The organism is Haloarcula nitratireducens, assembly GCF_019599505.1.
In genome coordinates this window covers 221,767-441,501 of the sequence record NZ_RKLT01000001.1, presented here as the reverse complement: position 1 = coordinate 441,501, position 219,735 = coordinate 221,767, and the positions used below count along the sequence as shown (strand labels likewise).

General features: G+C 67.1%; 228 protein-coding genes and 1 tRNA gene (2 of these 229 cut by a window edge). 117 read left to right on the top strand and 112 right to left on the bottom strand.

What is annotated here, in order from left to right:
- A protein-coding gene (locus EGH23_RS02240) for a polymer-forming cytoskeletal protein (RefSeq protein ID WP_220578403.1) crosses the window boundary here: on the bottom strand, positions 1-193 show its beginning. Its footprint begins 929 nt before the window's first position; 193 of the gene's 1,122 nt are visible here — the first part of the coding sequence; it begins with the start codon at positions 191-193; its stop codon lies off the left edge, out of view.
- 124 nt (positions 194-317) lie between these two features.
- On the opposite strand from EGH23_RS02240, the gene EGH23_RS02235 reads away from it, so the two are divergent.
- The 3 genes from EGH23_RS02235 to EGH23_RS02225 all read left to right on the top strand — a co-directional run bounded on the left by EGH23_RS02235 (position 318) and on the right by EGH23_RS02225 (position 2,232).
- Positions 318-515, top strand: a complete 198-nt coding sequence (locus EGH23_RS02235) for a DUF5800 family protein (RefSeq protein ID WP_220578402.1) — start codon at positions 318-320, stop codon at positions 513-515.
- 167 nt (positions 516-682) lie between these two features.
- Positions 683-1,849, top strand: coding sequence for a thiolase domain-containing protein (locus EGH23_RS02230; protein ID WP_220578401.1), 1,167 nt, complete (start codon positions 683-685; stop codon positions 1,847-1,849).
- Positions 1,846-2,232 carry a Zn-ribbon domain-containing OB-fold protein gene (locus tag EGH23_RS02225; RefSeq protein WP_220578400.1) on the top strand — a complete coding sequence of 129 codons (387 nt, stop codon included), beginning with the start codon at positions 1,846-1,848 and terminating at the stop codon, positions 2,230-2,232. The genes EGH23_RS02230 and EGH23_RS02225 overlap by 4 nt, the downstream gene beginning before the upstream one ends.
- A 19-nt stretch (positions 2,233-2,251) precedes the next feature.
- Here EGH23_RS02225 and EGH23_RS02220 read toward each other — a convergent pair whose 3' ends face one another.
- The 4 genes from EGH23_RS02220 to EGH23_RS26785 form a co-directional block, all read right to left on the bottom strand.
- Positions 2,252-3,193, bottom strand: a complete 942-nt coding sequence (locus tag EGH23_RS02220) for an alpha/beta fold hydrolase (protein ID WP_220578399.1) — start codon at positions 3,191-3,193, stop codon at positions 2,252-2,254.
- A gap of 170 nt (positions 3,194-3,363) precedes the next feature.
- The gene (meaB, locus tag EGH23_RS02215; RefSeq protein WP_220578398.1) at positions 3,364-4,407 is read right to left on the bottom strand and encodes a methylmalonyl Co-A mutase-associated GTPase MeaB; all 1,044 of its coding nucleotides are present in this window, start codon (positions 4,405-4,407) and stop codon (positions 3,364-3,366) included.
- Positions 4,404-4,826, bottom strand: coding sequence for a cobalamin B12-binding domain-containing protein (locus tag EGH23_RS02210; protein ID WP_220578397.1), 423 nt, complete (start codon positions 4,824-4,826; stop codon positions 4,404-4,406). The genes meaB and EGH23_RS02210 overlap by 4 nt, the downstream gene beginning before the upstream one ends.
- A 42-nt stretch (positions 4,827-4,868) precedes the next feature.
- Positions 4,869-5,003 (bottom strand): hypothetical protein, encoded by a 135-nt coding sequence (locus EGH23_RS26785; protein ID WP_268899410.1) that lies wholly within the window; start codon positions 5,001-5,003, stop codon positions 4,869-4,871.
- Between the two features lie 123 nt (positions 5,004-5,126).
- Between EGH23_RS26785 and EGH23_RS02205 the strand changes: the two genes are divergently transcribed.
- Positions 5,127-5,420 (top strand): DUF5789 family protein, encoded by a 294-nt coding sequence (locus tag EGH23_RS02205; RefSeq protein ID WP_220578396.1) that lies wholly within the window; start codon positions 5,127-5,129, stop codon positions 5,418-5,420.
- Here the strand turns inward: EGH23_RS02205 and EGH23_RS02200 are convergent.
- The 4 genes from EGH23_RS02200 to nreA all read right to left on the bottom strand — a co-directional run bounded on the left by EGH23_RS02200 (position 5,417) and on the right by nreA (position 7,457).
- Positions 5,417-5,641, bottom strand: coding sequence for a hypothetical protein (locus EGH23_RS02200; RefSeq protein WP_220578395.1), 225 nt, complete (start codon positions 5,639-5,641; stop codon positions 5,417-5,419). The genes EGH23_RS02205 and EGH23_RS02200 overlap by 4 nt on opposite strands.
- A 40-nt stretch (positions 5,642-5,681) precedes the next feature.
- Entirely contained in the window at positions 5,682-5,855 is a 174-nt protein-coding gene (locus EGH23_RS02195; protein ID WP_220578394.1) for a hypothetical protein, read from the bottom strand.
- Between the two features lie 78 nt (positions 5,856-5,933).
- Positions 5,934-6,149 (bottom strand): hypothetical protein, encoded by a 216-nt coding sequence (locus EGH23_RS02190; protein ID WP_236044701.1) that lies wholly within the window; start codon positions 6,147-6,149, stop codon positions 5,934-5,936.
- 12 nt (positions 6,150-6,161) lie between these two features.
- Positions 6,162-7,457, bottom strand: coding sequence for a DNA repair protein NreA (gene nreA / locus EGH23_RS02185; RefSeq protein WP_220578393.1), 1,296 nt, complete (start codon positions 7,455-7,457; stop codon positions 6,162-6,164).
- Positions 7,458-7,558: 101 nt separating this feature from the next.
- On the opposite strand from nreA, the gene EGH23_RS02180 reads away from it, so the two are divergent.
- The 3 genes from EGH23_RS02180 (at position 7,559) to EGH23_RS02170 (ending at position 9,167) form a co-directional block, all read left to right on the top strand.
- Entirely contained in the window at positions 7,559-7,957 is a 399-nt protein-coding gene (locus tag EGH23_RS02180) for a hypothetical protein (RefSeq protein WP_220578392.1), read from the top strand.
- Between the two features lie 69 nt (positions 7,958-8,026).
- Positions 8,027-8,620, top strand: a complete 594-nt coding sequence (rnhA, locus tag EGH23_RS02175) for a ribonuclease HI (RefSeq protein ID WP_220578391.1) — start codon at positions 8,027-8,029, stop codon at positions 8,618-8,620.
- On the top strand, positions 8,613-9,167 hold the full coding sequence (locus tag EGH23_RS02170) for a DUF7108 family protein (RefSeq protein ID WP_220578390.1): 555 nt from the start codon (positions 8,613-8,615) through the stop codon (positions 9,165-9,167). The genes rnhA and EGH23_RS02170 overlap by 8 nt, the downstream gene beginning before the upstream one ends.
- 21 nt (positions 9,168-9,188) lie before the next feature.
- On the opposite strand, the gene EGH23_RS02165 is transcribed toward EGH23_RS02170, so the two are convergent.
- A complete protein-coding gene (locus tag EGH23_RS02165; protein ID WP_220578389.1) occupies positions 9,189-9,548 on the bottom strand; it encodes a PadR family transcriptional regulator in 360 nt (119 codons plus the stop codon).
- Between the two features lie 290 nt (positions 9,549-9,838).
- Here EGH23_RS02165 and EGH23_RS02160 point away from each other — a divergent pair, with 290 nt between their 5' ends.
- The 3 genes from EGH23_RS02160 to EGH23_RS02155 all read left to right on the top strand — a co-directional run bounded on the left by EGH23_RS02160 (position 9,839) and on the right by EGH23_RS02155 (position 12,107).
- Positions 9,839-10,369 (top strand): inorganic diphosphatase, encoded by a 531-nt coding sequence (locus tag EGH23_RS02160; RefSeq protein ID WP_220578388.1) that lies wholly within the window; start codon positions 9,839-9,841, stop codon positions 10,367-10,369.
- Between the two features lie 183 nt (positions 10,370-10,552).
- Complete coding sequence (locus EGH23_RS26780) at positions 10,553-10,678, top strand: hypothetical protein (protein ID WP_268899409.1); 126 nt, start codon at positions 10,553-10,555, stop codon at positions 10,676-10,678.
- A gap of 85 nt (positions 10,679-10,763) precedes the next feature.
- Entirely contained in the window at positions 10,764-12,107 is a 1,344-nt protein-coding gene (locus tag EGH23_RS02155; protein WP_220578387.1) for an alkaline phosphatase family protein, read from the top strand.
- Positions 12,108-12,360: 253 nt separating this feature from the next.
- Here EGH23_RS02155 and EGH23_RS02150 read toward each other — a convergent pair whose 3' ends face one another.
- Positions 12,361-13,434: a tubulin/FtsZ family protein gene (locus tag EGH23_RS02150; protein WP_220578386.1), complete on the bottom strand. Its 1,074-nt coding sequence runs from the start codon at positions 13,432-13,434 to the stop codon at positions 12,361-12,363.
- A 90-nt stretch (positions 13,435-13,524) separates the two neighbouring features.
- A complete protein-coding gene (locus EGH23_RS02145) occupies positions 13,525-13,794 on the bottom strand; it encodes a MarR family transcriptional regulator (RefSeq protein ID WP_220578385.1) in 270 nt (89 codons plus the stop codon).
- Positions 13,795-13,932: 138 nt separating this feature from the next.
- Here EGH23_RS02145 and EGH23_RS02140 point away from each other — a divergent pair, with 138 nt between their 5' ends.
- A complete protein-coding gene (locus EGH23_RS02140; RefSeq protein WP_220578384.1) occupies positions 13,933-14,463 on the top strand; it encodes a type II toxin-antitoxin system RatA family toxin in 531 nt (176 codons plus the stop codon).
- 27 nt (positions 14,464-14,490) lie between these two features.
- Here the strand turns inward: EGH23_RS02140 and EGH23_RS02135 are convergent, their stop codons facing one another.
- Entirely contained in the window at positions 14,491-15,294 is an 804-nt protein-coding gene (locus EGH23_RS02135) for a halocyanin domain-containing protein (protein WP_220578383.1), read from the bottom strand.
- 148 nt (positions 15,295-15,442) lie between these two features.
- On the opposite strand from EGH23_RS02135, the gene EGH23_RS02130 reads away from it, so the two are divergent.
- Complete coding sequence (locus EGH23_RS02130; RefSeq protein WP_220579207.1) at positions 15,443-16,234, top strand: aldo/keto reductase; 792 nt, start codon at positions 15,443-15,445, stop codon at positions 16,232-16,234.
- Between the two features lie 134 nt (positions 16,235-16,368).
- A complete protein-coding gene (locus EGH23_RS02125) occupies positions 16,369-17,109 on the top strand; it encodes a hypothetical protein (RefSeq protein ID WP_220578382.1) in 741 nt (246 codons plus the stop codon).
- A gap of 36 nt (positions 17,110-17,145) precedes the next feature.
- Here the strand turns inward: EGH23_RS02125 and EGH23_RS02120 are convergent, their stop codons facing one another.
- A complete protein-coding gene (locus tag EGH23_RS02120; protein ID WP_220578381.1) occupies positions 17,146-17,904 on the bottom strand; it encodes a hypothetical protein in 759 nt (252 codons plus the stop codon).
- A 66-nt stretch (positions 17,905-17,970) separates the two neighbouring features.
- The gene (gene dnaJ, locus EGH23_RS02115; RefSeq protein WP_220578380.1) at positions 17,971-19,122 is read right to left on the bottom strand and encodes a molecular chaperone DnaJ; all 1,152 of its coding nucleotides are present in this window, start codon (positions 19,120-19,122) and stop codon (positions 17,971-17,973) included.
- 347 nt (positions 19,123-19,469) lie between these two features.
- On the opposite strand from dnaJ, the gene EGH23_RS02110 reads away from it, so the two are divergent.
- The 3 genes from EGH23_RS02110 to EGH23_RS02100 all read left to right on the top strand — a co-directional run bounded on the left by EGH23_RS02110 (position 19,470) and on the right by EGH23_RS02100 (position 22,637).
- On the top strand, positions 19,470-19,988 hold the full coding sequence (locus tag EGH23_RS02110; RefSeq protein WP_220578379.1) for a hypothetical protein: 519 nt from the start codon (positions 19,470-19,472) through the stop codon (positions 19,986-19,988).
- A gap of 67 nt (positions 19,989-20,055) precedes the next feature.
- A complete protein-coding gene (locus tag EGH23_RS02105) occupies positions 20,056-21,798 on the top strand; it encodes a Rieske (2Fe-2S) protein (protein WP_220578378.1) in 1,743 nt (580 codons plus the stop codon).
- Between the two features lie 446 nt (positions 21,799-22,244).
- Positions 22,245-22,637 carry a hypothetical protein gene (locus EGH23_RS02100; protein WP_220578377.1) on the top strand — a complete coding sequence of 131 codons (393 nt, stop codon included), beginning with the start codon at positions 22,245-22,247 and terminating at the stop codon, positions 22,635-22,637.
- Positions 22,638-22,764: 127 nt separating this feature from the next.
- Here EGH23_RS02100 and dnaK read toward each other — a convergent pair whose 3' ends face one another.
- Positions 22,765-24,669, bottom strand: coding sequence for a molecular chaperone DnaK (gene dnaK / locus EGH23_RS02095; protein WP_220578376.1), 1,905 nt, complete (start codon positions 24,667-24,669; stop codon positions 22,765-22,767).
- 434 nt (positions 24,670-25,103) lie between these two features.
- On the opposite strand from dnaK, the gene EGH23_RS02090 reads away from it, so the two are divergent.
- Entirely contained in the window at positions 25,104-26,015 is a 912-nt protein-coding gene (locus EGH23_RS02090) for a hypothetical protein (protein WP_220578375.1), read from the top strand.
- 455 nt (positions 26,016-26,470) lie between these two features.
- Positions 26,471-28,150 (top strand): hypothetical protein, encoded by a 1,680-nt coding sequence (locus EGH23_RS02085; RefSeq protein WP_220578374.1) that lies wholly within the window; start codon positions 26,471-26,473, stop codon positions 28,148-28,150.
- An 85-nt stretch (positions 28,151-28,235) separates the two neighbouring features.
- On the opposite strand, the gene EGH23_RS02080 is transcribed toward EGH23_RS02085, so the two are convergent.
- The 3 genes from EGH23_RS02080 to EGH23_RS02070 all read right to left on the bottom strand — a co-directional run bounded on the left by EGH23_RS02080 (position 28,236) and on the right by EGH23_RS02070 (position 30,226).
- Complete coding sequence (locus EGH23_RS02080; protein ID WP_220578373.1) at positions 28,236-28,901, bottom strand: nucleotide exchange factor GrpE; 666 nt, start codon at positions 28,899-28,901, stop codon at positions 28,236-28,238.
- A 76-nt stretch (positions 28,902-28,977) separates the two neighbouring features.
- Positions 28,978-29,163: a DUF1328 domain-containing protein gene (locus tag EGH23_RS02075; protein ID WP_220578372.1), complete on the bottom strand. Its 186-nt coding sequence runs from the start codon at positions 29,161-29,163 to the stop codon at positions 28,978-28,980.
- Positions 29,164-29,485: 322 nt separating this feature from the next.
- Complete coding sequence (locus EGH23_RS02070) at positions 29,486-30,226, bottom strand: winged helix-turn-helix transcriptional regulator (protein WP_220578371.1); 741 nt, start codon at positions 30,224-30,226, stop codon at positions 29,486-29,488.
- Positions 30,227-30,426: 200 nt separating this feature from the next.
- Between EGH23_RS02070 and EGH23_RS02065 the strand changes: the two genes are divergently transcribed.
- The 4 genes from EGH23_RS02065 to EGH23_RS02050 all read left to right on the top strand — a co-directional run bounded on the left by EGH23_RS02065 (position 30,427) and on the right by EGH23_RS02050 (position 35,049).
- A complete protein-coding gene (locus EGH23_RS02065; RefSeq protein ID WP_220578370.1) occupies positions 30,427-31,761 on the top strand; it encodes a DEAD/DEAH box helicase family protein in 1,335 nt (444 codons plus the stop codon).
- Positions 31,762-31,882: 121 nt separating this feature from the next.
- The gene (locus EGH23_RS02060) at positions 31,883-33,157 is read left to right on the top strand and encodes a TIGR00341 family protein (protein WP_220578369.1); all 1,275 of its coding nucleotides are present in this window, start codon (positions 31,883-31,885) and stop codon (positions 33,155-33,157) included.
- A 37-nt stretch (positions 33,158-33,194) separates the two neighbouring features.
- Complete coding sequence (locus EGH23_RS02055; protein WP_220578368.1) at positions 33,195-34,736, top strand: DUF790 family protein; 1,542 nt, start codon at positions 33,195-33,197, stop codon at positions 34,734-34,736.
- Positions 34,737-34,839: 103 nt separating this feature from the next.
- Entirely contained in the window at positions 34,840-35,049 is a 210-nt protein-coding gene (locus EGH23_RS02050; RefSeq protein WP_220578367.1) for a dodecin family protein, read from the top strand.
- 28 nt (positions 35,050-35,077) lie between these two features.
- Here EGH23_RS02050 and EGH23_RS02045 read toward each other — a convergent pair whose 3' ends face one another.
- The 3 genes from EGH23_RS02045 to EGH23_RS02035 form a co-directional block, all read right to left on the bottom strand.
- Positions 35,078-35,584 (bottom strand): DUF7122 family protein, encoded by a 507-nt coding sequence (locus tag EGH23_RS02045; protein WP_220578366.1) that lies wholly within the window; start codon positions 35,582-35,584, stop codon positions 35,078-35,080.
- Positions 35,581-36,489, bottom strand: coding sequence for an RsmB/NOP family class I SAM-dependent RNA methyltransferase (locus tag EGH23_RS02040; protein WP_220578365.1), 909 nt, complete (start codon positions 36,487-36,489; stop codon positions 35,581-35,583). The genes EGH23_RS02045 and EGH23_RS02040 overlap by 4 nt, the downstream gene beginning before the upstream one ends.
- A 242-nt stretch (positions 36,490-36,731) precedes the next feature.
- Positions 36,732-37,544 carry a manganese catalase family protein gene (locus EGH23_RS02035; RefSeq protein ID WP_220578364.1) on the bottom strand — a complete coding sequence of 271 codons (813 nt, stop codon included), beginning with the start codon at positions 37,542-37,544 and terminating at the stop codon, positions 36,732-36,734.
- 202 nt (positions 37,545-37,746) lie between these two features.
- Between EGH23_RS02035 and EGH23_RS02030 the strand changes: the two genes are divergently transcribed.
- The 5 genes from EGH23_RS02030 to EGH23_RS02010 all read left to right on the top strand — a co-directional run bounded on the left by EGH23_RS02030 (position 37,747) and on the right by EGH23_RS02010 (position 41,940).
- On the top strand, positions 37,747-38,157 hold the full coding sequence (locus EGH23_RS02030; RefSeq protein ID WP_220578363.1) for a DUF2267 domain-containing protein: 411 nt from the start codon (positions 37,747-37,749) through the stop codon (positions 38,155-38,157).
- 119 nt (positions 38,158-38,276) lie between these two features.
- The gene (locus EGH23_RS02025; protein ID WP_220578362.1) at positions 38,277-39,017 is read left to right on the top strand and encodes a proteasome assembly chaperone family protein; all 741 of its coding nucleotides are present in this window, start codon (positions 38,277-38,279) and stop codon (positions 39,015-39,017) included.
- Positions 39,017-40,012 (top strand): signal peptide peptidase SppA, encoded by a 996-nt coding sequence (sppA, locus tag EGH23_RS02020; RefSeq protein ID WP_220578361.1) that lies wholly within the window; start codon positions 39,017-39,019, stop codon positions 40,010-40,012. The genes EGH23_RS02025 and sppA overlap by 1 nt, the downstream gene beginning before the upstream one ends.
- A gap of 48 nt (positions 40,013-40,060) precedes the next feature.
- On the top strand, positions 40,061-41,185 hold the full coding sequence (locus tag EGH23_RS02015) for a DUF373 family protein (protein WP_220578360.1): 1,125 nt from the start codon (positions 40,061-40,063) through the stop codon (positions 41,183-41,185).
- Between the two features lie 35 nt (positions 41,186-41,220).
- Entirely contained in the window at positions 41,221-41,940 is a 720-nt protein-coding gene (locus EGH23_RS02010; protein WP_220578359.1) for a diphthine--ammonia ligase, read from the top strand.
- A gap of 36 nt (positions 41,941-41,976) precedes the next feature.
- On the opposite strand, the gene EGH23_RS02005 is transcribed toward EGH23_RS02010, so the two are convergent.
- The gene (locus tag EGH23_RS02005) at positions 41,977-42,945 is read right to left on the bottom strand and encodes a nucleotidyltransferase family protein (RefSeq protein ID WP_220578358.1); all 969 of its coding nucleotides are present in this window, start codon (positions 42,943-42,945) and stop codon (positions 41,977-41,979) included.
- Between the two features lie 85 nt (positions 42,946-43,030).
- Between EGH23_RS02005 and EGH23_RS02000 the strand changes: the two genes are divergently transcribed.
- Positions 43,031-43,840 carry an NUDIX hydrolase gene (locus EGH23_RS02000; protein WP_328765773.1) on the top strand — a complete coding sequence of 270 codons (810 nt, stop codon included), beginning with the start codon at positions 43,031-43,033 and terminating at the stop codon, positions 43,838-43,840.
- A gap of 89 nt (positions 43,841-43,929) precedes the next feature.
- Positions 43,930-45,192: a sulfite oxidase gene (locus EGH23_RS01995; RefSeq protein ID WP_220578357.1), complete on the top strand. Its 1,263-nt coding sequence runs from the start codon at positions 43,930-43,932 to the stop codon at positions 45,190-45,192.
- Between the two features lie 27 nt (positions 45,193-45,219).
- Here EGH23_RS01995 and mce read toward each other — a convergent pair whose 3' ends face one another.
- A complete protein-coding gene (mce, locus tag EGH23_RS01990) occupies positions 45,220-45,609 on the bottom strand; it encodes a methylmalonyl-CoA epimerase (protein WP_220578356.1) in 390 nt (129 codons plus the stop codon).
- Positions 45,610-45,668: 59 nt separating this feature from the next.
- Positions 45,669-46,976 (bottom strand): SGNH/GDSL hydrolase family protein, encoded by a 1,308-nt coding sequence (locus EGH23_RS01985; RefSeq protein WP_220578355.1) that lies wholly within the window; start codon positions 46,974-46,976, stop codon positions 45,669-45,671.
- 117 nt (positions 46,977-47,093) lie between these two features.
- On the opposite strand from EGH23_RS01985, the gene EGH23_RS01980 reads away from it, so the two are divergent.
- The 3 genes from EGH23_RS01980 to EGH23_RS01970 all read left to right on the top strand — a co-directional run bounded on the left by EGH23_RS01980 (position 47,094) and on the right by EGH23_RS01970 (position 49,803).
- A complete protein-coding gene (locus tag EGH23_RS01980) occupies positions 47,094-47,498 on the top strand; it encodes a universal stress protein (RefSeq protein WP_220578354.1) in 405 nt (134 codons plus the stop codon).
- A 169-nt stretch (positions 47,499-47,667) separates the two neighbouring features.
- Positions 47,668-48,909, top strand: coding sequence for an NRAMP family divalent metal transporter (locus tag EGH23_RS01975; protein WP_220578353.1), 1,242 nt, complete (start codon positions 47,668-47,670; stop codon positions 48,907-48,909).
- Between the two features lie 108 nt (positions 48,910-49,017).
- Positions 49,018-49,803, top strand: a complete 786-nt coding sequence (locus EGH23_RS01970) for a sulfite exporter TauE/SafE family protein (protein ID WP_220578352.1) — start codon at positions 49,018-49,020, stop codon at positions 49,801-49,803.
- Here EGH23_RS01970 and EGH23_RS01965 read toward each other — a convergent pair whose 3' ends face one another.
- The gene (locus tag EGH23_RS01965; protein ID WP_328765772.1) at positions 49,804-50,196 is read right to left on the bottom strand and encodes an SHOCT domain-containing protein; all 393 of its coding nucleotides are present in this window, start codon (positions 50,194-50,196) and stop codon (positions 49,804-49,806) included.
- A 120-nt stretch (positions 50,197-50,316) separates the two neighbouring features.
- Positions 50,317-51,999: an acyl-CoA mutase large subunit family protein gene (locus EGH23_RS01960; protein ID WP_220578351.1), complete on the bottom strand. Its 1,683-nt coding sequence runs from the start codon at positions 51,997-51,999 to the stop codon at positions 50,317-50,319.
- Positions 52,000-52,114: 115 nt separating this feature from the next.
- On the opposite strand from EGH23_RS01960, the gene EGH23_RS01955 reads away from it, so the two are divergent.
- Positions 52,115-53,275, top strand: coding sequence for a CobW family GTP-binding protein (locus tag EGH23_RS01955; protein WP_220578350.1), 1,161 nt, complete (start codon positions 52,115-52,117; stop codon positions 53,273-53,275).
- A gap of 1 nt (position 53,276) precedes the next feature.
- Here the strand turns inward: EGH23_RS01955 and EGH23_RS01950 are convergent, their stop codons facing one another.
- Positions 53,277-53,438, bottom strand: coding sequence for a hypothetical protein (locus tag EGH23_RS01950; protein ID WP_220578349.1), 162 nt, complete (start codon positions 53,436-53,438; stop codon positions 53,277-53,279).
- Positions 53,439-53,501: 63 nt separating this feature from the next.
- Entirely contained in the window at positions 53,502-54,659 is a 1,158-nt protein-coding gene (locus EGH23_RS01945; RefSeq protein WP_220579204.1) for a glutathione-independent formaldehyde dehydrogenase, read from the bottom strand.
- Between the two features lie 171 nt (positions 54,660-54,830).
- Here EGH23_RS01945 and EGH23_RS01940 point away from each other — a divergent pair, with 171 nt between their 5' ends.
- Positions 54,831-55,310 (top strand): FKBP-type peptidyl-prolyl cis-trans isomerase, encoded by a 480-nt coding sequence (locus tag EGH23_RS01940; protein WP_220578348.1) that lies wholly within the window; start codon positions 54,831-54,833, stop codon positions 55,308-55,310.
- On the opposite strand, the gene EGH23_RS01935 is transcribed toward EGH23_RS01940, so the two are convergent.
- Complete coding sequence (locus EGH23_RS01935) at positions 55,307-55,894, bottom strand: GNAT family N-acetyltransferase (RefSeq protein WP_220578347.1); 588 nt, start codon at positions 55,892-55,894, stop codon at positions 55,307-55,309. The two genes, EGH23_RS01940 and EGH23_RS01935, sit on opposite strands and share 4 nt — an antisense overlap.
- A gap of 160 nt (positions 55,895-56,054) precedes the next feature.
- Here EGH23_RS01935 and EGH23_RS01930 point away from each other — a divergent pair, with 160 nt between their 5' ends.
- Positions 56,055-58,130, top strand: coding sequence for an AMP-binding protein (locus tag EGH23_RS01930; protein WP_220578346.1), 2,076 nt, complete (start codon positions 56,055-56,057; stop codon positions 58,128-58,130).
- 3 nt (positions 58,131-58,133) lie between these two features.
- Here the strand turns inward: EGH23_RS01930 and EGH23_RS01925 are convergent, their stop codons facing one another.
- From EGH23_RS01925 to EGH23_RS01910, 4 genes are all read right to left on the bottom strand, one after another.
- Positions 58,134-59,324 carry an MFS transporter gene (locus EGH23_RS01925; RefSeq protein ID WP_220578345.1) on the bottom strand — a complete coding sequence of 397 codons (1,191 nt, stop codon included), beginning with the start codon at positions 59,322-59,324 and terminating at the stop codon, positions 58,134-58,136.
- 123 nt (positions 59,325-59,447) lie between these two features.
- The gene (locus tag EGH23_RS01920; protein ID WP_220578344.1) at positions 59,448-60,047 is read right to left on the bottom strand and encodes a PH domain-containing protein; all 600 of its coding nucleotides are present in this window, start codon (positions 60,045-60,047) and stop codon (positions 59,448-59,450) included.
- Positions 60,044-60,607, bottom strand: coding sequence for a PH domain-containing protein (locus tag EGH23_RS01915; RefSeq protein ID WP_220578343.1), 564 nt, complete (start codon positions 60,605-60,607; stop codon positions 60,044-60,046). Before EGH23_RS01915 ends, EGH23_RS01920 begins: the two co-directional genes overlap by 4 nt.
- 547 nt (positions 60,608-61,154) lie before the next feature.
- Positions 61,155-62,129 (bottom strand): phosphoadenosine phosphosulfate reductase family protein, encoded by a 975-nt coding sequence (locus tag EGH23_RS01910; protein WP_220578342.1) that lies wholly within the window; start codon positions 62,127-62,129, stop codon positions 61,155-61,157.
- A 141-nt stretch (positions 62,130-62,270) separates the two neighbouring features.
- Here EGH23_RS01910 and EGH23_RS01905 point away from each other — a divergent pair, with 141 nt between their 5' ends.
- Complete coding sequence (locus EGH23_RS01905) at positions 62,271-62,879, top strand: stage II sporulation protein M (protein ID WP_220578341.1); 609 nt, start codon at positions 62,271-62,273, stop codon at positions 62,877-62,879.
- Between the two features lie 390 nt (positions 62,880-63,269).
- Positions 63,270-63,800, top strand: a complete 531-nt coding sequence (locus EGH23_RS01900; RefSeq protein ID WP_220578340.1) for a hypothetical protein — start codon at positions 63,270-63,272, stop codon at positions 63,798-63,800.
- A 152-nt stretch (positions 63,801-63,952) separates the two neighbouring features.
- Here EGH23_RS01900 and EGH23_RS01895 read toward each other — a convergent pair whose 3' ends face one another.
- Entirely contained in the window at positions 63,953-64,555 is a 603-nt protein-coding gene (locus tag EGH23_RS01895) for a DUF7110 family protein (RefSeq protein WP_220578339.1), read from the bottom strand.
- A 186-nt stretch (positions 64,556-64,741) separates the two neighbouring features.
- Positions 64,742-65,071, bottom strand: coding sequence for a 2Fe-2S iron-sulfur cluster-binding protein (locus tag EGH23_RS01890; RefSeq protein ID WP_220578338.1), 330 nt, complete (start codon positions 65,069-65,071; stop codon positions 64,742-64,744).
- A 113-nt stretch (positions 65,072-65,184) separates the two neighbouring features.
- Here EGH23_RS01890 and EGH23_RS01885 point away from each other — a divergent pair, with 113 nt between their 5' ends.
- Positions 65,185-66,558 (top strand): geranylgeranyl reductase family protein, encoded by a 1,374-nt coding sequence (locus tag EGH23_RS01885; protein ID WP_220578337.1) that lies wholly within the window; start codon positions 65,185-65,187, stop codon positions 66,556-66,558.
- 467 nt (positions 66,559-67,025) lie between these two features.
- Here the strand turns inward: EGH23_RS01885 and EGH23_RS01880 are convergent, their stop codons facing one another.
- Together EGH23_RS01880 and EGH23_RS01875 are read right to left on the bottom strand one after the other, a co-directional pair.
- Entirely contained in the window at positions 67,026-68,294 is a 1,269-nt protein-coding gene (locus EGH23_RS01880) for an amidohydrolase (protein ID WP_220578336.1), read from the bottom strand.
- A gap of 77 nt (positions 68,295-68,371) precedes the next feature.
- Positions 68,372-68,704 (bottom strand): uS10/mL48 family ribosomal protein, encoded by a 333-nt coding sequence (locus EGH23_RS01875; RefSeq protein WP_220578335.1) that lies wholly within the window; start codon positions 68,702-68,704, stop codon positions 68,372-68,374.
- A 205-nt stretch (positions 68,705-68,909) separates the two neighbouring features.
- Here EGH23_RS01875 and EGH23_RS01870 point away from each other — a divergent pair, with 205 nt between their 5' ends.
- The 4 genes from EGH23_RS01870 (at position 68,910) to EGH23_RS01855 (ending at position 71,468) form a co-directional block, all read left to right on the top strand.
- Positions 68,910-69,344 (top strand): bis(5'-nucleosyl)-tetraphosphatase, encoded by a 435-nt coding sequence (locus EGH23_RS01870; protein WP_220578334.1) that lies wholly within the window; start codon positions 68,910-68,912, stop codon positions 69,342-69,344.
- A 215-nt stretch (positions 69,345-69,559) separates the two neighbouring features.
- A complete protein-coding gene (locus EGH23_RS01865; protein WP_220578333.1) occupies positions 69,560-69,814 on the top strand; it encodes a hypothetical protein in 255 nt (84 codons plus the stop codon).
- Between the two features lie 216 nt (positions 69,815-70,030).
- The gene (locus EGH23_RS01860; protein WP_220578332.1) at positions 70,031-70,384 is read left to right on the top strand and encodes a hypothetical protein; all 354 of its coding nucleotides are present in this window, start codon (positions 70,031-70,033) and stop codon (positions 70,382-70,384) included.
- Between the two features lie 52 nt (positions 70,385-70,436).
- On the top strand, positions 70,437-71,468 hold the full coding sequence (locus EGH23_RS01855; protein ID WP_220578331.1) for a DUF5787 family protein: 1,032 nt from the start codon (positions 70,437-70,439) through the stop codon (positions 71,466-71,468).
- On the opposite strand, the gene EGH23_RS01850 is transcribed toward EGH23_RS01855, so the two are convergent.
- The gene (locus EGH23_RS01850; RefSeq protein ID WP_220578330.1) at positions 71,469-71,948 is read right to left on the bottom strand and encodes a DUF5797 family protein; all 480 of its coding nucleotides are present in this window, start codon (positions 71,946-71,948) and stop codon (positions 71,469-71,471) included.
- Between the two features lie 100 nt (positions 71,949-72,048).
- Between EGH23_RS01850 and EGH23_RS01845 the strand changes: the two genes are divergently transcribed.
- The 3 genes from EGH23_RS01845 to EGH23_RS01835 are packed head-to-tail and all read left to right on the top strand — an operon-like array spanning position 72,049 to position 75,447.
- Entirely contained in the window at positions 72,049-73,623 is a 1,575-nt protein-coding gene (locus tag EGH23_RS01845) for a COG1361 family protein (protein ID WP_220578329.1), read from the top strand.
- Positions 73,620-74,315 (top strand): ABC transporter ATP-binding protein, encoded by a 696-nt coding sequence (locus EGH23_RS01840; RefSeq protein WP_220578328.1) that lies wholly within the window; start codon positions 73,620-73,622, stop codon positions 74,313-74,315. The genes EGH23_RS01845 and EGH23_RS01840 overlap by 4 nt, the downstream gene beginning before the upstream one ends.
- Positions 74,308-75,447: an ABC transporter permease gene (locus EGH23_RS01835; protein WP_220578327.1), complete on the top strand. Its 1,140-nt coding sequence runs from the start codon at positions 74,308-74,310 to the stop codon at positions 75,445-75,447. Before EGH23_RS01840 ends, EGH23_RS01835 begins: the two co-directional genes overlap by 8 nt.
- Before the next feature lie 5 nt (positions 75,448-75,452).
- Here the strand turns inward: EGH23_RS01835 and EGH23_RS01830 are convergent, their stop codons facing one another.
- The 3 genes from EGH23_RS01830 to EGH23_RS01820 are packed head-to-tail and all read right to left on the bottom strand — an operon-like array spanning position 75,453 to position 78,106.
- Entirely contained in the window at positions 75,453-75,917 is a 465-nt protein-coding gene (locus EGH23_RS01830; protein WP_220578326.1) for a Mut7-C RNAse domain-containing protein, read from the bottom strand.
- Complete coding sequence (gene polX / locus EGH23_RS01825) at positions 75,910-77,652, bottom strand: DNA polymerase/3'-5' exonuclease PolX (protein WP_220578325.1); 1,743 nt, start codon at positions 77,650-77,652, stop codon at positions 75,910-75,912. The genes EGH23_RS01830 and polX overlap by 8 nt, the downstream gene beginning before the upstream one ends.
- A 1-nt stretch (position 77,653) precedes the next feature.
- On the bottom strand, positions 77,654-78,106 hold the full coding sequence (locus EGH23_RS01820) for a DUF5788 family protein (RefSeq protein WP_220578324.1): 453 nt from the start codon (positions 78,104-78,106) through the stop codon (positions 77,654-77,656).
- Positions 78,107-78,235: 129 nt separating this feature from the next.
- Between EGH23_RS01820 and EGH23_RS01815 the strand changes: the two genes are divergently transcribed.
- The gene (locus EGH23_RS01815; protein ID WP_220578323.1) at positions 78,236-80,311 is read left to right on the top strand and encodes a hypothetical protein; all 2,076 of its coding nucleotides are present in this window, start codon (positions 78,236-78,238) and stop codon (positions 80,309-80,311) included.
- A gap of 76 nt (positions 80,312-80,387) precedes the next feature.
- On the opposite strand, the gene EGH23_RS26775 is transcribed toward EGH23_RS01815, so the two are convergent.
- Positions 80,388-80,519, bottom strand: coding sequence for a DUF7503 family protein (locus tag EGH23_RS26775; protein ID WP_268899408.1), 132 nt, complete (start codon positions 80,517-80,519; stop codon positions 80,388-80,390).
- Positions 80,520-80,973: 454 nt separating this feature from the next.
- Here EGH23_RS26775 and EGH23_RS01810 point away from each other — a divergent pair, with 454 nt between their 5' ends.
- The 4 genes from EGH23_RS01810 to EGH23_RS01795 all read left to right on the top strand — a co-directional run bounded on the left by EGH23_RS01810 (position 80,974) and on the right by EGH23_RS01795 (position 84,648).
- The gene (locus EGH23_RS01810; protein WP_220578322.1) at positions 80,974-81,912 is read left to right on the top strand and encodes a response regulator; all 939 of its coding nucleotides are present in this window, start codon (positions 80,974-80,976) and stop codon (positions 81,910-81,912) included.
- Between the two features lie 80 nt (positions 81,913-81,992).
- Positions 81,993-82,940: a rhomboid family intramembrane serine protease gene (locus EGH23_RS01805; protein WP_220578321.1), complete on the top strand. Its 948-nt coding sequence runs from the start codon at positions 81,993-81,995 to the stop codon at positions 82,938-82,940.
- Position 82,941: 1 nt separating this feature from the next.
- Positions 82,942-83,757 (top strand): endonuclease V, encoded by an 816-nt coding sequence (locus EGH23_RS01800; protein ID WP_220578320.1) that lies wholly within the window; start codon positions 82,942-82,944, stop codon positions 83,755-83,757.
- Between the two features lie 57 nt (positions 83,758-83,814).
- Complete coding sequence (locus EGH23_RS01795) at positions 83,815-84,648, top strand: SDR family oxidoreductase (RefSeq protein ID WP_220578319.1); 834 nt, start codon at positions 83,815-83,817, stop codon at positions 84,646-84,648.
- A gap of 81 nt (positions 84,649-84,729) precedes the next feature.
- Here the strand turns inward: EGH23_RS01795 and EGH23_RS01790 are convergent, their stop codons facing one another.
- The 6 genes from EGH23_RS01790 to mct all read right to left on the bottom strand — a co-directional run bounded on the left by EGH23_RS01790 (position 84,730) and on the right by mct (position 91,820).
- Positions 84,730-85,827: an ArsA family ATPase gene (locus EGH23_RS01790; RefSeq protein ID WP_220578318.1), complete on the bottom strand. Its 1,098-nt coding sequence runs from the start codon at positions 85,825-85,827 to the stop codon at positions 84,730-84,732.
- 81 nt (positions 85,828-85,908) lie between these two features.
- A complete protein-coding gene (locus EGH23_RS27175) occupies positions 85,909-86,070 on the bottom strand; it encodes a DUF7563 family protein (RefSeq protein WP_422111213.1) in 162 nt (53 codons plus the stop codon).
- A gap of 90 nt (positions 86,071-86,160) precedes the next feature.
- Positions 86,161-88,605: an ATP-dependent DNA helicase gene (locus tag EGH23_RS01785; RefSeq protein WP_220578317.1), complete on the bottom strand. Its 2,445-nt coding sequence runs from the start codon at positions 88,603-88,605 to the stop codon at positions 86,161-86,163.
- A 64-nt stretch (positions 88,606-88,669) separates the two neighbouring features.
- The gene (locus EGH23_RS01780) at positions 88,670-89,506 is read right to left on the bottom strand and encodes an alpha/beta fold hydrolase (protein WP_220578316.1); all 837 of its coding nucleotides are present in this window, start codon (positions 89,504-89,506) and stop codon (positions 88,670-88,672) included.
- Between the two features lie 172 nt (positions 89,507-89,678).
- Positions 89,679-90,599 carry a sodium:calcium antiporter gene (locus EGH23_RS01775; protein ID WP_220578315.1) on the bottom strand — a complete coding sequence of 307 codons (921 nt, stop codon included), beginning with the start codon at positions 90,597-90,599 and terminating at the stop codon, positions 89,679-89,681.
- A gap of 30 nt (positions 90,600-90,629) precedes the next feature.
- On the bottom strand, positions 90,630-91,820 hold the full coding sequence (gene mct / locus EGH23_RS01770; protein ID WP_220578314.1) for a succinyl-CoA:mesaconate CoA-transferase: 1,191 nt from the start codon (positions 91,818-91,820) through the stop codon (positions 90,630-90,632).
- A gap of 121 nt (positions 91,821-91,941) precedes the next feature.
- Between mct and glmS the strand changes: the two genes are divergently transcribed.
- From glmS to citE, 5 genes are read left to right on the top strand one after another with little or no spacing between them, the layout of a single operon-like run.
- Complete coding sequence (glmS, locus tag EGH23_RS01765) at positions 91,942-92,382, top strand: methylaspartate mutase subunit S (protein ID WP_220578313.1); 441 nt, start codon at positions 91,942-91,944, stop codon at positions 92,380-92,382.
- A 3-nt stretch (positions 92,383-92,385) separates the two neighbouring features.
- Positions 92,386-93,840: a methylaspartate mutase subunit E gene (locus EGH23_RS01760; RefSeq protein ID WP_220578312.1), complete on the top strand. Its 1,455-nt coding sequence runs from the start codon at positions 92,386-92,388 to the stop codon at positions 93,838-93,840.
- Positions 93,830-95,152, top strand: a complete 1,323-nt coding sequence (locus tag EGH23_RS01755) for a methylaspartate ammonia-lyase (RefSeq protein ID WP_220578311.1) — start codon at positions 93,830-93,832, stop codon at positions 95,150-95,152. Before EGH23_RS01760 ends, EGH23_RS01755 begins: the two co-directional genes overlap by 11 nt.
- Positions 95,149-96,237, top strand: a complete 1,089-nt coding sequence (gene mch, locus EGH23_RS01750; RefSeq protein ID WP_220578310.1) for a 2-methylfumaryl-CoA hydratase — start codon at positions 95,149-95,151, stop codon at positions 96,235-96,237. The genes EGH23_RS01755 and mch overlap by 4 nt, the downstream gene beginning before the upstream one ends.
- On the top strand, positions 96,234-97,280 hold the full coding sequence (gene citE, locus EGH23_RS01745) for an L-malyl-CoA/beta-methylmalyl-CoA lyase (protein WP_220578309.1): 1,047 nt from the start codon (positions 96,234-96,236) through the stop codon (positions 97,278-97,280). Before mch ends, citE begins: the two co-directional genes overlap by 4 nt.
- A 134-nt stretch (positions 97,281-97,414) precedes the next feature.
- Here the strand turns inward: citE and EGH23_RS01740 are convergent, their stop codons facing one another.
- Together EGH23_RS01740 and EGH23_RS01735 are read right to left on the bottom strand one after the other, a co-directional pair.
- A complete protein-coding gene (locus EGH23_RS01740; protein ID WP_220578308.1) occupies positions 97,415-98,533 on the bottom strand; it encodes a pyridoxal phosphate-dependent aminotransferase in 1,119 nt (372 codons plus the stop codon).
- 72 nt (positions 98,534-98,605) lie between these two features.
- Positions 98,606-98,749 (bottom strand): hypothetical protein, encoded by a 144-nt coding sequence (locus EGH23_RS01735; RefSeq protein WP_220578307.1) that lies wholly within the window; start codon positions 98,747-98,749, stop codon positions 98,606-98,608.
- An 80-nt stretch (positions 98,750-98,829) separates the two neighbouring features.
- Here EGH23_RS01735 and EGH23_RS01730 point away from each other — a divergent pair, with 80 nt between their 5' ends.
- Entirely contained in the window at positions 98,830-99,342 is a 513-nt protein-coding gene (locus EGH23_RS01730) for a CinA family protein (RefSeq protein WP_220578306.1), read from the top strand.
- Positions 99,343-99,379: 37 nt separating this feature from the next.
- The gene (locus EGH23_RS01725) at positions 99,380-99,886 is read left to right on the top strand and encodes a metal-dependent hydrolase (RefSeq protein WP_220578305.1); all 507 of its coding nucleotides are present in this window, start codon (positions 99,380-99,382) and stop codon (positions 99,884-99,886) included.
- Here the strand turns inward: EGH23_RS01725 and EGH23_RS01720 are convergent.
- Entirely contained in the window at positions 99,883-100,644 is a 762-nt protein-coding gene (locus tag EGH23_RS01720; protein ID WP_220578304.1) for a PHP domain-containing protein, read from the bottom strand. The two genes, EGH23_RS01725 and EGH23_RS01720, sit on opposite strands and share 4 nt — an antisense overlap.
- Before the next feature lie 97 nt (positions 100,645-100,741).
- Between EGH23_RS01720 and EGH23_RS01715 the strand changes: the two genes are divergently transcribed.
- Positions 100,742-101,032, top strand: a complete 291-nt coding sequence (locus EGH23_RS01715; protein ID WP_220578303.1) for a DUF7565 family protein — start codon at positions 100,742-100,744, stop codon at positions 101,030-101,032.
- Between the two features lie 73 nt (positions 101,033-101,105).
- Here EGH23_RS01715 and EGH23_RS01710 read toward each other — a convergent pair whose 3' ends face one another.
- The 8 genes from EGH23_RS01710 to EGH23_RS01675 form a co-directional block, all read right to left on the bottom strand.
- Positions 101,106-101,732 (bottom strand): hypothetical protein, encoded by a 627-nt coding sequence (locus EGH23_RS01710; RefSeq protein WP_220578302.1) that lies wholly within the window; start codon positions 101,730-101,732, stop codon positions 101,106-101,108.
- Positions 101,729-102,580: an ABC transporter permease subunit gene (locus EGH23_RS01705; RefSeq protein ID WP_220578301.1), complete on the bottom strand. Its 852-nt coding sequence runs from the start codon at positions 102,578-102,580 to the stop codon at positions 101,729-101,731. Before EGH23_RS01705 ends, EGH23_RS01710 begins: the two co-directional genes overlap by 4 nt.
- A complete protein-coding gene (locus tag EGH23_RS01700; RefSeq protein WP_220578300.1) occupies positions 102,577-103,527 on the bottom strand; it encodes an ABC transporter ATP-binding protein in 951 nt (316 codons plus the stop codon). Before EGH23_RS01700 ends, EGH23_RS01705 begins: the two co-directional genes overlap by 4 nt.
- A 193-nt stretch (positions 103,528-103,720) precedes the next feature.
- On the bottom strand, positions 103,721-104,158 hold the full coding sequence (locus EGH23_RS01695; RefSeq protein ID WP_162316559.1) for a transcription elongation factor Spt5: 438 nt from the start codon (positions 104,156-104,158) through the stop codon (positions 103,721-103,723).
- A gap of 4 nt (positions 104,159-104,162) precedes the next feature.
- Positions 104,163-104,342, bottom strand: coding sequence for a protein translocase SEC61 complex subunit gamma (locus EGH23_RS01690; RefSeq protein ID WP_220578299.1), 180 nt, complete (start codon positions 104,340-104,342; stop codon positions 104,163-104,165).
- 112 nt (positions 104,343-104,454) lie between these two features.
- A complete protein-coding gene (gene ftsZ, locus EGH23_RS01685) occupies positions 104,455-105,615 on the bottom strand; it encodes a cell division protein FtsZ (RefSeq protein WP_220578298.1) in 1,161 nt (386 codons plus the stop codon).
- 103 nt (positions 105,616-105,718) lie between these two features.
- Positions 105,719-107,080: a D-aminoacyl-tRNA deacylase gene (locus EGH23_RS01680; protein WP_220578297.1), complete on the bottom strand. Its 1,362-nt coding sequence runs from the start codon at positions 107,078-107,080 to the stop codon at positions 105,719-105,721.
- Positions 107,080-108,441 carry a sodium:calcium antiporter gene (locus tag EGH23_RS01675; RefSeq protein ID WP_220579203.1) on the bottom strand — a complete coding sequence of 454 codons (1,362 nt, stop codon included), beginning with the start codon at positions 108,439-108,441 and terminating at the stop codon, positions 107,080-107,082. Before EGH23_RS01675 ends, EGH23_RS01680 begins: the two co-directional genes overlap by 1 nt.
- A 170-nt stretch (positions 108,442-108,611) precedes the next feature.
- Between EGH23_RS01675 and EGH23_RS01670 the strand changes: the two genes are divergently transcribed.
- From EGH23_RS01670 to EGH23_RS01650, 5 genes are read left to right on the top strand one after another with little or no spacing between them, the layout of a single operon-like run.
- Positions 108,612-109,409, top strand: a complete 798-nt coding sequence (locus tag EGH23_RS01670; RefSeq protein WP_220578296.1) for a shikimate dehydrogenase — start codon at positions 108,612-108,614, stop codon at positions 109,407-109,409.
- A gap of 49 nt (positions 109,410-109,458) precedes the next feature.
- Positions 109,459-109,962 carry a helix-hairpin-helix domain-containing protein gene (locus EGH23_RS01665; protein WP_220578295.1) on the top strand — a complete coding sequence of 168 codons (504 nt, stop codon included), beginning with the start codon at positions 109,459-109,461 and terminating at the stop codon, positions 109,960-109,962.
- Positions 109,963-110,007: 45 nt separating this feature from the next.
- On the top strand, positions 110,008-111,480 hold the full coding sequence (pabB, locus tag EGH23_RS01660) for an aminodeoxychorismate synthase, component I (RefSeq protein ID WP_220578294.1): 1,473 nt from the start codon (positions 110,008-110,010) through the stop codon (positions 111,478-111,480).
- The gene (locus EGH23_RS01655; protein WP_220578293.1) at positions 111,477-112,130 is read left to right on the top strand and encodes an anthranilate synthase component II; all 654 of its coding nucleotides are present in this window, start codon (positions 111,477-111,479) and stop codon (positions 112,128-112,130) included. Before pabB ends, EGH23_RS01655 begins: the two co-directional genes overlap by 4 nt.
- Positions 112,115-112,987 (top strand): aminotransferase class IV, encoded by an 873-nt coding sequence (locus EGH23_RS01650; protein WP_220578292.1) that lies wholly within the window; start codon positions 112,115-112,117, stop codon positions 112,985-112,987. Before EGH23_RS01655 ends, EGH23_RS01650 begins: the two co-directional genes overlap by 16 nt.
- A gap of 22 nt (positions 112,988-113,009) precedes the next feature.
- On the opposite strand, the gene EGH23_RS01645 is transcribed toward EGH23_RS01650, so the two are convergent.
- Positions 113,010-114,308, bottom strand: a complete 1,299-nt coding sequence (locus tag EGH23_RS01645) for an alpha-amylase domain-containing protein (RefSeq protein ID WP_220578291.1) — start codon at positions 114,306-114,308, stop codon at positions 113,010-113,012.
- 284 nt (positions 114,309-114,592) lie between these two features.
- On the bottom strand, positions 114,593-115,651 hold the full coding sequence (locus tag EGH23_RS01640; protein WP_220578290.1) for a saccharopine dehydrogenase family protein: 1,059 nt from the start codon (positions 115,649-115,651) through the stop codon (positions 114,593-114,595).
- Positions 115,652-115,747: 96 nt separating this feature from the next.
- Here EGH23_RS01640 and EGH23_RS01635 point away from each other — a divergent pair, with 96 nt between their 5' ends.
- Positions 115,748-116,164, top strand: coding sequence for a Rieske (2Fe-2S) protein (locus EGH23_RS01635; RefSeq protein WP_220578289.1), 417 nt, complete (start codon positions 115,748-115,750; stop codon positions 116,162-116,164).
- 42 nt (positions 116,165-116,206) lie between these two features.
- Here the strand turns inward: EGH23_RS01635 and EGH23_RS01630 are convergent, their stop codons facing one another.
- The 5 genes from EGH23_RS01630 to cyaB form a co-directional block, all read right to left on the bottom strand.
- Positions 116,207-116,497: a transcriptional regulator gene (locus tag EGH23_RS01630; protein WP_220578288.1), complete on the bottom strand. Its 291-nt coding sequence runs from the start codon at positions 116,495-116,497 to the stop codon at positions 116,207-116,209.
- 177 nt (positions 116,498-116,674) lie between these two features.
- Positions 116,675-116,800 (bottom strand): hypothetical protein, encoded by a 126-nt coding sequence (locus EGH23_RS26770; RefSeq protein ID WP_268899407.1) that lies wholly within the window; start codon positions 116,798-116,800, stop codon positions 116,675-116,677.
- A 193-nt stretch (positions 116,801-116,993) separates the two neighbouring features.
- Positions 116,994-117,398 (bottom strand): carboxymuconolactone decarboxylase family protein, encoded by a 405-nt coding sequence (locus EGH23_RS01625; RefSeq protein WP_220578287.1) that lies wholly within the window; start codon positions 117,396-117,398, stop codon positions 116,994-116,996.
- A gap of 183 nt (positions 117,399-117,581) precedes the next feature.
- Positions 117,582-118,784, bottom strand: a complete 1,203-nt coding sequence (locus EGH23_RS01620; protein WP_220578286.1) for a methionine adenosyltransferase — start codon at positions 118,782-118,784, stop codon at positions 117,582-117,584.
- Between the two features lie 59 nt (positions 118,785-118,843).
- Entirely contained in the window at positions 118,844-119,389 is a 546-nt protein-coding gene (cyaB, locus tag EGH23_RS01615; protein WP_220578285.1) for a class IV adenylate cyclase, read from the bottom strand.
- 94 nt (positions 119,390-119,483) lie between these two features.
- Between cyaB and EGH23_RS01610 the strand changes: the two genes are divergently transcribed.
- Positions 119,484-120,518 carry a threonine ammonia-lyase gene (locus EGH23_RS01610; RefSeq protein ID WP_220578284.1) on the top strand — a complete coding sequence of 345 codons (1,035 nt, stop codon included), beginning with the start codon at positions 119,484-119,486 and terminating at the stop codon, positions 120,516-120,518.
- 51 nt (positions 120,519-120,569) lie between these two features.
- A complete protein-coding gene (locus tag EGH23_RS01605) occupies positions 120,570-121,526 on the top strand; it encodes an FKBP-type peptidyl-prolyl cis-trans isomerase (protein ID WP_220578283.1) in 957 nt (318 codons plus the stop codon).
- A 260-nt stretch (positions 121,527-121,786) separates the two neighbouring features.
- On the opposite strand, the gene EGH23_RS01600 is transcribed toward EGH23_RS01605, so the two are convergent.
- Positions 121,787-122,416: an RAD55 family ATPase gene (locus tag EGH23_RS01600; RefSeq protein WP_220578282.1), complete on the bottom strand. Its 630-nt coding sequence runs from the start codon at positions 122,414-122,416 to the stop codon at positions 121,787-121,789.
- Between the two features lie 29 nt (positions 122,417-122,445).
- Positions 122,446-123,075, bottom strand: coding sequence for a MinD/ParA family ATP-binding protein (locus EGH23_RS01595; protein WP_220578281.1), 630 nt, complete (start codon positions 123,073-123,075; stop codon positions 122,446-122,448).
- Between the two features lie 149 nt (positions 123,076-123,224).
- On the opposite strand from EGH23_RS01595, the gene pyrB reads away from it, so the two are divergent.
- The 4 genes from pyrB (at position 123,225) to moaC (ending at position 125,881) form a co-directional block, all read left to right on the top strand.
- The gene (gene pyrB / locus EGH23_RS01590; protein ID WP_220578280.1) at positions 123,225-124,139 is read left to right on the top strand and encodes an aspartate carbamoyltransferase; all 915 of its coding nucleotides are present in this window, start codon (positions 123,225-123,227) and stop codon (positions 124,137-124,139) included.
- Entirely contained in the window at positions 124,136-124,603 is a 468-nt protein-coding gene (gene pyrI / locus EGH23_RS01585) for an aspartate carbamoyltransferase regulatory subunit (protein WP_220578279.1), read from the top strand. The genes pyrB and pyrI overlap by 4 nt, the downstream gene beginning before the upstream one ends.
- A gap of 90 nt (positions 124,604-124,693) precedes the next feature.
- Positions 124,694-125,203, top strand: coding sequence for a MogA/MoaB family molybdenum cofactor biosynthesis protein (locus tag EGH23_RS01580; RefSeq protein ID WP_220578278.1), 510 nt, complete (start codon positions 124,694-124,696; stop codon positions 125,201-125,203).
- 201 nt (positions 125,204-125,404) lie between these two features.
- Positions 125,405-125,881 (top strand): cyclic pyranopterin monophosphate synthase MoaC, encoded by a 477-nt coding sequence (moaC, locus tag EGH23_RS01575; protein WP_220578277.1) that lies wholly within the window; start codon positions 125,405-125,407, stop codon positions 125,879-125,881.
- Positions 125,882-126,124: 243 nt separating this feature from the next.
- Here moaC and EGH23_RS01570 read toward each other — a convergent pair whose 3' ends face one another.
- Together EGH23_RS01570 and EGH23_RS01565 are read right to left on the bottom strand one after the other, a co-directional pair.
- Positions 126,125-126,469 carry a DUF7344 domain-containing protein gene (locus EGH23_RS01570; RefSeq protein ID WP_220578276.1) on the bottom strand — a complete coding sequence of 115 codons (345 nt, stop codon included), beginning with the start codon at positions 126,467-126,469 and terminating at the stop codon, positions 126,125-126,127.
- A gap of 302 nt (positions 126,470-126,771) precedes the next feature.
- Positions 126,772-127,056 carry a PadR family transcriptional regulator gene (locus tag EGH23_RS01565; protein WP_220578275.1) on the bottom strand — a complete coding sequence of 95 codons (285 nt, stop codon included), beginning with the start codon at positions 127,054-127,056 and terminating at the stop codon, positions 126,772-126,774.
- 89 nt (positions 127,057-127,145) lie between these two features.
- On the opposite strand from EGH23_RS01565, the gene EGH23_RS01560 reads away from it, so the two are divergent.
- The 6 genes from EGH23_RS01560 to EGH23_RS01535 all read left to right on the top strand — a co-directional run bounded on the left by EGH23_RS01560 (position 127,146) and on the right by EGH23_RS01535 (position 132,613).
- Positions 127,146-127,433, top strand: a complete 288-nt coding sequence (locus tag EGH23_RS01560) for a DUF7111 family protein (protein WP_220578274.1) — start codon at positions 127,146-127,148, stop codon at positions 127,431-127,433.
- A 237-nt stretch (positions 127,434-127,670) separates the two neighbouring features.
- Complete coding sequence (locus EGH23_RS01555) at positions 127,671-129,911, top strand: alkaline phosphatase PhoX (protein ID WP_220578273.1); 2,241 nt, start codon at positions 127,671-127,673, stop codon at positions 129,909-129,911.
- Positions 129,912-129,962: 51 nt separating this feature from the next.
- The gene (locus EGH23_RS01550; RefSeq protein ID WP_220578272.1) at positions 129,963-130,382 is read left to right on the top strand and encodes a hypothetical protein; all 420 of its coding nucleotides are present in this window, start codon (positions 129,963-129,965) and stop codon (positions 130,380-130,382) included.
- Between the two features lie 209 nt (positions 130,383-130,591).
- Entirely contained in the window at positions 130,592-131,623 is a 1,032-nt protein-coding gene (locus tag EGH23_RS01545) for a cell division protein CdpA domain-containing protein (RefSeq protein WP_220578271.1), read from the top strand.
- Positions 131,624-131,665: 42 nt separating this feature from the next.
- The gene (locus EGH23_RS01540; RefSeq protein WP_220578270.1) at positions 131,666-131,992 is read left to right on the top strand and encodes a transcription factor S; all 327 of its coding nucleotides are present in this window, start codon (positions 131,666-131,668) and stop codon (positions 131,990-131,992) included.
- A 9-nt stretch (positions 131,993-132,001) separates the two neighbouring features.
- The gene (locus EGH23_RS01535; protein ID WP_220578269.1) at positions 132,002-132,613 is read left to right on the top strand and encodes a DUF6517 family protein; all 612 of its coding nucleotides are present in this window, start codon (positions 132,002-132,004) and stop codon (positions 132,611-132,613) included.
- Here the strand turns inward: EGH23_RS01535 and EGH23_RS01530 are convergent.
- From EGH23_RS01530 to EGH23_RS01505, 6 genes are all read right to left on the bottom strand, one after another.
- Complete coding sequence (locus EGH23_RS01530; protein ID WP_328765771.1) at positions 132,594-133,001, bottom strand: hypothetical protein; 408 nt, start codon at positions 132,999-133,001, stop codon at positions 132,594-132,596. The genes EGH23_RS01535 and EGH23_RS01530 overlap by 20 nt on opposite strands.
- A complete protein-coding gene (locus EGH23_RS01525; protein WP_220578268.1) occupies positions 132,998-133,207 on the bottom strand; it encodes a hypothetical protein in 210 nt (69 codons plus the stop codon). The genes EGH23_RS01530 and EGH23_RS01525 overlap by 4 nt, the downstream gene beginning before the upstream one ends.
- Before the next feature lie 79 nt (positions 133,208-133,286).
- On the bottom strand, positions 133,287-134,009 hold the full coding sequence (locus EGH23_RS01520) for a methyltransferase domain-containing protein (protein WP_220578267.1): 723 nt from the start codon (positions 134,007-134,009) through the stop codon (positions 133,287-133,289).
- Between the two features lies 1 nt (position 134,010).
- A complete protein-coding gene (locus tag EGH23_RS01515; RefSeq protein ID WP_220578266.1) occupies positions 134,011-134,436 on the bottom strand; it encodes a nascent polypeptide-associated complex protein in 426 nt (141 codons plus the stop codon).
- Positions 134,437-134,744: 308 nt separating this feature from the next.
- On the bottom strand, positions 134,745-135,212 hold the full coding sequence (locus EGH23_RS01510; RefSeq protein WP_220578265.1) for an Ig-like domain-containing protein: 468 nt from the start codon (positions 135,210-135,212) through the stop codon (positions 134,745-134,747).
- Positions 135,213-135,248: 36 nt separating this feature from the next.
- Positions 135,249-135,716, bottom strand: a complete 468-nt coding sequence (locus EGH23_RS01505; RefSeq protein ID WP_220578264.1) for a PUA domain-containing protein — start codon at positions 135,714-135,716, stop codon at positions 135,249-135,251.
- A 202-nt stretch (positions 135,717-135,918) separates the two neighbouring features.
- On the opposite strand from EGH23_RS01505, the gene EGH23_RS01500 reads away from it, so the two are divergent.
- Positions 135,919-136,101 carry a hypothetical protein gene (locus EGH23_RS01500; RefSeq protein WP_220578263.1) on the top strand — a complete coding sequence of 61 codons (183 nt, stop codon included), beginning with the start codon at positions 135,919-135,921 and terminating at the stop codon, positions 136,099-136,101.
- A 41-nt stretch (positions 136,102-136,142) separates the two neighbouring features.
- On the opposite strand, the gene EGH23_RS01495 is transcribed toward EGH23_RS01500, so the two are convergent.
- Positions 136,143-136,640 (bottom strand): LabA-like NYN domain-containing protein, encoded by a 498-nt coding sequence (locus EGH23_RS01495; protein ID WP_135302238.1) that lies wholly within the window; start codon positions 136,638-136,640, stop codon positions 136,143-136,145.
- Positions 136,641-137,009: 369 nt separating this feature from the next.
- Between EGH23_RS01495 and dapA the strand changes: the two genes are divergently transcribed.
- From dapA to EGH23_RS01475, 4 genes are all read left to right on the top strand, one after another.
- Positions 137,010-137,936: a 4-hydroxy-tetrahydrodipicolinate synthase gene (gene dapA, locus EGH23_RS01490; protein WP_220578262.1), complete on the top strand. Its 927-nt coding sequence runs from the start codon at positions 137,010-137,012 to the stop codon at positions 137,934-137,936.
- Positions 137,933-138,688: a 4-hydroxy-tetrahydrodipicolinate reductase gene (dapB, locus tag EGH23_RS01485; protein WP_220578261.1), complete on the top strand. Its 756-nt coding sequence runs from the start codon at positions 137,933-137,935 to the stop codon at positions 138,686-138,688. Before dapA ends, dapB begins: the two co-directional genes overlap by 4 nt.
- Before the next feature lie 2 nt (positions 138,689-138,690).
- Positions 138,691-139,530 (top strand): 2,3,4,5-tetrahydropyridine-2,6-dicarboxylate N-succinyltransferase, encoded by an 840-nt coding sequence (locus EGH23_RS01480; protein WP_220578260.1) that lies wholly within the window; start codon positions 138,691-138,693, stop codon positions 139,528-139,530.
- Between the two features lie 150 nt (positions 139,531-139,680).
- Positions 139,681-140,211 (top strand): hypothetical protein, encoded by a 531-nt coding sequence (locus EGH23_RS01475; RefSeq protein ID WP_236044588.1) that lies wholly within the window; start codon positions 139,681-139,683, stop codon positions 140,209-140,211.
- A 7-nt stretch (positions 140,212-140,218) separates the two neighbouring features.
- On the opposite strand, the gene EGH23_RS01470 is transcribed toward EGH23_RS01475, so the two are convergent.
- Entirely contained in the window at positions 140,219-141,340 is a 1,122-nt protein-coding gene (locus tag EGH23_RS01470) for a bactofilin family protein (protein WP_220578259.1), read from the bottom strand.
- 355 nt (positions 141,341-141,695) lie between these two features.
- On the opposite strand from EGH23_RS01470, the gene lysA reads away from it, so the two are divergent.
- Together lysA and EGH23_RS01460 are read left to right on the top strand one after the other, a co-directional pair.
- Positions 141,696-142,931: a diaminopimelate decarboxylase gene (gene lysA / locus EGH23_RS01465; protein ID WP_220578258.1), complete on the top strand. Its 1,236-nt coding sequence runs from the start codon at positions 141,696-141,698 to the stop codon at positions 142,929-142,931.
- Entirely contained in the window at positions 142,928-144,094 is a 1,167-nt protein-coding gene (locus EGH23_RS01460) for a M20 family metallopeptidase (protein ID WP_220578257.1), read from the top strand. Before lysA ends, EGH23_RS01460 begins: the two co-directional genes overlap by 4 nt.
- A gap of 14 nt (positions 144,095-144,108) precedes the next feature.
- Here the strand turns inward: EGH23_RS01460 and EGH23_RS01455 are convergent, their stop codons facing one another.
- Both EGH23_RS01455 and EGH23_RS01450 read right to left on the bottom strand, forming a co-directional pair.
- Positions 144,109-144,729 (bottom strand): phosphoribosyltransferase, encoded by a 621-nt coding sequence (locus EGH23_RS01455; RefSeq protein WP_220578256.1) that lies wholly within the window; start codon positions 144,727-144,729, stop codon positions 144,109-144,111.
- Positions 144,730-144,767: 38 nt separating this feature from the next.
- Positions 144,768-146,081 carry an MFS transporter gene (locus EGH23_RS01450; RefSeq protein ID WP_220578255.1) on the bottom strand — a complete coding sequence of 438 codons (1,314 nt, stop codon included), beginning with the start codon at positions 146,079-146,081 and terminating at the stop codon, positions 144,768-144,770.
- A gap of 93 nt (positions 146,082-146,174) precedes the next feature.
- On the opposite strand from EGH23_RS01450, the gene EGH23_RS01445 reads away from it, so the two are divergent.
- Positions 146,175-146,402: a HalOD1 output domain-containing protein gene (locus EGH23_RS01445; RefSeq protein WP_220578254.1), complete on the top strand. Its 228-nt coding sequence runs from the start codon at positions 146,175-146,177 to the stop codon at positions 146,400-146,402.
- 4 nt (positions 146,403-146,406) lie between these two features.
- Here EGH23_RS01445 and purB read toward each other — a convergent pair whose 3' ends face one another.
- Entirely contained in the window at positions 146,407-147,804 is a 1,398-nt protein-coding gene (purB, locus tag EGH23_RS01440; RefSeq protein ID WP_220578253.1) for an adenylosuccinate lyase, read from the bottom strand.
- A gap of 138 nt (positions 147,805-147,942) precedes the next feature.
- Between purB and EGH23_RS01435 the strand changes: the two genes are divergently transcribed.
- Complete coding sequence (locus EGH23_RS01435; RefSeq protein ID WP_220578252.1) at positions 147,943-150,744, top strand: PAS domain-containing sensor histidine kinase; 2,802 nt, start codon at positions 147,943-147,945, stop codon at positions 150,742-150,744.
- A gap of 1 nt (position 150,745) precedes the next feature.
- On the opposite strand, the gene EGH23_RS01430 is transcribed toward EGH23_RS01435, so the two are convergent.
- Together EGH23_RS01430 and EGH23_RS01425 are read right to left on the bottom strand one after the other, a co-directional pair.
- Positions 150,746-151,702: a PrsW family intramembrane metalloprotease gene (locus EGH23_RS01430; RefSeq protein WP_220578251.1), complete on the bottom strand. Its 957-nt coding sequence runs from the start codon at positions 151,700-151,702 to the stop codon at positions 150,746-150,748.
- Between the two features lie 133 nt (positions 151,703-151,835).
- On the bottom strand, positions 151,836-152,399 hold the full coding sequence (locus EGH23_RS01425) for a hypothetical protein (RefSeq protein ID WP_220578250.1): 564 nt from the start codon (positions 152,397-152,399) through the stop codon (positions 151,836-151,838).
- Between the two features lie 147 nt (positions 152,400-152,546).
- Between EGH23_RS01425 and purH the strand changes: the two genes are divergently transcribed.
- From purH to EGH23_RS01395, 6 genes are all read left to right on the top strand, one after another.
- Positions 152,547-154,124 carry a bifunctional phosphoribosylaminoimidazolecarboxamide formyltransferase/IMP cyclohydrolase gene (gene purH, locus EGH23_RS01420; RefSeq protein WP_220578249.1) on the top strand — a complete coding sequence of 526 codons (1,578 nt, stop codon included), beginning with the start codon at positions 152,547-152,549 and terminating at the stop codon, positions 154,122-154,124.
- 147 nt (positions 154,125-154,271) lie between these two features.
- Entirely contained in the window at positions 154,272-155,222 is a 951-nt protein-coding gene (locus EGH23_RS01415; protein WP_220578248.1) for a formate/nitrite transporter family protein, read from the top strand.
- Between the two features lie 87 nt (positions 155,223-155,309).
- Complete coding sequence (locus EGH23_RS01410) at positions 155,310-155,846, top strand: hypothetical protein (protein ID WP_220578247.1); 537 nt, start codon at positions 155,310-155,312, stop codon at positions 155,844-155,846.
- A 69-nt stretch (positions 155,847-155,915) separates the two neighbouring features.
- Positions 155,916-156,746, top strand: a complete 831-nt coding sequence (locus EGH23_RS01405; RefSeq protein ID WP_220578246.1) for a flagellar basal body-associated FliL family protein — start codon at positions 155,916-155,918, stop codon at positions 156,744-156,746.
- Between the two features lie 40 nt (positions 156,747-156,786).
- A complete protein-coding gene (folP, locus tag EGH23_RS01400; RefSeq protein WP_220578245.1) occupies positions 156,787-159,240 on the top strand; it encodes a dihydropteroate synthase in 2,454 nt (817 codons plus the stop codon).
- A 42-nt stretch (positions 159,241-159,282) separates the two neighbouring features.
- Complete coding sequence (locus EGH23_RS01395; protein ID WP_220578244.1) at positions 159,283-159,891, top strand: class I SAM-dependent methyltransferase; 609 nt, start codon at positions 159,283-159,285, stop codon at positions 159,889-159,891.
- Here EGH23_RS01395 and EGH23_RS01390 read toward each other — a convergent pair.
- On the bottom strand, positions 159,888-161,759 hold the full coding sequence (locus tag EGH23_RS01390; RefSeq protein ID WP_220578243.1) for a DEAD/DEAH box helicase: 1,872 nt from the start codon (positions 161,757-161,759) through the stop codon (positions 159,888-159,890). The two genes, EGH23_RS01395 and EGH23_RS01390, sit on opposite strands and share 4 nt — an antisense overlap.
- Before the next feature lie 121 nt (positions 161,760-161,880).
- Here EGH23_RS01390 and EGH23_RS01385 point away from each other — a divergent pair, with 121 nt between their 5' ends.
- Positions 161,881-163,620, top strand: coding sequence for a Na+/H+ antiporter NhaC family protein (locus EGH23_RS01385; protein ID WP_220578242.1), 1,740 nt, complete (start codon positions 161,881-161,883; stop codon positions 163,618-163,620).
- Positions 163,621-163,682: 62 nt separating this feature from the next.
- Here EGH23_RS01385 and EGH23_RS01380 read toward each other — a convergent pair whose 3' ends face one another.
- Positions 163,683-164,741, bottom strand: coding sequence for a glycosyltransferase (locus tag EGH23_RS01380; RefSeq protein ID WP_220578241.1), 1,059 nt, complete (start codon positions 164,739-164,741; stop codon positions 163,683-163,685).
- 81 nt (positions 164,742-164,822) lie between these two features.
- Here EGH23_RS01380 and EGH23_RS01375 point away from each other — a divergent pair, with 81 nt between their 5' ends.
- Together EGH23_RS01375 and EGH23_RS01370 are read left to right on the top strand one after the other, a co-directional pair.
- Complete coding sequence (locus EGH23_RS01375) at positions 164,823-166,622, top strand: S9 family peptidase (RefSeq protein WP_220578240.1); 1,800 nt, start codon at positions 164,823-164,825, stop codon at positions 166,620-166,622.
- A gap of 96 nt (positions 166,623-166,718) precedes the next feature.
- Positions 166,719-167,204 (top strand): NUDIX hydrolase, encoded by a 486-nt coding sequence (locus EGH23_RS01370; RefSeq protein ID WP_220578239.1) that lies wholly within the window; start codon positions 166,719-166,721, stop codon positions 167,202-167,204.
- Here the strand turns inward: EGH23_RS01370 and EGH23_RS01365 are convergent.
- Complete coding sequence (locus EGH23_RS01365) at positions 167,201-168,259, bottom strand: NAD(P)-dependent glycerol-1-phosphate dehydrogenase (protein ID WP_220578238.1); 1,059 nt, start codon at positions 168,257-168,259, stop codon at positions 167,201-167,203. The genes EGH23_RS01370 and EGH23_RS01365 overlap by 4 nt on opposite strands.
- Before the next feature lie 158 nt (positions 168,260-168,417).
- Here EGH23_RS01365 and EGH23_RS01360 point away from each other — a divergent pair, with 158 nt between their 5' ends.
- From EGH23_RS01360 to EGH23_RS01350, 3 genes are all read left to right on the top strand, one after another.
- The gene (locus EGH23_RS01360; RefSeq protein WP_220578237.1) at positions 168,418-170,961 is read left to right on the top strand and encodes a glycoside hydrolase family 3 protein; all 2,544 of its coding nucleotides are present in this window, start codon (positions 168,418-168,420) and stop codon (positions 170,959-170,961) included.
- 155 nt (positions 170,962-171,116) lie between these two features.
- Positions 171,117-172,217, top strand: a complete 1,101-nt coding sequence (locus tag EGH23_RS01355) for a TrmB family transcriptional regulator (protein ID WP_220578236.1) — start codon at positions 171,117-171,119, stop codon at positions 172,215-172,217.
- 354 nt (positions 172,218-172,571) lie between these two features.
- The gene (locus tag EGH23_RS01350) at positions 172,572-173,636 is read left to right on the top strand and encodes a DUF7973 family transport facilitator (protein ID WP_220578235.1); all 1,065 of its coding nucleotides are present in this window, start codon (positions 172,572-172,574) and stop codon (positions 173,634-173,636) included.
- Positions 173,637-173,656: 20 nt separating this feature from the next.
- On the opposite strand, the gene EGH23_RS01345 is transcribed toward EGH23_RS01350, so the two are convergent.
- The 5 genes from EGH23_RS01345 to EGH23_RS01325 all read right to left on the bottom strand — a co-directional run bounded on the left by EGH23_RS01345 (position 173,657) and on the right by EGH23_RS01325 (position 181,757).
- Entirely contained in the window at positions 173,657-174,643 is a 987-nt protein-coding gene (locus EGH23_RS01345; protein ID WP_220578234.1) for an NAD-dependent epimerase/dehydratase family protein, read from the bottom strand.
- Positions 174,644-174,709: 66 nt separating this feature from the next.
- Positions 174,710-175,093, bottom strand: coding sequence for a DUF7522 family protein (locus EGH23_RS01340; RefSeq protein ID WP_220578233.1), 384 nt, complete (start codon positions 175,091-175,093; stop codon positions 174,710-174,712).
- A gap of 113 nt (positions 175,094-175,206) precedes the next feature.
- The gene (gltB, locus tag EGH23_RS01335; RefSeq protein ID WP_220578232.1) at positions 175,207-179,760 is read right to left on the bottom strand and encodes a glutamate synthase large subunit; all 4,554 of its coding nucleotides are present in this window, start codon (positions 179,758-179,760) and stop codon (positions 175,207-175,209) included.
- Positions 179,761-179,952: 192 nt separating this feature from the next.
- Positions 179,953-180,369: a CBS domain-containing protein gene (locus EGH23_RS01330; RefSeq protein ID WP_220578231.1), complete on the bottom strand. Its 417-nt coding sequence runs from the start codon at positions 180,367-180,369 to the stop codon at positions 179,953-179,955.
- Between the two features lie 131 nt (positions 180,370-180,500).
- Positions 180,501-181,757: a Glu/Leu/Phe/Val family dehydrogenase gene (locus EGH23_RS01325; protein WP_220578230.1), complete on the bottom strand. Its 1,257-nt coding sequence runs from the start codon at positions 181,755-181,757 to the stop codon at positions 180,501-180,503.
- Positions 181,758-182,052: 295 nt separating this feature from the next.
- On the opposite strand from EGH23_RS01325, the gene EGH23_RS01320 reads away from it, so the two are divergent.
- Positions 182,053-182,352: a hypothetical protein gene (locus EGH23_RS01320; protein WP_220578229.1), complete on the top strand. Its 300-nt coding sequence runs from the start codon at positions 182,053-182,055 to the stop codon at positions 182,350-182,352.
- 124 nt (positions 182,353-182,476) lie between these two features.
- Here the strand turns inward: EGH23_RS01320 and proS are convergent, their stop codons facing one another.
- Together proS and EGH23_RS01310 are read right to left on the bottom strand one after the other, a co-directional pair.
- Complete coding sequence (gene proS / locus EGH23_RS01315) at positions 182,477-183,931, bottom strand: proline--tRNA ligase (protein ID WP_220578228.1); 1,455 nt, start codon at positions 183,929-183,931, stop codon at positions 182,477-182,479.
- Between the two features lie 59 nt (positions 183,932-183,990).
- Complete coding sequence (locus EGH23_RS01310) at positions 183,991-184,713, bottom strand: ATP-grasp domain-containing protein (RefSeq protein ID WP_220578227.1); 723 nt, start codon at positions 184,711-184,713, stop codon at positions 183,991-183,993.
- A gap of 78 nt (positions 184,714-184,791) precedes the next feature.
- Between EGH23_RS01310 and EGH23_RS01305 the strand changes: the two genes are divergently transcribed.
- From EGH23_RS01305 to EGH23_RS01290, 4 genes are all read left to right on the top strand, one after another.
- A complete protein-coding gene (locus EGH23_RS01305; protein ID WP_220578226.1) occupies positions 184,792-185,133 on the top strand; it encodes a DUF7471 family protein in 342 nt (113 codons plus the stop codon).
- A gap of 37 nt (positions 185,134-185,170) precedes the next feature.
- Positions 185,171-185,674 (top strand): winged helix-turn-helix transcriptional regulator, encoded by a 504-nt coding sequence (locus EGH23_RS01300; protein ID WP_220579200.1) that lies wholly within the window; start codon positions 185,171-185,173, stop codon positions 185,672-185,674.
- 78 nt (positions 185,675-185,752) lie between these two features.
- A complete protein-coding gene (locus EGH23_RS01295) occupies positions 185,753-187,021 on the top strand; it encodes a Dyp-type peroxidase (protein WP_220578225.1) in 1,269 nt (422 codons plus the stop codon).
- Positions 187,022-187,073: 52 nt separating this feature from the next.
- Positions 187,074-188,123, top strand: a complete 1,050-nt coding sequence (locus tag EGH23_RS01290) for a DUF7350 domain-containing protein (protein WP_220578224.1) — start codon at positions 187,074-187,076, stop codon at positions 188,121-188,123.
- Here EGH23_RS01290 and EGH23_RS01285 read toward each other — a convergent pair.
- Positions 188,109-188,603, bottom strand: coding sequence for a DUF7984 family protein (locus EGH23_RS01285; RefSeq protein WP_220578223.1), 495 nt, complete (start codon positions 188,601-188,603; stop codon positions 188,109-188,111). The genes EGH23_RS01290 and EGH23_RS01285 overlap by 15 nt on opposite strands.
- Before the next feature lie 135 nt (positions 188,604-188,738).
- On the opposite strand from EGH23_RS01285, the gene EGH23_RS01280 reads away from it, so the two are divergent.
- Positions 188,739-189,503, top strand: a complete 765-nt coding sequence (locus tag EGH23_RS01280) for a hypothetical protein (RefSeq protein WP_220578222.1) — start codon at positions 188,739-188,741, stop codon at positions 189,501-189,503.
- Positions 189,503-190,801 carry a hypothetical protein gene (locus EGH23_RS01275; protein WP_220578221.1) on the top strand — a complete coding sequence of 433 codons (1,299 nt, stop codon included), beginning with the start codon at positions 189,503-189,505 and terminating at the stop codon, positions 190,799-190,801. Before EGH23_RS01280 ends, EGH23_RS01275 begins: the two co-directional genes overlap by 1 nt.
- Before the next feature lie 129 nt (positions 190,802-190,930).
- On the opposite strand, the gene EGH23_RS01270 is transcribed toward EGH23_RS01275, so the two are convergent.
- The 3 genes from EGH23_RS01270 to EGH23_RS01260 all read right to left on the bottom strand — a co-directional run bounded on the left by EGH23_RS01270 (position 190,931) and on the right by EGH23_RS01260 (position 192,518).
- Positions 190,931-191,506 (bottom strand): DUF2238 domain-containing protein, encoded by a 576-nt coding sequence (locus tag EGH23_RS01270; protein WP_328765769.1) that lies wholly within the window; start codon positions 191,504-191,506, stop codon positions 190,931-190,933.
- 65 nt (positions 191,507-191,571) lie between these two features.
- Entirely contained in the window at positions 191,572-192,156 is a 585-nt protein-coding gene (locus tag EGH23_RS01265) for a hypothetical protein (RefSeq protein ID WP_220578219.1), read from the bottom strand.
- 101 nt (positions 192,157-192,257) lie between these two features.
- A complete protein-coding gene (locus EGH23_RS01260; protein ID WP_220578218.1) occupies positions 192,258-192,518 on the bottom strand; it encodes a hypothetical protein in 261 nt (86 codons plus the stop codon).
- 344 nt (positions 192,519-192,862) lie between these two features.
- Here EGH23_RS01260 and EGH23_RS01255 point away from each other — a divergent pair, with 344 nt between their 5' ends.
- The 3 genes from EGH23_RS01255 to EGH23_RS01245 all read left to right on the top strand — a co-directional run bounded on the left by EGH23_RS01255 (position 192,863) and on the right by EGH23_RS01245 (position 196,709).
- Positions 192,863-194,767, top strand: coding sequence for a beta-CASP ribonuclease aCPSF1 (locus EGH23_RS01255; RefSeq protein ID WP_220578217.1), 1,905 nt, complete (start codon positions 192,863-192,865; stop codon positions 194,765-194,767).
- Between the two features lie 429 nt (positions 194,768-195,196).
- Positions 195,197-195,619, top strand: coding sequence for a disulfide bond formation protein B (locus tag EGH23_RS01250; RefSeq protein WP_328765768.1), 423 nt, complete (start codon positions 195,197-195,199; stop codon positions 195,617-195,619).
- A gap of 58 nt (positions 195,620-195,677) precedes the next feature.
- A complete protein-coding gene (locus EGH23_RS01245) occupies positions 195,678-196,709 on the top strand; it encodes an aldo/keto reductase (RefSeq protein ID WP_220578215.1) in 1,032 nt (343 codons plus the stop codon).
- 34 nt (positions 196,710-196,743) lie between these two features.
- Here EGH23_RS01245 and EGH23_RS01240 read toward each other — a convergent pair whose 3' ends face one another.
- Positions 196,744-197,565: an endonuclease III domain-containing protein gene (locus EGH23_RS01240; RefSeq protein WP_220578214.1), complete on the bottom strand. Its 822-nt coding sequence runs from the start codon at positions 197,563-197,565 to the stop codon at positions 196,744-196,746.
- 59 nt (positions 197,566-197,624) lie between these two features.
- Between EGH23_RS01240 and EGH23_RS01235 the strand changes: the two genes are divergently transcribed.
- Complete coding sequence (locus tag EGH23_RS01235; RefSeq protein ID WP_220578213.1) at positions 197,625-198,476, top strand: SDR family oxidoreductase; 852 nt, start codon at positions 197,625-197,627, stop codon at positions 198,474-198,476.
- A 13-nt stretch (positions 198,477-198,489) separates the two neighbouring features.
- Here EGH23_RS01235 and EGH23_RS01230 read toward each other — a convergent pair whose 3' ends face one another.
- Positions 198,490-198,915 (bottom strand): DUF371 domain-containing protein, encoded by a 426-nt coding sequence (locus tag EGH23_RS01230; protein WP_220578212.1) that lies wholly within the window; start codon positions 198,913-198,915, stop codon positions 198,490-198,492.
- 26 nt (positions 198,916-198,941) lie between these two features.
- Positions 198,942-199,115 carry a hypothetical protein gene (locus EGH23_RS01225; RefSeq protein ID WP_220578211.1) on the bottom strand — a complete coding sequence of 58 codons (174 nt, stop codon included), beginning with the start codon at positions 199,113-199,115 and terminating at the stop codon, positions 198,942-198,944.
- 189 nt (positions 199,116-199,304) lie between these two features.
- On the opposite strand from EGH23_RS01225, the gene EGH23_RS01220 reads away from it, so the two are divergent.
- The 3 genes from EGH23_RS01220 (at position 199,305) to EGH23_RS01210 (ending at position 203,122) form a co-directional block, all read left to right on the top strand.
- Entirely contained in the window at positions 199,305-201,179 is a 1,875-nt protein-coding gene (locus EGH23_RS01220) for a glycoside hydrolase family 2 protein (RefSeq protein ID WP_220578210.1), read from the top strand.
- Positions 201,180-201,425: 246 nt separating this feature from the next.
- Complete coding sequence (locus EGH23_RS01215) at positions 201,426-202,316, top strand: coiled-coil protein (protein ID WP_220578209.1); 891 nt, start codon at positions 201,426-201,428, stop codon at positions 202,314-202,316.
- Between the two features lie 38 nt (positions 202,317-202,354).
- Positions 202,355-203,122, top strand: coding sequence for a LysE family translocator (locus EGH23_RS01210; RefSeq protein ID WP_220578208.1), 768 nt, complete (start codon positions 202,355-202,357; stop codon positions 203,120-203,122).
- A 1-nt stretch (position 203,123) separates the two neighbouring features.
- Here the strand turns inward: EGH23_RS01210 and EGH23_RS01205 are convergent, their stop codons facing one another.
- Positions 203,124-203,840 (bottom strand): HD domain-containing protein, encoded by a 717-nt coding sequence (locus EGH23_RS01205; RefSeq protein WP_220578207.1) that lies wholly within the window; start codon positions 203,838-203,840, stop codon positions 203,124-203,126.
- Positions 203,841-204,307: 467 nt separating this feature from the next.
- On the opposite strand from EGH23_RS01205, the gene EGH23_RS01200 reads away from it, so the two are divergent.
- Together EGH23_RS01200 and EGH23_RS01195 are read left to right on the top strand one after the other, a co-directional pair.
- Positions 204,308-205,036: a GNAT family N-acetyltransferase gene (locus tag EGH23_RS01200; protein WP_220578206.1), complete on the top strand. Its 729-nt coding sequence runs from the start codon at positions 204,308-204,310 to the stop codon at positions 205,034-205,036.
- 643 nt (positions 205,037-205,679) lie between these two features.
- A complete protein-coding gene (locus tag EGH23_RS01195) occupies positions 205,680-206,162 on the top strand; it encodes a universal stress protein (RefSeq protein WP_220578205.1) in 483 nt (160 codons plus the stop codon).
- Positions 206,163-206,215: 53 nt separating this feature from the next.
- On the opposite strand, the gene EGH23_RS01190 is transcribed toward EGH23_RS01195, so the two are convergent.
- From EGH23_RS01190 to EGH23_RS01175, 5 genes are all read right to left on the bottom strand, one after another.
- On the bottom strand, positions 206,216-206,470 hold the full coding sequence (locus tag EGH23_RS01190) for a hypothetical protein (RefSeq protein WP_220578204.1): 255 nt from the start codon (positions 206,468-206,470) through the stop codon (positions 206,216-206,218).
- 107 nt (positions 206,471-206,577) lie between these two features.
- Positions 206,578-206,703, bottom strand: a complete 126-nt coding sequence (locus EGH23_RS26765; protein WP_268899406.1) for a hypothetical protein — start codon at positions 206,701-206,703, stop codon at positions 206,578-206,580.
- A 330-nt stretch (positions 206,704-207,033) separates the two neighbouring features.
- Positions 207,034-207,106 (bottom strand) — tRNA-Gln (locus EGH23_RS01185).
- A 102-nt stretch (positions 207,107-207,208) separates the two neighbouring features.
- Positions 207,209-207,643 carry a metal-dependent transcriptional regulator gene (locus EGH23_RS01180; RefSeq protein ID WP_162316765.1) on the bottom strand — a complete coding sequence of 145 codons (435 nt, stop codon included), beginning with the start codon at positions 207,641-207,643 and terminating at the stop codon, positions 207,209-207,211.
- Positions 207,640-208,122 (bottom strand): ferritin-like domain-containing protein, encoded by a 483-nt coding sequence (locus tag EGH23_RS01175; RefSeq protein WP_162316766.1) that lies wholly within the window; start codon positions 208,120-208,122, stop codon positions 207,640-207,642. The genes EGH23_RS01180 and EGH23_RS01175 overlap by 4 nt, the downstream gene beginning before the upstream one ends.
- Positions 208,123-208,254: 132 nt before the next feature.
- Here EGH23_RS01175 and EGH23_RS01170 point away from each other — a divergent pair, with 132 nt between their 5' ends.
- Positions 208,255-209,898: an alpha-amylase family protein gene (locus tag EGH23_RS01170; RefSeq protein WP_220578203.1), complete on the top strand. Its 1,644-nt coding sequence runs from the start codon at positions 208,255-208,257 to the stop codon at positions 209,896-209,898.
- 69 nt (positions 209,899-209,967) lie between these two features.
- On the opposite strand, the gene sufD is transcribed toward EGH23_RS01170, so the two are convergent.
- From sufD to EGH23_RS01150, 4 genes are all read right to left on the bottom strand, one after another.
- A complete protein-coding gene (gene sufD / locus EGH23_RS01165) occupies positions 209,968-211,179 on the bottom strand; it encodes a Fe-S cluster assembly protein SufD (protein WP_220578202.1) in 1,212 nt (403 codons plus the stop codon).
- Between the two features lie 2 nt (positions 211,180-211,181).
- Complete coding sequence (gene sufB, locus EGH23_RS01160) at positions 211,182-212,612, bottom strand: Fe-S cluster assembly protein SufB (protein ID WP_220578201.1); 1,431 nt, start codon at positions 212,610-212,612, stop codon at positions 211,182-211,184.
- A gap of 38 nt (positions 212,613-212,650) precedes the next feature.
- A complete protein-coding gene (locus EGH23_RS01155) occupies positions 212,651-213,562 on the bottom strand; it encodes an ABC transporter ATP-binding protein (RefSeq protein WP_220578200.1) in 912 nt (303 codons plus the stop codon).
- A 122-nt stretch (positions 213,563-213,684) separates the two neighbouring features.
- A complete protein-coding gene (locus tag EGH23_RS01150; RefSeq protein WP_220578199.1) occupies positions 213,685-216,498 on the bottom strand; it encodes a DNA-directed DNA polymerase in 2,814 nt (937 codons plus the stop codon).
- A 107-nt stretch (positions 216,499-216,605) separates the two neighbouring features.
- Between EGH23_RS01150 and EGH23_RS01145 the strand changes: the two genes are divergently transcribed.
- The 3 genes from EGH23_RS01145 to EGH23_RS01135 are packed head-to-tail and all read left to right on the top strand — an operon-like array spanning position 216,606 to position 217,699.
- Positions 216,606-216,797: a DUF7331 family protein gene (locus tag EGH23_RS01145; RefSeq protein ID WP_220578198.1), complete on the top strand. Its 192-nt coding sequence runs from the start codon at positions 216,606-216,608 to the stop codon at positions 216,795-216,797.
- A gap of 35 nt (positions 216,798-216,832) precedes the next feature.
- On the top strand, positions 216,833-217,246 hold the full coding sequence (locus EGH23_RS01140) for a DUF7322 domain-containing protein (RefSeq protein ID WP_220578197.1): 414 nt from the start codon (positions 216,833-216,835) through the stop codon (positions 217,244-217,246).
- 24 nt (positions 217,247-217,270) lie between these two features.
- A complete protein-coding gene (locus EGH23_RS01135; RefSeq protein ID WP_220578196.1) occupies positions 217,271-217,699 on the top strand; it encodes a DUF7346 family protein in 429 nt (142 codons plus the stop codon).
- Positions 217,700-217,720: 21 nt separating this feature from the next.
- Here the strand turns inward: EGH23_RS01135 and rad50 are convergent, their stop codons facing one another.
- Positions 217,721-219,735, bottom strand: the 3' portion of a protein-coding gene (gene rad50, locus EGH23_RS01130; RefSeq protein ID WP_220578195.1) for a DNA double-strand break repair ATPase Rad50. It continues 664 nt past the right edge of the window; the window shows 2,015 of its 2,679 coding nt (coding positions 665-2,679); the start codon falls outside the window, past its right edge — the gene reads right to left on this strand; its stop codon occupies positions 217,721-217,723.

Sequence of the window (219,735 nt, the reverse complement as noted above, 5' to 3'; positions counted from 1 at the left end):
AGTCGCCCTCGGCCTCGATGTTGCCGCCGAAGCGCACGCGCTCGTCGGCGATCACCGAACGGCCGCGGACGCCGAACTCGATAGTGCTCTGCCCGCCGATGATGACGTCGCCGTCCGTGACGAGGTCGTGTTCCTCGACGGTAGTACCGTCGGGGATGGCGAGTTCCGAGAGCGGGTCAGAGCCGAGTGGCACAGCACAAATAGAGATTCGGACGCTCTTAAACCCCGAGGCAGCGCACGACGCTTGTCAGACGGACGTCTGACGCGGGCGGGCCACGAGAGACTATACTTTTATTCTCACCTCCCCTACGTCTGATATGACCGTTCTCTCGTTCGACGAGCAAGGCGTCGACGTAGTCTACGACGGAACCGAGTTCCGGCTGGAGAAGGAACTCATCGAAGACGCCACGCAGAAGTCCTACCCCGACGTGACCGACCACGAAGTCCTCCAGATAGTCGAACCCGACCCGTCGCTCTCCGGCGAACCGCGGCGTATCGGCGAGATAGTCGAGTGACCACCGCGCCCTCGGCCGATTCTCACGAAGGAAGTATGATCCCTCGAAGGAAAAGGCTAGTAGAATGATAAAACCGCCGCCGTCTTGCGGTCCTACGGCCGGGAAATCGTGGCAAAACCGCACACTGTCGGTAGGCATTTAAGTACCCAGACCCTCACTGTGAGGTAATGTCAGACCCACGTGTCGCAGGGGCCGGTGTCACCTCCTTCGGGAAGCACCCCGAGCGGACCGGTCGCGACCTCTTCGCGGAGGCGGGACTGGAGGCGCTGGACGCTTCGGGCGTCGATCCGGACGACGTCGACGCGCTCTACTACGGGAACTTCATGGGGGAACTCGCCGAACACCAGGGCCATCAGGGCCCGCTGATGGCCGAGGCCATCGGCCTGGACGTGCCGGCCACACGGTTGGAGGCCGCCTGCGCCTCCGCCGGGGCCGCAATTCGGGAGGCCGTCAAGAACCTCCGCAACGGTGAGCAAGACGTCGCCGTCGTCGGCGGGTCCGAGCGGATGACCAACATCGGCACCGCCGCGGCGACGGACGCGCTGGCCATCGCCGCCGACGACCTCTACGAGATCCGCGCCGGGATGACGTTCCCCGGCGCGTACGCGCTGATGGCGCGATCGTACTTCGAGCAGTACGGCGGCGAACACGAGGATCTCGCGCACATCGCGGTGAAGAACCACGAACACGCGCTGGTCAACGAACACGCCCAGATCCGAAAGGAGATCACCGTCGAGGAGGCCGTCGACGCGCCGACCATCGCCAGCCCGCTCGGGCTGTACGACTCCTGTCCCATCACCGACGGTGCGGCCGCCGCGGTGCTGACGACCGCCGAGTACGCCGAAGAACACGGGCTCGACGCCTCGGTCGCGGTCACGGGGACCGGGCAGGGCGGGGACAACCTCGCGCTGCAGGACCGCCCCCACCTCGCACAGACGCCCGCAGCGGACAAGGCCGCGGACGAGGCCTACGCCGACGCGGGCATCGGTCCCGACGACGTGGACTTCGCGGAGGTCCACGACTGCTTCACCATCGCCGAGGTGCTCGCCATCGAGTCGCTCGGGCTCTACGAGCGCGGCGAGGGCATCCACGCCGCGACGAACGGCGAGACCGACCGCCACGGGGAGTTGCCGATCAACCTCTCGGGCGGCCTGAAGGCGAAGGGCCACCCCGTCGGCGCGACCGGCGTCGCGCAGTTGGCGACCATCGCGTGGGTCTTAGACGGGTCGCATCCCCGCGCCGACGCCGTCCCCGACGGAACGGTCGGCGTCGCCCACAACGCCGGCGGCACCGTCGCCTCTACGACGGTTCACGTCTTGGAGGTGCGAGAATGACGGAGAAAGCTCCCGACGGCGCGTACGACGCGTGGCTGAATGCCATCGAAGACGGCGAGGCGCACTACCTCGAATGCGAGAACGGCCACGGCTGGCTCCCGCCGAGACGGGTCTGCCCCGTGTGTAGCTCCCGCGACCTGACCGAGAAATCGCTCCCCGACAGCGGCGAGATCGCTTCTCACACGACCATCACCGTGGCGACGCCGCAGTTCGAGGACGACGCCCCCTACGTGACCGCCATCGCGGACTTCGGGCCGGTGTCGGTGACGGGGCTCGTCCGCGGCGTCGAGCCCGAAGACGTCGAGATCGGCGACGTCGTCGGCGTCGAAGTCGGCGAGCGCGAGACGACCGGGGACCGAGCCGTCGTGCTCCGACCGCGATAGTCGCGCTACCGGCGCTTTTCTACTCCTCTATCTCGGCCGTCGCAGCCTCGCCGCGGACGACGTCGACGAACTCGTCGGGGTGTTCGACGTGGGGGAGCAGGAGCGAATCGCTGAAGACGACCAGCGTCGCGTCCGCCCGGTCGGCGAGTTCCCGGCCCTCCGAGAGCGGCGAGACGTCGGCGTCCTCGCCCCAGACCATCGTGATCGGCACGTCGAGCGCAGCGAGCACCTCGCCGAGGTCCTCCTGCGGGTCGAGAAAGCCGGAGACGAACGAGGCGGGCGCAAAGCGGGCCCCCTGCTGATGACCCGTCCGCCACTCGTAGTCGAGGATCTCGTCGGTGAGGTTGTCTATGTCGTAGTAGCCGTGGTCCGCGTGGAAGTGCCGCATGGACGGCTTCGAGACGATCAGGTTGAAGAGGGTCTGTCCGACGAACGGCGCGCGGAGCACCGAGCGGAGCCAGACGTTCTGGTCGCCCATCGAGGAGTCGGTCGGACAGACGAGGACGAGTTCTGCCACCTCGACCTCGCGGGCGGCGATCGCGGCGTAGGAGGCGGTCAGCGACGAGGCGACCACCGTCGCGTCCTCGCTCTCGTCGGCGAGGAAATCGCGGACGAACGTGGTCAGTAGCGACGCCGAGTAGAGGAGCGGCGGCCGGTCTGAGTGACCGAACCCGGGCAGGTCCGGCGCGAGGACGTGGTAGTCCTCGGCCAACTGCTCGAAGATGGCGTCGAACTCGTGGCTGGAGGCCGCGGCGTTGATACCGTGGAGGAGGACGAGATCCGGGTCCTCGGGGTCGCCCGCCTCCGCGTAGGCGACGTCGAACCCGCGCCAGCGGTACGTCCGCTGATCACCGGAGAGCAGCGGTTCGAACTCGTCGGCACGCGACTCGAGTACGCGATTGACGACCGCCGTCGTCCCGACCGCGCCGGCGGCGACTCCGAGTGCCTTTCGAAGCTTCATGCACACGTGTACGTGCCGGCCCCTGTTTATACGTACGGGAGAGAACGCCCGGAAACGTTCGTCTCGAACGATGCGAAGCCCTTACATGAGCGAGCAATCGACTGTCGGGTGCCGCGCGTGGCGCTTCGCGTCATCTGCGTGGTTTCCCACCTCGCCCCTCACGGGGCTTTCTACGTGTCCCGCGTCTCGTTCAAACAGGCTCTGAGGGGTTCGAGCACCTCGTCGACGACCGTGTAGGGGTCGGTCTCGCGCGCGACGACCGCATCGACGTACCCCTCGATGCCGCCGTGGCGGTCGAGTTCGCCCGCTATCAGTCCGTTGACGTCCTCTCTGAGCAGCGTCCGGATCTCCGCGGCGACCCGCTGTCGGGCCTGCCGTTCGCGCTTGCCCGTTCGGTCTAAGAACTCGCCGTGGTCCGACAGCGCTTCGATGAACGACTCGACGCCCTCGCTGCGGTTCGCCACCGTCTCGACGATGGGGGGCGACCACGTCTCGCGCTCGTCGTCCGCGTCGCCCTCGTCGGGCGTGTTTCCGTCGACCGCCTCGCGATGACCGTGATGGCCCGTACCCCGCGAGCTGTTGCTGTTCTGGAGCATCTCGCGCAGCTGCTGGACGGTGCGGTCGGCCCCGTCCAGATCGGCCTTGTTGACGACGAAGACGTCGCCGATCTCTAAGATTCCGGCCTTCAGCATCTGCACGTCGTCGCCGCTGCCGGGCGGGACGAGGACGGCGACGGTGTCGGCGGTGCGGACGATGTCCACCTCGTTCTGTCCGGCCCCGACGGTCTCGACGATCACCACGTCCTTGCCGAAGGCGTCGAGCGCGGTGACGGCGTCCGTCGTCGCCGTCGAGAGGCCGCCCAGCGACCCGCGGGCGGACATCGACCGGAAGAACACGTCCATGTCGCCGGCGTTCGACGCCATGCGGATGCGGTCGCCCAGCACCGCGCCGCCCGAGAAGGGCGAGGACGGGTCGATGGCGATGACGCCGACGGTCAGCCCTCGGTCGCGGTACGCCGCGGCCACCTTGTCGACGAGCGTGGACTTCCCGGCCCCGGGACTGCCGGTGACGCCGATGACCTCGGCGTGACCGGTGTGGCGATAGAGGTCCGAGATTATCTCGCGGTAGCCCGGCGAACGGTTCTCTATCTTCGTGATGACGCGGGCCAGCGCGCTGTGTTTGCCCGCGAGCAACCCCTCGACGAGGTCCGTCATCGCTCGGGGGCGTGCTCGTGGATGTACGCGATCATCTCGTCCATCGACGCCCCGGGGCCGAATATCTCGTCGACGCCCCGCTCGCGGAGCTCCGCCTTGTCGTCGTCGGGGACGATGCCGCCGACGAGGACGAGTCGATCGTCGAAGGCGTCGTACTCGCGCAGGCCGTCGAGGATCCTCGGGACCAACGTGTTGTGCGCCCCCGAGAGGATGGAGATGCCGACGACGTCGACGTCCTCCTGCACGGCGGCCTGCACGACTTCTTCCGGGGCGCGGTGCAGGCCCGAGTAGATGACTTCGAACCCGGCGTCACGGAGCGCACGGGCGATAACGTGCGCCCCGCGGTCGTGTCCGTCGAGTCCGACCTTCGCGACCAGACACCTGATAGTCCGCTCGGCTTGCTCCTGCTCGACACTCATGCCAAGAGTTACCACCGCATGCGGTTTGACTCTTGCCCCGCCTCACACCGTGAACAGCAGGAACGGGATGACGAACAGCGAGAGGAACAGGAACGCCAGGACGAGTCCGTAGCCGGCGAACATTCCGGCGGCGGTCACCCACGCGGGGTGGTCGAATCGGTCGAGCGTGCGCGACATACGTGGTCCTCGTTCGCGTGGCTCATAGTGATTCGGGGTCGAACTGGACTCGCACGCCGGACGGCGGACCGCGGCCGCTCGCATTCCGAAAGCACTAATCGGGCAGGTGCGGACAGTTCGGATATGAGCGACGACGAGAACGAGGAAGAAGAGGACGCGCCAGCCGTCGAACTCGGCGAGGGACCCGACGTCGAGGGGGCACCGCTGTCCCGCGTCACGGCGCGGCTCACCTGGGGCATCGAGCACAGCACGATCGTCGAACGGGAGGGTGACTCCGTCGTCCGAACGCCCGACGGCCCGCAGCGGCTCTCCGAGATCATGGCCGACGTCGACCAGACGTACTTCTCGGACCGACACGAGTTCACCGAGTCGGTGCGAGGCGCCATCGGTGACGGACCCGTCCCGACCGAAAACTAGGGCGTCTCGTTCGCGGACTCCGGCTCTTCTACCGCCGTCTCTGCCTCGTCCCCCGACTCGTCGGTGTCGAACCCGTCGAAGTCTTTGCGGTCGCCCCACTCGTCGCGGGTGAGCCACAGGGCGACGCCGAGAGCGATGAGAACGGGAATCGCCATCGCCGCGAGGAGGAGGGCGACGACGAGGAGTCCACCGGCATCGATGGACTGCAAGAGTGAGCTCATGCAACGGGGTTAGACGGGGGCGCTCAAACCGTTTTTGCGACTATCGCATCGCTTCCAGCGAACGGACGGTGTCGGAGATGAGCCACGCTCCCTCTCGTTCGTTGGATTCGATGCTCAGCGCGTCGAAGGAGTCGCGGCCCTCGTCGACGGTGATGCGGTACGCGCGACTCGTCAACTCCTCGGCCCGGGCCGTATCTGCTGGCGTGGGGGACACACTAGACACACGCGGACTCCGACGGTTAAACCAGTCGATTCGGACCACACAGCCCGTGAGACTCCGTTTCTCTGTCCCTTATTCGACACGCTTCGCCCCGTCGCCGTCCGTCGTCTCGGCCCGACCCCGTCGCTTTCCGAACAGGTACGCGGCGACGAGACGACCGAGCGGCACGACGAGAAATATCGCCATCGTGACGAAGATGACCAGCGGCTCGATACCGCCGGGCGCGCCCGGAAACAGGAGGAAGGGGACCGGACGAGCGGGTAGCGAGGACGGCGACTTACCTATCACCCGGAGAACAGTTCAGAAATCGGAGAGCTGAGACTGGAGTCCCGCGACGAGTTCGGACTTGCGCCGGAGCGCGCCGACGCTCACGGGCAACTGGTCGGAGACGGCCGAGAGCGTCTCGTGAAACGTCTGGCCCACCCCCGGTTCGCCGTCGAAGGCGTTTCGCACGCCCTCGCGAACCTGCCAGACGCCGACGGGAGCCCAGTACTCGTCGGTTATCTCGCGGAGGACGAGACACTTCGCCTGCCGGCCCCGTTCCGCTAGATGTTCCAGCACGCCGAGTCGCGCGGCGTAGTACGCGCCCGCGGTCTCCTCGACGTACTGCGTGCGGCCCTCGTACCCCTCGTGGGCGCTGGCGAGATAGTAGCCCGTCTCGGGGCGGGGGTTCCAGACGCTCTGGGGGGCTTTCATCTCGACCAGTTCGAACTCCCAGCGCCCGGGTGCGAGCAAAACCCAGTAGCGGTTGCCCATGTACTCGTTGTACCACACCTCGGGCTTGTCGATGGTATCGCCGTTCCGGAGCGTCCCGCGGACGTACTGACCGACGGTGTCGTCGACGGCGGTGATCGACCACCGGGTCGGTACGAGCGACCGCTCTCTGGCCTGCCCGAGCGCACCGGCCGAGAGGATGGTGTTGATGTCGTATACGTCGAAGCCGCGGCGATAGAGGTACGTCATCGCGCCCTCGGCCCGCCAGTCGTCGTCCGAGAGCGTCTTCTCGACGGGCTTCGGAACGTGGGGGTTCTCCGCGAGGTCGGCCCCCGTGGCGTGCGCTCTCGGTCCGGTGGGCGTCCCCACGTCGTCGAATTCGAGGTCGAGTTCCGGTTCGCCGTCTAAGCCGACCTCGACGTCGACCGGGTGGTCGGCGATGGCGACTTCCCGCTGGACGCCGACGAACCCGTTCCAGACGTCGTACGCGCCGCCGGTGCCGCTCCCGCGGCCTCGCCCGGTGCTTACCGCGTCGACAGAGGTCGAGCGGGTGGAGTTGAGCATTCCGGTCCGCCGCTGGAGCACGTCCTCGATGCCGAGGCCGGCGTCGTACCACTCGCTGCTGGTGGCGAACGTCTCGGCCGTCGCGTCTCGGTCCACCGGCGAGAGGAGACCGGTCGAGACGTTCGGATACCCCGACCGACCGACGAATATCTCGGGCGAGGTAGAGCCGAAGAGCGCGTCGCCCTGCACCGCCTGCTCGAACTGGCGTTCGACGTCCTCCAGATGGTCGGTGATGGCGTAGGACTTCTCCGCGGCGAGGCGGCGCTTCTCGGCGGCCTCGTCGCGTTCGAACCCCTCGATGAACTCGTCGAGGTGCATCTGTCCGTCGTTGGGTCCTGCCGAGTATGAACCTGTCCCCGACGGGCGCACATGAATAACTATTACGTACCTGCACTGAGTAACAACAGGTGATATAACTCATGGTAGATACCACGAAGTGGACGGGACTCGGAGCCACCATCGCGGGGGTCGTCATCATCTTCCTCCCGGCGGTGTTCTCGGTGCCGTACGTACAGGCGCTCACGAGTCTCCTACTGGGTGAACTCGGTGCTCTCGCTGCCGGACACACGGCCTACCGATCGGCCTCGGGCAAACAAGCGAGTCCGCTCGGGGCGGTCACGGTCCTCGTCTGCGGTCTCTTGCTGGCTGCCTCGCCCATACTGCTCGCCCCCTTCGACCCGTTCCTCACGATCATGCTCGTCCTCGGCGTGATAATGGTCGTCGGCGGCGCAGCCGCCATCCTCGAACGGGTCATCGGCGGCGAGGAGGGACGGCAGACCGGCGCACAGCGGATCGCCAACAGCGCGGGCGAGAACTGAAGCCCCGCCGCTCGTCGTTTCTCGGGCGGACCACAACGGTTTTGCCGACAGGCACGACTCCCTCGGGTAATGCCGGTCATCGAGTGCGACGAGAGCGCCGCCCGCGATAGACTCAGCGATGCGGGCGTCAGCGTCGAGGAGGGAAATACGGACCACGAGCGCTGGCGCGCGGAGCACGAGGGGGCGACGGCCGTCGCCTACGACGGGAAAGTCGTCGTGCAGGGCGAGCACACCGCGCGGCTCGAAGCGCTCTTGCGCGAGGAGAGCGGCGGGCGCGTCCACGCCTACTTCGACGGCGCGTCGCGAGGCAACCCCGGTCCCGCGGCTGTCGGCTACGTCCTCGTCGACGATAGCGGCATCGTCGCCGAGGGCGGCGAGACGATCGGTCGAGCGACGAACAATCAGGCGGAGTACGCCGCCCTCGTCAAGGCGCTGGAGGTAGCTACCGACTACGACTTCGACGAGATCCACGTCCGCGGCGACTCCGAACTCATCGTCAAGCAGGTCCGCGGCGAGTGGAACACCAACGACCCCGACTTGCGCGAACAGCGCGTTCGGGTCCGGGAGCTGCTCATGGGGTTCGACGACTGGCAGATAGAACACGTTCCGCGGGAGATAAACGACCGCGCCGACGAACTGGCGAACGACGCACTCGATGACTGACCTGCCAGACGAGACTACCGACGAGATCGAACGACTGACGAAACTGGCCCGCGAGGCTGTCGACGAGCAGGCCGCCGCCGCGTACCGCGAGGACCGCGACGCGCTGCTGGACGAACACGACTACACCGCTCGCATCCGCGAGGAAGACGCCGGCGAGGTACTGGTCTGTCACCCCGCCGAGTGGGTCGAGGACGGCGTCATCCGCCCGGAGCGGGTCGAGGACACCGACCGCGGCGTCGAGATCCGGCTCTCCGGACCGGAAGACCCCGACGAGTGGGACGAGGTCGAAGAAGCGAACCGAGCGGTCGTCGAGGAGGTCCGGGACGAACACGGCGACGCTCACGGCGCGACGGCCGACGCGCTCGCGGACTTCATGGGGAACCACTACAGCAAAGCCATCGCGGACGCGACGCCGGAGGAACTCGCGGAGTTCCGCGAGCAGTACTTCCCGCGGAACGCGTGGCCGACCGACGAACAGCGGTCGCTGCTCGAAGCGTCGGTTCGGCTCACCGTCGAAAAAGCGGGTGGTCGGATCCCGGAGCGCTGACCCGTCGAACGCCGGCCCGTCTCACTCCTGGTCGTCGACGAGATCGCGGAGTTCGTCGGCCCGGTCGTTGCCGGTGACGAACTTCGAGAACTCCCAGCCGAGCTGGTCGAGGACCGCCTCTTTCCCGCTGTCGGTCAGGGAGTACTGGTTCGTCCGCTTGTCGAGCTCGCTCTTCTCGACCAGTCCCATCTCGACCAGGTCGTCGAGGTTCGGGTAGAGTCGGCCGTGGTTGACCTCGTCGCTGTAGTACGCTTCGAGTTCTCGTTTGATAGCGAGACCGTACCGCGGCTCCTCCGCGAGGATGACGAGGATGTTCTGTTGGAACGCCGTGAGGTCTTTCGCGATACCTGGACTGCCCGTAACGGATTGTGCCTCTGACATGGTGGAAGAAATGTCACCGAGCTATTTAATACTTGTTAACTACGATGCAGACGGCCGCTGCACCGGTAGATTGCGTATAATGTATCAGGTACTATAGGGATTCTATCCCGGTGCTGGTTACCGAGACCGGCGGCACATCGAGTGATTTCTTCGGCTCTTCAGTAGCGACCAGCTACTGACAGCGACTGCCGTCGTCGTTGCTCGGGTACCGTCGGACAAATACTTTTTGACCCATCCCGGCGCGAGACATTACGAAAACCATTTTTGGCGCGGCGTCGCAGTCGCCGACGATGACGAATCTCTGGGAAGACTTAGAGACCGGACCGAACCCGCCCGAAGAGATCTACGCCGTCGTCGAGTGTCTCAAGGGCGAGCGCAACAAGTACGAGTACGACAAGGACGTCCCCGGCGTCGTGCTGGACCGCGTGCTCCACTCGAACGTCCACTACCCGTCGGACTACGGGTTCATCCCGCAGTCGTACTACGACGACGGGGACCCCTTCGACGTCCTCGTCCTCGTCGAGGACCAGACGTTCCCCGGCTGCATCATCGAGGCCCGCCCGGTCGCCATGATGAAGATGGACGACGACGGCGAACAGGACGACAAGATCATCGCCGTCCCCACCGAAGACCCCCGCTGGGACTACATCGACGACCTGGAAGACATCTCCCAGCAGCGGCTCAACGAGATAGACGAGTTCTTCACGTCGTATAAGAACTTAGAGAAGGGCAAGGAAGTCGAGACGCAGGGCTTCGAGGACAAGCAGGCCGCGATGGACGCCATCGAACACGCACAGGACCTCTACGACGAGAACTTCTGAGCGACGCGCCCGCTCTTCCCCGCGACGAGCGGCACTCGCTCTCGTGTCCGTTCACGCTCGCCGCTCCCGTTCGCGTGCGCCGCTCGACCGGACGTATGCTCACCGATAATGACGGCAGTCGTTGCCGATTATGTATGAGCATGGGTAATCTTTTCACCGTCGCGCCCCTCCTTTCGACGTACGATGGCAACTGACCGATCCGACGGCGCGCTCGACGGACCGACGGCCGAATCGGAGCGAGAGGCACCGAGCGAACCGGGAATCGCACACCTGACCGTCGTTCCCGAGAACGCCGACCGCTCCCCGTAGCGACGCCGTAGTCGTACGCTTTGCCGCTTTCCGTGACGGGTCTACGAAAAGAAGCTTCTTGTCCCTGACCGGCCTACCTGCCCCCATGGGATTATTCGACCGTCTGAAAGGCGACGACGCGCCCCGCGTCGCCTTCTTCGGCATCGACGGTGTGCCGTACAGCCTCATCGACGAGCATCCGGACGTCTTCCCGAACCTCACGGACCTCAAGAACGAGGGGAGCGGCGGCCCCATCGATAGCATCGTCCCGCCCGAATCCAGCGCCTGCTGGCCCTCGCTGACGACCGGCGTCAACCCCGGCCAGACCGGCGTCTACGGATTTCAGGACCGCGAAGTCGGTTCCTACGATACGTACGTTCCGATGGGTCGGGACGTGCAGGCCACTCGCCTCTGGGACCGGGTCACCGAGGACGGCCGCGACGCGACGGTGCTCAACGTCCCGGTGACGTTCCCGCCCCAGCGAAACGTCCAACGGATGGTCTCCGGGTTCCTCTCGCCCGGCGTCGACAAGGCGGCCTACCCCGACGAACTGCGCGACCGCCTCCAGGAGAGCGACTACCGCATCGACGTCAACGCCAAGCTCGGCCACGACGAGGACAAGACCGAGTTCGTCGAGGACGCTCACGAGACCCTCGAACGCCGGTACGAGACGTTCTCGCACTACGTCGGGCAGGACGACTGGGACCTCTTCTTCGGCGTCTTCATGACCACCGACCGGGTCAACCACTTCCTGTTCAAACACTACGAGCAGGACGGCGAGTACAAACAGGAGTTCTTCGACTTCTACAGGAAGGTCGACGAGTACCTCGGCAAGCTCCGCGAGCAACTGGCCGACGACGTGACGATGGTCGTCGCCTCCGACCACGGGTTCACCTCGCTGGAGCACGAGGTCCACTTCAACGAGTGGCTCGAGCAGGAGGACTGGCTCGAATACGAGGACGACGACCACTCCGAACTGGGCGACATCGGCGAGGACACGAAGGCGTACTCGCTCATCCCCGGCCGCTTCTACATCAATCTAGAGGACCGCGAACCCAAGGGCGGCGTCCCCGAAGCGGAGTACGAGTCGGTGCGCGACGACCTCAAGGAGAAACTCGAATCACTCGAAGGGCCGAACGGGAACGAGATCGCCGACCGCGTCGTCACCCGCGAGGACGCCTTCCGCGGCGACCACGACGACATCGCGCCGGACCTCGTCGTCGTCCCGAACCACGGCTTCGACCTCAAGGCCGGCTTCAAGGGCAGCGACGGCGTCTTCGGTATCGGCCCGCGCAACGGGATGCACTCCTTCGACAACGCGACCCTGCTCGTCGACGACGCCGACGCCCGCATCGAGGACGCCGACCTCTACGACATCGCCCCGACCATCCTCGACCTGCTCGACCACGACTACGACCGCACCGAGTTCGACGGCGCGAGCTTAGTCTGACCTACTCTCTCCTGTGCTGGCCGGGAGTGCGCTCCGTCGCACGACCCGGGGAAGGGCAGGACTGCACTGGAGGCATACCGCGACGGAGGCGCGGTTTCGCCGCGAGTTCGGCTTTTTAGCGTAGATTTTTGCAAGCCGAGCCGGACCGAAGGTCCCGCTGGCCGTGCGAACGGGCACTTCGCGCCCGTGAGCAGACCGGGGTTCCCACAGCGCCCGGAGGGCGCGAGGAACCCCCCGCAGTAAAAAGGTACTCTTAGAGCAAGCTATCCAGATCGTCGTTAGTGAACTCGTCGGGGTCGACGGAGTTGCCCTGCGATTTGGCGGCCTCGTTCGCTCGTTCCATGAACTGGTCGACGCGGTCGGAGCGCTCGACGCCCGAGAGGACGACCAGCGCGGCGAGTTTATCGGAGCCGAGCGGGAAGTCGCCGCCGCGGACCTCCATGCTGCCGGTCTGGTCCTCGACCCAGCGGCGGGCGCGCTCGACGCCCTTCCGGGAGATACGTTCGGGGTCGCCGGCGATGACCAGCAGCGCGGACTCGGCCTCGACGGCGTTGGGGAGGCTCATGCTGGTCAGGAGGGCCTTCCGCGTGACGCTCGTGATGGTATTGACGTTCTCGCCGGCGTCCTCGCTGGCCTCGGCGCTGGCGTAGCCGACGGAGGAGATGCCGCCGCCGCGGAGGGTGTTGATGATCTCCGAGGAGTCGACGACGCTCTCGCCGACGCCCTCGACGGCCTCGCCGGAGGCGAGTAAGAGGCCGACGCGCTGGGAGATGGCGTCGTTGACGCGCTCGTAGCCGTCGGCGACGCTGTCGCCGGTGCCGCGCCAGGCGTCGTTGTCGACGAGGAGGAGGGAGTCGGCCTCGCGGGCGGCGGTCTTGAGCGAGCGGCCGGCGTTGGCCTGATAGAGGCCGCCCTCGTCCTTGCCGGGGAGGATGCCGAGGACGTAGACGGGCATCTCGTAGATGCGGTTGAGTTCGCGGGCGAGCATCGGCGCACCGCCGGAACCGGTGCCGCCGCCGAGGCCGGCCACGACGACGACGGCCTCGGCCTCGGTGGTGATGCGGCCGTCGAGGCTGTCGAGGACCTCGACGGCGTTCTCCTGCATGATCTGTGCGCCGAGTTCGTTGTCGCCGCCGACGCCGTGGCCTTTCACCCGGTCCTGGCCGATGAGCGTGGTGTCGATGCCGAGGTTCTGGAGGTCCGCTTCGGCGCTGTTGACCGCGAGGGCACCGCGTACGGCGTTGAACCCCATGTCGTAGTCGAATTCGGCGAGGGACTCTGTGACCTTTCCCCCGGCTTGGCCGACGCCAATCAGGACGACTTTCATATGCATCGAATTTGTCGGGGAACTAATCAACGTTGCCCTGATACGTACGTGCTGAGTACGCGGTATCTATTACCTGCTCGCAGTGACTACTCACTCGATACGGAGCGTGTAGATCCGCTTGCGGGCGTCGGCAAAGGAGAAGCGCGAGGCGACGACGTCGGCTTCTTCGAGGCGGTTCAGCGCGTAGCGAACGGTGCGCGGCGGCAGCAGCGTCTCCTCTGCGAGCTGGCTCTGGGTCAGCGTCTCGTTGTACTCTAGGACCTTCGCGACGAGTTTGGCGCTCGGCGGGAGGTCGCGAACGGCCTCCCAGCCGACTGCCTCCTCGTCCGCTTCGACCTGTTGAACGTCGGATGTGCTCATCTACTCCTGCCTATCAGATACAGCGTAATAATATTTCCCGTTCTGTTTCATGCGTCGTGAGAATCTTCCGGCAACCTTCGCAATCGTGTAGCGAGTGCTGCCCGAAAGTTTACGTCGGAAACCCGCGGCCTAGGGGACGTGGACGAAGTGGAGGTCAGTACGATCGTCTACGCGCCCCCCGAGGAGATGTACGAGTTCCTCCTGGATTTCCCGGGATACGCGCGCTATTCGGAGTACATAGAACGGGTGACACAGGCCGGCGACGGGATGTCCGGGACCAGATACGACCTCGTGTTCTCGTGGTGGAAGCTCACCTACACCGCGCGCTCCGAGGTGACCGGCGTCGAACGACCCGAGCGAATCGACTGGCGCATCGTGAAAGACATCGACGCCGACGGCTACTGGAAAGTCGAGTCGGTACCGGAGAAAGCGCCCGACGGCGTCGAGTCGGCTTCGCGCGTCGTCCTCCGCATCGAGTTCGACCCGGATTCGGTGTCGGAGAGCGCCGTGGACTTACCCCGACTCGTCTCGCTGGCCTGGGTCATCGAGAAAGTCAAGCCGCTGGTACGCAAGGAGGCGACCCGTATCGTCGAACGCGTCGTCGCCGATATCGAGGGAGAGCGCCGCGACGTCGACCTGAACATCCGAACCGGCCCGGATTCCCTCTAAAAGCGCCGCGTCGCGAAACCGCGTCGGTTACTCGACGTCCGGAGCCTCGTAGTCGCCGCCGTAGCGGACGAAGAAGTACGCCAGACCGAGCGTGGCGACCATCACGAACGACGTAGCGACGCCGAGGGTCTTCGCGCTGTTCGGCACCTCCGGTGAGCCCTCACTGCCGCCCTCGCCACCGGTGCTGGCAGTCGGGTAATCGGAGCCGACGACGATGGCGCCTTTCATGCCCTGCCCCTGGTGGGGCGCGCAGTAGTACGGATAGATGCCGTCTTCCTCGAAGGTGTACTCGTAGTTGACGCCGGCACTGGAGGTCGCACTCCCCGAGTCGAGCGGTCCCTCGCCCTGGGAGACGACGTTGTGACCGCCGCCCTCGCCGGTCCACTCCCAGAGGACCGTCGCGCCGTTGTCGACGTGGACCGCGGGCGGACCGAAGCCGAAAGCGCCGCCGTTCGCTTCCGTTCCGACCTGGACGGTCACCTCGCTACTACCGGTCTCGTCGACCGTGCTACCGGTGAAGTTGCCGACGCCGCTGAACCAGTTGCCGTAATCCGGCGGGCCGCCACCGCCGCCACCGCCGCCGCTGGTGCCGTTGCCGCCGCCACCGCTGCTCGTGCCGTTTTCGCTGCCGCCGCCGGTTCCGGTGCCCGTTTCGGTTCCGGAGGGGGTGCCGGTCCCGCTCGGCGTCCCCGTGCTGGTACCCGTCGCGGTCCCTGTGCTGGTGCCGTTCTCCTGTGCGGCCGCGGCCCCGGTCGCGGCCGAGACAGCAGTCGCTCCTGCGGCGGTGCGCAGGAAGGTCCGGCGAGACACGTCCGCACTACCGTCTGTCATACTCGGCCCTTGGTGACTCCCCGTCCTGAATATGTCGGTTTCGAGTCGGCGGGGGACCCGCTTTCCTAACTCCTTTCCGAGTCACTCCCCTTGGCTCTGTGTGACCCAACTGGACTCCACTCCCGATCGCATCCCGCGCCGGAACGGGATGCCGATGCTCGGCCTCGGAACGTGGCAGAACGACGACCACGACGAGTGCGCGACGAGCGTCGAGACGGCCCTGGAGATGGGGTATCGCCACGTCGACACCGCACAGGCCTACGGCAACGAGGCCGCCGTCGGCGACGGTATCGCCGCGGCCGACGTGGACCGAGAGGACCTCTTCGTCGCGACGAAGGTCGACACCTCGAACCTCGCCCACGACGACGTTCTCGAGACCGCCGAGGAGAGTCTCGACGACCTCGGCCTCGACAGGGCCGACCTGCTGTACGTCCACTGGCCGGCCGGCGAATACGACGCCGAGGGGACCCTCTCGGCGTTCGACGAACTGCACTCCCGCGGGAAGATAGACCACGTCGGGCTCTCTAACTTCCCGCCGGAGCGAGTCGAGGAGGCCGCGGACATCCTCGACGCGCCCGTGTTCGCCAACCAGGTCGAGATGCACCCGTTCCTCCAGCAGGAGGAACTGCGCGCCCACGCCGACGAACACGACTACGAACTCGTCGCGTACTCGCCGCTCGCCCGCGGCGAGGTGTTCGAAGACGACGTGCTCACCGACATCGCCGAAGACCACGACGCCAGCGCGGCACAGGTCAGTCTGGCCTGGCTCCGCGAGAAGGGCGTCACGGCTATCCCGAAGGCGACCGGCCGCGACCACATCGAGGACAACTTCGAGAGCGTCGAGATCGACCTCTCCGGAGACGAGATCGCTCGCATCGACGACATCGAAGAGACGAACCGCATCGTCGACCCGGACTGGGGCCCCGACGCCTGGAACTAACGACGAGCACAGGCCGCCTCACCTGATCGGAGGGACTGATTCGGGCGACTGAGTCGGTCTGTCCCCGATAACTTCCCTATCAGAAACGAGAACGGGGTCGAAGCTTTAACCCCGACCGAGGGAAACTGGCGGATATGTCTACCGGGACCAACGGGGTCGTAAGGGGTATCCAGATCGACCTCAGGCGGTTGCACGAGACGTGGATGGAGCTAGCCTATCCGCGCCAGCGGGGCGCGAGCGACACCGTACTGGGAACATGGCAACCGGACTCACAGTTCGGCATGGCGCTGTATCGACTGTGGTCCGCGCTCGGGGTCCCAATAATCGCGTTCCTCTATCCGCTGGTGTTGCTCGGCGCGTTCGTCCGCTTTCAGACGCGACGCATCAGTAGCACGGCCGCGCGGCTGGGCCTTCTCGGCGTCGTCGTCCTCTCGCTGGCCGTCTGGGGCGGGCTCGCCGCGCTGGCGCGGTTCCGACTCGACTTGCTCGCGGGCGGCTTCCTCGCCATCGTCATCGCCGGCGGCGTCGCGACGGCGTCGGCCGCGCTGGCGGTCGGTGCCCGCCGCGTCGGCGGCCGAGGGACGACAGTCCTGCTGGCCTATCCCCTCGCGATGACCGCGCTCTTCTTGCCCCCGGTCGTCGCTGCGCTGTTCTCGAAGACCCTCGCGGCGATCGTCCTCCCCAACAGCACCGCTCTCGCACAGTGGCTGCTGGACAACGCGCTCGCCCCCGTCGGACTCGCCGAACTGTTCTCCGAGACGTTCGACCTCGAAGGAACCGCCTACGTCGTGATGTGGCTCGCCATCTCGGTCCCGCTGGGCTGGGTTCTGGGAACGCTGGTCTCGCTCGCGGACCTCGTTCGCCCGACGGCGTGACCGCGAAGCGAACGCTTAGTGCCGCGATATCGCACGTTACATCGAGAGTTCGCTCGGTCGGATCACCCGCTCTTCCGGAACGTCTCTCCCCTCGCCGGCGACCGCCACGTCGCCCGACTCGTCGTCACCACCGCCGAACAGCACCGTCGCACCGACGCGCATCGGCGCGAGCAGGCCGGCGACGAGCGCGCCGCCCGTCGTGACCGGCGCGCGAACGGCTACCGTCGTCGCCTCGTCGATGTCGTGGTCGGCAACGACTCGCTCGCTGGCGGCCAGCAGTTCGCCGTGGGTATACGTCCTCTCTCCGGCGAGCGCGTCGTCTTCGGGACCGACTTCCGCCGGCGGGGCGAGCGGGTTCTCGCTCCACAGCTCGCGCTCGAACTGCGCGACGGTCGGGTCGTCGATCGGCCCGCCGTAGGACAGGGCCTTCGTCCCCGGCGCGAGTTCGTAGCGCTCTATCCACGCGGCGGGCGCGACCAGCGCCGTCGCGTCCACCGCTCCCGGCGGGTCCATATCGACGACCGCGCCGTTGAGCGTCGCGGCGAGGAACGCGAGTAGGGCGTCCGGCGCGTCGCGGAGATAGCCCGGTTCGTCCTCGTCCGCGGGGTTCTTCGGCCCGACGACCACGGCGACGCGGGTCCCCTCGCGGACGCCGTAGTGGCGCATGAGGTTCCCGCCCTTCCAGACGTTCGTACAGAAGTCGCCGTAGCTGTACGGTGCGTTGCGTTCGGGCGCGCTGAAGAGGACGCCGTCGCGGGCCCGCGCGTCCGCGACGAGGTCTGCGAGTGTCTGCATGGCTGTCGGTTGGGAACGACCCGACAAAAGGGAGACGGAAACGAGAACGGACCGCTCGACGGGAGCTTACAGCGAGTTCTTCAGTTTCTCGAAGAAGCCCTCCTCGACGTCGACCTCCTCGCCGCCGGCCTCGGCGAACGCCTCGAGCGCTTCCCGCTGCTCGCTGTTGAGGCTGCCGGGCGTGACGACCTGCACCTGCACGTAGAGGTCGCCGTTGCCGCGGCGGCGCAGGCGGGGCATCCCCTTGCCCTCTAGCCTGAACACTTCGCCGCTCTGGGTCCCCGAGTCGATGTCCATCTCCACCTCGCCGTCGAGCGTCGGGACGGTGATGGTGTCGCCGAAGACGGCCTGCGGGAAGGAGATGGCGTGCTGGTGGGAGAGGTCGTCGCCGTCGCGTTCGAAGTCCGGGTGGTCCCGGACCGAGACCTGGATGAGCAGGTCGCCGTTGGGGCCGCCGCGCTCGCCCGGCGCGCCCTCGCGTTCCATCCGGAGCGTCTGTCCGTCAGCGATACCGGCGGGGACGTCCACTTCCAGCGTCGCCTCGTTCTGGACGGTGCCGTTGCCGCCGCAGGTCGAACAGGTCTCGTCGTACAGCGTCCCGTCGCCCTCGCAGCGCCGACAGGTCGCGGTCTGCTGGACCCGACCCATCGGCGTCTGCTGGACGCGCGTGGTCTGGCCCTGTCCGTTACACTCCGGACAGGTCTGGGAGTCGGCGTCCGGCGGATGACCCTTCCCGTCGCAGTCTTCACAGGTCTCGGGTCGCGTGATCGTCAACTGCTTCGTCGCGCCGTCGTAGGCCTCCTCGAGGTCGATCTCCAGTCGCGTCTGGAGGTCCTGGCCCTGCCGCGGACGGTTGCCGCCACCGCCGCGTCCGCCCCCGCCGAAGAACTGGTCGAAGATGTCCTGCATGTCGAAGCCGCCGGCCCCGCCGAAGGGGTCGCCGCCCATGCCGCCGCGGCCGCCGGCGCCGCCGCCCGCTCCGCCGCGCTTCTCGGCCTGCTCGAAGCGGTCGTGGCCCATCTGGTCGTACATCTGTCGCTGCTCCTCGTCGGTCAGGACTTCCTTGGCCTTCTTGGCCTTCTTGAACTTCTCCTCGGCGTTCGGGTCGTCGCTCACGTCGGGGTGATACTCCCGGGCCTTCTCGCGGTACGCCTGCTGAATCTCGTCTTCGGAGGCGTCCCGCGAGACGCCCAGTACCTCGTAGAAATCCTGGCTCATTCGTTGTGCGTACGATACTCGATTGAGCCACTTCAAAAGAACGGGTCTGGGACAACCCACAGCGAATCGAGCAACGGCTTCGATCCGTCCGGTGAACGGGTAGAACGTATCGCCTGGTGCGATAACTTCGGGGTGGGAATGAAAGGGGCGGTGCGCTACGCGAACCCCGGCGATGTAAGGACCACAGCGAACGTAGTGAGCGAGGACCGCAACGAGCCGCGGGAGTGTAGCGCGCCGGGGCTTTCTGGCTGTTTACGAACGAAGCTCCGCTCAGAGCTAACTCGAAGACCGCGGCTACTAGCGCGTGACCGGGGCGCTTATTTCCGTCCCGCTGGACGAACCAATCGATGAGCACCGATACGCCGTCGGGGACCCGCGGTGTCGTGACCGTCGAGCGCATCGCAGTCTGGGGGGTAGCGCTGTTGGCCGTCGCGGGCGTCGTCGCCGTGATCGCCGGTCCCGGCGCTGACTTGCGGATGGCGGCCCCGGGCGTCACCGTCGACGGGAGCTACGACGCAGACGCGGGCGCGGTCACGGTCACGCTCGCGGGCGACGACCGGCTGACCTCGACCAGCACGAACGAACTGGCCGTCGTCGTCACCGACGCGAGTCGAAACGAGACGACGAGGCTCGTCTGGGCCGACGGCGGCGAGCTCCCGGTCGGCGCGGGCGACTCCTTCACCGTCGACGACCCCAGCGTCGACAGCGACGGGAACGGGAACTACCTCGACGGCGACGGCTCCGTGGGCTTCTACCTCGAATCGGGCGACGCCGTCGACGTCGTCTGGACGGGTCGTCTCGTCGGCGCGCCCGACGAACGCACCGACACGCTGGGAACGGTAACTATCGGCAACGGGTCAGCCTGACCGTCGAGTCGCCGACGCGAGTTCGGTCCAGCGAAGGTTTACACCCTTCTGTGTTGATTGTTCGCACATGGCTACTGAGGACGCGTATCAGGAACTGTTTCCGCTCGATCGTCTCGCCGAGGACTCGCCCGAACTCGTCCAGGTAGGCGGACGCTCTATCGCGCTGTTTCACCACGAAGGAAGGGTTTACGCCGTCGACAACCGCTGTCCGCACATGGGGTTCCCGCTCTCGAAGGGCACCGTCGACGACGGCCTGTTGACCTGTCACTGGCACCACGCGCGCTTCGAACTGGCCTGCGGTGACACGCTCGATCCGTGGGCCGACGACGTCCAGACGTTCCCCGTCGAGGTTCGAGACGGCACGGTCTACCTCGATCCCGACCCGGAACCCGACGTGCCGCGGGCGACCCACTGGCGCAACCGCCTCGCAGACTCGATGCGGGAGAACATCGACCTCGTCGCGGCGAAGGCGATCATCAACCTGGACGACCTCGGCGAGGGCTTCGCGACGCCGCTCGAAACCGCCGTCGACTTCGGTATCACCTACCGAGCGATGGGGTGGGGCCGCGGCCTGACGACGCTCGGCGCGATGGCGAACCTCTACGACGACGTGGCTCACGCCGAGAAGTTGCGGGCGATGTACGTCGGCGTCACCGAGGTCGCGGACGACTCGGCCGGCGAACCGCCGCGCTTCGACCAGTACGAACTCCGCAACGGCGACCTCTCGAAAGCCCGCCTGAAGTCGTGGTTCCGCGACACCTGCGAGGTCCGCGACAGCGACGGGGCCGAGCGGTGTCTGCGAACCGCCGCGGCTCACCTCCCGCCCGAGGACGTGGTCGAGGTCCTGCTGGCCGCGGCGACGGACCACCTCTATATGAACGCCAGTCACACGCTCGATTTCGTCAACAAAGCCGTCGAGACGCTCGACCACGTCGGTTGGGCGAAGGCCGAAGACGTCCTCGCCGCGACCGTCGAGCAGTTCACCGACGCGAGCCGGAGCGAGGAACTCTCTCAGTGGCGACAGCCGATCGACGTGGCGGACCTGTGTTTCGACGCCCACGACGCCCTGCCGGACCTCGTGGCAGCCGGGGAAGGTCGCGAGTGGGAGCGTCCCGACGACCTCGTCGAGACGCTGCTCTCAGACGATCCGCGCGTCGTCGCCGAGGCGCTCGAAGACGCTATCCGGGAGGGTGCGACCGCCGAGCGACTTGCCCGGACTGTCGCGCTGGCGGCGACGCGGCGAGTCGCCCACTTCGCCACGAGCAACGAGTTCAGCGACTGGAATACCGTTCATCACACTTTCAGCTACGCCAACGCCGCCCACGCGCTCGCGGCCCGGACCGACGCTATCGAAGCGTATCGTCCCTGCTTCGACGCCGCGATGTCGGTCTACCTCGACCGCTTCCTCAACACGCCGGCCGCGCCCATTCCCGAACCCGGCGAGTCGGCGCGCGACCCCGAGACCATCCGCAAGGACCTGCTGGCGACGTTCGACGAACAGGGCCGCGTGAACGAGGCCGGCGCGTTGGTCAGCGAACACTTCGACGCGGGCGGCGGCGTTGCCGCGCTGAAACACACGCTCGCCGAGGGACTGCTTCGCGAAGACGCGGGGTTTCACGAACTCCAGAACGTCGAGGCGGCGTTCCGGCAGGCGGAGTTCGCCGAGGACGACGCCGAGCGGCGACTGCCGCTGATCGCGACCGCACGGTACCTCGCGGCGCACTTCCCGACGCGTCGCGAGCGCGAGCAGACGTTCACTATCGCCCATCGCTTGTTCCGGGGCGAGGCGATTCACGGCGAGGACGCCTGAGTCGCCCCGCCCGCCTTGGAGAGGTAGACCGCACGTCGATGCCCGTGAGTGGCGTCTCTATCAGTATGAGAGGTGAAAACAACTCGCGCGGGACCTCACCTCGGAATCGAACGTACGGATACACGCAGCACGTCGTCGACGCGTCTCCGGGTCGCAGATCCTCGACGATACACTTCGCCGCGGTCATCGGGACGCTGACTGTCGGAGTGGGCGTCGCGAGGGTCGGTCCCCCTTTCTCCCCCAGGCCGGTTGGCATCTAGCTGTCGGATTTCAGGTCACGCTCCTCGACACCCTCTTTCCCGGTCGGAGCGCAGTCACGAAACGCGTTATTTCGACCGACGCTCGAAACGCCGAAAACGAATAGTACGCGCGTGAAGCGCGGTTCTAACTACTTCCCTTCAACTGCAAGTCTGAGAGATAACCCGCTGTAACGACATGATTCACCCGTGGCATTATCTGGTTCGGTCATGGGGTTCGTGCTGAGCTTCGCCGTCGTCACCATCGCGACGTACGTCAGCACGAGCGTCCTCACGAGCGGGTCTAGTATCGGGTACTCAATATTCACGGCGGGACTGACCTCGCTGGTCTGGTTCGGCGTGACCTACCTCGTCTCCGGTACCATCGGCGTCAGCGGCTACTGGGTCGCGCTGGGCCCGTTACTCGCCGTCGTCGCGTACTTCCTCACCGTCGACCTACTCTACGAGGGGTCTCTCGTCCGCGCCGTCGGCATCTCCGCCGGGACGTGGAGCGTCACGTTCGCCATCCTCTTCGCCGCCGCCTACATGGGATACAGTTCTTTCCAAGCGCTCGGCGTCCCGCCGGGAATCGTCGCCGGTTGAGCGGTGCCGAGTGGTTTTCTGCGTCTAGCTGAGAGCGGTCGCTTCGCGGTTGCACGCGAGAAGACGACTCGTAGCCGTGCGGTCGAAAAGCCCCGCTTCGATCTCCGTTGAGCCGAAGAAAGGCGACTTACTCGTCGTCGTCCTCGTCGTCTACGTCTTCGAAGTCGGCGTCGACGTACTCCTCGCCCTGTTCGCCGGCACCACCGGGACCAGCGCCGCCGGGGCCGCCCGCCCCGCCGGGGCCGGCGCCGCCCATGCCGCCAGCGCCGCCGGCGGCCTGCTGTTGGGCCTGTCCATCGTACATCTGCTTGCCGATCTCCTGCAGCTCCTCGGAGAGCTCCTCGGTGACCCGCTCGTAGTCCTCGGTCGTGGCGTCCTCGTCTTCGAGGGTCTCCTCGACGTCCTCGATCTTCGCCTCGATGTCGGACTCGATGTCGTCGTCCAGTTCCTCTTCGTTCTCCTCCATGAGGGTCTCGGCGCGGCGCACCGCGGCCTCGGCCTCGTTGCGGGCCTCGATCTCCTTGCGCCGTTCCTCGTCCTCTTCCGCGTGCTGTTCGGCCTCCTCCTGCATCTCCTCGATCTGCTCGTCGGAGAGGCCGGCACCGCCCTCGATGGTGATGTCCTCCTTGTTACCCGAGCCCTTGTCCTCGGCTTCGACGTTGACGATACCGTTCTCGTCGATGTTGAACGAGACCTCTATCTGGGGCGTGCCGGCGGGGGCCGGCGGGATGCCCGAGAGCGCGAACGCGCCGAGCAGTTCGTTCTCCTCGGCGATCTCGCGCTCGCCCTGGAAGACGCGGATCTGGACCTGCGTCTGGCTGTCCTGGGCGGTCGTGAATATCTTCGATTCCTCCGTGGGAATCGTCGTGTTCTTCTCGATGAGCCGTTCGAAGAGGCCGCCCTTGACCTCGACGCCCAGCGAGAGCGGCGTCACGTCGAGCAGGACGATGTCGTCGACGTCGCCCGAGAGGACGCCGCCCTGGATGGCCGCGCCCAGCGCGACGGCCTCGTCGGGGTTGACGTTCTTCTTCGGCTCCTGTCCGGTCATCTCCTCGACCTGCTCCTGGACCTGCGGCATCCGGGTCGACCCGCCGACGAGGATGACCTCGTCGATGTCGCTCTGGCCGTAGCCGGCGTCGGAGAGCGCCTGCTCCGTCGGGCCGACGGTGCGCTCGATGAGGTCCTCGGTCAGCGACTCGAACTTCGCGCGCGTGAGCTTCTGTTCGAGGTCGAGCGGGCCGTCGTCGGTCGTGGCGATGAACGGCAGGTTGATGCGGGTCTCCTTGCGCGAGGAGAGTTCGACCTTGGCTTCCTCGGCGGCCTCGGTCAGCCGCTGGAGGGCCTGCCGGTCGTCGCGCAGGTCGACGCCATGTTCCGCCTCGAACTCGTCGGCCAGGTAGTCGATGATGGCCTGGTCCCAGTCGTCGCCCCCGAGGTCGTTGTCCCCGTTCGTGGCGACGACCTCGTAGACGCCGCCGCCGAGGTCGAGGATGGAGACGTCGAAGGTACCCCCGCCGAGGTCGTAGACCAGCACCGTCTGGTCGGACTCGTCGTCGAGGCCGTAGGCCATCGCCGCGGCCGTCGGCTCGTTGACGATGCGTTCGACCTCGAAGCCGGCGATCTCGCCGGCGTCCTTCGTCGCCTGCCGCTGACGGTCGTTGAAGTACGCGGGGACCGTGATGACGGCCTTCTCGATCTCGTCGCCGAGGTACTCCTCGGCGTCGCGCTTGATCTTCTGGAGGATCATCGCCGAGACCTGCTCCGGCGTGTACTCCTCGCCGTCCAGTTCCACGGAGTAGTTCTCCTCGCCCATGTGACGCTTGATGGACTGGATCGTCTGTGCGGGGTTCTTTACGGCCTGGTTCTTCGCCGGCTTGCCGACGAGGCGTTCCCCGTCGTCGAACGCGACGACGGAGGGCGTCGTCCGCTCGCCTTCCGCGTTGACGATGATTTCGGGGTCGCCACCTTCCATGACCGCGAACGCGCTGTTCGTGGTCCCGAGGTCGATACCCAGAATTTTGTTGCTCGCCATCTTACCCGGTTGTACCTCTCTGCGCCGGTTAAAAGTTGCTAGATGTACCGACGGCAGTAGCGCCCGAACCGCTCGCTGCCGGTGGTTTCGCCCACCTCGGCCTCCAGTGACCGAATATTATAAGTTGACCGCAAAGTCACCGTTCAGCGGTCGATAGCCGCTCGGACAGTGTCGCTCGGCAGTGACGTTCTGTGAATAGCGACTGTTCTATACGTACTCGTACAAAATGTATTTATATACGGAAATGCAGTCGTAATTTCTGAGGAGGACGTAGCGTCGCTCTAGGTGGTTTTCATGGTGCTATATAGTTGGTAATAAGATGGGTGGTTCGTGAATGCCAACGTGTTACCTTCCCCAGACCTGCACCGTGCTGAACGTGGTCTTCGTTCGAGACCGGTGGTCCCTGTTTGGTCGTGAAGGTAGCACTGACCAAAATGAGACAGACGAACACTGCACGTATCGGACTCGTCGCGCTCCTCGTCCTCTCCGCAGTCGTCGTTGGCGTCTTCGCCCCGGGCGCGCTCGCCCGAGACCCCGGCGCTGATACGACGACTGTCGGTGAGACGAACGCGACGCCGATACACGACGGCGAAACCGTATCGGTGACGACGACCAGCACGCGGAATTTCACGTTCGACGTGACACGCGGTGAGGCGTTCACGTTGACCGCCACTCTCAACGCGAGCACGTCGACGTTCGACGACATCAGCGTCAGCGTATACGACGAGAACGGAACCGAAGTCGGCGCGCTCTCGGGCGGCGACGACCCCGCGAGCACCAACGTCCTGATGGAGAACTTCGACGCGAAAGCGGGCGACGTCTCCGAGGCCGACCAGACGTATACGGTCCGCGTCACCGGGGAAGGCGACAGAGAGAAACGGTACAACCTGACTCTCGAGACGCGACGACTCGACGAGTACGACCCCGACGAGTCGCCCGAGTCGGCGACGGTAGTCGACGCGAACGCCACGGTCGACGCCGCCGCCGCTAACTACGACGAGGACCACTACGCGGTGAACCTCTCCGCGGGCGACGAGATGGATATCGACGTCGTCTCAGACGTCCACGACCGCGAGTGGTACGAGCAGGTGTCCATCACCGCTCCGAACGGCGAGGACGTCGCTCTCGACGACTACGACGAGTCCTTCGCGGCCGAACAGAACGGCACGTACGTCGTCGAGGTCGGGTTCGAACCCGCCGCGACGATGGACCCGTCGCTCGATTCGGCGGCGTACACGCTCGAACTCGACCACTCGCCCACCGAGAAGAGCGAGGGCTCCCCGGTAGCGGACCCGGAACCCCCGGAGAACGGAATCGAGGACGGCAGCGACGATAGCTGCCCGTAGTCGCAGGCCGTCACCTCCGCCGGACGAAACCCCCTCCGATTCTTCCGGTGAGCGAGAGACGTGGCCCCGATAGAACGCCACTCTTCGCTGTGTGTATTGGCCCGCTCGCGGCGCGTCTTGGCAACTGCCTGTCCGGAACGTCGTGGAACTAACGGATAGCTGATAGGGGATTACCTTGGTCAGTTCTAGTAGTGTTCTAGCTGGTAAACTTCCGGTTCACCCCGTCGATGTGGCATTTAGCACACGAATAATGCCATCTGTGGAGGATTGAATGTGTGGATAAACCGTTTACAACTAATTACTACGCCGGTAATAAGGTAATTACCGTGAGGACGGTTCTCTGTCGCCTTCCCACCGGACGAAGCCACTCCCCGTGGTCCCCACTCGGTCTCGAAGGTGACACAGCGCAAGCTATGCCAAACGGAAATCTGACACGTATCGGTCTGGTCGCACTGATGGTCCTGTCCGTCGTCGGCGGTGGCGCGTTCGCCACCGCGGCTGTCGCCCAAGACAGCCAACCGACGGCAGACGGGGACGGTAGTGCGACGCCGATCCACGACGGCGAAACCATTTCGGTAACGACGAACGGCACCGAGGAGTTCACGTTCAACGCGACGCGCGGCGAAGCGTTCGGGTTGGCCGCGAAGATAGACGAGAACACCTCGCAGTACAACAACGTCGCTCTCAGCGTGTACGACGAGAACGGCACGGAAGTGGGCGAGCTGACGACCGGCGACTTCCCGATGCGCACGGAAGTCGCCTCGGGTCACTACACGGCCGAGGCCGCCGACGTTGCCCCGTCTACCCAGACGTACACCGTGCGAGTGACCAAGTCTGGCGACGAACGGGTCCACTACGACCTGACGCTGGAACAGAAGCGATTCGACGAGTACGACCCCAACGAGTCGCCCGAGACGGCGACCGAGGTCGACGCGAATGCCACCATCGAGGCCGCGTCCGCCGAGTACGACGAGGACAACTACGCGGTAAACCTCACGCGCGGCGACGAGATGACGGTCGACGTCACCTCGGACGGCTGGGAGCGGTTCTGGTACGACAACGGTTACGTTATAACGCCCAGCGGTGAGGAGATCGGGATTCCGCCCACAGACGCGGAGAGACCGACCGACTCCGCGACGCTCCGATTCGAGGCGAACGAGACCGGCACCTACGTCGTCCACTGGGAGTACAGCGCCGAGAACACCTCGGACACCTTCGTTCCGGAACCGTACGCCATCGACTTGACGCACACGCCGGACGACGAAGTCACCGACCCGTTCGAGGACCCGGAGGAATCGCCGTCGGACCCCGACGACGGTGAGGACACCGGTCCGGAGAAGAACCTGCCCGACGAGGAGGTCAGGACGTACTCGGTGACGACGAACACCACCGAGACGTTCACGTTCGACGCGACGAGCGGCGAGGCCTTCGCCGTGGTCGCCACGCTGGACGAGAACACGTCGGACTATCAGGACGTCGCCGTGACCGTCACGGACGAGAACGGCAACGAGACGGCGAACGTGCCGGGCGGACAGCCCAACGACGTGACGGAGACCGTCACCGGTGACCGCACGGCGAAAGCCGCCGACGTCGCCGAGGCCAACCGCACCTATACCGTCGAGGTGCAGGCTATCGGCGACGAACAGCGTCAGTACAACCTGACCATCGGGACGGAACAACCCGACCAGTACGACCCCAACGAGGACGTCGGGGCTGCGACTGCTGTCGACGCGAACGCGACCGTCGACGCCGTCGCCGCGAGTTACGACGACGACAACTACGCGGTGAACCTCACCGCGGGCGACGAGATGGAACTCGACGTCATCTCGAACGCGTCCGACCGCCACTGGTACGAACGCGTGACCGTCACTGCCCCGAACGGCGAGAGCGTCTACGTTGACGACTACAAACCGTCCTTCGAGGCCAAGCAGAACGGTACCTACGTCGTCTCGGTGACGTTCGGTCCGCGTGCGGCCGAGGACGCCGACCTCTCCTTGGAGGCGTACACGCTGGAACTGGACCACATGCCGGACGACACCATCGACAACCCAGAAGACGACGACCCCGAACCGGTCCCGCCGGAGAACGGGACCGACGACGGCGACGACAGCGACGACCCGACCTGTCCGGCATAGTAGCTGTCGCAGAGAACCGGTTCACGCGCGAACCGACTGCCGCAGTCCTTTTTACCTACCGAAAGAACGCACCCCGTAAGCGGCGCTACTCCTCTTCGCTGACGGTGACCTGCGCCTCGCGGAGCACTTTCTCGGCCATCTCGTAGCCGGGGCGGTGCACGTCCGCGATAGCGCCGGCCTCCTCGTCGCTCTCGACCTTCGCGAGGACTTGATGCTGGGTCGGGTCGACGTCCTCGCCGGGCTGGGGGTCGATGACCTCGACGCTCTCGGCGGCCAGCACGTCGTCGAGCTGGCGAAGCGTCGATTCGACGCCGGCGCGGATGTCGGCGTCCTCGTCCTGTTCGAGCGCCCGTTCGAGGTTGTCGCGCACGTCGAGGACGCGGCTCACGAGGTCCTCGGTGGCGCGCTGTTTCTCCTCCTCGCGGCGCTTTTTCATCCGCTTCTTGTAGTTCTGGAACTCCGCCTGTTTGCGCTTGAGCTTGTCCTCTAACTCCGCCGTCTCCCCGTCGAGGGTCTCGACCTGCGATTCCAGGCTGTCGGCGCGGCTCCGCAGCGCGGTCAGTTCGCGGGCGATCGCCTCGGGGTCCGAGTCGGCGACCCGCTCGACGAGGTCCTGGTCTGCCGTCTCGCCGTCGGTGACGTCGTCGAGATCGACGTCGGCCGCATCGACGTCGTCGGGCGCGCTCTCGACGTCCTCGGTATCGACCGCCGCGTCGGTCGATCGCTCCTCGGCGGCGTCCTGGTCAGTCATACTCGAAGCGTACCGTCACACGAATAAAAGGATTCAGAAACGTCGCCGCTCGTCCAGGGTCCGTCGCCGCCGATCCCTACAGCAAGAGGCTGACGACCATGAGCACGAGGAAGACGAGTACCAGTATCTTCGCGATCCTCATGCTGAGACCGGCGATACCTCGGAACCCGGCCACGCCGGCGACGATGGCTAAGACCAGAAAGAGGAGTGCGAACTCGAGGAACCCGCCCGATTGCAGCGGTGTCATGGCGTTCTGTAGCATGCGCTCGGAAGTCGGCCCGCGGGTGCATTATTACGGACGCCATAATATACGGATATCCGGATTTTCAGCCGGTATATCGACTGTATTCTCAGAGCGGGTTGCAGCGTCTCTCGACGGTCTTCACGGCCGTACTCGAAGCGGAAGAGTCGATCAGCCGTCGGCTCCGACCCGCGAGAACCGATACCGGGTCGCGCTGTCGACGGTGACGGCGTATCCGCGGTACTCGAACGCGAGCACGTAGGACCAACAGGTGTTCTCGTCCGCGAACAGGGCATCGAGCGACGAAGCAGACGAAAAAATCCGTTCTGACGGACCGGTACTATCAGTCGTCGTCGGCGGTCGGGGCGAACGCCCCGTCGATACCGTCCGCGAGCGCGTTGATAGTCGCTCGGCCGTCACGCTGCCGGTCGATCAGTCCGTCTTCCTGAAGTCGCTGCAGATGGTAGGAGACAGTGCTCTTCGTGAGGCTCACCCGTTCGGCGAGCTCGCCGCCCGTCGCGGGCCCGTGTCGGTCCAGTGCGTCGAGGAGGGCACGCCGCGTCCCGTCCTCTACCGTCGCCGGCGAGACGCTGTTCTCGGCGCGTGCCGGGAACAGATAGCTCCGTCCGTTCTCGTTCGTCCGCTGTATCAGCCCTTCGTCGACGAGGACGCGGAGGTGATAGCGGGTCGTCGAGACGTGGGTGTCCGTCTCGCGAGCGAGTTCGGTGACGTAGACGCCGGGATCGGTGGTGATGGCGTCGAGGAGTTGCTGGCGCGTCTCGTGTTCCAGCGGGTCGCCGTCACCGAATCTGGTGTAGCCGGCGACGGCCGGAACCACCGGAACGACGTCCGTGACGGGGAGGCTCACGCTGAACAGTCCGTCCTGGAGTTGGAGCAGAGTGGATGCCTCCAGACGGTCGTCTCCCGTTCCGAGGCCGGGCATCCCGCCGGTACTGACTGCGTGATGCAACTCAGCATCGTCGGGTGACCTGACCGCCGGTTCCGCCGCTACCGCCGGCGACACCGTCGTCGCCAGGACGAGTACCGCGACGAGACCGACGGACGCTCGGAGCGTAGCTGTCATGTATTTGCCATCCGCGCGGGTTCCGGATGAGTCTGCAGGCCACTGCCCGAAACCCATCCGGGGGGTTGAACTCCAACCACTATAAGGTGGGTGAATAAATCGCCCGTATTAGCACATTTATCGGCCGCTCAGTCGGCCGACTCCAGCTCACCATCCTGCCGCGGGAAAGCGTTATCCGCGACTGCGGCCAACCGCAGAGCGTGCTGGAGTTGACGTTCGAAGACGGGACGATCCGCGTCACCGGGAACCCGAAGGTGGCCCTCCCCGGCGTCGAGCGGGACGCTCGCTCGGAGAGCGGACGAGCGCCCGCTCACGGATACGCCGCGCTGCTCGATGCCCTCGAAGGCCGCGGTCTCGAGTACACCGACCGAGTCCTCGACGCCCCCGCGCTCGATCTCTCGACGACGTACGACCTTCGCGGGTATCAGGAGACCGCGCTTTCGGCGTGGCGCGAGGCCGGCGACCGCGGCTGTCTGGAACTGCCGACCGGGAGCGGGAAGACGGTCATCGGCATCGCCGCGATGGTCGCCCTCGGAACGGCCGCGCTCGTGGTCGTGCCGACCATCGACCTCTTAGAGCAGTGGCAGCGCGAGCTCGAACGGGAGTTCGACCGCCCCATCGGCCGACTCGGGGGCGGCGAGCAGCGGATCGAAGCCGTCACCGTCGCCACCTACGACTCGGCGTACCTCCGGGCTGACGAACTGGGCGACCGGTTCGGGCTGGTCGTCTTCGACGAGGTCCACCACCTCGGCGGGGAGGGCTACCGCGACATCGCCAGACTGCTCGCCGCGCCCGCCCGCATGGGCCTGACGGCGACCTTCGAGCGGCCCGACGGCGCTCACGAGGTCGTCGAGGAACTCGTCGGGCCGCTCGTCCACCGCGTGGACGTCGACGACCTCGCCGGCGACCACCTCGCGAACTACGACATCAAGCGCGTCGAGGTCGCGCTGACGCCCGACGAGCGCGAGCGCTACGAAGCGGAACAGGGAACCTTCACCGACTACCTGGCCCGGTCGGGCATCGAACTGCGTTCCGGGAGCGACTATCGGGAACTCGTCAAGCGCTCGGGGACCGACCCCGCGGCCCGCGAGGCGTTGCTCGCCAAGCAACGCGCCCGCGAGGTGATGATGAACGCCGAGCGGAAGGTCGAACGGCTCGCTGAGATCCTCGACCGCCACCGCGAGGACCGCGTCATCGTCTTCACCGCCTACACCGACCTCGTCTACCGGCTCTCGGAGCGGTTCCTGCTCCCGGCGATCACCCACGAGACGGGCGCGGGCGAGCGCCGGGAGATCATCGAACGGTTCCGCGACGGCACGTACTCCCGGGTCGTGACGGCGAACGTCCTCGACGAGGGCGTGGACGTCCCCGACGCCAACGTCGCCGTCGTCCTCTCGGGTAGCGGGTCGGAACGGGAGTTCACCCAGCGGCTCGGGCGGATTCTCCGCCCGAAGGCCGACGGCTCGCGTGCGCTCCTCTACGAGCTCGTCACCGAGGAGACGGCCGAGGAGCGCGTGGCGCGACGGCGGCGATAGTGTCTCTCGGTTGAGATCTGAGCGCTTCCGGCCCGAATACATAACCGGCGTCGGCCGGTATATCCGAGTAGATGCAGTCGCTGTTCTCTCTCGACTCGATAGCGATGCGGAGGCGCGAGCGGTGCGTCTGATACAGATACGCGTCGTCGACGACCACCTGGAAGCGGTTCAGGAAGTCCTCGACGACCGCGAGATAAGCTACGTGGAGATGGAGGAGAAGAGCAATCACGAGGAGGCGTCGCTCTTTCAGTTCCCGCTCCCGCCGGAGGCCGTCGACGAGGTGTTCCGAGAGCTCGAAGCGGCGGGGATGGACCCAGACCGCTACGCCGTCATCGGGTCGGTGGAGACGTCCCGCTCCAATCAGACCGCCACGACGGAACGTCACGACGACCGCATCTCACACGACGAGCTCCGGGGTCGGGCGGTCGGGATGAATCCCGGTGCTATCACGTACTACGGAATGACTATCCTGAGCGCGGTGGTGGCGACGGCGGGGCTCCTGTTGGACTCGCCGGCCGTCGTCGTCGGCTCGATGGTCATCGCGCCGCAGGTCGGGTCAGCGCTGACGGCCTCCGTCGGGACGGCGCTCGACGATCGGTCGCTGGTCAAGGAGGGGTTTCGCGACCAGATACTCGGGCTGACGCTCGCCGTCGTCAGTGCGGCCGCCTTCGGGATGGTCCTCCGCTACGGCGGATTCGTTCCCGGCCAGTTGCGCGTCGGGACGGTCCAGCAGATATCCCAGCGCATCTCCCCGGGCTTCCTCTCGATGGCCGTCGGGATCTGCGCCGGGGCCGCCGGCGCGTTCGGCCTCGCGACGGCGCTACCCGTCTCGCTCGTCGGCGTGATGATCGCGGCCGCGCTCATTCCGGCCGCCGCCGCCGTCGGTATCGGGCTCGCGTGGGGGATTCCGGCGATCGCGCTCGGGGCCGGCATCCTCCTGGTGGTGAACGCGGCCTCGGTCAACCTGGCCGGGTTCTCGGTCCTCTGGGGACTCGGGTTCCGGCCCTGGGACTGGCCCGACGGCGAGCCGACGCTCGGGACGGCTAAGAAGTACGCGCCGACGGTGCTGGCGCTCGCGGTGTTGCTGGCGACGTTCGCCGGCGCGACCACGGTGACCGCGCGACAGATGCAAGTCGAGACGTCGGTCAACGACGCCGTCGAGGAGGTACTGAACGAGGAGGCCTACGAGCGGCTCCGGCTGCTGTCCGTGCGGACCCAGTTCGGGGGCGTCTCCGTCTACGAACTGGACCGAGAGGTCACCGTCGAGGTGAGTCGGCCCGACGGCGAGGCGTACCCGCAGTTGGCCGGGCGACTGGACGCCGCCGTCACCCCGGCTATCGGGCAGGAGACGAGCGTGGAAGTGAGCTTCGTGGACCGCCAGACCGAGGGAGCCTGACGCGGGACTTTTGGCCGTCGCCGCCGGAGAGGCAGTCGTGCTGACGAAGGACTTGCTCCGCGTCTCCCGAGCCGGTGGCGGCTACCACCCGCAGTTCGCCGACGGGGGAGACGACCACCTCGCGGCCCGCGTCCTCGGCGTGTGTCAGGGTCACGTCGGCGAGACTCGGTCGGAGTTACAGGCCGCGCTCGCCGACCTCGAAGGCGAGGCCGAGGACTTCAAACTCGTCCGCGGGTTCGCCAAGCTCGTCGACCGCGAGGCGACCTTCGAGACGCGGGCCGACGTGCCGCCCGAACGCGCCAGAAAGCGGGCGTTCGAGGCCGCCGAAGCCGTCGGCGTCGTCACCGAGAGCGAGCGGGCGGCGGCGCTCGACCGGGCGGCCGACAGACTCGGGGTCGGTAGGGACGCGGTCGAGTCGTCGCTGTACGCCGACCTGGACGACCGGCAGGTGCTCGCGGCCGTCGACTCTCGCTGGTCGCCCGCGGAGCTCCGCGTCCAGTACAACCTGTCGCTCGCGCAGACGGCGCTGTTCGACGCCACCGAGGTCAGGGTCCGCTCGTCCGACCCGACGACGCTCGTCTCGGCGGTCAAGCGACTCCGGCTGATGTACGAGATCCGAAAGACGCCGGACGGCCGAGAGGTCGTCGTCACCGGCCCGGACGCGCTGTTCTCGAACACGCGGCGGTACGGGACGCGGTTCGCCCGCCTGCTCCGGACGGTCGCCGGGGCCGCCGAGTGGGAGCTGACGGCGACGATCGACGACCGGGGGACCGAGCGCGAACTCCTCCTCTCGCAGGACGACGTCTCGGTTCCCGGCGTCGAGCCCGTGACCGAGGTGACCTACGACAGCGGCGTCGAAGCCGACTTCGCCGCCCGCTTCTCGGCGCTGGACCTCGACTGGGGGCTCGTCCGCGAGCCCGAACCGCTCGCCGCCGGCGAGCACGTCGTCGTCCCCGACTTCGCCTTCGAGTGGCGACCCGGCGGAACGAGCGAGGTCAGAGACACGAGCGACAGCGACGCTCCGTTCCGCGTCTTCTTCGAGGTGATGGGCTTCTGGACTCCGGAGTACGTCCGAAAGAAGCTCGACAGATTCGCCAGCCTGGAGGACGTGGAGATGGTCGTCGCCGTCGACGAGTCGCTGGGCGTCGGCGAGACGTTGGAAGCGCAGGACCACCGCGTCGTCCCGTACTCGGGGACGGTCAGCGTCAAGGACGTCCGCGACGCGCTCCGCCCCTACGAGGCCGAACTGGTCGCCGAGAGCGCCGCCGACATCCCCGCGGAACTGCGCCCCGGCGACGACGCGATCCCGCTGGCCGCCCTCGCCGACGAACTCGGCGTCAGCGAGGACGCCCTCGCCGAGAAGTCGTTTCCCGACCACGAACTGGTGGGGCGCACGCTCGTTCGACCGTCGGTACTCTCCGCCGTCGCGGACGATATCGAGGCCGGCGTCTCGCTATCGGACGTCGAAGCCGCGCTGGACCCGTACGGCATCGACGACGCTAGCGCGGTGCTCTCCAGGCTGGGCTACCGAGTCGAGTGGGAAGGGTTGAGCGGCGGGACGGTTCGCGAGCGCGAGTAGGGGGAGTCGAACGCCGCCCGCGAGTTCGTATCGCCGTCTTACTCTCCGCGAGCGTCGATAGCCGACGCATAGTTATCGCCGCTCCCGCGGTAGCGCAACCGCTATGACGGCAGTCAAGATAGTCAAGGTGCTCGGTACGTCCAGCGAATCGTGGGAAGACGCGGCCCGCGAGGCGGTCGCGCAGGCCAGCGAGACCATCGACGACATCCACGGGATCGAGGTCGAGGACTGGACGGCCAACGTCGAGAACGGACAGATAACGGAGTACAAGACCACGGTCGAGGTGGCGTTCCCGGTCCACGAACAGCAGTGACCGTTGCGGCTGTAATCGGCGAGAACGCTCAGGTATCGAGGTCCCGCCGGCGGCCCTTCGGCACCTGCGAGCGCAACTCGCCGTAGACGAACAGGCCGACGCCGGCGGGCTCCGCCTCTCCGGCAAGGTCGTGCGTGACGACCAGATACCCCCAGTCGCCCTCCCAATCGAGTTCCTGGTCGTCGCCGGCGACGAACCGTCTGGCCTGCTCGTCGGTGAGGTGGACGACGTTCTGCCTCGCGCGGTGACCGAAGCGCTGGACCGCCTCCAGCGTCGGCTTCCAGTGTTCCTGTCGCGTCCGGAGGAACGCCATCCCGAGGCCCTCGATATCCACCGGCGACGGCGGGTCGCCGCGGTATATCCAGATCTTGCCAGCGCCCAGCTCCCAGAAGGTGTGGTCGGCGAACGTCTCGGGGTCGACGCCGAACCGCTCGGACCAGAAGTCGAGCACTTCCTCGCGGGTCGCCCGCCCCTCGTCCTCCCGCTCGGCGGCGGTCTCGGGCAGCCGCGTGAACCGCGTGCTGTCGTTGCTCATCCGGTCACCTCCAGTTTCGCACAGAAGAAGCCGCCCGTGTCGTTGTGATGCGGGTAGATGCGTTTCGCCTTCGTCACGCTCGGGTCGAACGTCTCGTCTACCCACTCGGTGACGCCCTCGCGGTGGGTAAGCGGCAGGTCGTATTCGACGAGTTCGCAGTCTCCTTCGCCGAGTACGTGGTCGAGGACGGCCTCGTTCTCCTCGGGAGCGAACGTACACGTCGAGTAGACGACCGTGCCGCCGGGTTCCGTCACCTGTACCGCGCGGGTAAGGATGCCTTTCTGGACGCCGGCGATGCCCTCTACGTGCGAGAGCGACCAGTCGTCGAAGGCGTCGGGGTTCTTCCGGACGGTCCCCTCACAGGAACAGGGCACGTCGACGAGCGCGCGGTCGTAGGTCTCGCCGCCGAAGGGCTTCAGCGAGTGGTTGCGGCCGTCCTCGTGCGTGACCGCGACGCTGGTCGCGCCCAGTCGCTCGGCGTTGCTCCGCAGCGCCGAGATGCGCCCGAGGTTGTTGTCGGTCGCTACCACCTCGCCCGAATCGTTCATCTGTGCGGCCAGTTGCGTCGTCTTCGTCCCCGGCGCGGCGCAGGCGTCCCACACCCGCTCCCCGGGCTCGGGGTCGAGGACGGTGGCCGGCACCGCCGACACCTCCTCCTGGCCGTGCGTCCAGCCGTGGAAGTACGGCCAGTTGTTCCCCGGCGAATCCCCGGGGAGGACGAACAGCAGGTCGTGCCAGTCGACCGGTTCGTGGGCGACCCCGGCCTCGTCCAGAGCCGTCCGAACCCGCTCGACGGTGGCCTTGACGGTGTTGACCCGGATCGCCGACGGGAGGGGGCGCTCACAGGCCGCCCGGAACGCCTCCCAGTCGTCGACGACGGGTCGATACCGCTCGATTGGCTCCATTGGTCCGGCGTTCGACGGGGGCGCGTTTGTGGGTTTCGAACGACCTTTTTCTGCGTCGGGTCGCCTACGGCGACCACTCCTTGAAAAACGTCGATGAAAAAGGCCGAACGCTCGTTGCACTCGCGTTCGGTGAAACCGCGCCTGCGGCGCGGTATGCTTCCAGTGCCGCCTTTGCCTTTCGCCCGGAAGCTTTTCTCTGTCGTTCGAGAGAGCTTCGCACTCCCGGCGATGAAAAAGGCCGATTACTTCACTTCGTTGTGCATCTCGTCGATCATCTCGTCGAGGTCGGGGTTGCCGCCGCCGGGCTGGCGGGGCGAGTAGCTGAAGTCGCCCTTTCCGTCGGGGGCTTCGCCCTGCGTCCACGGCTGCTGTGGGTCCTCGCGCTCCTCGCGGGCGGTCGACATGAACGTGTAGTTGTACTCCTGGTTCTCCTTCGACTGGTCGAAGCTGTTCGGGACCGGGCGGTGCTCACCGAGCGCTTCGAGGGCGGCGTGCCACTGGTTCTGGTGCATCGTGTCCCGGGCGATGAGATACTCGAGCATGTCCTTCATACCGGGGTCGTCGGTGAACTCGTAGAGCCGCGTGGCGAGGAGTCGTCCGGTCGACTCCGCCATCACGTTGGCGTACATGTCGGCGGCGAGGTTTCCGGAGGCGATCACGTAGTTGCCGGTGAACGGCGCGCCGTTGCTGTCGACGGGCATCGCGTGCAGTCCCGCCGAGAGGGCCTGTCGGGGCTGGCCCGAGCGCATCATCTCGTCGATGACGGCGTCCTCGCGGGCGGCCTCGCGGGCCTCGTCGGACGCGCCTTCGAGGTTCTTCGAGACGGCGGTCGCCAGCATCTCGATGTGACCCAGTTCCTCGGTGGCGGTCTCCATCAGGAACTGCCGGATCTCCTGTTTCTCGGCGGGGACCGCGAACGCCTGAAACATGTACTGGAGCGCGACGCGCATCTCGCCTTCGGCCCCGCCGATGGCCTGCTGGAGCATCTTCGCGAAGCGGGGGTTGGGGTCCTCAACTTCGACCTCGAACTGAAGCTCGTCGTCGTGGTAGAACACGGCATAGTCGGTAGGGAACGGACGCGAAAGAGCCGCTTGCCTGCGCTTGCGTGCGGCGATTCTCTCCCCTGTCGTGCTGACGTGGGACGGCGGCTGTCCCGTCCCGCTGGGACGTCCCCGACGCGGTGTATATTCCGGCAACACATTCAACATCTCCGAGCCGGATATAATTCGGTGGGCCGTTTTTGCGCCCGGATTCGCGATGAACGAGCACGAATTCCTCGCCGCCGTCGAGCGGCGCACGGACGTCGAATCGGACAACGAAGCGCACGTAGTCGCGGACGCGACGCTCCAGACGTTGAGCGACCGCATCGTTCAGGGCGAGGCCGAGGACATCGCCTCGCAGCTCCCGCGGCAGCTGGCCGATAGCCTCACCGCGGGGCCGGTCGAAGCCGAGGAGTTCTCCGCCTCGGAGTTCACCGATCGCGTCGAGACGCGCGAGGCGGACCTCGGGACACTCGACGACCCCGACGGTGAAGAACACGCCCAGGCCGTGCTCGAAGTGCTGGGCGAGGCCGTCAGCGGCGGCGAACTCGACGACGCGCGCGAGCAGCTCCCCGACGAGTTCGACCCGCTGTTCGAACCGGTAGACATGACCGAAGGTCAGGTGTAACCGCCGCGACTCTCGGCCGTCGCCGTCTCAGTTCTCTCTCGCTACCGTCCGGTTCTCGATAGAGCGGTCAACGCTCGATAGCCCCGCCTTTGAAGCCGTCTGCCCCCCTCTGTCGAGACATGGCACAGGTACAGGTCCACCGAGAGGACATCGAGTTCGAGGACCCCACGCTCGTGGAGGGGTTGCCCGGCGTCGGTCTCGTCGGGAAGATAGCCGCCGACCATCTCGTCGACAGTTACGACATGGAGCACTACGCCAGCGTGCTCTGCGAGGGGCTGCCGGAGATCGCGGTGTACACGGAGGGAGACCCGACGGTCCGAGCGCCGGTCCGTCTCTACGCCGACGCCGACAGAGACCTGCTCGTCTTACAGAGCGACGCGCCGGTCTCGCCGTCGGCCGCCGACGAGTTCGCCAGTTGTCTCGTCGGCTGGTTCGAGAGCCAGAACCTGACGCCGATATTCCTCAGCGGGATGCCCGCCGAGAAAGACGACGTCCCCGAGGTGTACGGCGTCGCCACCGGCGACGGCGAGGCGTTGCTAGAGGAGGCTGACATCGGCGCGCCCACCGAGTCCGGGGCGGTGACCGGCCCGACGGGCGCGCTCGTCCACGAGGCCCAGCGGATCGGGATGACCGGCGTCGGCCTCGTCGTCGAGGCGGACCCGCAGTTCCCCGACCCGGAAGCCGCGAGAGCGCTCTTGAACACCGGTATCGGTCCGCTCGGCGAGCTCGAAGTCGACACCGAGGCGCTGGTCGAGCAGGCCGAGGAGATCGGCGAGGCCAAGGAGCGACTGGCGAAGCAGATGCAGAACGCCGAGGAAGAGGAGAGCACGAGCGCTCGACCGCTGGGAATGTATCAGTAATGGCGGACGCCGAGTCAGTCGCGCGGTCGACGATCGTCCTCGTCGCCGCAGTGGTCGCCCTCGTCGTCGGCTGGTTCCTCTTCGTGACGGTCCCCGGCGACCTCGCCCAACTGATCGGGGTCGTGCTGGCGCTCGCTACCGCCCTCCTCGCGGTGCGTATCGCGGGCAACGTCGCCGGGTCGCTGATCCCCTCGCACAACGTCGCCGAAGTCGCCGTCGAGGGCCCGATAACTCGCGACGGCGGCGGCGGGGCCGTCAGTTCGCCGAGGGGGACCAGCGCCGACGACGTAGTCGAACAGATCGAACGGGCCGACGACGACCGCGGCGCGGAGGCGCTGCTCGTGAAGCTCAACACGCCCGGCGGCGAGATCGTCCCGAGCGAGGACATCCGACTGGCCGCCGAGCGCTTCGACGGCCCGACCATCGCGTACGCCACGGACGTCTGTGCCAGCGGCGGCTACGACATCGCCGCCGGCTGTGACGAGCTCTACGCTCGCGAGGGCTCTATCGTCGGCTCCATCGGCGTCATCGGGTCGCGGGTCAACGCCAAGGACCTCGGCGACCGCCTCGGCCTCGACTACGAGCAGTTCACCGCCGGGAAGTACAAGGACGCCGGGACGCCCCTGAAGGAGATGACCGAGGACGAGCGGGCGTACCTCCAGGGGCTCATCGACGACTACTACGACCAGTTCGTCGAGACGGTCGCCGAGGGCAGGGGCATCGACGACGAACTCGTCAGGGAGACCGAGGCCCGCGTCTACCTCGGGACCGAGGCCGACGAACTGGGGCTCGTCGACGACATCGGGACCCGCGAGGACGTCGAGGACCGCCTCGAACACCTCATCGGGGAGCCGGTCACCGTCGCCGAGTTCGAGGCCGACCGCGGCGTCATGGAGCGGCTCCGCGGGGGCGCACAGCAGGTCGCCTTCGCGCTCGGGGCCGGCATCACCAGCACGGCGGAGGGCGACGTCGACGGCCTCTCCTTCCGGAAGTAGCCGACGCCGGCGCGAGGGTTTTTATCTCGGGGCGTACTCAGACTCGGTGTGACCACGTTGGTGGTGTGTATCGACCGGAACAGCCCGGTCGCGGACGAGTACCCGGTCGTCGGGCGGCAGGCCGTCGAGTCGATGATAACGGAGACGGGGGTCGAAGATCCCGAAGACAGCCGCGTCAACTGTCTGCTGGAGGGTCTTCGGGTGGCAGAGGACCTCGAAACGAGCGGTGACGACCCGGTCGTCGCCGTCGTCGGCGGCGGGAGCGACGCCGTCGGCTCCGACCGGAAGATCGCCGACCAGACGGAGTCGCTCGTCGCCGAGTACGAACCCGAGTCCGCCGTCGTCGTCGTCGACAGCGCCGAGGACGAGCGGCTGGTCCCCATCATCGAGAGCCGGGTCCGCGTCGACGCCGTCGACCGCGTCGTCGTCCGGCAGGCCCGGGACATCGAGTCGACGTACTACCTGCTCAAGCAGTTCCTCGCCGACGAGGAACTGCGCAAGACCGTCCTCGTCCCCATCGGCCTCGCCATGCTGGCGTTCCCGCTGTTGCTCATCGTCCTGGACAGCACCACCATCGCCGTCGGGGCCATCGCCGCCGCCTTCGGCGTCTTCCTCATCTACAAGGGACTCGGGATCGACGCCTATCTCTCGCGGCTGCCGTCCCAGACCCGCGAGGCGCTCTACTCCGGCCAGGTGTCGCTCGTGACCTACGTCGTCGCCGCCGGCCTCTCCGTCGTCGGCATGTTCGCCGGCGCGCTGGAGATCTCGCCCGTCGACTCGTCCAGTCCCTTTCTCCTCGCCAATCGCTTCCTCTTCGAGAGCGTCCCGTGGCTCACCGCGGCGGCGCTCGCGGCCTCGCTGGGCCGGCTGCTCGACGAACTCCTCGAACGCGAGGGGGTCCGCAGCGCCTACGTCAACCTCCCCTTTGGCGCGGTGGCGGTCGGGCTCGTCGTCCGCGGCTTCTCGGCGTACTTCCTCGAGCGCGCGAGCGTGTTCGGACCGTTCCGGGTCCCGCCGATGGACTTCGGCGTCGTCGAGATCAACGGCTTCGCCATGGAAGCGGGCACCCGCCTCGCGCTGTTCATCCTCGCGGGCATCCTCATCAGCCTCGTCGGGGTACGGGTCGCAGCCTACGTCAGCAAGACCGACATCGAACGGGAACTGGTTGAATAGACAGCGATTTACGCCCGGCCGGGCAACCCCCGGACATGACAGACGGCGCGTGGGTGTCGCTGTACTCCGGCGGCAAGGACTCCTCGTGGGCGCTCTATCGCGCGCTCGAACGCGGCTACGCCGTCGAGCGGCTGGTGACGGTCCACCCCGAGGGCGATTCGTACATGTATCACGTCCCGGCGACGCGACTGGCCTCGCTGGCCGCCGAGAGCATCGGCATCCCGCTGCTCGAAGTCGAACCCGACGACTTCGGAGCGGCCGACGCGGTCGACTCCGGGCGGCAGGGCGACGAGGAACTCGAACCGCTGGAGGCCGCCCTGCGCGAACTCGACGCGGAACTGCCCGACGGCGTCGGCGGCGTCACCGCCGGGGCCGTCGAGAGCGAGTACCAGACCACCCGCATCGAGGCGATGGCCGAGCGACTGGAGGCGAACGTCTTCGCCCCGCTCTGGCAGGAGAACCCCCGCGACCTGGCCGACGCGATGCTCGACGCCGGATTCGAGATCCGCGTCATCCGCGTCGCCGCCTACGGTCTCGACGAGTCGTGGCTGGGCCGCCGCCTCGACGCCGACGCGCTCGACGAACTCGAAGACCTCCACGAGGAGTACGGCGTCCACATCCTCGGCGAGGGCGGGGAGTTCGAGACGCTGGTGACCGACGGGCCGCACATGGACCGACGAATCGAGTTGGAGTACGAGACGGAGTGGGACGGAACGCGCGGGACGATTCAGGTCACGGACGCGTGGCTGGAGTGAGCCGACGCCGGTGAGGAAATCCGAGAAGGGGAGCGTTCAGTTCCCGTTCGTCAACTGCGTGTGCGCGCCGATGAGCGCGCCGGCGAGGTCCAGGCTCTCGATGTGGGTGTCCTTGTCGATGATCGAGTTGCGGATGTCGGCGTCGACGATGGTCGCGTTCTGGAAGACGACGGTGCTGTCGAGGCTGGAGTTGACGACTTCCGCGCCCGAGAGCACGTGGACGTTCTCGCCGAGCGTCGTGTTCTCGACGTCCGCGTCCTCGGCGACGAGGTTCTCGCCCTCGAGTTCCCAGGCGACGGCTTCGAGGTAGCTCTCGGGGGTGCCGATGTCGTACCACGCCTCGTCGAAGGTGAAGGAGCGGACCGGCCCGTTCTCGACCAGCCACTGGATGAACCAGCCCGGTTCGTCGGGGTTGTTACCGCCCGAGAGGTACTCGTCGAACCGGATGGATTCGGACGGGAAGGCGTAGCAGGCGATGGAGACGAGCGTGCTCTTGGGGTTCTCGGGCTTCTCCTGGAAGTCGACGACCTCGTCGCCGTCGGTCTCGATGAGACCGTAGGACTTCGCCTTCTCCAGCGAGCCGACGTCGTAGGCCGCGAGCGTCGGGTCGCCGTGGGACTCGAACCGGTCGAGGAAGTCGGCGATGTCGAAGCTGATGAGGTTGTCGCCGGCGACGACCAGCAGGTCCTCGTCGCCGAGTCCCTCCCGGTCGACCAGCTGGGCCAGCGCGCCGACGACGCCGAACTTCTCGTCCTCTTCGCTCGTCTCCTCGACGGTCAGGTCGACCTTGTCGTAGGAACTCGCCGAGAGGTGGTCGCGGAAGTCCTCGGCGAAGCGCTCGTTCGTGCTGACGAAGATGTCGGTGATGCGATCGTCGCCTTCCAGGTCCCGGAGGATGCGGTCGATGACGGTCGAATCGCCGATGGGGAGGAGCATCTTGGGCCGCTGTTTCGTCACGGGCCAGAGTCGAGTCGCGTACCCGCCTGCGAGGACGATCGCTTTCATACCGGCACGACTCCGCGGATCGACAAGTCCCTTTTCATCTCTCGGCACCGCGTCATTTATCGGTGTCCGCGGGAACCTCCCACGTATGACTGGGGATGACAGTGCGAACGGCGAGGGTGGAGACGAATCGGTAGACGCGACGGGGGACGAACTGGAGGTAGACGCCGTCGACGAGGCGGAACTCGGAGCCACCGACGCCGACTCGGACGAAGGGGACGCGGAGGCCGAGGAGAACGTCCTCGATAAGATGAACGAGATCAACGTCGAGCGGAAGCTCGACGACCTCCGCGCGATGTACGGCGAGTTGCCGGTGACCGAGGAGACGTTCGAACTGTCGCCGGCCGACTACACCGAGGTGTTCACCGCGACGAACAACACCGGTTACGACGGCAACAGCGTCGTGTTCGTCGTCCGCGACGGCGGGGAGTTGCCCGAGTTGAGCGAGAACATCCCGGCGCACGCCGGCGGCGACACCCGGGACCGCGTGCTGATGGTGCTGGGCCGCGGGGCCGACGTATGGGCGTTGCCCGGGGGCGGCGAGAAGATGCAGTACGAGTCGATGCAGGGGACCACGCTCCGGCGCGCGAACGAACAGACGAACGTCCGCTGTACCATCGACGGCGTCGAGGAGGTGTTCCACCGCAAGTACTATCCCGAGACGGATGCGCAGGGGTCGGTCCACACGCTCGACGTCTACTTCCGAGCGACGTACGCGAGCGGCTCCATCGAGATAGACGAGTCGGAACTGGTCGGCGCGGCGTGGTTCGCCGAACCGCCCGAGCGGATGACCGAGGGGGCGAGACAGCTCTGGGAGCGCTTCTTAGACGAGCGCGGCCGCTCCGAGGAACTGCCCGACGAAGCCGAGCGGACCGACGAGGACGCCGAGGCCGCCTGACGCCGCTCGCCGGGAGTGCCCGCGTCGTCGTGAGCCGAGAGACGACGGCCGGCCGAATTATTATCCCCTATCCGTGATAACTGATAGCTATGGCCACGGAGAAACCGCGGAAGAGCCGTCACGAGGAGATAGCGGCGATCCTCGAGGCGAAGGGCGACGGCGTCAGAGAGACGCGCGACGACGCCGATAAGTACACCGTCGTCGGCGCGGCCGATCGGGAGACGTTCGCGAACTGGCTGACGCCGATCGAGGAGCACTTCGTCTGCCACCGCAACGACATTCCCGGTGCCGACGAAGAGACGTGGACCGTCTCGCTGTCCGGCGACGCCGAGGGAACGCTCTCGATGGGGACGATCAGAGACGAGTTCCCGACGGTAGCGGTCGCACACACGATGGAGTGCGCCGGCAACGGCCGCGGGCAACACCGCCCCGAGACGGGGAGCGTCCAGTGGGGCTTCGAGGCCGCCGCCACCGCGTTCTGGACGGGGACGCCGGTCAGTTCGGTGCTGCGCGAACACGGGATCTCGTCGGCCGACGGCGAGTGGCTCACCGCGGTCGGCGGCGACCCCTCCGACGGCGAGGACGTCTTCGCCCGTTCGATTCCGCTCTCGAAGGCGCTCGACGACTGCATCCTGGCCTACGGGATGAACGGCCGACCGCTGCCGCGAGAGCACGGCTTCCCGGTGCGCCTCATCGTCCCCGGGTGGTACGGCGTCAACAACGTCAAGTGGGTCGAAGAGCTGCGCGTCATGGACTCGATGGTGACCGAGGGGTCGCTCGACCGACCGGGCGAGCACTCGTTCTGGCAGCAGGAGGCCTACCGCATCCACCCGCGCGGCGTCGAACCGGACGTGAACGAGACGGTCGAGACGGTCGATACGTGGGCGCAACTCGAAGGCGGCGTCGAGTCGCCCTACACGTTCGATACGACCGTGATGTCGGTCATCGGGACGCCCGACGGCGAGTCGACGGTCACGCCCCGGTCGGACGGCACCGTCGAGGTGCGCGGCGTCGCGTGGGCGGGCGACGATTCGGTCGAGGGCGTCGAGGTGTCCACCGACGGCGGCGAGAGCTGGCGCGACGCGGAACTGTTCGGTCCCGACTACGCCGGCGCGTGGCGGCTGTTCCGCTATGAGTGGGCGGCGGAATCGGGCACGTACGAACTGCTCTCGCGCGCGAGCGACGACCGGGGCCGCCGCCAGCCGGCCACCATCTCCGGTCCGGAGTCGTGGCACGACGCGCTCGAACACGACGAGTTCCCGTGGAACGAGGGCGGCTACGCCGCGAACGCCTACCGACCGAACGGCGTGGAAGTGACCGTCGCCGACTCCGAGGACCCGGTGATCGAGTGACCGGGGGGACGAGACGCGTCGAGTGACTCAGTGCTCGACGAACTCCACTAACACGCCGCCCGTGGACTGGGGGTGACAGAAGGCGACCTCGTGGCCCCACGCGCCGGGGCGGGGCGTCTCGTCGATCAGTTCGACGCCGGCGTCTCGGGCGGCAGACAGCGCCGCCTCGATGTCATCGGTCTCGAGGGCGACGTGGTGGAGGCCCGGCCCCTCGCGTTCGAGATAGCGCGGGATCGCTCCCTCGGCGTCGGGGAGCGGTTCCAGCAGCTCGAAGTAGCCGTTACCCAGATCCAGAAACGTCACGCGCAGGCCGTCGAACGTCTCCTCGTGGGCGACCGGTGCGTCGAAGGCGGTCTCGTAGAGCGCTGCGAGCGCGTCGGCGTCGTCGGTGGCGACGCCGGCGTGGTCGAACTGCATGGGCGGCGGTTCGACGGCGACCCACTTAATTCTCGGAGCGGTTGCTCTGCGAGGGGCGATCAGTCAGCGGGTTGAGGCGACTCCTGCTCCGTCCCGAACAGTTCCTCGTCCAGCAGTTCGGCGATCCGCTCGTTCGTCTCGGGACTGTAGTGGCCGCCCTCGCCCCGCTGGACGTACAGCGACTCGGTGTCATCCGTGCTGAGGTGCTTGGCCACGTCGATTGTCTGGAGCGCGTCGAACTCCTCGTCGAGCCGGTCGAGTAAGTCGCCGTAGACCGCGCCGTGCTCCTGCTCGTACTGCGTGTATCGGTGCTGCTGGACCATCGCGAACACGGGCGTGAACTCCTTCTCCTCGGCGAAGGAGACGAACTCGCCGACGAGCGCCCGGAACAGTTCGTCGTGTTCGTCGAACAGCCGGTCGTGGTACGCCGCCCGGGGCTGTTCCATCCGGACCTCGGTCTCTCGGAGTCGCTCCGCGGTATCGATGCCGGGGATCGACCGCTCGTACCGCCGTTCGAGCTGCTGCAGCGTCGCGTAGATGGCGTACCGGACGTTCTCCGGTTCGCCGAGGAAGTCTTCGGAGTAGGGGAACGACGGGTTGTGCGGTTTGAACCAGTGCTCGTAGTGGTAGTCGTGTTCTCTGAGGAACGACGCGTGCGACTCGATGTCGAGTAGGTCTTCCTTCTCGTCGATGGGGCTCTCGACGAGTTCGAGTTCGCCGTCGTCGTGGAGTTCGTAGCGCGGCTTCACCGCCAGGACGTTACCGAACTCCTGGTAGTGCTTCCAGACGCTCAGGATGCGCCCGATGGAGGAGGCCGTGACCGTCATCACCACGTAGTCGGTCGGGTCCTCGTCGTACTGGCGTTTCAGTCGGAGCAGCGCCTGGTCGAGTCCGTAGTTGCCGGCCCCGTAGTTGGCGACGTGCGTGTCGAGGCGGCGAGCGAGGTAGTTCTGGAACGTCTCGTCGTCGTCGACCTCCCGACAGAAACAGTACGAGTCCCCGTACGTCGAGATAGTGGGGTCGTTGTCCGGGTCGCGGTCGTTGACGCAGGTGCGACTGCCGTACTCGTCCATCGAGTACGTGACGACGTGTTCGACCTCCTCGCCGGGGAGGTGGTCGCCGGTGTCCTTCTGCTTCTCCACTCCGGCTTTGGGGCACCAACCCAGTTCGGGGTCGAAGCTACTGAACTTCCCGAGCAGTTCGCGGTCGATTCCCGGGAACTCCTCCCAGGCGACCGTCGGCATCCCGTCGATCCCCTCGCCGTAGCGCTTCAGCGAGAGGTACGAGACGATCTCGGCGACGACCGCTGTGAGCGCGAGCAGCGGGAGTAACAGTGCGAGCGCAACGATTCGTGAACGCCGTGCCATCGTAATATGCGTGCTAGTCGGGCGGACGGGAAAGGGTTGTGGCCTTCAAATGCCACAGCGAACTCAGCTTGCAAGCTACGGGGTTAACGTATCGTGAGGTGAGACCGTATCGCACGTATGGCCGATCGTATCCTCGTTCCCTTCGACGGGTCGCCCTGCGCGAACCGAGGCGTCGAGCGCGCGCTGGAACTGTACCCCGAGGCGACGGTGACCGTATTCAGAGTCGTCGAGCCGGTCTCTGAGGAGGGTATCGCCCGCTCGGACGCCCCGCTGGAGACGAACGCCGATACGACGGACGGGCTCCTGACTCGACCCCAGCCGGACGTGACGTCGGAGCGCGTCGAGGCGGTCGTCGAACCCGGCGTCCCGGTCCCGGAGATCGTCGAGTACGCCGAGGAGCACGATATGGACGCTATCGTCGTGGGGACGGACGACCGTTCGAAGCTGTCGCGGCTGCTGTTCGGGAGCGTCTCCGAGTCAGTGGCCGAGAACGCGTCTGTCCCCGTTCGCATCGTCTCCTGACTCGCCAGTGGTTGTACTGCTGATACGTATTCCCCGAAGACGGGAACGATAGAGAGGGGACTGACGCGCTCTCTGACAATGCAAGCAGTCCGCCCATTTGGATACATCACCAATGGTGAAGATAGCGTTAGATGATTCGAGCAAACCAGCGTGAAGGGAGGGTGCACAGATGAGTTCGAAATACGAGGATATCTCGTGGCTCCCGGTGGAGGGGCCACGGAATTTCATCGAGTCGTACGGGCTCGGACTGCTGTTCTCTGCGAACGTATTCGGAGCGGGGTCGGTGTACATTCTCTCGAACACGGGCGCGCAATTCGGTTTCACGCTCCTGTGGACGATGCCGCTCGCGCTCTTAGTCGACATGGGGATGCACGAGATGTCGGGGCGGCTCGCCACGATCGACGAACCGCTGATGGAGTACATCAGCGACACCATCGGCTCGGCGGCCGGTAAGGTGCTATCCGTGCTCATCGCCTTCATCATGCACTTCTGGGCGATATCGAACTTCGCCGTCGGTGGCGCAGCCCTCGCGTGGCTGACGCCGCTCGACAACGTCTACATCGGCATCGTCCTGACCGCGGGCGTCGGCATCGCCCTCGTTGAGATGCGTATCTACGAGCGCGTGGAAGCGGCCATCGCCGCGGTCATCCTGACGGTGTTCACGATATACATCCTCCTCGTGATGGGGCTGGACCTGCCCATGGGCGAGGTCGTCTCCGGGCTCGTCCCGCTGATGAAGACGGACCTCGGTTACCTGGCGACGGTCGTGGGCCTGTTCGGGACGACGGTGTACTACCCGAACTTCTTCATCCAGTCCTCGATGCGTCCCTCGAAGGGTTGGACGGACATCTCCTACTACCGCAAGGACAACTTCGCCGGCATCGCGTTCGTCGTGCTGCTCAGCATGTCCGTCATCGCCGTCTCGGCGCTGACGCTCGACCCGCACGCGCCGACGCTCACCAGCCCCGCGGAGCCGCTGACCTCGGCGGTCGGCGCGTGGGCGCTGCCGGTGTTCGTCGGCGCGGTGTTCCTCGCCTCCTTCTCCTCGGCGACGGGGACGCTGTTCGGGGCCGGATTCATGGTCCCGCAGGCATGGGGTAAGGACACCAGGTTCGGTGACAAGTGGTTCCGACGGACCGTCGAGGTGCTGGTCCTCATGTCCGTCGCCTTCGCCGTCCTGCTGCTGGAGTTCACCGCGATCACGCCGGTCCAGCTGGGGATCACGATGCCTGCGGTCAACGGGCTCGTCGGCCTCCCCATCACGGCGCTCGCGCTGTACATGGCGAACCGGAAGTTCTTCGACCACCCGCTGTGGATGCGCGTCGGGTTCGCGGTCATCGTCGGCCTGATGTTCATCCTCGCGGCGATGACGGCCGAGGGCCTCTACAACCAGATCATCGGCTGGCTCTGATCGCGGTCGCGGTTCAGTCGTCCGCTCCGCTTTTCGCTCGCGGACGCCAGTTCGCAGCGCTGATTTTTCGCCCCGTAAACTTATGTGCGGTAGTGGCCGAATTCCGCCGTGTTCGAGTTCGCTCTCCCGGTCGGGCCAGCGCTCGTCGCGCTCTTAGTCGCTATTGCTTTCTTCGCCGGCGTCGGCATCACGACCATCGGTCCCGGCGGTATCTTCCTGACCATCGCGCTGTACGCGCTCACGCCCCTGTCGCCGGGCACCATCGCCGGCACCGCGCAGGCGACGTTCGTGGCGACGGGGCTGGTCGCCACCGCCGCGTACGTGCGCTCGGGCGAGCTCGCCACCGGCGAGACGCGGACGCTGACCGTCGTCCTGAGCGTCAGTAGCGTCGCCGGCGCGCTGGCCGGGGCCGGGCTGAACGCGTTCGTCTCCCGCGGGATGTTCGGCCTGCTGCTGGGCGGACTGGCGAGCGGCGTCGGCGGCATCATCCTCTACCGCGAGCGGCGCGGGTTCATGCCGCTGGCGACGTTCGACCAGACGACCGCGTCGGGGAAACTCGCGCTCGGCGCGCTCGGGTTCGTCCTCGGCGGGTTCAGCGGCCTGCTCGGCGTCGGCGGCCCGGTGCTGGCCGTCCCCGCGCTCGTCCTCGTCGGCGTGCCGATGCTGTACGCCATCGCCGTCGCGCAGGTCCAGTCCATCTTCATCGCGGCGTTCGCCTCGCTGGGCTACCTCGCGCAGGGGACGATCTCGCTCGCGCTGGCGGGCGTCGTCGGTCTCCCGCTCGTCGCCGGCGTCCTCGTCGGCTGGCGCGTCGCCCACCTCGTCGACCCGAACCGCCTGAAGGTCGCGCTCGGCGGCGTCCTGTTGCTCGTCGGGCCCTACCTCGCGCTGTGACTACTCCTCCTCGCGCAACCGCTCGCGCCGCCGCTCGTACTCCTCGTCGCTGAGGTCGCCGCGGGCGTACGCCTGCCTGAGTTCGTCTAGCGCCGGGTCGCGCCCGTCCCCGCCGACGAGCGCGCGGTAGAGGAGGTAGCCCGCGCCGACGACCGCCACGAGGAACAGCAGTTGCGCGAGGAGACCGACGAGCCAGATCCAGCCGGGCGCGGTCCCGCTACCGCCCCACATCCCGCCGCCCCACATGCCGCTGCCGCCCCACATTCCGCTCCCCCACATCATGCCGCCGCCGAGCATCCCGAACCCCATCAGGAGGGCCGGCAGGACGACGAGCGCGCCGAGGGCGAGGAGAATCAGCGCGACGAGTCGGCTATCGCGTCGCGTCGCGCTCACGGTCGGTCACCTCTCTCGTGGCAGTTCCGTGTCATACGTGAACGTACGCGCTCCTCGTTCAATGCCGTTCCTATTGACAGAACGAAGCGAAAGCCGAGCCGAGCCTTGGATTCGAAAGCCTTAGAGCGACGACCCCGGCTGGTACTCGCCGAACACGTCCCGGAGCACGTCGCAGATCTCGCCGGTCGTCGCGTAGGTCTTCACCGCGTCGATGATGTAGGGCATGAGGTTCTCCTCGCCCTCGGCGGCCGTCCGAAGCGCGTTCAGAGCGTCCTCGACGGCCTCCTCGTCCCGGTCGTCGCGGACGGCGGCGACGTTCTCCTGCTGGGTTGCTTCGAGGGCCTCGTCCACCTCCTCGATGTCCTGTTCGCCCTCCTCTTCGACCTCGAACTCGTTGACGCCGACGATGATGCGCTCGCCGGCCTCCTGTTCCTGCTGGCGCTCGAAGGCGACGTCCTGTATCTGCCGCTGGACCCACTGGTTCTCGATGGCCTGCCGCATCCCGCCGCGCTCGTCGACCTCCTCGATGAGTTCGCGGGCGTCCGCTTCGAGTTCGTCGGTCAGCGACTCGACGTAGTAGCTCCCGGCCAGCGGGTCGATGGTGTCGGCCGCGCCCGACTCATGGGCCAAGATCTGCTGGGTCCGAAGCGCCGTCCGAACGGACTCCTCGGTCGGCAGTCCGATGGCCTCGTCCTTCCCGTTGGTGTGCAGGCTCTGCGTGCCACCCAGCACCGCCGCGAGCGCCTGGTAAGCGACGCGGACGACGTTGTTCTCTATCTGCTGGGCGGTCAGCGTCGACCCGGCGGTCTGGGTGTGGAACTTCAGTTGCTTCGACTTGGGGTTCTCGGCGTCGAAGCGCTCCTCCATGATCTTCGCCCAGAGGCGACGGGCGGCGCGGAACTTCGCCACCTCCTCTAAGATGTTGTTGTAGGAGGCGAAGAAGAACGATAGCTGCGGGGCGAACTCGTCCACGTCGAGTCCCGCGTCGATTGCCGCCTCGACGTACTCGATGCCGTCGCCGAGCGTGAACGCGATCTCCTGGGCGGCGGTCGAGCCGGCCTCCCGGATGTGATAGCCCGAGATGGAGATGGTGTTGAAGTTCGGTACCTCCGCCGCGCAGAACTCGAAGATGTCGGTGATGAGCCGCATCGACGGCTCCGGCGGGTAGATGAACGTGTTGCGGGCGATGTACTCCTTGAGGACGTCGTTCTGGATGGTCCCGCGCAGCTCCTCGCGGTCGACGCCCTGCCGGTCGCCGACGGCGATGTACATCGCCAGCAGGACGCTCGCGGGCGCGTTGATGGTCATCGAGGTCGAGACCTCGTCCAGCGGGATGCCCTCGAACACCGTCTCCATGTCGTCGAGCGAGTCGATGGCGACGCCGGTCTTGCCGACCTCGCCCGCGGCCATCGCCGCGTCGGAGTCGTAGCCCATCTGGGTCGGCAGGTCGAACGCCATCGAGAGCCCGGTCTGGCCCTGTTCCAGCAGGTAGTGATAGCGCTCGTTGGTCTCGGCGGCGGTGCCCATCCCGGCGTACTGACGCATCGTCCACAGGCGGCCCCGATACCCGGTCGGGTAGACGCCGCGGGTGTAGGGGTCCTCACCCGGAAAGCCGAGGTCCTCCTCGTAGTCGAGGTCGGCCACGTCGGCGGGCGTGTACAGCCGGTCTACCTCGTGCCCCGCCGTGTCCGTCGTGAACGTCTCTCTGCGCTCGCCAAAGCGGTCGACGGTCGGCTGGACCTGCTCCTCTTCCCACTCGGCCTTCGCCTCGCGGATCTCGTCCAGCTCGTCGGGGTCGAACATGCGCGGGACGTGGACCGGCGGCGGCTTAAGCGTTCTCGAATCCTTCCCGATTGTTCATGAGTTTGGCGTGGCCGACGGGGGTTTCATGCTTCGCCAGCCCGTGCTATCGAGTATCATGGCAATCGACCAAGCGGACTCGGTGCCGATCACGGTCGTCAGCGGACCGCTCGGCGCGGGCAAGACCACGCTCGTCAACCGGCTCCTATCGAATCCCGGTGACAGACGCATCGCCGTCGTCGTCAACGACATGGGCGAGGTCAACGTGGACGCGGAGCTGCTGGCCGAGGAGACCGGGGAGGGCATCGTCGACCTCTCGAACGGGTGTATCTGCTGTCGCCTGCAGGACGACTTGGTCACCGAGGTCACGCGGCTGGCCGAGGAGCGCTCCTTCGACTACCTCGTCGTCGAGGCGTCGGGCATCAGCGAACCGATCCCCATCGCGCGGACGCTGAGCGTCGGCACGGACGAGGCGACCCTCCCCGAGAAGTTCCGCCTCGATACGACCGTCTCGGTGGTCGACGCCTACGGCTTCTGGAAGGCGTTCGACGCCGACGAGTCGCTGCCCGACGCCGCGCCGGACCCGGAGCGCCCGCTGACCGAGGTGCTGGTCGACCAGATAGAGTTCTGCGACGTGCTCCTGTTGAACAAGTGCGACATGGTACCCGACGACGAACTCGACGCCGTCGAGGCCGCGATCCGCGAACTCCAGCCGCGGGCGACGCTGTACCGGACGACCTACAGCGAGGTCGACCCGAGCGCGGTGCTCGGCACCGGGCTGTTCGACTTCGAGTCGGCGCGGCGCGAACAGGGCTGGAAGCGAGCGCTCGCAGAGGACGGGCACGCGGGGGGGCACGACGAGTCGGGTCACGAGAGCCACGGCCACGGCCACGACCGCGACGGGCAGTCGGCCGCGGCGGCCCACGGCGTCGAGTCGTTCGTCTACCGCCGCGAGCGGCCGTTCCACGCCGAGCGGTTCGACGCGTGGCTCGACGACTGGGACGGCTCCGTCGTCCGGGCGAAGGGGTTCGCGTGGGTGGCGAGCAGACCGGAGACCGTGCTGGGCGTGAGTCAGGCGGGGCCGTCGGTGCAGGCCGGCCCCATCGGGGAGTGGGGCGAAGACGACCCGGCGACTCGGCTCGTCTTCATCGGCCGCGAGATGGACGAAGCGGGTATCGCCGCCGGACTCGACGACTGTCTGGCGACCGACGCGGAGCGGGCGGCGGGAGCGGAGGGAGAAGGGGCGGCAGCGGACGACCCGTTCCCGCGCGAGGGGTAACTCAGACCCCGTAGCCGACGTCTTCGCGGAGTTCGTCCCACGATTCGTGAAAGCCGTACGTCGAGTCGGACCCGTCGCCGCCGACGGCGGTCTGGTAGACCTCGTCGTACGCCAGCAGTTGGGTCCACCCGTCGTGGTACTGATAACTACAGTACTGACACATACCGCTGCGTTGTCGCTCGTCGCTCGTATAGTTACCGGGAAAAATGAATTCGGTTCGCGGGAGTTACGGTTCCAACAGGACCTTCGTCACGCCCTCCTCGCGGTCGTCGAAGGCCTGGTACATCTCCGGGGCCTCTTCGAGGCCGACGCGATGCGAGACGACCCAACTGGGGTCGGCGCGGCCCTCGATGATGAGGTCGCGCAGCTCCCGGTTGTAGGACTTGACGTTACACTGACCGGTGCCGAGCTTCTGACCCTTCTCGAAGAGCAGGCCGAAGTCGATGCCGAGGCGGCCCTGCGCGGCCATCTCGTCGGGCGCGCCGGGGTCCTCCGGGACGTAGAGGCCGGGGATACCGAGTTCGCCCGTCGGCTTCACCGTCCTGATGAGGTTGTTGAGGACGACGGCCGGGTTCTCGCGGGCCGGGTCGTAGGCGTCGTCGGCCTCCTTCTCGGGGTCGATGGCCTGGTAGCCGACGGCGTCGACGCCCTTGTCGACCTCCCCGCCGTGCTCGTCCATTATCTGTTCGACCGGGTCGCCCTCCTCGAAGTTGATGGTCGTCGCGTCGCAGTGTTCCTCCGCGAGTTCGAGTCGGCTCGGGACGCGGTCGACCGAGTAGATCTCGGCCGCGCCCTTTATCTTCGCGCTGTAGGCCGCCATCAGCCCGACCGGGCCGGCCCCGTAGATGGCGACCGAGTCGCCCGGTTCGAGGTTGGCGAGTTCCGTGCCGTGCCAACCGGTCGGGAAGATGTCCGCGAGCAGCGCGAACGAATCCTCGTGTTCGTCGCCCTCCGGCAGTTTCAGCGCGTTGAAATCGGCGTAGGGGATGCGAAGTTGCTCCGCCTGTCCGCCCTTATAGGGCCCCATCGCGACGTAACCGTACGCGCCGCCGGCGAAGCCCGGATTGACGTTCGTACAGAATCCCGTGTACCCGTTCTCGCAGTTCTCGCAGAACCCGCAGGCGACGTTGAACGGGGCGACGACGCGGTCGCCTTCTTCCAGGTCCGAGACGGCGTCGCCGACCTCCGTGACGATCCCCATGTTCTCGTGCCCGAATACGATGCCCGGCTCCGCGGCCGTCCGTCCCTCGTACATGTGGAGATCCGATCCACAGATGCACGTCGTCGTGATGTCGATGATCACGTCGTTCGGGTGTTCGATCTCCGGCTCGTCCACTTCTTCGACCGCCACTTCGTGTTCGCCTTTGTAAACTACGGCGTCCATTGACATCTGTTAGCACTCCCATACTGTCAATCGAACTGACGGTATATATAATCAATGTACGTTATGAAGTGGGGCGTATCACGCAGTAGCCGCCGGGCGGCCGGTCCCGCCGGAGCCGGCCGCCGCAGTCGGAGGCTGAGGTTTATTCCCCTCCCCCCACCAACTCCCGGTATGGCAATCGAGTCCGGTGATGGGGTTTCCATCGAGTACGTCGGTCGGTTCGAGGACGGGAGCGTCTTCGATACGTCGCGCGCCGACGTCGCCCGCGAGGAGGGACTGCTCGACGCGCAGGGGACCGACCCCGACGACTACGCGCCGCTTTCGTTCACCGTCGGCGCGGGCGACATCATCGAGGGGTTAGACGAGGCGCTCGTCGGGATGGAAGAAGGCGAGGAAGCGACCGTCACGGTGCCACCGGAGAAGGCCTACGGCGAGCCCAACGAGACGAAAGTCAGGGAGTACGACCCCGAGACGTTCGAGGCGATGGTCGGGAGGTCGCCCGAGGTCGGGATTCACGTCGAGGCCGAGAACGGCCTCCACGGGGACGTGACCGCGGTGCGAGACGACGCCGTCGAGGTGGACTTCAACCACGAACTCGCCGGGAAGACGCTGGTCTTCGACGTGGAAGTCCTCGAAGTCAGGGACGATTAGCCGCCGGTGTCGTACTTGTAGGTCGCCTCGTCGGGGTCGATGCCGAAGTCCTCCGGGGAGTCCTCGGGTTCGGTGGTCTCCGCCTCGTGGACCGAGGCGTTCTTGAACCGCTCGCGGAAGCGGTCGGGCATCCGGAACCGGTCGCGCTGGAGCCGAAGCGGCACGGCGTCGGGTTGGACGTTCTCCCGTTTGGCTTCGAGACGCTCCCGTAACCGCTCGGGCAACTGCTCGGGTTCGATGCGCTCGAAGCCGAACTGCGCGAGGTAGTCGGCGGCGCCGGTCAGGGAGTAGACCACGTCGAACCCCTCGTCGGCGGCGTACTCGACCAGCCGTTCGATGACGTGCGCGCCGACGCCCTGGTCGCGCCACTCCGGGAGGACGCCGATGCTCGTCAGCTCACAGACGGGGTCGTCGTCGTCGGGTTTGTGGATGCGGATGCGGCCGAACCCGGCCTTCTCGTGGGTGTGCTCGTCGATGGCGAGCACGTAGTCACGGGAGCGGAAGGCTGTGTCGTCGAGCCCCATCTCTTCGATGTGGTCCAGTAGCCAGACCTCCTCGCGGTTTTTCGCGTCCCGTACGTACATACCCGTTCGTTGACTGTCCGCGGTCAAAAGGGTTTGCGCACTCCGGATATGCCCTCGAACGAAACCGATTTCTCGGCCCGATGGCGCGACGCCTGCAACCGCCACGTCCCCCGCCGAGGCTCGCGCAACTACTTAGTGGACTGTCATCGAACCACACGTCATGGCCCCGGACTCACTCGGAGAGCTGGACCGGGTCGTCCACGAACCCCCTCGGGAGTTCGTGGAGTCGACCAACGTCTGGCAGTTCATGCAGACCTACGACATCGACGACTACGAGGAACTGATCGAGCGGACGACGACCGACCTCCCGGACGAGCCGGACTCCGGCGTCGACTGGTTCTGGGACGAACTCGTCGACTACCTCGGCATCGAGTTCTTCGAGGAGTACGACGCCGTCAGAGACAGCGAGACGCGGAGCGTCTCGATCGGGAACGGCGAAACCGTGACCTGCGACGGGCCGCAGTTCACCGACTGGTACCCAGGCGGCGAACTCAACGCGGCGCACAACGCCGTCGACCGCCACGCCGCCCGCGATAACGGCGCTCGCAACCACCTCGCGCTCGTGTGGGAGGGCGAACCCGGCGACGTGCGCCAGCTCACGTTCTACGACCTCCACCGGCAGAGCAACCGCGTCGCCAACTACCTCGAATCGGCCGGCGTCGGGACGGGCGACACCGTCGGGCTCTACATGCCGATGGTGCCCGAGGTGGCGAGCATCCTCTACGGCTGCCTGAAAGTGGGGGCCATCGCGGTGCCCATCTTCTCCGGGTTCGGCGTCGACGCGACGGCGACCCGCCTCGCGGACGCCGGGTGCTCGGTGCTGTTCACCGCCGACGGCTTCTACCGGCGCGGGTCGAAGGTCCACCTCAAGGACAGCGCCGACGACGCCATCGAGGCGGCGGAAGACCTGACCGAGAGCGGCGATTCCCCCGTCGAACGCACCGTCGTCTACGACCGCATCGGCACCGCCGAGGACCCGGTCGAGAAACTGACGTGGACGCGCCGGGACGACTGGTGGACCGAAGCCATCGGGGAGCAGTCCGACAGCTACGAGACGAAATCGCTTCCCAGCGACCAGGCGGCGATGCTGCTGTACTCCTCGGGGACGACCGGCGAGCCGAAGGGGATCGTCTCCCCGCACGCCGGGGCGCTGATACAGGCCGCCAAGGAGGTCTACTTCGGGTTCGACCACAAGCCCGGCGACCGCTTCTTCTGGGTCAGCGACATCGGGTGGATGATGGGGCCGTGGACGCTGCTGGGCAACCACGCCTTCGGCGGCACCGTCTTCATGTACGAGGGCGCGCCGGACCACCCCGAACCCGACCGGTTCTGGGAGATGATAGACGAACACGACCTGACCGCCTTCGGCGTCTCGCCGACGGCCGTCCGCGCGCTCAGAAAGAAGGGCGACGAGTGGCTGGAGGGCCACGACCTCTCCTCGCTCCGCCTGCTCGGCTCGACGGGCGAACCGTGGGACCCCGAGAGCTGGCAGTGGTTCTACGAGAACGTGGGCAACGGCGAGTGTCCGATCATCAACATCTCTGGCGGGACCGAAATCATGGGCTGTTTCCTCATGCCGATGCCCATCCAGTCGCTGAAACCCTGCACGCTCGGCGGGCCGGGGCTGGGGATGGACGTCGACATCGTAGACGACGCCGGGAACTCTATCGCCGATACGCACGAACGGGGCTTCCTCGTCGCGCGGGACTCCTGTCCCTCGATGACGAAGTCGCTGTGGAGCGGCGACGAGCGCTACGTCGAGGAGTACTGGTCGACGTGGCCCGACCTCTGGGACCACGGCGACTGGGCGCAGAAGGACGAGGACGGACTGTGGTTCCTCCACGGCCGGGCCGACGACGCGCTCAACGTCGCCGGGCGGAAGGTCGGTCCGGCGGAAGTCGAGGGCGCGGCGATGGACCACCCCGCGGTCAATCAGGCCGCCGCCGTCGGCGTCCCCGACGATACGACGGGCACCGCCGTCGTCCTCTACGCCGTCCTCGAACCCGGCCACGAACCGACCGACTCGATCCGGGAGGCCATCGCGGAGACCGTCGGCGAGGAACTCGGCAAGCCGTTCCGCCCGCGCGAGGTGCTGTTCGTCGACGCCCTCCCGAAGACCCAGAGCGGGAAGATCCTCCGCAGAGCCATCGGGTCGGTGTACCGGGGCGAGGACCTGGGAGACATGTCCAGCATCGAGAACCCCGACGCGCTCGACGCGGTGGCCGATGCCAACTGACCGTCAGTCCGTCGGTCGCTCCTCGACGGGCAGGTCCAGTTCGAGCAACCGCGGAAGCGTCACGAGCGCGAGCGCCAGTTCCGCGCCGCCGGCCACGACGAACGCCGCGAAGTAGCCGAACTCGCCGGCGACCGTTCCGCCGACGAGGATGCCGGCGAGGAAGCCGACGCTCCCGAAGGCGTTGAACCCGGCCATCGCCGTCCCGCGCCCGCTCTCGCCAGCGAGGTCGGTAACGAGCGCCATCGTCGCCGGCGACATCAGCGCGCCGATGACGCCGACCAGCACCATCCCGGCCCCCGCGAGGACGACCGTCGGCGCGAGGCCGACGCCGACGACCGCGAGGCCGTACAGCGACGACCCGGCGACGATGGGGACGGTCCGACCGACGCTATCTGAGAGGACGCCGAAGGGGTACTGGAGCAGGGCGAACGGCGCGAAGAAGAGCGCGAGCATGATCCCCGTCTCGCCGGGGGTCAACTCGAACGCCTCCCGGAAGTACAGCGTGCCGACGAGCGCGAAGAAGCCGGCGGTCAGGCGGTCGATGAAGCCGAAGGCGTACGGGATTCCCAGCGCGGGCGTCTCTCGGAGGTTCGTCACCGCGGCCGCTACCTTGTTTTCCCCGTCCGAGGGCGCGCGGTCGGTCACCAGCGCGGCCAGTACCGCGACGGCGAGCAGGACGACGCTCGCGAGGTACAGCGGGAGCGTCGGCGAGACGCCGTACAGTTGCCCGCCGAGCGGCGCGCCGGTCGCCGTCCCCAGCCCGATGGCGATGCCCGCCGCGCCCATGTTCTTCCCGTGCCCCCCTTCTAAGTCCATCAGCATCGTCATCGACAGCGAGAACGCGGCGATCGTCGCGCCGCCCTGTAGCGCTCTGAGGACGAGGATGCCTTCGAAGGAGATACCCGTGACCGTCGGGAGCCACGCCAGCGCGGCGTAGAACGCCGCGCCGACGACCGCGCCGCCGACGATGAACGGGACCCGGCGGCCGACCGCGTCGCTCACCGCGCCCCAGACGCCGGCGAAGACGACGAACGCCGCGAACTCCGCTGCGAGGAACCACATGCTCGCGTCGAGGTCGGTCTCCGCGCCCAGCGCCCGGACGAGCGTGTCGACGCCCGGGTAGAGGAGCACCTGTGCCAACAGCACGGCGAAGACGACGGCTGCGAGGACCGCCCGCTCTCTCCGGACACTCACGGTCGAACGTTCGGCCAGCGAGCGAAAATACGTGTCGAAGTATCGCGGTTCACTCGTCGGCCGACGAGGAGAGTCGGTGACGAAGTCGACCGCGCGTCGAGTAGCGCCGTCGGCGTACCGGGACTACTCGCGAGAGAGCGCGACCCGGACGCCGCGAACTTCCGCGAGGACGGCCCGCCACTGCTCGGCGGTTCCCGGCACGTCCGCGACGTCGGCGTCGTCGCCGCGGACCCGTTGGGCTCGCTCGGCGATACGTCGTTGGACCGTAGCCGGGTCGTCCATCGCCACCAATCTGAGCTCGGCCCCCTCGCTGCCGGCGGTGTCGACGGTGACCGTGCCGTGATCGAAGATGTTGCCGAGGACGCCCTGCGCGTAGGAGGTGTTCTGGACCTTCCGCAGCGAGAGCTCCGTCACCGTCACCGAGAGGACGCCGGTCCGGTGGTACAGCGCCGTCTCGGTGAGAACGTAGCGGGTCGTCCGCCGCCAGAGCCACGCCGCGGCCGTCGGGACGGCGAAAGCCGCGAACGCGATGGGGACCACGGCGGCGAGCACGAGAGGGGTCGACAGCGCCGCGGCCCCGAGCGCCAACCAGCCCAGCGCACCGGCGACGAGCGCCGCGACCAGCCCCAGCGCGACGCCCTGCAGGACCACTCGCTGACGGGGTTGGCCCCGCCAGCGGATCTCCTCGTCGCCGTCCAGCGAGAGCCAGCCTAGATCGCTCATCCGTCGCGTTCGGGGTGGCGGTTACTGTTGTCGGGCCGGTTCCCCGCATCGAGCGACTGTCGTATCGCCTGCAGCTCGGTCAGGATCTCGTCGAGCACGTCCGATTTCGCCTCGTCGTCGGTCTCGTCTCCGGACTCGCTCTGTGCGCGTTTGACACCGCGCGAGAGTTGTTTCTGAACGGTTTGCGGGTCGGCGACGCCCCGGAGCGTCATCTCGACGCCGGAACCGCCGGCGGTGCTGATCATCACGTTCCCGTAGTCGAAGTACCGGCCGACCGCGCCGACCGAGAAGGAGGTGTTCTGGACCTTATCGAGGTCGATCTCCGTGACGGCGCGACTGAATATTCCCGTCTTCTTGTAGACGCCCTTGTCCGTGATGACGTAGTCGGTGTTCTGCTGGCGGAGACGCGCCGAGGCGATGACGACGAGGCCGAGTCCCAACAGGAGTATCATCGGGACGCCGACCAGATACGTCCCGTAGAGCGATTCGGTGGAGGGTTGGCCCCGCCAGACGACCTCCTCGTCGTCGTCCAGTGTGAGCCAGTCGTGTTCGGAGGGCATGCTATCGAATGGCCGTCGCGGGGAGGCAAAAACCCACCCGGTCGAACGCTGTCTCGTCCCGCCCAGCGGTACTAGCTACCGCCAATCAGGGCGACGGCAGTCACCGGTTTTCACTCCGCGCCGTGTGGCGGGACGAACCCGCAGCTCTGACAGCCCGTGTGTTTGGTCGTGTAGTAGCTCATCTCCGTATCGCAGTTCGGGCACTTGTACTGGCTCTCGCTCATCGAGTAGTTCCACGGTTCGACAGTATCTAAATGTTTATACGACAATCGTCGTGCAACGACGCCGGGGAGACGCTACCGTGAACCTTGCCATAGAGTGTCTCTCGCGGGCGGCTAGCCCGGTCGCTGAGCGACGTGGCGGGCAACTAACACTATCGGTCGAAGCGACGCTCTGTGACGAATCGCATCGACGACAGTCGATAGGCGGTCGTCGCGCTCCCGTCAGGCGCGAACGCGGTCGCTAATCGGAGGACGCGCGACGGTGCCACACTCGCGGGAAAACCGCAGAAACGATGACGACGAGACGCCGCGCTCGCGCGGCCCGCTTACATGTAGCCGAGGTCGCGCAGGCGCTCCATCAGGTCCTCTTTGTCTTGGGCGCGGCCGGCGCGTTCGGTCGTGTTCTCCATGTCCTGAAGCCACGCGGGTTCCTCGGCGGACTTGTCCGTGCTGATCTCGCTACCGAGCGAGCGGAACCCGGCGAAGTACTTCGGCGAGACGGGCACGTCCTCCTTCTCGATGCCTTCGGGCAGGTCGTCCTGTCCCTGCGGGACGTACCCCTCGTCGGGGTACCCTTCGACCGTGTCCGGCACGACGAAGTTCCAGAAAGTCTCCCAGACGTCGGCCTCGGCGAACTGGAGGATGGTCTGGATGCGGTCGTGCGGCGGGTAGATGTCGGGGTCGTGACGCGGCGAGAAGAACGTCTCGTCCGCGCGGGACTCCTGTTCGTCCCAGCGGATCCCGGAGATGATGCCGTCGACGTCGTGCTCCTCAATGGCGTCGTTGAGCGCCACCGTCTTCAGGAGGTGGTTGCCGACGTAGGTGTCGAGCAGGAACGGGAACGTGTCCTCCTCGTACTCGAGGATCTCGCGAACGTGGTGCTGGTTGTGCTCCGAGAGGTCCTCGATGGCGATGTCGTCGCCGGGTTCGAGACCCTGCTCCTCGACGATCTCGCCGACGTCCTCGTTGCGCGCCCAGATGACGTCCAGGTCCCACTCGTCGGCCCAGTGCTCGACGAAGTCGATGAGCTCGTCGAAGTGCTGGTAGTGGTCGATGAAGACGACCGGCGGGACTTCGAGGTCGAAGCGGTCGGCGACCTCCTTGACGAAGTACAGCGTCAGCGTCGAGTCCTTGCCGCCGGTCCACATCACGACCGGGTTCTCGTACTCTTCGAGGCCGGTCTTCGTGACCTCGATGGCCTTCTCGATCTTGTGGTTGACCGTCGGGTACTCCTCGGGTTCCTCGCCTTCGCCGTCGGAGTAGTCGACGTCGAGGTACTCGGGGAAGTCTTCGTTGGGCATCGTGTAATGAGATATAATTAGCGGCTGTAAGTACTTTTTGGCAAACCGACAGATGTGCTACCGACCAGCACGGTGGTGGGTGAGTTGCGACCGAACGCGCCAACGCCTTTTTTCACACCCACGCGCGTGGACTCGGACGAGATGCCCTCCCGCTTCGCCGCGGTCCGCGCCGTCTGCCGGCGGTGGCTCGCCCTCTACGTCCCGGCCGCCGCGTTGCTCCTCGGCGTGAGCACGCTCGCCGGATACCTGTTGGGAAGTGCCGTTCCCCTCGAAGCGCTCCCGACCGCCGAACAGGCGGGGTCGAACCCGTTCGTGCCCGTCGAACTGACCACCGTCGACATCGCCGTCAACAACCTCGTGGCGATGTTCGTGATGCTACTCGGAGCCGTCTCGCTCGGTATCGTCACCGTCCTGGCGCTCGTCCTGAACGGTTTGCTCATCGGTGCCGTCGTCGGCCTCGCGGTCCAGCAGGTAGAGCCGATCGTCGTCGCCGCGCTCATCGTCCCGCACGGCGTCATCGAGATCCCGGCGCTGCTCGTCGTCGCCGCCGTGGGACTCCGCTTCGCGCGACTGACCGTGCGCTACCTCCGCGGCCTCGAAGACGAACTGGTGACCGAACGGGACTTCCGCGAGGCGGGGTGGCTGGTCGCCGTCGCCGCCGTGATGATCCTCGTCGCGGCCTACGTCGAGGCCACGCTGACGCTGGAAATCGCCGAGCGAGTGGCTGGTCGGGAACTAGCGAACGTCTGAGGGTGCGGACCAGCGACAGGTGGTTCCACCGACGATGCTTCGCTAAACGCTAGAAACACCCAGAAAGCCCCGACTGGTTGGACTCGGGGGACTCGCTGCGGTCCTCACTCTCTCCACTCGTTGCGGTCCTTACGTCGTCCGCCGTCGTCCAGCCAGTCGCCCCTTTCAGTCCCACCTGGTAGCTGGTCGGTTAGCCGACACGGGTGGGACTGAAAGGGGCCGATACGCTCCGGGAACCCCGACGATGTAAGCACGCGAACGTAGAGAGCGCGCAACGAGTCGCGGGACCGGAGCGCATCGGGGTCTTCCAGCTCTCGAAACCCACTACCACTATACATCTCAGAAAAGATTGAAGTGCGTACCAACTGTTTCCCTATCTGACTAATTATGATGGGTGGAGACCAGCAGACGTTCGGACAGGTTGTTGACTCAATGAAGGCGTGGATTCCGCAGGAAGCCTACGACCACGAGCGGAAATTCCAGAGCGAGCTTCAGGACTATCTCGATACTCAGCTGAACGAAAATCAAGGTAATGGAGGAATGCCGGCTCTCGGTGGAATGGGACAGCAGCGTGACCTCCCCGTGTCTACTGAACGAGGAAAATCGAGAGCCGATGTCGTAGTTGACGACGTGGTGGGTATCGAACTCAAGCGGGATCTCACCAATAGTCAACGGAAGAAGCTCGATGGGCAAATCAAAGACTATCTGCGGGAGTATCCCTACGTCATCGTCTGTGCCTGTGGGATTCAGGATATTGACGGCTGGCGGCGGCTGAAAAACGAATACGAAGGGTCATCTGGCTTCGGGATGGAGCAGCAAGAAGTAGTATTCATCCACAAGCGAAAAGAGAATTACGGGAAATCACCATCCGATTTCCAACAGGATGACGGTGGATTTCTGGGCGACGGAAGCCTATTCTGATGTCAAATACTGTCCCTGAGGGTGGACTTCCAGACTGGCTCGTATTCCTGCTGATAGCTATGTTTCTAGTGGGTGCTGCACTCGTTCTATTCCTATAGCTACATACCACTCTACTCGGGAACTAGCGAACGTCTGAAACCGCGGCCGCAGAATTAGCTGATGAACTCGTTGTCCCGCCAGTTGATGCCGTCGGCTTCCTCGTCCTCGGCGGGGTCCTCGACGACGTTGATGGAGGCGGGGCGCTCCTCGCCGTCGACGATCCGGATGGCTTCGAGTTCCTCGTCGACGGCGGCGATGGCCGTCAGCGTCCCCTTCTCGGCGACTTTCGCGACCTCACAGAGGACCTCGAACATGGCGTACTGGAGCGCCGTGTTCTGGAGGACCGTCTCGCGGTCGCCCTTGAAGCAGGCGTACTCGACGAGTTCCGATTCGATCTCCTCTTCTTCCTCTTCGAGTGCGCCCCACTGGGGGCCGCCGCCCGTCGACCCGGTGCTGGCGGCACCGGGCGGCCCCATCTCGTCGGGGTCCTCCTCGTACACCCGGTTCTCGGTGACGCTGGCCTTGAGCTGGGCCGTTGGGGTGTACTTACTCATGCTCTCGTCGGTGGCGACGGCGCTGACGATGAGCGTGTTGTTTCGACGGGTGATGTCGATGCTCTCGATTTCCTCGGGCAGATCGGGATCCTCGAAAAAGTCGTATGTGTCTTCCAGTGGCAGTTCTAGCGTCGAGTGGAGTCTGTATACGCGGCTGGTCATGGTTGGGAGCGTGTGTCAATCGTCGACGGCCGTCCGCTGACGCTGCTGTCAACCCACTATAGGAACCACGTGCATATAGGGTCTGTCCTTCTTGTTGGTTACTTAAACTGTGGTCTAAGACGGGGCAAAATGAGCTAACGGCGTCGCTAACGGAAAATTACGCGACGGGGAACTCGTATTCGAGTTTCAGTCGTCGGCCGCGGCCGCGTCGTCCCCGACGGCGGCGTCCGCTTCGATGCTCGGCGGGTACTTCCCACGGTCGAGGCGCAGATCCGACGCTGGACGGGCCATACAGGTCAGCGCGAAGTTCTCGCGCTCTCGTTCGGTGAGTCCGCGCGCGGCCGGTTGGGTCACCTCGCCGTCGACGATCTCGGCCGAACAGGCGAGACACATCCCCACGCGACAGGAGTACTCCTGCGCGATGCCCTCCTCGATACAGCGCGAGAGGATGGTCTCCTTCTCGGAGACGGAGATCTCCTCGCCCGTCCCGACGAACTCGACGGTGTAGTCGGTCATACACCGGCGTTCGGAACCCCTCGGGAAAACTCTTTACTCCCGCCGTGACCCGGCGATACCGACCGGTTCCGCCAGCCGGAACGATTTTCTCTCTGGGGTGAAGACGAGGGTGCATGACCACACACCAGTGCGACGTGACCGTCGTCGGGGCGGGGACGTCGGGGTGTTACGCGGCCGCGACGGTCGCCGACGCCGGCTACGACGTCGTCGTCGTCGAACGCAAGGACGCCGAGGAGGCGGGCCACATCGCCTGCGGGGACGCGCTGAAGGGAGCCAGCGACTTCCCGGAGGCCATCCCGAAGTCACGGCTCGAACCGGCCTTCACGAACACGGGCGTCGACCACGGGCGCTTCGAGATTCCACAGGAAGACACCGTGCTGGAGATTCCGGTTCCGGGCGAACTCGCCGTCATCGACCGCTGGGAGTACGGCCGCTGTCTCATCGCGGGCGCGGAGGACGCCGGCGCGGAGTTCCACTACGACACCGTCGTCCAAGACGTGATTCAGTCGGACGACGGCGAGGTGACCGGCGTGAAAGCCGTCCGGAAAGGCGATCCTACCACCTACGAGGCCGACATCGTCGTCGACGCGGCCGGCGCGCTCTCGCTGTTGCAGGACAAGACAGAACTAGAAGACGCCACGTTCGATACGAACGTCCGGTACTCGCAGTTTTGCTCGGCTTACCGGGAGATCATCGAGGTGGACGAACCGGTCGAGTGGGACGACGCGCTGGTGTTCAAGCCCACCGAGCGGTCCGCGGGCTACCTCTGGTACTTCCCGCGCACCGAGACCGAGATCAACGCCGGACTGGGCTTCCAGATGAACGAGGAGCCGATGGAACTGGTCGACGACCTGAAAGCCGACCTCCGGAACCGCGAGGAGTTCCGGGGCGCGGAGGTGCAGGATAAACTCGGCGCGGCGCTCCCGACCCGGCGACCCTACGACTCGGCGGTCGCGCCCGGCTTCATGGCCGTCGGCGACGCCGCGGGCCACGTCAACCCGACCACCGGCGGCGGCATCGCGGGCGCGGCCTACGCCGGGAAGTACGCCGCCGAGCAGGCCATCGAGGCCATCGAGGACGGTCGCACCGGCGACGAGAGCGCGCTCTGGGAGTACAACGTCAACGTGATGGACCACTTCGGCGCGCGCTACGCCGCCTTAGACGTCTACAACATCTTCACGACTGCCTACGACGTGGACGACCTGATGGCCCTCTTGGCGGCGCTCCCGGGCGAGAAGCTCGCCGAAGCGCTGTACGGCGGCTCGACGAGCGTCAGTTTCGGCCTGAAAGTCAAGATGGCGATGAAGAGCTTCGGCCACTGGGGGACCATCTACGACCTCTACCAGACGAAGACCCTCGCCGACCGATTGCTCGACCACTACGAGCGCTACCCGAGCGACCCCGACGGTTTCCCGGCGTGGCAACGCGAACGCGACGCCATCATGGACGACATCTACGAGGTCACCGACGCGGAAGCGAAGTACTGAGTCGGCCGCTCCGCTGCAATCGGCGTCGATCGCGTCCGAACATTTATTCTCTATACCGTCGGAAGCATACCTAATCGCACTGGGCGTGGGGCGGACAGTGTCGTCGAATTTGGGGCAGCGGTGTGCCGTATCGACCGGTCCGTTCTGCCACCTGCGGGTGTGGGGGTCACGGTGAGAGGAGCGACGTACAACACGCAGAACAGAGCGATCTCGCCCGTCGCCGGCGTCGTCGGACCCGAACGGCGAGTGCGGGTTCGACTCTTCCCCGCATTCGGTCCGGGTCGTCCGTCAGCGCCGGGCAGGAGGTCGCGCTCGACGGCTCGACGGTCGTGAGCGTCACGAATCTGGACCTCGCGGCGGCGACGGTCACGATCCGGTGGGCGTCGCCGACGAACGGCCAGACCGTCCAACTGGCGCGCTGGACCGGGCCGCAGGCCTGAACGCGGCGTCGGCGCGCACTCGACAATTCAGTCTAGCCGAGTGATCGCGTCGGTGAGCGTCTCGATGCCGATGGCCAGCGAGCGCTCGTCCACGTCGAAGGTGGGCGTGTGGTGGCCGCCGGGGTGATCGGTGCCGACGCCGACGAACGTGGCGAGGCCGCCGCGGCGCTGGACGCGGTCCATCAGGTAGGTGGCGTCCTCGCTGCCGCCGAGTTCGGCGCTTCGGAGGCGCGAATCGACGCCGGTCGTCTCGCCCGCGGCGGCGTAGACCACGTCGGCCAGTTCCGCGTCGCTCTCGGCGCTCGGGGCTTCGGCCGTCGTCTCGATGCTCGACTCGCAGTCGTGCATCTTCGCGGCGTGTTCGACCACCGTGTCGGCTCGCTCGCTCATGTACTCCTTCAGCTCGGTGGTCTCGCCGCGCACCTCGCCCTCGATACGGGCGGACTCCGGGACGATGTTCGTCGCGGTGCCGCCCTCCACGACGCCGGTGTTGATTCGGGTGTCGCCGTCGCCGTGCCGCCGGATGGCGTGGAGGTTCTGGATAGCCGTGGCGAGCGCCTGCACCGCGTCCCGGCCCTGTGCCGGGTGGCCGCCGGCGTGGGCCGACTCACCGGAAAACGCCGCCTCGAACTGCCGCACCGCGAGGAAGCCGCCGACGCCGGCGACGATCTCGCCGGTCGGGTGGTCCAACCCGATGTGAACGGCGAGCAGGCGGTCCACGTCGTCTAAGACGCCGCGCTCGGCGACGGCCTTCGCGCCGCCGATGACCTCCTCGGCCGGCTGGAAGAGGACGTGGAACGTCCCCGAGAAGTCGCTCTCGGCGACCGCTTCGAGGACGCCGACGCCGATGGTCGCGTGGGCGTCGTGGCCGCAGGCGTGCATGTACCCCTCGTTGGCCGAGCGGAACCCGGCGTCGGCCGGCGCGTGCGTGATCTCCTCGGACTCGGTGATGGGCAGTGCGTCGATGTCGACTCGGAGCGCGACGGTCGGCCCCTCACCGCGCTCGATGGTCGCCAGCGCGCCCGTGTAGCCGCCGGCACAGGCGTCGAGAACGTCCTCGCGCGCCCCCGCCTCGCGCGCTCGTTCGTGCCACTCCGCCAGCACGGACTCGTCGGGAACGGCCATCCGGGCGTCGCCGTCCAGTATCTCCGGGCCGATTCGCAACCGGTCGACGCCGATCCGCTCGACTTCCTCGACGACGCGACTCGTCGTGTAGAACTCACACCACGCCGGTTCGGGATATCGGTGGAGGTCCCGCCGAAAGCCGACGAGACGCTCGTGTCGGTCCTGGTCCATACGGGCGAGAGGGCCCCCGAGAACTTATAAGACATCTCGTCGGACGCGGACGTCGCCCGACGGTAGCGGAGCGGGGCTTACGATCCGCTACCGAGCTGCGTGCGCTGTTCGATGCCTGCCTCGACGTGGACGCCCGGCGGGAACGACTCCTCGGTCACGTCGCGGGCGAAGTCCTCGTAACCGACGATCTCGACGGTGCGCGTGTAGACGGTGTAGTTCCACGACTCGAAGCGGCCGCCGTCCGGACCGAGCGTCTTCGACTGCGGAACGCGCAGTTCCGTCGGTTGCTTCGGGTGCGGTCCCTTGAGTTCGACGCCTTTCCGTTCGGCGCGGGCTTTGATGTCCGCCACGACGTCGTCGAGGCGGTGGCGGTCCCCACTCGTGAGTGTCAGGGTCGTGACGAACGGCATCTCTGGAGAGTCTCGCCGGCGAGTCGTAAAAGGCCCTCCGTTTCGCGTTCGACCCGTCGGGCGATGTACTACCGTGGAGAATAATCGCGTCAGCGATACGGCCCCCGACCGCGGTCTCCGGGTTCACAGCCCGACTTCGCCGACGAGAGTCGCCGTCGCGCAGTCTCCGATATTCTCTTAAGTACCCATGCAGTAACCTCTCGTAATGATAGAGGCCACGAGCGCGGGAGCCATCCTCTTTCGCGATACGCGTGGCCGGCGGGAGTACCTCCTGCTCAAGAGCCGACCCGGTGATTGGGAATTCCCCAAGGGCGGCGTCGAGGGCGACGAGGAACTCCAGCAGACCGCCATACGCGAAGTGAAAGAGGAGGCCGGAATCGGTGATTTCCGGCTTTTAGACGGTTTCCGCAAAGACTACGACTACGTGTTCGAAGCGAACGGCAACACCATCCACAAGACGGTCCACCTGTTCGTCGCCAAGTCCTTCGAGGCGTCCGCAGAGCTATCGACGGAACACCGCGACCTGCAGTGGCGCGACTACGATCAGGCGGTCAACACCGTCACGCAGGACGGGCCCCGGGAGATACTGGAGGACGCTCACGAGTTCCTGGACGAGCGACTGGAGGACGAAGAGGAGTAAGCGAACACCGACTCGCTCGGCCGAGCCGGCGTAGCCAGTCCAAACTGTCGACAGCCGCGGCGTTTCTGACCGTCAGTTTCCAGTCGTCGAACTGAGTGCCCGCACGGTGGCGGGGGCCAGCACCTGCTTCTAGCCATTCGGGCGCGTCCGAGCGATATTTCTCCCTTATTGTACCGGAAGTTTAATATCTGACTCCACTGGCGCTTGTAGTGAGTATGTCAGGAGAAAATGAAAATAGTCTGGGTATCGCGCTGGTCCTCTCGTTCTTCATCGCGGGCGTAGGCCAGCTGTATCAGGGGCGGACCAAAGAGGGGGCAGTCGTACTCGTCGGCGGACTGCTTTACGGGGCCATCGCGTTTACCATCACGCTGCTAACTGCGGGCGTCGCCGGACTGGTTCTGGGTCCGATCGGTATCGCGTACTGGTTGTTCAATCTCTACGACGTGTACGCGCAGTTTCTCGACCTCTGAACCGGTACGTAGCGAAGAGCGGGCGGGAAACGCGGCCAGTCGTTCCCTGTTTCCCGCCGACCGGCCACGAGAAGCGGCGACCCCGATTCGTGTAGCTGAAATACTTAAAGATAATATTAAATACCTCGTTCGAATAACAGCAGTCGGATTATGATATTCGGATTTAACGAGTCTGAATTCAAGAAGTCGACAGCGTCAATTTTCGTCGTCTTGCTGGTGACCGGCTTCGTACCGATTCTCAACCTGGTACGTTTCGTCCCTTTCTTCAAGGAGATACTCCTCGGCGCGGCCGTCGTGGCGGCGTTCACTACTATCGAAGACACCAAAACGGCCATCAAGTTCGCACTGGTGACGGGGATGATCGCCGCCGTCGCGTTCAACGTGATCTACGTCCCCGGGTCGTTCGTCCTCGGTGGCATCATGGGCGTGGGCGGAAGCAACCCCGACGCGGCCGGCGGTATGGCCATGCTCGCGGGGCTGGGCGCGCTCACGAACATCGTCGGCCTCATCTTCATGTCGCCGATCGGCTACACTATCGGCGGGGCACTCGGCAGCGTGCTCAACAGCTGAGTTCGGCTGCCACGCCGAGGAGTATAAGATTCCAGAAGCGGTTCGTCAGTGTGTGACGGCTAGCGAGTTCGCGTTCGAACTGTGCGTCTGCCAGTGGGCAGAGCGCGAGTGGTCGCCCGCGCGCGACGACTCGGCGGTGTTCGTCGCCCGGCAACTCGGGACGAAGTACCGCCGCTGGGACACGCTGGTTCTCGAATGTGACCCCGACGGCCTGCGCCGGCGCGCCGAGTTCGGTGCGTCGGCGTTCGACTCGGACCTGTTGCACGTCCTGCGACACGCACCGGAAGACTGGCAGTTCTACCGCGATGCGCTACCGGACCCCGGCTATCCGTGGCGGTACGTCCGCGAGTCCATCCACGAGGCCGCCGACCGGGACGCGCTCGAGACGCGCAAACGGGGCAACCGCATCGAGATTCGTCGCCGTCGGGAGTACCCCGACTGGCTCCGGCGGGTGGTCGCCATCGAGAACAAGCCGGACCTCTCGGCGAGCGCCGCCCGAGACCTCGCGGACCAGCTCGAACGCGACGTGGCCCTGGGACTCGCGGACGAGGTGTGGGTGGCGACGGCGGCGACGGGCGAGCGCGTCGAGCCGATACTGCTCTCGGATTTCCCCGCCGCGGCGGGCGTCCTGACCGTCGACCCCGAGCGCGGCACCGCCGACCAGGTCTGGCAGCCTCGGACGCTCGCCGTCTCCGACCCCGGAACTCGCATCCTCGAACGACCGACGGACGAGGCCAGCGCCGCCCGCTTCGAGTACGCCGACCCCGAGTGGAAGGCCGAGAAGCGACTGGGGATCGCCGAGCGAGCGTACGAGCGCGGCTGGCGCGCCTACGCGGAGACGATGCGTCCGGACTGTCGGCACTTCCGGTTGCGGGCCGACGAGACCGGCGTCTATCCCCACTGTGCGGCCAAAGAGCGACTGCCAACGCAGAAAGAGTGCCGCGGGTCCTGTCCCGAGTACGAACCGGAACCGCCAGTCTGGCGCACGCGCGGGTGGCCCATCGAGGGCGGCCCCGGTGCGGCCAGCAAGCGGCTGCTCGACCGGCGTCGCCGTCGGTCCCGGCCGGGGCTCGCGGAGAAGTGACTACGACTCGACGACTTCGACGTCGACGTCCTCGCGCTCGACGGCCAGCCGAAAGGTCGGCACCGTCTTCTGGACCGTCTCGACGATTCCCTTATCCGCGAGACTCCGCAGCGCCGACCGCACCTCGTTGACGTCGGACTCCTCGCCGGCGTCGCGCAGGGCGTGCAACACGGAGACGACGCTCTGGCTCTCCTCGTCGGGACCGGCGACGACGTCGACGATGGCGGCCTGCAACGGCGTGACCGTGATGGTCTGGATGCGGTCGGAGTCCTCGCCGTCTATCAGCGCCGTCGCCTCCGGCGTCGCACAGATGAGGCTGTCCTCGTTGCGGTAGTAGTACTCCTTCAGTTCGGATTCGAGGTACTGGTGGACCTCGCTGCCGCTTTCCATGTCCCACAGTTCCTGTAACTCGCCGTTCTTCGTCGGCTGGCGCTCGACGATGTTGGCGAGCCGCTCGCGGGCCTCCTCCGAGAGGGTCATTGCCCGCACATAGCGCCAGCGGTGTTACAAGCGTTCTGGAGTCGGTCAATCGCGCCCGGCGAACGATATTTGACCGTTCGAGCCCGTAGCCCTACAGATAGTGATCTCGCGCGCCCGCCTCACGGCCGCAGTCGCCCTCTTCGTCGTCGGATCGCTCGCCGCCGCCGCCGTCGCCGTCGGCCCGGTTGCCGCGGCCGACGCTCGCCTCGCGCTGACGGACGCGACCGTCACGCCCGCGACGCCCACCGCCGGCGCGCCGATGACCGCCGAGACGACGATTCGGCTCTCGGCGGGGAGCGACACCCCGCTGACCGTAGAGGAGGTGGCCGTCCGCGACGAGGAGACGGGGGAAGTCCTCGGGACGGCGACCGACCTCGGCCGCCTCTCGCCCGGCGAGACGCTGACGGTTCCGGTCGCCTTCACCGTCGCGGAGCCTCGGTCCTACGACCTCAGAATCGTCGCCGTCGGGACCGACAGCGACGGCGAACGGACGCGGGCGGCCCGACCGCTGACGGTCGGCGTCGAGCGCGGCCGGCCACAGGTCGAACTCCGGACGACGGGCCTCGTGGCCGGCGCGGAGACGCCGATACGGGCCGTCGTCTCGAACCCGACGACGGCACCGCTCCGAGGCGTCGAACTGCGGGTGACGAACCCCGAGACCGGCGAGCGCACGCGACGGACCGTCCCGACGCTGGCCGCCGGCGGGTCCGCGACGCGGAACTTCTCGGTCCGGGCCGCCTCGCCCGGTGAAACGTCGATCGAGCTGACAACGACGTACACGACGGCCGCCGGTGTCGAACGGACGGCGACGGCGACGCGGACAGTCCCGGTCGCGCCGCTCTCGACGGACGTGGGCGTTCGCGTCCAGCGGGCACAGACCGACGACGCCGCGCAGGTGACCGGCGGACTTTCGGGGCTGTTGGGCGGCGGTGACGGCGGCGCGCTCCGTCCTCAATCGGGCGAGAGCGACGGGGAGAGCGAGTCGCTGGTCGACGTGACCGTGACCAACTTCGGCAATACGCCGGTCGAACGGATCGTTCTCGCCGGGGAGACGACGGAGGGGGAGACGCTGCCGTCGGTCGGGCGAATCGCCGTCGGCGACGCGCTCGCGCCGGGCGAGTCGGCGACGGTCACCGTCGACCTCTCGACCGTTCCGGCCGCTGACGGCGTCCGGTTCGTCGCGGGATACGACGCGTCGGACCAGCGAGCGGAGAGCGCGGCCGTCTACGACTACCGCGTCGCCCGCGGCGACGCCACCGTCACCGGCCTCGACGTCTCGGTTACGGAGGACGGACAGGTGACCGTGGACGGCAACCTCGCCAACACCGGCGACGGCGAGGTGACGAGCGCCGTCGTCGCCGTCTCGCCGACGGAGCACGTCCGGCCGGCGTACCCCCAGCGCGACTACTTCGTGGGTACCGTCGCCGGTAGCGAGTTCGCGCCCTTCGAGCTGACGGCACGGGCCGATACGGCGAACGCGACGGCGGTGACGGTCCGACTCGACTACGCCGTCGGCGGGGACCGCGTCACCGACACCGTACAGGTCCCGCTTCCGCCCGCGGACGACGGCGACGGGCGGGATTGGCGGACGCTCGGTATCGGCCTCGCGGTAGTGGTGGCGCTGGTGGTCGCCGTCGCTCTCGCGCTGTTTGTCCGCCGTTCGCGGGGCCGATGAACTGGAATAACGGGGTCGAACCGGTGCCGCCGCTCCGCCTCGTCGACGTGGGCAAGCGCTACGACAGCGGCGGCGGTGGCGTGGTGGTCGCGCTCTCGCACGTCGACTTCGCCGTCGCCCGCGGGGAAGTCGTCGCCGTCGTCGGCCCGAGCGGGAGCGGGAAGAGCACGATGCTCAACGTCCTCGGCCTGCTGGACGAACCGACGAGCGGGCGGGTCGAACTCGGCGGGGAGCCGACGACGGGGCTGACGGAGGCCCAGCGCACCGACGCCCGTAGGGAGTCGCTGGGGTTCGTCTTCCAAGAGTTCCACCTCCTGCCGACGCTGACCGCGCTGGAGAACGTCCGCCTGCCGACCGCCTTCCTCCCCGGCGACGCCACCGACCGGGCGCATGACCTGCTGGAGCGGATGGGACTTGGCGACCGACTTGACCACACGCCCGACGAGCTATCGGGCGGGCAGAAACAACGCGTCGCCATCGCTCGCGCGCTCGTCAACGAACCGTCGGTCCTGCTGGCCGACGAACCGACAGGCAACTTAGACCGCGAGACGGGAAAGCGCATCCTCGAAGAGTTCCGTCGCATCACCGACGAAGACGACGTCGGCGTGGTCGCGGTCACGCACGACGACCTCGTCACCGAGTACGCCGACCGCACCGTCGAACTCGTCGACGGAGTGATTCGCCGTGGATAGGAACGGCCGGCGGTTCCCGGCGCTGTCGCTGGCGACGCGGAACCTCTCGAGACAGCGACTGCGGGCGGCGCTCGCGGCGCTCGGCATCGTCATCGGCGTCTTCGCCGTCGTCACGCTCGGCCTGCTCGGGAACGCGCTGAGCGCCGCCGCGACGGAGGAACTTGGCGGCCTCGGCGACCAGGTCATCGTCAGCCCCGCGAGCGAGAGCGACCGGGAGTCGCTGGACGCCCGCGACCTCGCGGCGATTCGGCGGGCCGCGGACGGGCGCGGAACGGTCGTGCCGCTGAAGGCCACCGGCGGATCGGTGCGCGCCAACGGTGCACAGACCGTCGCGCAGGTGTACGGCACCGACAGCCCGCGAGCGCTGTTCGGCGACGGGAGCGACGCCGTCCCGGCGTTTCACCGACAGGGAGCCATCGTCGGCGCGGACCTCGCCGCGGACCTCTCGCTGCGAGTCGGCAGCACGATAACCGTCGAGGAGAACGAGTACCGCGTCGTCAGCGTCCTCCCCGAAGTGCAGAGCATCTCGCCGCTCCAGCCCGATTCGGCGGTGATTCTCCCGCCCCGCGAGTTCGCCACGCAGGGCTTCTCACAGGTGGTCGTCCGGGCGGACTCGGCGGCCGACGCGCGGGCCGTCGTCGACGGCGTCGAACGGCGGCTGAACGCCCGGCAAGAGCGGGTCAGCGTCTTCTCGCTGACGAGCGTCCTCGACCAGATCGCGGAGTTCTTCGACCTTCTGAACGGCTTCTTACTCGCCGTGGCCGGCGTCTCGCTGGTGGTCGCCGGCGTCAGCATCTTCAACGTGATGCTGATGTCCGTCTCCGAGCGCCGGGGCGAGATCGGCGTCCTCCGAGCGGTCGGCGTCCACCGGCGGCAGGTCCTCCGAACGCTGCTCGTGGAGGCGGCGCTGCTGGGAGTCGTCGGCGGCGCGGTCGGCGCGATTCTCGGCACCGCCGCCGTCGTCGTCACGGCCACGCAGACCGAACTGCCGCTGTGGGCGGTGTTGCTGCCCGGCAACGCCGTCGTCCCGCTCGGCGCGTTCGCCTTCGGCGTCTTCGTCGCGCTCGTCGGCGGGCTCTACCCCGCGTACCGCGCGGCGTGGGAGCCGCCGGTCGAGGCGCTCCGGGGGTGACCAGACTACAGCTCGGCGACGGTGTCGGCCACGTCGTCCCAGTGGCTGCCGCGCCAGAAGTGCTGTCCGCAGTCGCGACATCGCCAGACGCCCGCGTCGGCGGGGTCGGGCGCGTAGTCGGGCGTCGGCTCCGTCCGGTCGACGCGCTCGACGGGCGCGTTACAGGTGCCACAGCGGGCCGGTTCCTCGGTCAGTTCGAGGTCGAACCCGGCCGCCGCCAGTTCCCGCAGTTGCGCCTCGACTTCGCGCTCGGTGAGCAACACCGCGTCGGGTGCCTGCCTCGCCAGCTCCTCGTCGCGGGTCACGAGGCGGCGACCCTCGGTGTGGGCGAGCGCGAGCATCGCGTCGTCGTCCTCGGCGTCGCGGTCCAGCGAGTAGGCGGCGTCGTAGCCGCACATTCGGAGATACGACGCCAGTTTCCCGAGCATCGCGTCGAGCAAGAGCGGGTCTCGCCCGCTCGCCTCACGCATCGAGGAACTCCCGGACGCCGTCGGCGTCCCGCGCGTTGAGGACGTCGGCGGCCCCGGCCCAGCCGCGCCGGGCCGTGTGGACGCCGTAGCGAATCTGCTCGAAGTTGCCGGGGCTGTGGGCGTCCGTGTCGATGACGATGGTCGCCCCGGCCTCGACGGCCTGCTTGACCGCCGCCCCGGAGAGGTCCAGCCGGGCGGGGCTGGCGTTGACCTCCAAGGCGGTTCCGTTCTCGGCGGCCGCCTCGGCGAGTCGCTCGACGTCGAGGTCCAGTCCCGGGCGGCGGTTCAGAAACCGTCCCGTCGGGTGACCGATGACGTTCACCTCGGGATGCTCGGCGGCCGCGACGAGCCGGTCGGTCCCGTCGCCGTCGAGGGCGGCGTGCGGCGAGGCGACCACGCAGTCGAGTTCGGCCAGGAGGTCGTCGGCGACGGAGATGCTGCCGTCCTCCGCGACGTTGGCCTCGACGCCGCTGAACACGTCGATGTCCGCTTCGGCGGCGACGGCTTCGACCTCTTCCAACTGCTCGCGCAGCTCCTCGTCGGAGACGCCGACGCCGCCGACCATTCCCGGTCCCGTCGCGTGGTCCGAGATCGCGATGTAGTCGTGGCCGAAGTCGGCGGCTCCCTCGACCATCTCCGCGATCGTGTGGCCCCCGTCGGACCACTCCGTGTGAGTGTGGAGGTCGCCGCGGACGTCCCCCTCTTCGAGGAGGTCCGGGAGGGAATCGTTCGCCGCGGCCTCCACCTCGCCGCGGTTCTCCCGTAGCTCGGGGGCCATCCACGCCATATCGAGGGCCTCGTAGACGCCCTCCTCGGTTTCGCCGGCGACCCGCTCGCCCGCTCGCTGGCCGTCGTCCTCGACGCCTTCCACGTCGAAGACGCCGTACTCGTTGACCTTCAGGTCCCGCTCGATTGCGCGGTTGCGGACGGCGACGTTGTGGTCCTTGCTCCCGGTGAAGTACTGCAGGGCCGCGCCGAACTCCTCGGGGACGACGACGCGCAGGTCCACGCGGACGTCGTCCTCGCCCGCGTAGACGCTCGCCTTCGTCTCGCCGGACTCGATGACCCGGTCGACCTCCGGCCAGTCGGTGAAGGCCTCGACGATTTCCGCGTCGTCGCGGCTGCCGACGAGGACGTCCACGTCGCCGATGGTCGGCTTCCAGCGGCGTATCGAACCGCCCAGCGCGCACTTCTCGACGCCGGAGACGTCGCTCATGTAGGTCTCGACGCGCTCGCCGTAGGGTCGGGCCTCGCCGAGCAGCGCCCGCTCGTGGGCCTCGCGAGCGAAGTCGACGTTGTCGAGGATGTTCTGCTCGGTCTTCTCGCCGAACCCTTCGACCGCCCGTATCTCGCCGGCCTCGGCCGCCGCTTCCAGTTCGTCGAGGGTCGTGATACCGAGTTCCTCGTACAGCGTCCCGACCGTCTTCGGGCCGACGCCCTCGACGGCGGTCAGCGCTTCCATCTCGACGGGGAGGTCGGCGCGGAGTTCGACCAGTTCTTCGATTTCGCCCGTCTCGAAGTACTCGACGACTTTCGAGGAGATCGCGTCGCCGACGCCGTCGATCTCGCCGACGGCGTCTTCGCCCTCCGCGGCGAGCCCCTCGACGGCGGCGGGGTAGTCGCGGATGTTCTCGGCCGCGCGCCGGTAGGTCCGGGGTTTGTACTCGACGCCCTGTGCCTCCAGCAGGTCGGCGAACTCCTCCAGTCGGTTGGCGATCTCGTCGTTCCGGCTCATGCTATCTCCCTCGCCCGGCACGGCCCGTGCCGGAATCGGCGTCCTGATGACCCAGCGCCTTCCGCAGGAACTTCATCCAGCGCTTCTGGTCGGCGGTCTCCTGCGTCTTCGCCTCCTGTTCGAGGTTCGCGGGACCGAGCTGTTCGAGCGCGTTCAGCGCCCGGTCGATGCCGATGACGGCCTCGGCCAGGTCCTCGCCGCGCTCGTAGCTCACCTCGCCGTCCTCGATGCGCTCCTTGCGTTCGATGCGCTCGCGCCGCAGATTCCGCTTGGCCTGCTCGACGCGCTCTCGCTCGCCGGCCGGGACGGTGTCCCGACGCTTGATCTCGAAGACGAACGACCGCAGGTCGATGTCCTCTCCCTGGACGGTGATCTCGTCGGGGATTTCGGCACCGACGGTCGCGCCCTCCCGTTCGATGCGCTCCAGGAGCTGTTTGCGCTCGAACTCTTGCACTGTCTCCGGTTTCGACCCGCGGGGTCTTACTCGCTTCGCTCGCCGGGAATAACCGCCGGTAACTTTTTCGTCTTCTCGAATAGTAGTTCGGTACGTACCAACTACTGGGATATCGGTAGGAAGTAAACAATGACGCTGACGTTCACCACGCTCGACGACAGGCCCGGGATCGAGATCATCGACCGGATCGAGCGCCAGCGCTACCGACTCCACACGCCCTCGCCCGTCTCGCCGACGCCGGTCGACGCCGACGCCTTCCACTTCCCGGTCGGGTCGGCCGTCGCCATCCGAACGAGCGAGATCGTCCTCCCGACCGTCGTCCCGGTCTACGTCCGCGACGCCGAGGGGAACATGGTCGCGGAGGTCAAGCAGTTCGAGGCCGAGGCGGTCCCCGACGGCTCCTACAGCATCGACCTCTGTACGCGCATCAAGACGTATCTCCGCGCCGACGCCGAGTTCGAAGTCAGCGTCGACATGGAGCAGACCCGCATCGACTTCGGCGAGCCCACCGAGGTGCGCGTCGGCGCGCGCTCGCGTCACGACCGCCCCGCGGCGACGGTGACCACGACCGAGGACCCGCTCGACATGATGGCCGCCGTCGAGACGTTCGGCTCCGCGCTGAAGACGACCGACCCCGAGCGCTCCTATCCGACGCTCCGCGGTCACCCGCCCGCGCTGGAACTGGGCGACAGCCTCGACGTCCCTTCGGGCGTCGAGCGCCCAGACACCGGCGTCCACCTCGAACTCCCGCCGGACCTCCCCTCGATATTCGTCGCCGCGCCGCTCGCGTACTATCTGGGCGCGTCGGTTCGGCCGGGGCCGTCCCCGCGGTTGACGACGGACGACGGCTTCGAGCACGCGCTGACCGGACCCGACGGCTACGAGCGCGAAGTCGAGCGAGTGCTCAAGCAGTTGTTCTTCCTCGACTGTCTCACTCGGACGGAGGGCTACTACGAGATCGACCTCCACGAGCGCCGCGCGGTCGAGCCGTACGTCGACCTCGACTTCGAGTCGCTGTACTACCGACCGCTGGCCGAGCAGGTTGCGGAGTACCTGACCGTACCCTACGACGTCGTCGAGGAGCACGTCCCGGAGTGGCGCTTGACCGCCCACGTCGACCCGGTGGCCCGAAACGCCGAGCAGCTGCCGTTCGTCGTCGACGACCTCGCCATCGTCCGGACCCATCAGCCTCACCAGAAGACACAGACCAGCGTGACCGCGAGCGTCGAACAGGAGTTCACCCGCTCGTCGGACTTCACGCGGGCCGCGAGCGCCGAGCCCGCCGCCGTCCAGACCGACTACGTCGAACCGCAGTCCGAGTCCACGCTTGAACAGGCGTGGATCGGCGACGGCGTCCCCATCGGCGCGAGCAAGCTCACCCCCGAGGCCTTCAAGAACCGCCTCGACCGGGAGGCCGCCGACGGCGACATCTCCATCACCGTCGTCCAGAACGACGCCAGAATGGCTGAAGAGCGTCAGATCGCCGACGAGGTGTACGGCAACCGCGAGGACCTGCCCTTCGACATCACCGTCCGCGAGAACCTGACGACGGACGAACTGGCCGACGCGCTCGCCCGGCAGAGCGACTTCTTCCACTACATCGGCCACATCGACGCCGACGGGTTCACCTGCGAGGACGGCGCGCTCGACGTGCGAACGCTCGATAGCGTCGGCGTCGACACCTTCCTCTTGAACGCCTGTAGCTCCTACCAACAGGGACTGGGGCTCATCGACGGCGGTGCCATCGGCGGCATCGTCACCCTCAACGAGGTGCTCAACGACGGCGCGGTCAAGATCGGCGAGACCGTCGCCCGCCTGCTCAACTGCGGGTTCCCGCTCCGAGCCGCGCTCACGATCGCCCGCGACGAGAGCATCCTCGGCGGCCAGTACATCGTGGTCGGAGATGGGGGGATTACGGTGACGCAGCCTGGGAGTGGTACCCCCGACCTCTTAGAAATTGAGAAAGAGGGCGACTATTTTAATGTGGAAATGACTGCTTACGCAACTGACGAAAGAGGGCTTGGAAGTATCCTGACTCCTTTTTTAAAAGAGCATAATTCGTATTATCTAAGCTCAGGGCATATCGATACTTTCAGTCTCTCTAAAGAAGAACTCGGAGAGTTCCTACAACTCGAAGAAGGGCCTGTTAGGATATCCGGAGATGTCCACTGGAGCAGTACATTGGATATTAACAGTGTATTCTAAGAACTATTGTCTGTCTAATCGAACTGCCAATATAAAGCCGCTGCCGTTCCAGTTCCGCTGGTAATTATTCGATAAACTACGGGCCACTGATCACAGCATTTCTTCCAGCTGCATTTCCGGCCTGCGTGAGCAGGAGGAGGATCGTGAACAGTGCGCCGGCCATTCGTGGGTGTTCCGAGAGGAACTTCGTCATCGTGGTATCGGACATGATACACTCGTATTATCTGACGGTTGGATATTAAATATTTCTGAAGTGTTCTTACATGTATTAAGTAATAAAAACTACAGATTAATATACGCTTAGCTACCGGAGCGACCCGAAACCGCTCAGACGAGCAGACGACGTGACACTGGAGAGAGCGGCCCCGACCTATCTCGTGTCCAATTCAGTCCCTGCCGGCGATATTCGTCCTCACCCCACTCTCTGTAATCGTTAATTGGTGACTACCGACACTATCAGTATCGTTTTGTGGTCCGCCGTCGTATAGACGTGCAGAGTTCAGTACAGATGGCCAGCCACGAACACACGAGACGACCCCTCTCGCGGTCGACGGATCGGACCTCCCTCGAGAGCGGGTCGAGCCGCCATCGTGAAATATTTCGGTCACGTTTGAATAGCAACGAAGGCGCGCCGACATCGGCGACGGGGACGGGGGCTAACGATGGACGGTAGTTCCGCGTTCCCGGCCGAGACCGTCGAACTGTCGCGGAGTTCGATTCGGGGGAGCCGGCGCGCGTCGAACCGCAGCGTTCCGTTCATCCGCACGCAGTCGTCGGGATCGACGGAGGAGTCGCACACGGAGGTCCCGGTCCCGCTGGCGAAGATGCAGGACGCGCAGGGGATCCGCGTCCTCCACGTCGACGACGACCCGCAGATCGGCGAGCTACTCCAGACCTTCCTCGAACGCATCAACGACGACTTCACCGTCGTCACCGAGACGAGCGCGGTCGCGGCGATGGACCACCTACGCGAGAGCCGCATCGACTGCATCGTCAGCGACTACCAGATGCCCAACATGGACGGGCTGGAGTTCCTCGAGATCGTGCGCGAGCAGTACACCGACGTGCCCTTCATCCTCTTTACCGGGCAGGGCAGCGAGGAGATCGCCAGCGACGCCATCGCCGCGGGGGTCACCGACTACATGCAGAAGGAGACCGGCACCGACCAGTACGAGGTGCTGGCCAACCGCGTCGAGAACGCCGTCTCCCAGTGCCGGACCGAGGAGCAGTTCTGGAACGCCCTCTCGTGGTACCAGCGGCTGGTCGAACAGGAGATCGCCGGCGTCTGTATCGTCCAAGACCGCGAGTTCGCCTACGTGAACCAGAAGCTCGCGGAGATGTTCGGCTACGAGCAGTGTGAGCTCATGGGCGAATCCCCGGCGCGCATCACCGCGACGGACGACCGAGACTGGTTCTTCGGAAAGATCGAATCCAGCGACGAAGGTGAACTGAAATCGTTCGATTCGACGTTCACCGGCGTCCGCGCCGACGGCGAGCGCCTCACCGTCGAAGTGTCGGGCGGCGACGTCGAGTACGACGGTGCGCCCGCGTGGATCGGGGTCCTCCGCGTGACCGACGACCGCCCGGACGCCGACGAGTAGCTCTCGCGCGACGACCGTTTTTCCGCTCGCGGGACCGAATAAACACAATCCATTTGCACGACCCTCTCTAAGTGAGGGCAATGTCGGAGTGCGACGCCTGTGGCAAGGAGGAGAACATGCCCTACCAGTGTGGGCACTGCGGCGGCACCTACTGCGGCGAGCATCGCTTACCGGAGGCCCACGACTGCCCCGGGTTGAGCGACTGGAACGACCCGAGCGGCGTGTTCGACAGCGGGTTCGACGACAGCGTGACGAGCAGCGGCGGGGACCAGAGCGGCGGGATGGCCAGCCGCGTCGGCCTAAATACGGGACCCGGCGGCGTGCTCGGCTACTTCCGCGGGAACGTCACCTATCTGTTCCTGACCGTCATGGCGATCGTCTTCGCGCTCGAACACGTCGTCCTGCTGGGGACGGGAAGCCGACAGCTGTTCCAGACCCTGTTCGTCCTCAGTCCCGATCACCCCGAGTACGTCTGGACGTGGGTGACCTCGGTCTTCTCTCACCAGCCCTTCTCGTTCTACCACATCCTCGGTAACGGCATCATCATCTACTTCTTCGGCCGCATCGTCGAGCAACAGCTCGGCTCGAAGAAGTACGCCATCTTCTTCCTCGCCTCGGGGGTGCTCGCCGGCCTCGGCCAGATCGGCCTGCAGATGGTCCAGAGCGGGGGCGGCTACGGCGTCCTCGGAGCCAGCGGGGCCGCGCTCGCCATCCTGGGCTTCCTGACGGTGCTGAAGCCCGACCTGCGCGTGTACCTCTACTTCCTGATTCCGGTCCCCATCTGGGCGATCACCGGCTTCTATCTGCTACTGAGCGTCTTCGGCACGCTCTCGCCCGGCGCGGCGGGACTGCTCGGCGGGAACATCGCCCACACCGCACACCTCATCGGCCTCGGGATCGGCCTGTGGTACGGGAAGAAGGTCAAGAACCGCGCGCGGATACCCGGCCAGCTCCAGTTCGGCCGCGGCGGTGGCGGTCCGGGCGGTCCCGGTGGCCCGGGTGGTCCCGGCGGTCGCGGTCCCTTCTGACATGGAGGTCACCAATCCGACGTTCGTCCCGGACCCCTCGCTCTCGACCGCGGAGATGGAGGATCTCCAGCGCGAGATCGCGGCGACGGCGGTGTTCGAGGACGACCACGACTTCGACCCGGACGCCGTCGCTCTCGACGGGCCGGCCGAACAGGCGACGCTCGGCGAAATCGGAGCGGGGAGCGATGGCGAGGACGTTCCCGCGAACCGACCGCTCGTCGCCGGCGTCGATCAGGCGTTCGTCGGCGACCGAGCCGTGTCGGCCATCGTCGTCCTGCGGGGCCGCGAGGTGATCGAACGGGTCTACGCCGTCGAACCCGCCGAGATTCCGTACGTGCCCGGACTCCTCTCCTTCCGCGAGGGCGGAGCCATCCTCTCGGCCTTTTCGGAACTCGACAGCGACCCCGACGTGGTCTTCGTCGACGGCAGCGGGCGCATCCACTATCGAGAGGCCGGACTGGCGACGCACGTCGGCGTGACGCTCAATGTCCCGACCGTCGGCGTCGCCAAGAACCTACTCTGTGGGACGCCGCGGGAGCCGCTCGACCGCAAACTGCCGACGGGCACGCGCGTCCCCATCGAGGCCGACGAGGAAGTCGAGACTGCCGCGGCGGGTACCCTCATCGGGTACGCCGTCCAGACGCGGCAGTACGAATCCTCGAAACAGCACATCAATCCCCTCATCGTCAGTCCCGGTCACCGCGTGAGCGCGGGGACGGCCGCGGACCTCGTGTCGGCGACCGCCGGCGGCTACAAACTCCCGGAACCGACGCGGCTGGCCGATAAGTACGCCGACGACGTGAAAGCCGAGATTTAGGCGGCCGGCGAGACGCAAGCGGGTGGGCTTAATTGTCCGGCGCGTGTCCGACCGTTCATGGGCAAGACGGTGCTGATCACTGGCGCGGCCTCGGGCATCGGTCGAGCGGCCGCCGAGGCCTTTCTGGACGACGACTGGATCGTGTGGGCAACCGCGCGCGAGGAAGCGGACGTGGCAGCCCTCGCAGACGACGGCTGCGAGACCGCCGAGCTCGACGTGACGAACGCGCGGGAGTGTACGCGGGTCGTCGAAGACGTCGTCGCCGAGGAAGGGCGGATCGACTGTCTGGTCAACGCCGCGAGGTCGGCTCACTTCGGTGCCGTCGAGGACGTCTCGACGGCCGACTTCGAGGCTGGACTCGACGTGAACCTGCTGGGCCCGCACCGGATGATTCGGGCGGTCCTCCCCCACATGCGCGCTCGGGAGAACGGGACGATAGTCAACGTCTCCAGCGTCGCCGGCCGACTCTCGATGCCGGGGCAGGGCGGGTTCGCCGCCTCGAAGTTCGGGCTCGAAGGGCTGAGCGACGCGCTTCGCGTCGAGGCGTCCGAGTTCGACGTGGACGTGGTGCTGGTCGAACCCGGTCCCGTCCGACGAGGGACTGATTCGGTGGTCGAAGACGAGGAGAACGAACGAGACGACCCGGAACACACCGGCGCGTACGACTGGCTCTATCGAGCACAGGAAGACTCGCGATTAGCCGGCGTGCAGGACGCGCTCTCTGTCACTCCGGGGGCCGTCGCGCTCACGATTCGGGACGCGGCCAACGCGAGCGACCCCGAACCGCGCTATCCGGTCGGCGAGAGCGCGAAGTACCTCCTCATGGCCCGCCACCTTCCCGCGAGGTGGCGCGACGCGGGCCTCTCGCTGGTGCGGCGGCTGATCGAGTAGCTCATACGGATCGTCGTAGTCTCTTACCGGTATCGTCGACTCCGGTACGACGATTACCGGTAAACGACTACAACAATTCTATCAATCCAGGCAGGCGGCGACGACGGCTAACAGTCGCTCGCCGTGGACCTCCTCCGCGAACAGCGGGACGCGGCGCACCTCGTGCCCGCGAAACAGGTCCTGTGAGCGGGTGAGCGCGTCTTGCTGGACCTGCCAGCGGCGGGCGCAGAACTCGCAGTCGTCGTGGTTCGGCCCGGCGATATCCACGTCGCGACCGAGCACCTCGCTCGGGTCTTGCATCACCCGATTGACGACGACGGTACCGACCGGGATCCCGAACTCGTTTAACTGTCCGAGCAGTCGCTCGGATTCGACCACGGAGAGCTCCTCGGGCACCATCACGATTCGGAAGTCGGTCTTCGCCGGGTCGCGTAAGATGCCGCGTAAGTGCTCGATGCGGTCGCTCAGTTCCCGCAGGTCCTCGATTCCCTCCTCCGGGTCGACGTCCTCGTCGTTCCCGCCGAACATCCCGGTGAGGTTCCCCATCATCCCCGAGAAGCGCTCGCGGAGCTGGAGGATCTTCCCGACCATCGAGTCCATCGTCTCGGGGAGTTCCAGCAGGCGGAGCGTGTGACCGGTCGGCGCGGTGTCGATGACGACGCGGTCGAATCGGGGGTCGTCGACGTAATCGAGGAGGAGCCGCATCGCCGCGGCCTCGTCCGCGCCGGGCATCGACCCGCCCAGGAGGCCGTCGTCGCCGCCGATGGGGTCGTCGCCGGCGGTGCCCGCGCCCGGTCCACCGCTACCGCCCCCACCGAGCGGGCTGTTCTCGCCGCCGAGCATCCCGCCGAGGCCGCCGAGCGCGTCCTCTTCCATCCCGAGGGGGCCCTCGCCCATCGCGGCCTCGGGGTCGATCTCGGCGGCGTACAGCGGAATGTCGTCGCGGATACGCGTCGGTTCGGCCGGAATCTCCGTCTCCAGCGTGTCCGAAAGCGAGTGAGCGGGGTCCGTCGAGACGACGAGCGTCGACGTCCCGTCGCGCGCGGAGGCCAGCGCCGTCGCCGCGGCGCAGGTCGTCTTGCCGACGCCGCCTTTCCCGCCGTAGAGGACGTAGTCGGGCGCGTCTACGCCTGTCGGCGCGTCTATCTCCTCGACCGGCTCGACGTCGATGTCGTTCATACCCGAGGCTACGCCTCCGGCCTTGTGTACTTCCCGAAAACGACGACGGGGACTGTCGGCTGACCCGCGTCAGCGACAGCGTTACTGCCGAGAGGAGCGCGCCTCGCGCACGTCGGCCCCGTCACGTAACTTGTCCTCGCAGTTCGGGCAAACCCGAGGCCCGGCTGCCTCGTAAGATTCCGGTGTAAAGACCCGCACGTACTGCTCAGTTACGAACTCACCGCAGTTCTGACACTCGGGCATCTCATGGATTTCTCTGACGATACTGTATAGTCTTTTTGTTACCGATTAAAAGCGCCGGTTAATAATTCGTCTCAGGCGAACTGGCCGCCGTCAGTCGCGGTTTCCCCAGAACGCGTCGAGTTGTCCGGCGAGGAAATCGGGGGTCATTCGGGTGAACTCCTCGCGTTCTCCGGCCGGGAGGAACGGGTAGACGGAGTGGCGCGCGTCGGGCGCGTACCGCCGGCCGACGAACGCGCGAACGCCCACCTCCTCGCTACCGCGGATGACGCGGCCGATGGCCTGTCGGGCACGCCTGACAGCGGGAACCGTCAGCGCGTACTCGAAGGCGTTCCCCTCCCCGAAGGCGTCGCCGTAGGCCCGCTGTACCGCGCGGATCCGCGGCGACCCGATGTTGACGAGCGGGACGCCGACGACGGCGCAGGTCGAGAGCTTCGCGCCGTCGTAGTCGACGCCCTCGGTCAACGTTCCCCGCGTCGACGTGACGAGGACCTTGCCTCCGCCCCGGAAGAACGCCTGCTTGCGTCGCTCGGTCTCCTCGTTGCTGGAGGCCTCGTCGACGACGACGGGTTTCTCGACGGCGTCTTCGAGGTACGCGCCGGCCCACCGCGCCTCGCGGTAGTTCGGCATCGCGACCATCACGTTGCCCGGAGACCGAGCGAGCGCCCGCAGCGCCTGCGCGTACTCGTCGCGCGTGGGGTTCCAGTTCTCGCCGAGGGGTTTCATGTCCTCGGGGTCGCCGCGGTTGCGAGCCGTGAAGGGGCGACAGTCGACGAGATACGACGCGCGGTTCTCCGGCGGGAACGGCAGGTCGTAGGTCGCGGAGCGGACCGAGCGGCTCAGGTCGTCTCCGTCGTCGCCGTCGTCCGTCTCGGCCAGCGCGTCGAGCCCCGAGACGCGCGTGAACACGTCGAGCGGTTCGAGCGTCGCGCTCATCAGCACGCCCCCGCCCAACTCGTCGAAGACGTCCCGCAGCGCCGTCGCGGGCATGCAGTTGTAACAGAGCAGTCCCGGCGTGTAGACGGCCTCGTAGTCGGCGTCCGTGCTCCGGTTCTCGGCGGGCGAGTGTTCGAGTTCGATCTCCCGCAGGAACGTCGAGTGGTCCCGCTCCCACCACTGGCCCGCGACGACGCCGACGGCGGCACAGACCGGCTGGCGGGTCAGCCCCAGTTGGTCGATGGCGTCCTCGACGGCCGCCCCGACCTTCGCCAGCGAGCGCCACAACTGTCCGTCGTAGCCCTTCTCCTCGGCCCACTCCGTCAGTTCGTCCCGTTCGACTGCGTCGGGGTCCCGGAGCGGAATCTCGCGGTCGCGCTCGGGCAACACGGACGGGTTCGCGCGCCAGCCCTCGTGTTCGGCGTCGAGATACGCCTCCACGCGGTCGTCCAGCCAGCGTTGCAGGTCGTCGTAGAACTTCCGCGCGTGGTCGACCGCTTCCAGCGGCACCTCGCGGGCCGACAGCACCTCCCGAACCTGCTTCTTGTGGTCGGCCGACTGCTGGGCGCGCTGGACCAGCAGGTTGCAGTCGTTGCGCGCCTGCACGATGGTCTGCTTGCCCAATCTATCGGACAGCAGGTCCCGAACCCGCTCTTCGAGGCGGTGGGCCTCGTCCACGACGACGAACGTGTCCTCGTCCAGAATCGACGACAGCAGCGGTCGAGAGCCGGGATCGAACAGGTGGTTGTAGTTCCCGACGACCACGTCCGCCCGCTCCAGCATGACGCTCATCACTCGGTGCGGGCAGGTCCCCCGCTCGACGGCCGCCGGGAGGTAGTTCTCCAGCGTGACGACGTTCTCCGGCCCCGCCGAGAAGTCCACCGGCGACCCCTTGTTCCGGGCGTACCAGTCGGCCTCGAACGGGCAGTACAGCGGCGGGTCGTCGCTCTCGGCCATCGACTCAGGTGCCGCGGGTTGCTCGGGGCGGTACGGCGACGCCGCGCCAGCGGTGTTCAGCGTGTCCTCGCCGATAGTGGTCTGGGCGGTGGCGTCGGGCCGGGCCGCGGCCGCGAGGTCCTGACCCTTCCGCGGGTCCCACCACTGGTCCTCGTCGTCGACCTCGTTCTGGATGGCGGCGTCGGCGACGGCACCCCCGCTCGACCGGCCGTCGTCCTCGACCAGTCGAGCCGTCGACTCCCGCAGGTCCTCACAGCGGTCGTGGGTCCCCGCGTCGGCGGGGAACTTCCCCTCCCGACCGTACGGACAGAGGTCTCGCTTGCCGACCAGGGAGATGCCGTCGAGCGGGTCGTCCAGCCCCGCGTTGAGCGTCCGCAGGTCGTCGACGAACTGCTTCAGTTGCTGTTTGACCGGCGTGACGACGACGACGCGCTCGTAGAGGTCGGTGTCCCGGACGAGGTGGGCCGCGGCGGTCAGCGCCGCCATCGTCTTCCCGGTCCCACAGGGCCCCTCCATCGCCAGAAAGCCGCGCGACTTCCCGGCCTCGACGGCGCGCTCGATCGCGTCGGCTTGGTTCGCGTACGGCTCGTCGAAGCCGAAGTACTCCCGCCAGACTTCGCCGCCGGTCGAGGCCGTATCCCGCATCGAACCGAGGTTGGTCGTCCCCGTATTTGAACCGCAGGATTCGTCGAGCGGCGGGGAGCCTCCCTCAGTGCAGGAAATCGACCAGGCGCTCGGTGAACTCGTCGGTGCGGTCTTCGGGGACCCAGTGGTTCGCTTCGAGACCGACCAGCTCGCAGGACTCGATGTCCGCTTCGAGTCGCTCGGCCCACCGGAGCGGCTGGAACTCGTCTTCGGTCCCCCACAGGAGGAGCGTGTCGGCCGTCACGTCACCGGGGTCTATCTCGGTCGTGTGGTTCGTGTTCGTCGCGCTCGCGTCGCGGACGAGCGAGGTGACGCCCTCCGCGGAGTTCCACGGCGCTTTCATCCCCTCTACGAAGTCCTCGTCGTGTTCGTCGCCGTAGAGAGTGTCTCGGAACAGTCCGTCGAGCGTCTCCTGCAGTTCCTCGGCGCTCGTCTCGCGGTCCGTCTCCGGGAGTCCGATGTCGTTGATGGTCGGGATGGGCCACGAGTCGTAGGCCACGGCGTTCGAGAGGACGAGTCGGTCGACCGCGTCCGGATCTCGGGCGGCGTATCGCAACCCGACGCCGCCGCCGAGGTCGTGACCGACGAACGATATCGTGCCGAGGTCGAGTTCGTCGACGAGTCCGCGGACCGCGCTCTCCTGAGCGCGAATCGAGCGGTCGAAGCCGTCGTGCATCGCCGAGTTACCGTACCCGACCATGTCCGGGACGATGACTCGCCGGCCCTCCGCGACCGCCTGGAGTTGCCCGCGGAAGAGATAGGAGTTCGTCGGGATTCCGTGGAGGAACACCACGGGGTCGCCCGCTCCCTCGTCCCGGTAAGCCATTTCGAGGTCGTGATCGTCGACGGTAACCGTCGCCGTCTCCTGTGCCGCCGTCCATTCGTCGTAAGTAGCTGTCATCGATATCGGAGTCAAGATCGGTTGAAGCGGTCTATGCGCCGTCGCTCGCGTCGGCTATCGCCCCGAACAGAAGCGACTCGGACTCCGCGCGGGACGGATAATAGTCTGGTGCCGGTGGGCGGTGAGGGCGCACAGCCCGCACCGGTTCCGTCGTCGGTCGGGCCACCGCCGCTCACAGCACCGCGAAACTCGGGAGATACAGTGCCAGACAGACGACGGCCGCGCGGCGGTCGATGCCGCGCCGCCAGTAGAAGAGCGCGAGGACGGCGATGGAGACGACGAGCATGTAGACGAGCGAGGGGAAGATGGCCGCCGGGTCCTCGACGACGACGTCGAAGAAGACGGCGCCGATACCGAGCGAGAACACCGGGTCGGTGATGTTACTGCCGAGGATAGAGCCGACGGAGATCCCTTGTCGCCCCTCGTAAGCGGCGATGCCGGCGATGACGATTTCGGGAACCGTCGTTCCGAGACCCGTCAGGACGCCGATGAGATATTCCGGCAGGCCGACCAGTCGGGCGAGCGCGACGCCGTTGGTGACCATCAGTTGCCCGCCGACCACGACGAGCAGCAGGCCGCCGAGAATCCATGGCGCGGTCTCGGCCGGCGAACGCGGCGCTTCGATGACCTCCTCCGTTATCTCCTCGCCGCCCTCGTTCGTGTAGAGGGTGTAGATGAACTGGACGTACGCGAGCATCATTAGGAGGCCCTCCGAGCGGCCCACGACGCCGTCGTCCAGCGTCAGAATCATGATTATCATCGCGAGAATCATCGCGGTGCCGTAGACGAGGACGCTCCGCCGTTCGACGACGAACGGCGAGACGAACGCGACGACGGCGATGGCCAGCGTGATCTGGGCCGTCTCGGAGCCGACGATGTTGCCGACGACGAGGTCGCCCGCGCCGTAGAAGGCCGCGTATATCGAGGTGACCATCTCGGGGACCGAGGTGCCGACGGAGATGACCGTCACGCCGATGAAGAAGGGCGAGACGCCGTAGTACAGCGCGAGGTCGCCGGCGGCGGTGACGGCGCGGTCCGCGCCGACGACGAGCGCCGCCAGTCCGCCCACGAACAGCGCGGCCTCTACGAGCATCGTCCCGTAGAACCCGTGGCGGGCAGTAAGTTAGTCGTCGCTTTCGGCGGTTCGCCGGTCGCTCGCGGCCTCGGTCTCGTCGAGCAGTTCCTCGCGGTGTTCGTCCAGCAGCGGCGCGCGGCCGCGGGGCCGCGGCATCGTCTCGGTCATCTTGATGGGGCTGCCGGCGACGGTCATCTCTCCGTCGGCACCGGGCTGAGAGACGTCGGCGAGCATCTCGCGGGCGCGGGCGTGCGGGTCTTCGAACACCTCGCTGGCGTCCTGCACGGGCGCGGCCGGGACGCGCCCGTCGAGCAGTTCGAGGATGGTCTCTGTCTCCCGTTCTCGGGTCCAGTCGGCGATCTCCTCGCGCAGTCGCTCGCGGTCGGCGCGGCGGGCGTTCGCGTCGGCGTAGTCGGCCGCGAGGTCCGGGCGGTCCATCGCGTCACAGAGCGCGCGCCAGTGGCGGTCGTTGAACGCCGCGACGACGACGTGACCGTCGGCGGCACGGAACGCGTCGTAGGGGAACAGCGTCGGGTGGGAGTTGCCCTGTCTGGTCGGCGGGTCGCCGTCGCAGGAGTACTGGTAGACCGAGCGCTCACACAGCGAGACCATCGCGTCGTACATGGCGGTGTCGACGTACTGGCCCTCGCCGGTGCGCTCGCGGTGGTGGACCGCGGCGAGGATACCGACGGCGTTGAGCGCGGCGGTGAAGATGTCGCCGACGCCCGGCCCCACTTTGGTCGGCGGGCCGTCCTCCGGTCCGGTGATCTCCATCACGCCGCCCAGCGCCTGCGCGATGAGGTCGAAGGAGGGCTGGCCCTGCCGGTGGGTCTCGCCCGTACGCGGGTCGCCGAAGCCGCGGATGGAGGAGTAGATCAGCTGCGGGTTGCGCTCCCGAAGCGTCTCGTAGCCGCAGTCGAACTTCTCCATCGTCCCGGCCTTGAAATTCTCGACGACCACGTCGGCCCGCTCGACCAGCGAGAGGAACGCATCGCGGTCCTCGTCGGTCCGCAGGTCCAGTTCGAGGGAGCGCTTGCCGCGGTTGACGCTCTGGAAGTAGCCGCCGTAGGCCTCCTCGTCGGCGTCCGCCACGAACGGCGGGTTCGACCGGATCATGTCGCCGCCCGGCCGCTCGACCTTTACCACGTCCGCGCCCATATCCGCGAGTAGCATCGTGCAGTACGGTCCGGACAGGACCTGTGTGAGGTCTAACACGCGTAGGTCGGCAAGCGCACCCATGTGAGAGGAGACGCGAGGCGCGGTGATAAACGTTGGTGATAAATCATTATAAATTGTATAAGGCCGTATTATCATTATAGACCATTAACTTTATACTCGGTCCGCGAGTCGTCCACTGTACATGCCCCGAACCGTCATCCTCGGCGTGATTGGTTCCGACGCGCACGTCGTCGGTATCACGATTCTCGAGCAGGCGCTCTCGGCCGCTGGCTTCGAGGTCGAAAACCTCGGCGTCCAGACCTCACAGGCCGAGTTCATCGAAAGCGCAAAAGCTCACGACGCCGAGGCTGTACTGGTCTCCTCGCTGTACGGGCACGCCCGACAGGACTGTGAGGGGTTCCACGAGCGGCTCGAAGCGGCCGGTCTCGACGTGTGGACCTACGTCGGCGGGAACCTCGCCGTCGGACAGGACGACTTCGAGACCACGCGCGATACCTTCCGCGAGATGGGTTTCGACCGGGTCTTCGACGCCGAAACGGACCCGGAGGAGGCCATCGCGGCGCTCCGACAGGACCTCCAGCTCACGACGACGGAGGCCGAGCGGGTCAGAGTCGACGGGTAACCCATGCCGACAGACAGCAAGCTCTCCACCGACCAGCTACAGCGCATCGCAAACGACCTCCGCGACGAGTGGCCCACCGGCCGGGAAGTGGACTTCGAGGAAGCCGTCAGTTTCCACGAGTCGCTGCCGACCGCGAAGCAGTTCGCGACGGTCCTCGAGTCCGCCGACCGGCCGCTGCTCCAGCCGCGGGCCGGCGTCCCCTGCCTGGAGGACCAGATATCGCTCCTGCGCTACCTGCAGGACGAAGGCGCGGCGGACCTCCTCCCGACGACCATCGACTCCTACACGCGGGACAACGAGTACGAGAAGGCCGAGGAGGGACTGGCGGCCTCCCGGAACAGCGAGGCCGACGAGCTCAACGGCTTTCCCGCGGTGAACCACGGCGTCGAGGACTGCCGCCGGCTCGTTCGCGCACTCGACGCCCCCATCGAGGTGCGCCACGGCACGCCCGACGCGCGCTTGTTAGCGATGGTCACCCTCGCCGGCGGCTTCCAGTCCTTCGAGGGCGGCCCGATCTCGTACAACATCCCCTACACGAAGCGGCACGACCTCGCGACGACCATCGAACACTGGCAGTTCGTGGACCGACTCTGCGGGGCCTACACCGAACGCGGCGTCACGATAAACCGCGAGCCGTTCGGCCCGCTGACAGGGACGCTCGTCCCGCCGTGTATCGCCATCGCGGTGATGCTCGTCGAGGGCCAACTCGCCGCTACGCAGGGCGTGCGCTCGGTGACGCTCGGCTACGGGCAGGTCGGCAACCTCGTGCAGGACGTCGCGGCCCTGCGCGCGCTGCGGAAACTCGGCGAGGAGTTCCTTCCGGACGCGGTCACGGTCACGACCGTCTTCCACGAGTGGATGGGCGGGTTCCCGCCCGACGAGGCCCGCGCCAACGGCGTCATCAGCCTCGGCGGCGCGACGGCGGCCGTCGCCAAGCCCGATAAGGTCATCACGAAGTCCCCGCAGGAGTTCCAGGGGGTCCCGACGAAGGAGGCCAACGCCGCCGGCCTCCGCACGACGAGACAGCTCATCGACATGATGATAGAGCAAGACATCGACCTCGGCGGTATCGACGACGAACAGCGGCTCATCGAACGCGCCACCCGCGCTCTGATGGACGCCATCTTCGAGGCCGGCGACGGCGACGTGGCGGAAGGCGTCGTCCGAGCGTTCGAGACGGGCGACCTCGACGTGCCGTTCGCGCCGAGCGACGCCGCCGCCGGGGCGGTCCTCCCGGCGCGGGACGACGACGGCCGCGTCCGGATCTTCGAGTTCGCCGACCTCGCCCTGCCCGACGATATCAAGGAGACGCACAAGGCCCGGCTGGGCGAACGCGCCCGCACGGAGGGTCGGGACCAGTCGTTCCGGATGGTCGCCGACGACGTGGACGCCATCAGCGACGGGAAGCTCATCGGTCGCCCGACGGGAAAGCGGGGAGGTGCCAGCGATGCGGATTGAGGAGATCCGGGCCGTTCCGGGCGTCTCGGGCTTCTTCTTCGACGACCAGCGCGCCATCAAGGACGGCGCGACCCAGCGCGGGTTCGACTACGACGGGCCGCCGGTGACGGAGGGGTTCGACCGGGTCCGCGAGGCCGGGGAGTCGCTCATTGTCGAACTCGAACTCGCCGACAGCACCGTCGTCACCGGCGACTGCGCGGCGGTGCAGTACTCCGGTGCGGGCGGCCGTGACCCGCTGTTCCGTGCCGAGACGTACCGCCCGGTCGTCGAGGGCGTCGTCGCCGACGCGCTCCGGGGCCGGGACGCCACGCTGTTCCGCGAGAACGCGGAGACGCTGGAGGCGATCGACCCCGAGCGCTCCGGCGGCGACCGCCTCCACACGGCGGTCCGATACGGCGTCTCACAGGCCCTGCTGAACGCCGCCGCCCGCGACCGCGGACAGACGCCGACCGGCGTTCTGTCGGCGGCCTACGACACAGACCCCGCGACGACGCCCGTTCCGGTGTTCGGCCAGTCGGGCGACGAGCGCCGGACCAACGCCGAGAAGATGCTCATCAAGGGCGTTCCCGTCCTCCCCCACGGCCTGTTCAACAGCGTCGAGAAAGTGGGCGAGGACGGCGAGGGACTGCGCGACTATCTCGCGTGGCTCTCGGACCGAGCGGGAGAGCTCGGCCCCGAGGACTACGCGCCGCGGTTCCACGTCGACGTCTACGGCATCCTCGGGAAGGTATTCGGCCCGCCGTACGACCGGACGGAAGTCACGGACTACTTCGAGACGCTGCGGGAGGCCGCCGCGCCGTACCCGCTCCAGGTCGAGGGGCCGATGGACGCCGGCGGCCGCGCCGCCCAGATCGAGCAGATGGCCGAACTGCGCGGCGGTCTGCGAGACGCCGGCGTCGCCGTCGACATCGTCGCCGACGAGTGGTGCAACACCTTCGAGGACGTGCGGGCGTTCGTCGACGCGGGCGCGGCCGACGTGGTGCAGGTGAAGACGCCGGACCTCGGCGGCGTCCAGCGCTCCGCGGAAGCGGTGCTGTACTGCGACGACACGGATACCCGCGCGTATCTGGGCGGCACCTGCAACGAGACGGTCACCTCGGCGCGGGCCTGCGCCCACGTCGCGCTGGCCACCGACGCCGCGCAGGTCCTCGCGAAACCCGGCATGGGCTTCGACGAGGGGTTCATGGTCGTCACGAACGAGATGCGCCGCGCGCTCGCTCGGGCGGACGCGGCGACCAGCGGGAGCGAGTACGCCGGACGGCCGAGCGGCGACAGCCGCGAGGCACAATCATCCGGGGGTGCGCGCCGATGACTGACTGGAGCGACCCGGACGCCATCGACTGCGCCGACGAGGACGCCTTCGACGCGCTGCTCGACCGGGCGACGACCCGCGAGAAGGGCCGATACTTCGAGTTCTTCGCGGAGGGCGACGACCTCAGCCACGACCCCGGCCTGCGCCTCTCACAGCACGGCAGCGAGCAGTGGATGGGTCAGACGCTGAACCACGACCCGGCCTACTGGCGGAGCGACACCGCCCGCGAACGGGGATTCGACGGCGTGCCGGTCCACCCCGACTACCTGCTCGCCTGCGTGATGGGGATCACCGTCGAGGACCTCTCGGAGAAGGGCGGGTACTTCCTCGGACGCACAGACGTCGAGTTCCACCGGCCGGCCTATCCCGGCACCGAGCTGGCCGTCACCTCTCGCGTGGTCGATACCCGCACGTCGTCGTCACGTCCGGCCTACGGCATCGTGACGTGGGAGACGGAAGGCCGGGACCGCGAGACCGGCGACCGGCTCGTCTCCTACGAGCGGACGAACATGGTCCCGCGGCGCGAACCCGCCGCTACCGACGGCAGCGGGTCGATGGCCGACGGAGACGGGACCGACCCCGACCCTCCCGACCTCCCGGAGACGCTCCTCGCGCCCGACGGGGCGCGCTTCGAGGACTTCGAGAGCGCGCTTTCCCGCGCCCGAGACGAGAACGCCGCGGTCGCCTACCGCCACGAGCGCGGGCGGACGATGGACGACCAACTCGTCGCGGGCCTGCCGCTGGCGACGCTCAACACCGCCCGTCAGCACCACAACCGCGACGAGATGGCCGACTCGCCGTCGGGCGACATCGTCGCCTACGGCGACGTGACTCGCTCCATCGCGCTCGCGCACGCCCGCTCGGACGAGGCGACCTACCGCGAGCGCCGGTTCGCGGACGAGCGCTTCCACGCGTTCGTCACGCTCGGCGACACCGTCTACGGGTTCACGCGCGTCCTCGACTGCGACCCCGATTCGGGCCCCGACCGCGCGGGCGCGGTGACCTTCGAGCACGTCGCCTTCAACCAGGACAGCACCCCGGTCTACTCGGGCCGGCGAACCGCCCTCATCCAGCGACAGCAATGACCGACACACGACTCTGCCGCACGTTCCAGACCGCACCGGCCGCCGTTCCGCGAGACGACAGCGCGAAGTTCCTCGACTCGGGGCTGACCAGCGAGGGGTTCCAGACCCCCGACTGGCTCGTGCCCGACATCGAGGACGGCACCGCGCCGTCGATGAAAGACGAGGCCGTCGAGAACATCGCCGACCGCTTGCCCGACCACGCGCCCGACTTCGCCGGGGAGATCCTCCCGCGCGTCGAGTGGGCCTACGACGGCGAGGAGTTCCGCGAACGCGGCACCGAGCAGGTCCGCCGGCTCGCCGACGAAGTGGGCGAACACCTCGACGGGTTCGTCTTCCCGAAGGTCGGCCGCCTCGACGACGTGCGCGACGCCGCCGGCGTGCTGGCCGACGCCGAACGCGAGGCTGGCCTAGCGGACGGCACGCTGGAGATGGCGATAATTCTGGAGACCGCCGCGGCCCGCTCGGACCTGCGGGAGATCTGCCAGTTCGCCGCCGACTCCCGGCTGTCCGGCATCGTCTTCGGGCCGGTCGACTACACGGCGGAACTGGGCGGCCGGGCGCTCCACGGCGAGCGCCCCCGCTGGGACGGCCTGCTCGAAGCGCTCTCGAACGAGACGAGCGCCGCGGACATCGTCGCCATCGGCGGTCCCTTCGACCAGTTGTTCCACGAACGCGCGGGCGTCACCTACTACAACGCCGAGGGATACGCCGACCAGGTCGAGCACGAGGCGACCATCGGCATCGACGGCTCGTGGTCGCTGCACCCCAAACAGACCGCGCAGGCCAACCGCGTCCACATGCCCAGCGGCGAGGAACTGGACCGCGACCTCTCGAAGATAGAGGCGTTCAACGACGCCAAGCGCGAGGGGACGGGAGCCGTCGTCGTCGACGGCCAGATGGTCGACGAGGCCACCTACAAGAACTTCGCCAACACCGTCCAGAAAGTGCGGGCTATCGACGAGTCCCACCCCGAACAGACCGGAGAGCACTACGACGACGCGCTGTTGTCGCGGGCGCTCGACGTGGAACTGATCTTCAACTGACCGACCGTCCGCTCCCGCTCAGACTCGTCGGCTACTCCGACCGAGCGCTGATCGTGGACTTCGGTGCGATGGTCGTCGCCGCCGTCATCGTCGCCCTCGGCGCGGCACTGTTCCGCCGCGTGGAGGCGGTGTAGTCACCCGAAGAAGTCGGCCAGCCGCTCGGCCGCTTCGTCCACGCGCGGGGTCACCAGCGCGAAGCGGATCCAGTCGGCTCGGGAGTCGCCGAACGCCTCGCCGGGCATCCCGCCGACGCCCGCCTCGTCGACGAGCTCGTAGACGTTCTCGAAACTCCCCGGGAAGTCGGGAAAGCGCGCCATCACGTAGAAGCCGCCGTCGGGCCGGTTGAACTCGGCACCCGCCTCGTCGAGCGCCCCGCAGAAGCGATCTATCCGCGCTTCGAGGCGGCGGCGACAGTCGGCGTAGTACTCGGGCGAGGTGGTCTTCAGCGCCCGCAGGACGGCGTACTGGGCCGGTCGACTCCCGGCGACGTTCGTCAGCATGTGGCGGGTGCGGGCGCGTTCTATCAAGTCGCCGTTCGGGCCGTCCTCGGGCGGGAAAACCGCGTACCCGACGCGGAAGCCGGTGATGGCGAGGGACTTCGAGAAGGAGTTCGTCGCGACGACGTTGGGCGAGTCCGCTTCGAGCGCGGACCCGAACCGTCCCGAGTAGTCGAAGTGGTCGTACACCTCGTCGCTCACGAGCAGAGCGTCGTTCGCCTCGGCGATAGCGGCGAACTCGGCCATCGCGTCGGCGTCGTACACCGCGCCGGTCGGGTTGTTCGGCGAGTTGACGACGACGACGCTCGTCTCCTCGCTCGCCGCGGCCCGGACGTCCGCCGGGTCGAGACGGCCGTCGTCGGCGACGGGGACGAACGTCGTCTCCGCGTCGAGGAAGTTGGCTCGGCCGGCGTAGTAGGGATAGACCGGGTCGGCGAGCAGGACTTCGTCGCCGTCGAAGCGGTCGAGACCGCCGCTCATGGCGAGGTGGTTGGCCTCGCCCGCGCCGTTCGTGACGACGACGCGCTCTACGGCGACGTCACGGCGAGCGGCGATCTCCTCGCGGAGGTCGCGCAGGCCGACGCTCGGCGGATACTGGAACTCGCTCGGGTCGGCCTCGGCGTAGTCCCGGAGGCCGTCGCGAAGGCCCTCGGGCGGGTCCCAGTCGGGGTTGCCCGAGACCATGTCGACCACGTCCCGGTCGGCTCGGGCGGCGTACTGCATCACCCGAAAGAACTGCGGCGTCTCGTAGTCCATACCGGCGTTGGGTGCGCCGAGACCGTCTGTCTTTCCGTTAACGGAGCGGCTTCGCTCGCGGCTACCGAGCCGTCACTGCCGGATGTAGAGCGTTATCGCGCCGATCACCAGAAGAGCGATTCCCCACGTGAGATCCGACCCCGGTAAGTAGCCGAGGATCAGCGTGACGATTCCCGAGGAGACGAGCGACCAGCCGATCGTAGTCTGGTAAGCCATACGGTCTGTTGGACGGCCACACTGATACGTTCCGGGCCGGCAACTGAACCCTTATCCCGCCCTGCCGTCAACGCCGAGGTATGACCGAGGACAGCGAGACGCCGATCGAAGCGCGGGTCGGTGAGGCGCTCCGCGAACGGGACGAGACCGTCGCCGTCGCCGAGTCCTGCACCGGCGGTCTCGTCGGGTCGCTGCTGACCGACGAGCCGGGGTCCAGCGACTACTTCGACCGCTCGGTGGTCTCGTACTCTTACGACGCCAAACAGGAACTGCTCGCCGTCTCGCGAGAGGCGCTCGACGCGCACGGAGCCGTCTCCGAACCGGTCGCCGACGAGATGGCCCGCGCCGTCAGGGACACCGCCGGGACCGACTGGGGCGTCGCCACGACGGGCGTCGCCGGACCGACCGGCGGCTCGCCCGAGACGCCCGTCGGAACGGTGTACGTCGCCGTCGCACACGCCGCGCCGTGGGAGTCCGGCGACTCTGACTGCGTGGTCTCGCACTACGAGTTCGACGGCGACCGGACCGACGTGAAAGCGCGCATCGCCAGACGGGCGCTTTCAGACCTGTTGGCGGCGGTACAGGAGGAGTAGTAAAGCCTTTCGGGAGCCACAGCGTCGGCCCGTGTAGATGAACAAACGCGGTCACGTCCTGAACGCCATCCTCCTGAGCATCGGACTGGGATACGTCCTCGACCCGTCCGGCGACGTCTCGACGTTCGCGACCATCGCCGAGGTGTTCCTCCCGGTCGTGCTCGGCGCGCTGTTCCCCGACGTCGACACGGCCTTCGGCAAACACCGGAAGACGCTGCACAACCTCCCGGTGCTCCTCGTCTTCGTCGCCCATCCGATCTATCACGGCGGCAACCTCCAGTGGGTCTGGCTCGGCGTGCTGACGCACTACGTCCTCGACGCCTTCGGCTCTCGGCGCGGGATCGCGCTGTTTTACCCGTTCTGGGACGAGGAGTTCGGTTTCCCGTCGGGGGTCACCACGTCGAGTAAGTACGCCGAGGTCGTCACCGTCGCCATCACCGCCCTCGAACTCGCGGGCATCGCCGTCCTCGTCTACGTCCTCCCGCAGTACCTCCCGCCGGGGGTCGCCGAGATGCTCGCCGAGAACACGGCGCTGATCGCCTAGTACACCTTCACGTCGTCGAACCGCCCGTCGTAGGCGACGTGGTCGGGGTGGGTCGGCGCGGTCCCCTGTAACATCACCCGGTCGAACTTCTCCCAACTGTTCTCGTAACCCAAATGCGCGAATTCGAGCATCCGACGGCCGGTGTGGGCCACGCCGTCGCGGTGAACGATACGGCGCGATTCGCCGTCCCGAAGCGCCGCCGCGAACGCCTCGGCGTCGTCGAACGACCGGTCGAACTGGACCCACGCCTCACCGATGCTCCCGGCGCGGTGCGCGTACGAGGAAGCGAACGCCGGTAGATCCGTCTCGCGGGCGAACCGCTTCGCTCGTCGGGTGTGATGTGGCAGGAACTTCGTGTTGTACGTCTCGACCGCGTCGATGGTGTTCCGATAGGTCTCCAGCTCGCTGAGACCGAGGCTCACGCTCAGAAATCCGGGGTGGGGGACCAACACGGCGGCCCCCTGGCGTCGCAGTTCCGCCATCGTCCCGTCGAGGGTGAGAAAGTCCGGGACCGGTTCGTCGAGCCCCACAGCGAGGACGTGGCGTCGGCGCTGCCACGTCCCGGTAAACAGCTCTCGGGCCGGATAAACCCGGAGGTCCCCGTCGGAGAACCGCTCGGCCCGAGCGCGGATGTCCGACAGTCGCGTGAAGTGTGGGGCGTACACGAGGGCGTCGAGTCCCCGTTCTTTCGCCCGCTGGACGACAGATTCGTCCAGCACTTTGACGTGTGGATCGACGTTGAACCCCTCGCTCGTCACGGCTTTCGCTATCCCGGTGGTCCCATTAGAGGTTTCTATTCGAAACAGTCCCGCCGGTGGCGAACGCTTTTGTCCGAGGCCCGCCTGCCTCTCTGCAATGTCACGCTGGGAGTGCGCAATCGCGGGCGACGACAGCCAGTTCGACCGCGTCGAAGACCTCATCGTCCACCAGTCGACCGAACACGACCGCGTCTCCTGTAAGGTGTGCGGGACAGTCGTCCCCGACGGCTACTTCGCCATCAAGCACGCGTTCGACGAACACTCGCGGGCCGAGTACGTCCGTGCCTACGACGCCTCCGCCGCCGAGGTCCGCCGCCGCGAGAACGTCAAGGAGTCCGTCGAGTCGGCCGCGGACATGAACGAGGTCGTCGAGCGACTGGAAGGCTGAGTCGAGAGTCGCGCTCTGCCGCGCATCGCTGACGCATCATCGACGCCGTATCCGATCGTCCGGGAGCGACGCTTCAGGGTGACGACCGGAGATACCCGCCGGTTCCGATCGCGAGGATGCCGAGCAGCGCCGGCGCGATTCGCAGGAGCTGCGGCGTCGCCGTCAGCGGCGGCTCGTCGGTCCGCGTCGTCACGAGGTCGTAGCGAGCGATGGCTCGCTGCCGTTCCTCGACCGCGGCCTCGCCGGGCGTCTCGACTCGCTCTCCCTCTTCGTTCGCTTCGCGTCGCTCCCGTCGAAGCGAGTGCTCCGCCGCACCGAGCGGTTCGTCGGCCGGCGGGAGGTCCGCCTCCGGCGGCCGTTCGATGACCACCGTCGTCAGTCGACGGCGCTCGGCGTAGTCCTCTATCTCGCCGAGTCGCTCCGAGTCGGGATAGGAGAACGCGGGCGCGCCCTCGCCGACCGGGACCGTGTGTTCGCCGCCGGACCGAAGCGTCTCGACGTACAGGTGCCGTCCCCGCTCGGAGAGGTTCTCGTAGGCGACGATGCGATAGCCCTGCTCGCGGAGCTGTGACTCGTTCTCCGGGCTGCCGTAGCCGGTGTCGTGGTACAACACCGGTTGGACGGGGAACAGCGCCGGGCCGAGCAGGGCGACGACGCCCAGTACGAGGAGCGCGCTCCCGAGCGTATCGCGCCGGGTCATTCCAGATCGGCCCCCTCGAACCGCAGGTAGCCGATCGCGAGCGGGACGACGAGCCAGACGGCGAACACCGCGAGTGACACCTCGTCGCCGAGGTACGCCGGGAGTTCGCCGTTCTCGCCGGTTCGCTGGAGAACCCGCTGTTCCATACCCGCTGGCATCACGAGGTTTACCGCCTTCCGATAGGCGATGAAGGGGCTCGTGTACGTCACCGCGTTGTAGAGGTCGAGGTTCGGCTCGGCCCCGAGCATCGTGGTGTGGACCCACTGCGCGACGGTCGAGACGCCGATGCCGGGGACCACGTAGAGGATAACCAGCAGGAAGTACGACCCGATGGCGGCGGCGATGGCCCGGCTTCGCTCGGCGAGCGCCGAGGAGAGGGCGACGGCGATGGCGACGAACACGGCGGCGTAAACCAGCGAGATAGCGAGCATCCCGACGGCGACGTCGACCGGGAGCGTGCCGTGGCGGGCGACGGCGACGGCGCTGGCCGTCACGAACATGAACGTCACGCCCGCGGCGACGACCGCGAGGCGGCTGAGGAGCTTACCGAGGAAGACGTCGCGGCGCGTGTTCGGCAGGCCGAGTAAGAACTTCACGCCGCCGCTCTCTCGCTCGCCGGCGATCGCCATGTAGCTGGCGACGAGCGCGACGATGGGGAGCAACATCGCGAGCAGCAGTCCCATCGTCGAGAACAGCTGTACGACCGTCTCCCGCGGCGAGAGCTGATACCCCTGATACCCGAAGGCAATCAGCGCCGTGAGCGCTCCCAATAGGGTCGCGACGGCCCACAGCGACCGCGAGCGGCGCGCCCCCTTGAAGTCCTTTCGCGCGACGTCGAGGGCGCTCACTGGAGCGCCTCCGCCGGCTCGTCCGCCGTCGCCGCCTCGCCGCCGTCGCGGCCGCCGCCGGTCAGCTCGCTGAACAGCGTTTCGAGGGGGACGGTCTCCGAGAGGATGTCCTCGACGGCGGCGCGTTCGGCGACGTGCGTGACCACGTCCACCTTCGCGCTCGGGTCCGAACACCGGACGACGAGCGTCCGGCCTTCGACCGTCGCGCGTTCGACGACCGAGAGCGATTCGACGCCGAGGCCCGTCGGCGGCGTCGCGCATTCGAGTTCGACGGTGGCGTGACCGCCGGCGCTGTCTCGGAGGCCGTCGATGGTGTCGACGGCGACGAGTTCGCCCCGGTTCATCACGCCGACGCGGTCACAGACCGCCTCGACCTCCGAGAGGATGTGACTGGAGAAGAAGACGGTCGTCCCGTCGGCCGCCCGGTCGCGGACGACCTCGCGCATCCGCTGGATGCCGTTGGGGTCGAGACCGGTCGACGGCTCGTCCAGAATCAGCAGGTCCGGATCGCCGGCCAGCGCGATGGCGAACGCCAGGCGCTGTTGCATCCCCTTCGAGTAGTCGCCCGCGAGCCGGTCGGCGTCGTCTCCGAGGCCCACGAGCGAGAGGAGGTCGTCGGGGTCGTCGTCGGTTCCCTTCGTCTCGATGGCCCATTCGAGGTACTCCCGACCGAGCAACGGATCGTCGAAGCCGTATCCTTCCGGGAGGACGCCGACCCGTCGCCGCACCGCTTCGGGGTCGGTCTGCGCGTCGATACCGAGCACTTCGACGCTCCCCTCGGTGGGGCGGATGAAGTCCAGCAGGAGGTTGATGGTCGTCGACTTCCCGGCCCCGTTCGGGCCGAGGAAGCCGAACACCTCGCCCGACTCGACGGTCAGGTCGAGGTCGTCGACGGCGACGACGTCGCCGAATCGTTTCGTCAGTCCGTTCGTCTGGAGGGCAGGCATCGTCCGGTCGCACCGTCGAGTGGTTTCCGCTTAAATCCTCAGAACAGTTCGATCGTATTTTGAGTCTTCTGCGGGCGGTAAGCTCCTCCGAGAACGGCGGTTCGATGAGAGCGAGGAGCGCTTCGCGACGCTCAGCGCTCCTCGCTATTCTCGTGAGCGACTGCGAGGAGCGAACGAGAGCACGAAGAACGCGTCAGCGTTCTTCGGAGTCCAGAACCCGGATCTGGTCGCCGCGCACGGTGACCGGGATCGGGACGGTCGCCTCGTACAGTTCGACGGTGACCTGGTCCTTCCCCTCGTCGATGCGCTGGACCTGCGCTTTCTCGCCCTTGAACGGGCCGGCGATGAGTTCGACGATGTCCCCTTCGGCGATTCCCTCGACGTCGGGTTTCGGCGAGAGGAAGTGCTCGACCTCCGCGATGGAGGACTCGCCCTGCACGATGCCGTTGGCGTGGGGGATCTCGTCTAAGATGCGGTCGAAGACGGCGGCGTCCTCGGCCTCGACCATCACGTAACTGGTCAGCGAATCCGGGGCCAGCGCCGCGTGAATGTCCGGTTCCTCGCGGTTGATGATCATCTCCGCGACGGTGCGTTCCTGACTCGCCGTGGTCTTGACAGCGTAGATTCCCATCTGTTTACACCGGCTTGCTTCCGGGGACGAACGTCATCACCGCGAAGATGACGAACCCGAGCAGTCCGACCAGCACGATACCGGCACCGGCGATCTTTGCGATTTGCGAGAACTCCTCCCAGGAGGGCGTACTCGCCAGTTTGAGTACGCGAACGTAGGAGGTGAGGTCGTACGGAACGTCCATAGCGGGTGGTATCCCCCGCTGGCTTTTCTATATTGTGGTCGCCGGTCGAAGAGAGCGACCCGAGGACGGTCTCTGGTGGGGAGCTACCGGAGAAAGCAGACCGAGAGGGCGACTACTCGACGAAGTCGATGTCCTCGCCCATCTGCTTGGCCGCCCGCTCCTGCTCGGCCTCGCTCTGGCCGTATATCTGCGGGCTCTCGACGCCGGTGACGACGATCATCGTCTCCATCTTCCCCTGGAAGTCGTTGTTGATGGAGGCCCCCCAGATGATGCGGGCGTCGGGGTCGATGCGGTCGTAGATCTCCTCGACGACGCCCTCGGCCTCCTCGATGCTCATGTCGGGACCGCCGACGACGTTGACCAGCGCGGAGTTCGCGCCGTCGAACTCCACGTCCAGCAGCGGCGAGCGGAGCGCCGAGCGGATGGAGTCCTGGGCCTTGTTCTCGCTGTCGGACTCGCCCAGCCCGATCATGGCGACGCCGCCGTTCTCCATGATGGTGCGGACGTCGGCGAAGTCCACGTTGACGAGGCCGGGCTTGGTGATGAGTTCGGTCATCCCCTTGACCGAGCGCATCAGCACGCGGTCGCAGATCTTGAAGGCGTCCTGCAGCGGCATCGACGGCGCGTAGTCGAGGAGGCGGTCGTTCGGCACGACGATGACGGTGTCGGAGACGGCTCGCAGGCGTTCGAGACCGGCGTCGGCGTTCGCTCGGCGGCGTTCGCCCTCCGCCGTGAACGGGATCGTGACGATAGAGATGGTGAGCGCCCCGGCGTCCTGTGCGGCCTGTGCGACGACGGGAGCCGAACCGGTCCCGGTGCCGCCGCCGAGCCCGGCGGTGACGAAGACCATGTCGGAGCCGTCGATGGACTGCTGGATGTCCTCCAGGTCCTCTTGGGCGGCCTCCTCGCCGATCTTCGGGACCGAGCCCGCGCCGCGGCCGCCGGTGCGCTTGCGGCCGATGAGGATCTTCGTGTCGGCTTCCACCTCGTCGGCTAAGTGCTGGGCGTCCGTGTTCGCGGCGACGAGTTTCGCGCCGTGGATGCCCTCTTCCATCATGCGGGTGACGGTGTTCCCGCCGGCACCGCCGCAGCCGACGACGGTGATCTTCGTCTCCAGATCTTTGACGACGCTGGCCAGTTCGTCGTCGGTCATCGTCCCGGACGTCGACACGTCCTCCCGTCCGGGGCTCGTCTCCGTCTCGGCCGCTGGCTCCGAGGAGCCGTCCCGTTCGTCTTCGGCCTCCTCGATAGCGTCGTCGATAATCGAGTCCATATTTAAATCCCCGTTGCAGACGGACGTTCATTAGTTTTCCCCCTCCGTCTGACGCTCGTCTGACGATTTCCGCCTCGATTTCGGGCCGGCTCCGGGCCGTTTTCTACAGCGTAAATCGACGTATACGTTCTCTTTGGACGCGCTCCGGTTCGATTTCGTCGCCGTCGACCTCGACCGGGTGTCCGGCGGAGAGCTTTCCGAACTTCGGGCCCTCGGGCACGCCGGTGGTGCGCGCGAGGTCGGGGTCGAACGTCTCTTCGCGGGCGACGAGTTCGTCGCCCTCCCGCTCGACGCTGTCGTAGCGCTGGCGGAGAATCTCGGCCAGCGCCGACACCAGCGAATCGCGCGTCGTCTCGGGAGGGAAGACGAGCGGCCCGGTGACGACGGTGCCGCGCTGTTCGGTGCCGAACGCGAGCGCGTTGGACTCGACCCACGCTCGAAGCGCCTCGGCGTCGATGCCGGCGGCCTCGGAGCGGAGGTCCGCGGGCGGTTCGACGACTTCCCAGTCGGTTCGGCGCTCGGCCGCCGCGGCCGGATCACCGAACCGGAGGCCGTCTCCGACCGGCGCGACTTCCGCCTCCAGCGCCTCGACCAGGTCGAGGGGGACGTCGGTGGTCTCCCGGACGAACGTCTCCTCGACGACCCGGTAGCCGAGCGCTTCGAGCGTCGCTTCGAGGTCCGGCCGCTCGGCTTCCAGCAGGGCGTAGTCGGCCGCGCTGGCTCCGAAGGCCCGTTCGAGGACCGCCTCGCGGTCGGCGTCGCCCTCGGCCCACTCGTCGAGCGCGTCGAGCGACCAGTCGGCCGCGATGTGGCCGACGGCCCAGTCGGTCTCGCGAATCACGCGCTCGAACCGCGGAGCGTAGTGACCGCCGCCGAAGCCGACGAGGTGACGGCGACTCCCGTTCTCACGGGGCGCATCCGCCGCGACGTCGCGAAGCGAGAGAATCGCCCGGGCGACGGCGCGGGCCGCGTCGGGGTCGCGCCACTGCGCCTCGGCGCTCCCCACTTCCACGAACATCGAGGGGACGCCGACGCTCGTCGGTCCGTGGTGCGTACACTCGACGCCGACCTCGTAGCCGTCGGGCGCGTGTTCGGCGAGCGCAGTCACGACTTCGCGCTGGGCGTTCGGACACGCGCGGGCGAACTGCCCGGCCTCGCCGCCGAACTCCGCGTCGCCGAAGTTGCCGGTGTGATGGGCGGTCAGCAGTTCGTCGGTCTCGCCGGCGTGCCGGGAGGCGAAGACGAGCAGGTCGGGGTCGTCGAACGCCTCGGCGACGCCGTCGAGTTCGAGGTGCCAGTCGTCGAACTCGCGCAGTTCCACCCCGTCGGTCCGGTAGACGGTGCCGCCGCCGTCGGCGTCGGGGCGGCCGTCGTCGGTCGTCTCCGTCCAGTCGGCGAGGTCTCGAAGCCGCTCGCCGACGTGAACGGAGGCTTCGTCGGCCTGGGAGACGACGACGGCCAGCATCAGTCGGCCTGTTCCATGTGGACCGGCTCTCGTCCCATCGCGGTCCGGAACGCGTCGGTCGCCAGTCCGAAGAGCTCTTTCAAGGACTCGCGTCGGACGAAGAACAGCGCGAGACCGGCGACGATGTACAGCACCGTGTAGCCGATGAGCAGGTCGTGACTCGTGATCGGCAGCACCAGCAGGTCCTGAATGAGCGCGAACTCGATGAGCACCTGCGAGATGAACAGGACGAACAGGACGACCGCTTCCCGCACCGATATCTCGAAGTTACAGAGGAGCGCGAGCGCGAAGAACGACTGGGCGGCCGTGATCCATATCTCGGCGGACTGGCGCGAATCGAACGGGAGGACGCCGTAGCTACCGAACGCGATGGAGTAGACGACGGCGATGGTCCCGATGAGGAGCGTCCACTGGTTGAGCTTCGAGGAGATGAGCGCGTTGAACCCGGCGGTCGAACGAGCCTTGTTGACCAACACCGCGACGACGATGAGCTCCGGCGACTCGCTGGCCAGCGGCGCGACCCACTGAATCATGAAGAAGGAGGGGATGTTGTTCGCCAGTCCGATCTGCTCTAGTCCGTGTGCGAACGGCTCGACGGCGGTGAATATCATCAGCCCGGAGTAGCCGAAGAGCACCAGGACCGAGAGCGGCCGCCACGGGATCGACCACGACTGGAGGTACTCGGGGACGCCGACGGTGTGGTCGTGGGTCTCGACGTCGGACTTGAGGACGAGACCGATGTACAGCACGTAGAGACCGACCAGAAACAGCGTGTCGAGCGCGCCGATGCCGCCACCGAGGGGAACGAGGAACGCCCACCCGGTCGCCACGAAGAGGAAGGCGATCTCCGTGGCGATGTCGCGGTCCAACTTGACGGCGCTCTTCAGGAACCCGTCTCGGCCCACCACGGCGGGGTCCTCGGTCGAACTCGCTCGCGTGATGGTGAAGATGGCGATACCGGCCCACCCGAGGCCGATGAGGATGCGGTTCGCGCCGGTCATGTTCGCCACGGCGAGGTTGGCGTCGTGACAGGCCCGCGCGAGCTCGGTCTCCCCGGCGTCGATGGCGGCCGGCGAGAGCTGCGAACAGGCTTCGATCGTCGCGCCGCCGGCCCCGGCGTTCCACGCGTAGAGCGCGTCGACGGCGTACTCGGGGGCGACGGCGAGCACCGCGAGGACGGCGATCGCGAACGCGCGCGGCACGTCTTTCTCGGCCGTCTCGGCTCCCCACGCGAGGAGGAACGACGCGCCGAGAACCGCCAGTCCGCTCACCGCGACGGTCGTAACTCGGCCCATGTCGTAGCCGAGGAGGCTCGCACCGACCCAGGCGGCGGTCAGCAGGACCGCGCCCGCGATTTGCACCAGCGGATGACGTAGGCGACTCACTACGTGTCCACAGCACAGGTCGGCGTGAAAAACTTGCGAAAGCGCGTCCGAACGCGGGCCCGAGAGCGACCGCGAACCCGCCGAAGCGCCGCCGCTCGCCGGTCCAGAGCGTATCGTTCATGTGTCCCGCGCGCACTGGCAGGCGTATGGACGTCTACGGTCTCATCGGAAATCCGGTCGGGCACTCGCTGTCGCCGCCGATGCACGAGGCGGGCTACGAGGCGCTCGGCATCGACGCGAAGTACGTCACGTTCGAACCCGACGCCGACGAAGGAGCGGCGGCCGTCGAAGCGGCCGACAGGCTCGGGGTCGCGGGACTGAACGTCACTATCCCGTTCAAGCAGGACGCGCTCGACGCCGTGTCGCCGGACCCGCTCGCCGAACGCATCGGCGCGGTCAACACTATCGACTTCGGTGACGGGACGCCGACGGGCTACAACACGGACGCCGTCGGTGCCGTTCGAGCGCTCGAACACCACGGCGTCGAACGCTCCGGAACGGCCGTCGTCGTCGGTGCGGGCGGGGCCGGTCGGGCCGTCGCGTTCGGCCTCGCCGACGAGGGCATGACGGTCCGCGTCGCCAATCGAACCGAGTCGAAAGCCCGCGACCTCGCCGAAGAAGTCCCCGACGCCAGCGGGCACGGACTCGACGAACTGGGCGAGTTGCTCGCCGACGCCGACGTCCTCGTGAACTGTACCAGCGTCGGGATGGACGAGGACGAGACGCCGGTGCCGGCCGAGGCGTTGCACGGCGAGCTGGGCGTCCTCGACGCCGTGTACTCGCCGCTCTCGACGCGGCTACTGCGGGACGCCGCCGAGGTCGGGGCGACGACCGTCGACGGCGCGTGGATGCTCCTGTATCAGGGCGTCGAGGCGTTCGAGCTGTGGACCGGTGAAGACGCGCCCGTAGATCCGATGAACGATGCGCTCCGAGCGGGTCTCTGACGGACGCGTACCAGCAAGAGATTAGTGTCGGGGGAAAGTAGTCCCGCGTATGGGTCTGCTTCAGAAACTGAAATCTGCCCTCGGGCTCGACGGGGCGGAGTCCGCGTCTGGAACCGGGTCCGGGTCCGGGTCCGGGTCCGGGTCGCCCGGCGACGTGGACGTGACCGTCGAGCGCGAACCATCTACTGAGGACGAAGACGCAGTCAAGGGGACCGAGACTGCGGTGACGGACGGCAGCGAGACCGAGACCGCGAGCACCGACGCGGGTGCGGCGACCGACGACGAGACGGCCGCCGCCGACGCGACCGTTCCCGACGAGAGCGGGTCGGTAGACGCCACAGTCCCCGAGGCCGAACCCGAGATCGGCGAGGGGAGCGACGACCCCGTCACCGAGATAAAGGGCATCGGCCCGGCCTACGCGAAACGACTCGCCGGTCTCGGTATCGACACCGTCGGCGACCTCGCAGCGGCGGACGCCGCCGAGGTGGCCGCGGAGACGGACCTCTCCGAGAGCCGGATCGACGGCTGGATCGAGCGCGCCGAGGACTACTAGTCGTAATCGCAAACGAATTAGCCACCCGCCTGCTTCTCCCCGGTAATGCCAACGGTCGAGACGGACCGCGACACGTTCGATCGACTCGCGTCGAGCGCGCCGACGGCGGCGCGAGTCCCGGTCGCGGTCCGCGTCACCGTCGAGGACCCCTTCACCGCCTACCGGCGGGCGCGCGACCCCGTCGGCGGCGTCTATCTGGCGACGACGGGCGGTCAGTCGGGGTGGGGGTACTTCGGGACGACACCCGCGGACTTCCTGGAGGTCGGTGCCGACGACGGCGAGACGCTCGCGGCGCTGGGCGACCTACTCGGCGGCGAGACGCTGGTTCGCGGTGACTGCTCGGTCCCGTATCCGTGCGGGGCGATCGGCTGGCTCTCCTACGACGTGGCCCGCGAACTGGAGACGCTGCCCGAGAGCGCGGTCGCCGACCGGGCGCTGCCGCAGTTGCAGGTCGCCACCTACGACCGCCTCGCGGCGTGGGAGGAACCGCGCGGCGACGGCCCGGTCACGCTCACCGTGACCGCGTGCCCGCGGCTCGACGAGTACGACTCGGTCGAGCGGGCCTACGAGTTCGGCAGGCAACACGCGCTCGAACTCGCCCGCGAGGCCACCGAGGGCGACCCGGGCGTCGAAGACCCGCGCGTCGAGACGGACGCCGCCGAGTTCGAGAGCGACTGCACCCGCGAGTCGTTCGCGGAGCGCGTTCGCACCGTCAAGCGGTACATCCGCGACGGCGACACCTTCCAGGCGAACGTCTCACAGCGACTCAGCGCGCCCGCGGCGGTCCACCCCGTCGAGGCGTTCGACGCGCTCAGAAGCGTGAATCCGGCCCCGTACTCGGCGCTCGTGGAGTTCCCCGGCGTCGACCTCGTCAGTGCGAGCCCCGAGCTGTTGCTTCACCGCGACGGCGATCACCTCGTCACCGAACCCATCGCCGGGACGCGGCCCCGCGGGGAGACCTCCGAGGCCGACGACCGGTTGGAGGCCGACCTGCTGGCCGACGAGAAGGAGCGGGCCGAACACGCGATGCTCGTGGACCTGGAGCGCAACGACCTCGGGAAGGTGAGCCGCTTCGGCACGGTCGAGGTGATCGACTACCGCCGCGTCGACCGCTACTCCGAGGTGATGCATCTGGTCTCCGAAGTCGAGGGGCGACTGCGAGCGAGCGCCACGCTCGAAGACGCCGTCGCGGCGGTGTTCCCCGGCGGGACGATCACCGGCGCGCCCAAACCCCGGACGATGGAGATAATCGACGAGGTCGAGGAGACCCGCCGCGGCCCCTACACCGGCTCTATCGGTATCTTCGGCTTCGACGGGCGAGCGACGCTCAACATCGTCATCCGCACGCTGGTCCGGTACGGCGAGGAGTACCACCTCCGGGTCGGCGCGGGCGTCGTCCACGACTCGGACCCCGACAGCGAGTACGACGAGACGCTCGATAAGGGGCGGGCCCTTATCAACGCCGTCGACGAGGCGCTCGGTCGGCGAGCGGACTTCTCGGTGGAGGGAACGCGGTGAGCGACCGGCGCACTCGCGGCTCGACGCCCGGCGACGCGCTCGCGCCGACCGTCCTCGTGGTCGACAACTACGACTCGTTCGCGTACAACCTCGTCCAGTACGTCGGCGAGGTCGTCTGCCGGCTCGGGGGCAGCGAGGACGACGTGCTCGTCCGGCGCAACGACGCCGTCACCGTCGCCGAGATTCGGGACCTCGACCCGGACGGCATCGTCGTCTCGCCGGGACCGGGAACGCCCGAAGATGCCGGTGTCTCGATGCCGATCTTCGCCGACCTGCGCTATCCGACGCTGGGCGTCTGTCTGGGCCATCAAGCTCTGTGTGCGGCCAACGGCGCGCCGGTCGGTCACGCCGAGGCCGTCGTCCACGGCAAGTCCTCGGGGATTACCCACGACGGCACCGGCGTCTTCGCCGGCGTTCCGGACCCGGTTGAGGTGGGCCGCTATCACTCGCTGGCCGTCGGCCGCGAGGGTTTGCCCGACGTCCTCGAAGAGACCGCTCACACCGTCGACATCGCGGAGGAAGACGTCGTGATGGCGGTCCGTCACCGCGACGCGCCCCACGTCGGCGTCCAGTTCCACCCCGAAAGCATCCTGACCGACCACGGGAAGACGATGGTCGAGAACTTCTGTCTCTCATGCAATACCACGTAGACGGTGGACTCGTCCCCGACGACGAGGCGACGGTGTCGGTGCTGGACCGCGGGTTCATGTACGGCGACGCGGGCTTCGAGACGCTGCGGGTCTACGGCGGCGACCCCTTCGAGTGGGAGGCACACCGAAACCGCCTCCAACACACCGCCGAGACGCTCGGCTTCGCTGACGCGGTGCCCGACGACCTGCGAGCGCGAGTCGACGAGACGCTCGCCGCCAACGACCTCTCGGAGGCGTACCTCAAGGTCTCGGTCACGCGCGGGGTCCAACCCGGCAAACTCACGCCCGACCCCGAGGTGGAGCCCACAGTCGTCGTTATCTGCAAGGAACTGCCCCGCGGCGGGCGCGACGGCCGTCCGGTCTGGGACGGTCCGGCGGACGTTCAAACGGTGCGGACCCGGCGGACGCCCAGCGAGGCGATCCCGGCCGACGTGAAGACGCACAACTACCTCAACGGCATCCTCGGCAAACTCGAACTCCGCAAAGCGGCGGCCGGCGGCGACCCCGCCGACGAGTGTCTGATGCGAGACGTAGACGGAAACGTCGCCGAGGGCGCGACGAGCAACGTCTTCTTCGTCGCCGAGAACGGCCTGCGGACGCCGAGTGCGGACCTCGACCTCCTGCCGGGCGTGACCCGCGACGTGGTGCTGGAACTGGCCCGCGAGGAGGAGTTCCCGGTCGAGACGGGCCGGTACTCGCTCGACGACCTGCGAAATGCGGACGAGGCGTTCCTCACCAACTCGACGTGGGAGATCCGCCCGATAGCGACCGTCGACGGCATCGAGGTCGGCGCCGGTCCGATGACGAAACTGCTCCAGCGGCTGTTCGACGAGCGTATCGAGGCCGAGCACTACTGAAAAAAGCGGGAGTGCGGATTCGTCAGTACGGCGCGTAACAGACCCAACTCTCCGGCGGGACTGAGACGGTAGTGTAGCCGCCGCTGCCGGTCGAGACGTCGCCCGCGTGGCCCGTGTAGTCGTTCAGCGTCGTGCTCGACCACGACGTGTAGACGTTCGCCGAGCGCCAGCTGCCGGTCCGGTTCAGTCCGACGAGCAGGTTGTTGTACCGCTCGAAGACGTACAGCGGGCTGGAGGAGTGGCGCGTGTAGGCCGCTCCGCCGGCGAGGTTGTTCCGAATCCAGAGCAGGTTCCGGATGTCGCCGTCGCTGACGCCGATGCGGTTGCTGTAGACGCGCGGGTATCCCTCGTAAGTGAGGATGTACGCGTACGCGAGTTTCTCCAGTTTCGGCGGGCCGCTGTCGTGATTCGAGACGAAGGTGAGCGCTTGGTAGGGCGACTGGTCGACGACGCCGGCCCCGTCTAGCGCCCGCAGGTCACCGTAGGGCTTGAAGGCGTCTTTCATCTTGTAGTACAGCGGGTAGTCGGTCACCGACATCCCGGTGTTGGCGTACTGCATGCAGTAGTCGACCGACCCGTCGAGGGACTCGCCGACCGTCCAGAGGCCGAGATCGTCGGCCCACTCGTTGGCGTAGTCCTCGAAGAACCACTCGGGGACGTGTTTGACGGCGTCCCACCGGATGCCGTCGACGCCGATGTTCGCGTACTTCTCGACGTAGTCGTACAGCTGGCCGCGAACGTACGACGACTCCTGTTTGAGGTCTTTCAGCCCGACGAGCCAGTCGTTCTCGACGGACTCGGGGTCGGAGTAGTCGATACTATCTTCCGGATGGAAGTCCCGTTCGCTGAAGTACGGCAGGTCGTCGAAGGTGATACCGGGCGCGCCGCGGAAGTCGTCGTTCGCCGCCATGTGGTTGACGACGGCGTCCGCGATGACGTCGAGACCCTGGTTGTGAGCCTCGTCGACCATCGACTGATACTCCGCCTCCGTCCCGAAGACGCTGTTGAAGTTCTTGAGGTCGACCGGTTGGTAGCCGAGCGGCGGGTCGGTGACCCCCTGCTGATGGCTCCTATCGAGTCGACTATACTGGGCCGGCGGTACCTGAATCGCGTCGTACCCCTGCGCAGCGAGCGTCGAGAGGTCGCTCTCGACTTGGGTCCAGTCGGTGTGATAGTACTGGTAGACCGCACTGGAGCCGACTGCCTCGGCTTCGCCCGTCATTAGTGAAGCACCCGTCGCCGCCGCGCCGAGTGCGCCCATGCCTTTGAGTACGTCACGTCGGGAGAAGTCCTCGTTTCTCCCTGCGAAGTGTCGTGTCATCTTCGTGGTTTCCCTTGGTCGTCAGCCGCGGTTCGTGTGGGACCTACTGGCACCCCACAACGAATGATGAATTACTACATAACATTAAAGATAAGGGTGTTATCGGTTCTCAATATATACGGCTACATAGTTGTTCGAAAAGCTGAAAGTGCGTATAAAACACGGATTAGAGGGACTGAGGCGCGAGATAGCCCCGTCTCAGTGACACCATTCCCGGCAGCTGTCTCGTTGCCAATCAAAAATTGGGCGGGTTAGATCGACTTCGCGCCGCGACCGCGGCGCGCTCAGACGACGTCCTCGCGCTCGACGCCGTCGACCTCCAGCACGAGGTCCGGCCCGTACGCGCCCGCGGGCGTCTGAAAGCCGGTCGGTGCCTCCCCGTCGAGGACGTGTCGGGCGACGGCGAGCGCCGTCTCGACGGTCAGCGAGTAGGTGTGCGGGCCGCGCAGTCGGCTGACGACGCGGTCGCCGTCGGCGGTTCGGGCCTCCCCCCAGACGTAGCTCTGCTCGGACGCGCGCTCCTCGGCGTCGGGACCGTCCGTCGTCTGCTCGATGACCCACTTCAGTCCGGCTTTCACCGGCGAGAGGCCGAGGACCGGCGAGAGCGTCCCGGCGATGCGCTGCTGTCGAGCGGCGCGCTCGGGCATCGACATGTAGACGGTGACGTTCGGGATGCCGGTCGTGTAGTAAGCGGTCGAGACGTCGCCCCACGGAATCGCGGCGGCGTGTAGCCCGTCGTGACCCCAGCCGAAGTCGACGGTGCGGGACTCGTGGGCCTGTCCGACGCGTTCGATACGGCCGTTCCGCCGGACCGCTCCACCCTCGTCGATGTGCTCGACCATCGTCTTCGCCGTGCCCCGGGAGACGCCCATCTCGGCGTGGAAGGCCAGTTCCAGCGCGTCGGCGTCGGGCAGTCGCTCGGCGAGGTGGGCGGCCAGACAGTCCGTGGGCACCACGTCGAAGCCGACGCCGGGCAAGAGCATCACGTCGGCCGCATCGGCCTCCTCGTTCCAGTCGTGGATGGCCTCGAACACACCGAGTTCGCCGGTGATGTCGAGGTAGTGCGTTCCCGTTCGGACGCAGGCGTCGACCATCGGTTCCCACGTACGCGAGAACGGGCCGGCACAGTGGAGGACCGCCGTCGCGTCCTCTAACAGCAGGTCCAGCACCTTCGGCTCGTCGAGTCCGACGACCTCGAACTCGCAGCCGAGTTCGGCGGCCTGTCGATCCACTTCCTCTCGGTTCCGCCCGGCCAGTACCGGATCGAACCCGCGCTCGACGGCGGCTTCAGCGATGAGTTGCCCCGTATAGCCGTAGGACCCGTAGATGACTAACTGGCTCATACACGCCGTTCTCCGGACGCGTGGAAAAGCGTTGGCCGCGCAGTACCTGTCTCGACCGGGACGTTGAAACGGCCGACTCGCGTACACCGAAACGACATGGACGAGGAGAGCCGAATCGCCGCGGTCAGCGAGGTGCCCGAGGACGGCAGTTTTCTCTTCACCGTCCGCGACGGGTTCGACACCGAGGAAGCCATCCTCGTGCGCCTGACCGACGGCGTCGTCGCCTTCGAGAACTACTGCCCCCACTGGCGGGACATCCGACTCGACAAGGGCAGCGGGGCGACGATGCGCGAGGACGAACTGGTCTGTGAGAAACACGGCGCGACGTTCGAGTCCGATTCGGGGGCCTGCACCTTCGGTCCCTGTGAGGGCGCGGTGCTGGAGGAGGTCGAGGTGGCCGTCGACGACGGCGACGTCTACCTGACCGACGACCGCTACGAGTTCGAGAACCGGGGACCGTCGGGCGACCACGACCTCTCCTCGGGCGGGCGCATCGGCTTCTCCGGTCAGTAGACCGGGCTACCGACGCGGCACTCCAGTCGACGCTCTCGGGCATTACCCTATCCGATAGGCGGGCTCGGAGACGCTCTCGGCCTTGCACTCCGGGCACCGACTCGGCCGGTTCGTCAGGTCGTCGAAGTCCGTGAAGCCGCACCGCTCGCACTCGGGCGGCGCGACGAGCAACTGCTCGTCCGTGGAATCGAGCGACTTCGCGATGTGTTCGACGTGTGTGAGAGCGGTGTTGGTCCGTATCTCGAACGTTCGAGCGATCGTCCCCGCGGCCATCGGCTCATCGCGCAATCGGTCGGCGATGCGCTGGCGCGTCGTTCGACTTGCCTCGCGCATGCGATAACTTGGCAAGCAACGGTAATAGGTCTTGTGCGACCGTTTGCCGCGGAGTCTCTCGGGCTTCGATCCGCCGGAAATCGCTCCTACTTCCCCCACGTAACTCTATCTCTCACCGCTGCTGCGCGGCAGGTCGCGTTCGAAACGGCCACGAGTCGGCGAGAGCGCCTCGCTCAGTTACCCCGGCGTCGGCGCTCCCGGGTCCGTCGGATTGTCGTCTCTCTCGGGGTCGTCTCGGTTGAGTATCGCGTCGCGGACTCGCTCGAAGGCCGATCGATCGGTCTGTGAGATGTATGGTAACATGCTACAATCGATAGTACGGATTTGAGACGGATAGAACTGGCGGGGCGACCGCCAGCGCTCCGCGTGGCCCCGTTCACGTTAGGAGGGCGCGATGGCGCTGGTCAATCGAGCCGGCGGCGACGGCGAGTCCGCACGTTCTCTGCCGCCTTTCACCGCGGATAGTCGCCGATCAGTAGAGACCGGTAGGCCGGACTCAGTCGTCCGCGGCCTGCGCTTCGAGGTGGTCGGCCATCTCCGCGACCTCGTCCTTGAACTGGTCTAAATCGTACTCCAGCGCGTGGATCATCGCGCTGTACCGCGAGGTGAGACTCGCGAGCGACACGACCTCTTCGAGTTCCTCGTCGGTCGCGCCGTGCATCGCCGCGGCCTCGCGATGGAAGTGGATGCAGTAGGGGCACTTGATGTTCGCCGCGACGGCCAGTCCCATCAGTTCCCGGTACTTCGGCGGGATTTCGCTCTCTCCGACGGTGTACTTCCGGAAGAAGTGCCACTCGCCGGCCATGTCGTCCTCGGGGATCGAGTCGAGGGGTGTCGGGACCATTCCGAACGTCTCGGTGATCTCTCGCTCGACGTCCGTCGGTGATTCTTGGGTCGCCATAGCGTCTGCTAGTCTCTCTCCCGAAAACGTAGTTATGTGGTGACACACCGCACGTAATCTCCGCGAGCGATTCGTCGGCGGATCGGCTGGCCGCGACTACCTGACAGGACGACGAACCGCGCGGACCGCCAGGCGGGCGGGAGAAGGCTCGATAAAATCTGTCGGTACGGTCAGCGAGGCGACCTAGAACGTCGAGACGTCGCCCTCGATGACTTTCCGGGTCACGCCTGTCACGTCGGCCAGTTCCGCGTCGACGGCCTCGTGGACCTCGTCTTCGATGTCGCCGACGGCGACGCCGTCCTCGGTGACGAGCATCGCGTCGGCGACGTGCGGTTCGTCGATGGGCGAACCGATCTGCGAGAGGAGGCGCAGCTGGAGCTGGCGGATACCGTCGACCTCGTCGGCGACGGACTGGGCGATCTCGGTCGAGAGGATGTTGTAGATCTTCCCGATGTGGTTGACGGGGTTCTTCCCCGAGGTGGCCTCCATGCTCATCGGCCGGTTGGGCGTGATGAGGCCGTTGGCGCGGTTGCCGCGGCCGACGGAGCCGTCGTCGCCCTGTTCGGCGCTCGTGCCGGTCGTGGTGAGGTAGATGGACTCCTCGTCGTAGTCGTCGGCGGTGTTGACGTGGACGGTCACGTCGCGGTCGGTGTAGTCGGTAGCGAGGTCGCTGACGTACTCGCGGACGCCCTCGACGGCGTCCTTGTACTCGTAGAGGTCGCTTACGTGTTCGTCGACCATCGCGACGGCGACGGTCACGTCGATGTGGTCGCCCTCGCGCTTGCCCATCACCTTCACGTCCTGCCCGACGACGGGGTTCTCTTCGGCGTACTCGCCGGTGAGTCGGTGCTCCGTGTTGTAGACGATCTGTTCCGTCTCGGAGAGGGGCGCGTGGCCGACGCCGTAGCTGGTGTCGTTGGCCATCGGGACCGCCCCCTCCTCGCCGAAGACGCTCTGGAGGTCGCCCGACCCCTCGCCGAGTTCCACGTCGACGATGATGTCCCCGCCCACGTCGAGGAACGGGAACTGCTCGTCGAGGTACTCGCGGGCGGCCTTCAGCGCGATGCTCTCGGCGGGGATGCGCTGGCCCTCGTACTCCTTGGTCGCGCGGCCGACGATGAGCAGGTAGATGGGTTCGAGCACCTCGCCGCCGTCGTAGGCCGGGGCCGCGGTGCCGGCGACCAGTTGCGTCTCGTCCGTGTTGTAGTGGAGGACTTTGCCCACGCGGTCGAGGTACGTCTGGGCGAGCGCGCGGGAGACGCTCTCGGCGACGCCGTCACAGATGGAGTCGGGGTGGCCGATGCCCTTTCGCTCGACGATTTCGACGTTCTGGTCCTCGACGGCCAACCCGCTCTCGGGCTGGACGTGGATGTTTCGGTCGGTCATTGCCCGACGTTCGCCGCCGCGGGTTCTATAACTTACGGGAACCGCTCGGCAGAGAAAGATTACTCGCTCGCATCATCGAGCAGGAGCCCGAGATACGACGTGCGCGTCTGGTCGTCGGGGTCGAGACCGAGTTCGCGGAGCACGTCGAACGCGCCCTCGCGAGCCGCCTCGACGCCGCCCTCGTCGGTCTCGGTCTCCACTTCGACGAACTCTCCGACGCCCTCGACGGCGTCGAGCGTCACCGTGTAACCGTCGTAGCGGTAGAACCGCCGGTCCTTCCGGACGGTCGCCGCGGGGTCGAATCCCAACTGCTCGAAGATGGCGTCGGCCTTCTCGCCGTCGGCGACGCCGGTCTCGACCTCCTCGCGCGTCTTCGACTCGCGCTCGACGAGCGGCCCCTTATACGTGATGCGCGTCTCCGTCTCGCCGTCGCGCGTCTCCCGACGCACGCGGAGCGCCTCGTCCGTCTCCGCGAAGTCGCGGTGCGGCGCGTCGTAGTAGACGTCGACCTGCCGGACATCGCCGGTGTGTTCGGCCCCCAGTTCGTCCAGTCGGTCGGCGACGGCCTCTAGATCCGCGGCGACCTTCACTTCGACCTCGTACATGCGCCAGCGTCGGTCGGGGCGGTCAATAGGGGTTGCGTTGCCGGCGCGACGCGCTCCGGGAAGACTTTACCGCCCCAACGCACCCGTACAGTGTATGGACGGTCGCTACGACCCTATCGAGTCCCCCGACGAGACGACCGTCTTCCCGTATCACGACCTGACGCCGCCGACGACGGCCGACGTCGTTCGCGCGCGGCGTGTCGTCCGTCAGCATCTCCCGACGACGCCGCTGGTCCGCTGTGAGACGCTCTCGGCCGAACTCGACGCCGAGGTGTATCTGAAGCGGGAAGACACCCTCCCCACGGGCGCGTTCAAGGTCCGCGGCGGAGTGAACCTCGTCGCGTCCCTGGATTCGGAGTTCCGCGAACGTGGCCTCATCACCGCGAGTTCGGGCAACCACGGGCAGTCGATCGCGTGGGCCGGGCGGGAGTTCGGCGTCCCCGTCACTATCGGCGTGCCCGCCGAAGCCAACTCCGGGAAGGTGGCCGCGATGGAGCGGCTCGGCGCGGAGGTCATCCAGCACGGTCCGGACTACGACGCCGCCCGCGAGCGCATCGAGGAACTCGCTATCGAGCGCGGCGCGCGCTACGTGCACTCCGGTAACGAACCGAAACTGCTCGCCGGCGTCGGCACCGCGGGTCTGGAGATCGTCGACGAGCTACCGGACGTGGACCGCGTGTTCTGCCCGATCGGCGGCGGCACCTCCGCGGTCGGCTACGCGCTCACCGTCGGCGAACTGCTGGAGGCGGACATCGTCGGCGTCCAGTCCGAGGCCGCGCCGGCGATGCACCGCGCGTGGACGGAAGGCACCCTCGACGCGCACGACCGGATGGAGACGACGGCCGAGGGCGTCGCGACCCGCGTCCCGTTCGCGCTCACGATGGGCATCCTCCGGGACGGCCTGGCGGACTTCCGCCTGGTCTCGGAGGCCGACATCCGCGACGGCGTCGCCCGCATGTTCTGCGACGAGCGGCTCGTCATCGAGGGGGCCTGTGCCACCGCCGTCGCCGCCGCGCTACGGGCCGGCGACGAGATCGCCGGCGAGACCGTCGTCATCCCGGTTTCGGGACGCAACATCGACCGCGGGAAGTTGGCGCGGATGCTCGACGAGAGCGACTACCCGGCGTAGCGGCCGACGGGAAACGTTGTTCTTAAGAGTGGCACGACAGACCAACAGGGTATGAGCAACGACTCCGAGGCCGACACCGAAGACGTAGAAGAAGAAGCCGAAGAAGCGACGGCCGACGAAGAGACCGAGAGCGGCCTGCAGGAGGGCGACGTCGTCAAACTCGCCTACACCGCCCGCACCGTCGAGGACGGGCAGCTCGTGGACACGACAGACGAGGAAGTCGCCGCCGACGACGGCATCGACACCGAAGAGCAGGAGTTCGGTCCCCGAACGATCGTCCTCGGCGAGAACCACATCTTCCCGGACGTCGAGGAAGACATCTACGGTAAGGAGGTCGGCGACGAGGGCAGTGTCACCATCGCCGCCGCCGACGCCTTCGGCGAGTACGACGAGGAAGAGGTCCGCACCATCTCGAAGGACAAGATCCCGGAAGACGACCGCTACCCCGGCGCGCACGTCGACGTCGACGGCCAGCACGGCCACGTCGAGACCATCATCGGCGGCCGCGCCCGCGTGGACTTCAACCACCCGCTGGCCGGCGAGGACGTCGAGTACGACTACGAGGTCGTCGAGGAAGTCACCGACCGCGAGGAGAAGGCACAGGGCATCATCCAGATGATGCTCGACATGGAACTCGACCTCTGGTTCGAGACGGACACCGTCGAAGAGGAACAGCCCGTCGAGTCCGACGAGGACGACGAGGGCGAACCCGAGTTCGAGACCGTCGAGGTCGAGAAGGACACGCTCTACATCGAGGCCACGCCCCAGCTGACGATGAACCAGCAGTGGATGATGGGCAAGCAGCAGATCGCCCAGCAGCTCACCCAGCTGCTCGACGTCGACCGGATCATCGTCCAGGAAGAGCTCGGCGGCGGCATGGGCATGGGAATGGGCGGCATGATGGGCGGCATGGGCGGTGCCGGCGGCGCTGACATCGAGGAAGCGCTCGAAGACGCCGACGTCGACGCCGACGAGATCGTCGACGAGATCGAAGGCGCCGAAGAGTAACGCGGCCCCTAATTCTCACTTTATTCGCGAACTTGAGCGGTGCGGCCGGATAGCGGCGCGGAGCGGTGGCCGGGAGGCCGCTCCGTCGGCCGACCCGGGGAAAGGCTGGCCCGCCTGAGAGGCATACCGCTCGCCAGCGGCGAGCGGTTTCACCGAGCGCGAACTAAGTGAGCGCTCGACAGTTTTCCCCCACGTTTTTGCGATGAGGGGCCCCGCGGGGCCGGAGGCCCGAGGAAACCCCTCGACGTAAAAAGTGGTGGCTACGCGATATCCCGGCTCGTGTCGATGCTGACCTCCTCGACGAGGTCGAGTTTGATGACGTCGCTGGGTGCGCGGCCGGCGCGGAACTTCGGGACGGCGAGGCGGTTCTCCACCTCGTCGCCGGTGGTGGTGGTCTTGAGTTGGAACACCACGTCGGCGAAGTGCTCGGTCGTGTCGCGAAGCGGCGGAACGTTCCGGCCGTCTAAACAGTGGAGGATACCCAGACTGCCGGTGTTGACGATGTGGTTCTGGAGGTCGTTCATGAACGCTCGAAAGCGCGAGGGCGGCTCCTGGGCCTCGAGGACGTCCAGCGGGTCCACGATGAGGTTCGAGGTCTCGGGGAGCGCAGAGACGAGTTTCCCGGCGTTGTCGAGGGGGGCCTCACCGGAGATGTGTCGCACCGTCGGGTCGCCTGTGTTGGCCGGCGTCTGCTCGATGCTGGCGACGATCGACTCGGCGGTGCGGTCGAGCGAGAGCCACAGCGTGCCGCGGGTGGCGGTGAGTTCGTAGAGGAACAGTTCCGCCTGGCTGGCCGGCTGGGCGGTGAGGGCAACGATGCTCCCGGCGGGGATGCCGCCGTCGAGCTTCCTGTCGAGGACGTCGATGCCCGTCCGTAGCCGGTTCACCATGTCACCAGCATATAGCCACGTCCATCCGATTAAGTATTCCGCTTGGACAATATTTTCGCGCCGCTCAGGTATCGAGCGGCCGATTCGTCGGTTCGGAGCGGCGGAGACGGGAGTTTCGGCACGTGGACGACTCGCCGGCAGTCGAACAGCGGCGACGGGTCGACGCGGCCGGCGCTACGGACGAGCACGAGGAGCGCGGGCGGCGCGTCGAGTTGGCGCGCCATCGCCGCCGTCTTGGCGATGTCCTGCAGGCTCTGTTCGGCCGGCGTCGAGACGAGGACGGTTCGGTCGGCGGCCCGAAGCGGCGCTGCCGCGGCTGGGCTGGCCCCCGCCGGACAGTCGAGGAGGACAGCTCGACGACACTGTCGGAGCCGCTCGAACGCCGACGCGGCACTCGCGGTGTCACTCTCTCGGCACGACAGGACGTCGACGCCCGGGAGTCGTGACGACGGCGCGGCGGCAGCGGTCGGCTGTTCGCCGGTTGCGACGGCGGCGACGCCGGGGACGTGATCGACTCCCGCTCGGTGATGGAGGTCGGGCATGTCGAGGTCGGCGTCGACCACGAGCGGACTATCACCGAGCGTCGCGAGTCCGCGAGCCAGGCCCAGCGCCGTCGTCGTCTTCCCACAGCCCCCTTTGCCGCCAGCGATTGCGAACATACCGGTCCTCGCACCGGCATCGGCCTTGAACCCTCGGCGAGCGAACACATCGGCGACGGGCGCGTCGGGCGGCGGCAACGGTCAAAAATCGTGGTCGTTGGGGGCGTGTCGGGAGATTCAAGAGCGTCGGGAGCGCGCTTCCGAGTGAGATGCGGCACGACCACATCATCAGCGCGAAACAGCTGTCGCGGGCCGACATCGAGGAGGTGCTCGACCACGCGGCCGACATCGCCGAGGACCCGGCGGCGTTCGCGGACCGGCACGCGAACACGCTGCTCGGGATGCTCTTCTTCGAGCCGAGCACGCGGACGAAGATGAGCTTCACGGCGGCGATGAAGCGCCTCGGGGGCGACATCGTCGACATGGGCTCGGTCGAATCGTCGAGCGTCAAGAAGGGGGAATCGCTGGCCGATACGGTCCGCGTCGTCGAGGGGTACGCCGACGCGCTCGTGCTCCGTCACCCGATGGAGGGGTCGGCGAAGATGGCCAGCGAGTTCGTCGACGTGCCGCTGGTCAACGCCGGCGACGGGGCGGGCCAGCATCCGACCCAGACCCTGCTCGACCTCTACACCATCCGGGAGAACGCGGGATTCGACGACCTCACCATCGGCATCATGGGCGACCTGAAGTACGGTCGGACGGTCCACTCGCTGGCTCACGCCCTGACGAACGTCGACGCCCGCCAGCACTTCGTCAGCCCCGAGTCGCTGCAACTGCCCCGCTCGGTTCGCTACGACCTGCATCAGGAGGGGGCCGAAGTCCGCGAACACACCGGGCTGGAGGAAGTCCTGTCCGAACTGGACGTGCTCTACGTCACTCGCATCCAGCGCGAACGGTTCCCGGACGAGAGCGAGTACCGCGAGGTCGCCGGTCAGTACCAGATCGACAGCGACACCCTGGCGTCGGCGAAAGACGACCTGACGGTGATGCACCCGCTGCCGCGGGTGGACGAGATCGCACACGACGTGGACGCGACCGACCACGCGAAGTACTTCCAGCAGGCCCACAACGGCGTCCCGGTTCGGATGGCGCTTCTGGACCTGATACTCGGAGGTGAACCATGAGCGACGACGACCAGCAACTCCGCGTCTCGAAGATTCGAAACGGCACCGTCATCGACCACATCACGGGCGGGCAGGCGCTGAACGTCCTCGCCATCCTCGGCATCAACGGCACCAGCGGCGAGTCCGTCTCCGTGGCGATGAACATGCCCTCGGACCGACTGGGCAAGAAAGACATCGTGAAAGTCGAGGGCCGAGAACTCTCCCAGAACGAGGTCGACGTCCTCTCGCTCATCGCACCCGCGGCCTCCATCAACATCGTTCGGGACTACGACGTCGTCGAGAAGCACCGCGTCGAGCGCCCCTCCGTGGTCGTGGGCGTCCTCGAATGCCCGAACCACAACTGCATCACGACCGAGGACGAGCCCGTTCAGTCCCGCTTCGCCGTCGTCGACGACGGCGTGCGCTGTGAGTACTGCGACACCATTATCCGCGACGAACTGCCGGCTCATATCGTAACCGACTGAGCCGTTGCCGCGCTTTCGGTCGTACCGCCGTCGCTCACAGTCCAACGTGCCCGCCGATAGTTTTTCACCCGCCGGCGACTGTCACCGCACATGAGCCACGACCACGACGACGACCACCATCACCACGACGCCGACGCGGTGACGGTCGGCATCCTCACCGTCTCCTCCTCGAGGTCGTTGGACGACGACCCCGGCGGCGACGCCGTCGAGACGGCTCTCGAAGACGCCGACCACGAGGTGCTTGACCGTCGTCTCGTCTACGACGACGCCGCCGCGATCGCGGACGCCGTCGCCGCGGCGCTGGACGACGGCGCGGACGTCGTCGTGACGACCGGCGGGACCGGCCTGACCGACGACGACGTGACCGTCGAGGCCGTCGGCGCGCTGTTCGACCGCGAGATTCCCGGCTTCGGCGAACTCTTTCGCTGGCTCTCTTACGAGGAGGTCGGTCCGATGGCGATGGCCTCGCGGGCGACGGCGGGCGTCGTCGACGACCGCCTCGTCTTCTGTCTGCCCGGCAGCGAGAACGCCGCCCGCCTCGGGAGCGAGGAACTGATCGCGCCCGCGGTCGGGCATTTGCTCGGGTTGGTGAGGAGATAAGCGAGGTTCTGAGCGCAGCGAAGAACCTCGAATTACGAACGGGGAACGAAGTGATCCGTGAGCAGCGAGGAGCGCGACTGGAAGGAGCGGTCATCGGCGGAGCGGTGTTCTGAGCGCAGCGAAGAACCTCGAAAATCGAACAGCCTTCGGAGAAGCAGCGAACCCGCCACAGTTTTGCGGTCCGTCCCGCTATCCTCGCACATGAGCGAGGAGTTCACGCACGTCGACGACGACGGGGACGCACAGATGGTCGACGTCGGCGAGAAGGCCGACAGCGAGCGCCGGGCGGTCGCGCGCGGCGAGATCCGCCTCTCGGAGAGCACGGTCAACGCCATCGCCACCGACGACGTGACGAAGGGCGACGTGCTGGCGACGGCGCGCATCGGCGCGATTCAGGCCGTCAAGCACACCTGGGAGACGATCCCGATGTGTCACCAGATTTCGATCACGAACGTCGACGCCGAATTCGACGTGGGTGAGGAGACGGTAGAACTCACCGTCGCCGTCGAGACGGTCGGCAAGACCGGCTGTGAGATGGAGGCTCTGGAGGGCGTGACGACCGGACTGAACGTCGTCTGGGACATGGTGAAAGCCAGCGAGAAGGACGACGACGGCGAATACCCGGCGACCGCCATCGAGGACGTTCGCGTCGTAGAGAAGTCGGTCGAGCGGGCGTGAGAGGAGCAGTTCGACGCCGATAAAAAGGGGATTTTCCGAACCCTCTTCGCCGAAATAGCCGTTCATGGATACGCGTATCGAGTGACGTGTGATAATCCGACTAACACTGGGGGTTGTTCTGTACTCGGGACAAACTACAGATGGGAACGAGGAATCTGACAATTCGGCACCCCCAAGACGTCTCCGAATTGGATTTCTCGTCCCCGAGTCTACTTCCTGTGGGCTTGGAATCTACTTCCCGAATTATGGCCAGTCTTCCGGAAGTTCGTCTTCATGGTTGTTCATGAGTTTGATGAGGGGCCGCACCTCTCCGAAGTTCGGCCCGCGTGTGACGGTATCGGTATTACGGTCCCACGCGATGTATCCACCTTCTGCGAGGGAGGGGAAGTGTTGATGATAGAGCTGCGTTTCGAACCGTTCCAGCTCTCCGTCCGCGATCTCGAAGTCAGACACTTCGAACTCTTCTTCCTCGCTTGGATTCTCCGTAGCGAGAGTCGTCAAAATACGTCGGCGAGTGGGATGGCTCAAACATTTGAATAAGTGGTCGAGGGTAGCGCTTTCAGTATGGGAAGTGTCGTTGGTCGTCATGGATGTGTGACTCGTCGGAATTGCATGATACGGAGAGATGCGTTCCGCGTGACGACCACCCGAAGGGAACAAGGAACTGTCTGTTACAACCGGGAAGACCCGGTTCAAGCGACCTCTTCATCATCGAGGTCGAACACATAATGCGTATTTTTGCTTCCGTATATACATATCAGGTCAGAAATGGATAAAGGTACGGGAAATCCGGTTGAGCCAGCGTTCGCTAGCTGCTCTGTATTGACCGCACCGAGTCAGAATGTATCATCTAAGTCGAGAGATATCCTCGCTCGAGGGTTTCGACGAACCTACTCCTCGACGTTTTCGGCCATCCACTCGAACTGTTCACACAGGCGTCGCTCGCCGCCGTCGGTCAGCGAGTACTTGTCGGCGATGCCCTCAGTGCGGTGTTCGAGGAAGCCGGCGTCCTCCATCGCCGACAGCGCCCCGTAGAAGCTCTTGGGATCGATGCGGTTGTCGTAGCGCCGTTCGAGGCGGGTTTTGAGCCGCTGGCCCGTCAGTTCGCCGTCCTCGGCACCGGCGAGCAGGACGCAGATGTCGCGCCGCCGCCCGCTCTGGAACCACTTCGCCATGCCGGAGCGTGCGCGCCGAATCGCTTCGGGGTTGCGGTTCGGCGGAGCGGACCGTCAGGTTCGCATACCTTTCCTCCCTACACGCACCAATGACGGACACCGAGCGGGCGACCGAGGCGACGGCCGACGGTATCACCGCGCGCTACCGAGAGACCGAGTCGGAGCGAGTGCTCACGTTCGAGAGTTCCGGGGGGACGGCGGCCATCGCCCAGAACGTCGAGGGCTACGCGATGTTGAAGGTGCGACCGACCGCCGACGGCGACGAACTCGAACGGTACTACGGCTTCGACATGGCGCTCGACCACGCCGCCGAGCTGCTCGGGACGACGCCCGATGCGCTTCCGGTGCCCGAGGCGGCCGCGGACATGGGGATGTAGACTCGGAGGCCCGTGTCGGCGTCGCCGGCACGGCAGATCGGAGATGTAGTTATCAGACGCTGATAGTTCTACGATAGCTGGAGTTCCGGCGACCCGAGAACTGTACGAAACCCGTAGACGTAGGAAGGCGTTGGATCTCCTTCGGTCCATAACGATACCGATCGGTATGTATCAGAAATACGAGTGTAGTACCCTCATATAAAGCGATTTTTAAGCTACCTTCGACCCTCCAGCCGCATGGTCGATCTAACTCGACGGAAGCTGATTTCCAGTTCGGTCGCGGCCGCACTGGGGGCGAGTGTCGTGGGGACAGCGAGCGGCGAAGAAGTGCCGGAGTCCGATACGCCCGGCGCGCCGAGCGTCAGGGGGTCGCTCAAGCGGTTCTCGACGACGGCGTTCGGCGCGGAGGTCACGGGACCGTTCGTCTTCGCGGACGGGTCCTTACTCTACAGCCTCCAGCACCCTTCGGCGGAGAACGGCGACCCGTTCGACCGGGCGGCGGTCGGCTACTTCAGCGGGTTCCGGTTCGAGTTCGACGGGAGCAACGACGACTTCGACGAAGTCTCGTTCCCCGAGACGCGAGCGGAGCAGGGCGACGTCCGGTCTGACTCCGGGGACTACGAGATCCTCTTCTACGGTCGCGAACCGATCGGCGACGGCTCCTCCCTGCTCGGCGTCACGCAGACGCCGGGCGGACAGAACATCATCCAGCGGGGGAGCCTTCCCGAGTCCGAACGCGAGGAGCGTCCGTACTTCGCGGGCTCGCAGTACGGTCTCTCCGGGTCCAATCCCGACTGCAACCAGTTCGTCCCGACGGACGAGGAGGGGACCGAGGGATACCTGTTCACCAACTGGGAGAACAGCCCGGGCTGCATCTCGCGCGTCCCGCTCAGTCAGGACGACGACGGCGAGTGGAGCGCCGACCTGAGCGAGGCGATGAACGTGACGAACACGGAGGCGTTCCGCGACATCGGCGGGACGAGGATCAACTGCTACGGCGACCTCAGCCCGTGGGAGACGATGATCTCCGCCGAGGAGAACTACGCGCACCCCCGCGTCAACCTAACGCACACCGTCAGCGATATCGTGGACGCGGACTCGGGCGCCGGACTCGTCGGCGGCTGCCAGTTCTGGAACCGACCGAACCCGACCGAAATCGCCGACGCTATCGGCACCTACGCCGAGGACGGCGCGCTGGAATCGTCGTTCAGCCCGCAGGGCTACTGGGCGCTCAGCGGCGTCGAGTTCCTCGCGTACCACCTCGGCGCGGAGCCGCGGGACCAGAGCGAGGACGGCAGCGAGAACGTCACGCAGCCGATCTGTGACACCTACCCGAACCCCTACCGTTACGGGTACTTCGTGGACGTTCGAGAGCCGGCAGCGGAGACACCCGACCCCATCAAATACTGGGTCATGGGTCGCGCAGCGTGGGAAGCCCCCGACATCCAGAAAGACCAGCGGACCGTCTACGGCTGTTCGGACGGCGACAGCAAGGGCATCTACAAGTTCGTCGCCGACCGGCCGATTCCGAGCTACGACGACACCGACGACGTCGCGGGCACGCTCTACGCACCGAAGATCACCAACGACGCCGCGAACGCGGAAGAGGCCGGCACGCGCAACTCCCCGGCGAACACGCCCCTCGAAGTCGAGTGGCTCGAACTCGGTCACGCGACCAACGGCGAAGTCGAGTCCTGGATCGCCGAGTACGACGACGTGACCCAGACGGACTACCTCGAATCCCACACCGACATCGACTGGAACGAGGACCTAGACGCTGCGATTCGGGAGGCCGACCTCGAAGTCATCGAGAACGGCAACCGGAACTACATCACCAACCAGGAGATCGTCGAGTGGGCCGAGCAATACGAGCGGAACGGTCCCGACGGCGTCGACGAGGAACTCCGGAAGGTTCCCTTCCTCGAGACCCGCGCGGCCGCGAAGGAGATCGGCGCGTCCATCGAGTTCAACAAGGCCGAGGGCGTCGACAGCGCCGACGACGCCGGCCCCGGCGACTTCGTCTACTTCGGCATCTCGGAGTTCAACGACGACCTGGCGAACGAGACCGGCGACGTCCAGATGGACCGCGTCGACGGCGGCGTCGTCTACCGCGCCGAGCTCGAACCGGACTACAACGTCTCGACGCTCGAACCGGTCATCACCGGCCCGGACTTCACCGACTCGCCCGAGGACGCCGACGACGCGCTCCGGAACATCGACAACGTCTACGCGATGCGCGACGGCCGCGTCCTCTGCTGTGAGGACGGCTTCGGCGGTCCCGCTCGGTCGTACCCCAACGACTGCCTCTACGTCTACGAACCGGACTATCTCGAGGAGAGTCCCGGCAACTCCGACCACAGTCCCGGCCGCGACAACGACGAGCAGGGTAACTCGGGAGGCCCCGGGGATTCCGACGATAACCCCGGTCGCGGTGCCCAGTGCCGCACCGAGGACGGCGACGACGACAGCGACGAGTAACGCTCCCCGCGTCCGGTCCCCACTGACACGCTGCCCCCATCCACACGCTCTATGTCACAGACAGACCACCCGACGACCGAGACGGACTCGACGTACCGCGAGTACGTCCTCGGCGTCCGCATCCTCGAAGAGAACGGCGTCGACGGCGACGCGCGCTACCGATTCGAGGCACCGGACCACTGCGGTATCGCTTTCGACGACGCCGAGGACGCGACGCTGTACGCCGACGTCTACTTCGACGTCAACGGTTTCGAGGAGGCCGGTACCGGCGAGCGCGGCGTTCCACCGGCGATCATCCAGGCCGGCCGGGACACGCTGGTCGCGTACTTCCTCACCCGACCCGGTATCGACGTCCACTGGGTCGCGTCGTTCTACGGCGAGAAGCCCGAGAAGGTGCAACGCTACGTCTCCCGCGTGCGAAAGCGCGCGGCGAACATCCGCGACGGCGTGCGAGAGCGCGACCTCTCGTAGCGCCGGTCCGCGCTCGTTCTCTTTTCGGAGCGTCGAGAACCGAAACGCTGTGGAGACGCATCGCTACCCGTAGTTTGCGCTCTGACGGCCTACACCGTTCTCCGGTTTCAGCCTCGCTAACGTCTACTCGCCCGCGTAATTGGTTTTCCACGATGCGTCAGACGCGCGTCTGACGTGGAGTTTTGAGGAGCGCGGTGCTAGGCACGTCCATGACCAGTTTGACCGACGTGTACGAGGGGGAGGTCGGCCGCGTCGCGTCGCGCCGTCAGCAGTTCGTCGGGACGGCGCTGTTTCTCGTCGGTACCGCGGGACTCGTCGCCGCCATCGCCCTCGCGACGACGGACGTGGGAACGCGGGTCGGGCTGGGGGATTACGCCGCCCGGGAGGTCGGCGGGATCGTCGCCGGAGTCGGCCTGCCGACCGTCGTCCTCGGCATCTTCGCCGTCTTGCCCGCCAGCGGCCGAACCCGCGCGCTCGCGGTGCTCGGAGCCGGCGTCTCGCTGCTCGGCGTCGTCGCCTTCCGGCACATCTACCCCTACAACTGGATGACGAGCGCGCCGACGCTCGCGCTGGGGACCAGCGTCGTCTACTTTGCCGGCGTCCTGACGACGTTCTGGTGCCTCTTCGTCGCGCTGGCGACGTTCAAGACCCGAAAGGCACCCGGCGGCACCGCCCGGATGGAAGTCACCGAGGAGGGGACCATCAAACTCGTCGAAGAGGGCCGCTCGATACCGGGTCTGGGTGGCATCGGCTTCTTCGGCAACGACCCCGACGGCAGCGTCGAGACGCAGACGAACCGGCCAGACGGCGGCCAGAGCGCCGTCAGCGACGGCGGCGACACCGAGGTCTTCGGTCGGCGACCGACGACTGGCCGTGAGCGAACGCAGTCCACAGACGCCCCCCAGCAGGAGACGACGACCGCCGACCAGTCCTCGAAGTCGACTCGGAGCGGCTCGACGGAAGACGACCGACCGACCTTCTCCGAACGAGACCTCGATCCGTCCATCGCCAACGCCGGCCCAGAGGCTTCGCCGTCGACCGACGGCGGGACGTCTTCCTCGACGGGCCACGATCCCATCACCGAGACGGCCGTCCACCGCGGCGAACCCGACAAGTACTGCGGGAACTGCCGGCACTTCCAGTACGTGATGGACGACGGCGACGTCGAACCGTACTGCACCCACCACGGCAAGCAGTTAGACGACATGGAAGCGTGCTCGTCGTGGCTCGACAACGATTGAACCCGGACGTTTAACACGGACGGCCGGCTAGTGGGGGCAACGATGCAATTCTGCGACGAATGCGGCTCGATGATGAAGACGGAAGACGACCGCTGGGTCTGTGGGAGCTGTGGCAACGAGGAACTGCGCGACTCCGCCGCCGAGCAGGAGATGGCCGTCACCACGCAGGGCCAAGAGGAGTCCGAGATCGTCGACACCTCGGAAGTCGACGCAGAGGAGATGGGCCCGACGACCAGTACGCGCTGTCCCGAGTGCGGAAACGACCGCGCCTACTACGAGATGAAGCAGATCCGCGCCGCCGACGAGTCCGAGACGCGGTTTTTCACCTGCACCGAGTGCGAACACAAGTGGCGCGAGGACGACCACTGAGCCGATAGCGTGCCCGACGACGCCTCGTTTCCGACCGTTCCGGAAGCCCGCCTTCGAGATGACGGCTGGGAACTGACCGACGAGACCGTCGAGACGGTGTTCGAGCTATCGACGGCGAGCGTCGTCGGCGCGACCCGCCTCTACGGGGACAGCCGAACCCGCGAGGCCGCCCTGGAAGCGACCGACATCGACCGGCAGTGGCGCTTCTTCTTCGCGACGGCGCTGACCTTCCGACCGCCGCTGACCCCCGGTATCGGCCCGGCGATGATACTCCCGACGGTCCGCTCCGAGGCCCAGTCCACCTTCGCCGACGAACTTCGGAACCGCGGCTTCGAGGACGTAGAGCGCGGCCGACGAGAGCGAGTCCGCACCGACAGCGGCGACCGTGCCCGACTGCGAACGTACACCGCATCGCTGTCGCTCGACGGGGTCGGCGCGACGCTGTCGATAACCGGCTGGGTCGGCGTCTGGCACGGCGACGGCTTCCGCATCGCCGCGGGCGCGTACCCGAACCGACCGGTCGCCGAGATTCTCGATCTGGCGGACGCCCCGGCGGAACTCGAACGCTCACCGCAGGACTACCGGGACGAACTGCTCGACCTCATCCGCGCCGTCGAGTGACCGCGGCCAGCGGGACGCCGTCGGGAACGAGTTCGACCGATCCGAGTCCGAGCCGCCGGGCCGCGGCGCTCGGTGTGGCGTCCTCACCGACGCGCGCCACGGGGACGCCGCGGACCTGTAACTCGGCGGTCAGGCCGACCGACGCCAGCACCGCCGCGAGGTCCATCGAATCGACCGGTAACCCCCGCCACAGCGCGAGCGCGGCCGGGAGCGAGGGAACGTCCACCGCGACGACGTCGTCGTAGCCGACGACGGTCGCACCGTGGCCGCCGACGTCGACCGCGAGGTCCGCCTCGACGGCCAGCGACGGCCGGTCTTCGAGCGCGTCCAGCAGCTCCGCGGCCGTCTCTAACGGGTCTCGGTGCGCTCGCTCGGTGTCGGTCGTCACTCCTTCTCGCGCGTCGTGACGGTCAGCGTGCCGTCGATACGCCAGTGGGCGTAGTCGGGGTCCTCGCCCGTCTTGCTCGGCACGTCCACTGCCATGTCCTCGAACTCGTAGGTTATCTCGGCGTTGCGACCGGTCAGCCGGTCGTAGAGACTGATCGCGAGTTCGGGCCAGGTCGTCGTCTCGTCGGGAGCTTCGGCTTCGCTCATGCAAACTCACATACGTGTCAGTGACTCTTGAATCCACGGCCAGACGAGTTGTAGAGGTCGCCCGGTCGGGCATTACATCTCAGGGTCGACGGGCGAACGTGAGGTATCCCGTGTGGCCGACGCCGCCCGTAGAGGGGCGGGACCCCCGGTCGTCGAAGTCCATCTCGCGCTGGATGGTGTCGAGCGTCTCGACGGTCGCCAGGCCGACTTCCTCGGCCGCCGCGACGGCCTCGCGCGTGTTCTCGACGAACGGCGAGTAAACGGCCAGCGACCCGCCGCGGCGGAGCAGCGTCGGTGCCCGCTCGACGACCGTCGGGGCGTCTTCGGTGTCCAGCGTGACCACGTCGAACCCCGAGAGGGTGTCGAGGTCGTCGGTCACGTCGCCGGTTCGGACCTCGACGCGGTCCTCGACGCCGGCCAGCGCCATGTTCTCGCGGGCCACGTCGGCGAAGTCGGGGTCGACCTCGTAGGTCACCACGTCGGCACCGAGTCGTCCCATGTACGCGCTGAGAATGCCGGTCCCTGTCCCAGCGTCGAGGACGCGGTCGCCCGCGGCGACGCCGGTCTTGCCGACGACCAGGCCCACGTCCCGGGGCATCATCGGCGCGCCGGTGCGTTCGAGGTGGTTGAACAGGTCCGGCCCGCGGAGCCGCCGCGTCGTGAACGCCGTTCCGAGATGGGTCTCGACGACGTCGCCCGGTTCGACGTCTTCGGGGACCTCTAAAATGCCGAGGTCGGACTCGAATCGCTCACCGGGGTCCAGCAGGTACTCGCGGTCCTCGTGGACGAAGAGATAGGACACGCTACTCGAGCTGGTCGACGGCGTCCGCGAGGTCGCCGTCGTTCTCTTCGAGCGCCTCTCGCGCCGTCTCCTCGTCGACGCCGGTCCGCATCGCGACGAGTTCGACGTCGTCCGCGTCGACGACGTTCCCGTCGTCACCGTCGTCGCTCTCGCTCGCGTCGCTCCCGCTCTCACCGCTCTCGATTGCGGCACTCTCCGCGCTCTCGCCCGAACCGAGTTCGCGCGATTCCGGGTCGCCGACGACCTGGTAGGTCTTCTGGCCCTGGGCCTCCATCAGTTGGACCTCGGCGTCGCTGAAGACGAGTTCCTCGTCGGCCGTCCGGATGATTACCTCTTCGGCATCGATGTCGTCCATGCTGATGCCCATCTGTTCCATCATCTGCTGCATCTTGCGAGGGTTCATGCCCCCGCCGCCTCCGCCGAACATACCCGTGAGTGTGCGTTCCGGCCGGAAATATTTAGCGACCCACCTTTTTCTACGGGGGCGTCGCGCTCGCCGCTGGCGAGCGCTCGACCCCCGCACAAAAACGTGGTCTTGCTGAGCAGAGCGAAGCAAGGCTCGTCAGAGCTTGCTCTGACGGTGGCGAAAAAGGCCGAACTCGCGGCGTCGCCGCGAGTTCGGTACAGTACGAACTACCGCACCGCAGGCGACAGCACTCGGCGAAGGCATCCTCGACCACGGCGTCGAGGAACTGATGCGCCGCGAGTAGATGTTCGCGGACGCCTATCGGTAGGTCACTCTTCGGCGAATACCCTGATCTCGTCCGAGTTGACCGTAACGAAGTGGTTCGAGCCGGATCGCACGTCGAACGACCCGATAGAGAGTGTATATGATAGCTCCGGTCCGTCCTCGACGGTCACGGCGAGTTCGTACTCACCCGGCGATCGAATACCGCTATCGAACGCTTCGCCGTCGCCCGCATCGAGCGTCAGCGACTCGTCGATGTACGTATCGTCGGCGCGCGTGAGCGTGAGCGACACCGTTCGTCGCGTCTCCGTCTCGTTGCTGATAGAGAACAGAATCGGGTCGTCGGGATCGGGTGTCACCGGTGGCGTCACCGTCTCCGTGGGCGATTCCGTGGCCGTTGGCACGTCCGCGGGCGTCACGTCTGCCGGCGTCCGTTCGGGCGTACCGAGGCTGTTGCACCCGGCGAGCGACGCGGCGGAGAGCGCGACGGCCGAGAGGGCCTGTCGGCGGCGCATAGCGACCGTTCAGAAGTGCGCAGTAAATGCTTTCTGTCAGCTATCCGCTCCGTCGCGGACCTTCACGGCCATCCCCGTCTCGAAGTCGGCCATCCCCTCGCCGGGGAGTTCCGCGCGGCCGACGGCGAGTAGATCGCCGTCCTCGTGGACGACGAGGGCCTCGTCGCCCGGGCGGAGACCCGAGTCCGCTCGCGTCACGAACTTGGCGAAGGCGTTGCGGCCCTCGCGGACGAACGGTTCGCTCTCGTCGCCGACGACGACGCGGTGCCGCGGCGCGTCGAAGGATTCCTGCAGGCGTCGGCCGCCCGCGAGGCCGAGTCGGTAGCGGCCGTCTGTACCGTAGGTGACGAGGCGACCGTCGTCGGCGTGGACCTGTCGAGGTCGGCCGGAACTGGTGTGCGTTATCTCGATACCTTCGAGGGCAGGAAAGAGCGCCGCACCCGCGCCGCCGCCGAACTGGTAGTCGGCGGCCCGTCGGAGACCTGGGAGGTCGGTGTCAGTCATTGTCGGCGTTGGTCGCTCGGGGAGCAACTCGCTTTCGGTCGCCGCTCGTCGACTGCAGTTCAGTTATCCCCTCGAACGGCGCCCGTCGTGATAGATAAATTATATACCGGGGCGGTACGGTGATATTTGTGACCACGTAACGTACTTTCGTCGGGCGATTTTGGAGAAATTTATACCGGATGAGCGACAAACGACAGGTACCATGGCTACAGACAAGCGAAAGATGCTGCTGGGCGGCGTCCTCCTGTTCGTCAGTTCGGTGCTCATCCTCACCGCCGGACCGATAAGTCTCGGAATCCCGTCGATCGTCGGCGGTCTCGCGGCGCTCGGGCTGGCCGCCGGCTCGCTGCTGGTCGGCACGTCCGAAGACGGTCGCCCGGTCTGAACGCCGCTTCGTTTTCGCGATAACCGCGCGACCAGCGGTAGCTACAGCAGGAATCGGTCGGGGTCGGCACTCATGTCGACGAAGCCGTCGACGGCCTCCTTGAGGTCTTCCGAAGAGGACTCCTCGAAGCCCATCGCCTCGACGCGACAGCCCTCGTGGCGGAGGTAGTGACAGAGTCGAGCGAAGTCGCCATCGCCCGTACAGAGGACGACGGCGTCGTTGTGCTTCGCCAGCGTGACGGCGTCTAAGCTCATACCGACGTCCCAGTCGGCCTTCTTCGACCCGTCCTGGAACGTCTTGATGTCCTTGATTCGCGTCTCGAAACCGATGTCTACGAGCGCCTCGAAGAACGTCTCTTCCTCGGGCGAGTCCGCACGGATGACGTAGGCGATGGCGCGGGAGAGTTCACGGCCGTCGACGGCGTCTTCGAGCAGCGCGGAGTAATCGATGTTGCGCGAGTAGAGACTCCGGGCGGTGTGGTAGAGGTTCTGCGCGTCGGCCAGTACGGCCACGCGCTGACCCGGATGAGATACGGTCATATCGGAATTCGTATGCCCTTCGGGATAGGCTTTCGGGGTTAGCGAGAGCTTGAGTAACGCGAGAGGTCTCGTCGGAACGGTGAACGAAGTGAGCTGTGGAGTAGCGAGGGGCGCGACCAACGGGAGCGGTCCTCGAAGCGACGCGCGAACACAACAGCTAAGTCCCTCACGGATTTTCACACGGATATGCGACGACGCCACGACCCGGCGGACCGCCAGGCGGTCAGCGGCGTCTGCGTCGTCCCGAAACGCAAAGGCAAGCGATAGCGATGGCTCGCGGCGGGCGTGGCACACCCGTCCCGGGTCGCTTTCTCTCGTATCGCCTCCAACCGCACCACCTATCCCACAGCGACACCACACACCTCAGCAATGACAGCAATCGACTTCCACGGCGTCTACCCCGCGATGTGTACGCCGTTCGAGGACGACGACGAACGCAGTATCGACTTCGAAACGCTCCGACGCGACGCTCAGCGACTGGAGGAGGCCGGCGTCGACGGTCTCGTTCCGGTCGGGTCGACCGGCGAATCCGCGACGCTCACCCACGACGAACACGTCGAGGTCGTCGAGGCGGTCATCGACGCCGTCGACGACGTGCCGGTCGTCGCCGGCACCGGCTCGAACAACACCCGCGAGGCGCTCTCGCTCTCTCAGCGGGCCGCGGACGCGGGTGCCGACGCGCTCCTACTCATCTCGCCGTACTACAACAAGCCCGAACAGCAGGGCCTCGTCGACCACTTCACCGCCATCGCCGACGAGGTGGACCTCCCGCAGATCGTCTACAACGTTCCCTCGCGGACCGGTCGGAACGTCGAACCCGACACCGCCGTCGAGTTGGCTGGCCACGAGAACATCGCGGCGTACAAGGCCGCCAGCGGCGACATGGGACAGATCTCCGAGATCATCGAACGCACGCGCGACGAGGAGTTCGCGGTGCTCTCGGGCGACGACGGGATGACCCTGCCGATGCTCTCGGTGGGGGCGACCGGCTGTATCTCCGTGGCCGCGAACGTCGAGCCCGAGCGGACCTGCGCGATGGTCGGCGCGGCTCTCGCGGACGACTTCGAGCGCGCTCGCGCCCTGCACCACGAGCTCGGGCCGCTGTTCCGCGCGCTGTTCGTCGAGACCAACCCCATCCCGGTCAAGGAGGCCATGCGCATCCGCGGCTACGGCCCCGGCTACGTCCGCTCGCCGCTGACGCGCCTCTCGGAGGAACACACCGAACACCTCCGGAACGTCCTCGACGTGCTCGAGAGCGAGGACCTGGAAGACGAGTACGCGGAGCGGGAGCGATGACGCGGATCGGCCTCCTGGGAATCACCGGTCGAATGGGCGAGACGGTCGTCGAGACGGCGGCCGACCGAGACGTCGAAATCGTCGTCGGCTTCGCCACGAGCGACGTGGAATCCGTCGAGGGCGTCCCGGTCGTCCACCCCGAGGACGCCGCCGAGGCGCTCGCCGACTACGACGTCGACGTCGTCGTCGACTTCGCCGTCCCCGAGGGAGCGCTCGTCGTCGCCGAGGCCTGCGCCGAGACGGGCGTCCCCATCGTCGTCGGGAGCACCGGCTTCGACGAGGACGGGACGGCCCGACTCGACGCCGTCAGCGAGGACGTGGCCCTGCTGAAGGCGACGAACTTCTCGCGGGGCATCCAGGTTCTCCAGCGCACGGTCCGCGAGGCCGTCGCCGCACTGGACGAGTACGACCTCGAACTGATGGAGAGCCACCACAACGGGAAGGTCGACGCGCCGTCGGGGACCGCCAACAGCATCCTCGAAACGATTCGGGAAGAGCGAGACGTCGAACCGGTCTACGGCCGCGAAGGGCACGCGCCCCGTAGTGAGGACGAAATCGGCGTGTTCGCGCGTCGAGCGGGCGACATCCGCGGCGAACACGAACTCATCCTCGCGGGCAACGACGAGGTGCTGTCGCTCTCCCACCGCGCGGAGGACCGCGCGGTCTTCGCCGCCGGAGCGCTCGACGCGGCGGTGTGGCTCTCGGACCGAACCCCCGGTCGCTATACGTTCGGGGAAGTTATCGACGCCTGAGCATGCTCGGACAAGACCTCGAACGGAACGTCGGGGACCTCTGGACGGCGTACGAACAGGGCGCGACTGTCGAGGATATCGAACCGCCGCAACTGGACACGCTCGATAGCTTCCTCACCGCCCTCGAGAACGGCGAGATCCGCGCCGCCGAGAAGGTCGACGGCGAGTGGCAGGTCAACGAGTGGGTCAAGCGCGGCATCCTCCTGAACTTCGCGTTCCGAGAGACCCACAGTCGGGATTACGGGAGCGTCCCGTACCACGACGTCTTGCCCCTGCGCGACACCGGCGACCTCGGCGAGCGCGGCACCCGCAACACGCCCGACGGCACGACTATCCGCCGGGGGGCGTATCTGGGTTCGGACTGCATCATGATGTCGCCCTCCTTCGTCAACATCGGAGCGCACGTCGGCGACGGGACGCTCATCGATTCCTGTGACACCGTCGGCTCCTGCGCGCAGATCGGCGAGAACGTCAAACTCGGCGCGAACACGCTCGTCGGCGGCGTCCTCGAACCGGTCGAGAGCAACCCCGTCATCGTCGAGGACGACGTCTCGCTCGGTGCCGGCTGTCGCGTCACCAGCGGCTTTATCGTCGGCAAAGGGAGCGTCGTCGGCGAGAACACGCTGCTGACGCCGCGCATCCCCGTCTACGACCTCGTCGAAGAGGAAGTCCTCTACGGCGAACTCCCGCCCGAACGACGCGCCTTCCAGCGGTTCGTCGACTCGTCGGTCGGCGAACACGACCTCATCCCCGGCGGCGCGTACAAGCCCGCGGTGGTCGCCACGGACGTAGAGGAGGAGACGCTGGAAGCGACGGAGCGAGAGGACGCGCTGAGAGACTAGCGAGGGCGCGAACAACGACACCTTACCCCGTCCGCGACTCGCACCTCGAACCCGCCCGCGCTTTTCGTTTCGGCGTAAGCACGCGTTACGCCGAGCGCTGCCACGAGACAATCGGTTGTATATTTGTCACCAATGCCCATAGTCGAGGGTATGAGCCAGCGACTCGCCGCGCCGACTCTCTCGGACTCGCTCAGGTACACGTGGGGAGCGGGAGCCGCGGGCGGTCTCGTCGGCGGCGTCGGGATGGGCGTCGTCTTCCACCTCGGGGCGAATCTCATGCCGTTCGTCGGGGCGCTGTACGGATGGCCGACGGTCCTCGGCGGGTGGGCGGTCCACCTGTTCAACAGCGTCCTCGCCGGAATACTGTTCACGTTTATCCTCTCGCGGCCGATCTTCCGCCAGCAGGCGACGACGGTGGCCGAGAGCGTCGCGGCGGGGGTCGTCTACGCGGCGGCCATCGGGCTCGTCTCGACCGGTCTCCTCCTCCCTATCTCGATGACCGCGCTCGGCGTCGAGTCGTTCCCGGAACCGCTGGTGCCGCTCCCGGGTTTCCTCGGTAGTTTCCTCGTGATTCTCTCGGTCGGCGTCGCCCACGTCGTCTACGGCGTCCTGCTCGGGGCGACCTACGCCGTTATCCACGAGCACCCGTGGACGAGCGTCGAATCGGAAGCGGGGACGTGAAAAGCGGTCAGGCCGCGCGAGCGCCGCCAGAAGATTCGTCGAGCGTGGTCTGCCGACCGCCGGAGGTGTCCTCGCCGCGGCCCCGGTAGGTCTCGCGCAGTGCCAGCGCGAGCGCACCCAGGCCCAGCAGGAACGCGACCAGCTGGAACAGACCGCCGAAGATGGGGATGGCCCCGAGGACGGCGAACCCGACGAGGCCGACGAGGAGCGCGAGCCAGCGGTTGTCCTCGCCGGCCAGCGAGAGCGCCCACGCGCCGACGGCGTACTGCCCGTAGACCAGCGCGACCCACGCCGTGACGCCGAAGACGAACGCCCCCACGAGCGAGAGCGGGATGCCGACGATGGTGACGACGAGGACGGCGAGCACCAGCGGAACGGCTATCAGCGTCAACAGACCGACGCCGCCGGATTTGGCGGGACTCCCCGCGACGCGGTCGGCGACGCGGGTCGAGAACGCCGGGAACACGGCCAGCAGGACGACGCCGAGCAGGAGATTGACGAACAGGCCGTAGAGAGCACCGAGCCACGCGGGGACGGCGAACTCGGCGAAGTCCGGTCCGGCGTCGCTTCCGATGCCGTCGTCGCGGACGACGCCGCCGGCGACGCTCGCCGCGGGGTCCTGCCTGAACGTCTCGGCGTCGTAGCGGAACTCGCCGCCGACGACGGCGTTCGGCCCGAGGACGACGGTCTCGGCCCCGGCGGCCACGTCGCCCTCGACGGCGCCGTCGACCGAGATGTAGCTGGCTCCCGATTCGAGGTTCCCGCCGATGCGGGCCGTCTCGCTTATCTCGACGGTGCCCGCGGCGGCGCTGACGTCGCCGCCGACGGTGCCGTCGATTCGGACGGTCCCGGCGGCGGCGGAGACGTCACCGCCGACCTCGCCGGTCTCGGTGACGTGAACGGTCCCGGACGCGACCGAGACATCGCCGGTCACGGTCCCCCGGACGATGACCGTCCCGGCGAAGCCCTGAACGCTATCGTAGGACTCGTCCGGGCCGACGATGATCGAGTCCGCGGCCCCTTCGAAGGACTGCGCGGCGGCGACGCCGGTTCCGACCGACAGGAAGAGCATCGCTGCGAGCGCCGCTGCGAGTGCTCGTCGGCTGACGGCGGCTGAACGGAGAGTCATATGCGGAGATACTCTCGACGAGATAATAAGTATAGGCTGACACGAACCGGCACGCGCTTCGGTAAGCCGAACGAAGCCCGGGTTGGCCGACGTTTCGAGCGCGTCGATGGTGTCCGATACCGCTGCCAGACGGGACGAGACGCGCCCTACGCTAGCCTTACTCCGAGACAATCACGGCTCGTCTCCCGTCTTCGGACGCACTACTCGTGGTAACCGTTGTGCGTCCATTGCGGGCATATATCACGGTACTGTACTTTCTCGATCGTCGCGTCACGAACCGCGCCGGCGGTCGCTTCGCCAGTCGCGGTCCGTCGAAACGGAACCCTTGTTAGCCGCCGTCGCCCTTCTTGGGGCAATGAGTCACGATTCGCCGCCGGTCCGTCGCCTCGCGGACTGGGACCACGACCGACTCGGTCGGCTGGCGGCCGAACACGCCACGCCGCTGTACGTCGTCGACCTCGACCGCGTCGCCGCGAACTACGAGCGGTTCGCGTCGGCGTTTCCGGACGCTCACGTCATGTACGCCGCGAAGGCCCACACCGGCCGCGCAGTGCTCTCGACGCTTCTCGATGCGGGCGCGGACATCGAGTGCGCCGCGTGGGGAGAACTCCAACGCGCTATCGACGCGGGCGCGGACCCGAACACGCTCCAGTACACGGCGGTCAACCCCCCTGACCGGGACCTCGACTACGCCGCGGACCTCGCCGCCGAGCACCCGGGTCTGACTATCACCGGCGGCGCGCGGGACACCTTCGACCGCCTCGAAGCGCGCGGCTACGACGGCCGCGTCGCCATCCGCATCAACCCCGGCATCGGCACCGGCCACCACGAGAAGGTGGCGACGGGCAAGGACGCGAAGTTCGGTATCCCCTACGACGAGGTGCCCGAACTCGCCGACGAACTGAACGAGCGATTCGACCTCGTCGGCGTACATGCTCACGCCGGCAGCGGCGTCCTCCACGACGACTTGGACGACCACTGCCGAGCCATCGGCAAGGTGGCGGACATGGGCCGCACGATCGAGGACCGCATCGGCGGACTGGAGTTCGTCGACTTCGGCGGCGGCTTCGGCGTCCCGTACCGCGAGGACGAGGCACCCCTCGACATGCAGATAGTGGGGGAGAAGGTCCGCGACGCCGTCGGCGAGCTGGAAGCGCAGATCAAGTTAGAGCCGGGCCGCTACGTCGTCGCCGACTCCGAGCTGATCCTCACCGAGGTCAACACAATAAAGGAGACGCCGGCGGCCACCGTCGTCGGCGTGGACGCCTCGCTGGCGACGCTCATCCGCCCGGCGATGTTCGACTCCTATCACCCCATCCGCAACCTCACCGCGCCGGACCGCGAGGCCGAACCGGTCTCCGTGGGCGGCCCCTGCTGTACGAGCGCCGACGTGTTCTGTACCGACCGTCCCATCGCTCGCCCGGAGCGAGAGGACCTGCTCGCCATCGGCAACGCCGGCGCGTACGGCTACGAACTCGCGAATCAGTTCCACTCCCAGCCCCGACCCGCGGAAGTCGCGATCGACGGCGACGAGACGCGGATCGTCCGCGAGCGCGAGACGCTCGAAGACGTCACCCGTCTCGAGCGATGAGCGAGTTCGACCTCGCGGCGTTCCACCGACGGGCCGTCGAAATCGACTCGACCGAGTCCGTCGAGGCGATGCGCGACGCGCTCGTCGAGACGCTCGAAGGCGCCGGTATCGACCCGAGGATAGACGAGTTGGGGAACGTCCTCGCCACGGCTGGTGCGGCCGACCCGGACGCGGCGGCCGACGCTGACACCCACTTCGTCCTCAACACGCACATCGACACCGTGCCGCCCCACCTCCCCTACGAGCGCCGGACTGACCCGCCGGGTGACGAGCGAATCGGCGGACGCGAGGCGGGAGACGGGGACGAGAGCGAGAGCGAGGGCGATATCGTCTGCGGTCGCGGTGCCTGCGACGCGAAGGGGCCGCTGGCCGCGCTGCTGGACGCCTTTCTCACGGTCGAACCCGACGACGGCGCGGTGACGCTGGCCGTCTCCGTCGACGAGGAGACGACCCAGACCGGCGGCGCGCACCTCGCGGAGACCGTCGACGCCGACGGCTACATCGTTGGCGAGCCGACCGGGCTGGACGTCTGTACCGCGGCGAAGGGGCAGTTCGAGGGCACGGTGACTATCCGCGGTGAGAGCGCTCACGCCGCCGACCCGGGGAGCGGGAAGAACGCGATTCGAGCGGCCGCTCCCATGTTACAGGCGATGGAGACCTACGACGAGGAGCGGGGACCGGACGACCACGAGTCGCTGGGGCGGGCGCTGCTGACCGCGTCGATGATCGAGGGCGGCGAGGCGACCAATCAGGTTCCGGCCGAGTGTACGATCACCTTCGACCGGCGGAGCGTCCCGCCGGAGACCAGCGCGACGTTCTGTACCGAACTGGAAGAGCACCTCGCCCAGTGGCTCCCGACCGGGATGGACCTCGACGTGTCGCTCATCCGCCCCGACACGCCGTTTCCCGAGGCGTTCGCCACCGACGCCGACGCGGAACTCGTTCGGGTTCTACGGGACGCCAGCGGCGGCGCAGTGCGGCCCTTCGGCGCGGCGACGGAGGCGTCGTACTTCGCCGAGCGCGGACCGACGGTCGTGTTCGGGCCGGGGGAACTGGCCGACGACGTGGGCGCGATTGCCCACTCCAAGCGCGAGTACGTCCGGCTCTCGGACGTGCGAACGGCCGCGCGCGCGGTGCGCGAGACGCTCGAGCGACTCGTCTAGTTCGGCCGCTCCGCTCAGTCGAGCAGCGCCATCGCCTCGTCGTCGCTGACCTGCGAGAAGTCCCGATAGAACTGCCCGACGGCGGCGAAGTTCGAGGGCGTCTCGACGGCCACGACTCGGTCGGCGACGCGTTCGAACGAGTCGGCGGTCCCGGGCGAGGCGACGGGGACGGCGACGACGACGCTCGCCGCGCCGGCGTCTCGAACGCGCTGGACGCAGGCCCGCATCGTCGCGCCAGTCGCCAACCCGTCGTCGACGACGAGGACGCGCTCGCCCGCGAGATCGAGCGGCGGCCGGTCGCCGCGGTAGCGGTCGAACTTCTCTTTCGCCGCTCGCTGTTCGTGTTCGGTCTCCTCGTCCATGTACTCCGGCGAGAGGTCGAAGGAAGCGATGACGGACTCGTTGCGCCACGTCGTCCCGTCGTCGGCGACGGCGGCGACGGCGAGTTCGGGATTCCCCGGCGCGCCGACCTTCCGGGCGACGACGACGTCCAGCGGAACGTCGAGCGCGTCGGCGACGGCCCTCCCGACGGGTAGGCCGCCGCGCGGAATCGCCAAGACGACGTCCGCGTCGACGTTCGCCCGCGCTATCGCCGCGGCGAGTCGCTCCCCGGCCTCCGTGCGGTTCGCGAACATGTAACTGGCTACGAACGACGCCGTGATAACGCTCGCGGTCAGTCCTGCGGCGAGGCCGCCGTCGTCTCTCCGTCGCCGACAGCGAGCGTCTCCTCGACCTGCCAGTAGGTGAGGACGAGCGCGACGAGCGCCAGGGCCGCACCGACGGTGAAGGGCGTGCTGAAGCTCCCGAGGTTGTAGAGCAGGCCCGACGCGAGCGGGCCGGCGGCGACGCCGAGACCGAACGCCATCGTCAGCACCGACAGCGTCGTCCCGGACCCGCGCTCGCCCGCGAGGTCACCGGCCAGCGCCAGCGACGGCGCGAACACGAGGGCGACGGCGATGCCCTGGACGAACCGCGCGCCGAGCATCAGCCACGGGTCCGTGACGACGCCCTGCGCGTACACCGCCGGGACGAGGACGACGAACCCGGCGACGACGAACGGCCGCCGCCCGATCCGGTCGCTGGCCCGACCGACCGGCACCTGGAGGAGGACGTTGGCGATGACGACGGCGGCGAACTGGACGCTGAACATGAACGTCGACTCGTCCAGTCGCATCCGAATCGGGCCTTCGAGCGTGGCGAACAGCGCGATGGTCGTCGCCATCATGAACGTGCCGACGCCGAGGACGAAGACCGAGTCGAGGCCGTTCCCGTCGGGGTCGAAGACGGCGATGGAGAGGTTCTTGCTCGCGGCGTCGGCGGCGACGGGCGGGTCCTCGATGAGGACGGCGACCAGCGCGAAACTGACGAGCGCCCCGAGGACGGCGACGGCGAAGGCGGCGGTGAATCCCGAGAAGGAGAGGCCGCCGAGCGCGTAGGAGACGACGCCCTCGGCACCGAAGCCGCCGGTGACGACGACGCCCGCGACGATGGGGCCGAACCCGAACCCGATGAGCCTGAAGGTGTTGAACACGCCGAAGTTCCCGCCCCGCTCGCTGTCGCTCTCGGCGTAGTCGTTGACCAGCGCGATGGTCGCGGGGATGGTGAACGCCGCGCCGACGCCCTGAAGCGCCCGCGCCACGAGCACCGCCCAGTACGAGGAGAGGAACGGATACGAGGCGCTCCCGACGGCGAAGATGAGGAGACCGACGAGGACGAACCCGCGACGCCGGCCGGTCCGATCGGAGATCCGGCCCGTGATCGGCTGGCCGAAGGAGTTCAGCAGGCCGAACAGCGAGAGGACGAGGCCGATGAGCGTCTCCTCGCGGAGGACGAACCCGAACAGCTCCGCGCCGGCGATGCCGGTGAGCGTCACCTGCCCGCTGGCGATGTACAGCGGCAGGACGATGATGAGGAAGGAGTTGCCCAGCGCGTCCGCCAACCGAGCGAACGCCAGGGTCAGGACGCGGTTGTCGGTTCCGAGGACCATCTACGGGATAGTTGGCCGCTTGCCACCTGAGAGTTCCGTTCGCGAACTGCGAGAGCCACAAGAGATTCATACCGGTAGTCACCCCGTGAAAACGTGTCCGCACACGAACGATTGAGCGACGCCGTCTTCGAGGCCGTCGCCGCTCGGGAAGGCGTCGACCCGACGGACCTGCCGGAACCGGTGTTCCCGCAGATAGACCCCGACGCCCTCGACAACCTGTTCAGACGCGGAACCGGGCGAGTCGCGTTCAGGTATCTCGATTACGAGGTGACGGTCAGTAGCAGTGGCGACGTCTCGATCGAAACGCTCGGCGACCGCTGACGGTCTAGTCGCTTTCGCCGTCCACGCTGTCGGCCAGTTCGGCTGCGATTCCGGTGTAATTCGCCGGCGTGAGCGCGTCGAGTTCGGCCCGCACGTCCTCGCTCACGTCGAGGTCCGCGAACAGCTCGCGGAAGTCCTCGATAGCGACCTCGCGGCCGCGCGTGGCCTTCTTGACCTGTTCGTAGGCGTCCTCGTACCCCTCGCGGCGGAGGATTGTCTGGACCGCCTCGCCGATGATCTCGGGCGTCGAGTCCAGTTCCTCGCGCATCACCTGCTCGTTCGGGACGACCTTCGCCAGCCCGTTCTGACACTTCTCGTAGCCGATCAGGCAGTGGGCGAAGGCCGCGCCGATATTGCGCTTGACCGTCGAATCGGAGAGGTCGCGCTGGAGGCGGGAGGTGGTGACGTAGTCCCCGAGGAAGACCAGGTCGGAGTTGGCCTTCGAGAGGTTCCCCTCGCTGTTCTCGAAGTCGATGGGGTTGACCTTGTGCGGCATCGTCGACGAGCCGGTCTCGCCCTCGACGGTCTCCTGACCGAGGTAGCGGTCAGAGACGTACAGCCACATGTCGAGGTCCATGTCCAGCAGGACGTTGTTCGCGCCGCGCAGGGCGTCGAAGAGCGCTTCGAGGTCGTCACAGGGGTTGACCTGCGTCGTCAGCGGTTCGTGGTCGAGTCCCAGTTCGCCGACGAACTCGCGAGAGAACGCCGGCCAGTCCACGTCGGGGTAGGCCGCGTGGTGGGCGGCGTAGGTGCCCGAGGCCCCCGCGAGTTTCCCCGACAGGCCTTCGGTGGCGCGTTCGATGCGCCCGACGGCCCGGCCGAGTCGGGAGGCGTAGACGGCCATCTCCTTGCCGAACGTCGTCGGCGTCGCCGGCTGACCGTGGGTGCGGGCCAGCATCGGCACGTCGCCGTACTCGTGGGCCATCTCGACGAGCGTGTCCCGGACCTCGCGCAGTTCCGGCACCAGCACGTCTTCCGTTGCGGGTTTCGCTAGCAGGCGATGGGCGAGGTTGTTCACGTCCTCGCTGGTCAGGCCGAAGTGAATCCAGTGGTCGGCGGAAAGCCCGTCGGGCATCCCCAGCCGGACGAAGTACTCGATCGCCTTCACGTCGTGGTTGGTCGCCGCGTACTCGTCGTATCCCTCCGTTTCCAGCCGCTTGACCACGGTCGCGTCCTCGTCGTCGAACGCCTCGTAGAGCGACCGAAGCGCGGCTCGCTGGTCGCCGTCGATGGACAGCGGCGTCGCCTCCAGGTCGGCGAGCGCGAGCAGATACTCGACTTCGACCTCGACGCGGGCGCGCATGAGCGCCCGCTCGCTTGCGTACGGGACGAGCGGTTCGGTGTAGCGGGCGTACCGGCCGTCCAGCGGCGAGACGGCGGCGAGCGGCCCTCTTTCGGTCATGTGGGACTCTCCGCGGGAGGCCGGAAAAAGCGTGACGACTCGGCCGTCCGGGTTCCGTCGTCGGTCCGGAACGGGCGGTTTCCGACCGGCAACTCGGGCGTATAAATGCTTTTCACCCTCCCTATCGGATACGTGTCAATGAGTTCCGGCCGCGTCGCATCCGAGGCCGTACTCGCCGCCTGTGACCGGCTGGGGCGCGCCCACGAGCCGGTCACGGCGACCGAGGTCGCCGACGAGCTCGGGTGCGAGAGTCGCGCAGTCGCCGATAAACTCGCCGAGCTGGTCGAGCAGGGGCGAGTGGCGAGTAAGGTGATCGGCGACCAGCGAGTCTGGTGGCTGCCCGATGGGCCCGGCGACGTGAGCGTCCCCGACGACGCATCGCCGCAGAACGCGACTGCGGACGGACCGACGGGTCCGGAAAACGGTGAGGGAGACCCGCCGGAAGCGGAAGACGTCCTCCGTCGCATCTCCGACGGTTTCTACGCGCTCGACGACGAGTGGCGGTTCACGCACGTCAACGAGCGAGCCGTCGAGTTGATAGACTATCGGGACGAGGGGTTGGTCGGCCGCAACATCTGGGAGGTATTCGAGTGGGCGGCCGACTCGAAGCTCGGCGAGGAGTATCGGACCGCGATGGCGACACAGGAACCGACCGCCTTCGAGTTCTACTATCCGGAGCCGCTCTCGGCGTGGTATCGAGTGCACGCGTATCCGTCCGAGAGCGGTCTCTCGGTGTACTTTCAGGACGTCACCGAACGCAAGGAGCGCCAGCGCCGGCTCGAGCGGAGCGAGCGCCGCTATCGGACGCTCGTCGAGCACTTCCCGAACGGTGCCGTGGCGCTCGTCGACGACTCGCTGCGCTACCAGACCGTCGGCGGAGTCCCGCCCGACACCGTCGACGCGGCGGCCGCGGAACTGGAGAGCCAACACGTCAGGGACGCGCTCCCCGCACCGCTCGCCGACGAACTCGCGCCCCGGTACGAGGCGGCGCTCGACGGCGACGCGAGCACGTTCGAGTTCGAGTTCGACGAGAGCGTCTTCCGGATTCGGACGGTTCCGGTGAGAGACGAGGCTGGCGACGTCTCCGCGGCCCTGGGGATGTCTCAGGACGTCACCGAACAGAAGGAACGGGAGCGCCGCTTGCGCGACGCGAAGGCCCAGTTCGAGGCCGCGACGGCGGCGGGCGCGGTCGGAACGTGGGAGTGGTACGTCCAGGAGGACCGCGTGGTCACCGACACCGCGTCCGCCGAGAAGTTCGGGCTCGAACCGGACGCCGTCCGCGAAGGGGTGCCGCTGGACCAGTTCGTCGACGCTGTATACGAGGACGACCGCGAACGGGTCGAGGCGGAGATCGAAGCCGCCATCGAGTCGGACGGCGAGTACGAGGCGGAATACCGCGTCTGGGACGCCGACGGCGACCTCCGCTGGGTCGTGGCTCGCGGGCACGTCGAACGCGACGCCGACGGTGACGCCGTTCGGTTCCCCGGCGCGCTCACCGACATCACCGAACGCAAACGCGCCGAACGGGAACGGGACGAGCACCGCAAGATGCTCCAGACGCTCTTTGAGGTGCTCCCGGTCGGCGTCGTCGTCACCGACGGCGACGGCCGCTTCTCCGAGGTCAACGACGCGGCGAGGGAACTGCTCGATATCGGTTCGCAGGCCGTCGAGAACATCGCGGATTACGGCCGGTACCGCGGCCGCTGGGCCGACACCGGCGAGCCGGTCGCACCGCAGGAGTGGGCGCTAAATCGCATCCTCCGCGGCGAGAAAGTGACCCGGCCGGACGTCTACGAGATCGAGACGGCCGACGGCGAGCGGAAGATCGTGATGGTCCACGGGATGCCGATCCGCGACGCGAACGGGGAAGTGACGCACGGCGTCGTCACGCTCACGGACATCACCGCGCGTCGGACGTACCAGCGCCAGCTCGAAGAGAGCGAGCGCCGCTACCGCACGCTCGCCGAGCACTTCCCGAACGGCGCTGTCGGGGTCTTCGACCGCGACCTCCGGTACACGGTGGCACAGGGGAGCGAGATCGGGAATCGACTCCCCGGTCGAGCGGAACTCGAGGGGGGACGGATGCCGGACGTATTCCCCTCTGACGTGGCCGCAGATCTCGAACCGCTGTTCGAGGCGGCCGTCGAAGACGGTGAGACCGACAGCGCCGCGACGGAGTTCGGAGGTCGGACGTGGCGCGTGTGGGCGACCCCGCTTCGCGACGCGAGCGGCGAGATCTTCGCCGGCCTGAGCTTCGCCCAGGACATCACCGAACAGGTCGAACGCGAGGCCCGCTTAGAGGAGACCGTCGAGAAGCTCGAAGCGTCCAACGAGCGACTGGAGAGCTTCGCCAGCATGCTCGCCCACGAGATCCGCAATCCGGTCACCATCGGACAGATATACAGCAAGCAACTCTCGGACGAAGCCGAGGCAGAGGCCGCCGACTACGTCGCCGAGGCGTTCGACCGCATCGAGGACATGATCGACGTCATGCTCGTTCTCGCGCGCGGCAACGCCGCGGTCGGGAAACCGGAACCCGTCGCCGTCGACGACGCCGTCGAAGCGGCGTGGGAGCAAGTCGATTCCGCCGCCGCCGAGTTGCGGCTCTCGACGGACAGACGACTGCAGGCCGATCCCCGCTATCTCCAGCACCTGTTTCGAAACCTCTTCGAAAACGCGGTCGAACACGGCGGCGACGCCGTCACGGTCACCGTCGGCGAGTTGCCGACCGGCTTCTACGTCGAAGACGACGGCAGCGGGATCCCCGACGACGAGGTCGGCAGCGTCTTCGAACCCGGTTATACGACGGCCGCTGGACGGGGCGGTACCGGTCTCGGGCTGGCGTTCGTGCGGGAACTCGCCCGGGTGTACGGCTGGGAGTGGACGGTGACGGAGAGCGAGTCGGGCGGCGCGCGGTTCGAGTTCACCGGCGCGAGCTGAGTCAGCCGTTCGTCGCCCGGTGGTAGTGCGACTGATAGCGCTTGAGCTTCCGATACAGCAGGTAGCCGACGACCGCGTCGAAGGCGATGACGAAACCGACGAACACCAGGAGGTTCCACCCCGGAATCAGCCGCGGCAAGTACGTCACCGACGTGTTGTAGATCGCGTGGATGACCGCCGCGATGAGGATCCCCTTCACCACGATGGGGCCGGCGTTATCGCTGTTGAACTTCGCCAGTCCGAGGTAGTAGCCCGCGAACGAGGAGTACAGGACGTGACCGGGACCGACGAACGCCCGGCTCGTCGCCGTCTGCAACGCGGCGACGATGGGTTCCACGCCCTCCTGGGCCGAGAGCGCTTGCGTGTACCCCTGTGAGATGTACAGCGCGTTCTCGATGCTGGCGAAGCCGAGCCCGGCGACGGCCCCGTAGACGACGCCGTCGACGACGGCGTTGATGGAGCCGAACGCGCCGACCCGCACCGCGAGCCACTTCACCGTCTCCTCGATCGGGCCGACGACGAGGAAGAAGTAGAGCACCATCCCGACGACCGGGACGAACTGGAACAGCGGGTTGAGTAGCGTGTTCACCAGCGCGGCGATGCTGGCGAAGAGAATCGAGAGGACGAACGTGATTGCGATCGGTTCGAGCGGCTCTCTATGCGTCGGATCGCCGTACCAGAGGTAGCCGACGATGGCCAGCGCGGGCACCGCCGACAGCGCCGCGAGAACGCCCAGTTCCGGCCGGCGAATCGCCAACAGAACCGTCGCCGCCAGTTGCGCGACGAACAGCAACAGCGCGAGCGCGACGAGGAGCCACCGCCGGGAGGCGTGCAACAGCCCGTAGAGGCTGACTGACACCCCGTCGAGCGCCGACCGCGGCTCCCAGTCGGCGATGTCGTAGAGGTCTGTCGAACCGGACAGTGCTGCGGCGACTGGATCGGTCTCGTCGTCTGGCACGGCAGTATCGTCTCACGGCAACCACCTCATAGTTTCGCCGGAATTTCCCACTCTACGCGTCCAGAGGTCACCCGAGCATCGGGTTTTCGGTACGACGCTCGCGGTCCCGGCTCTCGCTCCCAAACCCTTCGTTCTACTCGGAGCCCCGCTGGATCCACCCGTAGTCCGCCTCTAAGTCCCCGAATCGGCCGTCCGGCGGGTCGTAGCGATAGAGGTCCCAGCCCAGCGCGAGCCACGCCAGCCCGTACGGCAGGGCGGCCCACGGCGAGAGGTCGAACCCGAGGAAGGCGACGGTGCCGGCGGCCAGGAGGACGCCGATCCACGGCGGCTGGATGCGGGTCCGGACGAGACCGACGCTGACGAGTATCGAACCGCTGACCAGCGCGAGGACGCCGAGACCGACGACCCACTGCGGGTCGCCGCCGGTGAAGATCCGAAGCGACTGGCCGACGGCGAAGACGGCGCCGCCGAGGACGCCGAGCCACGCGCCGCCGGTCCCCGGTCGCTTCATCCGCTCGCCGTAGAAGCTCTCGACGGCGTAGTGGCCGGCGACGACGCCGAGCGTCGAGCAGACGACCGCGAGCAGTATCGGGTCGCTCTCGCTGCCCGTGAGTCCGAGCGCCACGGCCCAACCGACCCAGACGACTCCCCCGACGGCGGCGACGGCCCCGGCGCGCTGACACCGTAGCTTCGACATGGTGAGGACTGGACGGCGGGACTACAAAGGGACTCCGACACGCGAACGCCCGCGACGGCTGTCGAGCGCGGCAGTCGCGTCGTTCCCGTCGGAATCCCCGGCGGTCGTTTCGCAACTACTTTGCGCGCCCCGCGCCCCCACTCGGATATGAAACTCGCCGGCATGGCCAGCAACCGCGGCCGAAACCTGATGAACATCGCCGACCGCGCTCCGGGCGGGGCGGCGTTCGCCGTCGTGCTGACCAACGACGCCGACGCGCCCGTGCTCGAGGCGGCGGCCGAACGCGGCATCCCGACGGAAGTCGTCGAACGCGACGAGGACGAGGCCCGCGAAGATCACGAGGAGCGAGTGCTCGACGCGCTCTCGGAGTACGACTTCGACCTCGTGACGCTCGACGGCTACATGCGTATCTTGAGCGAGACGTTCATCGAGGGGACGCCGACGACGCTGAACGTCCACCCGTCGCTACTGCCGAACTTCGCGGGCATGGACGCTCACGAGCAGGTACTCGACGCGGGTGTGAAGGTCACGGGCTGTACGGTCCACGTCGTCGACGAGACGGTCGACGGCGGCCCCATCGTCACGCAGGAACCCATCCCCGTCTTCGAGGGCGACGACGAGGACGACCTGAAGGAGCGCGTCCTCTACGAGGGCGAGTTCACGGCCTATCCCCGGGTCGTGAAGTGGTTCGCCGAGGACCGCGTCACCGTCGCCGACGACGGGACCGTCAGCGTCGAGGGCGACGAGGGCGGGGACTTTCCGGCCCGACGCGTCGTCTCCGACGACCGCGCGGCCGACCTGCGTTACGGGGAGAACCCCCATCAGGACGCCGCGCTGTACGCCGATGCGACGGTGTCGGAGGCCAGCGTCGTCCACGCCGACCAGTTGAACGAGGGCGCGAAGGCGCTCAGTTACAACAACTACAACGACGCCGACGGGGCGCTGAACCTCATCAAGGAGTTCGAAGAGCCCGCCGCCGCCGTCATCAAGCACACCAACCCCGCCGGCTGTGCGACCGCCGACTCGCTCGCGGACGCCTACGCCGACGCGCTCTCGACGGACCCGATGAGCGCTTTCGGCGGCATCGTCGCGCTCAACCGCGAGTGCGACGCCGCCACCGCGGAACAGATCATCGACTCGTTCAAGGAGGTCGTCGTCGCGCCGGGTTACACCGACGCGGCGCTCGACGTCCTCTTCGAGAAGGAGAACCTCCGCGTGCTGGACGTCAACGAGAACTTCGAGGTCACGGACGCGCTGACCGAGAAACCGCTCATCGGCGGCCGCCTCGTGCAAGAGCGCGACACCCAGCACCTCACCGCCGACGACTTGGAGGTCGTCACGGAGCGCGAACCGACCGACGAACAGGTCGAGTCGCTGCTGTTCGCGTGGCACACGCTCAAACACGTCAAGTCCAACGGCATCCTCTTCGCGAAGGGGACCGAGACGGTCGGCATCGGCATGGGACAGGTCTCCCGTGTCGACGCCGTCCGGCTGGCCGCGATGAAGGCCGAGGAGCACGCCGAGGGCAAGGACGCCGACGGCGCGGTGATGGCCTCCGACGCCTTCTTCCCGTTCCCGGACGGCATCGAGCACGCCGCCGACGCCGGTATCGAAGCGGTCATCCAGCCCGGCGGGTCGAAGAACGACGAGAGCGTCGTCGAGGCCGCGAACGAGCACGGCATGGCGATGGTCATGACCGGCCAGCGGTCTTTCAGACACGACTGAGCGTCAGCGAGGGAGTGTCTGAAGCTCGTCAGAGCTCGCTCTGACGGCGTTTCCGGCGCGGCTGAAACAGGACGCGTCCGATATCGCTTCACGGCGTTCGGTTCCCGTCTCGAAAAACGCTTCAAACGGGCTTTCGAACCGGTGGGCATGTCTCAGGATACCGACCGAGAGCGCGCCGTCCGCGACGCGGTCGACCGCGCGCAGAGCGGGGCACCGGCGGGGGGCCGAACCATCCGCGACCGATTCTCCGCCGACGAGATCTTCCAGCGAATCATCGTCGCCGCGGACCACGAGATAACGTCCAGCAGGCGCGAACTGCTCGCGAGCGCTCTCGCGGCCGGGTTCGCAATCACTATCACGTTTCTGCTGTACTCCTCGATGTACGCCTCGACCGGTGGCGACCCGATTCTGAGCGCCCTGTTGTACCCGCTGGGATTCGTCTTCATCATCCTCGGGGACTACCAGCTCTACACCGAGAACACGCTCCCGCCGGTCGCGCTCACGCTCGAACGCCTCTCCTCTCTCCCCGCCCTGTTTCGCATCTGGGGGCTCGTCCTCCTCGGGAACCTCGTCGGCGGCGCGCTCGGCGCGCTCGCGCTCGCCTCGACCGGCGTGCTCTCGCCCGACGCCGCCGCGGCGGCCGCGGGCTTCGCCGAGAAGGCCATCGAGACGCCGTGGTGGACGCTGTTCGCCAAAGCCGTCTTCGCCGGCCTCATCGTCGCCGGCGTCGTCTGGGTCGACTTCTCGCTGCGGGACAGCGTCTCGCGGCTCCTGCTCGTCTACCTGTCCTTCCTCGCCATCCCGTTTGCTAATCTCTACCACGTCGTCGTCTCGGCGACCGAGATGCTGTTTCTGGTCTACGGCGGCGAGCTCAGCCTGATGGTGGGGACGACGCAGTTCGTCCTCCCGGTACTGCTCGGGAACTCCATCGGCGGCGTCGTCCTCGTCACCGTCGTCAACTACTTCCAGACGACCGAGCGACGGCTGGAGACGGCGCGCGAGGACGGCAAGAAGCGACAGCTCACCGTCCGAGAGTGGACGCTCGGTCGCTTCTCCGACTCCGGCCGCTCGTACGTCCCGGTCAATAAGGACCACTAGCGACGCCGCGCTGCCGACCGCGGCGGAACGACGGCCGACCGGTCCCCGACGACAACGCCTTTGTCTCGCCTGCGACTAGAGGGGAGCGTGAGCTGGGTCTCCGACAACCGCCACTGGCTCCTGTTCGCCGGCGTCGTCCTGACGACGCTCGGAGCGGCGGGCGTCGCCGTCGTCGGCCTCGTCGCCACCGTGTCGACGCTCGTGGCCGGCGGCCCGTTACTCGGTATCGTCGCCGCGACCGTCCTCGGGACGCTCCTGCTGGCCGGTCTCGACGTCGTCTTCGTCGCCGCCCTCGCCTCCGAACTGGCCAGTCGCGCGTCGTTCCCGACTAATCAGGGAGCCGCGGACGCCTTTCACCGCGCCGAGCGGTTCGTCCCGCCGCTTCGCTCGCTCGGACTGGGCGACCGGTTCGAACCGTCCCTCGACGAGCGGAAGGCCGCCCTCGACGAGCGCTACGTCGAGGGCGACCTCTCGGAGCGCGAGTACGAAGCGGAACTACAGACGCTGCTCGCCGAACACGACGAGTCGATCCCGAACGTGAGCCGCGAGACCGCCCTCGAAGCCGCCGACGCCCACGAGACTCACGAGATCCACGAGACCCGCGAAGTCGAGCGGGAGACGTGACGGCCAGCGTCCACGTTTCTGCGAGTCCCGCCACGCGGATTTAAACCGCTGCCGTGCGTCAGTCCAGCCATGAGCGAATACACCGTGCTTCGGATACGGGTCGGTGCCGGCGTCGCGGCGCGGGTGCTCGGCGCGATTCCGGGCGTCAGCGTCGTCGACGACCTCGATGCGGCTCTGGAGGACCGCGCGGACGCCGCGGCCGGCGCGGGGGCCGTCTCGGAGACGCCGCCGACGGCGTCGCGGCCGGTCGATACGACGACGCGCGAGACGTTCGCGTCGGAGGAGGCGGTCGCGCCCGCCGAAGACGACGAGGAGTCCGCGTCCGCCGTGAAGAAGTGGGGGCTGCTCGGCGCGGGGGTCACCCTCGTCGCGGCCGGACTGGGGACCGTCGGGTTCTGGTTCCTCAAGCGGCGGGGCTCCGACGACGACGGCGACGGCCCGGTCGCCGAGACGCCGCCGCCGGCGACCGACACCGGCGTCGCCTCGGCCGAGCGGACCGGCAGCCGTCGTGACGCGACCAGCAGAGGCAAGAGCGTCGGCGGCGACGACGGTGGTATGGACGATACGGACGCCGACACGGGCACGGAGACGGACGCGGGAGCGTCCGCGTCGTCGACGGACGAGACGTCGGCATCGACCGTCCTCGGCGAGGAGTCCAGCGAGACGGACGATGCCGGCGAGCGAACCCACGGCCAGTCCTACGTCGGGCCGACGAAGGGGCTCGGCGAGAGCGGGGGCGAGACGGGAACGCCGACGAGCGAACCCGAGATATCTGCCGACGAGGACGACGTTCGGACCCCCGGTAGCGTCAACGTCGCGCCGCTGCTCGGCGTGGCCTTCCTCGCGGTGAGCGGGGCCATCGTCCGCTGGATGCGGAGCGGGCACGGCGGCGAGCGGTAGGTCCGACAGGCTAAAGCGCGCGGCTCTGAATACTCGGGACATGGAGTTCCACGAGGCCGCGAACTTCCTCTTCGAGTTGCGCCGGTTCGCGTCGCGGGCCGGCACCGACGCCACGCGGGAGTTGCTCTCCACGCTCGACGACCCACACGAGAGCCTCCGCTGTATCCAGATCGCCGGCTCCAACGGGAAGGGCTCGACCGCGCGAATGGTCGAGCGGAGCCTCCGAGAGGCGGGATACGACGTCGGCCTCTACACGTCTCCGCACTTAGACGACGTTCGCGAACGCATCCGAGTCAACGGCCGCAAAGTACCTGAGTCAGCTCTCGTCGAGTTCGTCGAGACGGCAGAGCCGTACATCACGACCTCGGGGGCCGAGGGAGCGTCGCCGACCTTCTTCGAGACGCTGACCGCACTGGCCCTCTGGGAGTTCGACCGGCAGGACGTGGACGTGGCCGTCCTCGAAGTCGGCATCGGGGGGAAGTACGACGCGACGAGCGTCGTCGACCCGGCGGCCAGCGCCGTGACCTCGGTGACGCTCGAACACACTCACATCCTCGGCGACACGGTCGGGGAGATCGCCCGCGACAAGGCCCACGTCGCGCCCGACGGCGCGCCGCTGGTGACCGGGACGACCGGCGACGCGCTCGCCGCCGTTCGGGAGGTCGCCGGCGACGTGGTGACCGTCGGCGACGGAACCGGCGGGGTCGACGGCCCGGCGGACGTAGCGGTCACCTACGACGGTCGCGACGGCCTCGAGGGCGCGGTCACCATCGAGGGACCCGACTGGACCGTCGACACGCGCCTCCCGCTCCTGGGCGAGCATCAGGCGCAGAACGCCGGCATCGCGGCGGCGCTGGTCAGACAGATCGCCGACGTGTCCCGAGAAGAACTGGAACGCGGTCTGCGGAACGCCCACTGGCCGGGCCGCTTCGAAGTGATGGGCGAGGAGCCGCTCGTGGTGCTGGACGGGGCGCACAACCCCGGCGGCCTCGAACGGACGATGGAGACGCTCGACTCGTTCGACTACGACGACCTCCACCTCGTGGTCGGCGCGATGGTCGACAAGGACCACGTCGGCATGGCCGCGGCGCTCTCGGACGCCGATCACGCGATCGCCTGCCGGCCGAACGTCGACCGCGCGGAGTCGCCGACCGTCGTCGCCGAGGCGATGCGCGAGGCGACCGCCGCCGACGTGGAGACGCGCAGCGACGTGGCCGGCGCGCTGGAGATGGCCCTCGACGCGGCCGACGACGGCGACGCCGTGCTGGTCACCGGGTCGCTGTACGCGGTCCGCGAGGCCCGCAACCGGTGGTCGCGCGCCATCGTCCCCAAGCGCGTCGACTCGCTCGACGAGGCCCGCGAGACCATCGACGACGCGCACGTCACCGAGGCCGGCGCGTGGCGGATGCGCGGGAAGGCCGTCCACCGCGTCCTCCGCACGCGGGTCCAGCCTCGACAGGCCCAGTATCTCAAGGAGGAACTGCTGTCACTGGGCGGCGAGTGCGCCATCTCGGGGCTGAACGACCAGGACGAGGAGCGTCTGGACGTGGTGACGATGGCGACGATGGCCCAGTACAAGCGCCTGACCGAGAAACTCGCCGGCCAGCCCTACGGCCTCTCGCCGTTCGCCGACGAACTCCGCGAGGCGCTGGACATCCAGCAACCCGACGGCGGCCGCGGCTACCCGTGGGAGGACGGTCCCTCGGTCATGGGCATCCTCAATATCACCCCCGACTCGTTCCACGACGGCGGCGAGTACGACGCCGTGGCGGACGCCGTCGCCCGCGCCGAGGAGATGATCGCCGACGGCGCTGACATAATCGACATCGGCGGCGAGTCCACGCGCCCGGGTGCAGAGCCCGTCCCCGCCGACGAGGAGATAGCCCGAGTCGTTCCGGTCGTCGAGGAGCTGGCCGACCGAGATGCCCTCCTCTCTATCGACACGCGGAAGGCGAGCGTCGCCCGCGCCGCGCTCGACGCCGGCGCGGACGTCCTCAACGACGTCTCCGGACTCGAAGACCCGGAGATGCGCCTCGTCGCCGCCGAGCACGACGTCCCGGTGGTGGTGATGCACTCCATCGAGACGCCCGTCGACCCCGATAGCGACGTCCAGTACGACGACGTGGTCACGGACTGCATCGACCAGTTGACCGAGCGCGTGCTGCTGGCGGAGAAGGCCGGACTCGACCGCGAGCAGATTCTGGTCGACCCCGGTATCGGCTTCGGGAAGTCCAGGGCCGAAGATTTCGAACTGCTGGATCGGCTCTCTGAGTTCCGGGCGCTGGGCTGTCCGATCCTGTTCGGTCACTCCCACAAGTCGCTGTTCGGGCTCGTCGGCGAAGAGCCGGGCGACTGTCTGGAGGCGACCGTCGCGGGGACGACGCTGGCGGTCGAACGCGGCGCGGACGTGATCCGCGTCCACGACGTCGCCGAGAACGTCGCCGCGGTGAACGTCGCCGAGGCCGCTCGCGACCCCGAGCGGTTCGACGGTTGAACTCGTCGGAAGGTTCTTTTCGCCCGGTGTCGGGTCGTCGATATGGACCAGCGGGACGTCGTTCGGTCGGGCTACGACGAGATCGCGGCGACGTACGCAGCAGAGCGGGACGGGGAGGGGCGTGAGCGGAGTCTCGTCGAGGAACTGGCATCAGCCCTCGCAGACGGCGGCCGCGTCCTCGACGCCGGGTGTGGAGCCGGCACGCCGGCCGCCGACGTCCTCGCGGAGCGACACGACGTCGTCGCACTCGACATCTCCCGCGAGCAGTTGCAGACCGCTCGAGAGCGAGTGCCGAGCGCCGGAGTCGTGCAGGGAGACCTCGCCCATCTCCCGTCGCCCGACGACGCCTTCGACGCCGTCGTCTCGTATCACGCGGTCATCCACGTCCCCCGCGAGGAACACGCCGCCGTCTTCGCCGAGTTCGAGCGCGTCCTCCGGCCGGGCGGACGCCTGCTCGCCGCCGTCGGAAGCGAACCGTGGGTCGGGGAGAACGACGACTGGTTGGATACCGGCGAGCGGATGGCGTGGAGCTTCTACGGGGTGGACCGGAATCGGGAACTGCTGGCGGAAGCGGGATTCGAGGTGACGGACGTCGAGGAAGTGCCCGACGAACTCGGCGGCACGTTCGCGATCGTCGAAGCGCGAGTCTAGTCCTCGCTAACGGGCGCTTCGACCGCCTCGGCCTCCGTCTCGTTGACGCGGATGCCCTTCGAGGCGAGGTGGCGCATCTGCCGGCGGACGAAGTCCTCCTCGGTCGTTCCGCGCGTGGCGAGGATGACCATTCGCGCGTCGCCTGCGGGGCGCATCGTCCGGCCCGCTCGCTGTGCGCCCTGCCGCCGAGAGCCGCCGAGTCCCGAGGCGACGACGGCGAGTTCGGCGTCGGGGAGGTCGATCCCCTCGTCGCCGACCCGCGAGACGACCAGGGTATCGCGTTCGCTCCGGCGGAACTCGTCGAACAGCTTCTCCCGGCGGGCGTGGGGCGTCTCGCCGCTGATGAAGGGCGCGTCGATGGCCTCGCTGATGACCTCGCCCTGATCTAAGTACTCCACGAAGACGAGCGCCTTCGCCGCGGGGTGTTGGGCGAGCGTGTAGCGGATCTCCTCTATCTTCCCGGTGTTGTTCGCCGCCGCCTGCCGCCGGTCGTGGCCCGACGTGGAGGCGTACTCCGTTCGCTCGTCGTCCCCGCCCCACGGGACGAGCCGGATCTCGACTTCGGGTTCGGCGACGTACCCCTCGTCGAACAGCTTCCCCCAGTCCGTCCCGATGGGCGGGCCGACGAGCGTGAATATCTCCTCCTCGTCGTCGCTCTCGCGAGTCGGCGTCGCGGTGAGCCCGAGGCGATGTTTGGTCTGTAAGTCCGCGCTCCGGCGGTGGATGGGGCTGGGGACGTGATGCACCTCGTCGTAGACGATGAGGCCCCACTTGCGCTGGTCGAAGAGCTTCCGGTGGCGGTCCATCCCGGCGGTGCGGTACGTGGCGATGGTGACCGGGCGGATCTCCTTCGCGCCGCCGTGGTACTCGCCGATGTCGTCGTCGGTGAGAGAAGTGTGCCGCACCAGTTCGTCGTGCCACTGGGTGGCGAGTTCGCGCGAGGGGACCAGAATCAGCGTCTCGCCGCCGATGGCGGCCATCGTCCCCATCGCCGCGACGGTCTTGCCCGACCCCGGCGGCCCGACGAAGACGCCCGATCCCTGCTCGGTGAACCGCTCGACCCAGTCGGCCTGGTAGTCGCGCAGACGGAGCAGGAGGTCCATCTCCAGGGCGTCGCCTTCGTCCAGTTCGCGGTCGTCCCGGACCGGATATCCCGCCTCGTACAGCGTCCGCTTGATCTCGGCGGTGGCGTCGCGGTTGACCCACGCCTCCGAGTCCGAGATGGGCGCGCGCAGGTATTCGTCGTCGAGTTTCTGCCGGGCGACGTTGCCCATCAGGTCGTCGCTCTCGGCTTCGAGGACGACGTACCCCTCCTCGTGGGTGTAGAGGCGGAACTTCCGGGCGCGCTCCCACTGGCTCGTCACCCACTCTTCGAGGTGGGGCGAACGCTCGCCCAACACGTCGCGCATCGTCGCTAAGAGGTCGTCAAGCGACTCGTGCGGGGCCGCCCAGACGTCGGCCTCGCGCAGCTCGTAGACGTAGCCGCCCGACCGGTTGGAGTCCTGCAGGCGGGCGAACTGCGAGAGCTGCGCCCGCGTGAACTGGTCGGGGTGTTCGACCACGACCTCCCGGCGGTCCGGAAAGAGGACGACGCGCTCGCGGTCGGTCACCTCGGCGACGTCGGCGGGATACCAGATCGACTCGACCTCGCTCACGTCCTGACGCTCTATCTCGCCCTCGCTCGCGAGCGCTTCGAGCGCCTCGCGTGCCTCGTCGGGCGTGAGGTCCGTCTTCCTGGATAGCTCGGTCGCCGTCAGGTGCGGGCGGCCGACGGCGTCGATGGCGTCGTAGATGGCGTCGAGTTCGACGGCCGGACCGTCGCCGTCGGCGCTCTCGGGTTCCGAGTCGGCTGGCTCCTCGTCTGTCACTACCGGCCGGAGGTAGCCGAGGGCAAAACGGGTTTCGTCTGGCCGGTCGCGATCGGTCGTCGGCCCAGCGCCGACGCAGGCGAATACGTACGTTAATGTGTCGCCACTCGGACGACCAGACATGGTCGAAGGAATCGTGGCCGGCCCCTGGTCGGTCGTCCCGGCGCTCGTGGCCATCGCTCTCGCATGGTACACGCGAGACGCCCTCATCGGACTGTTCGTCGGCATCGTCGTCACGAGCGTCCTGCTCGGCGCGCTGCATCCACAGGCCGTCGGGGTCCCGTCGGACCTGATCACCGCCGGCGGCGAGGTGGCGACGGTCCAGCCGCAGGCCGAGAACGCGAGTTCGTGGACGACCGGCGTCGGCGGCGTCGCGCTGGGCGGGCTGTTCGGACTGAAGCTCGTCCCGGAGATAATCGCCACGGCGCCCTTGTTCGGCGAGTGGTACGTCAAGAACGTCCTGCTGGCGATCTTCGCCATCGGCGGCATGATCGGCCTGATGATTCGAGCGGGGGCCATCCGGGGCGTCCTAGAGGCGCTCGCGTCGCGCGTCGACTCGGCCGACGACGCCGAGAAGGCCGCTTTCCTGGCCGGTATCGCCATCCACATCGACGACTACTTCAACTGTCTGGTGGTCGGCTCGATGATGCGCCCGCTGACCGACCGCTTCGACGTCTCGCGGGCGAAGCTCGCCTACTACGTCGATTCGGCGGGGTCGCCGGCGGCCCGCCTCGCCTTCTACTCGACGTGGGGCGCGGCGATGGTCGGCTTCATCGGCGGCGGTCTCGTCGAGGCCCAGAAGCAGGGGTCGCTCCCGTCGGGTATGTCTAACTTCGTCGACAGCGGCGGCGAGCAGGTGACCGCGGCGACGGGGGCCGTCTGGCCGCTGTTCTTCAACACGTTGTTCACGGGCTTTTACTCCTGGATCGCGCTCGCGCTCGCGGCGCTCGTCGCGTGGCAGGTCGTCCCGAACCTCTACGAGATGGGCACCGAGGAGTCGCGGGCGCGAGAGACGGGCGAGGTCGTCGGCGACGACGCCGACCCGATGATCTCCGAGGAGATGGACGAGTACGAGGTCGCCGAGACCGCGACGCCGGACTGGCGGAACTTCGCCTGGCCCATCCTGACGATGGTCGTCGTCGGCCTGAGCGCGATGTTCTGGCGGGCGAGCCCGGTCATCTACGTCGAGGGCAAACAGGGGATGGGAACGACGCTGGTTCGACTGGGCGGCTGGCAACTCGTCGCGCCGCCGAGCGGCCCGTGGGCGTTCAACATCGGCGGCGTCCAGCTCGGCATCGCCTCCATCGCCGCCCTGATCGTCGCCTTCCTGCTCTACCGCTGGAAGGGCGATATCCCGTCGAACGACGACGCCACCGACGCGATGATGGTCGGCTTCAAGGGCATCTTGCTGGCCGCCGTCATCCTCATGTTCGCCAGTTCCATCCAGAACGCGGTGTCGCTGCTCGGCATCTCCTCGTTCGTGACGAACGTCTTCGGCGGCGTGCCCGCGTTCGTCGTCCCGGTGGGCGTCTTCCTCGTCACGTCGGCGGTCAGTTTCTCCGACGGCTCGTCGTGGTCGACCTACGGCATCATGTTCCCCATCGCCATCCCGCTGGCGTTCTCGACGGGGGCGAACCTCCCGCTCGTCCTCGGCGCGGTGTTCAGCGGCGGCATCTTCGGCGACCACACCTCACCCATCAGCGACACGACCGTCCTGGCCTCCTCGACGAGCGGGAGCGACCACATGGTCCACGTCAGGAGTCAGGCCCCCTACGCCCTCATCGCGGCCGGCGTCGCCGCCGCGCTGTTCCTCGTGTTCGGGCTCCTCATCCCCGAGGGGTTCCGGATCATCCCGTACTGACTCGTCATCGAGGGGTCCTTTTTCCGGCTCTCTCCGCACCGGCGTCGCTCGCGCCGGTCGAGTCAGAATAGACCGCGTTCTTCGACCAGTCGGGCGTAGAGGTCCTCGTACTCGCCGCGGACGGCCTCGTGGTCGAACTCCGAGAGCGACTCGTCGACGGTCCGGCGTTCCAGGTCGGCCGACTCGACGATCCTGTCGGCGATCTCCTGCGGCGTGGTGACGCGGAAGGACCGGTCGCGGTGCTCGACGAGTTCGTGGCCGCTCGATTCGGCCTGGTACTCGACGATGCCGATGCAGCCACAGGCCAGCGCCCACAGCAGGTCGGTGGCGAAACACTCCCGGAACGCCGTCTGAACGAAGACGTGCGCGCCCTTGTAGATCGAGACGCGCCGCTCGCGGTCACAGGCCCCCACGAACTCCACGCGGTCGTCGATGCGGAGGTCGGCGGCCTCCCGTTCGTAGGTAGCGCGTTCGGGGCCGTCGCCGACGATGGTCGCCGACCAGTCCTTCCGGCGGAGTTCCGCCAGCCCGAGGAACAGCGACTCGACGTTGGCGCTCTCGTCTAACGGATGTGCGTACACCACGTCGACTTCCTCGGCCGGATCGGCCTCGCGGACGAGGTCCATGTCGATGCTCTCGGGGAGGACGGTCGTCCGGTCGGTCGCGGCACCGGCCTCCCAGAGACGGGTCTGGACGAGTTCGGAAGGGGTGACGAACTGGTCGGGGACGCGGACGGACCAGTCCGTCCGGTGGGCTTCGGGCAGGCTGTCGTCGCCGTACCACTCCACGACCAGCGGCGACCGAGAGAGCGACGCACCGAGGTTCGCCGCCAACACGACCGACGGGGGGGACGGAATCGCGTGGACGATATCCGGTCGGAACTTCGTCAGGAGCGCGGGCAGTCGCGTACAGAACGAGGGCTCGGTCGGCGAGACGGTGACCGCCCGGTACGTGACCCCCTCGGGCGCGAACCGCTTGTCGAACCCCTCCCACCACTGCGAGCAGAACACCGACACCTCGTGGCCGGCGTCGGCGAGCTCGCGCGCGATTCGTTCGATGCGCCGTCGGCCGTCGGTGTCCCGGTAGTGGCTCGTCTCCATGGCGACGACCGCGACACGCATACCGAATCCGTCGACGGGGGTTCTCAAAAAGCCACCCGTTCGCCGCAAAGGATTTTGCCCGCTCGCGCCCTCCGAACGGGCGTGTACGATTACGATCTCGAACGGTACCTGAACGTCCGGAGCGCCTACGGCGCGTCCTTCGCTCCCGACGGGACGCTCTCGTTCCTCCACGACGCGACGGGCGTCTCGCAGGTCTGGACGCTCGATGCTGCCGGCCGCTGGCCCGAACAGCGCACCTTCTACGACGAGCCGGTGAGCTTCGTCGACTACTCCCCCGAACGCCCGGAGCTCGTCTTCGGGATGGACGAGGGCGGCAACGAGCGCGCACAGCTCTTCCTGCTCGCCGACGACGGCCGAATAACGAACCTCACGGGGATGCCCGACGCGAAGCACCGCTGGGGCGGGTGGCGACCCGACGGCGAGGCCTTCGCCTTCGCGTCGAACCGCCGCGACGAAGCGGTCTTCGACGTCTACGTGCAGGGCCGCGAGGAGACGGGCGGGGACGCCGAGTTGGTCTGCGAGGGCGACGGCTGGTTCACCGTCGGCGGCTGGTCACCCGACGGCGAGAAACTGATAGTGAACGAGGCCCACTCCAGTTTCGACCAGGATGTCTACGTCTTAGACGCGGAGACGGGCGATCTCACCCATCTGACGCCCCACGAAGGCAGCGTCCGTTACGTCAGCGCCTCGTGGGGACCCGACGGCGACGCGCTGTATCTGGCCACCGACGAGCGGAGCGACACGCTCTCGCTGGCCCGCCTCTCGCTGTCGGGCGACCTCGAGGTCGTCCGCGAGGACGACGACTGGAACATCGACGGCGTGGCCATCGACCAGGCCAGCGGCCGACTGGCCTACTCGAAGAACGTCGAGGGGTACAACGAGCTCACCGTCGGCGAGTTCGAGGACCCCACCAGCATCGCGGAGTTCCCGACGCCGGACCTCCCCGGCGGACTCGCGGGCGGCGTGGCGTGGAGCCCCGGCGCCGAGCGCTTCGCCGTCTCCGTCACCGGCCGCACGGTCAACACGAACGCCTTCGTCGTGGAGACGGCGAGCGGCGAGAGCCGGCGCTGGACTCACGCCTCGACGGGCGGCATCCCGCGGGAGACGTTCGTCGAACCCGAGGTGGTTCGCTTCGAGAGCTTCGACGGCCTAGAGATTCCCGCGCTGTTCTCCCTGCCGCCGGAGGCCGACGAGGACGGTACCACCCCCGTCATCGTCGACATCCACGGCGGTCCCGAGAGCCAGCGCCGCCCCTCCTTCGCCGGGCTCACGCAGTACTTCCTCTCGCGGGGGTACGCCGTTCTCGAACCGAACGTCCGCGGGTCGACCGGCTACGGGAAAGCGTACACCCACCTAGACGACGTGGAGAAGCGACTGGACTCGGTGAAGGACATCAGAGCGGGCGTCGAGTGGCTCCACGACCACCCCGCCGCGGACCCCGACCGCATCGTCGCGATGGGCGGTTCCTACGGCGGTTTCATGGTGCTCTCCTCGCTCACCGAGTACCCCGACCTCTGGGCGGCGGGCGTCGACGTCGTCGGCATCGCCAACTTCGTCACCTTCCTCGAGAACACGGGCGAGTGGCGACGCGAGTTGCGCGAGGCGGAGTACGGGTCGCTCGCCGAGGACCGCGACTTTCTCGAATCCATCTCGCCCATCAACAACGTCTCCCGGATCAGCGCGCCGCTGTTCGTCCTCCACGGGGCGAACGACCCGCGGGTCCCCGTCGGCGAGGCCGAGCAGATCGCCGAGGAGGTCGCGGACCACGGCGTCCCCGTCGAGAAGCTGATCTTCGAGGACGAGGGCCACGGCATCAGCAAGCGCGAGAACCGCATCGAAGCGTACACTCGCGTCGTCGAGTTCCTGAACGATCACGTCTGATTCCGACCGACCGCTTCGAGGGACGGGTCGTCGAGCCGTCTCAACCCGTGAGAACGGTTAGCCGGATTTATACTGTTGGCTCGTCTCCCTCGGACCATGGACGTATCCGACCGCTCGCGGTCGCGGGTCACGGAGTGGTTGGAGCGCATCGAATCGGAAGTCGGGTCGCCGACGGTCACGCAGACGACGTTCGAAGTGGCCGAAGACGGCTATCGACGTGCGCTTGACCAGGCCGAGGAGGGGTACATCGACGTTCAGGCGGTGGTTCGGGACGGCTCCGGCGCGGTGTTGCTCAACGAGGAAGACGGCGGTTGGGGCGTGCCGCAGGGACAACCGCGCGACGACGAGCGACTGACCGAGGCCACGGAGCGAATCGTCCGTGACGCCACCGGCGTCGACTGCGTGGTGACGGACGCGACGAGCGCGACCATCTCGGGCATCCGCAACGCCGACGACCCGTCGGCTCCGGCGGTCTACCGCCTCGGCGTCGTCTTCACCGCGGAACTCGCCGAGGCCGAGGAGACCACGGACGAGGCGGTTCGGTGGGACACCGATCCGGACCCGGTCGCCGAACTCGTCTAGACGACGCCGGTGACCGTCGCCGCCTCGATGGCCGCCTCCTCGCTCATCCCGTCGCCCAGCACCGTATAGCGGTCGCGTATCTCGTGGGCCGTCGTCAGCGCCTCGATGACCGTCTCGTCGTCGATGCCCAACTCGTTGGCCGTCGTCGGCGCGCCGATGGCCCCCAACGCGTCTCGAACGTCGCGCCAGCGCCCCTTCGGCCCGCTGTGTAGGTACTCGGTCATGATCGCACCGACGCCGACCTGATGGCCGTGCAGCGCCGGGTCGGGCGCGATGCGGTCTAGCTGGTGCGAGAAGAGGTGTTCCGCGCCGCTGGCCGGCCGCGAGGAATCGGCGATGGACATCGCCACTCCGGAAGATACCAGCGCCTTCACGACGATCCACGAAGACTCCTCCAAGCCCTTCTTGATGGAACTCGCGCTGTCGACGAGCATCTCGGCGGTCATCTGGGAGAGCGCGCCGGCGTACTCCGAGTAGGGGACGTTCTTCAGGCGGTGAGCGAGCTCCCAGTCCCGGACCGCCGTGTAGTTCGAGATGATGTCGGCACACCCCGCCGTCGTCAGTCGCCACGGTGCCTCCGCTAAGACTTCCGTATCGGCGACGACGGCCAGCGGCGGCTCGGCGGCGACGCTGTGGCGCGTATCGCCCTCCGGAACCGAGCCCCGACCCGAGACGATGCCGTCGTGGCTGGCCGCCGTCGGGACGGAGACGAAACCGAGTCCCAGGTCGTCGGCGGCCATCTTCGTGATGTCGATGGCCTTCCCGCCGCCGACGCCGAGCATGAACCCCGCGTCCACGTCCTCGGCGTGAGCGATGACCTGCTGAACGGCGTCGAAACTGGCCTCGTCGATGACGACTTCGGCCGGGTCGTAGCCCGCGTCCTCGAACTGGTCGACGACGCGCTCGCCGGCGACGGCGTGCGGCGTCGGACTGGAGACGACTAGCGGCCGCCCCGCCAGGTGGAGTTCGTCCACCGCGTCGAGCGTCTGCTCTAACACCCCGTGACCCACCACGACGTTTCGCGGTAAGCGAATCCACGTCGATTTGTCGAACATACCCCCTGTCGTCCCCGCGGTGAGAAAATTGTTTGTCCTCGATGGACGGAATCGGTATTTATTTCCGTCAGAAACGGTCGTACTGAAACGTTTTGACAGTCGTCTCACCATTGTTTACCAGAAACAATTATGTACATCATCGTTTGCGTGCAGATGCGATGGCAGATAATTCCGATACGACTGACGACGGCGTAGCCGAGACGTCCCGGCGGACGTTCATGAAAGCCACCGGCGCGGCGACGGCGACGGCGGCGGTGGGGGCCGGTACCGGCGCGGCGGCGGCACAGACCGACGAGGACATCGAGAACATCATCTCGACGCTGAGCCTCGAACAGAAGGCGGCACAGATGACCCAGGTCGCCATCAGTTCGTTCGAGCCCGAACCCGAGGGGTCGAACGTCCCCGACAGTTTCGGCGTCGACACCGTCGGCGAGTACTTCAGCGAACTCGGAGTCGGATCGGTGCTCTCGGGTGGGGCCGCACCGCCGAGCTTCGACGGCAGCGAGGTCGTCTCGGGCGTCAACGACCTCCAGGAGTACAACCTGCGGAACGCCGACCACGACATCCCGTTCCTCTACGGCGTCGACGCGACCCACGGCAACGGCCTATTAGAGGGTGCGACCGTCTTCCCGCAGCGACTCAACATGGGGTCGACGCGGAACCCGGACCTCATCGAACAGGCAGAGGAACACACCAGCGACTCGACCGTCTCGATGGGCGCTCACTGGACGTTCGCGCCGACGACGGACCTCCAGCGCGACCCGCGCTGGGGTCGCTTCTTCGAGGGTATCAGCGAGGACCCGAAGCTCGAGGGCGACGTCTCGCGGGCACGAGCGCGGGGACTGGAGAGCGACGACCGCCTCGCCTCGTGTGTCAAGCACTTCGGCGCGTACTCCATCCCGAACAACGGCAACGACCGCGCGCCGGCCTCGACGTCGCTGCGCGACCTCCGGACGAACCTCTTCCCGCCGTACCGCGAGGCCCTGAAAGCGGAACCGGGAACCGTGATGGTCAACAGCGGCGCTGTCAACGGCGTCCCCGCCCACGCCTCCCACTGGCTCCTGACGCGGATGCTCCGGGAGAACTACGGTTTCGAGGGGATGGTCGTCTCCGACTGGGACGACCTCAACCGGATGATAACGAACCACGACTACGCCCCGGACTTCCGGACGGCGACCAAGGAGGCCATCAACGCCGGCGTCGACATGTACATGATCGGCAACGGCGGGAGCGCCCCGGGCCCGGTCCAGTTCATCGACACCGTCGTCAGCCTCGTCAGGGACGGCGAGATCCCCGCGGACCGCATCGACGAAGCGGTGCGAAACATCCTCGAACTCAAGGCCGACCTCGGTCTGTTCGAGGAACCGACCGTCGACGAGTCGCGCATCGACGGCGTCCTCGGCGGCGCGAAGGAGACCTCCGAGCAGCTGGCCAGAGAGTCGATGGTCCTGCTGAAGAACGACGAGGACACCCTCCCGCTCTCGGGCGACGAGAACGTCCTGCTGACCGGGCCGGGCGTCGACAGCGAGGGCAACAACACCCGTGCGCTGATGCAGCACGGCGGGTGGACCCTCGGCTGGCAGGGACCGAGCGGGAGCGGCCCGTTCCCGCGCCAGCGCCTGCTGGCCGACGAGCTCGAAGACTGCGTCGGGAACCTGACCCACGTCCCCACGTCGTACAACAACACCACGTGGTGGGCCGGGCAGGGCGACGCGCCGAACCAGCAGAGCGACGAGAACGGGGAGTTCGACTTCACCGACGCGCAGGAAGAGCGGGTCCGGTCTGCCGCGCCGGACGCCGACGCCGTCGTCGTCGTCGTCGGCGAGGGCTGTCACAACGAGGGCTTCGGCGACCGCGACGAACTCGTCCTGGACGAGGCCCAGCAGCGCCTCGTCGACGTGGTCAACGAGGAGACGAGCGACTCGACGCCCGTCGTCGGCGTCATGCTGGCGGGCAGTCCGCGCGGGTCCCCCGAGACGTTCGAGAAACTCGACGCGCTGCTGTTCGCCGGCGAACCCGGAAGCGACGGCGGTGCCGCGATCACCGATACGCTCGTGGGCAACTACAACCCGTCGGGCAAACTCGCCTTCAGTTGGCCGACCAACGAGGGCACGCCCGTCGGGACGGTGCCGGTTCCGTACAACCGATACCCGCCGACGTCGACCGGCTCGACGGATAACACGCCGCTGTACGAGTTCGGTCACGGTCTGAGCTACACCTCCTTCGAGTACGGGAACGTCTCGCTGTCCCGGAAGACCGTCGGTAACCCGGCAAACCAATCTGAGGTGACCGTCAGCGTCGAGGTGACCAACACCGGCGAAACGGCCGGCGACCACATCGTCGAGGTGTTCAATACCCAGTCCTACGGCTCGGTCCTCCAGCCGCTCCGCCGGCTGCTCGGCTACGAGCGCGTCTCGCTCGCCGCCGGCGAGACGAAGACGGTCGAGGTGACCGCGGACCTCACCGCGCTGGAGGTCGTCCCCGGCGACATCCTCGGCGTCCAGCCGAAGGTCGTCGAGGCCGGCGACTACGAACTCACCGTCGGGCAGGACGGCCCGACGGCGACGCTCACGGTCAAGAACACCCGAAGCATCACCGACGACGACCCCGTCCCCGGGCGCTACGACATCAACAACGACGGCGAGCGGGGGATGGACGACGTGAAAGCGCTGATGCAGGGCATCCGCGGCTACGACGGCTGAGCACGGCTAGCGTCGGGGTCGCGCCCCACACGTACCCCTCGCGGCGGTCCGTACCAGCGCCCCACCCCTCTTCTGACGAAGGACTATACCACCGTGGCGAGTACGTGCCAGCGACCGGACCCGCCCGCCGCGGCGCGCGGCGACCACCTCAACTCATGTCGGACCAACCTCCAGCGGAGACGGAAACGATACGTGCGAAACTCCAGCAGTACGGCTTCTCAGAGACCGCGGCCGAGACGTACCTCGCGGTCGTCGAGCGCGGCTCGGCGACGGCGAGCACCGTCGCGGAGGCCGCCGGCGTCTCGACCAGCTACGTCTACGACGTCTGCGACGACCTCGCGGCCGACGGCTTCGTCGCCGTCGACGACCACCGGACCCCCACCGAGATCCGGGCGGTGCCGCCCGCCGAGGCGTTCGGGGCGCTCCGGACCGACCTCGACGCCCTCGAGTCGGCCGTCACCGCCCGGTACGAGCGGCCGGCCGACGACGAGGAGACGTTCGAAGTCGTCAAATCGCGGGCCACTATCGGCAAGCGACTGGTGAGTCACATCGACGCCGCCGAGTCCGAGGTGATACTCCAACTGCCGGCCCGCCGGTTACCCGTCGTCGCCGACGCGCTCAGACGGGCCCGCGAGCGCGGCGTCCTCGTGTTGCTGACGCTGGGTGCCGGCGAGGGCGACGAGTCGAAGTCCGACCTCGACCGCGTCTCGGAGATGGGCGGCCGTCTGGACGGGCTCGCGAACGTCGTCAGGTCCGGGCTGGCCGGCGCGCCGTCGCTGTTGGCGACCGACCAGGAGCGGGGGTTCGTCTCGCCGGCGACCATGCTGAGTTGGGACCACGACCAGACCCGCGCCATCACCTTCAGGCAGGACGCCGTCGCCTCGGTACTGGTCGGGTCGTATCTGGGAAACTACTGGCCGATGGGTGAGGAACTGCTCGTCACCCGCCCGCCTTCATTGCCCGCGACCTACGAGATGTTTCGCCACACCGTCTTCGCGGCGGAACTCCAGATGCGAACCGGGACCGACGTCAGCGTCGACCTCTACGCCCGGCGGGTCGGAACCGACGACCCCTTCGAAACCGTCACCGGGACCGTCGTCGACGCTCGACAGAATCTCGTCGAACCCGGGAACAGCGACTTCGGCTTCGAGAACTCGCTGATAGTCGACACCGGGACCGAACGCATCAGCGTCGGCGGCTACGGCGCGTTCCTCGAAGACTTCGAGTGCAAACAGGCGACCGTCCGACCGGCGTAACCGCTGATTACCCGGCTACCTCACACCTGCCGCCGTGGAATCAGTCCTGTGAACGCCGTCCGTGTTCGGCCGGTAATGGGTTCGAAACTATATGTCAGATAGAGTTATCTTTCTGTCGAGGCGGGAACTATAGTAACCCTCGAAACGAGTTACAGACCGGGCGCGGCTATAGTGCGCTCGTGTGTGTCGGCTTTCGAGGGTCACTGTAGGTAGCCAGCACCGCCGACACGGAGGACACACAATGGATGTGACACACCTCGAACCGAGCGGTCAGGTACGGAAACGGGAGTCAGGCGACTCGGTCGTCGGTACGACGGCTCGGCCGGTCCCGGTCGAACAGGGAGGAAGTTACGGATGGTAATCACGGCGTTACAGTTACCGGTCATCGGTCTCGAACCGTCGGCGTTCGTCGTCCTCGTCATCGCCGCCTTCGCCGGGGGTGCGTTCGGGGCCGCGCTCGGTGCGCTCCCGGCGTTCTGTTTCACGGGGTTCCTCGTCGCCATCGGCGAGGCGGCGGCCTACGCCGGTGCCGAGTTAGCGGGCAGCATCACCGGCGCGGTCGCCTTCGGCCCGGTGTTCGGCCCGCACGTCTCCTTCGCCGGGGGCGCGGCGGCCGCCGCCTACGCCGCCAGACAGAACGAGATGGGGGCGGCCTTCGACTTCCACAACGCGAAGGCGATCACCTTCGCGCTCGGCACGAAACCGAGCCACCTCGCCGTCGGCGGCGCGTTCGGCATCGTCGGGATGCTCATCAGGCAGATATCCGGCGGGCTGTTGCTCCCGTGGGACCCCATCGCGATGGGCGTCACGCTGAGCGCGTTGCTCCACCGACTCGTCTTCGGGTACTCCATCGTCGGCGTCGTCGCCGGCGACGGCATCTTCGACATGTCGCCGTTCGAACGCGGCGAGAAGCGGTCCGAGGGCGAAGTGTCGGGTGACGCCGATAAGGCGGGCGAGGAGCGCTTCGCTGTCGAGCCGTGGCTTCCCCACCAGTACAAGTGGTCGGGCGTCGCGTTCACCGGTTTCATCACCGGCGTCCTCGGCGGGTACATCTGGCTCGAAACGGGGAGTTACTTCCTCGGCTTCGGCATCTCGGCGGCGTCGCTCACCTTCCTCAACCTCGGCGTCGAGAAGATCCCGGTGACACACCACATGACCCTGCCCGCATCGACGGCGGGGGCGGCCGTCGTCGCCAGCGACCCCGGGGGGAGCGCCCTGCTGGTCGTCGTCGTCGCGGCGATCTTCGGCGTCTACGGCGCGCTGCTCGGCGAGGTCTGGCAGCGGATCTTCTACGCCCACGCCGACACGCACTGGGACCCGCCGGCGGCGGCCATCACGCTGGCGACGTTCACCATCGCGATCCTGTACATCCTCGGCGTCTTCCCCGGGTCGGCGTGGGTGCCGGCGCTCGGTCTCTAACTTCCCACACTTCTCGCTCGTCACTGCGTCAGATCGTCGAGCAGTTCCTCCTCCACGTCGCGGTCCGGCCCGAACTGCCGCCCGGTCCGGTCGTTCTCCCGGTGTTCATCGACCGTCCGCTGGAGCGCCACCCGGTGCGGCGTCGAGGACCACCCCAGCTCTCGGAGCTTCGCCGTCTCTAAGAGGTGCGGTGACGCCCGGTGAATCGGGAAGTCCTGCGGCGTCAGGCCGTGCCGCGCGAGGTCGCGCTCCGTCGTGCCGACCGTTTCGACGCCGGTCTGGAGCGTCTCGGCCAGTAACTCCACCCACTGACCGAGCATCGGCGCGTGCTCGTCGCCGACGTTGTACGCCTCGCCCGCGTCGCCCTCCTCGGCGACGACGCGGAGCGCGCTCGCCACGTCCTCGACGTAGGCCATCTGCCAGAGGCTCATCCCGTCGCTCGGCACGGCGATGCGGTCCTGGACGGCCACCCGGTCGACCCAGTAGGCGAACCGCTCGGTGTAGTCGTGGGGACCGTAGACGACGGTCGGTCGGACGCTCATCGCTCGCACGCCGTCCTCGGCGGCGGCGAACACTTCGCGGTCGCCCTCGGCCTTGCGGGGGCCGTACGTCGCGCTGCTGTCGGTCGTCGCCTCCTCCTCGCTACACGGTTCGAGCGCCGTGTCGCCCTCGCGTTTGGGCACCCGCTCCTGGCCGTAGGCCGCGCCGCTGGAGACGTAGACGTACGCCTCGACGTCGGCGAACACGTCGGTCGCGACCCGGACGTCCTCGGGGAAGTAGGCCACGCAGTCGACGACCACGTCGGGGTCGACCTCCTCGCGGGCGGCGGCGAGGTCCTCGCGGTCGCGGCGGTTCCCCTGAACGTGGTTCACGCCCTCGTCGTCCGCGAAGGGGTTGTCGTGGTTTCCCCGGTTGAAGATCGTCACGTCGTAGTCGGCGTCGCGGAACTCCGAGACGGTGTAGCGGCCGATGAACCGCGTGCCGCCGACGATGAGAACCTGGTCCATATCCGCCCAACGGAGGGCGGCGTCAAAACGAGTGGGGTGGCGGGCAGTTGAGAGCGACCACCTGCCTCAGTCGTACCCGAAGCCCGCCTCCTCCATGCATCGAGCGACGAACGTTCGCTGGGCGACGAACGCCGCCGGATCGAGCGCGACGGCGATCCCCTCCGCATCGCTGGCGACGAACTGCATCTCGATGGCGTTCTCGAAGCAGTGGACCGTACACTTCAGATCCCCGTGGACGTAGAGGTCCTCCATCGCCGGTTTCCCGAAGGAGGTGATTCCCAGTTCCTGCCGAACCTTCTCTAAGTCCCGGTCGGTGTACTGCGAGCGGACGTCCGCTCTCGCGTAGACCACCTCGAAAGTGTCCTCGGCGTAGTAGATGACGCTGCGGAGTTCGTCACCGACTTCGCGCTCGAGATACGACGCGACTCGCTCCGGTTCGGCGGGTGCCATACCGTGGCACACTCGGGGCGGCGAAAAGATATATTGGTGGATATATTACAGCACCGAAGAAAATCCGCGGTCGGAGTCAGGCCCGCGGGCGAAACGCGTTCGAAGGTCGCCGCTCAGTCGTCGGAGGAGGCCGCGAAGTCCACCTCGTCGCCGGCGTCGGCCGGTGCCGACGCGGCGGCGGGCGGTTCGTTGCGCACGTCGTCGCGCTCCCGATCGCTGATGACCTCCGCGTAGGCGTCGGGCATCACCTTGGTGAAGTTCTCGACTTCGGCGTCCCACTCGTCTAACAGCGCCGCCGCCTTCTCGGAGCCCGTGTAGGCCGCGTGGTTCTCGACGAGGCGGGAGATCATCCCGCGGTCTTTGCCCTCCAGGCCGTCTTCGATGGAGACCATGCCGGTGTTGGCCCGTTCGGCGAGGTTACCGTCGGGGTCGTAGACGTAGGCGACGCCGCCGGACATCCCGGCCGCGAAGTTCTTGCCCGTCTCGCCGAGGACGACGATCGCGCCACCGGTCATGTACTCGCAGCCGTGGTCGCCGACGCCCTCGACGACGCCCTTGACGCCGGAGTTGCGCACGGCGAAGCGCTCGCCGGCCTGCCCGTTGATGTAGGCCTCGCCCTGGGTCGCGCCGTACAGCGCGACGTTGCCGACGACGATATTCTCGCTGGCCTCGTAGGACGCCTCCGCGGGCGTGTTGACGACGAGTTTGCCGCCGGAGAGCCCCTTACCGACGTAGTCGTTGGCCGTCCCGGTGAGGTCCATCGTCACGCCCTGTGCGAGGAACGCGCCGAAGGACTGGCCCGCCGTCCCGTTCAGGTCGACCCGGACGGTGTCGTCCGGCAGGCCGTCGCCGCCGTACTCCCGGCAGATGCGGTTCGACAGCGTCGCGCCGACGGCCCGGTCGACGTTGTCCACGTCGGTGTCGACGGCGACCGGTTCGCCGCTCTCGAGGGCGGGCTCGGCCGCGTCGATGAGGTCCCAGTCGAGCTGTTCGTCTATCTCGTGGTCCTGTTCGCGCTGTTTGTACCGACCGTCGTTGTCGACCGGTTCCACGATGACCGACGAGAGGTCGATCTTCTCGGCCTTCGGCTGGCTCACGTCGTCTCGCTGTTCGAGGACGTTGACTCGGCCGATCATCTCCTCGACCGACTCGAAGCCGAGTTCGGCCATTATCTCGCGGAGCTCCTGTGCGACGAACGTCATGTAGTTGATGACGTGTTGCGGCTCGCCGGGGAACCGGCTCCGCAGGTTCTCGTTCTGCGTGGCGATGCCGACCGGACAGGTGTTCTCGTGGCACTGCCGGGCCATCACACAGCCCGACGTGACCAGCGAGGCGGTCCCGAAGGTGTAGCCTTCGGCACCCAGGAGCGCGGCGACGGCCACGTCGCGGCCGGTCTTCATCCCGCCGTCGGCGGTGACCGTGATGCGCGAGCGCAGCCCCGTCGCGCGGAGCATCTGATTGGCCTCGGCGACGCCGAGTTCCCACGGCAGGCCGGCGTTCTTGATGGAGGTCTTCGGCGACGCGCCGGTCCCGCCGTCGTGGCCCGAGATGTGGACCACGTCGGCGTTGGCCTTGGCCACGCCGGCCGCGATGGTGCCGATGCCGTCCTCGGCGACCAGTTTGACGTTGATGTCCGCTTCCGGATTACTGGCTTTCAGGTCGTGGATGAGCTGTTTGAGGTCCTCGATGGAGTAGATGTCGTGCAGCGGCGGCGGCGAGATGAGGCCGACGCCCGGCGTCGCGTAGCGGACGTGGGCGATCATCTCGTTGACCTTCTTCCCGGGCAGGTGGCCGCCCTCGCCGGGTTTCGACCCCTGTGCCATCTTGATCTGGAGTTCGTCGGCCGATTCGAGGTAGTGAGCGGTGACGCCGAAGCGCCCCGAGGCGACCTGCTTAGTCGTACACTCCTTCTCCGTGTCGAACCGCTCGGGCGGTTCGCCGCCTTCGCCGGTGTTGGCGTTGGCCCCCATCCGGTTCATGGCGATGGCGTTGTTCTCGTGCATCTCCGGGGAGAGCGACCCCAGCGACATCGCCGCCGTCTCGAAGCGCTTCACGATGTCGTCGACGGATTCGACGTCCTCGATGGGGACGGACTCGCGGTCCGAGTCCAGTTCGAGTAGGCCCCGAAGCGTCTGGAGCTGCTCGTTCTGGTCGTTGATGAGTTCGGCGAACTCCTGGTAGGTCTCGTAGTCGCCCATCCGGACGGCCTGTTGGATCTTCCCGACCGTCTCGGGGTTCCACTGATGGTGGATGCCGTTCGAGCGGAACTCGTACTCGCCCTGGCGGGGCATGTCGGGTTCCTCCTCGCTCCAGGCGACGTCGTGTCGCTGGAGGAGGTCCTCCTCGATGTCGTCGATGCCGATCCCCTCGGTGCGGCAGGTCGTCCCCTCGAAGTACTCGGCGATGAAGTCCGAGGAGAGGCCGACGGCCTCGAAGATCTGGGCGCCCTGATAGCTCTCGACGGTCGAGATGCCCATCTTCGCCATCGTCTTCAGCAGGCCGTCCTCGACGGCGGTGATGTAGGCGTCGATGGCCGCCGAGAGGTCCGCGCCGTCCGGCCCGGCGACGAGGTCGTCGATCGTCTGATAGGAGAGGTAGGGGTTGACCGCGCCGGCGCCGTAGCCGATCAGCGTCGCGAAGTGATGGACCGCACGCGGATCGCCGGATTCGAGGACGAGCCCGACGTGGTTGCGCAGGCCGTTGCGGACGAGGTGGTGGTGGATGCCGCCGACCGCCAGCAGCGACGGGATGGGGACGCGGTCCTCGTCGGCGTCTCGGTCCGAGAGGACGATGACGTCGTGGTCCTCCGCGGCGGCGTCGGCTTCGGCGCGCACGTCCTCGACGGCCTCGCGGAGGTCGGTGCCGCGCTCGTAGGTGATGTCGACGACCGCCGTCGACATGCCGTTCTCGTCTAGGTCCTTGATCGCCGCCGTCTCCTCGTCGGTGAGGATGGGCGAGTCGAGGACGAGTTGCCGGGCGTGGTCCTGGGACTCGTCCAGTAAGTTGCGCTGGTAGCCCAGCCGAGATTCCAGCGAGGTGACCAGTTCCTCGCGGATGTAGTCGAGCGGCGGGTTAGTGACCTGCGCGAACAGCTGTTTGAAGTAGGTGAACAGCGGGCGGTTGAACTGCGAGAGCACCGACAGCGGCGTGTCGTCGCCCATCGACCCGACCGGGTCCTTCCCCTTCTCGGCCATCGGTTCGATGAGGTGGTCCACCTCGTCGTAGGTGTAGCCGTACATCGCCTGCTGGCTCCGCAGGCCGGCGGCCTCGGTCTGGGGCGTGTTGTCCTCGCGGGCGGCGATGTCGTCGATGTCGACCTGTTCCTCGGCGACCCACTCGCCGTACTTCTCGTCGGCGATGTCCTCGAACACTTCGGCGTCGGGGATGACCCGTCCTTCCTCGGGGTCGGCGAGGAAACACTGCCCCGGCTGGAGGCGGCCGCGTTCGGCGATCTCGCCGGCGTCGTGGTCGAGCGCGCCGGCCTCCGAGGACATCACGAGCGTGTTGTCCTCTAAGACGTCGTAGCGACAGGGGCGCAGGCCGTTCCGGTCGAGGACGGCACCGATGCGCTCGCCGTCGGTCGCCGCGACCAGCGCGGGGCCGTCCCACGGTTCGACCAGCGAGGCGTGGTAGTCGTAGAAATCGCGACGGTCGCCGGTCACGTCGTTCATCTCGCCGCGCCACGCCTCGGGGATGAGCATTCGGAGCGCGTGCGGGAGGTCGCGGCCGCCCTGTAAGAGGAGTTCGAGCGCGTTGTCGACGCTCGCGGTGTCGGACTGGTCCGGATCGTCGATGATGGGCTTTATCTTCCCGATGTCGTCGCCGAAGCGCTCGCTCTGGATGTCCGTCTCGCGGGCCCGCATCCAGTTGATGTTGCCCTGGATGGTGTTGAACTCGCCGTTGTGGATGATGCGGCGGTAGGGGTGTGCGAGGTGCCACGCGCCGAGCGTGTTCGTCGAGAAGCGGGCGTGGACCATCGCGAAGGTAGAGGTCAGGCGTTCGTCGGCGAGGTCCGGGTAGTACTCGGGGAGCTGTTCGGCCTTCAGCAGGCCCTTGTAGACGACGACGTCCGTCGCCAGCGAGACGACGTAGAAGCGCTCGTGTCCGGCCGGTCGCTCCTCGCCGACGGCGTTCTCGAGGACGCGGCGGCCGACGTAGAGCTGGTTGTCGAGGTCCCGGCCCGTCTCGCCGTCCTCGGACGTGACCGCGAACTGGGCGACGGCGGGTTCCGCGTCGAGCGCGGTCTGTCCGATGTCCGCGTTGTCCGTCGGGACGTCGCGCCAGTCCAGGACGTCGAGTCCCTCGCCGGCGAGCTCCGTCTCGACTAAGTCTTTCAGGTCGGCGGCGTCGTCCTCGTCCTGCGGCAGAAAGAGCGTCCCGACGGCGTACTCGCCGGGGTCGGGGAGATCGGCGTCTAGCTCCTCGGCGAAGAAGTCGTGGGGCAACTGCAGCATGATGCCCGCGCCGTCGCCGGTGTTATACTCGGCCCCCGTCGTCCCTCGGTGCTCGAGGTTCTCGAGGAGTTGCAGTCCGTCCTGTACCGTCTCGTGGTCGCTGCCGCCGTCGAGGTCCATCACGACCCCGACGCCGCAGTTCGACCGAGAGTCCGTCGGGTCTGCGAGTCCGGCCCCGCTCGCAGCCTCGTCGCTGTCGTGTCGCTCAACCATGTATGCGCGCTACTAGCGAAACACCCCATAAAAGGATGGTCCTGAAGGTATTAGCGTTGTTAGACCACATATTAGGGCATATATATTTATAACGATAGATTGCAGTCTATTCAGTTCGACATGACGGGCGCGATGAACGACGGCGTCGTCGTTCAGAGAGAAACGCGGAAAACGGGACCGTCGTCGCCTGCGTTAGTTCTGAGCGCGTGCCGGCGACGGTTCTTCGATACCGGAGACGTAAGCGGTGAGGTCCGTCGTCGTCAGCATCCCGACGACGCCCTCCGTCTCGTCGGTGACCGGGACGTGATGAATCCCGTTCTCGATCAGGGTGTCGGCGACGGACTCGACGGACTCGTTGGCCGTCGTCGTTACGACGTCGGTGCTCATGTACTCGGCGACGGGTATCGAACTCGTCTCTCCGCCCTGTGCGGCGATACGGACGAAGTCGGTCGACGTGACGACCCCCTCGAGCCGGCCCGCGTCGTCGACGACGACGACGGAACTGATGTTCTCCGCGAGCATCGTCTCGGCGACGGACTCCGCCGACGCGTCCGCCGATACCGTCTGTACGGGCGACGACATCAGGCGACCGACAAAAATGTCATCCATGAGTATCGGTATCATCTCTCCTTGGATAAGTTTGTCGTCTCCAGCGATTCGCGACGAGAGCCCTTCAGAGCACGGCTGACGGCGAGAGAGCGGGAAGGGGACGAGGCGTCGTCTTCGTCCGCTCGAACGGGCTACGGCCAGACGTCGGCCTGTTCGGCCGCTTCGACGACGCGGTCGATCGCGACGACGTAGGCGGCGACGCGCATGCTCGGGAGGTCGTGCTCCTCGTAGGCGTCGACGAGCGTGTCGAACTGGTCGACGATGATGTCTTCGAGTTCGTCGTTGACGCGTTCTTCGTCCCAGTAGAAGCGCTGACGGTTCTGGACCCACTCGAAGTACGAGACCGTGACGCCGCCGGCGTTGGCCAGGATGTCGGGGACGACGAGCACGTCCTCGTCTTCGAGCACGTCGTCACCGGCCGGCGTGATCGGACCGTTGGCCGCCTCGGAGATGACGTCGGCCCGGACGCCCCGCGCGATCTCCTCGTCGATGGCGTTCTCCAGCGCCGCCGGGATCAGCAGGTCGACGTCCAACTGGAGCAGTTCGTCGTTGGTGACCTCCTCGTCCGCGCCGGGGTACTCCACGACGCTTCCGGTCTCTCGCTTGTGTCGCTTGGCGTCGACGGCGTCGATGCCGTCCTCGCTGTAGATACCGCCGCTGGAGTCGGAGACGGCGACGACCGTGGCACCGAGCTCCTCGGCGAGCTTCGCCGATATCCAGCCGGCGTTCCCGTAGCCCTGGACGGCCACCGTCGCATCGGAGATGTCGCGGCCGAGGTAGTCGAAGGCCTCGCGGGCGGCGATGACCGTCGAGCGACCGGTCGCCTCGACGCGGCCCTCGCTCCCGCCGCTCGAGATGTCCTTCCCCGTGATGACGCCGGGTTCGGTCGTGTTCTCTAGGGTCTCGTAGGTGTCCTTGATCCAGTTCATCTCGCGCTGGCCGGTGTTGACGTCCGGCGCGGGGATGTCGCGGTCCTCGCCGATGAGCGGCGTCAGTTCCTTCGCGAAGGTGCGAGTGATGCGCTCCAGTTCGGATTCGGAGTACTCCGCGGGGTCGATGACGATGCCGCCTTTGCCACCGCCGAGGGGGATGCCGGCCGTCGCGGTCTTGTACGCCATCCACCCGGAGAGCGCCTTGACCTCGTCGCGGGAGACGTTCGGGTGATAGCGGATGCCGCCCTTGTAGGGGCCGCGGTCGCCGTTGAACTGCGAGCGGTACGCGCGGAACACCTCGATAGAGCCGTCGTCCATCTCGACCGAGAGGTTCGTCTCGAGGATCCGCTCCGGGTTCTTGAGCCGCTCGAGCATTCCCTCGTCGGCCTCGACGTAGTCGGCGGCCTCGTCTACCTGTTCCTGAAAGCTTTCGAACGGGTTGACCGAATCTCCCATATATGAACGAACGCGCAGAGGTATTTAAAAAGAATTCGAAGTATCACCATCTCTCACAGTTAACGGGCAAGAAATGACATAGTACAGGTATAGTGTGGTAATACAATATAATGTCGACCTCACTCGTAATATTTCGCGGCTGGAGTTCGCATATCTGATACGAAATCCCCTCGAACATCATCGCCGTCTGTCGTTTGTATGACCCGAGTCTGACGGTAATTTATATATGCCCGTGTATCACTCGACACTGGGGGCACGGAGAAAGTCACACGCTCCCTTAGCCCCACCTTTCGTGATGGTGACGTTATGGTTCGGCGAGCACCTCGTCCGCATCGTCGCGCGGCCGATAGTCGAGCGAGACGGTGGTATCGGCGAGCGTCAGATATCGGCCGCCGTTCCGCGAGATCGCGTTGACGACCAGCGGCGACGGCGAGAGTGGGTGGCGGACGGCGGCCTCGGCGACGGCGCGGCAGTCGCGCGGACTCAGCCACCTGGCGCGAGCGAACCGGTGGCGGGCCTCGGGTCCGAGATAACGGTTTGTTACGAAAGCGGTATTCGTCGATACGTCGAGCTTACTCCGGGAGAGGACCGATAGCGGCCCATACTCTTGCGCGCCAGCGGTCCCCCGGCTGGTATGGACGACCGATCCGACGAGGTGCGACTCCGCGGCGGCGACTGGCGGGACGCCTTCGCCCGGTCGCTCGGGGCTAGTAGATGAATTAGTAGCTCTTCGCGAAGTACGCCGTCTCTTCGGCGTCCTCGCCGCAGATGGCACACGCGTCGTGGATCGGCTCCTCGTCGCGGTCGAGGGGCACCATCACGATCTCGGCGGCGATGGCGTCTTTGATGGGGTCTTCACAGTCCTCGTCGCCGCACCAGCCGCACTTGACGTAGCCGCCGTGCTGGCCGATGGTGCCGAGGATCTCCTCGCGGGAGTCGGCTTCTCGAATCTCGCCCTCTAAGGTCTCCTCGGCGCTGGCGTACAGCTTCCCGTGGACGGTGTCGAGGTGCTCTTGAACCGTCTCGGCGATGCCCTCGCGGTCGACGGTCTCCTGTTCGCCGTCGGGGCGGTGGGCCAGCGTGGCCTCCTCGTCTTCGACCTCGTGGGGGCCGATTTCGACCCGGAGCGGGATGCCGTTGAGTTCGTGCTCGTTGAACTTGAAGCCGGGATTTCGGTGTTCGCGGTCGTCGAGTTCGACGCGGACGCCGGCCTCGTCCAGTTCCGCGGCGAGGTCGGCGGCGTACTCGATTACCTCGTCCTTGTTCTCCTCCTGCCATATGGGGACGACGACGACCTGGTCGGGGGCCAACGCGGGCGGCAGGACGAGGCCCTGATCGTCGGAGTGTGTCATGATGAGCGCCCCCATCGCGCGCCACGAGAGGCCCCACGAGGTCGTGTGGGCCGTGTTCTCGTCCTCGTCGGCGTCGGCGTAGGTGATGTCGAACGCCTCCGCGAAGGAGGTCCCGAGATAGTGGGAGGTGGCGGCCTGCACCGACTTCCCGTCGGGCATCAGGGCCTCGATGGAGGTGGTCGTGTGCGCGCCGGGGAACTTGTCGTGTTCGGGCTTGCGGCCCTTCAGCGGCGGCAGCGCCATCACGTCCTCGTAGAGGCGGGCGTACTGCTCCAGTCGGGTCATCGTCTCGTCCCACGCGCCCTCCTCGTCGGTGTGAGCGGTGTGACCCTCCTGCCAGAGGAACTCCTTGGTGCGGAAGAACGGCTTGGTCTCGGTGGCCTCCCACCGGACGACCGAACACCACTGGTTGAGCCGCATCGGGAGGTCCCGGTGCGAGCGGGTCCAGTCGGCCATGAACGGCGCGATGATGGACTCGCTGGTGGGCCGCACGGCCAGCCGCTCTTCGAGTTCCTCGTTGCCGCCGTGGGTAACCCACGCCACCTCGGGGTCGAACCCCTCGACGATGTCCTTCTCCCGTTCGAGGTACGACTCGGGGATGAACATCGGGAAGTAGGCGTTCGTGACGCCGGTGTCCTTGAACCAGCCGTCGAGGTGGTCCTGGATGCGCTCCCAGATAGCGTAGCCGCGCGGTCGCGTGACGATGAATCCGCCCATGGGGGCGTAGTCCGCGAGGCCGGCCTTCTGGACGACCTCGGCGTACCACTCGCCGGGTGAATGTTCCTTGCTCTCCGTGATGCCGAGTTCCTGCTCGCCGCTCATTACCGGAATCGTGGCCGACGCGGCTAATAAACTCCCCGAAGGGGCGGGACGGTGTGTCACTACGCACCGAGCGTCGTCAGCGACGCCACGGAGTCGGCGATGCGCCGCTCCATCCCCGCGCCGGCGAAGCTCGGGACCGGCGTCGCCCCGAGCGCGTAGAACTCGCCGTCCGCGCCCTCGGTGAAATCGACGGCGACGGCCCGCGCGCCGAAGCGGTCCTGTAGCTCTCGCACCCGCGCGGCCAACATGATGTCGACCTCCGTCGACGTGACCACCGAGTCCGTCCCCGAGAGCGACGTTCGGACCTTCAGGGCGCGCATGTGCGTCTCGCGGCCGTCGTCGACGGCGTAATAGCGGTGGTCGACCGGGCCGTCCCTGACGTCTTCGACGTGGAAGTCGGCCTCGCCGAGCGAGGAACCCCCCGTCCACGCGTACCGGCGGCCGGCGACGTAGCCCTCGCTCGGCCCGTCGAAGCGCACCTCGGGGACGCGACAGCCGACCGACGACAGCGCGTCGAGCGACACGAGGCGAGCGGACAGCGCCGTCGTCGCCGCGAACCCGTTCCACGTCGGGACGCCCACCCTATCGGCGAACCGGAGCGCCGCGAACGCCTCGGGGTGGAGCGCGCCGTTGACGAGCGCCGAGAGACCCGCTACCGCCCCGGGCGAGATCGGGTCGGCCGGCCGGCGGAACTCGACGTCGAATCCCCGCGCCGCCAGGCGTTCCGCGACCGGACCGAAGGCCGGGTGGTCCGGCTCGCAGACGAACCCGATTGTATCCATGGCGGCGGGTCGGACGGCGGGCGTAAAAAACTCCGGCAGAACCGAGCGACTCAGGTGGCTCCGTCCCCAAGCCCGACCATGATTCGGCCGGGTCACGTCGGCGTTCACTGGGGCGACTTCCACGCCGACTTCGCCGTCGTGCTCGCGGTGTCGGCCGTCGCGACGGCGGCGCTCTGTATTCTCGGCCTCTCGGTGTACCGGCGGCGCGGGTCGCGGGCCTATCTGTTGCTCGCGCTGGCGCTCGTCGCGCTGGTCGCCCGCCCGCTGGTGGCCGGACTGGCGATGCTGGGGACCATCAGCCCCGCGACCCACCACACGCTGGAGCACGGGGCCGACGCCGTCGTCGTCGCGCTAGTGTTCGGCGCGGTCTACTACGCCCGCAGCGTCGAGAAGCGACTGGATAGCGAGGAGGACACGTGAGTGAGACAACGGCGGTATGGACCGAGACGGAGGGACGATGAACGAGACGAGGCGGCGCATCCGCGACCAGATCGAGCGGGACCCGGGCGTCCACTTCCGGGAGTTGACCCGGGCGCTGGACCTGGGGACCGGGCAGGTGCAGTACCACCTCCGGCGACTCGACGACGTCGTCGGCGAATCGGTCGGCGGTCGGAAGCACTACTACCCGCCGGGTTACGACCCGTGGGAGCGGCGCGCGCTGGCGCGCCTCCGGCGCGAGACGGCCCGCGACGTCGTGGTGACGCTACTGGAGCGAGAGACCGCTCGGCCCGCGGCCGTCGCCGATCGCCTCGGGATCGCCCGGAGCACGCTCGAACACCACCTCGACGGGCTCGTGGAGTGCGGCGTCGTCGAGAAGCGCCGGGACGCCGGCCGCGTGACCCTCGCGCTCCGTCGGCCCGAGGAGACCGCTCGCCTCCTCCGCGCCGCGGAACCGACGCTGCCCGAACGGCTGACCGACCGGTTCGAGCGGCTGGTGGACGGGCTGCTGGAAGACCCGTAGGACGGCTCGCTCTCGGTCAGGTCTCGTTCGACGCCCGTACCAGAACCCAGTAGAGGGGCGAGTCCCTAGCGAGCGTCGATGACCGACCGCGGCATCTCTCGACGCGAGTTCGCCAAGAGCGCCGTCGCCATCGGCGGGACGGCCGCGCTCGCCGCCTGTCTCGACCGCGGCGCGCCCGACGTCCCCGAGGGGACCGACGACCCCGGCGGCTTACCGGCCCGCCAGCACGCGTGGAACGCGTCGCTCGCCACCGACAACGCCGGCAACCCGCGCATGCCCCACCACCACGTCCTCCTCTTGCTCGACTACGAGGGCGACGGCGCGCCGACCGACGGCGACCGAAAACAGGTCGAGGACGCGCTGACGGGCCTCGAACGCGCCTACGAGTGGAGCAACGAGGGACTGCTGTTCACGCTCGGCTACACCCCCTCGTACTTCGAGCGCTTCGAGTCCGGTCCCGCGGGCGTCGACCTGCCGGCCCCGGAAGCGCTCGCCCCCTTCGAAGACCCCGCGTTCGACACTCCCGACGCGCTGTTGCACCTCGCCAGCGACCACGAGAGCGTCGTCTTGGCCGCCGAGGAGGCGCTGAAGGGCAACCGCGAGACGGTCAACGACCGCGAGGTGTCTGCGACGTTCTCGGGCGTCCTCGCCGAATCAGACCGTCGAACCGGGTTCGTCGGTCCCGGTCTGCCGGCCGACAATCAGGACGTCGAGGGGATTCCCGACTCCGAGCCGGTCCCCGAGGAGTCGCCGCTGTTCATGGGATTCAAGTCCGGGTTCAAGGGGAATCAGGCCAGCGAGGACCGCGTGAGCGTCGAATCGGGCCCGTTCGCCGGCGGCGCGACCGAGCACCTCTCGTTCATCCGCCTGCACCTCCAACAGTGGTACGAACAGGACTCCCGAGAGCAGCGCGTCTCGAAGATGTTCTGCCCGGCCCACGCCGACGAGGGCCGCGTCGAGGGCGTCGGCGAGAACCTCGGCACCGATAGCGGCATGGACGAGTGCCCGGAGGACGTGGTCGAGAGCAGCCGCCGAGAGGGGGTCGCGGGCCACTCCCAGAAGATGACCCGAGTGCGCGAGGACGACAGCCCCGTGATACTCCGCCGGGACTTCGACTCGACGGACGGCGGCGAGGCGGGGCTCCACTTCCTCTCGCTCCAGCGGTCCATCGCCGACTTCGTGAACACGCGAGAGTCGATGAACGGCACCGACGTCGCCGAGAACTCGGCGGTCGGCCAGCGGGTCAACAACGGCATCCTCCAGTACATGACCGTCGAGCGCCGCGGGAACTACCTCCTGCCGCCCCGGTCCCTGCGCGCGCTCCCGGCGGCCGACCCGAGCGCCTGATTTCGCCGCCCGTACCAGAACCGTCTTTGGGAGAAAGCCGATAGTCAGCGGCATGAACCGCCGTCGTTTCCTCGCCGGCACCGGTCTCGCCGGAGCCTCGCTGTTGGCGGGGTGTGGGTCGCTGCAGAGCCAGTCGACGCGTGCGCCGCCGCTGGTCGAGGACCGCCCCGACGCGACCTACTGGCCCACCCACGCCGAGGGGATGGGGATGGCCGGGATGGCGCAGGCCGGCGACTACATGGTCGGTCTGACCTACTCGTTCCCACACCGGTTCTGGACCGTGACCGGGACCGACGCGGAGAAAGTCGAGATCCAGAGCGACGACAGCCTCCACCTGATGGCGACGGTCTGGGACCCGGAGACGGAGATGGTCCTACCCGTGAAAGCGGGCGTCTCCATCACCATCGAAAAGGACGGCGAGACGGTCGCCGACAAGTCGCCGTGGCCGATGATCTCACAGAACATGGGATTTCACTACGGCGACAACTACGCGCTCCCCGGCGACGACCTCTACACGATCCGCGTTCGCGTCAACGGCATGTCCGAGCGCCGCCTCGGTGCGTTCTCCGACCGATTCGGCGAGGCGGGCGAGGCCAGCGTCGAGTTCGACTTCTCGCAGTCGGCCCTGCGGGACCTCTCCTTCGAGGAGTTCCCCGATCAGCAGGGCGAGCGCAACGCGGTCGAGTTGCTGGAGATGGAGATGATCCCGACTTCGCAGACGCCCCCCGCCGGGCAGTTGCCCGGGTCGGTGCTGGGGACGAAGAAGGGCAACGACGGCGTGTACGCCGCGACGTGGCTCGCCGAGGCCGACTTCCTCGGCGACGGCGAGTCGTATCTGGCCGTCTCGCCCCGTACCCCCTACAACCGGATTCCGCTGCCGATGATGTCGCTGGACGCCACCGTCGAGACCGGCGGCGAGACGGGCTTCGACGACGCCCTGAGCGCGGCGGTCCACCCCGACCTCGGGTATCACTACGGCGCGGTCGTCCCCGCGACCGGCGGCGACCCCTCGGTCACCGTCGAGGTCATCGCGCCGCCGCAGGTGTCGCGCCACGAGGGCTTCGAGACGGCGTTCCTGTCGACGCCGTCACTCTCCTTCTAGGTCGATCTCGAACGGACTGGCGTTCTCCCGCCACGACCACCCCGGAAGCCGCGTCTGGACGCCCGCCGCCAGCGCCGCGTCGAGGTCGTCGGCTCCCGCCGGGTCGCCCTCGTCGCCGTGGGTCCGCACGTCGGCGACGTGGAACGTCGCCTCCGCGAGCAGTCGGAGCGGTTGGTTCCCGGCCACCATCCCCGCGAGTTCGCGGCCGAGCATCTCGTCGACGACGAATCCGGGGTAGTCCCCCTCGACGTCGAGCGCCCTGAGCAGGCGGACCAGCGCCGCGACGTTGACGGCCGCGTCGCCGTCGGCGAACACCGCGTCGACGGCGTCGAGGTACGCTTCCTCGTCGATGGTCGCGACGTCCGTGTCGAACAACTCCCCCAGGTGATCGCGCGTCTCGTTGACGAGCGGAACCACCGCGTCGCGCCGCTCGCGGACCCACTCGTACTCCTCGGCGACGACCGCGGGTGTGACGTGCATGGGCCATCCTCGCACGCCGCCGCCTTCGGTGTGGCGACGGTTCGGCGCGACGCTTCGACCGACAGGTCGATAGGTCGAGCGCGGTTTCAGCCAACAGGAGACTTATTCCGTTGGGCGAGCGACGCTACGGAGACGATGGTCCCTCCAACACGCCGACGCGTCCTCCACGGAGCCGCGGGCGTCGCCGCCGCGCTGTCCGGGTGCGGTGAACTGCTCAGTGGGAGCGATAGCTCGACGCGAGCGCAGCCGACCCCGACCGCCGGCGAAAACGGCGAATCGAGCCGCGGAAACTTCGCCGGCAGCGAATCGAACCCCGCTTCCCTCGCGCTGCGGGTCGACACCGACCGCCCGCCGGTCTGGTTCGACGACCCCGACCGCGAGGGAAACGGGCGACCGACCCCCGCGGAACACGGTGGTTACGGTTACTTCCACACGAACGGGCTGGTCGACTCCGCCGACCGCGCCGAGCGCGTCTCGGTCGCCGACGTGCCGAACCCGGACCGCATCCCGGCGTTCTTCGAGGCGACGGACTTCGACAGCGAGACGGTCTACGTCGAGAGCCAGCGGGTCGAGGAGTGCTTCCGCCTCGAACTCTGTAGCGTCTCGTGGAGCCCCGACGAGGTCCGGACCGACTACGGACGGGTCAGCCGCCCCTACGACGTGCGCTGTGAAGACGGCGAGAAAGTCTTCGCGGTGCGGCTCATCCGAATCCCGGCCGCCCTCGACGCCGAGGAGGTGACCGGCTACGGATCCTCTACCGGGGCCGGGAGCTGTGGGAACCGACGGGCGCGGGCGGAGTTCGGTTCGTCGGACGACGGCGACGGTGAGACGGCGACGGCGGACGACGATAGCGGGACACCGATCCGGTCGCCCGCGACGCCGACGGAGGGCGGAGCGTGATGCCCGCCGGAGACCGCCTGACCCGTCGCGGGATGCTCGCGTCGGTCGGTGCGGCCGGCGCGAGCGCGCTCGCCGGCTGTGGCGGTATCGGTGACCTCACCGGGTCCGGGGAGACGACGATACGGAGCCACGAGTTGCCGGAGGTCGACCCGGACGAGAACCGGCAACTGGTCGCGCCAACCGTGCCCGTCGCCATCGACGGCGCCCACCTCGCGGCCGCCCGCGACCGCACCACCTCGCTGCTGGCCGAGTTGCCGATGCCGCTCGGCCCGGACGAGATCCCGAACGGGCACGTCCGCGGGCGGTTGCTCGGCGCGGCCGACGACGCGACCGACGCGCTCGACGAGGCGCGGCGAGCGGAGACCGACTTCGTAGCGTTGCGCGAACTCCGGCGGAGCCGTGAACGCGCCCGCTACGCCGCCGGCGGCTGGCGGTTCGCCGCCGGATCGCAGTCGCTCGTCGATCTCCGGTCGGCCCGGCAGGACGCCGTCGCCGAGGCGCGAGAGTTCGAGTCGTCCCGGGAGTACCGCGGGAGCGACCCGGTCAGGGCGGCGCTGGTCCACGCCCGCATCGAGGCGTTGCTTCGGCGGGCGACCGACGACGACTCGCCCCACACCGAAGCAGACGGCGGCGGCCTCCTGACCGTCGCCGAGTGGGCCGAGGAAGTCGAGACGGCGCGGGCGCTGCTCGCCGACGCTCGCCACCTCGGTTCGCAGTTCTCGGCCTCGCTCTCCGCGGACGCCGGGACCGTCGAGGCGGAACTGCGCCGCGCGGCGGAGACGCTGCTCGCCGACGTTCGCTCGCGCCGCGACGACCTCCCGCCGGAACCGACCGCCGACGACTGGGGCGCTCGGGAGCGGATCGTCCACGAACTCCGGAGCGACGCCGACTACGGAGCGAAGCGCGTCGCCGACGCCGCCGGCCCAGCGAGCGCCGCCCTCGACGCCACGGGACGACTCGCCGCGTTCGCCGCGCTGGACGGCGTGCTGGAGCGCATCGAGTCGGGCGAGCAGTTCGCCGTCGAGAGCGCCGCCGACGTCCGCCGGTACCGACAGACCGCCGTGGACGCGCTGACCTCGGCGCTGACCGGGAGCCCCGAGCCCGGGCTAACCCGGACCGTCCTCACCGACGCCGCCGGCCACGTCTGGAGCGCGGACTGGGAACTCAGTCGTCTCAGCGGCGAGGTCCGCCCAGCGCGGCTGACCGACCCGGTCTCGTCCTACGTCGTCGCCGCGGCGCTGGCGCGGGCCGCACCGAAAGCCAGCGAGCGAGCGGCCGAGGCGCTCACGTCTGCCTGACTGCCGGCGGGCTCCGTTCCGCCCGCAGGAGGGGTAGCTCGACCCGAGGCGCGGACGAGTGCAAGATAGCCGCTCGTCGAGCGAGTGAACACACCGACTGATCTCGCTGTCTTCCACCCCCGAACACGGCTATTTTCCGCCGTTCGACCTCTCTAAGCGGCCCCTGATGAATCCCGCCAGACCGCGGAAGTAGCGCGTTCCCCAGAGGGCGACGAGGATACCACCGGCCATGTTCGCTAACATATCGGTGACGATGTCGTCGATACCGAAGACCGTGAGCGGCGCGTCGGTCCCGAGAGCGCGCGCCAGAACGACCGCGGCGTACTCGAGGGACTCCCAGATGACGCCGAACGCCAGAACGAATACGACTACGAAGAGCCCGCTGAAGGCGTCGGGGACGGTGACATCGGAGGAGTGCTCTTCGAAAGCGCGGAGCGTCGCGTATCCGACGCCGGCGACGAGGGTTCCCGAGAGGGTGTGCGTGATCTCGTCGTACCAGGGGAACCACCGATAGGGGCCGAGCACGCCGAGGGCGTGGAGGCAGACGGCGACGGTGATCCAGAGGAGGAGTCTCGCGTCCATCACGTAGGCGTACTCTCGGCGTAACGCGGCCGGGACGAGCGTCACTACCAACGCCGTGGCCGCGTTGGCGGCGAGTGCGAACCGACCGGTCACGACGCCACCGACAGCTACCGACGCGAGCACAGACTGAAGTCCCCGAGCCAGTATCCGTTCTCTACGAGCGGACAGGGCAGGCACGATAACCGGCATCACTCCGTCGAGCCCCCGTGATACGCTCGTGACCCCGGTGGTTCGAATCGGCCGACGTACCACTGGAACAGCAGCCCGACGGCGAGGGCAGTAACCGTGACGACGACGATGTCCATCTGGAGTTCGACCTGCGTCGTGAGGTAGTCGGTCCCGAGAAACAGGTCGGCGTAGAACTGCGCGACGATCCAGACCCCCTGAAGGGCCAGCGTCGTCAGGGCGGCGAACCCGACCGCGAACCGATGGCTCATCTCGACCGGCGTGAACGCGTCGAGCTCGGCGACGCCTATCAACGCCAGTCCCGAAACGGCCACCGGTGTGCCGATCTCCGGGCGCCCGCCGAGAGTGAGTGTGACGACGGCCCCGGTCGTGAGCGCCAGTAGCGGCCACGGAACCATGACTTCGCGGTCGGCCCGGACGAGCGCCGGGAGCGCGGCCACAGCGACGACGAGTGACGCGAACGCGGCCCGGAGGAATTCCCCGCCGATAGCACTCGAGACAGCGGTGAGCGCTACGACGCCGAGTAGTGTCCATCCGACGGTCGCGTTCGTCGCCTCGTCGTGGACGAGAGTGCTCGCAGCGGGCATGGGTCTACTCTACCGTCGTTCTCCGACCTGACCGTCGACGACGGCGACCAGCGCCCCGTGAAGCCGGAGCGAGTCCCGTACAGCAACGGAACGCGGATAGATCAAGATTCGATTTTTTCGACTGTCTGCCGTGCCTCCTCCGTGGCCTTCTCCTCGCCGACGCTCTTCTTCAAGAGCACCGCCTCGACCACCCAGTCGTCAGTCTCCTCGTTCCGCCCCATCCGCACTTCGCTGCCTTCGGAGACGGACTGTGCGGGGTTCTCCGCCCAGTCGGGCGTCCGAATCTCGTCGAACCGATCCGGGTCGCGGAACTGCACGTGGATGTACTCGTCCTCGGTTTCGACCGCGGTGGGTGAAACCATGGCCCGTCGTTCGGCTGCGGCGGTCTTAAGCCGACTGCCAGCATTACAAGCGCGGGTCTGACTGGCTTCGAGTGATAGTAACTACCGTCGCGACCTGATTCCTGGCCTACGGACGCCCGGTCGAACGAGCGACCGCCCCCGGTCCGACGAACGGCCGCCGGGCGGGAGTGCGAAGTCTTTAATATTTCGAGCGGGCTACAGTCGGGTACACTCGGTTTTCCGGGCAGTTTCCGTCCGGAGGTCACTCGCCGAATCAGGGATAACTGTATGACCGTATCACACGCTCGGTCCGGATCTGCCGACGGTGCCGACACCGCCAGCAGGCCGCCCACTCGTTCTACACTATGAGCACGGTAGACAAGCAACTCGAAGACGTACGAGCAACGATCGACGAAGAGGTTCCGAACCACATCTCCATCTCCGAGGTCACCTACGAGGGGCCGGAACTGGTAATCTACACGCGTGACCCGAAGGAGTTCGCCTCTGACGGCGACCTCGTCCGGCGACTGGCGTCGAAGCTCCGGAAGCGCATCACCGTCCGACCCGACCCCGACGTCCTCACGACGCCCGACACGGCCGAGGAGCAGATTCGGGACATCGTCCCCGACGAGGCCGGCGTCACCGACATCCAGTTTCTGGCCGATACGGGCGAGGTCGTCATCAAGGCCGAGAAGCCCGGCCGCGTCATCGGCCGCGGCGGCGAGACGCTCCGGGAGATAACGAAGGCCGTCGGCTGGACGCCCGACGTGGTCCGGACGCCGCCCATCGAGTCGCCGACGGTGGCGAACGTCCGCAGCTTCCTCACGCAGGAGCGGGACGACCGCCGCGACATCTTAGAGCGCGTCGGCCGGCAGATTCACCGCGACCCCATGTCCAGCGAAGAGTGGGTCCGCATCACCACGCTCGGCGGCTGTCGAGAGGTGGGACGGGCGGCGTACATCATCTCGACGGCCGACACGCGCATCCTCGTCGACTGTGGGGACAAACCCGGCGAGCGAACGGAGAAGCCGTATCTGGACGTGCCCGAGGCCATCGGCTCCGGCGCGTCCTCGCTCGACGCCGTCGTCCTCACGCACGCCCACCCGGAACACGCGGCGCTGGTCCCGCTGCTGTTCGACCACGGCTACGACGGGCCGGTGTACTGCACCGAGCCGACGCGGGACTTACTCGGCCTCCTGACGCTGGATTACATCGGCCGGGCCGACGAGAACGGCGGTAAGCGACCGTACGACACGGATATGGTCCGCGAAGCGGTCAAGCACTGCATCACGCTGGAGTACGGCGACGTGACCGACATCGCGCCGGACGTGAAGCTCACGCTCCACAGCGCCGGCCACGTGCTCGGCTCCTCGGTCGTCCACTTCCACATCGGCGACGGCCTCTACAACGTCGCCTTCTCCGGGGACATCCACTACGACAGCACCCGCCTGTTCGACGGCGCGGTCAACGAGTTCCCCCGCGTCGAGACGCTCGTCCTCGAATCGACCTACGGCGGCCGAAACGACTACCAGACCGACCAGGACGACTCCGAGCGGAAGCTCAAGCAGGTCGTCCGGAACGCCGCCGACCGGGAGGGGACGGTTCTCGTCCCGACCCACGCCGTCGGCCGCGCGCAGGAGCTCATGGTCGTCCTCGAAGAGGCGATGCGCCGCGACGAGGTCCCCGAGATGCCGGTGTATCTCGACGGCATGATCTGGGAGTCCACGGCGGTCCACACCACCTACCCCGAGTACCTCCGCGACGACGTACAGGAGCGCATCCACGACGCCGACCGGAATCCGTTCCTCGCCGACCAGTTCACCCCCATCGACAGTGAGGACCGGAAGGAGATCGCCGACCGCGACGAAGCGAGCGTCGTCCTCGCCGCGCCGGAGATGCTAACGCCCGGCCCGAGTCGGTCCTGGCTCGAACACCTCGCCGGCGACGCCGACTCGACGCTCACCCTCGTCGACTACCAGGCGAAGAACACGCTCGGCAGGCGCATCCAGAACGGTCAGCGAAAGGTCCCCGTCGGCGGCGGCGACACCGTCTCCCTGGAGATGAACGTCGAGACGATCGACGGCTTCTCCGGCCACGCCGACCGGCAGGGACTGGAGAACTTCGTGAAGACGATGCACCCCCGCCCGGAGAAGGTCCTCTGCGTCCACGGCGACGAGTCCGCCACGCAGGACCTCTCCTCGTCGCTGTATCACGACTACAACCTGCGGACGTTCGCGCCGGAGAACCTGGAGACGTTCCGGTTCAAGTAGTACCTTTTCCGAACCGGGTTTCCTCGGCCGCTTTGCGGCCTGTGGGCACCCCCACTCGCAAAAATCTACGCTAAAAAGGCCGGAATCGCCGCAACGCGGCGATTCCGGTGAACCGGCGGCTTCGCCGCCGGATGCTCTTCCGTCTCTGCCTGCCCTTCCCCGTCTTCGTGAGCAGAGCGAACGAAGGCTCGTCAGAGCTTGCTCTGACGGCGTTCGCCATGCTCACGGCTCAGCCGTCGTCGGGCAGCAATGCTGCCCGACTGCTTGAGGGACCGCCGGTCCCTCTCCGTTTTCTTTTCCCGAAACGCTCTCGCTGGTCGCGGCTCGCCAGCGACGAAACCGCTGGCGAGGCCGACAGCACCGGCCCGTGCCGCGTGAGAACGCACACCGCTCGGAACGCTTTTTCCGGAGCGGCGCGCTTAGATGGCTGTGAGTCAGCCCTCCAGAACGGTCCCGCTCGGCGCGCGACAGTTGCTCGGCTTCGCGACGCTCGTCGCCGCCGTCGCGACCGCCGGGAGCCTCTACTTCTCGCTGGGCGTCGGTCTGACGCCGTGTCGCCTCTGTTGGTATCAGCGGATTCTGATGTACCCGCTCGTGGTGGTTCTGGGCGTCGCCGCGTTCGAGCGCCGGGCCGAGGTCGCGCGGACGATCCTACCGCTGGCTGTCCTCGGCGGGAGCATCGCCGCCTATCACTCGTGGCTCCAGGTGAGTCAGTCGTCCTGCGGGTTGGGCGCGGTGAGTTGCTCGGCGGTGGTGTACCGCGTCGTCGGCTTCTCGATCCCGAACCTCGCGCTGATGGCCTTCTCGCTCGTCGTCGTGGCCGTCGGCCTCGCGTGGCGGCAGCGAGCGTAAATCTCGCGGATTGCGGGCGCACTAAGGGTTTTTTGGCGTCCGCCACGTTGGCCCGTGCATGGAGTACACACGACTCGGGTCGACCGGGACGAAGGTCTCTGAGCTCTGCTTCGGAACGTGGCGCTTCGGTCGGAAGACCGGCGGCGTCGTCGAGACGGAGCGAGAGGAGGCCCACGAGCTGCTCGACGCCGCGTGGGAACGCGGCATCAACTTCATCGACACCGCGAACGTCTACGGATCGCCCCACGGGACGAGCGAGGAGTTCATCGGCGAGTGGCTGGAGGACCACGACCGCTCTGACTTCGTCCTCGCGTCGAAGGTCTACTTCCCCTTCGACGGCTGGGGCGAACCCGGCCCGAACGACTCGGGGCTGGGCCGCAAGCACATCCGCGACCAGATCGAGGGGACGCTGGACCGCCTCGGCACGGACTACCTCGACCTCTACTACATCCACCGCTGGGACGAGGAGGCGGACGTCGAGGAGACGCTCTCGACGCTCGATACCCTCGTCCGGAAGGGGAAGGTCAACTACCTCGGCGCGTCGACGATGGCCGCCTGGCAGCTGACGAAGGCGCTCTGGAAGTCCGACGTCGAGGACTTCGAGCGCTTCGAGGTCACGCAACCGCTGTTCCACGCGGGCTACCGCGACGACGTGAAGGACTACCTCGACGTCTGTGCCGACCAGGAGATGGCCGTCTGTCCGTACTCGCCGCTGGCGGGCGGCTTCCTCACCGGGAAGTACGAGCGCACGGACGACGACGACCCGACGGCCATCGAGGGACCGGAGGGCTCGCGCGGCTCGCTCGACGACCGCTTCGACGAGTACTACCTCTCCGAGCGCGGCTGGCACGTCTTAGACGAGGTCCGCGCCGTCGCCGACGAGCTGGACGCGACGCCCGCGCAGGTCGCGCTCCGCTGGCTCATCGAGCAGCCCGACTTCACCTGCGTCCCCATCGTCGGCGCGCGTACCGTCGACCAACTGAACGAGAACGTCGGCGCGACGGACATCTCGCTCTCCGACGATCAGTTCAACCGCATCGTCTCGGCCCGCTACGCCGAGGACGGCGAGCGTTGGGGTCACCGCCGCTGAGTTCGGGCGCTCGTCCGCGTTCTCGCCCGCGGACTCAGTCCATCGCTTCGGCCGGGTCGACGACCTCGCCGCTCTCGGGGGAGACGCCCACTTGATCGCAGACGTCCGCCAGCGGGCAGGCGTCGGGGTCGTCCAGACAGGCCGGCTCGCGCGCTTTGCAGTACTCCCGACCGAACTGTATCATCGCCGTGTGGCCGAATCCGCACTTCTCGGCCGGTACCGCCTCTTCGAGCGCCGCGCGGACTTCCTCGTGGTCCGCGTCGGCGGGCGCGAGGCCCATCCGCCGGGCGATGCGGTGGACGTGAGTGTCCACCGGGAAGACGCCGCCGCGACCGCCCGCGAAGAGGAGGACGCAGTCGGCGGTCTTCGGCCCGACGCCGTTCATCTCCAGTAAGCGGTCCCGGACCTCGCTCGGGTCGCCCTCTCTGACGAACTCGTCGAAGCCGGCCGCACCGCCGAACTCGTCTCGGATCTCGTCGGCCAGCGCGATCATGCGCTCGGACTTCTGGTTGTAGAGGCCGGCCGAGGAGATGGTCTCGGCGAGTTCCGCCCGGTCGGCCTCGGCGAGCGAATCGGCGAGGTCGTTCGCGCTCTCTGCTCCACCTCCAGCGTACCGCTCCATCAGCGCGTCGTGAGCGGGTTGGCTCGCCACGTCGGAGGTGTTCTGACTGAGGATCGTGCGGACCAGACACTCGAAGGCGTCGCGGCCGCCGTAGGTCTTCGTCCAGTACAGTTCGCCGAGGCGGTCGACGACGGCTTCGGCCCGCGTGCCGGCCGTCTCCGGGTCGAAGGTCGCCTCCCGTCCGCGACCCGTCCCGCCCACGCTGATGTTCTGTTCCGGTTCCCGATCGGCCATACTCGGACGACGGGCGCGAGCGGCAAAACCCCTTCACCCGGGGCGCGTAACGGCGATGTATGACGCGAACGCTCCTCGTGACCGGGGCGACCGGCACCGTCGGGTCGGCGCTCCGCGACGAACTGACCGAGCGAGACGCGGTCGTCCGCGCCGCGGCGCGAGCGCCGCCCGGAGACGGCCCGGCCGACGAGTGGGTCGCCTTCGACTTCGCGAAACCCGAGACGTGGGGGGCCGCACTGGAGGGGGTCGACGCCCTCTTTCTGCTTCGGCCGCCGGAGATGTCACAGGTCGGTCAGGCCCGCGAGTTCGTCGACGCGGCGGCCCGCGTCGGCGTCGAGCACTGCGCCGTCCTCTCGGTGCTGGGAGCCGACCGGAACCCGCTGTTGCCACACCGCCGCATCGAGCGCCACGTCGAGTCGTCGGGGCTGTCGTATACGCATCTCCGGCCCTCGTTCTTCACGCAGAACCTCCTCGAAGTCCACGGCGACGCGCTGGCACGCGGCGAGATCGCAGTGCCGGCCGGCGACGGCGAGACGAGTTTCGTCGACGCTCGCGACGTGGGGGCCGTCGCCGCCGCCGTCCTCACCGAACCGGGCCACGAAGACGCGGCGTACGATCTGACCGGGCCGGACGCGCTCACGTACGACGAGGTGGCGGCTATCGCCAGCGAGGTGCTGGATCGACCCGTCGAATACACGCGGCCGTCGCTCCCGGCGTTCGTCCTCGGAGAGGTGCGACGCGGCCGACCGCTCGCGTTCGCGCTCGTCATGTCGGGCATCTACACTACGGCGCGCCTCGGTCTCGCCGGCCGGGTGACAGACGACGTAGCGCGAGTGCTCGGGCGAGAACCACGGAGCGTCCGGGCGTTCTTCGAGAACTACGCAGCGGAGTTTCGCGGAGAAGCGGGCTGAGTCTGGAAACCGGTCAGGCGGGGTCGACGGTGAGCGTCAGCGTCAGGTCGGCACCGTCGGCGAGCGCCGCGACGAGGTCGCGGTCCACGTCGCCCGCCGCCGCGTCCGCGTCGACCATCACCGTCCGGTCGTCGACGTAGTCGCTCGTCCGCAGGACGTGGCTTCGCTCGTTCTCGAACGTCATCTCGGGGTGACCCGACCCCGAGACGGTGACGCTGTGGTCGTCGGTTTCGAGCGCCGCCGTGATCGTCGCGCCTTCGTCTCGGCAGGCCGAGACGAACGCCTCGTCGAAGTCGGCGGGGACGGTATCGGCTTCGATGCCGAGGATGCAGTCGCCGGCGGGCGTGAGGAAGTCGTCGCTGGTCACTTCGAGCGTGCTCGCGTGCTCGGCGGAGACGTGTTCGTGGCCCTGCGCGCGGACGACGACTTCGTGAGACATGCGCCACGGTAGCCCGCCGCCGTACTTCAGTGAGACGAATCGGGGCGGACGACGGTGACCGTCACCGCGCCGCACGCGCACTCGTGGGCCTCGCGGCGGCCCGCGGGCGTCTCGAAGACGAGCGCGGGGTCGCCGAGCGGCCGGTCACAGTCCGTGGCGTCACAGGTCGGCGTGGTCGCCTCGTCCAGTTCGCTGAACATGATAGATAAGAGGAACCGAAGCCACCTTAACCTGAGCCGTCCCCGGAGTGAAAGTGAAAGTAACGGACGGCAGCGTGGTATGAGACGGGAGCCGACGATTTCGCATCAGCGGCCGCGAACGCTGTCGTTTTACCGTCAGAACCGACGGACGGAGAAAAGGATATCCCTCCGGGGGACGGGCGATTCGGTATGTCGCTGGAGTGGCGCGGCGCGGCGGTAGCGCCGACCGACGGGATGCCGGAACCGGACGAGTGGGACGCAGTGACGGTGCCGGGTCGACCGTCACAGTTCGCCGGGGCCGACGCCGTGGCCTACGAGACCGCCTTCTCGGACCCGCGCGAGGGCGACGACGCCCACGCGGTCTTGGATCTGCACGGGGCGTACGCTCACACGCGCGTCTGGTGTAACGGCGAGCGAGTGGCCGAGCACGACGCCTACCTCGCGCCGCTTCGGGTCCGGCTACCAGAAGCCGACGAGTACCGGATCGTCGTCGAGTGCCGCGCCCCCGAAGACCACTTCGGCGGCCTCCACGAGACCGCGATACTCCCCGAGGAGCGGTGCGTCCCCGGCATCTGGTGGACGGCCGACCTGCAGACCTATCCCGACCCGTACGTGAGCGCGGTGCGGGCGCGGCCGCGAGTCGCGGTCGAGGACGGGCGCGTCGACAGCGCCGCCGTCGACGTCACCGCCGACGTCGTCACGAACGAGGCCATCGACGACCGGCTCACCCTCTCGTTTCGCCCCGAGGGGAACGCCCGCGGCGGCGGGGCGATGGACCGAACGCGCGTGGACACCGAGCCGGGAGCGACGACGGTTCAGTACACCATCGACGTGCGCGACCCGGCCCTGTGGTGGCCCCACGACCGGGGCGCACAGTCGCGGTACACCGTTCGGGCGAAACTCGACGGCGCGACCGCGAGCGTGACGACCGGTCTCCGTTCGGTCGCCTACGACGACGAACTCCGCGTCAACGGCGAGCGCCTGCCGGCCAGAGGCGTCACGCTGCTGGACCCGACGCCCGAAGACGTCAGACGGGCGACCGCGGCCAACGCGAACCTCGTCCGCGTTCGCGCGCAGGGCGTGCCCCCGTCGGTCGCCGACGCGTGCGACGAACACGGCGTCCTTCTCTGGGCCGACCTGCCGCTCTCCGGTCCCGGCGAGTTCGACGCCGACCGCGGCCGAGAGCTGGCGGCCCACCTCGTCGAGAGCAACGGTCATCACCCGAGCCTCGCCGCGGTCGGCGTCCACGACGAACCGGTCGAGCCGTACGCCGACGGCCTCGGTTCCGGGGTACTCGACCGCCTGCGCTTTCGCTTTCGCGCGTGGCGAGCGAGCTACGACGACGCGCCCGCCCGAACCGTCGCCGACGCCGTCGACGGCGTACCGACCTTCCCCGTGATGGGACCGCCCGGCATCGACCCCGACGCGGTCACGCTGTACCCCGGCTGGCAGTACGGCGCGGCGGCCGACTGCGCGTGGCTCTGCGATCACTACGGCGTCGGGAGCGTCGTCGCCGGGTTCGGGGCCGGGTCGCTGGGGACCGATGGCAGCGCCGAGGACAGAGACGCCGTCCCCGCGGCGTTCGACCACACCGTCCACGACGACGCCCACCTCGGCGGCGACGCGGCGACGTCACAGGCCACGCAGGCGCGCGTCGTGCAAGCGGTCGCCGAGCAACTCCGCCGGCGCGGGAGCGACGTGGCGATCCTGGATAGCCTCAGAGACGCCGCCGACGCGGGGATGGGCGTGCTCCGGTCGAACGGGACCGAGAAACCAGCCTACGGTACGCTGACCGACAGCTACCAGCCGACACAGGCCGTCCTCACCGATCCGACGCCGGGCGAGAGCGACGTCTGCGTGGTCCACGACCGGCCGACGGAGACGACGGTCACCGTCGAGTGGGACCACAACGGCGATCGGACGCAGGAAGAGCAGGCTCTCGGAGCGTTCGACCGCGTCACCGTCGGGTCGGTGACGCTCGCCGAGGGCGACGAGCTCACGCTGGCCGTCGCCGTCGACGAGAACGTGGTGAAAAACGAGTACGCCATCGGCCACAATATTTAAGCTATCTCGGAAGCGTGTTAATCCTTCACTCGCCCGTAGACGGGTGTGTGAGGGGTCGCCACGGTATTCGGTGCACCGGAATATTTAAACGATATCCCCCGGTACTAGCGGGTACCAGAACGCTCACGCGTTCAGGCAGTATCGCGTCGTGCCCAACATGAGAGGGAACCCTTGTTATTGGTGCCAGCCCCTCAACAGCGACGGGCCTGTCTGTGCGAGAGCGGTGATGGCATAGAGGTTTCAACAATGGTAGACTCGATAGACGAATCAAAGAACGTCACAGTAACCGAAGAGGATCTCGAAAACAAATCCAAAGGCGAGCTCATCAAACTCGCCGGCCAGCTCCGCGACCGGCGCAACGAGCTGAACCAGATGGCCTCCGAGCGGGCCTCCAGCCGCGACGACCTGAACGCGAAGACCCGCGAGAAGGTCGACGAGGCCCAGGAACACCGCGAGAAGCGCGACGAGCTCAACGAGCAGGTCCAGGAGCACAAGGACAAGCGCAACGAGCTCAACGCCGAGGCCAACGAGCTGTTCGACAAGGTCGACAACGTCAAGAACGACCTCGAACTCGACGAGGGCAAGTCCGTCGACGAGCTCAAGGACGAGATCGAAGACCTCGAGTTCAAACAGCAGACCGAAGTGCTCTCCTCGGAGGACGAGAAGGAGCTCATCGAGAAGATCGAGACCAAGCGCGAGAAACTCCAGAACAAGCAGGAGAAACTCGACGAGAGCGGTGACCTCGAAGGGCTCAAGGAAGAAGCCGAAGAGGTCCGCTCGGAGGCCTCGAAGCACCACCAGAAGGTCACGGAACTCGCGGACGAGGCCCAGAAACATCACAACAAGATGATCGAGGCCTACCGCGAGGCCGACGAGATCCGCGACGAGGCCGACGAGAAACACGAGGAGTTCGTCGAGGCCCAGGAAGCGGCCGACCAGCACCACGAGGACTTCGTCCGCGTCCAGAAGCGCCTGCGCGAACTCGACAAGAAGGAAGAGCAGGAAGAGCGGTCCCAGCGCGAGGAGAAGCAGGAGGCCGCGCGCGAGGAGGCAGAGGAGATCTACCAGAAGTTCAAGGAAGGCGAGACGCTCGATACCGAGGACCTGATGAAGCTGCAGAAGGCTGGCAAGCTGTAAGCTCTACGCGCTTTTCTCTCCGTTTTCACGTCCTATAGATGCATCACTGGCTCCTCTCGACACAACCGACCGCGCTATCGCTCGGGACGCTGCTCTCGACGGCTATCGGCGGCGTCGTCTTCGGCCTCGCGCTGGCGGCCCCGCCGGGACCGATGAACGCCGTCATCGCAGAGGAGAGCGCCCTGCGAGGCTGGCGGGCGGGGCTGTTCGCCGGTCTCGGGGCGATGACCGCCGACGCGTGCTTCTTCGTCCTCTCGTTGGTCGGCGTCGCCACCGTCGTCACGGAGACGCCCGGTCTGCGGCAAGTCATGGTCGCCGCGGGCGGCCTCCTGATGCTGTGGTTCGCCTACGGCGCGATACAGGACGCGAACGCCCTCTCTGCGGTGGAGGCGGAACCGGACGGCGCGAGTCGCGGGTTCCGGAAAGCGCTGGTGCTGGCGCTCACGAACCCGTATCAGGTGGTGTTCTGGCTCACCGTCGGCGTCGGGCTCTTACGACCCGGGACGCTCGACGTGCTGTCGTCGCTCCCGCTGATCGGCAACGAGACCGCCGGGCTGCTCGTCGTCCGAACCGGCCACCCCGTGTTGCTCGGGGGGCTGTTCGGCGGAATCGTCCTCTGGATCACGGGGTTTCCGGCGGCGATCGTCGCCGCGCGCGAGCGCGTCGAACGGCTCGCGCCGGCGGTCGCGTGGGCGAGTGCGGCGGTGCTCGCCGTCTTCGGCGTGCTCTTTCTCGCGCAGGCGCTCGGACCGGCAGTCGAGTGGGTCGGCTCGGTACTGTCGTACCGGCCGGGGCTGCTCGCCTGATTCAGGAGTCGCCCATCCCGGTCGCGACGTCGTCTAGGCTCTCCTCCGTGTTCATCTCGGTGACTTCGGCTTCGAGCCACTCCTGGAACCACCGCGCGCGCTTGAGCCGCTGGTGGGCTATGGACTCCGCGGTGTCGCTCCGGACGCGCTCTTCGGCGTCTTCGCCGCGCTCGATGACGCGGTCGACCATCTCCGCGGCGTCCATGTGCGTTCTCGACTCGTAGCCCATCCGGAGGAGCATGAGCGCGGCGCCGTTGGCACCGACCTTATCGAGGATGTCCGCCTCGATGAGACACTGGGTCTCCAGCGGGAGGTTCGAGAGGTCCCCTTGATAGGAGTGATCCTCGATGGCGCGACACACCTGATCGACGAACGATTCGGGGTAGTCACCGTGTGCGGAGAGGTACTCGCGCGCGATGCGGGCGCCGGCCTCGGCGTGGACGTCCTGTTCGACCTCCAGTTTCGCGATGTCGTGAAAGAGCGCCGCGACGCGCGTTACGTCCACGTTCGCTCCTTCCTTCCGGGCGATTTCGGTCGCGATGTCGACCACGTTGAGGATGTGGTTGAACCGGTACTCCGCGGAGTGCCACGGGTACCAGCGCATCCGGCCGCCCTCCTCTTCGTTCTCGACGCTGGCAGCGAGATAGTCGTGAACGAACGCTTGCATCGCGTCGAATTCCGCATCTGAGACGGGCGACTCCTTAATCTCGACGCCCACACCACCACCTCCGGCGATAGGTTCCGATACTCATCTTACGGATAAGAAGGTGCGTTCGACTCTTTAGCGTTACGACAAGACTAATCCCGACGTTCACACGACTGGCGGGCGTGAAATCATCGAGAACAGGTCGAAGAACCGCCAAGACGAAACCGATGGCTGAGCGAGCGAGCGACGAGACCTGAACCGATCGGGCAGTCCGTCGGTCCGCGGGTGCGCTCACGGGGGACCTCGGCAGGCGGCCGGGGGCGAACGCTTCCGGCCGACAACAGTAATTACGTTCCGACACCATATGTCCGGATTAGACCTATACAGTCACCTCTGTATCCGAGATTTGTTCGTCAGTCTCTATTTCGAGTCTTTCGTGAGAACAGACAGTTACACTTTTGAGAGAGATCAGTCCGCCGATGTGGCGAGACCCGACAACGATATGTACGTTTATACCGGTTCCCTACGATTAACCGTGCATGAACGTTCGACCGGCTTCGCCAGCCGATGGACCGGCAATCAGGGACGTCGCGCGGCGGTCACTGCAAGCGTCGTACTCGCTGGGACCGCAGGCGATCACCAGCGCCATCGAGGAGTGGTACGACGAGGAGCAACTCGAGGCGACGCTGGCCGACGGGGATCGGCTCCTCCTGGTCGCCGACGACGACGGGCAAATCGTGGGCTTCTCCGAGAGCGTCCTCGCGGCCGACAACACCGGGACGCTCCTGTGGCTACACGTCGACCCGGCCCATCGCGGCGTCGGGAACGCGGCGTCGCTGTTCGAACGGACCCGCGAGCAGCTCCGCGAACTCGGCGCGGCGTACCTGCAGGGACGCGTCCTGGACGACAACGTCGACGGCAACACGTTCTACGAGGAGCAGGGCTTCGAACGTGCCGGCTCGGAGGAGATCGACATCGCCGGCCACACCTACGTCGAGAACCTCTATACGGAGAGCGAACGGTGGGGCCGCGAGCCCATGGAAACCGACGAGGGTCGAACCGTCTACGTCGACCACGACAACCACGAGCGGGGCTCGATCGCGCCGTTCCACGTCGTCTACGGCGGCGAGGACGCCGAGGACCGATACGGCTACTTCTGTAGCAACTGCAACACCCTCGCCAACGCCATGGACTCGATGGGCCGCATCGAGTGCGACAGCTGCGGGAACGTCCGGAAACCGCTCCGCTGGGACGCCGCGTACCTCTGAGCGAGCGGCGACGGCGGATCGAAGCGGGCTCCGTTACGTCCGACACAGAACTCGAGGTCGAAGGCGCTCTCCTTCGGTACTCTACCGGGACAGAGAGATATGGACAGCGAGACAGTGGGAACAATCGCGCGACGGTATCGGTGGGCGATCTGAAGCGTGTGAGACGACACGTTTCCCGACGGCGACTGCGTGGAGAATCGGGCCGACGAACCGGGGGAGTTCGTCCGTGAGCGCACAGAGGTGCCGAGGCCGGAGGTCGTTCTCAATGGGTTCGGCTCGTTCCGACGCCCCTCTCCGCTCCGTTCTCGAATTGCCACGCTCCCACCGGAACACACTACGATTACCAGTTCGGAGGGGGTTACGTGACTGGTCTCGTCGACGAGGCCGACCCGGACGGCCGCGGCGTCGAGGTAATCGAGCGTCGGCTCTAAGCGCTAGACGAGCGACTCACCTGACCGACGACGGTACCGCCCGCTCGTTGGTTCGCGGATTCGGACCACAGCAGTCTCGTCGAAGCGCCGCTCTCTCGCTCGGATACGCTCTCGGACACTATTTGCTCGCAGCGAAGGAGTCCGGGCGGCTTTCGCATCGAATGCCGCTGGTTCGCCGCACGTTTTTTGTGGGAGTACTGATTAGCGTAGGTATGGCCCGGGTTCGTCACGTGCTGGTTCCTATGGGCAACACCGAGCGATCCGAGCGGGCTCTCGTATTCGCCCTCGAGGAGTACCCCGAGGCGAGAATATCAGTTATCCACGTGACCGAGTCCAGTGATCCGCTGGGGTTGTTCGGACGGCGCGAGGTCGAGGACTATCTGATCCCAGACCGCGGAGGCGGGTTAGAGGACGAATTGGTTCCCGATGGGAACTCGTTCAACCGGGCACAGCGAAAACGGGCAGAGCAGGTGTTCACTCGCGCCTGCCAAATCGCAGACGACTACGGGCTAGACGTCGAACTCATCGTCAGGTCGGGCGACGTCGTCGAGGAGATCCGCTCGTACGCTGACGCCGAATCGGTCGATCGTATCGTCATCGCGGACCATCAGCCCACGGGCGTCCGACCGCGGATTCGCGGCGTCTCGGCGTCGATCGCGAGACACGCAGCGCCGCCCGTTACGATGGTCGGGTAACGTACTCGAAGCGTGCGACGATATCTGCCGCCGGCAGCGACGCCATACGGCCCTTAGGTGACGGGATTCGTAACGGCTGGATGGCGGAAGAACGCGATGAGACCCCACATTCCCGCCGCGACGAGCATTCCCACCGCGGAGAGCAGCATATCCATCGACAGGAACGTGACGCCGAAGACCACCTTCAGAAGAGCGGCGGGGATGCTCGTCGCCCACGGGACGCTGGCCGATTTGTTGCTGAGCGTCGGGTAGAGCACTCCGACCGTGATGGCGGCACCGGTGAGGAAGATGATATCTTGCCAAGCCATCAGTCTCCTCCTCCTTTCGGTCGGCAAATCGCTGAGAGGACCATATTCAAACGACATCCCTGACGACGATATAAACCTTCTCGAACGACCATCTGACAGTACTGCGCTTACTCCATGCGGAGGAGTTGGAGTGCCTGTCGAACGTGGTACTCGATTTCGTCCGCCCCTTCAGCCGCTAACGCCTGTTCGAGGTGATCGACTGCGTTCTGTAAGAGAGGCCCTGATTCGCTCATTAACTATATATATTACCGAATGTATAAATGCCTATTGAGGATATGGGTGACCGTAGTCGATAGCACAGCTATCGAACGGCTGTTTTACGCGACGGGCTACCTACGTGAGAGAAGTTCAACAGAGACGAGAGAACGGCACTCTAGTGGCGCATAATACCGTCATATGCCTTACCGTCGGCTGATGCTATCGGCGGTATACTCTTCGGAAAGAAGGATTCGTGCTACTTTGGATAGAGTCCGGGCGGGTTCGAACCGCGAGGACTTCGCTTCGCTCGTCCCCTGAATTCGAATCCACCGTCCGCTATTCGTGCTCACTTCGTTCGCACAGAATAGTCCCGGGCGGATTCGAACCGCCGTCAAGGGCTCCAAAGGCCCTTATGATTGGCCGCTACACCACGGGACTTCACTACGTTCGTCCGTGAGATTCGCAATCTCTGCGAGACCGCTCACCACCACGGGACTTCAGATAGACCAACCGACGGAGGACACTTGAACGCTTCGAGACTCAGTCGCTGACGGCTTCGGCTTCGGTTTCGAGCAGTTCGCAGACGTCGTCGTCGGCGTTGAAACAGTCGGGACACTGCGGTTCGCGGTCGATGATCGTGTCGAGACGCTCGGCCACCGTCTCGTCGATGACGCCCTCTAACTGCTTGGCTTCGGTGCGGAACTCCTCGACTTCCAGCACCTCGACGAGGAACCGCTCGATGATACAGTAGTTCTGGAGCGCGTCGCGGGCCTGCTGGATCCCCTCGTCAGTCAGGTCGACCCCCTTGTACTTCTCGTGCTCTAAGAGGCCGCGCTCTTCGAGCTTGCCGATCATCTCGTTGGCGCTCGCGGGACTCACGTCCAGCAGATCCGCGATCGCGCCGGTGGAGGCGGGACCGTCCTCTTGCTGTTGGGTGAGGTAGATGGCTTTCAGATACTGCGCCTGGGTGTTCATCGTCGTTCCTCCATGAGTGTGGTCACTTCCTCGGCCCCCTCGGCCTCCTCCTCGCGGATGGTTCGCAGGACGTCCAGCAGTCGGTCGCGGTCGACGTTGAACGACACCTCCGAGGCCTCGATCGCCTCGATGAGGTCGTCGTAGAACTTGTAGGCGGTCTCCTCGTTGCAGAGCTGGTCGTAGAGAATCCCGTCGAAGTCCTCGTCGCTCTCGTACTGGGCCTCGACGAGCGTCTGTATCTCCTCGAAGGCGACCGTCTCGGCTTCGAGGTCGTCGACGAGCGCTTCGAGGCGGCGGCGGTGGTCGGCGGACTCCGCGGCGGCGTGGTCGAGCAGCTCGCCGATCGCCGGGTCGAGCGTCTCGCCGGACTCCTCGGCGTGTTTCGAGGCGCGGGCCTCGACGACCTCCTCGAGGACGATGCCGATCTGGAGCAGCCGCGCGAGCTGGTGGTCCGATGCGACCGGCTGGGTCAGACTCACGGCGTCACCCCCGAACGTGGCGATGCAGTCATGTGGACACGTCGGAGAGGGCGAAACTTAAGCCGTTCCCTGTCGGGTCCGGCGCGCCGGTACTTTTAGCCGCGCGGGAGAACACGTGGGAAGTGACCAGCAATGACTGACCATCCCCAGTGGTATCGCGACGCGGTCATCTACTCGCTCGACGTGAAGACGTTCGCCGACGGGAACGGGGACGGCATCGGCGACTTCGTCGGTCTGCGCGACAGACTCGACTACCTCGACGACCTCGGGGTGACCTGTCTCTGGCTATTGCCTTTCTACCCCAGTCCGTGGCGGGACAACGGCTACGACGTCGCCGACTACTACGGCATCGACGAGCGCCTCGGGACGATGGGGGATTTCCGTCGGTTCCTCGACGAGGCCCACGACCGCGGGATGCGCGTGCTCGCCGACATGGTGTTCAACCACACCTCGACCGAGCACCCGTGGTTCCAGCGCGCCCGCAGCGGCAACGAAGAGTATCGGGACTACTACCTCTGGACGGACGACCCCGAAAGCGCGCCCGACGTGCAGAACATCTTCCCCGGCGAGGAAGACAGCGTCTGGACCTACGACGAGGCCGCCGACGCGCACTACTACCACCAGTTCTATCACTTCCAGCCCGACCTGAACGTCTCGAACCCCGCGGTGCAAGACGAGATGGAGCGCGTCCTCCGGTTCTGGACCGAACAGGGCGTCGACGGATTCAGAATCGACGCCGCGACGCCGATGATCGGACCGAAGGGAGCCGAACCGGTCAGCATCGACGACCCGCACTCGCTGTTCAGACGGATGAAGAGCACCGTCGGCGACGTCGACGAGGAGACGGTCCTCCTGGCCGAGGCCGACGACGAACCCGCCGAACTCAAACGCTACTTCGGGACCGGTGACGAGTTCGACCTGCTGCTGAGCTTCGTCTCGAACGCCCACCTCGTCTGGGCGCTCGTCGACGAGAACGCCGACCACCTCGGCGAAGCCTTCGACCGGCTGCCCGATTACGACGAGATCGTGGAGCACGGCCAGTGGGCGAACTTCCTGCGGAACTTCGACGAGTTGAACCTCGGGCCGCTACCTCGTCGGGAGTTCGACCGCGCGTTCGAACGCATCGGAGCCGACCCCGACACTCGCCTCTACGGTCGCGGCGTCCGCCGCCGGCTGGCCCCGCTCTTGGACGGCGACCCCGACCGCATCGCCTGTGCGACCAGCCTCTGTTTCGCGCTCCCGGGAACGCCGGTCGTCGTCGCCGGCGACGAGATCGGGATGGGCGACGAGCTGTCGCTGCCGGGTCGCGACGCCGTCCGGACGCCAATTCAGTGGACCGACGACCCCACCGGCGGGTTCTCGACCGGCGACGCCGAGACGCTCTTCAGACCGGTCGTCGAGGGAGAGTACGGTCCCGAATCGGTCAACGTCGCCGCCCAGCGCGAGCACCCCGATTCGCTGCTGGCCCGCGTTCGCGAGATCATCGCTACCCGAAAGGCCTGTCCGGAGCTCTCCCGCGGCGAGCAGTCCGTCGTCGAGACCGAGGACCCCGCCGTCTTCCTCCACCGGAGCGACTGGGGCGAGACGACGCTGCTGACGGCCCACAACGTCGGTAGCGACCCGACGACTGTCAGTCTCGACGCCCCCGACGACGTCGTCACGCACCTGCTCGGTCCCGGGGAGTACTCGCTGGACAGCGACACGGTGAGCGTCGAACTCGGCGGCTACGAGTACTGCTGGCTCCGCCTCGGCCGGCCGCGGACGCGGTCGGCGTAGTCGCGACTAGCGGGATCAGAAGACGGGAGAAGCGCAGAAGACGACGAGCCACAGAGAGTAATCAGACGATTACTCTCGTAGACGCTCGTAGATGAGCTGATCCAAGTCGTCGCGGAGCTCGTCGACCTCGACCTCGTCGAGGACGGGGACGAAGAAGCCCTCGACGAGCATGTTCTTCGCCGCGTCGGGGTTGACACCGCGTGAGGTCATGTAGAACATGTCCTCCTCGTCGACCTGACCCACCGTCGCGGAGTGGGAGGCCTCGGTGTCGTGGTTGTTGATGATGAGCTTCGGCGACGCGTCGGCCTCGGATTCGTCCGAGAGCATCAGCGTGTTCTCGCGCTGGTACGAGGAGGTGTCCCACGCCTCGCGGCCGACGTCCTGGACGCCCTCGTAGACCGAGCGCGCCTCGTCGTCTAAGACGCCGCGCGTGACGAGGTCGGCGACCGTGTGTTCGGCCTCGTGCCAGACGCGGCTGGCGATGTCGAAGTGCTGGTCGTCGTGACCGAAGAACGCGCCGACGATCTGGGACTCCGAGGAGTCGCCGAGCAGGCGCGTCTCGACGTTGCTCTTCGTGAGTCGCGAGCCGATGTTGCCGTCGATCCAGTCGAGCGTACCGTAGGTGTCGGCGTGGCCGCGCTTGACCTGATAGTTGTAGGTCCCCTGAGAGAGGTTCTGGAGCGTGCCGTACTGGACGTAGGCGTTCTCGCCGACGGACGCCTCGACGACGCCGGAGTAGTACTGGTTGCCCTCGACGGTGTCGCCGTTCTCCTGCCGTTCGAGGATGGTGACCGAGGCGGACTCCTCGGCGACGACGAGCGTGTAGTTGAACAGCGACTGGCTGTTCATCGTCGTCCGGATCTTCACGTCCTCGGCGTCGACGCCCTCGGGGACGTAGACGACGGTCCCGGCCGAGAACAGCGCCGTAGAGAGGGCGGTGAGGTAGTCTCGTTGCGGGTCGACGACGCTGCCGAAGTGGTCTTTGACGAGGTCGCCGTGCTGGTCGAGCGCTTCGGACCACGAGAGGACGTCGACGCCCTCGGCGTCGATGCGGTCCTTGTCCTGTGCGTAGTCCAGCGGGTCGACGAGCGACTCGTAGTCGAGCGCGTCGAGGTTCGTCCACTTGCGGCCGGGCGTCTGGATGACGTCGGGCATCTCGAGGTCGTCGAGCGCCGCGAGCGCCTCTTTGCGCGTCTCCAGGAGCCACTCCGGCTCGTCCAAGTCCGACGATATCTGTTCGACCTGGCTCTCTGTGAGATCTGCGTGTACCTGCGTGCTCATGGTTATCCGAGCGAGCCCTCCATCTCCAGCTCGATGAGGCGGTTGAGTTCGACCGCGTACTCGATCGGCAGTTCCTCCGTGATGGGTTCGATGAACCCGGCGACGATCATCTGCTTGGCGTCGTCGTCGTCCAGTCCGCGCGACTGGAGGTAGAAGACGTCCTCGTCGCCGATCTTGCCGACGGTCGCCTCGTGGGCGACGTCGACCTTCGACTCCTGGATCTCCATGTACGGCATCGTGTCGGAGGTGGAGTCGTTGTCGAACATCAGCGCGTCACACTCGACGGACGTGGAGGAGTCCTCCGCGCCGTCGGCGATGTGGACGAGCCCGCGGTAGTTCGTGCGGCCGCCGTCCTTCGCGATGGACTTGGACTCGATGGTGGACTTCGTCTCGGGCGCGTTGTGGTAGACCTTCGCGCCGGTGTCGATGTCCTGTCCCTCGCCGGCCATGGCGATGGTGATGTGGTTGTCCGTCGCGCCGGGGCCCTTGAGGACGGTGGAGGGGTACAGCATCGTGGCCTTCGAGCCCATGCTGCCCGAGACCCACTCCATCGTGCCGTCGGCCTCGCAGATGGCGCGCTTGGTGTTGAGGTTGTACGTGTTCTTCGACCAGTTCTGCACGGTCGAGTACTGGACGTGGGCGTCCTCGCCGACGAACACCTCGACGCCGCCGGAGTGGAGGTTGAACGCGGAGTACTTCGGGGCGGAACAGCCCTCGATGTAGTGGACCTCGGAGTTCTCCTCGGCGATGATGAGCGTGTGCTCGAACTGGCCCATGCCCTCCGAGTTCATGCGGAAGTACGCCTGCACGGGCATCTCGACGGTGGTGTCCTCGGGGATGTAGACGAACGACCCGCCGGACCAGACGGCACCGTGGAGCGCCGCGAACTTGTTGTCGCTCGGGGGGACGCACTTCGTCATGAAGTGGTCTTTGACGAGGTCTTCGTGCTCCTGGACGGCCTTGTCCATGTCGCAGAAGATGACCCCTTTCTCCTCCCAGCGCTCCTGCATGTTCTGGTAGACGATCTCAGACTCGTACTGCGCGCCGACGCCCGAGAGGGCGTTCTTCTCGGCCTCAGGGATGCCCAGTTTGTCGAAGGTGTCCTGGATCTCCTCGGGGAGGTCCTCCCAGGACTCGGCCCCGCCGCGCGTCTCGATGTCGGGGCGGATGTACGGGACGATGTCCTCGATGTCTACCTCCGAGAGGTCGGGCGCGCCCGGCCAGCCTTCCGGCATCGGCATTTCCTGGAACTGCTCCAGCGCGCGCAGGCGGCGCTCGAGCATCCACTCGGGTTCGTCTTTGTCTTCCGAGATGACCCGGACGGTCTCCTCGGTGAGGCCCTTCTCGGTCTCGAAGGCGGCGTTCTCTTCCTTCTTGAATTCGAAGCGAGCCTCGGTGTCGGTCTCTTTGAGATGGTCTTGATCTGAGCTCATTGTTGTGTATCGGTGTTGGTGTCGTGGACGGAAGGGTGTTACGCGGCCTCGTAAACTTCCTCGCGGATCCAGTCGTATCCCTCGTCTTCGAGCTGCTCGGCCAGCTCAGCGCCGCCGGACTTGGCGATCTCGCCGTCGATCATGACGTGAACGTGGTCGGGTTCGACGTAGTCGAGGATGCGCTGGTAGTGGGTGATCTGGAGGATGCCGGTTCCCTGTTCGTCGCGCAGCGCGTTGATACCGTTCGAGACGTCCTGCAGGCGGTCGATGTCGAGCCCGGAGTCGATCTCGTCGAGCACCGCGATGGAGGGCTCGAGGATGGCGGCCTGGAGGACTTCGTTCTGTTTCTTCTCCCCGCCGGAGAAGCCGGCGTTCAGGTAGCGGGAGGCGAACTTCTCGTCCATGTCGAGTTGCTCCATCTTCTCCTGGAGGATCTCCTGGAACTCGGCGACGCCGACCTCGCCCTCTTCGACGTCTCCTTCCATCGGGGAGGTGTCGTAGCCGGCTTCTTCTTCTTCCTCGTCGGCCTCCTCGTCGTCCTCGAAGAGCTCCTCGCGCTCTTCGAGCTTGGCGTTGAGCGCCGTGCGGAGGAAGTTCACCATCGTGACGCCCTCGATCTCGGCGGGGTACTGGAAGCCGAGGAAGATGCCGAGCGCCGCGCGCTCGTTCGGTTCGAGGTCCAGCAGGTCCCACGTTCGGAGGTCCTCGGGGATCTCGAAGTCCTCGCCGAACTCGTCGTCTTCGAGATGGATGAGGACCTCGCCGTCCGTGACCTCGTAGGCCGGGTGGCCGGCGATGATCTTCGCCGTCGTCGACTTCCCGGAGCCGTTCGGCCCCATCAGCGCGTGGATCTCGCCGGACTCGACTTCGAGGTTCACACCGCGAAGGATGGTCTCACCGCCCTCTTCTGCGACTTCCGCGTGGAGATTGTTGATTTCGAGTACTGCCATAGTGTCTGTTAGGTCAACCGAAAGAAGGTCTGTTTGACCCATCAAGCTTTCGCATTGCAGCGAAATCGAGTTCGGTATATAGAAACAATATTTCTCCGCCGTGAAAATCGGCGGCTACGACGCTACATGTACTGACCGAGCCCCGTCTGTTCCTGCCCGGACTTGACCTCGTCCCACGAGACGTCGAGCGCCTCGAGAATGCGGGCGATCGGTCCCTTCAACGTCTTATCGAGCATCTTGTCCCAATCCACCTCGAACTCCTCGGGGATCTGGTCCGCGTACTCGAAGCAGATGACGTCCGGGTTCCGACGGAACTCGCCGTACAGCGGGTCCTGCGACGGGTCCAGACCCAGTTCGCCCTCGACGCGCGTGAAGAAGTCGGCGTGGACCCGGTCGAGGTAGAGCCGCTTCGGTTTCGACCCGCTCTGGAAGTTCGTTCCCAACAGGAGGTTGGCGTACTTCGCGCCCCGAACCTGTGCGGTGTCGGTGTCGTAGTTGTCCAGTTTCTTCCCGATGCCGCCCGGGATGCCCACGTCGTCCAGGTCGACGTTGCCGTCCTGGTAGTCCTCGATGACGTCGGCGACGTAGGTCTTGAGGCTCTCCCTGTCCTCCCCGTGGACGATGCGGTCGATGACGTCCTTCTGGACGCGCTTGGTGATGGGCGCGATGTCCGAGCGCTGGTACTCGAAGCCCGTGATGTCGATGTCGTCGACGTGCTTGCCCTCCTTCCAGACGATGTGGCCGGCGTAGCGCTTCTTCTTGCCCGCCTGGAAGAACCGGCGGTAGAGCTTCTCGAACTCGATCTGGAAGCGGTGGTCGTCGGCGTTGAGGCGTTCGCTGGCGAAGTCGTCGTAGGAGGCGTTTATCGTCTCTTCGACCTCGAACCCCTTCTCGATGGTCGCCGCGATGGTTTCCAGTTCGTCGTCGGCCATCTCGGGATGCTTCTCGCGCATCTCGTCGGAGATCGTCACCTCGCCGTCGACGTCCTCGGGACCGAGGTCGCCGAGTTGGAGCATGACGGAGTCGGTGTCCCCGTACGCGACCTCGTACCCCTCGTTCTCGACCACTTCGTCGGTGTAATCGATGACCTCCCGCCCGGTGGCGGTGACCGCCGCGCCCATCTCCTTGTCGTAGAGGCGGAACCGGTCCCACCCCAGCACGCCGTACAGCGAGTTCATGATCACTTTCACGGCCGCCTGCTGACGGTCGTAGCGCTCGTACTCGGGGTCGCTCGGACTGTGACTGTTCCGCCGTTCCTTCTTCTCCTCGCGCTCGGTCAGGAGCTCGTCGACCATCTCCCGGATGACGCCGTCCGGTTCCTTCCGGAAGTGGGTGCCGTTGGGCGCGCGGTAGGTGTCGCCGTCGTAGGCCTCGGGGTCGACTTTGGTCTCCGGGCTCGCGTTCGTCGTCACCATGCACATCGGATACAGCGACTTCAGGTCCAGCACCGTGACGTTCTCGCGGACGCCCGTGATCGGGTCGAAGACCGCCCCACCCTCGTAGTCCTCGCTCGCCTGCTGGCCCTTCGAGGGCAGGGCGTACTCGCCGTAGAGCTTGTGGAGGACGTACATGTCGACGGCGTCGCCGGGCGTCGTCGCGTCTTCGAGCTTACAGCCGACGAACGTGCGGACCTCGTCCCAGAAGTCGATGATGTCCTGCTCCCGGTCGAGTTCGACGCAGAGTTCCACGTCCCGGAGGTTGTATTCGAGGAGGCGCTCGGGGTCGTCCTCCCAGAGGTCGCCGATGTCGCCGGTGTAGCGTTCCTTGCCGGCGCCGAGTTCCTGTTCGCCGACGGCGTCCAGTCGGTAGGACTCGAGTTCGGTGAACTGCGTGCGCTTGTAGGCGTACAGCAGGTCGAAGACGACCCGACCCTTGATGTCCGGGCCGTTCCAGTCGCTCCGCCAGACCTCGTCGACTCGGGAGAGGCGGTCGATGTCGAGGTCGTAGTCGTGGTCGTAGCTTTGGAGTTCCTCGATGCGATCTAAGAGATAGGGCGCGTCGAAGTCGTCGAAGTTCCATCCGGTCAACACGTCCGGGTCGGTGGTCTCGACGTACTCGACGAACGCGTCGAGCATCGCCTCCTCCTCCTCGAAGACACGCACGTCGGCCTCGAAGTCGGCGTCCTCGCGGATGGGGTCGTACTCGGCGAGCGCCTCGGGCCCCTCGATACCGTCGGGGGACTCGTAGAGCCAGACGATGTACTGGTCGTCATAGGAGTCGTGGGAGGTGAGACAGACGATGGTCTCCTCGCCGTCCTCGGGGAACCCCTGTCGGTCGTCCACCTCGATGTCGAAGGTGTTCACCCGCGGTTCGGCGCTGGCGTCGACCGGCGTCACTTCCTCGTGGTGGACCTGATAGCTCCCGTCGTCGAGTTCGCGGGCCGGGACCCGAACGCCGCTCGTGATGTCCTTGTCGATGAGCAGGCGGTTCGGGAAGAGGATGTCGGCCTCGTAGTGGTCGAAGTCGTCCCGCATCTGGCCCACGTCGCGGGGCGTCTGTCCGAAGATCTTGCGGAGCCGCTCGCCGCGGATCGACTCGTAGGGGTCGCCGTCCCCGTCGGCGTCCTCCCATCCGGTGATGCTGTCGTACTGCCGAAGCCGGTCTTCGGTCGCGCTCGCCACCGGCGCGTAGAAGTACGGTTTGAACTCGTAGACGCGCGCGTGGACGGCCTCGTTCTCGTCGGTGCGGCCGAAGACGTGGACGACGGGAAACTCGTCGTCCCCGCTGCTCTCGACCGTGTAATCGACCTGCGTCACCACGAACTCCACCGTCTCCTCGACCGGCGGGAACTGCTGTTCGTCCACGTCGACGACGCTCGCCCCGGACCCCCCGTCGCCGGCGACGGCCGCCGCTTCGTCGGCGACCGGTCGCCTCCCGTCGCCGTCGCCATCGCTCGGCGCGAAGTCCCCGAGCGCTCGCTGGCCCTCGTCACTCATGCTTGCCCACCCTTCGAGACGCCCCATAAAAACGTCGGCGGTCGGCCGCGTTTGACGCAGGCAGAAAGTATATGCCATACAATGACATACGACCTGCTGACGCCCCTATGTCGCATCACGCATCTCCCGACGGCCAGTCGGATCGGGCGGACGACCTTCGGTCGGAGCCTGCGCTCCCGGACGCAGTCCAGACCACCGAGACGTACGAGACCGAAGAGGGGACAGTGTTCTACGACGCGCAGAACCCGCTCGCGTGGGTCCAGACGGACACCGCCGTGCCGCTGAGCGAGGTCGCCTAGAAGTCCTTTTATCGGTCGCGGTTCGACTCGGTACCGTGCTAGACGGTCCCGACGAGGGCGACCCGGACGCCACGGAGAGCGTCTTCTCCGAGAAGAGCCCCCACGAACCCGAGGAGTTCGACCCGGATAGCCTCGGCCCGGATATTCCGGAAGCGCCCAGCGCCCCCGACGGCAGCGCCGCCAGCGACACGGCCGCGCTGTTCTGGAAACTCGTCGTCGTGTTCAACGTCGCGCTGCTCGCGCTCTCGGTGGGACCGATGTTCATCTTCTTCGAGGGGAACACCGACCTCGGGCTCCGCATCTTCCTCGTCGGGCTCGTCGCCTTCGGTTACGGGACCTTCCGCTACGTTAGGTTCCGTCAGAGCCGCGAGAGGAGCGAGGAAGACGACGGAAGTAGCGACGCTACCGCCGACGACGCCGACGACGCAGCCACCGACCACAACGGCTAACCGCGCGAGTCGGCTACCGCCGGTATGCGTACCGTTCGCGACGAGTCCGGCACCCGCTACCTGTTGCTGAAAGAGTCCAGCGACGCGAGTCTCGTCCGCGACCCCGAGACCGGCGCGGAACGCCACGTTCCCAACGACGACCTCGAACCAATCGAGGGCGAATCGCCGCTCTCGACGGCCGCGAGCGCGGTCCCCGACGCCGTCCGGACCGTCGTCACCGCCGCCCACGACGACCGGGCGCTCGGCCTCCTCGTCGAGTTGGACGCGCGCGGCCCGCTCTCGGTCCAGCAACTCCTCGATAGCTACGACCTCTGTGAGAGCGACCTCCACGGATTGCTCGGCGAGTTCCGCGCGGCCGGACTGCTGGAAGAAGCGACCGTGGCCGGACAGCGGGGCTACGACGTGACGGAGACGGCGAGCGAAGCCGTCGCGTCTCTCACCGGACGCGAGTGAACCGGGTCGAGGCAGGCCGCCTCAGGCCAGTTCCGCGACCGTCTCCTCGATTCGCTCGACGCGGTCGACCCGCGAGCGGTTCGAGGTGGCGTTCTTCTCGACGCGCACGAGGTCGTCGGCCGCGCCGACGAGCTCCTCGTCGTGACTGACGACCAGAATCTGCTCGACGCCGACGTCGTCGCGCATGTACTCGATCAGGTCGAGCAGCTGCGTGACGTGCCCCGAGTCGAGGAAGACGGTCGGTTCGTCGAGGATGAGCGGCGGCATCGGCGCGGACCCCTCGATTCCCTCAGCGAGCAGCCGGTAGATGGCACAGCGCAGGCTGAGGTTGAACAGCGCCCGCTCGCCGCCGGAGAGCTGTTCGGGTTCCAGCGGTTCGCCGTCCTTCTGGAACACGGTTAACTGGTACTCGCCGTCGAGTTCGATGCGGGCGTAGGAGTCGTTCTGGTACACCAGCGAGAACGTCTCGTTCAGCATCCGTTCGAGCGTCTCGACGTTGCGCTGGCGCAGTTCCGCCCGGAGCGTACCGTACATCTCCTGTAGCTGTTCGGCCTCGTCGTACAGGGATTCGAGCTTCTCGACCTCGCCGGCCAGCTCCTCGCGGCGCTCTCTGAGCGAGTCCAGTTCGTCGAGTTCGTTCTCGACGGCCCCGATGGCGCTCTGGAGGTCGTCGCGCTCCTCGCGTAGCTCCTCTAGCTTCGCGTCGGCCTTCTCGATGTAGTTCTCGGCGCGCTGTCTCTCCGAGAGCGCCTCCTCGATGCGGGACTCGTCGACCTGATCGGTCAGTTCCCGCTTGCGCTCGCGCTTCTCGGCGAGGCGTTCCCGGCGCTGGTCGTTCGTCTCGCCCAGCCGCGTGCGCGTCTCGCGGCGCTGTTCGATCTCGCGCTCGCACTCCTCGACGTCGGCGAGCAGCGTCTCGACCCGTTCCAGTCGCTGGATGGCCGTCTTGACCCGCTGGCGCTCCCGGTTGCACTCGGCGATGACCGACCGGCAGTCGTCGGCCGCCTCGCGCTTCTCGGTGGCTTCTTCGCGCTTTTCCTCGGCCTGTGAGTCGAGGTCCGCGGCGTCCTCGCGCAGTTGTTCGACCCGCTCTTCGTCGGCCGCCAATCCGGACTCCTTCTCCTCGACCAGTTGGACGACGTTCGAGCGGTTGTCTTCGAGCGTCGCCAGTCGGTCGGCGGCGTCGGCGAGCGACTCCGCGCGTTCGAGTTTCGACTCGAGCGTCTCGACAGTTTCGCGGGCGGATTCGAGGTCGGCCTCCAGTTCGGCGACGCGCTCCCGGTCGTCCTCGATGGACTCGACGTGGGGCGACTCCTCGACGTCTTGCCCGCACTCGGGACACTTGCCCTCTTCGAGCAGTTCCTCGGCCTCGCGGAGCGACTCGCGCTCGCTCCGCAGTTTCGTCTCCAGTTCGGTCACTCGCTGTCGGGCCTCGTCGAGTTCGGCGGCCACCTCCTCGCGGTGGTCCTCGGCGGACTCGCGGTCCACCGTTGCGTCCGCGAAGCGGGCTTCGAGCGCCTCGATTTTCTCGTCGATGTCGTCGAGTCTGTCCCGGCGGTCCGCGATGGTCTCGCGGGCGTCTTCGAGAGTCGACGCGACCTCGTCGGCCTCCTCTCGCTTCGCCTCGGCGCGCGATCCGAGGTCTTCGGCTTGCTCTTCGAGCGAGTCGGCGGTGCTGTTGTGCTCTTTCGCCTCGACGCTCTGTTCGGTGATGCGCTCTTGGATCTCCTCGTCGCGGTCCTGTAACTCGTCGAGGCGAGCATCGACCGCATCCGAGTCGGCCTCGTCCAGCTCGCTCTCCGCGACCGTCTCGCGCAGGTCGTCCGAGAGCGATTCACGCCGCTCTTTCAGTTCCGAGATGCGCGTTTCGAGATCGTTCCGTTCGCTCTCCGCCTCGGTGATCTCGGTCTCCAGGTCCGAGATCTCCTCGCTCAGTTCGTCCAGTTCGGTCCGGCGCTCCTCGTACTCCTCTAAGACGGCGCTGGCTTGCTCCAGCGTGTCCGCGGCCGATTCTCGCTGTCCCTCGATGCGCTCGA

Excerpts from the sequence above, each read along its gene's own strand:
- EGH23_RS02235 (WP_220578402.1), top strand. The coding sequence starts at position 318 with ATGACCGTTCTCTCGTTCGACGAGCAAGGCGTCGACGTAGTCTACGAC.
- EGH23_RS02230 (WP_220578401.1), top strand. The coding sequence starts at position 683 with ATGTCAGACCCACGTGTCGCAGGGGCCGGTGTCACCTCCTTCGGGAAG.
- EGH23_RS02225 (WP_220578400.1), top strand. The coding sequence starts at position 1,846 with ATGACGGAGAAAGCTCCCGACGGCGCGTACGACGCGTGGCTGAATGCC.
- EGH23_RS02220 (WP_220578399.1), bottom strand. The coding sequence starts at position 3,193 with ATGAAGCTTCGAAAGGCACTCGGAGTCGCCGCCGGCGCGGTCGGGACG.
- meaB (WP_220578398.1), bottom strand. The coding sequence starts at position 4,407 with ATGACGGACCTCGTCGAGGGGTTGCTCGCGGGCAAACACAGCGCGCTG.
- EGH23_RS02210 (WP_220578397.1), bottom strand. The coding sequence starts at position 4,826 with ATGAGTGTCGAGCAGGAGCAAGCCGAGCGGACTATCAGGTGTCTGGTC.
- EGH23_RS26785 (WP_268899410.1), bottom strand. The coding sequence starts at position 5,003 with ATGTCGCGCACGCTCGACCGATTCGACCACCCCGCGTGGGTGACCGCC.
- EGH23_RS02205 (WP_220578396.1), top strand. The coding sequence starts at position 5,127 with ATGAGCGACGACGAGAACGAGGAAGAAGAGGACGCGCCAGCCGTCGAA.
- EGH23_RS02200 (WP_220578395.1), bottom strand. The coding sequence starts at position 5,641 with ATGAGCTCACTCTTGCAGTCCATCGATGCCGGTGGACTCCTCGTCGTC.
- nreA (WP_220578393.1), bottom strand. The coding sequence starts at position 7,457 with ATGCACCTCGACGAGTTCATCGAGGGGTTCGAACGCGACGAGGCCGCC.
- EGH23_RS02180 (WP_220578392.1), top strand. The coding sequence starts at position 7,559 with ATGGTAGATACCACGAAGTGGACGGGACTCGGAGCCACCATCGCGGGG.
- rnhA (WP_220578391.1), top strand. The coding sequence starts at position 8,027 with ATGCCGGTCATCGAGTGCGACGAGAGCGCCGCCCGCGATAGACTCAGC.
- EGH23_RS02170 (WP_220578390.1), top strand. The coding sequence starts at position 8,613 with ATGACTGACCTGCCAGACGAGACTACCGACGAGATCGAACGACTGACG.
- EGH23_RS02165 (WP_220578389.1), bottom strand. The coding sequence starts at position 9,548 with ATGTCAGAGGCACAATCCGTTACGGGCAGTCCAGGTATCGCGAAAGAC.
- EGH23_RS02160 (WP_220578388.1), top strand. The coding sequence starts at position 9,839 with ATGACGAATCTCTGGGAAGACTTAGAGACCGGACCGAACCCGCCCGAA.
- EGH23_RS26780 (WP_268899409.1), top strand. The coding sequence starts at position 10,553 with ATGGCAACTGACCGATCCGACGGCGCGCTCGACGGACCGACGGCCGAA.
- EGH23_RS02155 (WP_220578387.1), top strand. The coding sequence starts at position 10,764 with ATGGGATTATTCGACCGTCTGAAAGGCGACGACGCGCCCCGCGTCGCC.
- EGH23_RS02150 (WP_220578386.1), bottom strand. The coding sequence starts at position 13,434 with ATGAAAGTCGTCCTGATTGGCGTCGGCCAAGCCGGGGGAAAGGTCACA.
- EGH23_RS02145 (WP_220578385.1), bottom strand. The coding sequence starts at position 13,794 with ATGAGCACATCCGACGTTCAACAGGTCGAAGCGGACGAGGAGGCAGTC.
- EGH23_RS02135 (WP_220578383.1), bottom strand. The coding sequence starts at position 15,294 with ATGACAGACGGTAGTGCGGACGTGTCTCGCCGGACCTTCCTGCGCACC.
- EGH23_RS02130 (WP_220579207.1), top strand. The coding sequence starts at position 15,443 with ATGCCGATGCTCGGCCTCGGAACGTGGCAGAACGACGACCACGACGAG.
- EGH23_RS02125 (WP_220578382.1), top strand. The coding sequence starts at position 16,369 with ATGTCTACCGGGACCAACGGGGTCGTAAGGGGTATCCAGATCGACCTC.
- EGH23_RS02120 (WP_220578381.1), bottom strand. The coding sequence starts at position 17,904 with ATGCAGACACTCGCAGACCTCGTCGCGGACGCGCGGGCCCGCGACGGC.
- dnaJ (WP_220578380.1), bottom strand. The coding sequence starts at position 19,122 with ATGAGCCAGGATTTCTACGAGGTACTGGGCGTCTCGCGGGACGCCTCC.
- EGH23_RS02110 (WP_220578379.1), top strand. The coding sequence starts at position 19,470 with ATGAGCACCGATACGCCGTCGGGGACCCGCGGTGTCGTGACCGTCGAG.
- EGH23_RS02105 (WP_220578378.1), top strand. The coding sequence starts at position 20,056 with ATGGCTACTGAGGACGCGTATCAGGAACTGTTTCCGCTCGATCGTCTC.
- dnaK (WP_220578376.1), bottom strand. The coding sequence starts at position 24,669 with ATGGCGAGCAACAAAATTCTGGGTATCGACCTCGGGACCACGAACAGC.
- EGH23_RS02090 (WP_220578375.1), top strand. The coding sequence starts at position 25,104 with ATGAGACAGACGAACACTGCACGTATCGGACTCGTCGCGCTCCTCGTC.
- EGH23_RS02085 (WP_220578374.1), top strand. The coding sequence starts at position 26,471 with ATGGTCCTGTCCGTCGTCGGCGGTGGCGCGTTCGCCACCGCGGCTGTC.
- EGH23_RS02080 (WP_220578373.1), bottom strand. The coding sequence starts at position 28,901 with ATGACTGACCAGGACGCCGCCGAGGAGCGATCGACCGACGCGGCGGTC.
- EGH23_RS02075 (WP_220578372.1), bottom strand. The coding sequence starts at position 29,163 with ATGCTACAGAACGCCATGACACCGCTGCAATCGGGCGGGTTCCTCGAG.
- EGH23_RS02070 (WP_220578371.1), bottom strand. The coding sequence starts at position 30,226 with ATGACAGCTACGCTCCGAGCGTCCGTCGGTCTCGTCGCGGTACTCGTC.
- EGH23_RS02050 (WP_220578367.1), top strand. The coding sequence starts at position 34,840 with ATGACGGCAGTCAAGATAGTCAAGGTGCTCGGTACGTCCAGCGAATCG.
- EGH23_RS02045 (WP_220578366.1), bottom strand. The coding sequence starts at position 35,584 with ATGAGCAACGACAGCACGCGGTTCACGCGGCTGCCCGAGACCGCCGCC.
- EGH23_RS02040 (WP_220578365.1), bottom strand. The coding sequence starts at position 36,489 with ATGGAGCCAATCGAGCGGTATCGACCCGTCGTCGACGACTGGGAGGCG.
- EGH23_RS02030 (WP_220578363.1), top strand. The coding sequence starts at position 37,747 with ATGAACGAGCACGAATTCCTCGCCGCCGTCGAGCGGCGCACGGACGTC.
- EGH23_RS02025 (WP_220578362.1), top strand. The coding sequence starts at position 38,277 with ATGGCACAGGTACAGGTCCACCGAGAGGACATCGAGTTCGAGGACCCC.
- sppA (WP_220578361.1), top strand. The coding sequence starts at position 39,017 with ATGGCGGACGCCGAGTCAGTCGCGCGGTCGACGATCGTCCTCGTCGCC.
- EGH23_RS02010 (WP_220578359.1), top strand. The coding sequence starts at position 41,221 with ATGACAGACGGCGCGTGGGTGTCGCTGTACTCCGGCGGCAAGGACTCC.
- EGH23_RS02005 (WP_220578358.1), bottom strand. The coding sequence starts at position 42,945 with ATGAAAGCGATCGTCCTCGCAGGCGGGTACGCGACTCGACTCTGGCCC.
- EGH23_RS02000 (WP_328765773.1), top strand. The coding sequence starts at position 43,031 with ATGACTGGGGATGACAGTGCGAACGGCGAGGGTGGAGACGAATCGGTA.
- EGH23_RS01995 (WP_220578357.1), top strand. The coding sequence starts at position 43,930 with ATGGCCACGGAGAAACCGCGGAAGAGCCGTCACGAGGAGATAGCGGCG.
- mce (WP_220578356.1), bottom strand. The coding sequence starts at position 45,609 with ATGCAGTTCGACCACGCCGGCGTCGCCACCGACGACGCCGACGCGCTC.
- EGH23_RS01985 (WP_220578355.1), bottom strand. The coding sequence starts at position 46,976 with ATGGCACGGCGTTCACGAATCGTTGCGCTCGCACTGTTACTCCCGCTG.
- EGH23_RS01980 (WP_220578354.1), top strand. The coding sequence starts at position 47,094 with ATGGCCGATCGTATCCTCGTTCCCTTCGACGGGTCGCCCTGCGCGAAC.
- EGH23_RS01975 (WP_220578353.1), top strand. The coding sequence starts at position 47,668 with ATGAGTTCGAAATACGAGGATATCTCGTGGCTCCCGGTGGAGGGGCCA.
- EGH23_RS01960 (WP_220578351.1), bottom strand. The coding sequence starts at position 51,999 with ATGTTCGACCCCGACGAGCTGGACGAGATCCGCGAGGCGAAGGCCGAG.
- EGH23_RS01955 (WP_220578350.1), top strand. The coding sequence starts at position 52,115 with ATGGCAATCGACCAAGCGGACTCGGTGCCGATCACGGTCGTCAGCGGA.
- EGH23_RS01950 (WP_220578349.1), bottom strand. The coding sequence starts at position 53,438 with ATGTGTCAGTACTGTAGTTATCAGTACCACGACGGGTGGACCCAACTG.
- EGH23_RS01945 (WP_220579204.1), bottom strand. The coding sequence starts at position 54,659 with ATGGACGCCGTAGTTTACAAAGGCGAACACGAAGTGGCGGTCGAAGAA.
- EGH23_RS01940 (WP_220578348.1), top strand. The coding sequence starts at position 54,831 with ATGGCAATCGAGTCCGGTGATGGGGTTTCCATCGAGTACGTCGGTCGG.
- EGH23_RS01935 (WP_220578347.1), bottom strand. The coding sequence starts at position 55,894 with ATGTACGTACGGGACGCGAAAAACCGCGAGGAGGTCTGGCTACTGGAC.
- EGH23_RS01930 (WP_220578346.1), top strand. The coding sequence starts at position 56,055 with ATGGCCCCGGACTCACTCGGAGAGCTGGACCGGGTCGTCCACGAACCC.
- EGH23_RS01920 (WP_220578344.1), bottom strand. The coding sequence starts at position 60,047 with ATGAGCGATCTAGGCTGGCTCTCGCTGGACGGCGACGAGGAGATCCGC.
- EGH23_RS01915 (WP_220578343.1), bottom strand. The coding sequence starts at position 60,607 with ATGCCCTCCGAACACGACTGGCTCACACTGGACGACGACGAGGAGGTC.
- EGH23_RS01910 (WP_220578342.1), bottom strand. The coding sequence starts at position 62,129 with ATGCCCAACGAAGACTTCCCCGAGTACCTCGACGTCGACTACTCCGAC.
- EGH23_RS01905 (WP_220578341.1), top strand. The coding sequence starts at position 62,271 with ATGCCCTCCCGCTTCGCCGCGGTCCGCGCCGTCTGCCGGCGGTGGCTC.
- EGH23_RS01900 (WP_220578340.1), top strand. The coding sequence starts at position 63,270 with ATGGGTGGAGACCAGCAGACGTTCGGACAGGTTGTTGACTCAATGAAG.
- EGH23_RS01895 (WP_220578339.1), bottom strand. The coding sequence starts at position 64,555 with ATGACCAGCCGCGTATACAGACTCCACTCGACGCTAGAACTGCCACTG.
- EGH23_RS01890 (WP_220578338.1), bottom strand. The coding sequence starts at position 65,071 with ATGACCGACTACACCGTCGAGTTCGTCGGGACGGGCGAGGAGATCTCC.
- EGH23_RS01885 (WP_220578337.1), top strand. The coding sequence starts at position 65,185 with ATGACCACACACCAGTGCGACGTGACCGTCGTCGGGGCGGGGACGTCG.
- EGH23_RS01880 (WP_220578336.1), bottom strand. The coding sequence starts at position 68,294 with ATGGACCAGGACCGACACGAGCGTCTCGTCGGCTTTCGGCGGGACCTC.
- EGH23_RS01875 (WP_220578335.1), bottom strand. The coding sequence starts at position 68,704 with ATGCCGTTCGTCACGACCCTGACACTCACGAGTGGGGACCGCCACCGC.
- EGH23_RS01870 (WP_220578334.1), top strand. The coding sequence starts at position 68,910 with ATGATAGAGGCCACGAGCGCGGGAGCCATCCTCTTTCGCGATACGCGT.
- EGH23_RS01865 (WP_220578333.1), top strand. The coding sequence starts at position 69,560 with ATGTCAGGAGAAAATGAAAATAGTCTGGGTATCGCGCTGGTCCTCTCG.
- EGH23_RS01850 (WP_220578330.1), bottom strand. The coding sequence starts at position 71,948 with ATGACCCTCTCGGAGGAGGCCCGCGAGCGGCTCGCCAACATCGTCGAG.
- EGH23_RS01840 (WP_220578328.1), top strand. The coding sequence starts at position 73,620 with ATGAACTGGAATAACGGGGTCGAACCGGTGCCGCCGCTCCGCCTCGTC.
- EGH23_RS01830 (WP_220578326.1), bottom strand. The coding sequence starts at position 75,917 with ATGCGTGAGGCGAGCGGGCGAGACCCGCTCTTGCTCGACGCGATGCTC.
- polX (WP_220578325.1), bottom strand. The coding sequence starts at position 77,652 with ATGAGCCGGAACGACGAGATCGCCAACCGACTGGAGGAGTTCGCCGAC.
- EGH23_RS01815 (WP_220578323.1), top strand. The coding sequence starts at position 78,236 with ATGACGCTGACGTTCACCACGCTCGACGACAGGCCCGGGATCGAGATC.
- EGH23_RS26775 (WP_268899408.1), bottom strand. The coding sequence starts at position 80,519 with ATGTCCGATACCACGATGACGAAGTTCCTCTCGGAACACCCACGAATG.
- EGH23_RS01810 (WP_220578322.1), top strand. The coding sequence starts at position 80,974 with ATGGACGGTAGTTCCGCGTTCCCGGCCGAGACCGTCGAACTGTCGCGG.
- EGH23_RS01805 (WP_220578321.1), top strand. The coding sequence starts at position 81,993 with ATGTCGGAGTGCGACGCCTGTGGCAAGGAGGAGAACATGCCCTACCAG.
- EGH23_RS01800 (WP_220578320.1), top strand. The coding sequence starts at position 82,942 with ATGGAGGTCACCAATCCGACGTTCGTCCCGGACCCCTCGCTCTCGACC.
- EGH23_RS01795 (WP_220578319.1), top strand. The coding sequence starts at position 83,815 with ATGGGCAAGACGGTGCTGATCACTGGCGCGGCCTCGGGCATCGGTCGA.
- EGH23_RS01790 (WP_220578318.1), bottom strand. The coding sequence starts at position 85,827 with ATGAACGACATCGACGTCGAGCCGGTCGAGGAGATAGACGCGCCGACA.
- EGH23_RS27175 (WP_422111213.1), bottom strand. The coding sequence starts at position 86,070 with ATGCCCGAGTGTCAGAACTGCGGTGAGTTCGTAACTGAGCAGTACGTG.
- EGH23_RS01785 (WP_220578317.1), bottom strand. The coding sequence starts at position 88,605 with ATGCGGGATACGGCCTCGACCGGCGGCGAAGTCTGGCGGGAGTACTTC.
- EGH23_RS01780 (WP_220578316.1), bottom strand. The coding sequence starts at position 89,506 with ATGACAGCTACTTACGACGAATGGACGGCGGCACAGGAGACGGCGACG.
- EGH23_RS01775 (WP_220578315.1), bottom strand. The coding sequence starts at position 90,599 with ATGCTCGTAGAGGCCGCGCTGTTCGTGGGCGGACTGGCGGCGCTCGTC.
- mct (WP_220578314.1), bottom strand. The coding sequence starts at position 91,820 with ATGGGTGCGCTTGCCGACCTACGCGTGTTAGACCTCACACAGGTCCTG.
- glmS (WP_220578313.1), top strand. The coding sequence starts at position 91,942 with ATGCCCCGAACCGTCATCCTCGGCGTGATTGGTTCCGACGCGCACGTC.
- EGH23_RS01760 (WP_220578312.1), top strand. The coding sequence starts at position 92,386 with ATGCCGACAGACAGCAAGCTCTCCACCGACCAGCTACAGCGCATCGCA.
- EGH23_RS01755 (WP_220578311.1), top strand. The coding sequence starts at position 93,830 with ATGCGGATTGAGGAGATCCGGGCCGTTCCGGGCGTCTCGGGCTTCTTC.
- mch (WP_220578310.1), top strand. The coding sequence starts at position 95,149 with ATGACTGACTGGAGCGACCCGGACGCCATCGACTGCGCCGACGAGGAC.
- citE (WP_220578309.1), top strand. The coding sequence starts at position 96,234 with ATGACCGACACACGACTCTGCCGCACGTTCCAGACCGCACCGGCCGCC.
- EGH23_RS01740 (WP_220578308.1), bottom strand. The coding sequence starts at position 98,533 with ATGGACTACGAGACGCCGCAGTTCTTTCGGGTGATGCAGTACGCCGCC.
- EGH23_RS01735 (WP_220578307.1), bottom strand. The coding sequence starts at position 98,749 with ATGGCTTACCAGACTACGATCGGCTGGTCGCTCGTCTCCTCGGGAATC.
- EGH23_RS01730 (WP_220578306.1), top strand. The coding sequence starts at position 98,830 with ATGACCGAGGACAGCGAGACGCCGATCGAAGCGCGGGTCGGTGAGGCG.
- EGH23_RS01725 (WP_220578305.1), top strand. The coding sequence starts at position 99,380 with ATGAACAAACGCGGTCACGTCCTGAACGCCATCCTCCTGAGCATCGGA.
- EGH23_RS01715 (WP_220578303.1), top strand. The coding sequence starts at position 100,742 with ATGTCACGCTGGGAGTGCGCAATCGCGGGCGACGACAGCCAGTTCGAC.
- EGH23_RS01710 (WP_220578302.1), bottom strand. The coding sequence starts at position 101,732 with ATGACCCGGCGCGATACGCTCGGGAGCGCGCTCCTCGTACTGGGCGTC.
- EGH23_RS01700 (WP_220578300.1), bottom strand. The coding sequence starts at position 103,527 with ATGCCTGCCCTCCAGACGAACGGACTGACGAAACGATTCGGCGACGTC.
- EGH23_RS01695 (WP_162316559.1), bottom strand. The coding sequence starts at position 104,158 with ATGGGAATCTACGCTGTCAAGACCACGGCGAGTCAGGAACGCACCGTC.
- EGH23_RS01690 (WP_220578299.1), bottom strand. The coding sequence starts at position 104,342 with ATGGACGTTCCGTACGACCTCACCTCCTACGTTCGCGTACTCAAACTG.
- ftsZ (WP_220578298.1), bottom strand. The coding sequence starts at position 105,615 with ATGGACTCGATTATCGACGACGCTATCGAGGAGGCCGAAGACGAACGG.
- EGH23_RS01680 (WP_220578297.1), bottom strand. The coding sequence starts at position 107,080 with ATGCTGGCCGTCGTCGTCTCCCAGGCCGACGAAGCCTCCGTTCACGTC.
- EGH23_RS01670 (WP_220578296.1), top strand. The coding sequence starts at position 108,612 with ATGGACGTCTACGGTCTCATCGGAAATCCGGTCGGGCACTCGCTGTCG.
- EGH23_RS01665 (WP_220578295.1), top strand. The coding sequence starts at position 109,459 with ATGGGTCTGCTTCAGAAACTGAAATCTGCCCTCGGGCTCGACGGGGCG.
- pabB (WP_220578294.1), top strand. The coding sequence starts at position 110,008 with ATGCCAACGGTCGAGACGGACCGCGACACGTTCGATCGACTCGCGTCG.
- EGH23_RS01650 (WP_220578292.1), top strand. The coding sequence starts at position 112,115 with ATGCAATACCACGTAGACGGTGGACTCGTCCCCGACGACGAGGCGACG.
- EGH23_RS01645 (WP_220578291.1), bottom strand. The coding sequence starts at position 114,308 with ATGACACGACACTTCGCAGGGAGAAACGAGGACTTCTCCCGACGTGAC.
- EGH23_RS01640 (WP_220578290.1), bottom strand. The coding sequence starts at position 115,651 with ATGAGCCAGTTAGTCATCTACGGGTCCTACGGCTATACGGGGCAACTC.
- EGH23_RS01635 (WP_220578289.1), top strand. The coding sequence starts at position 115,748 with ATGGACGAGGAGAGCCGAATCGCCGCGGTCAGCGAGGTGCCCGAGGAC.
- EGH23_RS01630 (WP_220578288.1), bottom strand. The coding sequence starts at position 116,497 with ATGCGCGAGGCAAGTCGAACGACGCGCCAGCGCATCGCCGACCGATTG.
- EGH23_RS26770 (WP_268899407.1), bottom strand. The coding sequence starts at position 116,800 with ATGTTACCATACATCTCACAGACCGATCGATCGGCCTTCGAGCGAGTC.
- EGH23_RS01625 (WP_220578287.1), bottom strand. The coding sequence starts at position 117,398 with ATGGCGACCCAAGAATCACCGACGGACGTCGAGCGAGAGATCACCGAG.
- EGH23_RS01620 (WP_220578286.1), bottom strand. The coding sequence starts at position 118,784 with ATGACCGACCGAAACATCCACGTCCAGCCCGAGAGCGGGTTGGCCGTC.
- cyaB (WP_220578285.1), bottom strand. The coding sequence starts at position 119,389 with ATGTACGAGGTCGAAGTGAAGGTCGCCGCGGATCTAGAGGCCGTCGCC.
- EGH23_RS01610 (WP_220578284.1), top strand. The coding sequence starts at position 119,484 with ATGGACGGTCGCTACGACCCTATCGAGTCCCCCGACGAGACGACCGTC.
- EGH23_RS01605 (WP_220578283.1), top strand. The coding sequence starts at position 120,570 with ATGAGCAACGACTCCGAGGCCGACACCGAAGACGTAGAAGAAGAAGCC.
- EGH23_RS01600 (WP_220578282.1), bottom strand. The coding sequence starts at position 122,416 with ATGGTGAACCGGCTACGGACGGGCATCGACGTCCTCGACAGGAAGCTC.
- EGH23_RS01595 (WP_220578281.1), bottom strand. The coding sequence starts at position 123,075 with ATGTTCGCAATCGCTGGCGGCAAAGGGGGCTGTGGGAAGACGACGACG.
- pyrB (WP_220578280.1), top strand. The coding sequence starts at position 123,225 with ATGCGGCACGACCACATCATCAGCGCGAAACAGCTGTCGCGGGCCGAC.
- pyrI (WP_220578279.1), top strand. The coding sequence starts at position 124,136 with ATGAGCGACGACGACCAGCAACTCCGCGTCTCGAAGATTCGAAACGGC.
- EGH23_RS01580 (WP_220578278.1), top strand. The coding sequence starts at position 124,694 with ATGAGCCACGACCACGACGACGACCACCATCACCACGACGCCGACGCG.
- moaC (WP_220578277.1), top strand. The coding sequence starts at position 125,405 with ATGAGCGAGGAGTTCACGCACGTCGACGACGACGGGGACGCACAGATG.
- EGH23_RS01570 (WP_220578276.1), bottom strand. The coding sequence starts at position 126,469 with ATGACGACCAACGACACTTCCCATACTGAAAGCGCTACCCTCGACCAC.
- EGH23_RS01565 (WP_220578275.1), bottom strand. The coding sequence starts at position 127,056 with ATGGCGAAGTGGTTCCAGAGCGGGCGGCGGCGCGACATCTGCGTCCTG.
- EGH23_RS01560 (WP_220578274.1), top strand. The coding sequence starts at position 127,146 with ATGACGGACACCGAGCGGGCGACCGAGGCGACGGCCGACGGTATCACC.
- EGH23_RS01555 (WP_220578273.1), top strand. The coding sequence starts at position 127,671 with ATGGTCGATCTAACTCGACGGAAGCTGATTTCCAGTTCGGTCGCGGCC.
- EGH23_RS01550 (WP_220578272.1), top strand. The coding sequence starts at position 129,963 with ATGTCACAGACAGACCACCCGACGACCGAGACGGACTCGACGTACCGC.
- EGH23_RS01545 (WP_220578271.1), top strand. The coding sequence starts at position 130,592 with ATGACCAGTTTGACCGACGTGTACGAGGGGGAGGTCGGCCGCGTCGCG.
- EGH23_RS01540 (WP_220578270.1), top strand. The coding sequence starts at position 131,666 with ATGCAATTCTGCGACGAATGCGGCTCGATGATGAAGACGGAAGACGAC.
- EGH23_RS01525 (WP_220578268.1), bottom strand. The coding sequence starts at position 133,207 with ATGAGCGAAGCCGAAGCTCCCGACGAGACGACGACCTGGCCCGAACTC.
- EGH23_RS01515 (WP_220578266.1), bottom strand. The coding sequence starts at position 134,436 with ATGTTCGGCGGAGGCGGCGGGGGCATGAACCCTCGCAAGATGCAGCAG.
- EGH23_RS01510 (WP_220578265.1), bottom strand. The coding sequence starts at position 135,212 with ATGCGCCGCCGACAGGCCCTCTCGGCCGTCGCGCTCTCCGCCGCGTCG.
- EGH23_RS01505 (WP_220578264.1), bottom strand. The coding sequence starts at position 135,716 with ATGACTGACACCGACCTCCCAGGTCTCCGACGGGCCGCCGACTACCAG.
- EGH23_RS01500 (WP_220578263.1), top strand. The coding sequence starts at position 135,919 with ATGGCTACAGACAAGCGAAAGATGCTGCTGGGCGGCGTCCTCCTGTTC.
- EGH23_RS01495 (WP_135302238.1), bottom strand. The coding sequence starts at position 136,640 with ATGACCGTATCTCATCCGGGTCAGCGCGTGGCCGTACTGGCCGACGCG.
- dapA (WP_220578262.1), top strand. The coding sequence starts at position 137,010 with ATGACAGCAATCGACTTCCACGGCGTCTACCCCGCGATGTGTACGCCG.
- dapB (WP_220578261.1), top strand. The coding sequence starts at position 137,933 with ATGACGCGGATCGGCCTCCTGGGAATCACCGGTCGAATGGGCGAGACG.
- EGH23_RS01480 (WP_220578260.1), top strand. The coding sequence starts at position 138,691 with ATGCTCGGACAAGACCTCGAACGGAACGTCGGGGACCTCTGGACGGCG.
- EGH23_RS01475 (WP_236044588.1), top strand. The coding sequence starts at position 139,681 with ATGAGCCAGCGACTCGCCGCGCCGACTCTCTCGGACTCGCTCAGGTAC.
- EGH23_RS01470 (WP_220578259.1), bottom strand. The coding sequence starts at position 141,340 with ATGACTCTCCGTTCAGCCGCCGTCAGCCGACGAGCACTCGCAGCGGCG.
- lysA (WP_220578258.1), top strand. The coding sequence starts at position 141,696 with ATGAGTCACGATTCGCCGCCGGTCCGTCGCCTCGCGGACTGGGACCAC.
- EGH23_RS01460 (WP_220578257.1), top strand. The coding sequence starts at position 142,928 with ATGAGCGAGTTCGACCTCGCGGCGTTCCACCGACGGGCCGTCGAAATC.
- EGH23_RS01455 (WP_220578256.1), bottom strand. The coding sequence starts at position 144,729 with ATGTTCGCGAACCGCACGGAGGCCGGGGAGCGACTCGCCGCGGCGATA.
- EGH23_RS01450 (WP_220578255.1), bottom strand. The coding sequence starts at position 146,081 with ATGGTCCTCGGAACCGACAACCGCGTCCTGACCCTGGCGTTCGCTCGG.
- purB (WP_220578253.1), bottom strand. The coding sequence starts at position 147,804 with ATGACCGAAAGAGGGCCGCTCGCCGCCGTCTCGCCGCTGGACGGCCGG.
- EGH23_RS01435 (WP_220578252.1), top strand. The coding sequence starts at position 147,943 with ATGAGTTCCGGCCGCGTCGCATCCGAGGCCGTACTCGCCGCCTGTGAC.
- EGH23_RS01425 (WP_220578250.1), bottom strand. The coding sequence starts at position 152,399 with ATGTCGAAGCTACGGTGTCAGCGCGCCGGGGCCGTCGCCGCCGTCGGG.
- purH (WP_220578249.1), top strand. The coding sequence starts at position 152,547 with ATGAAACTCGCCGGCATGGCCAGCAACCGCGGCCGAAACCTGATGAAC.
- EGH23_RS01415 (WP_220578248.1), top strand. The coding sequence starts at position 154,272 with ATGTCTCAGGATACCGACCGAGAGCGCGCCGTCCGCGACGCGGTCGAC.
- EGH23_RS01405 (WP_220578246.1), top strand. The coding sequence starts at position 155,916 with ATGAGCGAATACACCGTGCTTCGGATACGGGTCGGTGCCGGCGTCGCG.
- folP (WP_220578245.1), top strand. The coding sequence starts at position 156,787 with ATGGAGTTCCACGAGGCCGCGAACTTCCTCTTCGAGTTGCGCCGGTTC.
- EGH23_RS01395 (WP_220578244.1), top strand. The coding sequence starts at position 159,283 with ATGGACCAGCGGGACGTCGTTCGGTCGGGCTACGACGAGATCGCGGCG.
- EGH23_RS01385 (WP_220578242.1), top strand. The coding sequence starts at position 161,881 with ATGGTCGAAGGAATCGTGGCCGGCCCCTGGTCGGTCGTCCCGGCGCTC.
- EGH23_RS01380 (WP_220578241.1), bottom strand. The coding sequence starts at position 164,741 with ATGCGTGTCGCGGTCGTCGCCATGGAGACGAGCCACTACCGGGACACC.
- EGH23_RS01370 (WP_220578239.1), top strand. The coding sequence starts at position 166,719 with ATGGACGTATCCGACCGCTCGCGGTCGCGGGTCACGGAGTGGTTGGAG.
- EGH23_RS01365 (WP_220578238.1), bottom strand. The coding sequence starts at position 168,259 with ATGTTCGACAAATCGACGTGGATTCGCTTACCGCGAAACGTCGTGGTG.
- EGH23_RS01360 (WP_220578237.1), top strand. The coding sequence starts at position 168,418 with ATGGCAGATAATTCCGATACGACTGACGACGGCGTAGCCGAGACGTCC.
- EGH23_RS01355 (WP_220578236.1), top strand. The coding sequence starts at position 171,117 with ATGTCGGACCAACCTCCAGCGGAGACGGAAACGATACGTGCGAAACTC.
- EGH23_RS01350 (WP_220578235.1), top strand. The coding sequence starts at position 172,572 with ATGGTAATCACGGCGTTACAGTTACCGGTCATCGGTCTCGAACCGTCG.
- EGH23_RS01345 (WP_220578234.1), bottom strand. The coding sequence starts at position 174,643 with ATGGACCAGGTTCTCATCGTCGGCGGCACGCGGTTCATCGGCCGCTAC.
- EGH23_RS01340 (WP_220578233.1), bottom strand. The coding sequence starts at position 175,093 with ATGGCACCCGCCGAACCGGAGCGAGTCGCGTCGTATCTCGAGCGCGAA.
- gltB (WP_220578232.1), bottom strand. The coding sequence starts at position 179,760 with ATGGTTGAGCGACACGACAGCGACGAGGCTGCGAGCGGGGCCGGACTC.
- EGH23_RS01330 (WP_220578231.1), bottom strand. The coding sequence starts at position 180,369 with ATGGATGACATTTTTGTCGGTCGCCTGATGTCGTCGCCCGTACAGACG.
- EGH23_RS01325 (WP_220578230.1), bottom strand. The coding sequence starts at position 181,757 with ATGGGAGATTCGGTCAACCCGTTCGAAAGCTTTCAGGAACAGGTAGAC.
- EGH23_RS01320 (WP_220578229.1), top strand. The coding sequence starts at position 182,053 with ATGGTGACGTTATGGTTCGGCGAGCACCTCGTCCGCATCGTCGCGCGG.
- proS (WP_220578228.1), bottom strand. The coding sequence starts at position 183,931 with ATGAGCGGCGAGCAGGAACTCGGCATCACGGAGAGCAAGGAACATTCA.
- EGH23_RS01310 (WP_220578227.1), bottom strand. The coding sequence starts at position 184,713 with ATGGATACAATCGGGTTCGTCTGCGAGCCGGACCACCCGGCCTTCGGT.
- EGH23_RS01305 (WP_220578226.1), top strand. The coding sequence starts at position 184,792 with ATGATTCGGCCGGGTCACGTCGGCGTTCACTGGGGCGACTTCCACGCC.
- EGH23_RS01300 (WP_220579200.1), top strand. The coding sequence starts at position 185,171 with ATGAACGAGACGAGGCGGCGCATCCGCGACCAGATCGAGCGGGACCCG.
- EGH23_RS01295 (WP_220578225.1), top strand. The coding sequence starts at position 185,753 with ATGACCGACCGCGGCATCTCTCGACGCGAGTTCGCCAAGAGCGCCGTC.
- EGH23_RS01290 (WP_220578224.1), top strand. The coding sequence starts at position 187,074 with ATGAACCGCCGTCGTTTCCTCGCCGGCACCGGTCTCGCCGGAGCCTCG.
- EGH23_RS01285 (WP_220578223.1), bottom strand. The coding sequence starts at position 188,603 with ATGCACGTCACACCCGCGGTCGTCGCCGAGGAGTACGAGTGGGTCCGC.
- EGH23_RS01280 (WP_220578222.1), top strand. The coding sequence starts at position 188,739 with ATGGTCCCTCCAACACGCCGACGCGTCCTCCACGGAGCCGCGGGCGTC.
- EGH23_RS01275 (WP_220578221.1), top strand. The coding sequence starts at position 189,503 with ATGCCCGCCGGAGACCGCCTGACCCGTCGCGGGATGCTCGCGTCGGTC.
- EGH23_RS01265 (WP_220578219.1), bottom strand. The coding sequence starts at position 192,156 with ATGCCCGCTGCGAGCACTCTCGTCCACGACGAGGCGACGAACGCGACC.
- EGH23_RS01260 (WP_220578218.1), bottom strand. The coding sequence starts at position 192,518 with ATGGTTTCACCCACCGCGGTCGAAACCGAGGACGAGTACATCCACGTG.
- EGH23_RS01255 (WP_220578217.1), top strand. The coding sequence starts at position 192,863 with ATGAGCACGGTAGACAAGCAACTCGAAGACGTACGAGCAACGATCGAC.
- EGH23_RS01245 (WP_220578215.1), top strand. The coding sequence starts at position 195,678 with ATGGAGTACACACGACTCGGGTCGACCGGGACGAAGGTCTCTGAGCTC.
- EGH23_RS01240 (WP_220578214.1), bottom strand. The coding sequence starts at position 197,565 with ATGGCCGATCGGGAACCGGAACAGAACATCAGCGTGGGCGGGACGGGT.
- EGH23_RS01235 (WP_220578213.1), top strand. The coding sequence starts at position 197,625 with ATGACGCGAACGCTCCTCGTGACCGGGGCGACCGGCACCGTCGGGTCG.
- EGH23_RS01230 (WP_220578212.1), bottom strand. The coding sequence starts at position 198,915 with ATGTCTCACGAAGTCGTCGTCCGCGCGCAGGGCCACGAACACGTCTCC.
- EGH23_RS01225 (WP_220578211.1), bottom strand. The coding sequence starts at position 199,115 with ATGTTCAGCGAACTGGACGAGGCGACCACGCCGACCTGTGACGCCACG.
- EGH23_RS01220 (WP_220578210.1), top strand. The coding sequence starts at position 199,305 with ATGTCGCTGGAGTGGCGCGGCGCGGCGGTAGCGCCGACCGACGGGATG.
- EGH23_RS01215 (WP_220578209.1), top strand. The coding sequence starts at position 201,426 with ATGGTAGACTCGATAGACGAATCAAAGAACGTCACAGTAACCGAAGAG.
- EGH23_RS01210 (WP_220578208.1), top strand. The coding sequence starts at position 202,355 with ATGCATCACTGGCTCCTCTCGACACAACCGACCGCGCTATCGCTCGGG.
- EGH23_RS01200 (WP_220578206.1), top strand. The coding sequence starts at position 204,308 with ATGAACGTTCGACCGGCTTCGCCAGCCGATGGACCGGCAATCAGGGAC.
- EGH23_RS01195 (WP_220578205.1), top strand. The coding sequence starts at position 205,680 with ATGGCCCGGGTTCGTCACGTGCTGGTTCCTATGGGCAACACCGAGCGA.
- EGH23_RS01190 (WP_220578204.1), bottom strand. The coding sequence starts at position 206,470 with ATGGCTTGGCAAGATATCATCTTCCTCACCGGTGCCGCCATCACGGTC.
- EGH23_RS26765 (WP_268899406.1), bottom strand. The coding sequence starts at position 206,703 with ATGAGCGAATCAGGGCCTCTCTTACAGAACGCAGTCGATCACCTCGAA.
- EGH23_RS01180 (WP_162316765.1), bottom strand. The coding sequence starts at position 207,643 with ATGAACACCCAGGCGCAGTATCTGAAAGCCATCTACCTCACCCAACAG.
- EGH23_RS01170 (WP_220578203.1), top strand. The coding sequence starts at position 208,255 with ATGACTGACCATCCCCAGTGGTATCGCGACGCGGTCATCTACTCGCTC.
- sufD (WP_220578202.1), bottom strand. The coding sequence starts at position 211,179 with ATGAGCACGCAGGTACACGCAGATCTCACAGAGAGCCAGGTCGAACAG.
- sufB (WP_220578201.1), bottom strand. The coding sequence starts at position 212,612 with ATGAGCTCAGATCAAGACCATCTCAAAGAGACCGACACCGAGGCTCGC.
- EGH23_RS01155 (WP_220578200.1), bottom strand. The coding sequence starts at position 213,562 with ATGGCAGTACTCGAAATCAACAATCTCCACGCGGAAGTCGCAGAAGAG.
- EGH23_RS01150 (WP_220578199.1), bottom strand. The coding sequence starts at position 216,498 with ATGAGTGACGAGGGCCAGCGAGCGCTCGGGGACTTCGCGCCGAGCGAT.
- EGH23_RS01145 (WP_220578198.1), top strand. The coding sequence starts at position 216,606 with ATGTCGCATCACGCATCTCCCGACGGCCAGTCGGATCGGGCGGACGAC.
- EGH23_RS01135 (WP_220578196.1), top strand. The coding sequence starts at position 217,271 with ATGCGTACCGTTCGCGACGAGTCCGGCACCCGCTACCTGTTGCTGAAA.